202 protein-coding genes, 1 pseudogene and 1 riboswitch (2 of these 204 cut by a window edge) are annotated in these 225,629 nt (G+C 68.2%); of the genes and pseudogenes, 97 read left to right on the top strand and 106 right to left on the bottom strand.

Features of this window, described 5'->3' with window-relative positions:
- The 4 genes from J7U46_RS14770 to J7U46_RS14785 form a co-directional block, all read left to right on the top strand.
- Window positions 1-78 carry the final stretch of a DUF2789 family protein gene (locus tag J7U46_RS14770; RefSeq protein WP_282827119.1) on the top strand. Its footprint begins 156 nt before the window's first position, so the window shows 78 of its 234 coding nt (coding positions 157-234); its start codon lies beyond the left edge, outside the window; the stop codon is at window positions 76-78.
- Entirely contained in the window at window positions 75-578 is a 504-nt protein-coding gene (locus J7U46_RS14775; protein WP_282827121.1) for a GNAT family N-acetyltransferase, read from the top strand. Before J7U46_RS14770 ends, J7U46_RS14775 begins: the two co-directional genes overlap by 4 nt.
- Before the next feature lie 73 nt (window positions 579-651).
- Window positions 652-1,785, top strand: coding sequence for a sterol desaturase family protein (locus tag J7U46_RS14780; RefSeq protein ID WP_282827123.1), 1,134 nt, complete (start codon window positions 652-654; stop codon window positions 1,783-1,785).
- A gap of 6 nt (window positions 1,786-1,791) precedes the next feature.
- Entirely contained in the window at window positions 1,792-2,052 is a 261-nt protein-coding gene (locus tag J7U46_RS14785) for a hypothetical protein (protein ID WP_282827125.1), read from the top strand.
- Here J7U46_RS14785 and J7U46_RS14790 read toward each other — a convergent pair.
- From J7U46_RS14790 to J7U46_RS14815, 6 genes are all read right to left on the bottom strand, one after another.
- Window positions 2,049-2,888 (bottom strand): alpha/beta fold hydrolase, encoded by an 840-nt coding sequence (locus J7U46_RS14790; RefSeq protein WP_282827126.1) that lies wholly within the window; start codon window positions 2,886-2,888, stop codon window positions 2,049-2,051. The two genes, J7U46_RS14785 and J7U46_RS14790, sit on opposite strands and share 4 nt — an antisense overlap.
- Before the next feature lie 88 nt (window positions 2,889-2,976).
- A complete protein-coding gene (locus J7U46_RS14795) occupies window positions 2,977-3,735 on the bottom strand; it encodes an ABC transporter ATP-binding protein (protein WP_282827127.1) in 759 nt (252 codons plus the stop codon).
- Window positions 3,732-4,571, bottom strand: a complete 840-nt coding sequence (locus J7U46_RS14800; RefSeq protein ID WP_282827129.1) for an ABC transporter ATP-binding protein — start codon at window positions 4,569-4,571, stop codon at window positions 3,732-3,734. The genes J7U46_RS14795 and J7U46_RS14800 overlap by 4 nt, the downstream gene beginning before the upstream one ends.
- Complete coding sequence (locus tag J7U46_RS14805; protein ID WP_282827131.1) at window positions 4,568-5,482, bottom strand: ABC transporter permease; 915 nt, start codon at window positions 5,480-5,482, stop codon at window positions 4,568-4,570. Before J7U46_RS14805 ends, J7U46_RS14800 begins: the two co-directional genes overlap by 4 nt.
- Window positions 5,479-6,501: an ABC transporter permease gene (locus J7U46_RS14810; protein ID WP_282827133.1), complete on the bottom strand. Its 1,023-nt coding sequence runs from the start codon at window positions 6,499-6,501 to the stop codon at window positions 5,479-5,481. Before J7U46_RS14810 ends, J7U46_RS14805 begins: the two co-directional genes overlap by 4 nt.
- A complete protein-coding gene (locus J7U46_RS14815) occupies window positions 6,498-8,102 on the bottom strand; it encodes an ABC transporter substrate-binding protein (RefSeq protein WP_282827135.1) in 1,605 nt (534 codons plus the stop codon). Before J7U46_RS14815 ends, J7U46_RS14810 begins: the two co-directional genes overlap by 4 nt.
- 84 nt (window positions 8,103-8,186) lie before the next feature.
- On the opposite strand from J7U46_RS14815, the gene J7U46_RS14820 reads away from it, so the two are divergent.
- Window positions 8,187-10,349, top strand: coding sequence for an SMP-30/gluconolactonase/LRE family protein (locus J7U46_RS14820; protein ID WP_282827137.1), 2,163 nt, complete (start codon window positions 8,187-8,189; stop codon window positions 10,347-10,349).
- Window positions 10,350-10,663: 314 nt separating this feature from the next.
- Here J7U46_RS14820 and J7U46_RS14825 read toward each other — a convergent pair whose 3' ends face one another.
- From J7U46_RS14825 to J7U46_RS14885, 13 genes are all read right to left on the bottom strand, one after another.
- The gene (locus tag J7U46_RS14825; RefSeq protein ID WP_282827139.1) at window positions 10,664-11,662 is read right to left on the bottom strand and encodes a hypothetical protein; all 999 of its coding nucleotides are present in this window, start codon (window positions 11,660-11,662) and stop codon (window positions 10,664-10,666) included.
- 1 nt (window position 11,663) lies between these two features.
- Window positions 11,664-12,365 carry a hypothetical protein gene (locus tag J7U46_RS14830; RefSeq protein WP_282827141.1) on the bottom strand — a complete coding sequence of 234 codons (702 nt, stop codon included), beginning with the start codon at window positions 12,363-12,365 and terminating at the stop codon, window positions 11,664-11,666.
- Between the two features lie 111 nt (window positions 12,366-12,476).
- Complete coding sequence (locus J7U46_RS14835) at window positions 12,477-12,695, bottom strand: PspC domain-containing protein (protein ID WP_282827143.1); 219 nt, start codon at window positions 12,693-12,695, stop codon at window positions 12,477-12,479.
- A gap of 71 nt (window positions 12,696-12,766) precedes the next feature.
- Window positions 12,767-13,375 (bottom strand): NAD(P)H-dependent oxidoreductase, encoded by a 609-nt coding sequence (locus J7U46_RS14840; protein ID WP_349239495.1) that lies wholly within the window; start codon window positions 13,373-13,375, stop codon window positions 12,767-12,769.
- Window positions 13,375-13,800: a hypothetical protein gene (locus tag J7U46_RS14845; protein ID WP_282827145.1), complete on the bottom strand. Its 426-nt coding sequence runs from the start codon at window positions 13,798-13,800 to the stop codon at window positions 13,375-13,377. The genes J7U46_RS14840 and J7U46_RS14845 overlap by 1 nt, the downstream gene beginning before the upstream one ends.
- Before the next feature lie 12 nt (window positions 13,801-13,812).
- Window positions 13,813-14,964 carry a hypothetical protein gene (locus J7U46_RS14850; RefSeq protein ID WP_282827147.1) on the bottom strand — a complete coding sequence of 384 codons (1,152 nt, stop codon included), beginning with the start codon at window positions 14,962-14,964 and terminating at the stop codon, window positions 13,813-13,815.
- 185 nt (window positions 14,965-15,149) lie between these two features.
- The gene (locus tag J7U46_RS14855) at window positions 15,150-17,675 is read right to left on the bottom strand and encodes an EAL domain-containing protein (protein WP_282827149.1); all 2,526 of its coding nucleotides are present in this window, start codon (window positions 17,673-17,675) and stop codon (window positions 15,150-15,152) included.
- A gap of 63 nt (window positions 17,676-17,738) precedes the next feature.
- Window positions 17,739-19,307 carry a radical SAM protein gene (locus J7U46_RS14860; protein ID WP_282827151.1) on the bottom strand — a complete coding sequence of 523 codons (1,569 nt, stop codon included), beginning with the start codon at window positions 19,305-19,307 and terminating at the stop codon, window positions 17,739-17,741.
- Window positions 19,308-19,322: 15 nt separating this feature from the next.
- Window positions 19,323-20,558 carry a patatin-like phospholipase family protein gene (locus J7U46_RS14865; RefSeq protein ID WP_282827153.1) on the bottom strand — a complete coding sequence of 412 codons (1,236 nt, stop codon included), beginning with the start codon at window positions 20,556-20,558 and terminating at the stop codon, window positions 19,323-19,325.
- A 161-nt stretch (window positions 20,559-20,719) separates the two neighbouring features.
- Window positions 20,720-21,985 (bottom strand): glycoside hydrolase family 18 protein, encoded by a 1,266-nt coding sequence (locus tag J7U46_RS14870; protein WP_282827155.1) that lies wholly within the window; start codon window positions 21,983-21,985, stop codon window positions 20,720-20,722.
- A 61-nt stretch (window positions 21,986-22,046) separates the two neighbouring features.
- Entirely contained in the window at window positions 22,047-22,706 is a 660-nt protein-coding gene (locus J7U46_RS14875; protein ID WP_282827157.1) for a hypothetical protein, read from the bottom strand.
- Window positions 22,707-22,740: 34 nt separating this feature from the next.
- Window positions 22,741-23,865, bottom strand: coding sequence for a diguanylate cyclase (locus J7U46_RS14880; RefSeq protein ID WP_282827159.1), 1,125 nt, complete (start codon window positions 23,863-23,865; stop codon window positions 22,741-22,743).
- 18 nt (window positions 23,866-23,883) lie between these two features.
- Window positions 23,884-24,438: an Lrp/AsnC family transcriptional regulator gene (locus tag J7U46_RS14885; RefSeq protein WP_282827161.1), complete on the bottom strand. Its 555-nt coding sequence runs from the start codon at window positions 24,436-24,438 to the stop codon at window positions 23,884-23,886.
- A gap of 184 nt (window positions 24,439-24,622) precedes the next feature.
- Here J7U46_RS14885 and J7U46_RS14890 point away from each other — a divergent pair, with 184 nt between their 5' ends.
- From J7U46_RS14890 to J7U46_RS14910, 5 genes are all read left to right on the top strand, one after another.
- A complete protein-coding gene (locus tag J7U46_RS14890) occupies window positions 24,623-28,192 on the top strand; it encodes an indolepyruvate ferredoxin oxidoreductase family protein (RefSeq protein ID WP_282827163.1) in 3,570 nt (1,189 codons plus the stop codon).
- 199 nt (window positions 28,193-28,391) lie between these two features.
- The gene (locus J7U46_RS14895) at window positions 28,392-29,246 is read left to right on the top strand and encodes a DUF2167 domain-containing protein (RefSeq protein WP_282827614.1); all 855 of its coding nucleotides are present in this window, start codon (window positions 28,392-28,394) and stop codon (window positions 29,244-29,246) included.
- Between the two features lie 31 nt (window positions 29,247-29,277).
- A complete protein-coding gene (locus J7U46_RS14900) occupies window positions 29,278-30,006 on the top strand; it encodes a site-2 protease family protein (RefSeq protein ID WP_282827165.1) in 729 nt (242 codons plus the stop codon).
- A gap of 62 nt (window positions 30,007-30,068) precedes the next feature.
- On the top strand, window positions 30,069-31,616 hold the full coding sequence (locus tag J7U46_RS14905) for a methyl-accepting chemotaxis protein (RefSeq protein WP_282827167.1): 1,548 nt from the start codon (window positions 30,069-30,071) through the stop codon (window positions 31,614-31,616).
- A 5-nt stretch (window positions 31,617-31,621) separates the two neighbouring features.
- Entirely contained in the window at window positions 31,622-32,704 is a 1,083-nt protein-coding gene (locus J7U46_RS14910; protein ID WP_282827169.1) for an alkane 1-monooxygenase, read from the top strand.
- Here the strand turns inward: J7U46_RS14910 and J7U46_RS14915 are convergent.
- Window positions 32,687-34,480: a hybrid sensor histidine kinase/response regulator gene (locus J7U46_RS14915; protein ID WP_282827172.1), complete on the bottom strand. Its 1,794-nt coding sequence runs from the start codon at window positions 34,478-34,480 to the stop codon at window positions 32,687-32,689. The two genes, J7U46_RS14910 and J7U46_RS14915, sit on opposite strands and share 18 nt — an antisense overlap.
- 347 nt (window positions 34,481-34,827) lie before the next feature.
- On the opposite strand from J7U46_RS14915, the gene J7U46_RS14920 reads away from it, so the two are divergent.
- The 7 genes from J7U46_RS14920 to J7U46_RS14950 all read left to right on the top strand — a co-directional run bounded on the left by J7U46_RS14920 (window position 34,828) and on the right by J7U46_RS14950 (window position 41,429).
- On the top strand, window positions 34,828-35,379 hold the full coding sequence (locus J7U46_RS14920) for a cytochrome b (RefSeq protein ID WP_282827175.1): 552 nt from the start codon (window positions 34,828-34,830) through the stop codon (window positions 35,377-35,379).
- 18 nt (window positions 35,380-35,397) lie between these two features.
- Window positions 35,398-36,015 (top strand): YceI family protein, encoded by a 618-nt coding sequence (locus J7U46_RS14925; protein WP_282827177.1) that lies wholly within the window; start codon window positions 35,398-35,400, stop codon window positions 36,013-36,015.
- A 47-nt stretch (window positions 36,016-36,062) separates the two neighbouring features.
- On the top strand, window positions 36,063-36,641 hold the full coding sequence (locus J7U46_RS14930; protein ID WP_282827616.1) for a YceI family protein: 579 nt from the start codon (window positions 36,063-36,065) through the stop codon (window positions 36,639-36,641).
- Window positions 36,642-36,830: 189 nt separating this feature from the next.
- The gene (locus J7U46_RS14935; RefSeq protein WP_282827179.1) at window positions 36,831-38,243 is read left to right on the top strand and encodes a histidine kinase; all 1,413 of its coding nucleotides are present in this window, start codon (window positions 36,831-36,833) and stop codon (window positions 38,241-38,243) included.
- On the top strand, window positions 38,240-38,677 hold the full coding sequence (locus J7U46_RS14940; protein WP_282827181.1) for a hypothetical protein: 438 nt from the start codon (window positions 38,240-38,242) through the stop codon (window positions 38,675-38,677). The genes J7U46_RS14935 and J7U46_RS14940 overlap by 4 nt, the downstream gene beginning before the upstream one ends.
- 20 nt (window positions 38,678-38,697) lie before the next feature.
- Window positions 38,698-39,534, top strand: coding sequence for a LytTR family DNA-binding domain-containing protein (locus J7U46_RS14945; RefSeq protein WP_282827182.1), 837 nt, complete (start codon window positions 38,698-38,700; stop codon window positions 39,532-39,534).
- 14 nt (window positions 39,535-39,548) lie between these two features.
- On the top strand, window positions 39,549-41,429 hold the full coding sequence (locus J7U46_RS14950; RefSeq protein WP_282827184.1) for a diguanylate cyclase: 1,881 nt from the start codon (window positions 39,549-39,551) through the stop codon (window positions 41,427-41,429).
- Here J7U46_RS14950 and J7U46_RS14955 read toward each other — a convergent pair whose 3' ends face one another.
- Window positions 41,430-42,950, bottom strand: a complete 1,521-nt coding sequence (locus tag J7U46_RS14955; protein WP_282827186.1) for an aldehyde dehydrogenase family protein — start codon at window positions 42,948-42,950, stop codon at window positions 41,430-41,432. It abuts the gene before it with no gap.
- Window positions 42,951-43,242: 292 nt separating this feature from the next.
- Here J7U46_RS14955 and J7U46_RS14960 point away from each other — a divergent pair, with 292 nt between their 5' ends.
- Window positions 43,243-45,129, top strand: a complete 1,887-nt coding sequence (locus tag J7U46_RS14960) for a sigma-54-dependent Fis family transcriptional regulator (protein WP_282827188.1) — start codon at window positions 43,243-43,245, stop codon at window positions 45,127-45,129.
- Between the two features lie 3 nt (window positions 45,130-45,132).
- Here the strand turns inward: J7U46_RS14960 and J7U46_RS14965 are convergent, their stop codons facing one another.
- The 3 genes from J7U46_RS14965 to J7U46_RS14975 are packed head-to-tail and all read right to left on the bottom strand — an operon-like array spanning window position 45,133 to window position 50,489.
- Window positions 45,133-45,783 carry a lysoplasmalogenase gene (locus J7U46_RS14965; RefSeq protein ID WP_282827190.1) on the bottom strand — a complete coding sequence of 217 codons (651 nt, stop codon included), beginning with the start codon at window positions 45,781-45,783 and terminating at the stop codon, window positions 45,133-45,135.
- A gap of 35 nt (window positions 45,784-45,818) precedes the next feature.
- Window positions 45,819-47,900: a UvrD-helicase domain-containing protein gene (locus tag J7U46_RS14970; protein ID WP_282827192.1), complete on the bottom strand. Its 2,082-nt coding sequence runs from the start codon at window positions 47,898-47,900 to the stop codon at window positions 45,819-45,821.
- A 48-nt stretch (window positions 47,901-47,948) separates the two neighbouring features.
- Entirely contained in the window at window positions 47,949-50,489 is a 2,541-nt protein-coding gene (locus J7U46_RS14975) for a hypothetical protein (RefSeq protein WP_282827194.1), read from the bottom strand.
- Window positions 50,490-50,571: 82 nt separating this feature from the next.
- Between J7U46_RS14975 and J7U46_RS14980 the strand changes: the two genes are divergently transcribed.
- Entirely contained in the window at window positions 50,572-51,354 is a 783-nt protein-coding gene (locus tag J7U46_RS14980) for a transporter substrate-binding domain-containing protein (protein WP_282827195.1), read from the top strand.
- A gap of 11 nt (window positions 51,355-51,365) precedes the next feature.
- On the top strand, window positions 51,366-52,904 hold the full coding sequence (locus J7U46_RS14985; RefSeq protein WP_282827196.1) for an alkaline phosphatase D family protein: 1,539 nt from the start codon (window positions 51,366-51,368) through the stop codon (window positions 52,902-52,904).
- A gap of 16 nt (window positions 52,905-52,920) precedes the next feature.
- On the opposite strand, the gene J7U46_RS14990 is transcribed toward J7U46_RS14985, so the two are convergent.
- Window positions 52,921-53,907, bottom strand: a complete 987-nt coding sequence (locus J7U46_RS14990) for a hypothetical protein (protein ID WP_282827198.1) — start codon at window positions 53,905-53,907, stop codon at window positions 52,921-52,923.
- 124 nt (window positions 53,908-54,031) lie between these two features.
- Between J7U46_RS14990 and J7U46_RS14995 the strand changes: the two genes are divergently transcribed.
- The 3 genes from J7U46_RS14995 to J7U46_RS15005 are packed head-to-tail and all read left to right on the top strand — an operon-like array spanning window position 54,032 to window position 58,209.
- Window positions 54,032-55,003, top strand: a complete 972-nt coding sequence (locus tag J7U46_RS14995; protein ID WP_282827200.1) for an AEC family transporter — start codon at window positions 54,032-54,034, stop codon at window positions 55,001-55,003.
- Between the two features lie 39 nt (window positions 55,004-55,042).
- Window positions 55,043-55,789 carry a tetratricopeptide repeat protein gene (locus J7U46_RS15000; protein WP_282827202.1) on the top strand — a complete coding sequence of 249 codons (747 nt, stop codon included), beginning with the start codon at window positions 55,043-55,045 and terminating at the stop codon, window positions 55,787-55,789.
- 11 nt (window positions 55,790-55,800) lie between these two features.
- Window positions 55,801-58,209, top strand: a complete 2,409-nt coding sequence (locus J7U46_RS15005; protein WP_282827203.1) for a prolyl oligopeptidase family serine peptidase — start codon at window positions 55,801-55,803, stop codon at window positions 58,207-58,209.
- Window positions 58,210-58,218: 9 nt separating this feature from the next.
- Here the strand turns inward: J7U46_RS15005 and J7U46_RS15010 are convergent, their stop codons facing one another.
- Genes J7U46_RS15010 through J7U46_RS15025 form a run of 4 tightly spaced genes read right to left on the bottom strand, consistent with a single transcriptional unit; the run spans window position 58,219 to window position 62,696 of the window.
- Window positions 58,219-60,690 carry an ATP-binding protein gene (locus J7U46_RS15010; RefSeq protein WP_282827205.1) on the bottom strand — a complete coding sequence of 824 codons (2,472 nt, stop codon included), beginning with the start codon at window positions 60,688-60,690 and terminating at the stop codon, window positions 58,219-58,221.
- A 9-nt stretch (window positions 60,691-60,699) separates the two neighbouring features.
- Window positions 60,700-61,530: an ABC transporter substrate-binding protein gene (locus J7U46_RS15015; protein WP_282827207.1), complete on the bottom strand. Its 831-nt coding sequence runs from the start codon at window positions 61,528-61,530 to the stop codon at window positions 60,700-60,702.
- 33 nt (window positions 61,531-61,563) lie between these two features.
- Window positions 61,564-62,328, bottom strand: coding sequence for an HD domain-containing phosphohydrolase (locus tag J7U46_RS15020; protein ID WP_282827209.1), 765 nt, complete (start codon window positions 62,326-62,328; stop codon window positions 61,564-61,566).
- Window positions 62,325-62,696 (bottom strand): response regulator, encoded by a 372-nt coding sequence (locus tag J7U46_RS15025; protein WP_282827210.1) that lies wholly within the window; start codon window positions 62,694-62,696, stop codon window positions 62,325-62,327. The genes J7U46_RS15020 and J7U46_RS15025 overlap by 4 nt, the downstream gene beginning before the upstream one ends.
- Window positions 62,697-62,807: 111 nt before the next feature.
- Between J7U46_RS15025 and J7U46_RS15030 the strand changes: the two genes are divergently transcribed.
- From J7U46_RS15030 to J7U46_RS15050, 5 genes are all read left to right on the top strand, one after another.
- The gene (locus J7U46_RS15030) at window positions 62,808-63,446 is read left to right on the top strand and encodes a response regulator (RefSeq protein ID WP_282827212.1); all 639 of its coding nucleotides are present in this window, start codon (window positions 62,808-62,810) and stop codon (window positions 63,444-63,446) included.
- Window positions 63,443-64,198 (top strand): response regulator, encoded by a 756-nt coding sequence (locus J7U46_RS15035; protein ID WP_282827214.1) that lies wholly within the window; start codon window positions 63,443-63,445, stop codon window positions 64,196-64,198. Before J7U46_RS15030 ends, J7U46_RS15035 begins: the two co-directional genes overlap by 4 nt.
- 119 nt (window positions 64,199-64,317) lie before the next feature.
- Entirely contained in the window at window positions 64,318-64,854 is a 537-nt protein-coding gene (locus tag J7U46_RS15040; protein WP_282827216.1) for a chemotaxis protein CheW, read from the top strand.
- 41 nt (window positions 64,855-64,895) lie between these two features.
- Window positions 64,896-66,653 carry a methyl-accepting chemotaxis protein gene (locus J7U46_RS15045; RefSeq protein ID WP_282827218.1) on the top strand — a complete coding sequence of 586 codons (1,758 nt, stop codon included), beginning with the start codon at window positions 64,896-64,898 and terminating at the stop codon, window positions 66,651-66,653.
- 52 nt (window positions 66,654-66,705) lie between these two features.
- Window positions 66,706-68,256, top strand: a complete 1,551-nt coding sequence (locus J7U46_RS15050) for a methyl-accepting chemotaxis protein (protein WP_282827220.1) — start codon at window positions 66,706-66,708, stop codon at window positions 68,254-68,256.
- Here the strand turns inward: J7U46_RS15050 and J7U46_RS15055 are convergent.
- Window positions 68,253-70,340, bottom strand: coding sequence for a primosomal protein N' (locus J7U46_RS15055; protein ID WP_282827221.1), 2,088 nt, complete (start codon window positions 70,338-70,340; stop codon window positions 68,253-68,255). The two genes, J7U46_RS15050 and J7U46_RS15055, sit on opposite strands and share 4 nt — an antisense overlap.
- Before the next feature lie 330 nt (window positions 70,341-70,670).
- On the bottom strand, window positions 70,671-71,762 hold the full coding sequence (hemE, locus tag J7U46_RS15060; protein ID WP_282827222.1) for a uroporphyrinogen decarboxylase: 1,092 nt from the start codon (window positions 71,760-71,762) through the stop codon (window positions 70,671-70,673).
- Between the two features lie 89 nt (window positions 71,763-71,851).
- Between hemE and J7U46_RS15065 the strand changes: the two genes are divergently transcribed.
- From J7U46_RS15065 to J7U46_RS15075, 3 genes are read left to right on the top strand one after another with little or no spacing between them, the layout of a single operon-like run.
- On the top strand, window positions 71,852-72,478 hold the full coding sequence (locus J7U46_RS15065) for a LemA family protein (protein WP_282827223.1): 627 nt from the start codon (window positions 71,852-71,854) through the stop codon (window positions 72,476-72,478).
- Window positions 72,479-72,482: 4 nt separating this feature from the next.
- A complete protein-coding gene (locus J7U46_RS15070; RefSeq protein ID WP_282827224.1) occupies window positions 72,483-73,406 on the top strand; it encodes a TPM domain-containing protein in 924 nt (307 codons plus the stop codon).
- Window positions 73,406-73,921: a TPM domain-containing protein gene (locus J7U46_RS15075; protein ID WP_282827225.1), complete on the top strand. Its 516-nt coding sequence runs from the start codon at window positions 73,406-73,408 to the stop codon at window positions 73,919-73,921. The genes J7U46_RS15070 and J7U46_RS15075 overlap by 1 nt, the downstream gene beginning before the upstream one ends.
- Here the strand turns inward: J7U46_RS15075 and J7U46_RS15080 are convergent.
- The 13 genes from J7U46_RS15080 to J7U46_RS15140 all read right to left on the bottom strand — a co-directional run bounded on the left by J7U46_RS15080 (window position 73,913) and on the right by J7U46_RS15140 (window position 84,513).
- The gene (locus tag J7U46_RS15080) at window positions 73,913-74,773 is read right to left on the bottom strand and encodes a D-hexose-6-phosphate mutarotase (RefSeq protein WP_282827227.1); all 861 of its coding nucleotides are present in this window, start codon (window positions 74,771-74,773) and stop codon (window positions 73,913-73,915) included. The two genes, J7U46_RS15075 and J7U46_RS15080, sit on opposite strands and share 9 nt — an antisense overlap.
- 105 nt (window positions 74,774-74,878) lie before the next feature.
- The gene (locus J7U46_RS15085) at window positions 74,879-75,292 is read right to left on the bottom strand and encodes a F0F1 ATP synthase subunit epsilon (RefSeq protein WP_282827229.1); all 414 of its coding nucleotides are present in this window, start codon (window positions 75,290-75,292) and stop codon (window positions 74,879-74,881) included.
- A 73-nt stretch (window positions 75,293-75,365) separates the two neighbouring features.
- Window positions 75,366-76,778, bottom strand: coding sequence for a F0F1 ATP synthase subunit beta (atpD, locus tag J7U46_RS15090; protein WP_282827231.1), 1,413 nt, complete (start codon window positions 76,776-76,778; stop codon window positions 75,366-75,368).
- Between the two features lie 43 nt (window positions 76,779-76,821).
- Window positions 76,822-77,694: a F0F1 ATP synthase subunit gamma gene (atpG, locus tag J7U46_RS15095; protein ID WP_282827233.1), complete on the bottom strand. Its 873-nt coding sequence runs from the start codon at window positions 77,692-77,694 to the stop codon at window positions 76,822-76,824.
- 54 nt (window positions 77,695-77,748) lie between these two features.
- On the bottom strand, window positions 77,749-79,302 hold the full coding sequence (gene atpA / locus J7U46_RS15100; RefSeq protein ID WP_282827235.1) for a F0F1 ATP synthase subunit alpha: 1,554 nt from the start codon (window positions 79,300-79,302) through the stop codon (window positions 77,749-77,751).
- Window positions 79,303-79,409: 107 nt separating this feature from the next.
- Complete coding sequence (locus J7U46_RS15105; protein WP_282827237.1) at window positions 79,410-79,946, bottom strand: F0F1 ATP synthase subunit delta; 537 nt, start codon at window positions 79,944-79,946, stop codon at window positions 79,410-79,412.
- 2 nt (window positions 79,947-79,948) lie between these two features.
- On the bottom strand, window positions 79,949-80,419 hold the full coding sequence (locus J7U46_RS15110; protein ID WP_282827239.1) for a F0F1 ATP synthase subunit B: 471 nt from the start codon (window positions 80,417-80,419) through the stop codon (window positions 79,949-79,951).
- Window positions 80,420-80,455: 36 nt separating this feature from the next.
- On the bottom strand, window positions 80,456-80,725 hold the full coding sequence (gene atpE, locus J7U46_RS15115; RefSeq protein ID WP_282827241.1) for a F0F1 ATP synthase subunit C: 270 nt from the start codon (window positions 80,723-80,725) through the stop codon (window positions 80,456-80,458).
- Window positions 80,726-80,783: 58 nt separating this feature from the next.
- Window positions 80,784-81,662 carry a F0F1 ATP synthase subunit A gene (gene atpB, locus J7U46_RS15120; RefSeq protein WP_282827243.1) on the bottom strand — a complete coding sequence of 293 codons (879 nt, stop codon included), beginning with the start codon at window positions 81,660-81,662 and terminating at the stop codon, window positions 80,784-80,786.
- Window positions 81,663-81,664: 2 nt separating this feature from the next.
- Complete coding sequence (locus J7U46_RS15125; protein ID WP_282827245.1) at window positions 81,665-82,186, bottom strand: ATP synthase subunit I; 522 nt, start codon at window positions 82,184-82,186, stop codon at window positions 81,665-81,667.
- 129 nt (window positions 82,187-82,315) lie between these two features.
- Window positions 82,316-83,212, bottom strand: coding sequence for an SMP-30/gluconolactonase/LRE family protein (locus J7U46_RS15130; RefSeq protein ID WP_282827246.1), 897 nt, complete (start codon window positions 83,210-83,212; stop codon window positions 82,316-82,318).
- A 108-nt stretch (window positions 83,213-83,320) separates the two neighbouring features.
- Entirely contained in the window at window positions 83,321-83,812 is a 492-nt protein-coding gene (locus tag J7U46_RS15135; RefSeq protein WP_282827247.1) for a GNAT family N-acetyltransferase, read from the bottom strand.
- Window positions 83,809-84,513, bottom strand: a complete 705-nt coding sequence (locus tag J7U46_RS15140) for a cytochrome b/b6 domain-containing protein (RefSeq protein ID WP_282827249.1) — start codon at window positions 84,511-84,513, stop codon at window positions 83,809-83,811. Before J7U46_RS15140 ends, J7U46_RS15135 begins: the two co-directional genes overlap by 4 nt.
- A gap of 134 nt (window positions 84,514-84,647) precedes the next feature.
- Here J7U46_RS15140 and J7U46_RS15145 point away from each other — a divergent pair, with 134 nt between their 5' ends.
- Window positions 84,648-85,112: a cytochrome c gene (locus tag J7U46_RS15145; protein WP_282827251.1), complete on the top strand. Its 465-nt coding sequence runs from the start codon at window positions 84,648-84,650 to the stop codon at window positions 85,110-85,112.
- 99 nt (window positions 85,113-85,211) lie between these two features.
- Here the strand turns inward: J7U46_RS15145 and J7U46_RS15150 are convergent, their stop codons facing one another.
- From J7U46_RS15150 to J7U46_RS15170, 5 genes are all read right to left on the bottom strand, one after another.
- A complete protein-coding gene (locus J7U46_RS15150; RefSeq protein WP_282827253.1) occupies window positions 85,212-88,685 on the bottom strand; it encodes a Calx-beta domain-containing protein in 3,474 nt (1,157 codons plus the stop codon).
- Between the two features lie 220 nt (window positions 88,686-88,905).
- Entirely contained in the window at window positions 88,906-89,745 is an 840-nt protein-coding gene (locus tag J7U46_RS15155; RefSeq protein WP_282827255.1) for a PhzF family phenazine biosynthesis protein, read from the bottom strand.
- On the bottom strand, window positions 89,742-90,206 hold the full coding sequence (locus J7U46_RS15160; protein WP_282827256.1) for a GNAT family N-acetyltransferase: 465 nt from the start codon (window positions 90,204-90,206) through the stop codon (window positions 89,742-89,744). The genes J7U46_RS15155 and J7U46_RS15160 overlap by 4 nt, the downstream gene beginning before the upstream one ends.
- Entirely contained in the window at window positions 90,206-91,414 is a 1,209-nt protein-coding gene (locus J7U46_RS15165; RefSeq protein WP_282827258.1) for a PLP-dependent aminotransferase family protein, read from the bottom strand. The genes J7U46_RS15160 and J7U46_RS15165 overlap by 1 nt, the downstream gene beginning before the upstream one ends.
- 27 nt (window positions 91,415-91,441) lie before the next feature.
- Complete coding sequence (locus J7U46_RS15170; protein ID WP_282827259.1) at window positions 91,442-92,173, bottom strand: amino acid racemase; 732 nt, start codon at window positions 92,171-92,173, stop codon at window positions 91,442-91,444.
- Window positions 92,174-92,247: 74 nt separating this feature from the next.
- Here J7U46_RS15170 and J7U46_RS15175 point away from each other — a divergent pair, with 74 nt between their 5' ends.
- On the top strand, window positions 92,248-93,678 hold the full coding sequence (locus J7U46_RS15175) for a PLP-dependent aminotransferase family protein (protein WP_282827261.1): 1,431 nt from the start codon (window positions 92,248-92,250) through the stop codon (window positions 93,676-93,678).
- A 20-nt stretch (window positions 93,679-93,698) separates the two neighbouring features.
- On the opposite strand, the gene J7U46_RS15180 is transcribed toward J7U46_RS15175, so the two are convergent.
- Window positions 93,699-94,475 (bottom strand): MipA/OmpV family protein, encoded by a 777-nt coding sequence (locus J7U46_RS15180; protein ID WP_282827262.1) that lies wholly within the window; start codon window positions 94,473-94,475, stop codon window positions 93,699-93,701.
- 117 nt (window positions 94,476-94,592) lie between these two features.
- Here J7U46_RS15180 and J7U46_RS15185 point away from each other — a divergent pair, with 117 nt between their 5' ends.
- Window positions 94,593-95,228, top strand: a complete 636-nt coding sequence (locus J7U46_RS15185) for a response regulator (RefSeq protein WP_282827264.1) — start codon at window positions 94,593-94,595, stop codon at window positions 95,226-95,228.
- A gap of 1 nt (window position 95,229) precedes the next feature.
- Here J7U46_RS15185 and J7U46_RS15190 read toward each other — a convergent pair whose 3' ends face one another.
- Window positions 95,230-97,107, bottom strand: coding sequence for an ATP-binding cassette domain-containing protein (locus J7U46_RS15190; protein WP_282827266.1), 1,878 nt, complete (start codon window positions 97,105-97,107; stop codon window positions 95,230-95,232).
- Between the two features lie 125 nt (window positions 97,108-97,232).
- On the opposite strand from J7U46_RS15190, the gene J7U46_RS15195 reads away from it, so the two are divergent.
- Entirely contained in the window at window positions 97,233-98,036 is an 804-nt protein-coding gene (locus J7U46_RS15195; RefSeq protein WP_282827268.1) for a flagellin, read from the top strand.
- 76 nt (window positions 98,037-98,112) lie between these two features.
- Window positions 98,113-100,830, top strand: a complete 2,718-nt coding sequence (locus J7U46_RS15200; protein WP_282827270.1) for a pitrilysin family protein — start codon at window positions 98,113-98,115, stop codon at window positions 100,828-100,830.
- A 46-nt stretch (window positions 100,831-100,876) separates the two neighbouring features.
- Here the strand turns inward: J7U46_RS15200 and J7U46_RS15205 are convergent, their stop codons facing one another.
- From J7U46_RS15205 to J7U46_RS15230, 6 genes are all read right to left on the bottom strand, one after another.
- Window positions 100,877-101,752 carry a TIGR02285 family protein gene (locus J7U46_RS15205; RefSeq protein WP_282827272.1) on the bottom strand — a complete coding sequence of 292 codons (876 nt, stop codon included), beginning with the start codon at window positions 101,750-101,752 and terminating at the stop codon, window positions 100,877-100,879.
- Entirely contained in the window at window positions 101,749-102,591 is an 843-nt protein-coding gene (fghA, locus tag J7U46_RS15210; protein ID WP_282827275.1) for an S-formylglutathione hydrolase, read from the bottom strand. Before fghA ends, J7U46_RS15205 begins: the two co-directional genes overlap by 4 nt.
- A complete protein-coding gene (locus tag J7U46_RS15215; RefSeq protein ID WP_282827618.1) occupies window positions 102,591-103,697 on the bottom strand; it encodes an S-(hydroxymethyl)glutathione dehydrogenase/class III alcohol dehydrogenase in 1,107 nt (368 codons plus the stop codon). Before J7U46_RS15215 ends, fghA begins: the two co-directional genes overlap by 1 nt.
- Before the next feature lie 54 nt (window positions 103,698-103,751).
- Window positions 103,752-105,857, bottom strand: coding sequence for an FUSC family protein (locus tag J7U46_RS15220; RefSeq protein WP_282827277.1), 2,106 nt, complete (start codon window positions 105,855-105,857; stop codon window positions 103,752-103,754).
- Window positions 105,858-106,070: 213 nt separating this feature from the next.
- The gene (gshB, locus tag J7U46_RS15225; RefSeq protein ID WP_282827279.1) at window positions 106,071-107,015 is read right to left on the bottom strand and encodes a glutathione synthase; all 945 of its coding nucleotides are present in this window, start codon (window positions 107,013-107,015) and stop codon (window positions 106,071-106,073) included.
- Between the two features lie 18 nt (window positions 107,016-107,033).
- A complete protein-coding gene (locus J7U46_RS15230) occupies window positions 107,034-108,212 on the bottom strand; it encodes a benzoate/H(+) symporter BenE family transporter (protein WP_282827281.1) in 1,179 nt (392 codons plus the stop codon).
- 23 nt (window positions 108,213-108,235) lie between these two features.
- Here J7U46_RS15230 and J7U46_RS15235 point away from each other — a divergent pair, with 23 nt between their 5' ends.
- The 3 genes from J7U46_RS15235 to J7U46_RS15245 are packed head-to-tail and all read left to right on the top strand — an operon-like array spanning window position 108,236 to window position 110,744.
- Window positions 108,236-109,006 (top strand): class II glutamine amidotransferase, encoded by a 771-nt coding sequence (locus J7U46_RS15235; RefSeq protein ID WP_282827283.1) that lies wholly within the window; start codon window positions 108,236-108,238, stop codon window positions 109,004-109,006.
- A gap of 50 nt (window positions 109,007-109,056) precedes the next feature.
- Window positions 109,057-109,932, top strand: a complete 876-nt coding sequence (locus J7U46_RS15240) for a hypothetical protein (RefSeq protein WP_282827285.1) — start codon at window positions 109,057-109,059, stop codon at window positions 109,930-109,932.
- Window positions 109,929-110,744: a glutaminyl-peptide cyclotransferase gene (locus tag J7U46_RS15245; RefSeq protein ID WP_282827287.1), complete on the top strand. Its 816-nt coding sequence runs from the start codon at window positions 109,929-109,931 to the stop codon at window positions 110,742-110,744. The genes J7U46_RS15240 and J7U46_RS15245 overlap by 4 nt, the downstream gene beginning before the upstream one ends.
- A gap of 1 nt (window position 110,745) precedes the next feature.
- Here J7U46_RS15245 and J7U46_RS15250 read toward each other — a convergent pair whose 3' ends face one another.
- Together J7U46_RS15250 and J7U46_RS15255 are read right to left on the bottom strand one after the other, a co-directional pair.
- Window positions 110,746-112,632: a potassium transporter Kup gene (locus tag J7U46_RS15250; protein WP_282827289.1), complete on the bottom strand. Its 1,887-nt coding sequence runs from the start codon at window positions 112,630-112,632 to the stop codon at window positions 110,746-110,748.
- Window positions 112,633-112,790: 158 nt separating this feature from the next.
- Window positions 112,791-115,646, bottom strand: a complete 2,856-nt coding sequence (locus J7U46_RS15255) for a TonB-dependent receptor (protein WP_282827291.1) — start codon at window positions 115,644-115,646, stop codon at window positions 112,791-112,793.
- Between the two features lie 730 nt (window positions 115,647-116,376).
- Here J7U46_RS15255 and J7U46_RS15260 point away from each other — a divergent pair.
- The 9 genes from J7U46_RS15260 to dacB all read left to right on the top strand — a co-directional run bounded on the left by J7U46_RS15260 (window position 116,377) and on the right by dacB (window position 128,494).
- Window positions 116,377-117,339, top strand: coding sequence for a LysR substrate-binding domain-containing protein (locus J7U46_RS15260; RefSeq protein ID WP_282827293.1), 963 nt, complete (start codon window positions 116,377-116,379; stop codon window positions 117,337-117,339).
- A gap of 65 nt (window positions 117,340-117,404) precedes the next feature.
- A complete protein-coding gene (locus J7U46_RS15265) occupies window positions 117,405-118,598 on the top strand; it encodes an amino acid aminotransferase (protein WP_282827295.1) in 1,194 nt (397 codons plus the stop codon).
- An 8-nt stretch (window positions 118,599-118,606) separates the two neighbouring features.
- Window positions 118,607-119,479, top strand: a complete 873-nt coding sequence (locus J7U46_RS15270; RefSeq protein ID WP_282827297.1) for a hypothetical protein — start codon at window positions 118,607-118,609, stop codon at window positions 119,477-119,479.
- A 143-nt stretch (window positions 119,480-119,622) separates the two neighbouring features.
- The gene (locus J7U46_RS15275) at window positions 119,623-120,876 is read left to right on the top strand and encodes a D-amino acid dehydrogenase (RefSeq protein ID WP_282827299.1); all 1,254 of its coding nucleotides are present in this window, start codon (window positions 119,623-119,625) and stop codon (window positions 120,874-120,876) included.
- Window positions 120,877-122,112, top strand: a complete 1,236-nt coding sequence (locus J7U46_RS15280; RefSeq protein WP_282827301.1) for a hypothetical protein — start codon at window positions 120,877-120,879, stop codon at window positions 122,110-122,112.
- 4 nt (window positions 122,113-122,116) lie between these two features.
- Window positions 122,117-123,007, top strand: a complete 891-nt coding sequence (locus J7U46_RS15285) for an LD-carboxypeptidase (protein WP_282827304.1) — start codon at window positions 122,117-122,119, stop codon at window positions 123,005-123,007.
- Window positions 123,008-123,149: 142 nt separating this feature from the next.
- Complete coding sequence (locus J7U46_RS15290) at window positions 123,150-126,062, top strand: TonB-dependent receptor (protein ID WP_282827306.1); 2,913 nt, start codon at window positions 123,150-123,152, stop codon at window positions 126,060-126,062.
- Between the two features lie 63 nt (window positions 126,063-126,125).
- On the top strand, window positions 126,126-127,052 hold the full coding sequence (locus J7U46_RS15295; RefSeq protein ID WP_282827308.1) for an NAD(P)-binding domain-containing protein: 927 nt from the start codon (window positions 126,126-126,128) through the stop codon (window positions 127,050-127,052).
- Window positions 127,049-128,494: a D-alanyl-D-alanine carboxypeptidase/D-alanyl-D-alanine-endopeptidase gene (gene dacB, locus J7U46_RS15300; RefSeq protein WP_282827310.1), complete on the top strand. Its 1,446-nt coding sequence runs from the start codon at window positions 127,049-127,051 to the stop codon at window positions 128,492-128,494. Before J7U46_RS15295 ends, dacB begins: the two co-directional genes overlap by 4 nt.
- A 15-nt stretch (window positions 128,495-128,509) precedes the next feature.
- On the opposite strand, the gene J7U46_RS15305 is transcribed toward dacB, so the two are convergent.
- From J7U46_RS15305 to J7U46_RS15325, 5 genes are read right to left on the bottom strand one after another with little or no spacing between them, the layout of a single operon-like run.
- Window positions 128,510-129,451, bottom strand: a complete 942-nt coding sequence (locus J7U46_RS15305; protein ID WP_282827312.1) for an alpha/beta hydrolase — start codon at window positions 129,449-129,451, stop codon at window positions 128,510-128,512.
- Window positions 129,451-130,518, bottom strand: coding sequence for an LD-carboxypeptidase (locus tag J7U46_RS15310; protein ID WP_282827314.1), 1,068 nt, complete (start codon window positions 130,516-130,518; stop codon window positions 129,451-129,453). The genes J7U46_RS15305 and J7U46_RS15310 overlap by 1 nt, the downstream gene beginning before the upstream one ends.
- A 17-nt stretch (window positions 130,519-130,535) precedes the next feature.
- The gene (locus tag J7U46_RS15315) at window positions 130,536-131,138 is read right to left on the bottom strand and encodes a M15 family metallopeptidase (protein WP_282827316.1); all 603 of its coding nucleotides are present in this window, start codon (window positions 131,136-131,138) and stop codon (window positions 130,536-130,538) included.
- Window positions 131,135-132,037, bottom strand: a complete 903-nt coding sequence (locus J7U46_RS15320) for a LysR substrate-binding domain-containing protein (RefSeq protein ID WP_282827318.1) — start codon at window positions 132,035-132,037, stop codon at window positions 131,135-131,137. Before J7U46_RS15320 ends, J7U46_RS15315 begins: the two co-directional genes overlap by 4 nt.
- A 5-nt stretch (window positions 132,038-132,042) precedes the next feature.
- Entirely contained in the window at window positions 132,043-133,629 is a 1,587-nt protein-coding gene (locus J7U46_RS15325; RefSeq protein ID WP_282827320.1) for an ABC transporter substrate-binding protein, read from the bottom strand.
- Window positions 133,630-133,782: 153 nt separating this feature from the next.
- Here J7U46_RS15325 and J7U46_RS15330 point away from each other — a divergent pair, with 153 nt between their 5' ends.
- A complete protein-coding gene (locus J7U46_RS15330) occupies window positions 133,783-134,244 on the top strand; it encodes a hypothetical protein (protein ID WP_282827322.1) in 462 nt (153 codons plus the stop codon).
- Window positions 134,244-135,140 carry a DUF2145 domain-containing protein gene (locus tag J7U46_RS15335; protein WP_282827324.1) on the top strand — a complete coding sequence of 299 codons (897 nt, stop codon included), beginning with the start codon at window positions 134,244-134,246 and terminating at the stop codon, window positions 135,138-135,140. The genes J7U46_RS15330 and J7U46_RS15335 overlap by 1 nt, the downstream gene beginning before the upstream one ends.
- Window positions 135,141-135,153: 13 nt before the next feature.
- On the opposite strand, the gene J7U46_RS15340 is transcribed toward J7U46_RS15335, so the two are convergent.
- Complete coding sequence (locus J7U46_RS15340) at window positions 135,154-138,513, bottom strand: ligand-binding sensor domain-containing diguanylate cyclase (protein ID WP_282827325.1); 3,360 nt, start codon at window positions 138,511-138,513, stop codon at window positions 135,154-135,156.
- Window positions 138,514-138,583: 70 nt separating this feature from the next.
- The gene (locus J7U46_RS15345) at window positions 138,584-139,267 is read right to left on the bottom strand and encodes a LuxR family transcriptional regulator (RefSeq protein WP_282827327.1); all 684 of its coding nucleotides are present in this window, start codon (window positions 139,265-139,267) and stop codon (window positions 138,584-138,586) included.
- 192 nt (window positions 139,268-139,459) lie between these two features.
- Between J7U46_RS15345 and J7U46_RS15350 the strand changes: the two genes are divergently transcribed.
- Together J7U46_RS15350 and J7U46_RS15355 are read left to right on the top strand one after the other, a co-directional pair.
- Window positions 139,460-140,134 (top strand): response regulator transcription factor, encoded by a 675-nt coding sequence (locus J7U46_RS15350; RefSeq protein ID WP_282827329.1) that lies wholly within the window; start codon window positions 139,460-139,462, stop codon window positions 140,132-140,134.
- Window positions 140,118-141,986: an ATP-binding protein gene (locus J7U46_RS15355; RefSeq protein WP_282827331.1), complete on the top strand. Its 1,869-nt coding sequence runs from the start codon at window positions 140,118-140,120 to the stop codon at window positions 141,984-141,986. Before J7U46_RS15350 ends, J7U46_RS15355 begins: the two co-directional genes overlap by 17 nt.
- Before the next feature lie 51 nt (window positions 141,987-142,037).
- Here the strand turns inward: J7U46_RS15355 and J7U46_RS15360 are convergent, their stop codons facing one another.
- From J7U46_RS15360 to J7U46_RS15390, 7 genes are all read right to left on the bottom strand, one after another.
- Window positions 142,038-145,058, bottom strand: a complete 3,021-nt coding sequence (locus tag J7U46_RS15360; RefSeq protein WP_282827333.1) for a TonB-dependent receptor — start codon at window positions 145,056-145,058, stop codon at window positions 142,038-142,040.
- 187 nt (window positions 145,059-145,245) lie between these two features.
- Complete coding sequence (locus tag J7U46_RS15365) at window positions 145,246-146,217, bottom strand: peptide ABC transporter ATP-binding protein (RefSeq protein WP_282827334.1); 972 nt, start codon at window positions 146,215-146,217, stop codon at window positions 145,246-145,248.
- Window positions 146,210-147,148, bottom strand: a complete 939-nt coding sequence (locus J7U46_RS15370; RefSeq protein ID WP_282827336.1) for an ABC transporter ATP-binding protein — start codon at window positions 147,146-147,148, stop codon at window positions 146,210-146,212. Before J7U46_RS15370 ends, J7U46_RS15365 begins: the two co-directional genes overlap by 8 nt.
- Entirely contained in the window at window positions 147,148-148,026 is an 879-nt protein-coding gene (locus J7U46_RS15375; RefSeq protein ID WP_282827338.1) for an ABC transporter permease subunit, read from the bottom strand. The genes J7U46_RS15370 and J7U46_RS15375 overlap by 1 nt, the downstream gene beginning before the upstream one ends.
- Window positions 148,023-149,033, bottom strand: a complete 1,011-nt coding sequence (locus J7U46_RS15380; protein WP_282827340.1) for an ABC transporter permease subunit — start codon at window positions 149,031-149,033, stop codon at window positions 148,023-148,025. The genes J7U46_RS15375 and J7U46_RS15380 overlap by 4 nt, the downstream gene beginning before the upstream one ends.
- A complete protein-coding gene (locus tag J7U46_RS15385) occupies window positions 149,033-149,875 on the bottom strand; it encodes an N-acetylmuramoyl-L-alanine amidase (RefSeq protein ID WP_282827343.1) in 843 nt (280 codons plus the stop codon). The genes J7U46_RS15380 and J7U46_RS15385 overlap by 1 nt, the downstream gene beginning before the upstream one ends.
- The gene (locus tag J7U46_RS15390) at window positions 149,872-150,819 is read right to left on the bottom strand and encodes a BadF/BadG/BcrA/BcrD ATPase family protein (protein ID WP_282827345.1); all 948 of its coding nucleotides are present in this window, start codon (window positions 150,817-150,819) and stop codon (window positions 149,872-149,874) included. Before J7U46_RS15390 ends, J7U46_RS15385 begins: the two co-directional genes overlap by 4 nt.
- A 166-nt stretch (window positions 150,820-150,985) precedes the next feature.
- Between J7U46_RS15390 and J7U46_RS15395 the strand changes: the two genes are divergently transcribed.
- The 4 genes from J7U46_RS15395 to J7U46_RS15410 all read left to right on the top strand — a co-directional run bounded on the left by J7U46_RS15395 (window position 150,986) and on the right by J7U46_RS15410 (window position 154,043).
- The gene (locus J7U46_RS15395) at window positions 150,986-152,167 is read left to right on the top strand and encodes a serine hydrolase domain-containing protein (protein WP_282827347.1); all 1,182 of its coding nucleotides are present in this window, start codon (window positions 150,986-150,988) and stop codon (window positions 152,165-152,167) included.
- 9 nt (window positions 152,168-152,176) lie between these two features.
- Window positions 152,177-152,719 (top strand): GNAT family protein, encoded by a 543-nt coding sequence (locus J7U46_RS15400; RefSeq protein ID WP_282827349.1) that lies wholly within the window; start codon window positions 152,177-152,179, stop codon window positions 152,717-152,719.
- A gap of 90 nt (window positions 152,720-152,809) precedes the next feature.
- A complete protein-coding gene (locus tag J7U46_RS15405; protein WP_282827351.1) occupies window positions 152,810-153,121 on the top strand; it encodes a hypothetical protein in 312 nt (103 codons plus the stop codon).
- A 28-nt stretch (window positions 153,122-153,149) separates the two neighbouring features.
- Entirely contained in the window at window positions 153,150-154,043 is an 894-nt protein-coding gene (locus J7U46_RS15410; protein WP_282827353.1) for a hypothetical protein, read from the top strand.
- Window positions 154,044-154,052: 9 nt separating this feature from the next.
- On the opposite strand, the gene J7U46_RS15415 is transcribed toward J7U46_RS15410, so the two are convergent.
- From J7U46_RS15415 to J7U46_RS15435, 5 genes and pseudogenes are all read right to left on the bottom strand, one after another.
- Window positions 154,053-155,588, bottom strand: a complete 1,536-nt coding sequence (locus J7U46_RS15415; protein ID WP_282827355.1) for a family 10 glycosylhydrolase — start codon at window positions 155,586-155,588, stop codon at window positions 154,053-154,055.
- A 144-nt stretch (window positions 155,589-155,732) separates the two neighbouring features.
- Window positions 155,733-156,863 (bottom strand): heparan-alpha-glucosaminide N-acetyltransferase domain-containing protein, encoded by a 1,131-nt coding sequence (locus J7U46_RS15420; protein ID WP_282827357.1) that lies wholly within the window; start codon window positions 156,861-156,863, stop codon window positions 155,733-155,735.
- Entirely contained in the window at window positions 156,860-158,146 is a 1,287-nt protein-coding gene (locus J7U46_RS15425; RefSeq protein WP_282827359.1) for an MFS transporter, read from the bottom strand. Before J7U46_RS15425 ends, J7U46_RS15420 begins: the two co-directional genes overlap by 4 nt.
- A 59-nt stretch (window positions 158,147-158,205) precedes the next feature.
- Window positions 158,206-158,442: pseudogene (locus J7U46_RS15430) on the bottom strand (transposase); the annotation flags it as partial.
- A 5-nt stretch (window positions 158,443-158,447) separates the two neighbouring features.
- Complete coding sequence (locus J7U46_RS15435; RefSeq protein WP_282827360.1) at window positions 158,448-159,329, bottom strand: N-acetylmuramic acid 6-phosphate etherase; 882 nt, start codon at window positions 159,327-159,329, stop codon at window positions 158,448-158,450.
- Between the two features lie 247 nt (window positions 159,330-159,576).
- Here J7U46_RS15435 and J7U46_RS15440 point away from each other — a divergent pair, with 247 nt between their 5' ends.
- Genes J7U46_RS15440 through J7U46_RS15455 form a run of 4 tightly spaced genes read left to right on the top strand, consistent with a single transcriptional unit; the run spans window position 159,577 to window position 162,070 of the window.
- Window positions 159,577-159,837 (top strand): hypothetical protein, encoded by a 261-nt coding sequence (locus tag J7U46_RS15440; RefSeq protein ID WP_282827361.1) that lies wholly within the window; start codon window positions 159,577-159,579, stop codon window positions 159,835-159,837.
- Between the two features lie 43 nt (window positions 159,838-159,880).
- Window positions 159,881-160,717: a DUF692 domain-containing protein gene (locus J7U46_RS15445; protein WP_282827363.1), complete on the top strand. Its 837-nt coding sequence runs from the start codon at window positions 159,881-159,883 to the stop codon at window positions 160,715-160,717.
- Entirely contained in the window at window positions 160,714-161,493 is a 780-nt protein-coding gene (locus tag J7U46_RS15450; protein ID WP_282827365.1) for a DNA-binding domain-containing protein, read from the top strand. Before J7U46_RS15445 ends, J7U46_RS15450 begins: the two co-directional genes overlap by 4 nt.
- A gap of 34 nt (window positions 161,494-161,527) precedes the next feature.
- Complete coding sequence (locus tag J7U46_RS15455) at window positions 161,528-162,070, top strand: peroxiredoxin (RefSeq protein ID WP_282827367.1); 543 nt, start codon at window positions 161,528-161,530, stop codon at window positions 162,068-162,070.
- A gap of 86 nt (window positions 162,071-162,156) precedes the next feature.
- On the opposite strand, the gene J7U46_RS15460 is transcribed toward J7U46_RS15455, so the two are convergent.
- From J7U46_RS15460 to J7U46_RS15475, 4 genes are all read right to left on the bottom strand, one after another.
- The gene (locus tag J7U46_RS15460) at window positions 162,157-162,951 is read right to left on the bottom strand and encodes a hypothetical protein (RefSeq protein ID WP_282827369.1); all 795 of its coding nucleotides are present in this window, start codon (window positions 162,949-162,951) and stop codon (window positions 162,157-162,159) included.
- A gap of 9 nt (window positions 162,952-162,960) precedes the next feature.
- Window positions 162,961-165,045, bottom strand: coding sequence for a hypothetical protein (locus tag J7U46_RS15465; protein ID WP_282827371.1), 2,085 nt, complete (start codon window positions 165,043-165,045; stop codon window positions 162,961-162,963).
- Between the two features lie 56 nt (window positions 165,046-165,101).
- Entirely contained in the window at window positions 165,102-165,722 is a 621-nt protein-coding gene (locus tag J7U46_RS15470) for a DUF1566 domain-containing protein (protein ID WP_282827373.1), read from the bottom strand.
- A gap of 335 nt (window positions 165,723-166,057) precedes the next feature.
- Window positions 166,058-167,956, bottom strand: coding sequence for a HAMP domain-containing sensor histidine kinase (locus J7U46_RS15475; RefSeq protein ID WP_282827375.1), 1,899 nt, complete (start codon window positions 167,954-167,956; stop codon window positions 166,058-166,060).
- A gap of 165 nt (window positions 167,957-168,121) precedes the next feature.
- On the opposite strand from J7U46_RS15475, the gene J7U46_RS15480 reads away from it, so the two are divergent.
- From J7U46_RS15480 to J7U46_RS15530, 11 genes are all read left to right on the top strand, one after another.
- On the top strand, window positions 168,122-168,823 hold the full coding sequence (locus J7U46_RS15480) for a GntR family transcriptional regulator (protein ID WP_282827377.1): 702 nt from the start codon (window positions 168,122-168,124) through the stop codon (window positions 168,821-168,823).
- 16 nt (window positions 168,824-168,839) lie between these two features.
- Window positions 168,840-169,802, top strand: coding sequence for an ABC transporter permease (locus J7U46_RS15485; RefSeq protein ID WP_282827379.1), 963 nt, complete (start codon window positions 168,840-168,842; stop codon window positions 169,800-169,802).
- Window positions 169,799-170,608, top strand: a complete 810-nt coding sequence (locus J7U46_RS15490; protein WP_282827381.1) for an ABC transporter permease — start codon at window positions 169,799-169,801, stop codon at window positions 170,606-170,608. Before J7U46_RS15485 ends, J7U46_RS15490 begins: the two co-directional genes overlap by 4 nt.
- Window positions 170,605-171,549, top strand: coding sequence for an ABC transporter ATP-binding protein (locus J7U46_RS15495; RefSeq protein WP_282827383.1), 945 nt, complete (start codon window positions 170,605-170,607; stop codon window positions 171,547-171,549). The genes J7U46_RS15490 and J7U46_RS15495 overlap by 4 nt, the downstream gene beginning before the upstream one ends.
- The gene (locus tag J7U46_RS15500) at window positions 171,546-172,298 is read left to right on the top strand and encodes a dipeptide/oligopeptide/nickel ABC transporter ATP-binding protein (protein ID WP_282827385.1); all 753 of its coding nucleotides are present in this window, start codon (window positions 171,546-171,548) and stop codon (window positions 172,296-172,298) included. Before J7U46_RS15495 ends, J7U46_RS15500 begins: the two co-directional genes overlap by 4 nt.
- Before the next feature lie 62 nt (window positions 172,299-172,360).
- Window positions 172,361-173,836, top strand: coding sequence for an ABC transporter substrate-binding protein (locus J7U46_RS15505; RefSeq protein WP_282827386.1), 1,476 nt, complete (start codon window positions 172,361-172,363; stop codon window positions 173,834-173,836).
- A gap of 9 nt (window positions 173,837-173,845) precedes the next feature.
- A complete protein-coding gene (locus J7U46_RS15510; RefSeq protein WP_282827388.1) occupies window positions 173,846-175,222 on the top strand; it encodes an amidase in 1,377 nt (458 codons plus the stop codon).
- The gene (locus tag J7U46_RS15515; RefSeq protein WP_282827390.1) at window positions 175,219-175,743 is read left to right on the top strand and encodes a GNAT family N-acetyltransferase; all 525 of its coding nucleotides are present in this window, start codon (window positions 175,219-175,221) and stop codon (window positions 175,741-175,743) included. Before J7U46_RS15510 ends, J7U46_RS15515 begins: the two co-directional genes overlap by 4 nt.
- Window positions 175,740-176,372, top strand: a complete 633-nt coding sequence (locus J7U46_RS15520) for a glutathione S-transferase (protein ID WP_282827392.1) — start codon at window positions 175,740-175,742, stop codon at window positions 176,370-176,372. The genes J7U46_RS15515 and J7U46_RS15520 overlap by 4 nt, the downstream gene beginning before the upstream one ends.
- Before the next feature lie 13 nt (window positions 176,373-176,385).
- Complete coding sequence (locus J7U46_RS15525; protein ID WP_282827394.1) at window positions 176,386-176,940, top strand: response regulator; 555 nt, start codon at window positions 176,386-176,388, stop codon at window positions 176,938-176,940.
- A 42-nt stretch (window positions 176,941-176,982) separates the two neighbouring features.
- Window positions 176,983-178,836: a serine/threonine-protein kinase gene (locus J7U46_RS15530; protein ID WP_282827396.1), complete on the top strand. Its 1,854-nt coding sequence runs from the start codon at window positions 176,983-176,985 to the stop codon at window positions 178,834-178,836.
- A 79-nt stretch (window positions 178,837-178,915) separates the two neighbouring features.
- Here J7U46_RS15530 and J7U46_RS15535 read toward each other — a convergent pair whose 3' ends face one another.
- Entirely contained in the window at window positions 178,916-179,563 is a 648-nt protein-coding gene (locus tag J7U46_RS15535) for a glutathione S-transferase family protein (protein WP_282827398.1), read from the bottom strand.
- 142 nt (window positions 179,564-179,705) lie between these two features.
- On the opposite strand from J7U46_RS15535, the gene J7U46_RS15540 reads away from it, so the two are divergent.
- Both J7U46_RS15540 and J7U46_RS15545 read left to right on the top strand, forming a co-directional pair.
- Window positions 179,706-180,326, top strand: a complete 621-nt coding sequence (locus J7U46_RS15540) for a DUF6515 family protein (protein ID WP_282827400.1) — start codon at window positions 179,706-179,708, stop codon at window positions 180,324-180,326.
- Between the two features lie 121 nt (window positions 180,327-180,447).
- The gene (locus tag J7U46_RS15545) at window positions 180,448-180,900 is read left to right on the top strand and encodes a hypothetical protein (RefSeq protein WP_282827401.1); all 453 of its coding nucleotides are present in this window, start codon (window positions 180,448-180,450) and stop codon (window positions 180,898-180,900) included.
- Between the two features lie 16 nt (window positions 180,901-180,916).
- Here the strand turns inward: J7U46_RS15545 and J7U46_RS15550 are convergent, their stop codons facing one another.
- From J7U46_RS15550 to J7U46_RS15565, 4 genes are all read right to left on the bottom strand, one after another.
- Window positions 180,917-181,423, bottom strand: a complete 507-nt coding sequence (locus J7U46_RS15550; protein WP_282827403.1) for a RidA family protein — start codon at window positions 181,421-181,423, stop codon at window positions 180,917-180,919.
- Window positions 181,420-181,827 carry a cytochrome c gene (locus J7U46_RS15555; RefSeq protein WP_282827405.1) on the bottom strand — a complete coding sequence of 136 codons (408 nt, stop codon included), beginning with the start codon at window positions 181,825-181,827 and terminating at the stop codon, window positions 181,420-181,422. The genes J7U46_RS15550 and J7U46_RS15555 overlap by 4 nt, the downstream gene beginning before the upstream one ends.
- A complete protein-coding gene (locus J7U46_RS15560; RefSeq protein WP_282827407.1) occupies window positions 181,824-183,419 on the bottom strand; it encodes a flavin monoamine oxidase family protein in 1,596 nt (531 codons plus the stop codon). The genes J7U46_RS15555 and J7U46_RS15560 overlap by 4 nt, the downstream gene beginning before the upstream one ends.
- A 71-nt stretch (window positions 183,420-183,490) precedes the next feature.
- A complete protein-coding gene (locus tag J7U46_RS15565; RefSeq protein WP_282827409.1) occupies window positions 183,491-184,468 on the bottom strand; it encodes an XdhC family protein in 978 nt (325 codons plus the stop codon).
- A gap of 188 nt (window positions 184,469-184,656) precedes the next feature.
- Here J7U46_RS15565 and J7U46_RS15570 point away from each other — a divergent pair, with 188 nt between their 5' ends.
- From J7U46_RS15570 to J7U46_RS15595, 6 genes are read left to right on the top strand one after another with little or no spacing between them, the layout of a single operon-like run.
- Window positions 184,657-185,127 (top strand): (2Fe-2S)-binding protein, encoded by a 471-nt coding sequence (locus J7U46_RS15570; protein WP_282827411.1) that lies wholly within the window; start codon window positions 184,657-184,659, stop codon window positions 185,125-185,127.
- A gap of 10 nt (window positions 185,128-185,137) precedes the next feature.
- Entirely contained in the window at window positions 185,138-187,492 is a 2,355-nt protein-coding gene (locus J7U46_RS15575; protein ID WP_282827413.1) for a xanthine dehydrogenase family protein molybdopterin-binding subunit, read from the top strand.
- Window positions 187,493-187,502: 10 nt separating this feature from the next.
- On the top strand, window positions 187,503-188,291 hold the full coding sequence (locus J7U46_RS15580) for a xanthine dehydrogenase family protein subunit M (protein WP_282827415.1): 789 nt from the start codon (window positions 187,503-187,505) through the stop codon (window positions 188,289-188,291).
- Window positions 188,288-189,172, top strand: coding sequence for a MoxR family ATPase (locus tag J7U46_RS15585; protein ID WP_282827417.1), 885 nt, complete (start codon window positions 188,288-188,290; stop codon window positions 189,170-189,172). The genes J7U46_RS15580 and J7U46_RS15585 overlap by 4 nt, the downstream gene beginning before the upstream one ends.
- Window positions 189,165-190,340, top strand: a complete 1,176-nt coding sequence (locus tag J7U46_RS15590) for a VWA domain-containing protein (RefSeq protein WP_282827418.1) — start codon at window positions 189,165-189,167, stop codon at window positions 190,338-190,340. The genes J7U46_RS15585 and J7U46_RS15590 overlap by 8 nt, the downstream gene beginning before the upstream one ends.
- Window positions 190,331-190,882: a carbon monoxide dehydrogenase subunit G gene (locus tag J7U46_RS15595; RefSeq protein ID WP_282827420.1), complete on the top strand. Its 552-nt coding sequence runs from the start codon at window positions 190,331-190,333 to the stop codon at window positions 190,880-190,882. The genes J7U46_RS15590 and J7U46_RS15595 overlap by 10 nt, the downstream gene beginning before the upstream one ends.
- Window positions 190,883-190,888: 6 nt before the next feature.
- Here the strand turns inward: J7U46_RS15595 and J7U46_RS15600 are convergent, their stop codons facing one another.
- The 4 genes from J7U46_RS15600 to J7U46_RS15615 all read right to left on the bottom strand — a co-directional run bounded on the left by J7U46_RS15600 (window position 190,889) and on the right by J7U46_RS15615 (window position 193,610).
- A complete protein-coding gene (locus J7U46_RS15600) occupies window positions 190,889-191,695 on the bottom strand; it encodes an EAL domain-containing protein (RefSeq protein ID WP_282827422.1) in 807 nt (268 codons plus the stop codon).
- 144 nt (window positions 191,696-191,839) lie between these two features.
- Window positions 191,840-192,037: a DUF2892 domain-containing protein gene (locus J7U46_RS15605; protein WP_282827424.1), complete on the bottom strand. Its 198-nt coding sequence runs from the start codon at window positions 192,035-192,037 to the stop codon at window positions 191,840-191,842.
- A gap of 82 nt (window positions 192,038-192,119) precedes the next feature.
- Window positions 192,120-192,797, bottom strand: coding sequence for a YafY family protein (locus J7U46_RS15610; RefSeq protein WP_282827426.1), 678 nt, complete (start codon window positions 192,795-192,797; stop codon window positions 192,120-192,122).
- Between the two features lie 39 nt (window positions 192,798-192,836).
- Window positions 192,837-193,610 carry an SDR family oxidoreductase gene (locus tag J7U46_RS15615; protein ID WP_282827428.1) on the bottom strand — a complete coding sequence of 258 codons (774 nt, stop codon included), beginning with the start codon at window positions 193,608-193,610 and terminating at the stop codon, window positions 192,837-192,839.
- 112 nt (window positions 193,611-193,722) lie between these two features.
- Here J7U46_RS15615 and J7U46_RS15620 point away from each other — a divergent pair, with 112 nt between their 5' ends.
- A complete protein-coding gene (locus J7U46_RS15620; RefSeq protein WP_282827431.1) occupies window positions 193,723-194,646 on the top strand; it encodes a LysR family transcriptional regulator in 924 nt (307 codons plus the stop codon).
- A gap of 7 nt (window positions 194,647-194,653) precedes the next feature.
- Here J7U46_RS15620 and J7U46_RS15625 read toward each other — a convergent pair whose 3' ends face one another.
- A complete protein-coding gene (locus J7U46_RS15625; RefSeq protein ID WP_282827433.1) occupies window positions 194,654-195,274 on the bottom strand; it encodes a glutathione S-transferase in 621 nt (206 codons plus the stop codon).
- 82 nt (window positions 195,275-195,356) lie between these two features.
- Here J7U46_RS15625 and J7U46_RS15630 point away from each other — a divergent pair, with 82 nt between their 5' ends.
- Window positions 195,357-196,670 (top strand): NAD(P)/FAD-dependent oxidoreductase, encoded by a 1,314-nt coding sequence (locus J7U46_RS15630; protein WP_282827435.1) that lies wholly within the window; start codon window positions 195,357-195,359, stop codon window positions 196,668-196,670.
- Here the strand turns inward: J7U46_RS15630 and J7U46_RS15635 are convergent.
- The 3 genes from J7U46_RS15635 to J7U46_RS15645 all read right to left on the bottom strand — a co-directional run bounded on the left by J7U46_RS15635 (window position 196,652) and on the right by J7U46_RS15645 (window position 198,058).
- Entirely contained in the window at window positions 196,652-197,188 is a 537-nt protein-coding gene (locus J7U46_RS15635; RefSeq protein WP_282827437.1) for a DUF1697 domain-containing protein, read from the bottom strand. The two genes, J7U46_RS15630 and J7U46_RS15635, sit on opposite strands and share 19 nt — an antisense overlap.
- A gap of 87 nt (window positions 197,189-197,275) precedes the next feature.
- Window positions 197,276-197,665, bottom strand: coding sequence for a VOC family protein (locus tag J7U46_RS15640; protein ID WP_282827439.1), 390 nt, complete (start codon window positions 197,663-197,665; stop codon window positions 197,276-197,278).
- Window positions 197,666-197,680: 15 nt separating this feature from the next.
- A complete protein-coding gene (locus tag J7U46_RS15645; protein ID WP_282827441.1) occupies window positions 197,681-198,058 on the bottom strand; it encodes a VOC family protein in 378 nt (125 codons plus the stop codon).
- Between the two features lie 87 nt (window positions 198,059-198,145).
- A riboswitch (yybP-ykoY riboswitch) is annotated at window positions 198,146-198,329 on the top strand.
- Between the two features lie 19 nt (window positions 198,330-198,348).
- Here J7U46_RS15645 and J7U46_RS15650 point away from each other — a divergent pair.
- Window positions 198,349-198,936, top strand: a complete 588-nt coding sequence (locus J7U46_RS15650; RefSeq protein WP_282827443.1) for a TMEM165/GDT1 family protein — start codon at window positions 198,349-198,351, stop codon at window positions 198,934-198,936.
- A gap of 50 nt (window positions 198,937-198,986) precedes the next feature.
- Window positions 198,987-200,588 (top strand): hypothetical protein, encoded by a 1,602-nt coding sequence (locus J7U46_RS15655; RefSeq protein WP_282827446.1) that lies wholly within the window; start codon window positions 198,987-198,989, stop codon window positions 200,586-200,588.
- A 26-nt stretch (window positions 200,589-200,614) separates the two neighbouring features.
- On the opposite strand, the gene glpK is transcribed toward J7U46_RS15655, so the two are convergent.
- Window positions 200,615-202,114: a glycerol kinase GlpK gene (glpK, locus tag J7U46_RS15660; protein WP_282827449.1), complete on the bottom strand. Its 1,500-nt coding sequence runs from the start codon at window positions 202,112-202,114 to the stop codon at window positions 200,615-200,617.
- 23 nt (window positions 202,115-202,137) lie between these two features.
- On the opposite strand from glpK, the gene glpD reads away from it, so the two are divergent.
- A complete protein-coding gene (gene glpD / locus J7U46_RS15665; RefSeq protein WP_282827452.1) occupies window positions 202,138-203,676 on the top strand; it encodes a glycerol-3-phosphate dehydrogenase in 1,539 nt (512 codons plus the stop codon).
- A gap of 13 nt (window positions 203,677-203,689) precedes the next feature.
- Here the strand turns inward: glpD and J7U46_RS15670 are convergent, their stop codons facing one another.
- A complete protein-coding gene (locus J7U46_RS15670) occupies window positions 203,690-204,691 on the bottom strand; it encodes a hypothetical protein (protein ID WP_282827455.1) in 1,002 nt (333 codons plus the stop codon).
- Between the two features lie 384 nt (window positions 204,692-205,075).
- On the opposite strand from J7U46_RS15670, the gene J7U46_RS15675 reads away from it, so the two are divergent.
- The 4 genes from J7U46_RS15675 to J7U46_RS15690 are packed head-to-tail and all read left to right on the top strand — an operon-like array spanning window position 205,076 to window position 208,055.
- Window positions 205,076-205,807: a hypothetical protein gene (locus J7U46_RS15675; protein ID WP_282827457.1), complete on the top strand. Its 732-nt coding sequence runs from the start codon at window positions 205,076-205,078 to the stop codon at window positions 205,805-205,807.
- Window positions 205,808-205,847: 40 nt separating this feature from the next.
- The gene (locus tag J7U46_RS15680) at window positions 205,848-206,069 is read left to right on the top strand and encodes a hypothetical protein (RefSeq protein WP_282827460.1); all 222 of its coding nucleotides are present in this window, start codon (window positions 205,848-205,850) and stop codon (window positions 206,067-206,069) included.
- A 5-nt stretch (window positions 206,070-206,074) separates the two neighbouring features.
- Window positions 206,075-206,944 carry an HprK-related kinase A gene (locus J7U46_RS15685; RefSeq protein ID WP_282827462.1) on the top strand — a complete coding sequence of 290 codons (870 nt, stop codon included), beginning with the start codon at window positions 206,075-206,077 and terminating at the stop codon, window positions 206,942-206,944.
- 4 nt (window positions 206,945-206,948) lie between these two features.
- On the top strand, window positions 206,949-208,055 hold the full coding sequence (locus tag J7U46_RS15690; RefSeq protein WP_282827465.1) for a nucleotidyltransferase family protein: 1,107 nt from the start codon (window positions 206,949-206,951) through the stop codon (window positions 208,053-208,055).
- Between the two features lie 13 nt (window positions 208,056-208,068).
- Here J7U46_RS15690 and J7U46_RS15695 read toward each other — a convergent pair whose 3' ends face one another.
- The gene (locus J7U46_RS15695; RefSeq protein WP_282827467.1) at window positions 208,069-208,968 is read right to left on the bottom strand and encodes a neutral zinc metallopeptidase; all 900 of its coding nucleotides are present in this window, start codon (window positions 208,966-208,968) and stop codon (window positions 208,069-208,071) included.
- A gap of 137 nt (window positions 208,969-209,105) precedes the next feature.
- On the opposite strand from J7U46_RS15695, the gene J7U46_RS15700 reads away from it, so the two are divergent.
- The 3 genes from J7U46_RS15700 to J7U46_RS15710 all read left to right on the top strand — a co-directional run bounded on the left by J7U46_RS15700 (window position 209,106) and on the right by J7U46_RS15710 (window position 211,597).
- A complete protein-coding gene (locus J7U46_RS15700; RefSeq protein WP_282827470.1) occupies window positions 209,106-209,921 on the top strand; it encodes a head GIN domain-containing protein in 816 nt (271 codons plus the stop codon).
- 82 nt (window positions 209,922-210,003) lie between these two features.
- A complete protein-coding gene (locus tag J7U46_RS15705; protein WP_282827471.1) occupies window positions 210,004-210,654 on the top strand; it encodes a hypothetical protein in 651 nt (216 codons plus the stop codon).
- 37 nt (window positions 210,655-210,691) lie between these two features.
- Entirely contained in the window at window positions 210,692-211,597 is a 906-nt protein-coding gene (locus tag J7U46_RS15710; RefSeq protein ID WP_282827473.1) for a GGDEF domain-containing protein, read from the top strand.
- A 3-nt stretch (window positions 211,598-211,600) separates the two neighbouring features.
- On the opposite strand, the gene J7U46_RS15715 is transcribed toward J7U46_RS15710, so the two are convergent.
- The 5 genes from J7U46_RS15715 to J7U46_RS15735 all read right to left on the bottom strand — a co-directional run bounded on the left by J7U46_RS15715 (window position 211,601) and on the right by J7U46_RS15735 (window position 217,765).
- Window positions 211,601-212,068, bottom strand: a complete 468-nt coding sequence (locus J7U46_RS15715; protein WP_282827475.1) for a hypothetical protein — start codon at window positions 212,066-212,068, stop codon at window positions 211,601-211,603.
- A gap of 64 nt (window positions 212,069-212,132) precedes the next feature.
- Window positions 212,133-213,872 carry an alkaline phosphatase family protein gene (locus J7U46_RS15720; protein WP_282827477.1) on the bottom strand — a complete coding sequence of 580 codons (1,740 nt, stop codon included), beginning with the start codon at window positions 213,870-213,872 and terminating at the stop codon, window positions 212,133-212,135.
- Between the two features lie 82 nt (window positions 213,873-213,954).
- On the bottom strand, window positions 213,955-215,190 hold the full coding sequence (gene glcF / locus J7U46_RS15725) for a glycolate oxidase subunit GlcF (protein ID WP_282827479.1): 1,236 nt from the start codon (window positions 215,188-215,190) through the stop codon (window positions 213,955-213,957).
- On the bottom strand, window positions 215,190-216,266 hold the full coding sequence (gene glcE, locus J7U46_RS15730) for a glycolate oxidase subunit GlcE (RefSeq protein ID WP_282827481.1): 1,077 nt from the start codon (window positions 216,264-216,266) through the stop codon (window positions 215,190-215,192). Before glcE ends, glcF begins: the two co-directional genes overlap by 1 nt.
- On the bottom strand, window positions 216,266-217,765 hold the full coding sequence (locus J7U46_RS15735; protein WP_282827622.1) for an FAD-linked oxidase C-terminal domain-containing protein: 1,500 nt from the start codon (window positions 217,763-217,765) through the stop codon (window positions 216,266-216,268). The genes glcE and J7U46_RS15735 overlap by 1 nt, the downstream gene beginning before the upstream one ends.
- Window positions 217,766-217,838: 73 nt before the next feature.
- Here J7U46_RS15735 and J7U46_RS15740 point away from each other — a divergent pair, with 73 nt between their 5' ends.
- A complete protein-coding gene (locus J7U46_RS15740) occupies window positions 217,839-218,732 on the top strand; it encodes a hypothetical protein (RefSeq protein WP_282827484.1) in 894 nt (297 codons plus the stop codon).
- Here J7U46_RS15740 and J7U46_RS15745 read toward each other — a convergent pair whose 3' ends face one another.
- Window positions 218,733-219,512: an IclR family transcriptional regulator gene (locus tag J7U46_RS15745; RefSeq protein ID WP_282827486.1), complete on the bottom strand. Its 780-nt coding sequence runs from the start codon at window positions 219,510-219,512 to the stop codon at window positions 218,733-218,735.
- A 72-nt stretch (window positions 219,513-219,584) separates the two neighbouring features.
- On the opposite strand from J7U46_RS15745, the gene J7U46_RS15750 reads away from it, so the two are divergent.
- Genes J7U46_RS15750 through J7U46_RS15770 form a run of 5 tightly spaced genes read left to right on the top strand, consistent with a single transcriptional unit; the run spans window position 219,585 to window position 224,470 of the window.
- The gene (locus tag J7U46_RS15750; protein WP_282827488.1) at window positions 219,585-220,907 is read left to right on the top strand and encodes an NAD(P)-binding domain-containing protein; all 1,323 of its coding nucleotides are present in this window, start codon (window positions 219,585-219,587) and stop codon (window positions 220,905-220,907) included.
- Window positions 220,904-221,830, top strand: a complete 927-nt coding sequence (locus J7U46_RS15755; protein WP_282827490.1) for a bile acid:sodium symporter family protein — start codon at window positions 220,904-220,906, stop codon at window positions 221,828-221,830. Before J7U46_RS15750 ends, J7U46_RS15755 begins: the two co-directional genes overlap by 4 nt.
- On the top strand, window positions 221,827-222,795 hold the full coding sequence (locus J7U46_RS15760) for an SDR family oxidoreductase (RefSeq protein ID WP_282827492.1): 969 nt from the start codon (window positions 221,827-221,829) through the stop codon (window positions 222,793-222,795). Before J7U46_RS15755 ends, J7U46_RS15760 begins: the two co-directional genes overlap by 4 nt.
- On the top strand, window positions 222,792-223,685 hold the full coding sequence (locus tag J7U46_RS15765) for an EamA family transporter (RefSeq protein WP_282827494.1): 894 nt from the start codon (window positions 222,792-222,794) through the stop codon (window positions 223,683-223,685). Before J7U46_RS15760 ends, J7U46_RS15765 begins: the two co-directional genes overlap by 4 nt.
- 29 nt (window positions 223,686-223,714) lie before the next feature.
- On the top strand, window positions 223,715-224,470 hold the full coding sequence (locus tag J7U46_RS15770; RefSeq protein ID WP_282827496.1) for a transporter substrate-binding domain-containing protein: 756 nt from the start codon (window positions 223,715-223,717) through the stop codon (window positions 224,468-224,470).
- A 15-nt stretch (window positions 224,471-224,485) separates the two neighbouring features.
- Here J7U46_RS15770 and J7U46_RS15775 read toward each other — a convergent pair whose 3' ends face one another.
- Complete coding sequence (locus tag J7U46_RS15775) at window positions 224,486-225,358, bottom strand: hypothetical protein (protein WP_282827498.1); 873 nt, start codon at window positions 225,356-225,358, stop codon at window positions 224,486-224,488.
- Window positions 225,355-225,629, bottom strand: partial view of an FIST N-terminal domain-containing protein gene (locus J7U46_RS15780; protein WP_282827500.1) — the 3' portion only. The gene runs 880 nt beyond the window's last position; only the last 275 of its 1,155 coding nucleotides appear in the window; its start codon lies beyond the right edge, outside the window; it ends in the stop codon at window positions 225,355-225,357. Before J7U46_RS15780 ends, J7U46_RS15775 begins: the two co-directional genes overlap by 4 nt.

The raw sequence follows: 225,629 nt of genomic DNA on the forward strand, positions 1-225,629 counted from the left end.
TTCCTGCGCGAGGCGGTGGAAGCCGATGCCGACTGGGCCATCGCCGCCGAGTCACTCGCAGACTTGCTGTGCCGTTGATCCGCACCTATGAGCCAGCCGACTGGCCCCAGCTCTACCCGCTGCTGCAGCAAGTCTTCTCCACTGGCGACACCTATGCCTATGCGCCGCAGGCTGCTGAAGCCGAGCTGCACAAGACCTGGATAGAAGGTCCGGAAGCCACTTTCGTGATCTGCGGAGACGACGGCCAGTTGCTCGGCAGCTACGGGCTGCGGCCCAACCAGCCCGGCCAGGGCAGCCATGTGGCCAACTGCGGCTACCTCGTTGCACCGGCCGCGCGCGGCCTGGGCCTGGCCACGCTGATGTGCGAGCACTCGCAGGCCGAGGCGCTGCGGCGCGGCTACCGTGCGATGCAGTTCAACCTGGTGGTATCGACCAACACCGGCGCGGTGCGGCTGTGGCAGCAGCTCGGCTTCCAGATTGTCGGCACCCTGCCGGGCGCGTTCAAGCACCAGAGCCTCGGCTATGTCGATGCCTACGTGATGTTCAAGACCCTGGTCGGGCACTCAATCTCGGGGTAAGGACCCGCCGCCGACCACCGTCCTGCCGTCCCATAATCCGCGCATCAAAAACATCCCGGGGAGGGATTCTTCAATGCGCGCGCTCGACAAGCTGAACCGGCTCAGTGAATCACACGGGGCCCTGCCTTCCGGCAAGGGCCTGGTCTCAGGCGTCATCGCACTGGGCCTGGCGGTCCTGTGCTTTCTCGGCGTGCTGGCCTTCCACTGGCCCGAGTACCTGACGACCCCTCAGCTGCGTCAGTCCTACAAGATCGACACCATCCGGCTGCTGATGTTCTGGACCCTGGTGCTGTCCGGCGCCATCGCGCTCTACAACGTGATCCGGGGCCGGGCGCGCTGGCTGGCGCTGGCCAGCTTCGTGCTGATCGGGCTCTCGCTGGCCCTCGGCGGCCACAAGGTGCCGGTGGCCAGCGATTTCCCCGACCACACGCCCTACATCGGCCTGGACTGGTTCGTGCTCGACCTGCTCGGATCGACGCTGATCTTCGTCTTCATCGAAAAGCTGTTCGCCTTGCGCCGCGATCAGCCGGTGTTCCGCGCTGAGTGGCAGACCGACTTCCACCATTTCATCGTCAACCACATGCTGGTGGGCTTCGTACTGCTGGCCACCAACCTGCTCGTGCACAGGCTGTTCGGCTGGGCCGCCCATGAGGGCATCCGCGGCTGGGTGCAGCAGCTCAACTTCTGGCTGGCGCTGTTCCTGATCGTGCTGGTGGCCGACCTGGTGCAGTACTGGACCCATCGGGCTTATCACGAGGTGCCCCTGCTGTGGCGGCTGCATGCGGTGCATCACAGCGTCAAGAGCATGGACTGGCTGGCCGGCTCACGGCAGCACATCCTGGAGCTGATCATCACGCGCACCCTGGTGCTGGCGCCGATCTACGTTCTCGGCTTCAGCAAGGAGGTGATCGATGCCTACATCCTGGTCGTGGGCTTCCAGGCCGTGTTCAACCACGCCAATGTCAGCGTGCGCCTGGGTCCGCTGCGCCATGTCATAGTGACGCCCAACTTCCATCACTGGCACCATTCGCAGGACGACGAGGCGATAGACAAGAACTACGCCGCGCATTTCGCCTTCCTCGACATCCTGTTCGGCACCGCCGTCAAGTCAGACCGCAAATGGCCGGAGCGCTATGGTGTGATCGGCGACTATGTGCCCAACGGCTTCTTCAAACAGCTGCGCTTCCCCTTCACCTGGAAAGGCTGAAACCCGATGAGCAAATCGCTGATCTCGCTGCTGATCGTGGCCGGCCTGGTGGTGGCCGCTTTTGCCACCAACCCCTCGGCCGACCGGCACCGCGAGAAGATCAAACAGGCCGTGGCCGAGCGCAGCCACCTGGAGAGCGTGCTGGGCGTCGGCCACCTCGCGGCCTTCGCCTCCAAGTACCACTCGCTCGGCCTCGCCTCCTACACCACCGTCAACGACAAGCTGCGCTCCTTGGGTGTACTCGGCGTGGTCTTCGTGGCTGACTAGGCGACGGCTGCGGTCGGCTGAGCCGCCTGCGCCGACTGCCCCGCCTGCTCGGCGAAGAAACGCAGCAGGCGCGCGCTCACCAGGGCCGGCTCCTCGGCCGGCAGCCAGTGGCCCGACTCCGGGAAGTACTCGACCGCCGTCGCACCGAAGCGCTCGGCGAAGCGCCGGTCTATGTAGGGGTCGTGCTCGCCCCACAGCACCAGCGAGGGCTTGTGCGCCAGCAGCTGCTGCAGCTCTTGCTCCCAGCCCTGGAAGTGCTGCGGATCCATGGCCCGGTACCAGCGCAGCACCATGCGCTTCATCGCCGGCGTGATCAGCTCGTAGGTGCGATGAATCTGCTCAATGCTCAGCTTGCGCGAGGCGCGCTTGAGCTCGCGGGTGAAGCCGGTGCGGTTGGTCAGCGCCTGCACCAGCTCGCCGATCACGGGCGTGCGCCAGAGCCGGCCGAACAGATGCCAGCGGAAGTCCGAAGCGAACACCGTGTTCATGATCACCACGCTGCGCAGCTTCTCGGGATACCGCACGGCCCAGGCCAGGCCAAAGGGGCCGCCCACGTCGTGCACCACCAGGTTCAGCGGCTCGCTGATGCCGAGAGTCGTCACCAACTGATCGACGAAGCGGGCCATGCCCTCCAGCGAGCAATCGAAGTCCTCGGGTGCCGTCGAACGGCCATAGCCCGGCAGGTCGGGCGCGACGCAGCGCAGGTGCGGGCTGAGCGAAGGGATGATGCCGTTCCAGATTTCAGAAGAATCCGGATTGCCGTGCAGAAAGAGCGTGGGCGTGCCCTCCCCGCTGTCGACCAGATGAATCTGGCATTGCCCGACCTTGAGTGTCATTCGAAGTTCCTCCGTCCTATCGCCGTTCTTGTGCGGACGGCATCCTAGCCTCAGTTGCCGCTTGCTACCCAAAGCCAAGCCAAAGACTTCAGGATCTGACGAAACCCTCGGCCGCCCGCATCAGCGAGCGCGTGTAGTCCTGGCCCACGCGGCCCTGAGCCAGATCGACGGCTGCCAGCGTCTCGACCTCGCGGCCACGTTGCATCACCATCACCCGCTCGCACAAATGCGTGACCACCGCGAGGTCGTGGCTGACCATCAGGAAGGACAGGCCACGCTCGCGGCGCAGCGCCTCCAGCAGGTTCAGCACCTCGGCCTGCACCGAGGCATCGAGGGCCGAAGTCGGCTCATCGAGCAGCAGCAATTGCGGCTCAAGGATCAAGGCCCGCGCAATGGCCACTCGCTGGCGCTGGCCGCCGGACAGCTGGTGGGCATAGCGGAAGCGGTAGCTGCTGCCCAGGCCCACAGCTTCCAGCACGGCCGTGATGCGCGCTTCGGCCTCACCGATGCCGTGGATCAGCAGCGGCTCGGCCAGCATGCGGTCCACCGTCTGGCGCGGATGCAGGGAACCATAGGGATCCTGGAACACCATCTGCACCTGGCGGCGGAAGGCCTTGCTGCCGGGCGCCGGCAACTCGCCATCGCCCAGCAGCCGCACCTCGCCGGCCGCTCGCGGCACCAGGCCGCAGATCGCGCGCAGCACCGTGGACTTGCCCGATCCCGACTCACCCACCAGGCCCAGGCTCTCGCCCGGCGCCAGGCTGAAACTCATGTCGTGCAGGGCCGTGAACTCGCCGAAACGCACCTGCAGTTGACGGACCTCCAGGCCCAGCGCGGTGTCCCTCATGCTTTCCAGGCCTCCTCGCGTTGCAGGGCCGGCAGCGGATGGCGCGGCGCATCGAGGCGCGGCAGGCAGTCCAGCAGGCCTCGCGTGTAGGGATGCTGGGCCTCATGCAGGCGCGAAGCCGCGATCTCCTCGACCACGCGGCCGGCATACATCACCAGCACGCGGTCACAGAAGCTGGCCACCAGGCGCAAGTCGTGGGAGATGAAGACCAGGCCCATGTTGCGCTCGCGGACCAGGCGGTCCAGCACGGCCAGCACCTGCAGTTGCACGCTCACGTCCAGCGCCGAGGTCGGCTCGTCGGCGATCAGCAGCTCGGGCTCGGCCACGGTCATCATCGCGATCATCACGCGCTGGCCCATGCCGCCCGAGACCTCATGCGGATAGAGGCCGGCCACGCGTTCGGCCTCGCCGATGCCGACCTCGGCCAGTGCCGCCAGCATCCGCGCACGCGCCTCGCTGCGGCCGATCTTGCGATGCGCCTGCAGCGCTTCGATGATCTGCGCGCCAATCTTCATCACCGGGTTCAGCGAGTACTTGGGGTCCTGCATCACCAGGGCCATGCGACTGCCGCGCAGCGCGCGCCGCTCGGCACCGCTGCAGGCCTGCAGATCGATGCCGTCAAAGCGCAAGGCCTGGGCCTCGACCTGGGCACCCGGCGCCGACAGGCCGAGGATGGCCCGCCCGGTCTGCGACTTGCCAGAGCCCGATTCGCCGACGATGCCCAGCCGCTCACGGCCGAGCTGGAACGACACGCCACGCACGGCTTCGATGCGGCCGCCATCGCGCGCCGGATAGCTGACGCGCAGGTCTTGGACCTCAAGCAGCGGCGCTGTCATTCCGACTCCTTGGGATCGAGGGCGTCACGCAGGCCATCGCCCAGCAGATTGAATGCCAGGCTGACGATGAAGATGGCCAGACCTGGCCCCGCCGCCACCCACCATTGGTCCAGCACGAAGGCGCGGCCGCCAGCGATCATGGCGCCCCATTCGGGGCTGGGCGGCTGGGCGCCGAGCCCGAGGAAGCCGAGGCCGGCAGCGGTAAGGATGATGCCGGCCATGTCCAGCGTCACGCGCACGATCAGCGAAGGCAGGCACAGCGGCATCAGATGGCGCAGCACGATGCGCCAGCCGGAAGCGCCCTGCAATTGCACGGCGGCGATGAAGTCGGCGCCGCGCAGGCTCAGGGTCTCGGCCCGGGCAATGCGGGCATAGGCCGGCCAGGCGGTGATGGCGATGGCCAGCACCGCGTTCTCGATGCCGGGGCCGAGGGCTGCTACAAAGGCCAGGGCCAGGATCAGCTTGGGGAAGGCCAGGAAGATGTCGGTGATGCGCATCAGCACCGCGTCGACCCAGCCGCCGAAGTAGCCGGCCAGCGTGCCCACCAGCAGGCCGATGGGCGCGGCCAGGATGGCGACGACGGTGACCACGAAGAGCGTGATGCGCGAGCCCCAGACGATGCGCGAGAAGATGTCGCGGCCCTGCTCGTCCGTGCCCATCCAGTGCGCGGCCGAGGGCGGCAGCAGGCGGGCGTTCATCAGGTCGCCCACGTCGGGTGCCGAAGGCGCAATCCAGGGGGCCAGGGCCGCCATCGCCATCAGGAGCAGCACGAGAACCAGGCCGACCAGCGCCAGCCGGTTGCGCGCAAAGCTGCGCCAGCCGGCATAGAGGCGGCCCAGCAGGGCCTGGCGGCGCGATTGCGGCTGCTCGCTGCTCAGCCAGTCGTGGAGTGAGCTCGTCTTGTTCATCATCGCGTGCGCGGGTCCAGCACCCGGTACAGCAGGTCGGACAGCAGGTTCAGCGCGATGAAGATCGTGCCCACCACCAAGGTGCCGCCCAGCACGGCGTTCATGTCGGCGTTCTGCAGCGAGTTGGTGATGTACTGGCCGAGGCCGGGCCAGGCGAACACGGTCTCGGTCAGCACCGAGCCTTCCAGCAGGCCGGCAAAGCTCAGTGCGATCACGGTCAAGAGCGGCACGGCGGCATTGCGCAGCGCATGGCGCCAGACGATGCGCGCCTCCGACAGCCCCTTGGCCCGCGCCGCCACCACGTACTCCTGGCCCAGCTCCTTGAGCATGAAGCTGCGCGTCATGCGGCTGATGTAGGCCAGCGAGTAGTAGCCGAGCAGCACGCCCGGCAGGGCCAGGTGCGAGAGCGCGCTGCGAAAGGCCTCCCATTCACCCGCCATCGCGGCATCCACGAGGATCAGGCCGCTCACCACGGGCACGTTGTATTCAAAGGCGATGTCGATGCGGCCCGGCCCGCTGACCCAGCCCAGCTTGGCGTAGAACAGCACCAGGCCCATCAGGCCCAGCCAGAAGATGGGCACCGAGTAGCCGAAGAGGCCGATCAATCGCAGCAGTTGGTCAGCCAGGCGGCCGCGCCGCACCGCCGCCCACACGCCCAGCGGCACGCCGAACACCACGCCGATGACGATGCCCACCGTGGCCAGCTCCAGCGTGGCCGGGAACACGCGGGCGATGTCGTCGGCCACGGCGTGGTTGGTGAGGATGGACTGGCCCAGGTCGCCCTGCGCCACCTTCTTCAGGTAGAGGCCGAACTGCGCCAGCAGCGGCTGGTCCAGCCCCAGTTCCACGCGCACGCGCTGCAGTTGCTCCTCGCTCGCGCGGTCGCCGGCGATGGCCAGGGCCGGGTCCACCGGCACCACGCGACCGATGAAGAAGGTGACCGCCAGCAGGCCGAGGTAGGTCAGGGCCAGCGTGGCGAGCAGGCCCGCCGCGGCGCGCAGGAATTTCTTCGCTGCCTTCAAGGCTGCTTGCTCACCGTGAACAAATAGGTGGTGTCCGAGGTGGGGCCGAGGCGGAAGCCCTCTACACCCTTGCGCACCGCCGCCACCTGCGTCTGCTGGAACAGCAGCACGAAGGGGCTCGTCTTGCGGAACTCGGCCTGGATCTCCTGGTAGGCCTTGGCACGCTTGGCCGGGTCGCGCTCCAGCAGGGCGGCGTCGGTCTTCTTGGTCAGCTCGGGCGAGATCCAGCTGTTGCGCCAGGTCAGCGGCTTCAGCTTGGCCTCGTCGCTGTTGTCGGTGTTGCGGGTGAAGGCATCGGCATTGCTGTGCGGGTCCCAGTAGTCGGCCGCCCATTCGCCGATGTAGAGGTCGTGCTTGCGGGCCCGGTACTTGGTCAGCGTCTGCTTGCCATCGCCCGGGATGATCTCGATCTGGATGCCGGCGCGCTTGGCCGAGGCCTGCACCGCCTCGGCGATGCCCTGCACCGGCTGGATGGTGCGCGTGTCCATCGTCACCTTGAAGCCCTGGGGCAGGCCGGCCTTGGCGAGCAAGGCCTGAGCCTTGGCGGGGTCGTACTTGTAGGGCTTGTCGCTGCTCGCGCCCAGCATGCCGGCGGGCAGGAAGTTCTGGTGCGGCACGCCGATGTTCTTGATCAGAGTAGCGCCGATGGCGTCATAGTCGACCAGCCACTTGAAGGCCTCGCGCACCTCGGGCTTCGCGAGGTTGGCGTTCTTCAGGTTCAGGCTCAGGTAGTAGACCGTGCCCTTGGTGGTGGCCGTGAGCTGCACCTCGGGCCGGCCCTTCATGGCGTCGATGTCTTGCGGCGCGAGGTTGCGCGCGATGTCGATGTCGCCTTTCTCGAGCAGCAAGCGCTGCGTGGCGGCTTCCTTCACATGGCGATAGATGGCGCGCACCAGCGGCGGCTTCTTGCCATGGAACTGGTCATTGCGCTCCAGCACCAGCAGCTCGTTGGCCCGCCATTCGCGCAGCTTGTAGGGGCCGGAACCGGCGTGGCCGGTCTTGAGCCAGGCATTGCCCAGGTCCGTGCCCTGGGCCTTGGTGAGCAGCAGCTTCTTGTCCAGCACCGAGGCCACATTGGCCGTCAGGCAGTTCAAGACATAGCTGGGCGCATAGGCCTTGTCGGTTTCTATCGTCAGCGTGAGCGGGCCGGTCTGGCGGATCTTCTCGGCCACATTGGTCTTGCTGAGGCCCAGCTGGGTGAGGATGAAGGCCGGCGTCTTGTCCAGCAGCACGGCGCGCTGCAGCGACCACACGACCTCCTCGGCCGTCAGCGCATTGCCGGAGGAGAAGCGCAGGCCGGGCAGCAGCTCGAAGCTGTAGGTCTTGCCATCGGCCGAGACGGTCCAGCTCTTGGCCAACGCGCCGCTCAGCTTGGTCGGGTCGGCTGGTTCGAACTGCACCAGGCGCTCGTAGGTATTGCCGACGATCTCGCCGGTGGCGATCTCGAAGGCCTCGGCCGGGTCCATCGAGATGATGTCGTCGAAGGCCATGGCCTGGACCAGGCTGTCCTTGGGCGTGGCGGCCTGCAGCGGCGCCAGGGCGGTGGCCAGCAGCAAGGCAGGGATCAGCAGAAGGCGCGGCTTGATGGTGAAGGCGGGCAAGATCAGGTCCTCCGGTAGGCCCCGGATTGTTGCCGATGACGAGAGGCCTGATGGGCGAGAGGCGACGGTTACGATGCCCGGCCGATGAAGACCTCCTCTCCTCCGCCCTCGCGCCGGCTGTACCTTCTGCTGGGTCTGCTCGCACTGGCTGCGGGCCTGGCCGCCTGGTGGCTGCTGCCCCGCAGTGCGACGCCGCCGCCTGCTGAGACTGCCGCCGCCGACCGCGTCGCCAGCGGCACCGTGCCCGAGCCGACGCCCTTGCCGCCGCCACCCACCCAGGCCGGCAGCCCCGTCCATGTGGCCTTGCTGGCGGGCGACGGCGTGGCCGGGTTCCGCGAAGGGCCAGCGGCGCAGGCACGCTTTGCCGATCCCTATGGCCTGGCAGTGGCGCCGGACGGCCGCGTCTTCATCGCCGATGGCGGCGACAACAACCGCATCCGCGTGCTGGAGCGCGACGGCCAGGTGCACACGCTGGCCGGCAAGGAGGAAGGCTTCACCGACGAGGCGGGCGCACAGGCCCGCTTCAACACGCCCTCGGGCCTGGCGCTGGACGCAGCCGGCAATCTCTACGTTGCCGACACCGGCAACCACGCGATCCGCAAGGTGAGCCCGCAAGGCCAGGTCATCACGCTGGCTGGCGATGGCGCCGCTGGCTGGCGCGATGGCCCCGGCAAGCAGGCCCGCTTCAATGCGCCGCTGGCGGTGGCGGTCGACGCCCAAGGCCGCGTCTTCGTGGCAGACAGCTACAACGACCGCATCCGCATGATCACGCCGGACGGCCTGGTCACGACGCTGGCCGGCGCCGGCCATCCCGGCCATGCCGACGGCCCCGGGGCCAAGGCGCTGTTCGACACGCCCTCGGGCCTCACGCTGAGCGCGGACGGCCGGCTGTGGGTGGCCGACACACGCAACCACGCGATCCGCCTCGTCGACACCGAGACCGGCGAAGTGCAGACCTGGCTCCGAAGTGCCGACGACGACGAACAAGCCCTCCTGCACCGCCCCCTGAGCCTCGCGTTCACGCATGACGGCGTGCTGCTGGTGAGCCTGCTCGGCGACGGCGCGCTCTTGCAGATCACGCCCGACAAGCAGGCTCACGAGCTCACCGGCGGCGCGCTGCGCTTCTCGCGTGCGAGCTGCATTGCGGTCGATGGACGCGGCCGCGTGCTGGTGGCCGATGCGCCGGCGATGCGCGTGCATGAGGTCCGGCCTGGCGCCGGCGACTCCGGCCCGCTGGGCCCGGCTCCGGAGCAACCGCGACTGAACACCGAAGGCCATTGGCCGCTGCGCCCGCAAGGCGCATGGCATGAGGTGGTCGGCATGCTGGGCGAGGTGCGCGGCGGCCGCGACAAGGCCCGCAAGCTGGACAGCCGCCATCACCTGCATGCCGGCCTCGACATCCGCGGCGACGTGGGCGATTCGGTGCTGACGATTGCCGACGGCAAGGTCTTGAGCCCGGCGGCGGCTTATGGCTTCGGCCGGCTGGGCGAGGGCCTGGCCATCGGGCCCTTGATGTACATCCACATCAAAGTCGGCCGCAACATGGCGGGCAAGGCACTGGACCCGTCTCGCATGCCCATCCTGCGTAGCAGCGCCGGCAAGCCCGAGCGCGTGCGCGTGGCCCGGGGCACGCGCTTCAACGCCGGCGAGGTGATAGGCAGCATCAACCCCATGGCCCATGTGCACCTGGCACTCGGCGCGCCGGGCTTCCAGCGCGATCCGCTCACACTCGGCTTCACCGGCTTCGTTGACCATGTGCAGCCCCGCATCGACTCGATCGAGCTGTTCGACGCCGCCGGCAAGCGGCTCAAGCGCGAACTGAACGGCCGCCTGCTCGTGCCACGCGCGCCGCTGCAGATCGTCGTGGACGCCTGGGACCAGGTCGACGACAACCTGGAACGCCGCCGCCTCGGCGTGCAGAAGCTGTCATGGCAGTTGCTCCATGAAGACGGCACGCCGGTGGCCGGTTTCGAACAGCCCCGAGAGACCCTGAACTTCGAACGCCTGCCGGTCGACGACGAGCTCGGCGTCAAGCTCGCCTACGCCCCCAGCAGCGGCATCACCGTCTACGGCAGCCGCGCCACGCAGTTCCGCTACCAGCTCGCCAACGAGGTGCGCGATGGGCGGGCGGTGGAGGGGCGGTGGGATCCCACGGGCTTGCCGGCGGGTTCCTATCAGTTGCGCGCGAGCGTGAGAGATGCGAGTGGAAATGGGGCAACTCGCAGCCTGCCATTGTTGCTGCAATAGACGGAGTGTCTGCTCAAGCATGCAATTCAAATCGTCGGCCTCGCCAAACTCTTGAGCATGCGATTGAGCGTCGCCCTGGCCTCTTGCTTGCCCGCCTCGTCCAGGGCCGCCGCTGACTGACACATCACTCTTGGCTGCAAGTGCAGCTAATAGCCTCGCTTCAAGCTCGCCAGCCCGGCCCGGCGCAAGGCCTTAAAACGATCCCTGCGGGCGCGCCGCTTGTACAAATCAGCCACGTATCACCGTGAGGGATACACATGGAGCCAAAGCGGACCGTGCACATTCTGTCGGCCCAATGTGGTCGGCTCGATCCCTCAGCTTCGGCGCTTCCCCAACTCCTCGCGCTGAAGTATCCGCTGCAGCGTCTGCTGCGCCTCCTTCTTTGCCTCCTCGTCCAATCCAGCCTCGGCCTGACTGACTACATCGGTCTTCGCCAGGATGGTCGCCTGGTACTTCCGTTCCAATGGCGCAGGATAGTTGCCCAGTTGCGGCCAGTCCGGGAATCCAGCCCGCCGAGCGAGGTCCAGATAGGGTGCCCAATCTCTGCGAAGCGCAGGTTGCTCGGCAGCTAGCAGAAGCACAAAGCGGGCCTTGTCGACTTCGATCGATGGAACCTGGGCATTCGGACGCAAGATCGTGGTCAGCGCGGCGACTGAATGCAGATCGCCATTGGCGGCATCGCGAACGAGTGCCGCAATGATACGAGGATCCGATACCCGGAACGACCCGAACAGCTCGGCGGCGCTGGACTCGATGCCACCCTCGAGTGCAATCCGCAGCAAGGTCTCTCGAATCGATCCTGCCCCCTGATCCACCGTCTGACACTGCGATTGAAGTTGCTGTTCCGCGCGATATGAAGCTGCGTGATACCGATTCATCACAATATCCCGCTCCGTGGACATCAACTCCTGCAGGCCGTTCATTCGGGCTTCAACATACAGGCAACGTCCCACGACGCGCGCCATCTCGAACGCAAGTCGTCCATTTCGAGTATGGATGGCCTCTTCGATATGGGCTCGAAGCCCCCTTGGATACTTGAGCAGATCGAAATCGGAATTTGTTTCGATCAGCTTCGGACCTTCCTTGGTCAGCAATCCCTGGGCCTGGCTGGCGAGAACGTCAGGTGCGGCCGCCGCGACCGGTGTCTCAGCCACCTCGGCACCATGGTGGGCGCCACCCCGGCGCCCCTCGGGCATAGGGGCACGTGGGCTCTCCCTCAACATCGATACAACGAAGAAGCAACCGACAGCCATCAAAGCAGCAACGCTCGCGACCAGCGCTGCAGGCCTGGTGAAAGACTTGATCATTGACATCTCAACCTCCCTCAGCGCGTCTGTTGCAGATCTCGAATATTGCGGTGATATCTCTTTCCCTTTGCAGCATGTCTTGCGCGGCCACAGAAAGGCAGTCCTTTCCGAACGGCTTGCGGAGCCGATCCAGAAGTTCAAAAGGATCTCCAAGAAATGGAGGCCCACTCTTGTTGCAATTGTCGATCGCTCCTTTGTAGGTCGTGAGGCTCACGGTCTGCTGCCGCTCTTTGTCGGCCTGACAAAGCGCCTTTTCCTCGGCGATCTTCTCGGGACTCTTTGGAGGTTTCCGCGGAACCACACCACCCCCCGCAAGCGGAGTCCCCTCCACGGGATTCGTCGTTGGCGGCGGTGGCGAAGGCGGCGGTGGCGTCTTGGGCGGCGAGTTGATGACGACGGGGTCGAGCGTGGTGGTCCCCCCCGAACCACCGCCGCCCGCCCCAGGCGATTCACCAATCGGATTACACGTGGAATCGGTCTCGTTCCACAGGAAGCCATCCTCGCACCCCCCCTGCCCCGGCTGGACCTGCAGCATGGGTTTTACGGCCACAGGACCATTCGGCGGTGGCGCACGAGTCACCGGGCTCTTGGCCGGGGCCTGCTTCTGAGCCGGCTTCTGCACCTGGGCCGAAGCCATCGCACTGGGAAGTGCCACGGCCAAGGCCACAAGCGTCAGCTGAGAAAATCGCTTCGCTGTAGTGCTGTTCATTCGTCCCCTCCATTGTTTGGTGATGCCAACATTCGGCGGCGACGAGAAGCACTTACATAAGGATTTCCCTAACTATTTTTATGAGCGTAGTAAAAGTTGACGATCGGCACCTCACTGGGATCGATAGTCATTGAGGTCGAACGGCTTTCGCGGATCGTCGGGCATGGCGAAGTAGAGGACCACGTACACAAGAACCGGGAAGCCGGTGAACAGAACGGCGGCCACGGTGAGGATGCGCAGCATGCGTTTTTCCCATTCCAGGTATTCGGCGATGCCGCCGCACACGCCGCCGAAGACGCGGTCATTCGACTTGTGAAGCTTGGGGTCCATGGCCTCTCCTCCCCCGCTGAGTTCTTGATTGATTCGTTCCGCGATTAACCTCAATTTGAGGTGCGCCATTTTCAATCCCTGAAAGTGGCCCGTAAACCCCCTTGCGCCCCAACGCCCTCAACTTGACGCAATGCCTCTCCACGCCCTCTTCGACCAGGTTCCCCACCATGCCGACCAAGGTCTCGCGCACCGGCGCAATGCCGACGAAGCCGAGGATGTTGCGCTCCAGGGACTTGATGCTGTGCGCCATGAAGTAGAAGCGGTACAGCAGGGGCCGGCATGCCCATGGTGCAGACGATGCGCGCCGAACGGCCCTTGAGACCCTTGCGGCCAAACGGATTGCCGCCCTCGGCCTTGAAGGCAAAGCCCGGTCGCGCCACCTGCTCCAGGAAACCCTTCAGCAGCGCCGGCATGTCGCCGAGCCAAAGCGGGAAGACCAGCACCAGATGCTGGGCCCAGGCGATGTCCTGCTGCGCCTGCACCAGACTCGCCGGCAGCAGGCCCTTTTCCCAATCGGCCTGCGAGCGCAGCAGCGGAAAGTCCAGCGCCGCCAACTCGACACGCCGCACCTCATGCCCGGCCGTCTGTGCACCCTCCACATAGTGATCGGCCAGGACATGACAAAGGCGCCGGGCCTCCGGCTCGGGATGGCCCTGAATGACCAGGATCCGCTTGCCCATCACTCCAGCACCAGCACGACCTTGACTGTGGCATCGACGGCCGACTTCTCGATGTAGCCGATCGCATCCGGGTTGGCAGCGACAAACTTCTTCACCTCAGCGGCACTCGGGATCTCCTTTGGCGGCGTGGCCTTGCCGGAGAAGGTCAAGCGTGACCAGGCAGCCTTGACCTGAGCCGCGCTCTTTCCCGCAGCCTTGCTGTAGAACTGCTCGCGCACGCCGCTGCTGTCTGGCAGGTCAGCCGGCGCGGCAGTGGCGCCGCTGGGCAGAGTCGTGCTGCGGCCCATGAAGATGGCGGCCGCCTGGTCCGCAGTGAGCGCCGTCATCGGGCTCTTGGGGCTGACGATCACGGCCACCTGCGACCAGGCAAGGCCTGGCACAGCCAGCATCAGAGGCAACACAAGGCGCTTGAAGATTGGTTTCATGATGGGCCCGTTTCAGAAGACGAAGTCGTAGCTGGCGCTGATCAGCTTGGCGCTGCCTGCAAAGGGAGCGGCGCCTCGATCGCTGACCTTGTCGAACTGCAGCTTGAGCGCGCCCCCCTTGTGCAATTCATAGCGCAGGGCCAGCAGGACGCCGCGATCGCGCACGGGCTCGTAGTCGGCCGGATAGGGCGTGGTCTCGCGGTACTCGCTGGCGCCGCCGGTCAGGGTGAAGCCACCCAACCGGTAGCCAGCGGTCAACAGATAGAAGCTGGCCTTGTAGCCAAGCCCCGCTCGGTCGCTGCTGCCAAACTCGCTGCGTAGCACCCAATTGCCAATGTCGCCATTGAGGGCCAGGCCAAGGAAGCTCTGGTTGACACGGGTCTTGCCCGACAGCAGGGTCTGCACAACGCCGCTGTCGTGATCGGTCTGCTGGAAACGCGAGCGGGTGTAGCTCAGGCGGCCGGTAAACCATTCGCGGCTGAACTCGAAGGCCACGCCGGCAATCCCACTCCACTTGATGTCCACAGGATCGTCACTGACCAGGCGTGAGTAGGGGTTCTTGCGGCTGTTCTCGGTACCGAACAGGAATTCACTGCGCAGCGACCAGTCGCCCACATCCTTGACCCAGCTCAGGCTGGCGCCGTTGTAGTTGACGACGTCCCAGCCATAGACATCGGGGCTGGGCCGGATGGTGTTGTACGCATAGCCGATGTCCTGGAAGTCGGAGTAGTAGTACAGCGGCAGTCGCTTGCGGCCGAGCTGCAGGGTCCAGTCCGGATTGATCTTGTAGCTGAGGTAGGCCCATTCGAGATTGAGGTGCTGTTCGTCCAGCGCGCGGCTGGTGATCTGCACCGTGGCCGACCAGTCGCTGCTCAGCTTGGCCTGGCCTTGCACACCCAGCCGGCTTTCCGGCTTGCCGCTGAGGCTGGTGGTGTAGGCGCCGCCATGCCCCCAATCGGCAATGGCGCGTGTGCAGGGCCCGTTGAAGGCCGAGGCCATGGCGGCATTGGTTTCGCAGGCGCCTGAAGTCTGGCCCAGGGCGAGCGTCCCGAAACCGGAGACACTGAACTCCTGCGCCTGTGCCGGCAGACCGGCGAGCGCGACAGCCAAGAGCGCAAAGCCCCGGACCATTGTTGATGAAATGGCTTGAGGGCGAGGCTGCATCCTGGTCTCCTAAACGACGGGAGCGAAGCGATGCGCGCCACAGGGGCGCGGCACGGCCACGATAGGCGTGCAGGACGTTTATAGCGGTCGTCTTCGTCGCCCTTCATTGATTTCCCGCAAGTCTTGCCGAGCCGGTGCGCACACGCCACAAGCCACGCCGCTCGCCGGCCAGATCCGGCGCAAGCTCACGCCGCCGCCGGATGCGCCGACTGCGCGGCCGCCTCCAGCCAGGCCGTGGCATTGGCCGCGTCCATGGGCCGCGAGAACATATAGCCCTGGCCATAGCCGCAGTGCAGCGCATGCAGGATCTCGCATTGGTCCTTCTCCTCGATGCCCTCGGCCACAACCAGCATGCCCATGGTGTCGGCCAGGTTGATCACCGTGGTGACCAGGGCCGAGAGCTCGCGGCGCTTGCACAGGTCGGTGATGAAGGAGCGGTCGATCTTCAGCACGTCGAAGGGCAGCTCGCTCAGGTAGCTGAGCGAGGAATAGCCGGTGCCAAAGTCGTCCATGCAGAGCAGGAAGCCCTGCTCCTTCAGGCGCGGCAAGAGGCCGAAGGCCACGTCCTGGTTGGCGATGACCGAGCTCTCGGTCACTTCGATGCGGATGTCGCCGACCAGCAGGCCCATGCGCGAGCGCAGCTCGGCAAAGCGCTCGACCAGGTCGGCATCGCGCAGCTGCACGCCCGAGACGTTGACGCTCACATACCAGCCCTCCTTCCATTGCCCGGCGCGGCGCCAGGCCGCCACCTGGCGCATCGTGCCCTCCATGACCTGCAGGCCGATCTCGTTGATCAGGCCGTTTTCCTCGGCCACCGGGATGAAGTCGCCGGGGCCAATGAAGCCGCGTTGCGCATGCTCCCAGCGCACCAGGGCCTCGAAGCCGGCATGGCTCATGCCGTCCAGCTGCACGATGGGCTGGAAAAAGGGCTTGAACTCCTGGCGCTCGATGGCGCCACGCATGTCGGACTCGATGCGGAAGCGCTGCTCGGCCGCCTGCCGCATGGCCGGCTCGAACACCTCGAAGCGCGCCCGGCCTCGATGCTTGGCGCGGTGCAGGGCCAGGTCGGCGTCGCGTATCACTTCCTCGGGGCGGCGGTACTGCTCGTCGATCACCACCATGCCAATGCTGGCCGTGATGCTGAGCGTGCGGCCATCAAGCTGGATGGGCTCCTGCAGGCGCCGCAGCACGTCGCTGCCTAGCAAGGCCAGCTCGCCTTCCCCGCAAGCCTCGTGGACGACGACGAAGTACTCATCGCCGCCAAAGCGCGTGACTGTGCCGTGCGAGCCGAACAGTTCCGCCAGCCGCGCCGAGATCAGGCGCAGCAGCTCGTCGCCCTTGGAATGGCCCAGCGTGTCGTTGATCTGCTTGAAGCGGTCCAGGTCGACAAACAGGCCGCCATGGCTGAGCTGGGGCACGGCGGCAATCTCGTCGATGCTTTGCTGCAGGCGCTGGTCCAGCCATTTGCGGTTGGGCAGGCCGGTGACCGGGTCGTGGTGGGCGTCGTACTCGAGCTGCGCGCGCTGCGCCTCGCGGTCGCGCGCATGGCGGCGCTGCACGGCCGTGACCCAGGCCAGCGCATGAACAAGGTTGCCTACGGCAAACGCATAGCCGCCAAAGCCGCGCAGCGCGGTATCAGGCAGCACGATGGTCAAGGCCTGGATCCCGCCGCCCAGCATGTTGGCGCCCAGGCCCGCGAGAAACCAGGGATCGACCTGCTGGCGTGCCCGCAGCCTGCGCAGCAGCAGCGCGATGACGACGCCGGCCAGCAGCACGAGGGCGATGGAGGCGCTGCGGTACAGGCCCTCGAACTTGTAGGCCACGCCGAACATCAGGGCCACCACGGCCACCGGCGCGGCCAGCGCCAGGCGCTCGCGGCCACGCAGCTGCAGCGACTCCAGCGTGGCCAGGCCAATGCCCAGCGTCAGCAGGCTGACCGAGAGCCCATGCAGCTCGGGGAACCATCGCGGTGCCGGCCAGAACGCCCACCACTGCTGGGCGAGGCCGAAGTTCTGCAGCGACCAGAACACCAGCGTCGCCACATAGAAGGCATAGGCCAGCGAGAGCCGCGCCTCGCCGAGCACGCCCAGCTGCAGGCTGAGGAAGGGGATCAGCAGCAGCATGCCCATGAAGCCGGCCAGGGCCATCCAGTGCAGGCTGGTCTTGCGCTGCAGCTCTTCGCGCGGCATGAGCTCGAACCAGGCGCGCACCGCCTTGGCATCCTGGACGATCAGCAGCAGCGGCGAGTCGGCCGCTCGGCCTTCGATCGCGTGATGGGCCCAGGGGCTCAGGAGGCTGCCCGGCGGATTGGCCTGCGTGCGGCCGGCCACGCGCAAGCGAACACAGCCGCTCGCCTCGCGATAGGCGAGGCCGAACAGCTCGACGATGGGGTCTTCGTCCACCACCACGCTGCCGGCCGGCGCCGAGCCTTCGAGCCTGAGCAGCTGCGCCGTGCGCTCGGCCAGCAGCGGCACCGGGGACGAGCCTTCGCACCAGCGGCTGGCGGCAAGTGCCTCCAGCAGCGCCGCATTGAACTGCTGATCACGCCCTTCCACATCGGGCCAGGAGGAGAGCTTGTAGGACTCAGCGGCCCGGCAGGGCAGGCAAAACAGGCAGGCCGCCAGCAGGCAGAACAGCCAACGCCAGGCGGGCCAGGGGCGGTTGGGGAGGCGCTGAAGCCGGGGGTTTCGATGCCGAATACTGCTGGTCATCGTCGTCCTGCTGCTGGTTGCTGTAGCTGTGGCTGTGGCTGTGGCTGTGGCCCTGGCTGCAAGCTACCCGCGGATCATCGCAAGCGAACGCTGTCGCTCGCCTGGGAATTGCACGGGCGTCTCGATGGCCATGCCGCTGCCCAGGTCGGGCTGCAAGTCTTCATGCAGCTCGCCTTCGGCATCGGTCACGCGGGTGGGTTCAAAGAAGGCCTGGTAGTGCGCCGCCAGCGCGATGCGCGGCTGGTAGAGCGTGCCCAGGGGCTCGCTGGGGCCGTAGTGCGTGCGCCGCGCCGTGGCCGGACCCAGATGAGCCTCACGTGCCGCCGTGGACAAGCGCGGCAACAGGCAGGCCAGGTCAGGGCCCAGCGCCGACAGCAGGTCCCGCGCCGGCAGCGTGCGGCGGTAGCGCCGCCACAGGCCCACCGCATGGCGGCGTGCTCGGGCAGCGCCGATCATGCAGAAGTCCATCTCGGCCAGCAGCTGGCAGACCTCATCGGGCGCGTCAAGGCTTTCGGTCAGCAACGAGCGGCCGTCCATGTCGCGCAGCTTGACGCCCGGCAGCAAGGCCTGCTCGGCCAGCAGGCGTTTGAACATCGGCGTGCCGAGCAGCGGGATGGCCAGGCTGACGAAGCTCGGCAGTGTGAGCGCCGGGTTGGCGGCGATGGCCTCGACCTCGGCCCGCAGCGCCGCCACAGGGCGCTCGCGCGGGTCGAAGATCAGGCCGTAGTGGAAGGTCATGCCGCTTTCGAGGCAGCGCGCGATGCGCTCGGCGCCGGGAAGGCGCAGGTTCTGCTTCTTGTCATAACGCCTCAATTGCTCGTCGTCCAGCGACTCCACGCCGCTGAAGAAGCCGATGCAGCCGCTCTGGCGCGCACGCTGCAGCCACTCATCCTTGATGAAGAAGTCCGAGGTGACCAGGGCCGCCCAGCCTTTTATGCGGCCGCCCTCATGGAATTCGCGCAGCAGCCCCATGCGTGCCTCCACCTCGCTGCGCGCGCCACCGAAGAAGTTCTGGTCCAGGAACATCACGCATTGCTTGCCCTGCAGCTGTTCCAGCTGGGCCCGCACCTGCCTCAGCGTCAGCGATTGATAGGGCCGGCCCTCGGCCGCCATCGCACAGAAGCTGCAGGCGAAGTTGCAGTTGCGGCTGGCCTCGGCATAGCCGACCGGATGCCAGCGCGGCGCCAGGTCCAGCCTCGGCGTGACGGTCTCGGCGCGCAGCTCGGGGCCGTACAGGCCGGCCACCAGCTCGGCGAGCGCCTCCACATCGCCATCGAGCACGATGTCGAAGTAGCGCGCACAGAGCCTCGGCAGCACGCGGGCCAGCGGGCCGCCCATCACCACCACCACGCCAGGGTTCAGGCTCTTGGCATAGGCGCAGAGCTGCTTCATGCGGTCCAGCGCGCTGTTGAGCCCGGTCAGCACCAGCAACTGCGGCCAGGCCAGGGTTTGCAGGTCTTCGAGCGGGCCGCTGCGGAACTCGCAATGGACCCGCAACTCGCAATGCGCCGGATCAAAGGCGCCGGCCAGCGCCAGCGGTGCGATCGACTGGGGGACGAAGAACGGATTGCCGCGCGCGCCGCGGTTGTTGTCGGAATAGCCGTTGACGATCTGGACCCTGAGCTTGCGCATGCCTGATCCCTGGGGCTAGACGAGCGGTGCCGCGCACATGCGCTGCCAGGCTGCCTTCGCGTCGGCGAAGCGCGGATAGCCGATCTCGCAGCAGCGCTGCTCGTCCCAATGCCCCTCATGAAGTTCGAAGTAAGCCCCAGCACGGCGGACAGGCTGGTTCTGGCTGTGGCCGGCGATCCAGTCACCGATCAGGGCATTGATCAGGGCCACGTCGGCATCGGCCGTGGCGGCAATATCCAGCCTCGCCAGGCGGCCGAATTCGGCCACCGAGCCGAGGCCGGGCGGCGGCGCCCATTGCCCGTCACTGCGCAAGGGATGGATCAAGGGGCTGCAGCGGATGACGGGAGAATCCATCGTCTGGCCAGCAGCTGCCGGCACGGCACCGGTCAGCGAGAGATGGGCCAGGTAGCTGTCGGCATCCGGCGGCTCGCCGATGATGGCCCGCGCCACCTTGACCAGGTCGCGCAGCAAGCCCGGCGTCTGCCTCTCGATGCGCAGTTCGGGCGCCGCTGGCGTCTCCTGCGACAGCAGCATGCAATGCCCGGTGCCCAGCGACAGCACGCCGATGTCCTCGCGCGGAACGCCATTGCCGATGGCCTCGCTGACCGCCAGCTGCACCGGGTTGTTGAATCCGGTCAGCGCGCCGTCCCAGTAGCCGGGCGCCTGGCTGCCGGCGGGTCGTGAAAGGCCGGAGAACCAGTTCACTGGCGCATGGGTCGACAGGTCCACCGCTTCGGCCAGCGTGACGTGCCCGTCGTCGCGCGGGAAGTTCGCTGCCGGGCTGTCGGGCCTGCTGCGCAGCAGCTTGGCGCGGTCGTACTGGTAGTCGTAGCCGACGATCAGCAGGGCGGGCAGCGTGTTGTCGCGGCCCAGTTCGATCAGCTTTTGCTGCCCCACCGGGGCCAGCGTGCTTTCAATGAACTGCTTCTTGCTGCGAGGGTCGAATCGGGTGCCGAGCTGGCCGCCGCTGAGCACCGAGATCCAGCGCTGCCAGAACGGCAGCCGGTTGAAGAAGCGCTTGCGATTGGCCTCGGTGCCGAACTTCTCGATGATGTCGCCAGGGCTCTTGTCGTTGGCGAGCGCGGCCAGAACGAATGAACCGCCCGAGGTGGCGGCCGCGAGCTGGAAGTGGCTGAGGACCTTGCGGCCCGGCGTGTGCGCGCCGAACAGTGCGGCCAGTGCCTTCGCCTGTATGAGGCAAAACGTGCCCCCACCGTCCAGACTGAGGATGCGGTAGGGCTTGTGGGTCAAGGCGGGACTCCTTCCTTGCTCCGTACGGAGGCGGCCGCCGGCACGGCAGGCACGGGCCGATTTACCTCCAATCGGAAGACAAGGTCAAGGCAATGCGCGCGTTTGACCAACCTGTCGTGGCGCGGCAGGCACGGCCTGACCCCATCGCAGCACCCGTTCGTTCAGCGAGGGCGCTTCCCCACGCCGAGATTCATGGCGTTCAGCAGCTCGCCCTTGTGGTCTTGCGAGAGCTCCCAGGCGAACACGCCTGCCAGGCCAGCGCTCATCGCGTAGCGGCCCTTGGCCAGCACGCCGCGCGGATCGTCGAAGCCGACCCAGAGCTGCTGCTCGGGCTGGTACAGGCTCCACGAGCCGGTCTTGTCGTCATGGCGCAGCTGCCAGCCGTTCAGCGCGCGGCCGCGGTCATCGATGCGGTCGGCCCGCAGCGCGCGGTAGGTGATCGCGCCCACATCGCCTTCGGCCGGATAGGGGCCGCTGCGCTGGGCGCCGTTGCCCGGCTTGCTCACGCCAGCAAAGCCGCGGCCATACATGGCCACGCCGGCCACCAGCTTCTTGCGCGGCACGCCGGCCTGCTCGAGGTTGGCGACCGAGCGCTCCAGACTCTCATCGCCAGGGCGCTCGCTCTTGAGCGCCGAGTGATGGCCGGCATCGGGCGACCACACGCCGTAGTAGTCGTAGCTCATCATGAAGACCAGGTCCAGCGCGGCTGCGGCCTGCTTGAAATTGATGCGGTCGACGATAAGGCTGCCGGGGTTGACGGCCGTGGTCACCAGGTAGCGGCGGCCGGTCTCGCGGCCCAGGGCATCGACGGCGACGCGCAGATCGCTCATCAGGTCGGCATAGCCCTGGCCATCGGCCTTGCTGCCCAGCTGCACGCCATTGGCAGCGCCATTGCCGCCCGGGTGCTCCCAGTCGATGTCGATGCCGTCGAAGCCTGGATGCGAGCGCAGAAAGCGCACCACATCGGTGGCAAAGGCGCGTCGCTTGGCGGCATCGTTGGCCAGGTGGAAGAAGGGGTCGGAGCCGCCCCAGCCGCCGACCGAAGCCACGACCTGCAGGCCGGGCAGGCGGCCCTTGAGCTTGACGAAGCCCTGGTTGAAGCGGCGCTCGGTCTCGCCATCGGTCAGCGTGAACTCGGCGCGACCAGCACAGGCCTTGTCGTCCTTGGCCAGTTGGCCCGGACCGCAGAGTCGCAGAAAGGCATAGAGGATGTGGCTGACGCTGCCGGGCTGGATCTTGTCCAGCTGCTCTACGCCCTCCCAGCTCGGCACATAGACGCCCACCACCGGCGCCTGCATCGATGGCTTGGTGGCTGCCTGGAAGGCAAGCGGCTTGCCGCCGAACAGCGGCGGCGCCGCATGGGATGACGCAGCAAGGCCAAGGGACAGCAGGACGGCAGCAGCAAAGGCGGTAGCAGGCAAGCGCATGGGGACTCCGGGCTGAGGGCCGGCGAAGCCTAACACCAATAAACTACCAATCAAATACCAATTACCCTGGGGCGCGGCTGATGCGCACCTGCAGCTCGCGGCTGGTCTGCGGCTCGGCATCGCGGCTGCTATAGGCGCCCGGGGCCGTGGGCTGGGGGTTGCCGCCCTCGCGAGCCACGGTGGCCCATTGCTCCAGTGGTATCAGCTGCGTCGTGACCAGTTCCTCGCTGTCGCCTTCACCGCGCGGCAAGAGGGCGCGCAGTTCCAGCAGCACCGGCTGCTGGCCACCGGGCCAGCTCGGCTTGAGTTGGAAGCCGGTCTGGCGCTCGACCCAGACCGAGCGCATCTGGGCCTGCGGCTGCCACTGGCCGCGGCGGCTCTCGACGCCCCAGTCCAGCATCTCGATGCGGCGCGGCTGGCTGGTGAGGGCCGAGGCCGAGCGGCCGTTCAGCACCAGCAGGCGCTGCACCGGCGAAACGCCGGCATCGTCGGGCCGGGTCGAGAGGATCTTGCCGCCTCGCGGCGAGACTGAACCGCCGGTGCCCACGACCACCGCGCCGTGCTTGTTGCCGGCCAGCGCAGCGCCGCTGAGGCTGGACTCGACCCAGCGCAGCTCGATCTGCAGCATCACTTGCGGCGGCTCGGCGGCACGCGCCAGCGGCGGGCCCGCGAGCAGCAGCAATCCCGTCAGCAATCCAGCAAGGTCGCGGCGCTTGATCATGGGCGCAGCATAGACCCGGCAGGCGCCCAGCAGCTCAGCCGAAAAGCACGCGATTGCGGCCCTCATTCTTGGCCTGGTAGAGCAGGCGGTCGGCCCGCTCCAGCGTCTGTGCCAGGCTTTCGCCGGGCCGGTACTGGGTCAGGCCGGCGGAGACGCTGGTGTGCAGCATCAGCTCGCCCATGGGCACGCGCAGGGCCTGCACATGCTCGCGCACGCGCTCGACCCCGGCCACGGCTGGCGGCATGCGCGCGTCGGCCATCAGCAGCACGAACTCCTCGCCGCCCCAGCGGGCCAGCACGTCGGAGGCGCGTATCGCCGCCTGGGCGATGTCGGCAAAGCCGCGCAGCACGGCGTCGCCGGCACCGTGGCCGTGCTGGTCGTTGATGCGCTTGAAGTGGTCGATGTCGAGCAGGGCCACGCAGAAGCTCTGGCCGTTGCGCTGGCAGCGCTGCACCTCCTGGTCCAGCAGGGTCTGCATGTGGCGGCGGTTCAAAAGGCCGGTGAGCTCATCGCGCGTGGCCATGGCCTGGATCTGCGCCAGCGCCTCGGCCAGCTCGGTCTTCTGGCGCGCCAGGCGATGGCGGATGCGGCTCAGCCGCCCGGCCAGGATGGACACAGCCGGCAGCGTGCAGGCCAGCATCAGGAAGTGCCCGAGCTCCACCGCCGGCGGATAGACCGAGGGCCGCCACTGCGACATGCCCGCCATCGTCAGCCCGAACAGGCCCAATGCAAACAGGCTGATGCGCAAGGTGGTGGAGGCGCGCAGCTGGAACATGCCGAACACCAGGATGGTCAGCAGGATGGGAAAGGTCGCGCCGCGCACCGGCCCGGCCATCGCATAGCCGATGGCACCGCTGACGATGGCGATGCACATCTGCGGCACCGTCAGCGAGGGGTCTTTCAGGCGCTTGCTCCAGCCACAGCGAATCAACAGATAGGTGCCGAGCAGGCCGCCGAGCGAGAGCAGGGTCCACCACCACAGCGGGCCCTGGGCCACGCTCGAGACCCAGGCCGCGTATTGCATGATGCAGACGCAGAGCGCCATCAGCGCGATCGCCAGGCTGGCCTGACGCAGGCGGATGCGCTGCACCGGTTCGGAGGTGAACAGGAGGTCTGCGAGACGCTCCGTCCAGCCGGCGGTGGTGGTGACGCGATCCATGGGCTGCAGCCTACCCGATCAGGGATGCAAATGAGCCAGCGGCACGCCACCGCCCGCCTTCACTTCGCCCAAAGAGAAGCTGGTGTGCACGTCCTTGACATTGGGCAGGTTCAAGAGCGTGTCGATCGTGAAGCGGCTGAAGGCATCGAGGTCGGTGGCCAGCACCTGCAGCTCGAAGGTGCCGGCGCCCGAGATGTAGTGGCAGGAGATCACCTCGGGCAGGCGGCGTATCGCTTCTTCCAGCACCTTGGTGGCTTGCGCGTTGTTGCGGTCGGCGTCGAGCTTGACGAAGGCCAGCACGCCGAGGCCCACCTTGCGGCGGTCGATCTCGGCGCGGTAGCCGGTGATGAAGCCCTGCTCCTCCAGCCAGCGCACCCGCCGCCAGGTCGGCGCGGCCGACAGGCCGATGCGCGCGGCCAACTCGGCATTGGACAGTCGCGCCTCGCGCTGCAGCTCCCCGAGGATGGCGATGTGATAGCGGTCCAGCGCGCCGTCCTCGGCCTCGACCAGCGGCGGCGAGGCAGGCGCCGTCGAGGACGGGGTTTGCCCTGATTTGCGAATTTTGGAAACCATATCGATAGATAAATCCAGAATCAGGAAAGATTATTGCTCCAGATAAGGATTCCAAGCGCAAATGAGAAAGCACCGCGCGCCCCGCTTTCCCTACACTCGCTGATCCGGAATACTGCCGCTATCCGGGCCTGCCCGGCCGCCACAAGCGACCCCGGCGCGCCCCGTCCACCAGGAGCCATCGCCCATGAATGCACCGCTGCCCGAACACATCCTGCGCTCGCTAGAGAAGGTCACGCTGGACGACAAATATTCGCTAGACAGCGGCCGCGCCTTCATGAGCGGCGTCCAGGCCCTGGTGCGGCTGCCGATGCTGCAGCGCACGCGCGACGCCATGGTCGGCCTCAACACCGCCGGCTTCATCTCAGGCTACCGCGGCTCGCCGCTGGGCGGCTACGACCAGATGCTGATGCAGGCCAAGAAGCACCTGGCCAAGCAGAACATCGTGTTCCAGCCGGGCGTCAATGAAGAGCTGGGCGCCACCGCCGTGTGGGGTTCGCAGCAGCTGGACCTGTTCCCCGAGAAGGCCAAGTTCGACGGCGTGTTCGGCATCTGGTACGGCAAGGGCCCGGGCGTGGACCGCTGCATCGATGTGTTCAAGCACGCCAACATGGCCGGCACCTCCAAGCATGGCGGCGTGATCGCCGTGGCCGGTGACGACCACATCGCCAAGAGCTCCACCGCCGCCCACCAGAGCGACCACGTATTCAAGGCCGTGGGCTTCCCGGTGTTCTTCCCGAGCAGCGTGCAGGACATCCTCGACATGGGCCTGCATGCCTTTGCGATGAGCCGCTTCTCCGGCCTGTGGTCGGGCCTGAAGACCATCCAGGAAATCGTTGAGTCCTCGGGCAGCATCAGCGTCGACCCGGACCGCGTGAACATCATCCTGCCGGAAGACTTCCAGATGCCCGACGGTGGCCTGCACATCCGCTGGCCCGACGCGCCGCTGGAGCAGGAAAAGCGCCTGATGGATTACAAGTGGTACGCGGCCCTGGCCTACGTGCGTGCCAACAAGCTGAACTACAACGTGGTCGCCACGCCGAACGACCGCTTCGGCATCATCGCCAGCGGCAAGGCCTGGAACGACACGCGCCAAGCCCTGCATGACCTCGGCCTCGACGACGACACCTGCCGCCGCCTGGGCATCCGCCTGCACAAGGTCAATGTCGTGTGGCCGCTGGAAGCCACCATCACGCGCGACTTCGCCACCGGCCTGCAGGAGATCCTGGTCGTCGAAGAGAAGCGCCAGATGATCGAGTACCAGCTCAAGGAAGAGCTGTACAACTGGCGCCCCGACGTGCGCCCCAACGTGCTGGGCAAGTTCGACGAGATCGAGGGTGACAACACCGGCGGCGAATGGAACCAGGCCAACCCGAGCCAGAACTGGCTGCTGCGCCCGCAGGCTGACCTCACGCCGGCCATCATTGCCCGCGCCATCGCCAAGCGCCTGAAGAAGCTGGGCGTGGACAGCGACATCGCTGCCCGCCTCGATGCCCGCGTGGCCGTGATCGACGCCAAGGAAAACGCGCTGAAGGCCGAAGAGAAGACCGCTGGTGGTGCAGACCGCACGCCCTGGTTCTGCTCGGGCTGCCCGCACAACACCTCGACCCGCGTGCCCGAGGGCTCGCGCGCCGTGGGCGGCATCGGCTGCCACTACATGGTCACCTGGATGCCGGGCCGCAACACCGCCACCTTCACGCAGATGGGTGGCGAGGGCGTGCCCTGGGTGGGCCAGTCGGCCTTCACCGATGAGAAGCACATCTTCTCCAACCTCGGCGACGGCACCTACTTCCACAGCGGCATCCTGGCGATCCGCCAGTCGATAGCCGCCGGCGTCAACATCACCTACAAGATCCTCTACAACGACGCGGTAGCGATGACCGGCGGCCAGCAGGTGGGCGAGCGCCCCGAGGGCCACTCGGTGATGCAGATCATGCAGAGCGTGACGGCCGAGGGTGTAGCCAAGCTGGTGATCGTGACCGACGACCCGGACAAGTACCTCACCGCCAACCTGCTGCCCGGCGTGACCGTGCACCACCGCGACGAGCTCGACGCGATCCAGCGCCAGTTCCGCGAGATCACCGGCACCTCGGTCATCATCTACGACCAGACCTGCGCCACCGAAAAGCGCCGCCGCCGCAAGCGCGGCAAGCTCGTGGATCCGGCCAAGCGCGTCGTCATCAACGAGCTGGTCTGCGAAGGCTGCGGCGACTGTTCGATCCAGTCCAACTGCCTGTCGGTCGAGCCGCTGGAAACCGACTTCGGCCGCAAGCGCCAGATCAACCAGAACAGCTGCAACAAGGACTACAGCTGCACCAAGGGCTTCTGCCCCAGCTTCGTCACCATCGAAGGTGGCGCGCTGAAGAAGCCCAAGAAGGACAAGTCCTTGAACCCGTTTGATGCCGCCATGGGCGTCATCCCGCAACCGCTGATCCCGAGCGCCGCCGAGGCCTGGGGCATCGTGGTGGCCGGCGTGGGCGGCACCGGCGTCATCACCATCGGCCAGCTGCTCGGCATGGCGGCCCACCTGGAAGGCAAGGGCGTGATCACGCAGGACGCCGCCGGCCTCGCGCAAAAGGGCGGCGCGACCTGGAGCCACATCCAGATCGCCGACCATGGGGACGCCATCCACTGCACCAAGGTCGGCACGGCCGAGGCGCAGTTGGTGATCGCCTGCGACTCCATCGTCGCGGCCAACAAGACCACGCTGGCCGTGATGCGCGAAGGCCGCACCTATGTGGCCCTGAACACCCATGGCTCACCCACCGCCAGCCTGGTGAACGACGCCAACTGGAGCTTCCCGGGCGCCGCCTGCGAGGGCGCGATCCAGTCGGCCGTGGGCAAGGATTTCCTCGGCATGTTCGACGCCGAGGAAGTGGCCGTGAAGCTGGTCGGCGACTCGCTCTATACGAATCCGTTGATGCTGGGCTACGCCTGGCAGAAGGGCCGCATCCCCTTGAGCTACGCCGCCCTGATGCGCGCCATCGAGCTGAACAACGTGCAGATCGACAACAACAAGGCCGCCTTCGAATGGGGCCGCCGCTGCGCCCATGACCTGGCCGCCGTGCAGTCGCTGTACTTGTCAAATAGCGCCGCCAAGCAGGTGATCAACTTCGTCAAGCGCCCGGGCGTGGACGAGATCATCAGCAAGCGCGTGGAGTTCCTGACCGGCTACCAGAACGCCGCCTATGCCGAGCAGTACAAGGCCTTCGTCGAGAAGGTGCGGGCCGCTGAAGGTGGCTTGAACAGCACGAAGCTGACCGAAGCCGTGGCGAAGTATCTGTTCAAGCTGATGGCCTACAAGGACGAGTACGAAGTCGCCCGCCTGCACAGCGACACGGCCTTCACGGCCAAGATCGCCGCGCAGTTCGAAGGCGACTACAAGATCGTGCACCACCTCGCGCCGCCGCTGCTGTCCAAGAAGAACGACAAGGGCGAGCTGATCAAGCGCCCCTTCGGCGCCTGGGTGCGCCCGGCCTTCTCGGTGCTGGCCAAGATGAAGGGCCTGCGCGGCACGGCGCTCGACATCTTCGGCTACACCGAGGAGCGCAAGATGGAGCGCGCGCTGATCCAGCAGTACCGCGAGAGCATCGAAGCGATCCTGGCCAAGGGGCTGACCAGCGAACGGCTGGCCTTGGCCACCGACATTGCCCGCATCCCGGAAGAGATCCGCGGCTATGGGCATGTGAAGGAGCGCCATGTGCATGCCGCCCGCGCCAAGTGGGACAGCCTGATGGCCGAGTGGCAACGAGCCTGATTTCAGGCCTGATCTCCGAGCTCACACTTCCCGCCCTCCCCGCAACCCGCAGCGCGCAAGCCCTGCGGGTTTCTTTTGCCTGCTGCCCGCAAAGGCCGCCGCTAGACTGGCGCGCTCGCCAGCGGCGAGACCGAACCCCAGGGAGATTCCAACAATGACCAAGACGAACACCATGCTTGCGCGAGCCTTGCTGTGCCTGATGCTGCCGCTGCTCAGCGCAGCCTCCGCCCTGGCGCAGACCAAGGATGAAGAGGCCGCCAAGGCCTGGGCCGACGCCCAGCAGGCCGCCAAGCCCGGTCCGCAGGACATCGCACTGGCCGGCCAGGCCGTGCTGCACCTGCCCGAGGGCAAGGTCTTCATCCCGCAGCCGCAGGCCGCCGCCGTGATGCGCGCCATGGGCAACCCGGGCAACTATGCCGACCTGGAAGGCGTCATCTTCCCCACGAGCAAGCAGGGCTGGTTTGCCGTGCTGCGCTTCGAGAAGTCGGGCTACATCAAGGACGACGATGCCAAGGACTGGAACGCCGACGACCTCTTGAAGTCCTACCGTGAAGGTACGGAGGCTTCGAACGAAGAGCGCGTGAAGATGGGCGTGCCCGCGCTGGAGATCACCGGCTGGGCCGAGAAGCCCGCCTATGCTGCCGACAGCCATCGCCTGGTCTGGGCCATGAGCTCGCGCAGCAAGGGCGCGCCGGCCGGCGACGATCAGGGTGTCAACTACAACACCTATGCGCTGGGCCGCGAGGGCTATTTCAGCCTCAACCTGGTGACCGACCTGAAGGACCTGGGCGCGCACAAGACAGACGCCCAGAGCCTGCTGGCGGCGCTGGAATTCAGCGAGGGCAAGCGCTACGCCGACTTCAACAGCAGCACCGACCATGTGGCCGAGTACGGCCTTGCCGCCCTGGTGCTCGGCGTGGGCGCCAAGAAGCTGGGCCTCTTGGCTGTGGTCTTCGCCTTCGTAGCCAAGTTCGCCAAGGTGATCATCCTCGGCGTCGCCGGCGTGGGTGCCGTGGCGGCCAAGTTCTTCAAGCGCAACAAGCCGCAGGCCTGAAGCCTGAAGCCTGAAGCCTGAAGCCGCACTCATGATCAAGTTGCTGCTGCTGGCCTTCTCGGGCCTCAAGTTCAGCAAGCTGCTGGCCAGCGGCGGCAGCATGCTGCTGTCGGTCGTGGTCTATGCCTGGATCTATGGCTGGCGTTACGCGGCCGGCTTCGTGGCGCTGATCTTCGTGCACGAGATGGGCCACTACCTGGCAGCACGCCAGAAGGGGCTGAACGTGGGCCTGCCCACCTTCATCCCCTTCGTCGGCGCCTGGGTCGAGCTCAAGGACCTGCCGCACGACGCGCAGACCGAGGCCTATGTGGGCCTCGCCGGCCCGCTCGTGGGCACCGTGGGCGCCACGCTGTGCTACCTGCTCGCGCGCAGCGAGGGCTCGAACCTGCTGCTCGCCATCTCCTACAGCGGCTTCTTCCTGAACCTGTTCAACCTGATCCCGGTCTCGCCCTTCGATGGTGGCCGCATCACGGCCGTGCTGTCGCCGCGCATCTGGCTCTTGGGCGTGCCGGTGCTGGTGGGCCTGTTCCTGTGGCGGCCCAGCCCCATGCTGATCCTGATGGCCCTGCTGGCCTGGCCGCAACTCTGGAAGGCCTGGAAGTACCGCAAGGACAGCGTCGAGGCCCAGACCTACTACGCCGTGCCGGCGGCCGTGAAATGGGAGTACGGCAGCTGCTATCTGCTGCTCGCGGCCTATCTCGCGGTGATGAGCCACGACGTGCACGAGATGCTCGGCTCGCGCACAGCCGGATTGACATAGCCCTGGCGCGCGCATTCAATCGTCCCCAGGCGGCCTCCCCGTGCCGCCCCCAGGGGACGACCATGCTGAACGACAAGTCCATAAGCATCTCCTTCCGGCTCTGGCTGCCCACGCTGTTGACGGCCGCCATCCTGATCACGCTGACCCTGGTGTCGAGCTGGCGCAGCGCCGCCGCGCTGGAAGCCGAGCAGGCGGAGCAGGCCGAGCAGCGCGAGAAGCTCGAGATCTCGCTGCAATGGGCCGGTCTCACCCAGGCCAATGCGGCCCGCACCATGGCTGGCCTGCAGGCCGCCGACGCCGGACTGGCGGCGATATTGAAGCCGGAGATGGACGCCACCTCGGCCCGCATCTCCGAGCTGCAGAAGAAGATCGAGGCCACGGCCGACACCGAGGAAGAGAAGGCCAGCCTGGCCAGCATCGCCAAGGCCCGCGCCGTCTACATCGAGGCGCGCAATGCCGCCGCCAAGGCTAGAGGCGGCAGCGACATGGACACCCAGGTGGCCGGCGTGCGCAAGCTGCTGGACCAATACCTGGCCGCGCAGAAAGCCTATGTGGACCTGCAGCACCGCATGGCGGTGGAGGTGGCTGCCGCCGCCAAGAGCGCTCGCTCGACCAGCGTGATGATCACCGCCGTGCTGCTCGGCGCCGTGGTGCTGATGCTGCTGGTCAGCACCTGGCTGATGGCACGCTCCTTCATCCCGCCGCTGCGCCTCGCGCTGGACGCCACCGAGCGCATAGGTGCGGGTGACCTTTCGGTGCAGCTGGAGAGCAGCCGCGGCGACGAGATCGGTGACCTGCAGCGCGGCTTGAACCGCATGGTGGTCTCGCTGCGCAGCCTGGTGCAGGACGTGCGCGACAGCGCCGAGAACATCAAGTCGGCCGCCGGCGAAATCGCCATGGGCAACCAGGACCTGAGCCAGCGCACCGAGGCCGCCGCCAGCAGCCTGCAGCAGACCGCCTCGACGATGGAAGAGCTGACCAGCACGGTGCGCAGCTCCTCCGACTCCGCCGCCACGGCCAACCAGCTGGCGGTGGACGCCGCCAGCGTGGCGCAGAACGGCGGCCAGGTCGTGGGCCAGGTGGTCGACACCATGGGCCGCATCCATGCCAGCTCGGGCCGCATCAGCGACATCATCGGCGTGATCGACGGCATCGCCTTCCAGACCAACATCCTTGCGCTGAACGCTGCAGTTGAAGCAGCACGGGCCGGGGAACAAGGTCGCGGCTTTGCCGTCGTGGCCGGCGAGGTGCGGGCCCTGGCCCAGCGCTCGGCCGAAGCGGCCAAGGAGATCAAGACGCTGATCGGCCAGAGCGTCAGCGAGGTCAATGCCGGCTCCAGCCTCGTGGGCCGCGCCGGCTCGACCATGGGCGCGGTGGTGGACAGCGTGAGGCGCGTCACCAGCGTGTTGGGCGAGGTCAGCGCCAGCTCCAAGGAACAGAGCCAGAGCCTGGCGACCATCAATGCGGCGGTCAGCCAGCTCGATCACATGACGCAGCAGAACTCGGCCCTGGTGGAAGAAAGCGCCGCCGCCGCCGCGAGCCTGCAGGAGCAGGCGCTGCGCCTCGCCAGCATGGTCGAGACCTTCCGGCTCGAAGGCTCACGGGCCTGAGCAGCATGCAAGCCGAGGCCTGGCACGATCCCAAGCGCTACTGGTGGCTGCTGTCGCCGGCCCTGCCGATGCTGGTGGGCTGGCACCTGCTGCGCTTTGTGCAGACCGGCCAGACGCATTGGTTGTTCCTGATGAGCGCCTTCATGTATGGCGTGATCCCGCTGCTCGATGCGCTGCTCGGCCCTGACCATGGCAACCCGCCTGAGGCGGCGACGCCAACGCTGGAGCGCAGCCTCTGGTACCGCGCCATCGTCGTGGCCTATGTGCCGGCGCAATACGCCACCACCCTGCTCGGCGCCTGGATCGCCACCACGCTGCCGCTCAGCCCCTGGCAATGGCTGGGCCTGATTCTCAGCGTCGGCGGCGTCAACGGCATCGCGATCAACACCGCCCATGAGCTGGGCCACAAGCGGCCGCGCTGGGAGCGGGCCCTCGCGCTGCTGACGCTGGCGCCAGTGCTCTACGGCCATTTCTTCGTCGAGCACAACCGCGGCCATCACCTGCGCGTCGCCACGCCCGAAGACCCGGCCAGCGCCCGCCTCGGTGAAAGCTTCTGGGCCTTTCTGCCCCGCACCGTCGTCGGCAGCCTGCGCTCGGCTTGGCACCTCGATGCTCGGCTATGCCTGCAGGCCTGGGCACTGAGCGCGCTCTTCTATGCCGGCGTGACGGCCTGGCTGGGCGTCGGCGTGCTGCCCTTCGTGCTGGTCCAGGCCCTCTACGGCATCTCGCTGCTGGAGGTGGTGAACTACATCGAGCACTACGGCCTGCTGCGGGCGCGAGGCGCCGATGGCAAGGTCGAGCGCTGTGGGCCCGAGCATTCCTGGAACTCGGACCACGTGGTCTCCAACCTCTTCCTCTACCAGCTGCAGCGTCACAGCGACCACCATGCCCACCCGGGCCGGCGCTATCAGCTGCTGCGGCATTTCGATGCCAGCCCGCAGTTGCCCATGGGCTATGCCGGCATGCTGATGCTGGCCTATGTGCCGCCGCTGTGGTTCAGGGTGATGGATGCGCGGGTCAGCGCGCATTACGGTGGCGAGCTGTCGCGCGCCAACCTGAGCTCGCCGGCTTCAGCCCGCCAAGTTTGATAGGCCGGGGTAGCGCCGCGCCAGCACCTGCTCGATCGCGTCGAGCAAGGCCCCGGCCTGCACCGGCTTGTGCAAGAGCGTGAGGCCGGCGGCCTGGGCCTGTCGCAGCCGCTCGGGCGCGGTGTCACCGCTGACCAGCAGGGCTGGCAGGTCAGGCAGGGCCGAACGCAGCGATTGAATGGCGGCGATGCCGTCGTCCCCGCTGCGCAGCCGCAGGTCGGCCAGCACCAGGTCGGGCGGCGCGGCCAGGCTGTCCAGCACGGCCGCGCGCGTGGTGGCGGCCAGCCGCACCTCGCAGCCATGGGCAGCCAGCAGCGCCTGCATGGCCTCGCGCACCGGCTGCTCGTCGTCCAGCACCAGCACGCGCAGGCCGGCCAGCCGGTGCCGGCGCGGGCCGCTGCTTGCCAGGGCACTGGCCTCCAGCGGCGCCACGGCCACCAGGCTCAGCGTGAACACTGAGCCGCAGCCGGGCTCGGACTCCAGGCGCAGCTGCACCTCCAGCAGATCGACCAGGCGGCTGACGATGGACAGCCCGAGGCCGAGCCCTTGGGCACGGTCGCGCTCCGGATTGCCGACCTGGTAGAACTCCTCGAACACGCGCGACTGCTCGCTGCGCGCGATGCCGAGGCCGCTGTCGATCACGGCGATCTCCCAACGCGGCTCGCCGCCCAGCTCGGCCGCGCGCACATGGACGCGCACGCCGCCGCTGGCCGTGTACTTGAGGGCGTTGTCCAGCAGGTTGCGCAGCACGCGCTCCAGCAGCGCCGGGTCGCTCAGCACATGAGCCTCGGGTGGGCAGTCCAGCGTGAGGCTCAGGCCCTTGCGCTGGGCGGCCGGGCCGAACTCCTGGACCAGGCGTGCGAGCCAGGGCGCCAGCGCGAGGCGCTGCTCGTTCAGCGTCAGCACCTCGGCATCGAGCTTGGAGACATCGAGCAGCGCATCCATCTGCGAAGCGAGCGACTCCAACGCCTGGTTCATCTGGCCCACGATCTTCTGGCTGGCCGGCTCCAGCGTGCGCAGCGACAGCGCGGCGCCCAGCAGCGAGAGCGTGTGCAGAGGCTGCCGCAGGTCGTGGCTGGCCGAGGCGAAGAAACGGGTCTTGGCGCGGTTGGCCGTCTCGGCGCGCTGCAGGGCCTGGCGCAGGCGCTCGTTGGAGCGCAGCTGCTGCTGGCGTATCAGCACCGAGTCGGCGAAGACCTTGTAGGTGTCGCGCGCGAGGCCTGCCAGGATCCAGGCAAAGGCAAGGATCAGGGCGGCCAGCAGCCATTCCAGCCAGGCCGCGCCACCTTGCTGCGGCTGCAGGGCCCAGGCGAGGCTGTTGGCCAGCGTCACCGGCAACAGGAAAGCCAGAAAGACCGGGCGATGGCCGGCCGTCGTAGCCACCGCACCGGCACACAGACCCAGCAGGAGGATGGTCTGCAGCATCCGCGCGTGGTCCACCATCCAGGGCGTGAAGGCGAACGAGGCGGCGAAGACGATGCCGTTCAGCCCGCTCAGGGCCACGGCCCAGTTCAGCCGCTGCGCCATCGTGCGCTCATGCCAGGCCGGCAGCCGCCCCAGCATCCACCAGCGCAGGGCCAGCACCGCAAAGACCAGGGCCAGCCAGGCCAGCGGCAGCGCAGGCCCGAGGCCGGCGCTGGCCATCAGCGCAATCGCCACGGCGCTCAGACCCACCGGAAAAGGCACGCGCCGCCCCTGGCGCGCCAGCAGGCGCAGCAGCTCCTGCTGCACGCTCAGCGCGTCGGCTTCTGGGTCGGAGGGGTGGGCGGCGGGCACAGCGAGGACAGGCTAGGCAGGCAAGGCGCGGAGCAGCGCGCAATATAGCCGCCGCACCCTCGCCAGCATGCCGCGAAAAGAGCAATGCCGGCCACCGCAGCCCTTCAGGGCCTTGGTGAACCGGCACGGCATCCCTCCACTGTCAGCTGAACCCTCGGACGGGGTCTCTTCGCAAGCGGCGCAGTATCCGCAGCGCTCCAGGGCGTGCCCATCCCTCTCAGGGGGGTGCGGGTGCCCACAGCGCCCACCCTTCAAATCATCTGAACCATGGCGTCAAGCGCGGTGAACCGCCGGGGCCGTGCCGCCCCTGACACTGACCTCATTCGCAACACCCCAGCCCCACCACTATGACCTCAGCCACCCTCGCCCCCGCGCAGCGCTACAGCCTGTTGGCCATGGCCCTGCACTGGCTGCTGGCGCTGGCCATCGTGGGCGCCTTCGGCGTGGGCCTGTACATGACCGGCCTGCCCTTCTCGCCGGCCCGGCTCAAGCTCTACAACTGGCACAAGTGGGCGGGCGTGAGCATCCTTGCGCTGTCGGGCTTGCGCCTGCTGTGGCGCCTCTACAAGCAGCCGCCGGCCGACATCGCGATGCCGGCCTGGCAGGCCGTTGCGGCCCACGCCACACATTGGGCGCTGTACGCCCTGTTCTTTGCCGTGCCGCTGGCCGGCTGGGCCTACAGCTCGGCGGCGGGCTTCCCCATCGTCTGGTTCGGCGTACTGCCGCTGCCCGACCTGGTGAGCCCCGACAAGGCGCTGGCCGAGACCTTGAAGCTCGCTCACAAGTTCCTCGCCTATGGCCTCGCTGCCCTGGTGCTGGCCCATGTGGCTGCCGCCCTCAAACACCATTTCGTCGACCGCGACGGCCTCGTGCAGCGCATGCTGCCGGCCCTGCGCTGAACCCAGAAGGACCCTGTGATGAAGACGCTCTCCACCACCCTGCTGGCGCTGGCCTCGGCCGCCGTCCTGGCCCTGTCCTCCACGCCCGGCGCCGCCGCGACGCCGGCCAAGCCTGCTGCGGCCGCCGCTGCCGCACCGATCAGCCTCCTGGCCGCGCAGAGCGAGCTTGGTTTCACCAGCAAGCAGATGGGCGTGCCGGTGGACGGCAAGTTCAAGCGCTTCGATGCGCAGCTGAGCTTCGACCCCAAGAAGCCCGAGGCCGCCAAAGTGGCCTTCACCATCGAGCTGGCCAGCGCCACGCTGGGCGCGCCGGAGTTCGATGCCGAGATGCTGAAGGCCGCCTGGTTCGACGCCAAGCGCGTGCCGCAGGCCACGTTCCAGAGCTCGGCCGTCAAGGCCCTGGGCGGCGGCCGCTACGAGGTGGCCGGCAAGCTGAGCATCAAAGGCCAGACCCGCGACATCGCCGTGCCCCTGGCCCTGACGCAGGCCGGCGGCACCACCACGGCCACCGGCGGCTTCGTGCTGAAGCGCCTGGAATTCAAGATCGGCGACGGCGAATGGGCCGACACCTCGATGGTCGCCAATGATGTGCAAGTGAAGTTCAAGCTCGCGTTCACCGGCATTGCGCCGCTGTGATCGCGCCCCTTTTCCTCCCCTCCAACCTCCCAACGGAAAACGCCATGATGAAGACGATGAAGACTGCCCTGATCGCCGCCGCCCTGCTGGCCACCGCCGGCTTTGCCAACGCCCAAAGCGCCACCTACGCGATCGACCCGACCCACACCTACGCCACCTTCGAGATCGCCCACTTCGGCACCTCGACCAACCGCGCCCGTTTCGACAAGAAGGAAGGCACGGTCTCGCTGGACCGCGCAGCCAAGACCGGCAAGGTCGAGATCACGTTCGACATGAACGGCATCAACTCGGGCTCGGCCGCCTTCGACAAGCACCTGAAGAGCGACGACTTCTTCGCTGTCGAGAAGTTCCCGGCTGCCAAGTTCGTCGGCGACAAGTTCACGTTCAACGGCGACAAGGTCACCGAAGTCAGCGGCGTGCTGACGCTGAAGGACAAGACCGCCCCGGTGACGCTGAAGGCCAGCAACTTCAACTGCTACCAGAACCCCATGCTCAAGCGCGAAGTCTGCGGCGGCGACTTCACCGCCACCATCGACCGCACCCAGTGGGGCGTGGACTACGGCCTGGCCTGGGGCTTCCCGAAGGAAGTGCGCCTGGTGATCCAGGTCGAGGCCGTGAAGCAATAAGCTGGACACCCCTCGCTCGTGACGTAGTTCACGAATTCAGGCCCGCCCCTCCCGGCGGGCCTTTTTTATGGCCTCCCGACTGTCGGCGAATAGTGCAGTTGGGCCCTCTGAGCGCACGGCGCATCGCTCCCTCGAGGCACCTGACTTTGGGCATGCGTACAGTCCATCCCATCGACAAGGCAGATTCCCATGAGCGCCACCCTCCCTGACAACCCGACCCCCTACCAGCGCTGGCAGCATTTCTCGGCGCTGACGGTGCGCGGTTTCCACGTCTATGCCGGCTGGCTGGTCAGCATCAGCTGGAAGCGTTTCGTGCTGCTGGCCGTGGCCCTGATCATCGGCGCCAACGTGCTGCAGCACCTGCCCCCGTTCAACTTCAAGTTCCGCACCGGCGAGGAAGAGCTGCCCTACGAGCTGCCCAAGATCCCCAAGGTCTCCAAGAAGCGCTCCACGGACAAGCCGGTCATCGCCACCGACAAGCCCATCCACTACGAGATCACCATCGACGACGAGGGCCTGCGCATCGAGCCCCGCCATGCGCCCAAGGGCGCCAGCGCCCCGGCCAGCAGCGCACTCAGCGATGAGGAGCTGAAGGACCTGCCCTCGATCGCCATCGGCCTGCCCAAGGGCGTGGACCGCAACGAACTGCGTCGCTCGGTGGAGGAAACCCGCAAGGCCATCGAGGAAACGGTGCGCGAAGCCCGCGAGAAGGCTCGCGAGCAGGCCCTGGACGAGGCCCGCGACCAGCTTGAGGAAGCCCGCGCCGCCCTCATGGAGGAATCCAGCCGCGGCCCCCGCACCCGTGTCACCTATGCCCGGCTCGGCGACTTCCTGGACAGCCTGGCCTGGCTGATCGTGTTGTCGTCCGCCGTGATCAAGGCCATGTACAAGGGCCGCATCCAGGCCGAGGTCAAGGCCGCCCAGGCCGCCGAGACGGCCGAGGCCGAATCGCTGAAGCGCCAGGTCGTCGAGGCCCGCATGGCCGCGATGCAGGCCCAGGTCGAGCCGCACTTCCTGTTCAACACCCTCGCGTCCATCGACCACCTGATCGAGACCGACCCGGCCCGCGCCTCGCAGATGCAAAAGAACCTGATCGCCCTGCTGCGTGCCTCGATGCCAACGATGCGCGAGGCCAACGCCACCGGCGGCATGCGAGAACTGGGCCGCGAGATCGCCGTGATCCGGCCCTACCTGGAGATCCTCAAGGTCCGCATGGAAGAGCGCCTGATGACCGAGATCGATGTGCCCGAGGGCCTGCTGTCGGCCGAGTTCCCGCCCATGATGATCCAGAGCCTCGTCGAGAACTCGATCAAGCATGGCCTCGAACCCAAGGCCGAGGGCGGCAGCCTGAAGGTCAAGGCCGAGATCGTGCACGGCAAGCTGCAGATCGTGGTGGCCGACACCGGCCTCGGCTTCGGCCGCGCCGCCACCAGCGGCACCGGCGTGGGCCTGGCCAACATCCGCGAACGCCTCTCGCTGCTGTACGGCAGCAAGGGCAGCGTCACCGTCACCGAAAACCAACCCAGCGGCACCGTGGTCACGATCCAGGTGCCCTACCGCAGCCGCACTGAAGATTCCGCTACTGAAGGAGCCAAAGCATGAAACGCGTTTTCAAGGTCTTCGCTGTCCTCACCCTGCTGGTCATGATCGCGGCCATCTCCGGCGGCTTCAGCCTCTGGCATCACCTCGGCAACCATCCCGACATGTCCATCTCCATCAACGGCGAAGAGATGCTGTTCGGCGCCACCGACCTGGCCGATGTGATCGGCGGCGTCGTGGGCCTGGCCATCGCGGCGGTGGTGCTGCTGGTGGTCGTGCCGCTGTGCCTGCTGGTGGGCATCGGCCTGCCGCTCCTGATCGTCGGCGGCGTGCTGGCCCTCGGCCTGCTGGCTGCGGTCGGTGTCGGTGCGGTGGTGTTCTCGCCGCTGATCCTGATCGGCCTGCTGCTGTGGCTGGCCCTGCGCAGCAAGCCGGCCCGACCGGTGACCTCGCCGGCTCCGGCAGCACCTGCGGCTCCGGTCGAACCAGCGCTCTGATCCCCGACTAACATCGCGCCATGAACGACACCACCTCCACCCAACGCGTGCGCGCGGTCCTGGCCGATGACGAACGCCTGATGCGCGAACAGCTGCGCAGCCGCCTGACCGAAGTCTGGCCCGACCTGGACATCGTGGCCGAAGCCAAGAACGGCCTCGAAGCGGTCGAGCTGGTCAAGGAGCACAAGCCCGACCTCGTGTTCCTCGACATCCGCATGCCAGGCCTGACGGGCGTAGACGCGGCCCGCCAGATCGCTCAATTGCCCGAGGACGAAGTCTGGCTGCTGCCCGAGATCGTCTTCATCACCGCCTACGACCAGTACGCCGTCGAGGCCTTCGAGCAGGGTGTGGCCGACTATGTCTTGAAGCCGGCCGAGCGCGAGCGACTGCAGGTGACGGTGGAGCGCGTCAAAAAGCGCCTCTCGCAGCGCCACAGCAACGAGCCGGTGCCCGATGACGGCAAGCCCGCTGCGCCCATGCAGCAGCTGCTGCACAAGCTCTCGGCCCAGCTCAATCCGAGTGGCACGCCGGCTTACCTGCAGTGGATCCAGGCCACCGTGGGCCAGGCCATCCAGATGATCCCGGTCGAGGACGTGCTGTTCTTCATCAGCGACGAGAAGTACACGCGGGTGCAGACCGCCACGCTGGAAGCGCTGATCCGCAAGCCGATCAAGGAGCTGGTGGACGAGCTGGACCCCAAGCTGTTCTGGCAGATCCACCGCTCCACGCTGGTGAACGTGAAAGCCATCGCCGGCATCACCCGTGACTTCCGCGGCCGCCAGCTGGTGGGCGTGAAGGGCCTGACCGAGAAGCTCGAAGTCAGCCGCAGCTACACGCACCTGTTCAAGGGCATGTAATCCGGCATCCCGGCATGCCGAGGCTGCACCTTCTGGCGCATTGGCGGAAGGCCGGGTTGGCCCTGGCGCTGGTGCTTGCGGCCGCAGCGGCCGGGACTCATTCGCCTCCGTCGGCCGAGCCCGCCGCCTCGCTCGCCAGTTCGGAAGTGGTGCTGTACGCGCAGCGGGTCGAGCAGCGCGCCAGGCAAACGAGCTTTCAGGCACTCGAGGCCTTTGGCAAGGCCGCCCTTGCCCGCCACGATGCCGAAGGACTGAGCCGGCTGCAGCATGTCACGCGCCTCATCATCAGCCAGGGGGAGTACGCCGCCGCCGAGCGCTGGAACCAGCAGCTGAAAGCGGCAGCCCAGGCACAGGGCAATGCCCGCTATCTCGCGGTGGCCGATATCAATGCGCTGCGCCTGCGCAATCTGCAGGACCGCCAACTGCCCTTGGCCGAGATCGAGGCCAGCGTCCGCCGCCAGACCGACTGGCTGCCCCGGGTGCTGGCGCAAACGGTGCTGGCGCGGCGCCTGGTCGATGAAGGTCAGAGCGGCGAAGCCCTGCGGCACATGGGACAGGCCTTGGCCGAGATCCCGGACGCTGCGGCCACCGAAGCCAGCATCGCGAGCGCGGCCTGGGAAGTCGTCGCCATGCTGCATGTCATCGTGGACGACGTGCATGGCTACATGAAGGCCGTCGACCGCGTCGAGGCTTACATCGCCAGGTCGGACTACCCCCGGCCCGACCACGAGACGATCTACAACCTGGCGCAAAGCCTGGCCTACCTGGGGCGCCACGAGGAAGCCCGCGTGCTGGCCGCCACTTACGGCCGCTTGGCCGAGCGCACCGGCACACCGACCGCGCGGGGCTATGCCGGGCACCTCTGCGCCTTCATTGCCGCCTACCGCGAGGACTGGCCTGGGGTGCTGTCCTGCCTGGCTCCCTTCGGCGCCGCCCTGGACGCGCCGGACGTCGCACGCCACTCGATGCTGCCGCTGCGCGCCGAGGCCCTGGCGCGCACGGGCCAGGTGGCGCTCGCCCGGCGCGACCTGGAGGACATCCAGGCCCTGATCGACACCGGCCACATGGCGCGGCGCGGCGGGGTTCGGCGCGCCGAAGCCGAGCTGCTGATCGCGCAGGGAGACACCACGCGCGGCATTGCCGCGCTGCGGGCCTATCACCAGTCGCGGTTCCAGCAACTGACCCGATCGAACGCAGCCATGATGGAGCAGATGACGGAATCGGTGGACCAGCAACTGGCCGCCGCCACCGAGCAAGACCGGCTCCAGAGCGAGGTGATCGCCGCCCAGCGCTGGCTGGCGGGCGCGCTGGTGCTGCTGGGCGCCGTCCTGGCCAGTCTCGTCGTGCTGCTGGCGCGCCAGCGCCGACGCTACCGGGAGCAGGCAATCACCGATCCGCTGACCGGTCTGCCCAACCGGCGCTACACCGAGCAGCGCGTGCGCGACATCGTCGAGCATGCGGTGGCCCGACGAGGCCAGGCAGTCGTGGTCATCCTGGACCTGGACCATTTCAAGTCCTGCAACGACCGCTTCGGCCACGACGGCGGCGACGATGCGCTGAAGACCTTTGCGCGTGTGGTCAAGGCCTCAATCCGGCCCGGCGATGTGTTCGGGCGCTGGGGCGGCGAGGAATTCCTGCTGGCCGTCCCGGAGGCCGGGCTGCAGGAAGTCCACGCCCTGCTGAAGCGGATCGCAGAGCGGGCGGCGGCGACGCCTGTCGCGCTCGCCCCCGGCTACGCCCTGCATTTCAGCGGCGGCGCCGTGGACGTGCCGCACAGCGCCGACTCGCTCGACGCGGCGGTGACGGCGGCCGACCACTTGCTCTACGCCGCCAAGGCGGCCGGCCGCAACCAGGTTCAGCTGGCCCCCGGCACCGACGGCACCGAGGGCGGCTGATCAGAAGAAGCCCAGCTTGTTCGGCGAGTAGCTGACCAGCAGGTTCTTGGTCTGCTGGTAGTGGTCCAGCATGGCCTTGTGGGTCTCGCGGCCGATGCCAGATTCCTTGTAGCCGCCAAAGGCCGCATGCGCCGGGTAGGCGTGGTAGCAGTTGGTCCAGACACGGCCGGCCTGGATGGCACGGCCGAGGCGGTAGGCGCGGCTGCCGTCGCGGGTCCAGACGCCGGCGCCGAGGCCGTAGGGCGTGTCGTTGGCGATCTGCAGCGCCTCGGCCTCGTCCTTGAAGGTGGTCACGGCCAGCACCGGGCCGAAGATCTCCTCGCGGAAGATGCGCATCTGGTTGTGGCCCTGGAACAGCGTGGGCTGGATGTAGTAGCCGCCGGCGAGATCGCCGCCGAGTTCGGCACGGCTGCCACCGATCAGCACCTTGGCGCCCTCTTCCTTGCCGAGCGCCAGGTAGCCCTGGATCTTGTCCATCTGCAGGGCCGAGGCCTGGGCGCCCATCATGGTCTCGGTATCAAGCGGGTTGCCCTGCTTGATGGCGGCGACACGCTTGATGGCGCGCTCCATGAATCGATCGAAGATGCTCTCCTGGATCAGCGCGCGGCTGGGGCAGGTGCAGACCTCGCCCTGGTTGAAGGCGAACAGCACCAGGCCCTCGATCGCCTTGTCGAGGAAGGCATCGTCCTCGGCCATCACGTCGTCGAAGAACAGGTTGGGGCTCTTGCCGCCCAGCTCCAGCGTGGCCGGGATCAGGTTGCTGGCCGCCGCCTGTGCGATCACGCGGCCGGTGGCGGTGGAGCCGGTGAAGGCGATCTTGGCGATGCGCTTGCTCTCGGCCAGCGGCATGCCGGCCTCGCGGCCCAAGCCGTTCACCACGTTGAGCACGCCGGGCGGCAGCAGGTCGGCGATCAGTTCGGCCAGCACGAGGATGCTGATGGGCGTGCTCTCGGCCGGCTTGAGCACGACGCAGTTGCCTGCGCCGAGCGCCGGCGCCAGCTTCCAGGCCGCCATCAGGATGGGGAAGTTCCAGGGAATGATCTGGCCCACGACGCCCAGCGGCTCGTGGAAGTGGTACGCGATGGTGTGGCCATCGATCTCGCTGAGCGCCCCTTCCTGGGCCCGCACGCAGCCAGCGAAGTAGCGGAAGTGATCGACCGCCAGCGGGATGTCGGCGTTCAGCGTCTCGCGGATCGGCTTGCCGTTGTCCACGGTCTCGGCATAGGCCAGCAGCTCGAGGTTCTGCTCGAGCCGGTCGGCGATCTTCAAGAGGATGTTGGCGCGATCGGCCGGCGGCACGGCGGCCCACTTGGGCGCGGCGGCATGGGCCGCGTCGAGCGCGAGCTCGATGTCCTCGGCACCAGAACGGGCGGCCTGGGTGTAGACGCGGCCGTTGATCGGCGTGACCACGTCGAAGTACTGGCCCTTGACCGGCGGCTGGAAGCGGCCGTTGATGAAGTTGTCGTAGCGCGGCTTGTAGGCGATGCGGGCGTCGGGCGTGCCCGGGGCGGCGTAGATCATGGCGAGTCTCCTGTACTTGTTCGGATTCGGTGCCGGCTTGGCATCCGGGGCGCTGCATTGCAGGGAGCGTGCCAGCGGAGGGTCCACTGCCCGGGGCCTGATTTCGCGCAAGAACCGGGTCAGGCGGCGCGCGCAGACTGTGCAGCCGGCACACCCTGCGCCAGCCGACTGTCACGCGATGGAGCAGTCGGGCGGGCAATCCGGCTGAATCGCTTCCGCACCCGAGCGGCCGGCCCTAGGGTCGCCGCATGACGGCGCCCAGTGAGAGCGCGCCGCAAGGAGACAAAGAACGATGTGGACCCTGCCCCTGGCCGCACCGGCGCGGCCGCGCCCCGATGGACGACGCCTGCGCGAGGCGCGCCGCGCCTTGCTGGATGCCGGCGCCGCGCCAGCCGGCCTGCTCGACGCGGCCGTCGAGGCCAGCTGGCAACGCAGCCTGGCCCACGGCCTCGAGCCACAGGGCCGCCAGCTCGGTGTGCCGCATGCCTCCGCCGCCCAGTTGCGGCGCGCCCAGGAGCAACGCCGCCAGTTGCTGGCCCAGGCCCGCCCGGTGATGGAGTTCGTGCACGAGCAGATCCGCGATGCGGGCCAGCTGGTCATCCTGGCCGACGCCGAAGGCATGCTGCTCGAGGCCCTGGGCGACACCGGCTTTGCGGACAAGGCCGCGCGCGTCGCGCTGCGGCCCGGCGCCAACTGGCTGGAGCAATGGCGCGGTACCAATGCCATCGGCACGGCACTGGCCGAGGGCCGACCGCTGATGGTGCACGGCGGCGAGCATTTTCTGGAGCGCAACGGCTTCCTGACCTGCGCGGCCACACCCGTGTGGGGGCCAGACGGCCGCCTGCTGGGCGTGCTCGACATCTCGGGCGACCAGCGCGGCGAGCACCGCCATGCGCTGGGCCTGGTGCGCGCCGCCGGCCGCATGCTGGAGCACCAGCTCTTCGAGGCCCGCCATGGCAGCGGCCTGCGGCTGCGCCTGCATGGCCGGCCCGAGGGACTGGGCACCGTGGTCGAGGGCCTGCTGGCACTGGACGAAGACGGCCTCATCCTCGGTGCCAACCGCGTCGCCCTCGAGTTGCTGCGCCTGCCGGCCTCGGCCATCGGCCAGTTGCCGATCGACCAGGTGATGGAGCAGGCGCTCGGCGCGCTGCAGCAGCGCCCCGGCCCGCAGGCCATCGAGGGCGCCTCGGGCCGCCTGTGGGCGCGGCTCGACGGTGCGCGCCGAGTGCCCGCCCCGGGTGCACGCCCGCCGCAAGGCGATGCGCTGCAGCGGCTGGACAGCGGCGACGCCACGCTGGCCGAGCAGATCGGCCGGGCCCGACGCGTGCTGGGCAAGCCCATCCCGCTGCTGCTGCAGGGCGAGTCGGGCGTCGGCAAAGAGCTGTTTGCGCGCGCCTGCCACGACAGCGGCCCGCGCGCCGGCCAGCCCTTCGTGGCCCTCAATTGCGCGGCCCTGCCCGAGTCGCTGATCGAAGCCGAGCTGTTCGGCTACCGTGGCGGCGCCTTCACCGGTGCCCGACGCGAGGGCACGCCGGGGCGGCTGCGCGAGGCCCAGGGCGGCACGCTGTTCCTGGACGAGATCGGCGACATGCCGCTGGCCTTGCAGGCCCGGCTGCTGCGCGTGCTGCAGGAGCGCCAGGTGCAACCGCTGGGCGGCGGCGCGGTGGTGGACCTGGACTTTGCCCTGATCTCGGCCAGCCACCAGCCGCTGCGCGAGCTGGTCCGGCAGGGCCGCTTCCGCGAGGATCTCTACTACCGGCTTAACGGCCTGATGGTGCGGCTACCGGCACTGCGTGAGCGCAGCGACCTCGCCACGCTGGTCGATCGTCTGCTGCAAGACCTGGCCCCGGGACGCAGCCTGGCGCTGGAGCCAACGCTGGCCACGGCCTTCGCCCGCCATGACTGGCCCGGCAACGTGCGGCAGCTGGCCCAGGTGCTGCGCACCGCCGTGGCCCTGCTGGACGACGCCGAGCCACTGATCACGGCCGCCCACCTGCCCGAGGATCTGCTCGATGAGCTCGCGCCGGCCGTGGCCCCGGCGCCGATGCCCGCCGAGGACCTGCGCTCGCTGGCCGCGCAGCGCATCGAGCAGACGCTGCGCGACTGCCATGGCAACGTCTCCGAAGCGGCACGCCGGCTCGGCGTCAGCCGCAACACCTTGTACCGCCGGCTGCGCTGAGCCTCAGTCCCGGGCGGCCGGCGTGAGCCAGCTGGCGATGCACCATTGCGCCGCCCAGTAGGTCGGCAGCACAAGCAGGGCCGCCAACGGCGCCGGCCCGGCGAACTTGTTGGTGGCCAGGCAGGCATCGGAGATGACGAAAAGCAGGCCGCCCAGGCCGAGTATCCGGTTGGCCGGCGTGAACGAGAGCTTGGCCAGCACGAGCGACTGCGCGGCCATGGCACACAGGCACAAGACATAGACCACGACCGGCGCCTGCAAGGCTTCCGGCACACCCGGCCACAACCGCCGGAGGATGGCACTGGCCAGCAGGCCATAGCCCAGAAAGGCCCAGGGCCAGGCCGCCAGGCGCTGCACCCGCGTGAAGGCCCAGAGATAGCAAAGGTGGGCGACCAGGAAGGAGACCAGCCCCGGCAGAAAACCCTGCTGCGGCCAGATCAGCGCCACGTCGCCCGCCAGCGAGGCGGCGAGGCCGGCAACGATCCAGGGGCGCATCGGCGCGCCATGCCCACGCTGCCAGGCGTAGGCCAGGATCAGCACCGTGGTCAGTGGCTTGGTGGTGTAGAAAAGCGCGGGCTGGCCAAGCCAGGGGGCGAGCACGGCGAGCAGACCGCTCGCCAGCGTCAGCCAGGGAAGAAAACGTGAGATGGGCATGACGGCATGATCGCTCGGCCACGCTACACCGGCGCCTATGGCTTGCCCTTGTCGGCCTCTTGCGCGGCGGCGCTTGCCGCGCCCTTGACCGCAAAGGCCTCGCGCAGCCGCTTGAGCTTCTCGCGCGGGTCTTCCTTGACCGTGGACTCGTTCAGCTTCATCTCGAGGATGAAGCGGCTCGGAATGCCCATCACCAGCTCGCGCGCCTTGCGCCGCCGCCGCAGCGTGCTGACCGCCAGGGTCTTGCGCGCGCGGGTGATGCCCACGTACATCAGGCGGCGTTCTTCCTCGAGGCGCTGGGCCGTCATCTCCTCGTCGTCGGCCTTGAAGGGCAGCAGGCCCTCGTTGACGCCGGCGAGAAAGACATGCGGCCACTCCAGGCCCTTGCTGGCATGCAGGGTGGTCAGCACGACCTGGTCCTGGTCTTCGTTGCGCTCGGCCATGGAGAGGATGACGCTGATGGTCTGCGCGACCTGCAGCACGGTCTGCTTCTCGGTCTCGAACTTGCCGCCGTCCTCCTGGATCTCGCCGCCGCAGCGCTTGGCCACCCAGTCGACGAAATCGAGCACGTTGTTCCAACGGGCCGCCGCGACTTTCTCGTTCTCCTCGTGGTCGTAGAGATGCTGCTCGTAGGCAATGTCCTTCAGCCATTCCAGCAGCAGGCCCTTGGCCTCCTTGGCACCGGCCGTGTGGCGGGCCTTGTATTCGAACTCGTTCACGTAGCGGCCGAACTCGTGCAGCGAGCCGATCTGCTTGGCACTGAGCGCCGTGCCGAGGCTCTCGGCAAAGAGCGCCTCGTACATGCTGCACTTCCACTTGCCAGCGAACTGGCTCAGGCCGGCGATGGTCTGGTGGCCGATGCCACGCTTGGGGGTGGTCACTGCGCGCAGGAAGGCGGGGTCGTCGTCCTGGTTCACCAAGAGGCGCAGCCAGCCGCACAGGTCCTTGATCTCGGCCTTGTCGAAGAAGCTCTGGCCGCCGCTGACCTTGTAAGGAATCTGGGCGCGGCGCAGCGCCTGCTCGAACGGCCGGGCCTGGTGGTTGGCGCGGTAGAGGATGGCGAAGTTCTTGAACTCGATGCCGGCACCGCCCTGGCCGCGTATCGCCTGGATGCGCGCCACGGCGCGTTCGGCCTCATGGTCCTCGCCATCGGACTCGACGAGGCTGACCGGCTCGCCGTCGCCGAACTCACTCCACAGCTTCTTCTCGAAGATCTTGGGGTTGACCGCGATCACGTTGTTGGCCGCACGCAGGATGGCGCCGGTGGAGCGGTAGTTCTGCTCCAGCGGGATCACCTTGAGGTTGGGGAAGTCGACCGGCAAGCGCTTCAGGTTTTCGATGGTGGCGCCGCGCCAGCCGTAGATGCTCTGGTCGTCGTCGCCCACGGCGGTGAACAGCGCACGCTCGCCGACCAGCTGCTTCAAGAGGTCGTACTGCACCGCATTGGTGTCCTGGTATTCGTCGACCAGCACATAGCGCAAGGTGTCCTGCCACTTGCCGCGCGCCTCGGCGTCCTCGGTCAGGAGCTTCAAGGGCAGGGAGATCAGGTCGTCGAAGTCCACGGCCTGGTAGGCCGCGAGCCGCTCCTGGTACTTGGTCATGACGATGGCGGCCGTGCGCTCGTTCTCGTCCTTGGCTTGTGCGGCGGCCTGGGCGGCATTCAGGCCCATGTTCTTCCACAGCGAGATGGTCCATTGCCAGGACTTGGCCTGGTTGGCGTCGGTCGTGCCGCCGGCGTCGCGCAGCACACCCAGCACGTCGTCGCTGTCGAGGATGGAGAACTGTTCCTTCAGGCCGACCCGCGTGCCCTCCTCGCGCAGGATGCGCACGCCCAGGCTGTGGAAGGTCGAGATCGCCAGGTCCTTGGCCGCGCGCGGGCCGACCAGGGCCTTGGCCCGCTCGCGCATCTCCTGCGCGGCCTTGTTGGTGAAGGTGATGGCGGCGATGTTGCGCGCCGCATAGCCGGACTTCAGCAACTGGCCGATCTTGGTCGTGATCACCCGCGTCTTGCCGGAACCGGCACCGGCCACCACCAGGCAGGGCCCGGTGAGGTGGTAGACCGCCTCCAGTTGCGCGGGGTTGAGCGTGGCGGCGGCGTCGGGAGTCGGGGAGGACATGGGAACAGCACAAAGGGGCGGCGCATGATAGCGGCCGCCCGTAAGCGGCTACTGACGTGACGCGCTGCTCACGCCCGGCGGCAGGGCCCGCAGGCACAGGCCCAGCAGCACAACGCTGTAGAACAGGAAGGCGATGCGCGGCGCATCCACCAGGCTGTCGAACAGGCCCACCATCAGGAAGCCGACGATGGACGCCGCCACCGCCGGCGCCAGCGCATGCGAGCGCGCCCGGCCGAGGCTGACGCGCCACAGCGCGGCGGCCACCAGAGCCGTCCAGATCCACAGGCCGAGCCAGCCCTGCTCGAACTGCAGGTGCAGCGGCAGGCTCTTGGCATGCCAGGGCAGGTGGTGGCGGTCGCTGGTGAAGTACCAGCGGGCCAGGCCCTGCGAGAAATCGCCATTGGCCAGCAGCGTGCGGCCCGAGGCATCAAGCAGGCTCAGTTCGGCGACATCGAGCTCCTTGCCCGCCACCGTCTCGGCAATCGCAAAGGTGATCAGGCGCGGCGCCCACCAGTCGCCGCCAGCGCCACTCGGCAGGGCATCGAGCTTGATCTGCACCGTCTGCCATTCACCGGGCTTGCCCTTGACGGCCACGGCCTTGTGGCTGCGCGCCTCCTGGTAAAGCAGGTGCTTCTCGGCCAGCTCGGCATGCAGGCCGGCATCTTCGGCGGCGCGCACGCGGGCCTGCACCAGCACCGCGCCGCTGGGCACGGCAATGCGCTGGGTCACGCGCAGCATGCCGCCGTAATCCAGCAGATGGCGGCCGCCGCTCAGGCGCAGAAAGGGCCGGCCCGCCTCCTCGCCGAGGCGGAAATCGCCCACCCGCTCATTCGCCGGGCCGGTGTAGAAGCGCGTCGCCATGTAGCGGCCGCTGCCCCGGCCCAGCCAGCGCTCTTCCTCGCCCTGCAGCAGCCAGTAGCTGCCACGCCAATGGTCGACACGCGCGCCCAGGTCCTGCACGCCCGTGGCCATGCGCTCACCCACATAGGCGCCGCCCTCCAGCGTGGACACCAGGGCACCCGCCACCAGCAGCACGCCGGCCAGGATGGCACGCACGCGCCAGCCGAGGTCCAGCATGCGGGTGGCTGCAGCCGGCGCCGCGCCTATCAGCCAGACCCAGGCCAGGGCCCACAGCAGCAGCGGCCAGACGCTGGCTCGCAAGGCCATTTCTCCGCCCCAGTTGCCAGCCACGACGGCCACGCAGCCGAGGCTCCAGAACCAGACCGTGCTGAGCAGCATGCTGCGCAGCGTGGCATCCATGCGGCCGGGCGGACGCCACATCAGCAGGGCGCCGAGGGCGAACGACAGGCCGTAGATCACATAGGCCGACTTCGGGATCCAGCTGGCCACCGACCAGCTCAGCCCTGCAGCCAACAGGCCCAGCAGCGCCGCCATGGCCAGCACCAGCAGGCGTGACGAAAGGCTCTCGACCAGCAGCTGGCGCGGCGCGAAGAGCAGCAACAGAGCTGTGCCTGACAAGGCCAGCAGGCCGCGATAACCGGCCACCTCGAAGACCTGGGCCGCGCTGAAACCGAACAGCGCCAGCAGGGCCAGCAAAGGAAGCGCGCGCAAGGCCGCCTCCAGGTGCTGGGGCTGCTCGACCTGCGAGACCTTGCGGGCGTGATGCTGTCGATAGCTGAGCAACAGCAGCGTCGCCAGCGCCACCGGCAGGGCCAGGTAGACGCCGCGCGAGAAGGTGGTCAGGGCCGCATAGCTGGCCATCAGCACCAGGGCCAGCAGCAGGACCAGCAGGGCGGGGGTGCGCTGGCGCATCAGCGCGGCGAGGGCAAAGGGCAGGCACAGCAAGAGCGCGCCATCGAGCATGGCGCCGCCGACCTGCATTTCCCAGAACATGGCCGTGCTGCGGTAGTCGGCACTGAAATTCAGGAGGCCCGGAAAAGCGATGCGCTCCCACAGCGCCGCCAGCGAGATGCCGGCCAGGGCCAGGCACATCGCGAACAGCATGCCGCGCTCGACCCGCTCGGGCCGGCTGGCGCTGGCGCGCTGCCACAGCGGCAGCAGCAGCAGGGCATAGGCGAAGCCCTTCAACTGGCGCGGGCTGTTCAGCGGCTCCAGATAGCCCTGCCACCAGCCGAACTCGAAGCCGCCGGCATCCAGCAGGCCGCGCCGCACCGACCACAGCATCGAGGCCGCGAACAGCAGCAAGAGCAGCTTGGCCAGCGCCGAGGGCGCCAGCGGACGGCGCCAGGCCGAGGTCTTGTCGCCGGCTCGCCCCAGCGCATAGGCCGCATAGCCGCCGGCAGCAGCCGCCATCACCAGCAGGTCGAGCTCCTCGAAGATGAACCAGCCGGTCCAGGTCGCGAGGCCCAGCACCGGCACCAGGCCGATCAGCAAGAGCGGCGCCGCCTGCCACCAGCGGAAGCTCGCCGCCAGCACCCCCAGGTACAGCGCGATCGCCAGCGGCGGCGCGATCGGATAGTGGCTGGCCAGCGCGAGGCCGGCGGCACCACAGGCCAACGAGAGCAGCAGCGCCAGCCAGCGCCCCGCATGGCTGGGACGGCTCAGGGCCGGGCGACCCGGCAGATCGAGCGCGGGGCCCGGCAGGGCAGGCGATGCATCGGAAGACATGCGGCTCATGATAGCCACGGCCCGTGACCGCTGAGGCATCGCGTAAGCTGCGGGGCATGAGCATTTCCCCCAGGCACGTCCCTTGATCAAGCCACGCAGCGCGATGCGCCGGCTGTGTCTCGTGGCGCCGCTGGCCCTCGCAGCACGACCGGCGCTGGCGCGTGAGCTGCTGGTCGTCGGCACCCAGTTCCCGCGCATCTTCGAGGCCCGGGGCAGGAACCCGCTGTCCGGCGAGGCCGACGGCCTGGGCGCCGAGCTGATGCGCCGCGCCGCCGCCCGCCTCGGGCTGCCGCTGCGCTTCCAGGTGCTGCCCTGGCTGCGCGCCCAGGCCATGGTCGAGCAGGGCCTGGCCGATGTGCTGGTGGGCCCCTACCGCACGCCGGAGCGCGAGGGCCGCTTCCTGTTCTCGCGCCAGGCCTTTTATGCCGATGCCCTGGTCTTCTATGCCCGCCGCAACCTGGCCTCGCACTGGGTGGGCGACTTCACGGCCCTGGCCCAGGTGCCCGTGGCCATCGTCCAGGGCTGGGCCTATGGCGACGAGTTCGAGCGGGCCCGGCCCTCGCTGCAGCAGCTCAGCACCGCGCTGACCGTGGAAACCGGCCTCCTGATGCTCAAGCGCGGCCGCATCGAGCTGCTGGCCAGCAACGAGCGCAACACGGCGCCGGTGATCGAATCGCTGGGCCTGAGCCGCGAGCTGCAGATCCTCAACCCGCCGCTCGGCTACCAGCGCGGGCATTTCGCGTTCACCCGCAGCGCCCAGGGCGAGACGCTGCGCGACGGCCTGGACCAGGCGATGACTCAGTTGCGGGCGACAGGCGAATGGCGCGAGCTGGCGCGCAAATGGCACATCACGATTCCTGAGTAAGCTGCCGCCGCATGAGCCGCTACCAGACCGACCGCCGCCACCTCCTGCAACTGGCCCTGGCGGCCGGCACTGCCCCGCTGTTCCTGCGCCATGCGCGCGCCGCCGACACCGAGCGCTTCGCCCTCGGCCTTGCGTCCGGCGGCCCCCGGCCCGATCGATTGGTGCTGTGGACGCGACTCACCGGCCCTGAGCTTGCCGATCAGGTCGAGGTCCGCTGGGAACTGGCCGAGGACGAAGGCTTCAAGCAGATCGCCGCCCGAGGCAGCGAGACCGCGAGCCCGGCCAGTGCCCACAGCATCCACGCCGAGCCGGCCGGGCTGAAGCCTGACCGCTGGTACTGGTACCGCTTCACCGCCCTCGGCCAGCAAAGCGCGGTCGGCCGCACGCGCACCGCGCCGGCCGCTGGCGCCAAGGCCAGCCTGCGCTTCGCCATCGCCTCCTGCCAGCGCTGGGACCACGGCCACTACGCCGCCTGGCGCGACATGGCCGAGCAGGAGCTGGACCTGGTGCTCTTCCTCGGCGACTACATCTACGAGTACGGCGCCGGCAAGGACAGCACGGCCAAGCGGCAGCACCAGGGCCGCGCCTGCCAGACGCTGGACGACTACCGCCGCCGCTACGCGCTCTACAAGAGCGACCCGCACCTGCAGGCCATGCATGCGCGCGCACCCTGGCTCTGCACCTGGGACGATCACGAGGTCTCGAACGACTACGCTGCCGACCAGGGCGAGACGCTGGCCCCCGACTTCCCGGCCCGCCGCCGCGCTGCGGCCCAGGCCTACTGGGAACACATGCCCTTCCCCAAGGCCTGGCAGCCCAGCGCAGCCGACCTCTCGCCGCTGCGGCTCTACCAGCATTGGAACTGGGGCTCGCTGACCCGCCTGATCACGCTGGACGACCGCAGCTGGCGCGACCCGCAGGTCTGCCCAAAGCCGGACCGGGGTGGCTCCAACACCGTGGACGAGCGCGACTGCCCGGCCCTGCACGACCCGGCCCGCAGCCTGCTGGGCAGCGCCCAGGAGCGCTGGCTGGCCAAGACCTGGGACGCCTCACGGCCCTGGAACCTGCTCGCCCAGCAGACGCTGATGGCCCGCCACAGCCAGCGAGACCCGGCCAATGGCGGCGGCCGCTACTGGACCGATGGCTGGGACGGCTACCCGGCCGCACGCACCCGCTTGCTGCAGGACCTGGCGGCGGCCCGGGTGCCCAACACCGTGGTGCTGGGCGGTGACGTGCATGCCAACCATGTGGCCGGCCTGCGCCTGGATTTCGACAAGCCCGAGACCCCGCTGCTGGCCAGCGAGTTCTGCGGCACCTCGATCAGCAGCCATGGCGGCTCGCAGCAGCGGCTCGACCAGGCCCTGGCCCACAACCCGCACCTGCTGCTGTCACGCAGCGAGCAGCGCGGTTATGTGCGCTTCGACCTGAAAGCCGGCCTGATGCAGGCCGAGCTGCGGGCCGTCGTCGATGCCTGGGATGCGCAAAGCGCGGTTGAGACGCAGGCGCGCTTCGTGGTGGAAGCCGGCAAGCCGGGGCCGCAGGCGGCCTGAAGCCAGAGCGCCGGCCTCAGCGCGACTCGCTGGCCGTGATCTGACGCCACAAGCGCCAGAACCAGGAGGTGCTGGCCGTCGCCTCGTCGGCCACGCCCTCCAGCGGCACGGGTGCCGAGTTGGGGATGGGCATCGGCGTCAGCTGCAGGGCCGAATGGCTCTCGCCGGCCAGCCAGGAGCGCAGGTCCAGGCCCAGCGCTTCGGAGCTGGCATGGCGCTGCTCCGGCAGCGGGCTGGCCGCCTTGTGGACCAGGGCTTCCAGGCTCAGCCGTTGCGCCGGGCTCAACTCGGGCCAGCGGGTCGCCACGCTGTCGTGTTCGGGGCTGGCCTCGTGGTGATCGGGCGCGCGCTCATGCACCAGCTCGCACAGCAGGGCCCCGAGGGCATAGGCCTCGCTGGCCGGGCTGGGCGCGGCGCCCTGGCGGCGCTCCGGGCTCGCATAGACCAACAGGGCCGGATGCGGCGGCTCGGGCAATTCTTCGTGGCTCAGGTGCAGGCCCATCAGCTGCAGGCGGCCGTCGGCACGCACCCACAGGAGGCTGGGGTCCAGCTCAGACAGCAGCAGGCCCTCGCTGTGTGCATGGGCCAGGGCATCGCAGAGCTGCAGCAAAAGCGCCAGGCGCTCGCGCAGGCCCAGCCGCTCGGTCAGGCTCATCAGCGGCCGGGCCTCGACCCAGGGCAGCACCAGGAAGGGTTTGCCATGCGGCGTGACGCCGCTGTCTATCGGGGTGACGATGCCATGGTGCTGCAGCCGTGCCAGTTCGGTGGCGCCATCAGCGAAGCGCAGCATCAGGGCGGCGGCATCGGTGGCGTTCTCGAACACGATCAGGCCGGCGCGCTGGCCGCGGGCCAGCACATGCTCGGCCCGGTACCACTGGCCCACGGCGCTGGCATGCAGGGCGCGGCGCAGCGTCCAGACGCCCAGGCGCTGCTCGGGCACCAGGGTGGCACCCGCAGGCGGGCCAGCAACAGGCCGCGGGCGGTGATTGAAAGCAAAGCGCATTGCGCGTCATGTTAGCGAGCGACGGCCCGGCCGCGAGGCTCGCCCCCCATGAACAAAGGGCGGGCGAGCATTCGCTCACACCCCCAGGCTCGGGGGGGAGGCCGGCTTGCGATACTGGCGGCCCATGCAAGCCATCCTGGCCGTCACCCTGCCCTTCTTCGCCCTGGTGCTGTGCGGCTACCTGGCGGCCTCGCGCGGCGTGCTGGCCGAGAGCGCCATCCCAGGGCTGAACGGCTTCGTGCTGTTCTTCGCCCTGCCCTGCCTGCTGTTCCGCTTCGGCATGAACACGCCGGTCCTCGAGCTGCTGAACCCCGCCATGCTGGGCCTCTATGTGGGCGTGGCCCTGCTGCTCGTGGTCCTGACGATCCGGCTCACCCGCTCGAGCCGCGTGGACCTGAAGAACGCCGCCTTCGGCGCGCTGGTGGCGGCCTTTCCCAACACCGGCTTCATGGGCGTTCCGCTGCTCGTCGCGCTGCTGGGGCCGAGCGCGGCCGGGCCGGTGATCTGCACGGTGCTGGCCGATCTCTTCGTCACCAGCTCACTGTGCGTGGCGATCGCCAGCAGCCAGGACGCCGGACCGGGCCGCGGCGGTGCGGCCCTGGCCCAGGCCTTGCGCGGCGCCTTGTCGAATCCTCTGCCCTGGTCGATCGCGCTGGGCATCCTGGCCTCGGCCACCGGCCTGCATCCACTCGGGCCGCTGGCCACCGTGATCCGCATGCTGGCCGACGCCGCCTCGCCGGTGGCCTTGTTCACCATCGGGGCCGTGCTGTGGCGCTCCGGCCAGCATGCCCAGCAGCGCACCCCGCTGGCGCTGTACCTGCCGGTGGCCCTGATCAAGCTGATCCTGCACCCGGCCCTGGCGCTGGGCCTTGGCCTGCTGGGCCGGCGCCTCGGCCTGCCGCTGAGCGAATTCCAGCTGCTGGTGCTGGGCCTGGCGGCGGCCCTGCCCAGCGCCAGCAATGTCTCGCTGCTGGCCGAACGCTATGGCGCCGACAACGGCCGCGTGGCCCGCATCATCATGGCCTCGACGGTGCTGGCCTTCGTCAGCTTCAGCACCCTGGCCTGGCTCTTGATACGGCCTGCGGCGGCACAATAGCCGGCCACAAGATTCGAAACCCCGGGGAGCTAGACCACCATGCCTTTCATCGGAGTCGGCCTGCATGTGCTGGTCGCGCTGTTCTTCGCCATCCATGCCATCCGCACCGGCCAGCAGATGTACTGGCTGATGATCCTCTTCATGTTCCCCTTGCTGGGCAGCGTCGTTTATTTCGTCGCCATCTACCTGCCGGGCTCACGCCTGGAGCGCGGCGCGCGGCGCACCGTGGTGGCGGCCGCGCGCTCGCTGGACCCGGGCCGCGACCTGCGCGAGGCCCGCGCTGCGCTGGAAGCCACGCCCACCGCGCAGAACCACATGCGCCTGGCCCAGGCCCTGCTCGAGGCCGGCCAGCCGGCCGAGGCGGCCACCGCCTTCGAGACCTGCCTGAAGGGCCCTTTCGCCAGCGACGCCGAGATCAAGTTCGGCGCTGCCCGCGCCTGGCTGGAAAGCGGCCAGGCCGGCCGCGCCGTCACGCATCTGCAAGCCATCCGCAATGAGCAGCCAGGCTTCCGCGCCGACCAGCTGAGCCTGCTGCTGGCGCGTGCGCTGGCGGCTGACGGCCAGCAAGAGCAGGCCCGGGCCGAGTTCGAGCAGGGCCTGCAGCGTTTCGGCGGTTTCGAGGCCCATGCCGAGTACGCGATCTGGGCGCTGCAGCGCGGCGAGCAGGCGCTGGCCGACAAGCTGCAGGCCGAGATCGACAAGATCAGCCGCAGCTGGAACCGCCACACGCGCGAGCTCAATGCCGAGCTGCTGCGCCGGCTGCAGGCCGCGCGCTCACCCCGCTGACCCCGACCACGATGCCCCCATCGCCGCGCCTCTCGCGTCCCCTGCTCGGCCTGCTGTCGCTCGGCCTTGCGCTGACGATGGCCCAGGCGCAGGAGCCGGCCGGCTATCTGCAACCCAGCACCGCCATCCGCCAGGTGCTGGACGCGCCCGTGCCACCGCGGCCCTGGGTCTCGCCCGATCAGCAGACGCTGGCGCTGCTGGACATCCGCCCCTATCCCAGCATCGAGGAGCTGGCGCGCCCGGTGCTGCGCCTGGCCGGCCTGCGCTTCGAGCCGGGGCCCGGCACGCCACAGCCCTTGCAGGTTTTGCAGCGCTTGCGACTGCGCGCCTTGAGCCAGCCGGATGCGCCCGAGCGCACGATCGAGCTGCCGCCGGGCGGCGCCTTCCACAGCTTCGCCTGGGCGCCGGATGGCCAGCGCTTCGTGCTGGAACGCCGCACCGAGCAGGCCAACGAGCTGTGGGTGGGCGATACCGCCAGCGGCCGCCTGCGGCCCATCGCCGGTCTCAAGCTCAACAACGCGCTGGGCCAGGGCGAGCAGGCCTGGCTGAATCCGCAGGAGCTGGTGGTGCTGACCGTGGCGCGGCGTGGCCCGCCGCCCCGGCCCGCGCCCCGGCCGGCGGTGCAGGAGGCAAGCGGCAAGCCCTCGCCCGAACGCAATTACGCCGACTTGCTGCAGTCGCCGCATGACGAGGCCTTGTTCGAGTACCACGGCCGCGCCCAGATGGTGCAGGTCAACATCGCCACCGGCGCGCTGCGCGAGCTCGGTGAGCCGGCGCTTTATTCCAGCGTCAGCAGCGTCGGTGCGCCCGGCACGCCGCAGTACCTGTTGACCGAGCGCCTGGCCCGGCCCTTCAGCTACGACCTGACCTGGGACGACTTTCCCACCGTGGTGGAAGTGCGCTCGCGCGAAGGCCGGGTGCTGAAGGAGCTGACCCGCATGCCCATGCGCAAGGGCGTGGCCATCGACGGCGTGCTGGTCGGCCCGCGGGTCTACTACCCCTCGCCCAGCAAGGACGCGGCGATCTACTGGATCGAGGCGCTGGACGGTGGCAACTCGAACGCCCGCGTGCCGTTCAGAGACCGCCTGATGCGCCTCGACCCGCCTTTCACCGGCGAGGCGCGCGAGGTGCAGCGCATGCCGCACCGATTCACCCAGCTGCGCTTCCTGGACGACGGCCAGCAAGCCCTCTTGACCGAGACCGACCGCAACCGCGCCTGGGTGCGCACCTACCTGCTGCCGCTCAACGGCACGCAGAGCAAGCCACTGTTCGAGTACGCGCAGCGCGAACGTTATCGCCATCCCGGCGTGCCCTTGATGCGCACCCTGCTCAATGGCCACAACGTGATCCGCACCTCGCCGCAGGGGGACATCTACATGCTGGGCGCCGGTGCCAAGCCCAAGGGCGAGCAGCCCTTCCTGGACCGGCTTTCGCTGCGCGACGGCCTGAGCAGCCACGCATTCCAGTCGTCAGAGACGGTCTACGAACAGCCGCTGGCCCTGCTGGACGGCAACCGCCTGCTGCTGAGCCGCGAAAGCCCGACCGAGCCGCCCAACATCTTCCTGCGCGACGGCACCGGCCTGCATGCGCTGACTCAGCTGCGCGACCCCACGCCCATCCTGCGCCGCATCCACCGCGAGTTCGTCAGCTTCAAGCGGGCCGATGGCGTGGAGATGTCGTTCTGGGTCAATCTGCCGCCCGACTACAAGGAGGGCGAGCGCCGCCCCACCCTGGTCTGGTCCTACCCGCTGGAGTTCAACGACCCCACGCTGGCCGGCCAGATCAGTGGCGCCACCAGCCGCTTCGCCCGCTACTCGGGCCTCGCACCACAGCTGCTGGCACTGGATGGCTTCGTCGTGCTGTCAGAGGCGACGATGCCGGTGGTCGGCGACATCCGCTCGATCAATGACGGCTTCGTCGAGCAGATCACGATGAACGCCCGCGCCATCCTCGACAAGGCCGAGTCGCTGGGCTACACCGACCCGAAGAAGGTGGCCGTGGGCGGCCACAGCTATGGCGCCTTCATGGCCGTGAACCTGCTGGCCCACACCGACCTCTTCAAGGTCGGCATCGCCCGCAGCGGCGCCTACAACCGCACGCTGACGCCCTTCGGCTTCCAGAGCGAGCGGCGCTCGCTGTGGGATGCGCGCGAAACCTATCTGCGCCTCTCGCCCCTGCTCTACGCCACACAGATCAAGGAGCCGCTGCTCTTGATCCACGGCGAAGCCGACAACAACTCCGGCACCGCGCCGCTGCAGAGCGAGCGCCTGTACCACGCGCTGGCCGGCCTCGGCGGCACGGCCCGCTTCGTCTCGCTGCCCTACGAATCACATGGCTATGCGGCGCGCGAGTCAGTGGGCCATGTGCAGTGGGAGATGAGCCACTGGCTCAGGCAACACCTGGGCGACCCGCGGCCCTGAGGGCCGCACTCAGTAGGTGGTCGTGAAGCCGGTGTCCGCATCGCCGCGGCTCGGCAGCACGATGCTGAACAGCGCACCGCCGCCTTCGCGGTTGCTGGCCTGGATGCTGCCCTTGTGCAGCTCGACGATCTTTCGGCAGATGGCGAGGCCGAGTCCGGTGCCCCCCGAGCCGTCCTTGGTCTTGCTGGACTGCACGAAGGCATCGAAGATGGCCTCGAGCTCGCCCGGCGGGATGCCCGGACCGCGGTCGGCGATGTCGATGTGGATCAGGCCGTCCTCGTGTCGGGCCGCTTTCAGCTCGATGTTGCTGCCATCCGGGCTGAACTTGACCGCATTGGCCAGCACATTGCGCACCACCTGCTGGAAGCGCAGCGGGTCGACCTTGGCACTGAGCGGCTGCTCGCTGATGGCGCAGTCGAGCTGCAGCCGACGCGGCTGCAGGAGCGGGTCGAACTCGCGGGCCACGCTGCGGATGTGGGCACGCAGGTCGCAGCGCTCCATGTGGAAGGTGCCGACCGCGCTCTCGATCTTGGAGACATCGAGCAGGTCGTTCACCAGGGCCAGCATGCGCTGACCCGAGGCATGGATGCTTTCGAACATGGTCACGAGCTTGGGCGACTCACGGCCCCGCGCCACGCCCAATTCCGAGAAGCCGAGGATGGACTGCAGCGGCGTGCGCAGTTCGTGGCTGATGTTGGCGATGAACTCCGACTTGGCGCGCGAGGCGTCCTCCGCAGCATCACGCGCTTCGCGCGTGGCGCGCTCGGCCTCCCGGAACTCGCTGACGTCCATCAGCGTGTTCAGGATGCCAGCCGCCCCGCCCTGCTCGTCCAGCAGCAGCACCTTGGTGACCTGCATGTCGCGCGGCTGGCCGCCGGCATGCTTCATGCGAGCCTCGTAGCGCAGTGTGCCGCCCTCGGCGAGCAGCTGCGCGTCGTGCCGTTCGTGGACCTGCCTGTCGGCCATGCTCAGCATGGAGCCGACGCGGCCGCCTATCACCTGCTCGCGCTTGAGCCCGGTGAACTCCTCCCAGGCCCGATTGACGGTGACATAGCGGCCCTGCATGTCGACCAGCGAGATTGGCTGCGGGCTCACCTCCAGCAGCAGGCCGGTGAAGGCCAGCTGCCGCTGCAATTGCTGCTGCGCAACCTCGCGCTCGGTCACGTCCACCGCACTGCCGGCAAAGCCGACCAATTGCTGCTTGGCATAGAGCGGCACCACGGCGACCTCGTACTGCCGGAGCCCGCCTTCGGCGCTGCGCAGGCCGATCTGTGCGGTGCGCGGGCCAGGGCGCTCATCGGGGTCGAACAGCGCGGCGGCCTTCTCAGCATCGGCCGGCTCGACCAGGTCCTGCAAGCGGCGGCCGACGGCCAGCTCGGCACGGTCCTGCGTGACCGCGCCCCAGCGTGCATTGACGAAGGTCAGCACGCCGCCGAGGCCGGCCCGGAAGATCAGCTCCTGCACGCTCTTGAGCACCACGCTCATCTCGCGCTCGCGCAGGGCCACCTTCTCATGAGCCTCCTGGGCCGATTGCACGGCCAGCACGCGGCCGCGCAGGCTGCGCAGCGCCACGATGCTGGCCGCCACCAGCAGGCTCAGCATGAGGAGGCCGAGCCCGGCGAGCTTCCAGACGCCCTGGTACCAGGATTGCAGTGCCAGGTCCTGCGGCTGTTCGATCAGCATCAGGAAAGGTTGGGTGCGCGAGCCGCGCCACGCCACGACCTGGGGGCCCACGACCACGCCCTCGCCCAGGTAGCTGCCATGCTCCTGACGGCCGATCAGACGCGCCAGGACCGGGTGATTGGCCAGCGAACTCCCCACCTCGACGTGCAGCTGTTCCGTGGCAGTCAGGACCTGACCCTGGTAACTGACCAGCAGGGCCTGCATCGCGCTTTGATCCGCCACCGTCTGTTGATAGGTGGCCAAGGCATCCGGATTGATCAGGGCGACCAACAGCTTGCCCGACGCCGTGCGGTGCCACAAGGGCAGGAAGCTGACGCGGTGGCTCCCACCGCTGCTGCGCATGTCGGCCAGGCCGCGTCCGGCTTGCAGACCCAGCAGCTTGCTGCGGCCCGCTGCGGGCAGCGATTCCAGCTGGGCGAGCGGCAGGCGCACGCCGTTGTCGCGCGGCTCCGAGCTGGCCAGCACCAGGCCAGACTCGTCAACCAGCGCCAGGCTGCGCACCGAGCTCAGGCCCAGCAGCGACTGGGACAGCAACGCCTGCTCATGGGCCGGGTCCGCCTGGCTCCGGGCTTGCAGGCTGTCGCCCAGCGCGCGCAAGGCCACGGCTGCCGATTCCACCGTGCGGCTCGCCTGGTCCTGCAACACGTCCGCCAGCAGCTCCGCCCGCTCGCGGCCGTTGCTCAGGGCCTCGGTGCGCTGGTACCAGGCCAGCGCGCTCAGGCCGAGCAGCACCACCAGCGCCGCCCCGCCGGCAGACGCCAGGACGACATTTCGCAGGAAGCGTGTCTGGCGGATCATGGCCCGGGCTCAGCGAACGACGATGTCGCCCAGGCCGTTGCGTCCGGCTGCAGCGGCCAGGCGACCATCACGTTTGATGGCTGCCACGAACTCGTTGAGGCGTGCCAGCCAGGCGGCGTCGCCTTGCTTGATCGCATAGGCGTAGGGCAGCACGAAGAAGGGCTGCGGTGGCGCCACCAGGCGCGCCCAGTCGGCGTTGTCGAGCAGGCGCCGGCTGTAGGGATAGTCGGTCATGAAGGCGTCAACCCGGCCCGCTTCCAGCTCGCGCTCCCGCGTCTCGGGCGGCCTGACCGTGCGCAGCGTGGCCTGCTTCAGCGCCTGGGCCATCACCGGCTCCATGAAGGTGCCGGCCTGCACAGCAACGACGACGCCGGGCTTGTCCAGGTCCGACCACTGGCGCACCACGCGATTGGCCCGTGTGGTCACCGCATAGATGTCGCTTTGCAGGTAGGGCTGGGTGAAGTCCAGCACGGCCTTGCGCTGCGGCAGCATGCCCACCGCAAACATGGCCACGTCGCAGCGCTCGCTCTTCAGGTCCTCGACCAGTTGCGGGAACGACGACTCCACGTACTGCAGCTTGACCTTGAGGTCGCGCGCCAGCTCGGCGGACAGCTCGATGTCGATGCCCTCCAGCTTGTCGTTGCGCGGGTTGCGATAGGTGATGCCGTAGTAGTCGGGCCAGATGCAGACACGCAGCTTGCCGCTGCTGCGCACCCGCTCCAGCGTGCTGGCGTTGGCCTGGGCTGACTGTGCCTGAGCGGGCCGGGTGCCGAAAGTGAGCAAGCTTGCCAGCGCCGACACCAGAATCACACCGGCCACGGTGATCTTGAGCTTTTTCATGAAGACGTCCTTGTACCAGTTGTGCGCCTCGGCTCAGTCCGGCAGCGCCAGGCTGAACAGGTCGGGCGGGTTGTCATTGATGGCGTCGCGCAGGGCAATCAGCAGCGGCGCATGGGCCAGCATGCAGTCCACCACACGAGGATCGAAAGCCAGGCCGCGCTGCTCGGCCAGCATCCTGAGCGCCACCTCGTCGTTGAAAGCCTTGCGGTAGCAGCGGTCCATGGTCAGGGCGTCGAAGAAGTCGACGACCGCCACGATGCGGCCCGACAGCGGAATCGCCTCGCCCGCGAGGCCCAGCGGATAGCCGCTGCCGTCCCAGCGCTCGTGATGGGTCATGGCCACCTCGGCGGCCAGCTGGAACAGCCGGATCCGCGAGCGCCCCAGGATCTGCGCGCCGATGATGGGATGCTGATTCATGACCTGCCGCTCGTCCGGCGTGTAGGAGCCCGGCTTCTTCAGCACCAGGTCGGGCACGCCGATCTTGCCGATGTCGTGCATGGGGGCGGCAAGGCGCAGTTCGCGCGCGGCGTCCTTGCTCTCGCCCAGCGCCAGGGCCAGGGCCTCCGCCAGGTGACCGATGCGGGTGATGTGCACGCCGGTATCGTCATCGCGCATGTCGGCCGCCAAGGAGAGGCGCAGCAGCGCTTCATGATGGGCTCGTGCCACTTCGCGCAGCGCTTCGTTGCGCTCCTGATAGACACGGCCGAGGTCCGTGACGATGCGCTCCATCTGGGCCGCCGCCGCGTCGTCGAAACTGCGCGCCTCGCCGGAAGGGGTGTCGAGTGCGAGGGCGATCATGCGTGCTCCCATTGCTGAGCGATCACGTCGATCAACTGCAGGGGGCTGAAAGGCTTCACCAGGTAGGCGTCGGCGCCGGCCTGCTGGCCCGCCGAGCAGTCCTGCGCCTGGCCCCGGGCGCTGAGCATGATGACGCGGGGATTCAGCAGCATCGGGTCACTCTTGAGGCGGCGGCAGACGTCCAGCCCGTCGAGCTCGCCCGGCATCATCACGTCCAGCAGCACCAGGTCCGGTCGCACAGCCTCGGCCAGCAGCAGCGCCGTGGCGCCGTCCTCGGCCTCGAAGATCTCGTAGGACTCGAACTCCAAGGTCATGCGGATCAGGCGGCGGATGTCCACGTGGTCATCGACGATCAGGATCTTTCTCATGCGGCGCTCCGGTGCTTTTGTCAGATTCGATGGAGCAAATTATCATCTTTATCATTTAATGTCGCAAGACTGCCTTTATGATGGCCCCTGAAAATTCGGCAAAATTACTCAATGTCTCAGAACCGCCCCCTGCTCGACCCCAACAAGGACGACTTCAGCACCATGGAAGTGGCCCAGGTGCTGGGCATGGCCGTGCGCTCGGTACAACTGATGGTCGATCGCGAGGAGCTGAAGGCCTGGAAGACGCCGGGCGGCCATCGCCGCATCTCGCGGGCCTCCATCGAAGCCTTCATGGCACAGCGCGGCGGGGTGACGGAGCCCTCGCCGGCCGCGCCGCCGGCCAGCACGCGCCCCGCCGCCGCCGCACCCCAGGTGCTGCTGATCGAGGATTCGACGCATTACCAGAAGCTCATCGCGCTGCTGCTGAACCAGCAGTTCCCGGAGATCCAGCTGCACACGGCATCGGACGGCATCGTCGGGCTGACCATGTACGGCCAGATCCAGCCCCAGGTGCTGATCGTTGACATCCTGCTGCCCGGGATAGACGGGGCGACCCTGATCACCAGCCTGCGAACCCAGCCGCAGTTCGCGCGCAGCCGGCTGATCGTGGTCACCTCGCTGGAAGGCGATCAGTTGGCGCCCTACGCCTTTGCCCTGGCAGGCGTGCCCGTGATCCACAAGCCGCGCCTGGTCACCGAATTGCCGGCACTGCTGAGGGCGGCCCTGGTGGACGCCGTGCCCCAGTCATGAGTCCAGGGCCGCGCTTGCTGCTGCTGGAGGATGACCCGACCATCCAGCAGCTGGTTCGCATGGGGCTGGAAGAGCTTGACCTGGAACTGCTGATCTGCAGCACGCTGGCCGAAGCGCGGGCAACGCTGGCCGCCGCGCCGGTGCAGATGCTCATCACCGATCTGATGCTCCCCGACGGCTCCGGGCTGGACCTGATCGAAGAACTGTCTGGGCGTCCCGACCTGCTCAAGGGCGCCCCCATCGCCGTGTTCAGCGCCGGCCTGGTCGGCGATATCCAGGACCGCCTTGCCCGGCTCGGCGTCTGGCGCCAGCTCGCCAAGCCTTGCAGCATCCTGGACCTGGAAGCCTGCGTGCAAGAAGGCCTGGGCCTGACGCCGCCAGCACCGTCTGCAGGCAGGAACGCAGCCGCCGCTGACGACGCAGCTCCAGCGGCCAGCGAGCTTCCGGCGGACCAGGCGCAGGCCGTGGCCTTGCATTTCGGCGGCGATGAGCCGCTCTACCGCGCCTTCCGGGCAGCCTGCCTGCCCCAGTTCGACCTGGATCGCCAGCAAGGCGACCAGGCCTGCGAGCGGCGCGATGCGCCGGCGCTGCGCCGCCTGGCGCACAGCCTGAAGAGCGTGCTGCTGACGCTGGGGCACGCGGCCGAGTCCCAATTGGCGCGCCAGCTGGAGGACAGCGCCGAGCAGGCCGACTGGCCCCAGTCCCTCGCTCAGTGGCAAGCCTTGCGCCAGCAGCTGCCGGGAAATCCCTGATCAAAATCAAACCACTACCGGCAATTTCTGCGAATGTGATAAACACCGCAGCGAAAATGATCAAAGAATCATTTTGATCATTTAACATGTGGGCACCACCAGATTGAAAGGTGTCCGACATGAATGCAGCCCTGATTCCCGCCGTCCAGCAGCACGCCGCCGCGCTCGCCTCGACGGCCGTTGCAGCCGGGCCGCTGGAAGTGCTGACCTGCCAGCTCGGCGGGGTCTCCTATGGCATCGAGCTGCGCTGCGTGCAGGAAATCCGCTCCTACGAGGCGCCGACCCGCATCGCCAACGCACCGGACTTCATCAAGGGCTTCGTCAACCTGCGCGGCGTGATCGTGCCGGTGATCGACCTGCGCCTGAGCTTCGGCCTGCCGGTGCCGGCCTACGACGCCTTCACCATCACCGTGGTGCTCAATCTGGCCGACCGCACCGTCGGCGTGGTCGTGGACTCAGTCAGCGACGTGATCGCCCTGATGCCTGCGCAGATCAAGCCCGCCCCGGACTTCAACGACACCGTCGACGCCCGCTACATCGCCGGCATCGGCACGCCCGACGACAGCAGCCCCGACGCGCGCATGCTGGTCCTGCTGGACATCGAGAAGCTGATGTCCAGCGCGGCCATGGGCCTGGTACAGCCGGTCCTGCAGTGAGCCGCCCCGCCTCCTCCCCCAATTCCAAGAGAGCAAACATCATGAGCAGTCGTCAAATGAAAGTCTCCACGCGCCTGGCCCTGGGCTTTGGTACCGCCGTCGCCCTGGGCCTCGGCATTGCCCTGGTCGGCGCCGTGGAGTTGCGCTCTACAGCCGCCGACGTCAGCGAACTGGCGAACGACCGCATGGTCAAGGTCGACAAGTTCACAGAACTCAAGGACAACATGAACACGGCGGCACGCACGGCGCGGAACCTCGCCTTGTTGAAAGACCCCGCCGAACGGGCGGCCGAACTGAAGATCCTTGCCGATGTGCGCCAGGCCAACAACGCGTTGCTGCTGGAACTCGACAAGTTGCTGGTCATTCCCAAGTCGCGCGACCTGTTGAAGGTGATCGCCGACACCCGCCCGCTCTACAACCGGGCGCTCGACAAGGTGGTCGCCCTGGGAGAACAGAACAAGACTCAGGAAGCCGGCGAGTTGCTGATCACCGAGGTGCGGGCCCAACAGAGCGCCCTGTTCAAGGCCATCGGCGACTCGACGCACATGCAGGCTGAGCTGGCACGTGAACTGGCCAAGAAAGCCCGCAACGAAGCGACAACTGCAGCCGTGCTGATGCTCGCCCTGGCAGGTCTGATGGGCCTGGCCGGCGGCCTGGTCGGCTGGGGCCTGGCTCGCAATCTGAACCGTGCGCTGGGTGCCGAACCGGGTGAGTTGAGCGCCGCCGTGCAGCGCGTGGCCGACGGCGACCTGGCCACGCCGGTGGCGGTCCGCGCCGGCGATGAGCAGAGCACGATGGCCACCGTGGCCCGCATGCAGCGCGCCCTGGCCGGCATCGTCAACACCGTGCGCGGCAACTCCGACAGCGTGGCCACGGCCAGCGCCCAGATTGCCCAGGGCAACCAGGACCTGTCGAGCCGCACCGAAGAGCAGGCCAGCGCCCTGCAACAGACGGCCGCCTCGATGGAACAGCTCGGCTCCACCGTCAAGCAGAACGCCGACAACGCCCAGCAAGCCAACCAGCTTGCCCGCAATGCCAGCGATGTGGCGCAGCGCGGTGGTGCCGTGGTGAGCGAAGTGGTCGGCACGATGAAGGGCATCAACGATGCCTCCAAGCGCATCGCCGACATCATCAGCGTGATCGACGGCATCGCCTTCCAGACCAACATCCTGGCCTTGAACGCGGCCGTGGAAGCGGCCCGCGCCGGTGAGCAGGGCCGCGGCTTCGCGGTCGTGGCCGGCGAGGTGCGCAACCTGGCCCAGCGCAGCGCCGATGCCGCCAAGGAGATCAAGACCCTGATCAACACCAGCGTCGAACGCGTGGAGCAGGGCTCGATCCTGGTCGACCAGGCCGGCGCCACCATGAGCGAAGTGGTCCAGGCGATCCAGCGTGTGACCGACATCATGGGCGAGATCAGTGCCGCGAGCGCCGAGCAGAACGCGGGCGTGACCCAGATCGGCGAGGCCGTGAGTCAGATGGACCAGGCCACACAGCAGAACGCCGCCCTGGTCGAGGAAAGCGCCGCAGCGGCGGAGAGCCTGCGTGTCCAGGCCCAGGAGCTGGTGCGTGCGGTCGCGGTGTTCCGCATCAGCAGCAGCGCAACCGTGCCGACGAAGGCGGCCGCGGCAGTCATGGCAGCGCCGACAACGTGGCAGGGCGAGGAGCGCCGCAGCAGCCAGCGTGCCACCAATGTGAGCCGACTGCCTGCAGCCGTCAAACGCCAATCGTTCACCCAATCCGAGCCGGTCGAGCCCACGCTCAAGACCGGCACCAACGGCGACAACTGGACCACGTTCTGAGCCGCAATTCGCAATTCGCACTTTGCGCTTCACCGGCTTGTAGCCCTGCATCATGAAGCTCAACTTCCGCAGCCTGACCTGGCGCCTGTACGCCGTCGCCGCACTGCTCGGCCTGACGCTGGTTGGCGTGGCCATCTACGCCCGCATCTCCATGGGCGAGGTGGAGGCGACGACGCAGCGAACCAAGCAGACAAGCGTCCCGCAGCTATCGCGCATGAGCCGCATGGAGCTGAACCTGACTCGCGCATCGCTGCAACTTCGGCACGCGATCCTGGCTCGCAACACACAGGAACGAGACGCCTCCTTGTCAGACATCGCCAGGAAGCGCCAACTGATCGAGGACGACCTGCGCTCCTACGAACGCGATCTCAGCACCGAACGCGGCAGGCAGCTGTATCAGGGGCTGCCGGTGAAGTTTGCGGAGTTCTGGCAGGTGGCCGAGGCCAACATGCAGCTGATCCTCGACGACCGCAAGCCGGAGGCCTTTGCCTACCTGGCGGACCGCACGGTGCCGAACCGCAACGAGGTGCTGGGCGTACTCGGGCCTGCGGTCAAGTACCAGACCGAATTGCTCGAGGCCGCGCTGGATGGTGCAGGCCAGCGCACCCAGCAAATCGAATCCGTGCTCGAGGGCATGGTGGTCGCCTGCGTCAGTCTGCTTGCCGTCTCCATCTGGTGGGTTGGCCGTCAGATGCGGCTGCGAGTAGGCACTGCGCAGCAGGTTGCCGAGAGGGTTCGCGATGGCGACCTCACGGTGACCATGATCGAACAGCACGGTGATGAATTCAGCCCGCTGCTGCAGGCGTTGCAGCAGATGCAGACCGGTCTCAGCACACTCGTTCGACAGGTGCGCGCGAACGCCGAACACGTGGCCAGCGCCAGCACCGAGATCGCCAGCGGCAATGCCGACCTGAGCCAGCGGACGGAGCATCAGTCGGCTTCGCTGCAACAGGCAGCAGCAAGCATGGAATCGATCAACAACGTGGCCTCACGCAATGCCGAAAGCGCCGCGCAAGCCAGCAGACTCGCGGCCGATGCCAGTGGCACGGCTCAGCAAGACGGCACGGTGGTCGAGGGCATGATGGAAACCATGAAGGCCATCGACGAGGCATCCCGGCAGGTTGTCGACATCATCGGCGTGATCGATGGCATCGCGTTCCAGACCAACATCCTCGCGTTGAATGCCGCCGTGGAGGCCGCGCGCGCGGGTGAGCAAGGCCGCGGCTTTGCAGTTGTGGCTGGTGAAGTTCGCGCCTTGGCGCAGCGATCAGCCGACGCCGCCAAGCAGATCAAGAGCCTGATACAGACCAGCGTCGAACGCATTGAAAGCGGCTCGACTCAGGCCGGCATGGTCGGCAGGACCATGGATGAAGTCGTCGGCGCCATAGGCCGTGTCGACAGCATCGTCGCGGAGATCAACGCGGCCAGTTCTGAGCAGATGCGGGGAATTGCGCAGGTCACTCAGGCAGTCAGCCAGATGGAGCAGGCCACGCAGCAGAATGCCGCGCTGGTCGAGCAGTCGGCAGCAGCATCGGAAAGCATGCGCAGCCAGGCGGGAGCCTTGGTGCAGACGGTCAGCAGCTTCAGGACTGCCCGGGCCTAGATCGCCAGCGGGTCCACGTCCACAGCCCAGCGGATCAGCCCCTTGTGCTCGCGCTTGAGCGCGCCAAGGGCCGGCAACCAGGCGGCGAGCAGGCGCTGCAAAGCCACGCGGCTGCCGGATTCGACCAGCATCTGGAAGCGTTCGATGTTGGCCACCCGCGCCACCTGCATGGGCACCGGCGCATAGACCAGCACCTGGCCGGCGCCGTCGAGCTCGGCGGCCACCCGGGACGCCGCTTGCAGAAAGGCCTTCGCGGCCTCGGCCGTGCGGGCTTCGGCGCGCAAGAGAGCCAGGTGCGCGAACGGCGGCAGGCCGGCCGAGGCGCGCTCTTCCAGCTGGCTCTTGGCGAAGCGCTCGAAGTCATGCGTGGTCAGCGCTTGATAGAGCGCATGCTGCGGATGCCAGGTCTGCACCCACATCTCGCTGCGTTCGGCTTGCTCGGCATCACGGCCGGCCCGGCCGGCGGCCTGCATCAGCAAGGCGAAGAGCCGCTCGGGTGCGCGGAAGTCGCTGCTGAACAGCGCGCCGTCCGGGTTCACGGCAGCCACCAAGGTGATGCGGCGGAAGTCGTGGCCCTTGGTCACCATCTGCGTGCCCACGAGGATGTCGACCTCGCCGGCGTGGACCGCGTCCAGCTGCGCTTCGAGCGAACCCTTGAGCTTGGTCGAGTCGGCATCGATGCGGGCCACGCGGGCGCCGGGCAAGGCGGCGGCGAGCTGCTCTTCCAGCTTTTCGGTGCCACGGCCCAGCGGCGAGATGTCGGCATTGCCGCAATCGGGGCAGGCCGGCGGCACGCGCTCGGTGAAGCCGCAGTGGTGGCAGCGCAGCGTGCGGTCCAGCTTGTGGAAGACGCGATAGGCGCTGCAATGCGGGCATTCGCTTTTCCAGCCGCATTCCAGGCAGTGCAGCACCGGCGCATAGCCGCGCCGGTTCAGGAACATCAGGCTTTGCTCGCCACGTTCGATACGTTGACGCAGGGCGGCGATCAGCGGTGCGCTGAGGGCGGTGGTGACGCCCTTGTTGCGCGGCAGGCTGTTCATGTCGAACAGGCGCACTTTCGGCAAGGAACCACCGCCGATGCGATGCGGCATCGAGAGGCGGCGATAACGCCCTTCTTCCGCGCGTTGCCAGCTTTCCAGTGACGGCGTGGCCGAGCCAAGAATCACCGGCAGCTTCTCAAGATGCGCCCGGTAGACCGCCAGATCGCGTGCCGAATAGCGCGCGCCGTCCTGCTGCTTGTAGGACGGGTCGTGCTCCTCGTCGACGACGATCAGCCCCAGATTGGGCATCGAGGCGAACACGGCCAGCCGCGTGCCCAGCACCAGCTGCGCGCGACCGAAGTGCGCCGCCAGCCAGTTGCGCAGGCGCTGGGCTGGCGTGAGGCCGCTGTGCAGCGAGACCATGACCGTGCCGGCAAAGCGCTCGGCGAAGCGGGCCTCCAGCTGCGGCGTCAGGTTGATCTCGGGCACCAGCACCAGCACCTGGCGACCGGCCGCCAGCGCATGCTCGGCGGCGCGCAGGTAGACCTCGGTCTTGCCGCTGCCGGTGACGCCATAGAGCAGCAGCGGCGGCGGCGGCGCCTGCTCGCCGGGCTGGGCCAGCAGCTCGTCCAGTTGCGCCAAGGCCTCGGCCTGGGCCGGGCTGAGCTCGGGTCGGGCCGCAGGATCGGCCGGTCCGGGCTGGGCCAGCTTGTCCAGCTTCTTCAGCCGCAACTGCAGTTGCTGGGGCTCCAGCTCGCGCAGTTGCGGCGGCAGCACGGCCGCGGCGAGCTCGCCCACGCTGCGCTGGTAGTACAGCGCCGCGAACTCGACCAAGGCGCACCAGTCGCTTGAGAGCGGGGGCAAGGCCTCCAGCGCCGCCGTGACCGGACGCAGCTCGGCCAGCGGGAACTCTTCGCCCGCCGACGCCTCACTACGCGCCGCCGGCCAGACCACGCCCAGGAGCTCGCGCTTGCCCAGCGGCACCCGCACCAGACTGCCTGGAGCGAGCGCCTGCTCACTGGCGTAATCAAGCGGGCCGGTGAGGCCGCTGTGCTGGGGCGCGTCAACGGCCACCCGCAGGCGATGGAGGGATGCTCCACTCATGGCTCAGGCCATCGCTCAGGTGAAAGCTCAGCTTTCCGTCCCAAGTCCATGATTTGCAAAGGATTGAGAAGCTTTCCCGGCATCTGTGGATAACTTTGTGGGGAAGATACGCACAGCCCCCGCCTGGCCGCCCCGACCACCGTCAGGCCACTTTGGATCCCGACTTGTGCGAGATGCGTACTCGCTTTGCAAATCAAGGACTTAGCCAGCAATCGGGAAAACGTGAACTTGCAGCGCAGCATGGCCGACCCGCGCACGCCGCTTGCACACATTTGGGGATAAGTCCAAACCCTGAGTGCTTACTTCACGAATTGGCGCGCCGCTGCGCGCTCAGGCACCGGTGCGCAATTTGCGCGAATGGCTGTGCACCGCTTCGACCAGGGCACTCACATGCTCGGGCGGCGTGAACTGGCTGATGCCATGGCCCAGGTTGAACACGTGGCCACCGTGCGAGCCGTCGGCGCGCAGCGGGTTGCCGAAGCTGTCCAGCACGGCCCGGGCCTGCTCCGCAATCGCCTCGGGCGGCGCGAACAGCACATTGGGGTCGAGGTTGCCCTGCAGGGCCACGCGGTCGTTCAGCTGCGCGCGGGCCCGGCCGAGGTTGACGGTCCAGTCCAGGCCCACGACGTCGGCGCCGGCATTGGCAATCTCGTCGAGCCACAAGCCGCCGCCCTTGGTGAACAGGATGCGCGGGATGCGCTGGCCTTCATGCTCGGTCTTTACCTTGGCCAGCACCTGGCGCGAGTAGGCGAGGCTGAAGCGCTGGAAGGCGCCGTCGGCCAGCACGCCGCCCCAGGAGTCGAACAGCATCACGGCCTGGGCGCCAGCTTCGATCTGGGCGTTCAGGTACTGCGCCACCGCCTCGGCGTTGACGGCCAGGATGCGCTCCATCAGGTCGGGGCGCGAATACATCAGGGCCTTGACCTGACGGTAGTCGTCCGAGCCGCCGCCCTCGACCATGTAGCAGGCCAGCGTCCAGGGGCTGCCGGAGAAGCCGATCAGCGGCACGCGGCCGTTGAGCGCCGAACGGATCGAGCTCACGGCGTCGAAGACGTAGCGCAGCTTGTTCATGTCCGGCACTTCAAGCGCCGCCACGGCGGCTTCGTCGCGCACCACCTTCTCGAACTTCGGGCCCTCGCCCTGCGCGAATGACAGGCCCAGGCCCATGGCGTCGGGCACGGTCAGGATGTCGCTGAACAGGATGGCCGCGTCCAGCGCATAGCGCTCCAGCGGCTGCAGCGTCACCTCGGTGGCGTAGTCGCGGTTGGTGGCCAGGCCCATGAAGCTGCCCGCCTTGGCGCGGGTGGCTCGGTACTCCGGCAGGTAGCGGCCGGCCTGGCGCATCAGCCACAGCGGCGTGTAGTCGGTCGGCTGGCGCAGGCAGGCGCGCAGGAAGGTATCGTTTTGCAGGACTGCGGTCATGCCCACATTATCCGCTGCGATACTCGGCCGCCCCTTGATGAAAGCCGACCCGGCACCATCTGGCTTGGCGTCCTTCCACGGAGAAACACATGGCGAAGATCCTCAAGCGCAGTCTTGGCGCGGCCGCCCTGCTGGCCACCACGCTGAGCCTTTCGGGCTGCGGCTACAACGAGTTCCAGCGCCTCGATGAGCAGACCACGGCCAGCTGGAGCGAGGTGCTGAGCCAGTATCAGCGCCGCGCCGACTTGATCCCCAACATCGTCAACACGGTGAAGGGCGAGTCCAACTTCGAACAGGAGACGCTGACCAAGGTGGTCGAAGCCCGCGCCAAGGCCACCAGCATCAACGTGACACCCGAGCTGGCCAAGGACCCGGAAGCGCTGAAGAAATTCCAGGCCGCGCAGGGCGAACTCTCCAGCGCGCTCTCGCGCCTGCTGGTCGTCAGCGAGAACTACCCGAACCTGAAGGCCAACCAGGGCTTCCAGGACCTGCGCGTGCAGCTCGAAGGCACGGAGAACCGCATCACCGTGGCCCGCAACCGCTACATCAAGTCGGTGGCCGACTACAACGTCCATGCCCGCCAGTTCCCGAACAACCTGACGGCCATGATGTTCGGCTACCAGGTCAAGCCCAACTTCCAGGTGCAGAACGAAGCGGCCATCACCACGGCACCCACGGTCAATTTCGACAAGGCCTCGCAGCCGCCGACCAAGTAAGCGCGTGCGCCACGCCATGCGCCGGCTGCTCTCGCTACTGCTGCTCTGCCTGGCCTTGCCCGCCTGGGCCGAGGAGTTGCGCCCGGTGCCAGTGCTGACCGGCCGCGTGATCGACCAGACCGGCACGCTGGATGCGCTGCAGGTCACCAGCCTGGAGAACAAGCTGGCGGCCTTCGAGCAGCAGGCCGGGCCGCAGATCGTCATCCTGATGCTGCCGGGCACGGCGCCCGAAGACATAGCGGCCTTTGCGCAGCGCGTGGGCGATGCCTGGAAGATTGGCCGGCGCGACGTGGGTGACGGCCTCTTGATCGTCGTCGCCAAGAACGAACGCAAGGTTCGCATCGAGGTGGCCAAGGCGCTGGAAGGTGCGGTGCCCGATCTCGCGGCGCGCCAGATCATCCAGAACGCGATCACGCCCGCCTTCAAGAAGGGAGACTACGCCGGCGGCCTCAACCAGGCCGTGGATCAGCTGCAGGCCCGCATTCGCGGCGAAGGCCTGCCTGCACCGAAGACCAAGCCCGTGCGCTCAGGCAGCGAAGGCAGCGGCTTCGACTTCGAAACCCTGGCCATGCTGTTCTTCATCGGCGTGCCCATTGTCGGCGTGGCGCTGACCGCCCTGCTCGGCCGCAAGCTCGGCAGCCTCGGCACCAGCGCCGGTGTCGGCACCATAGGCTGGCTGATCGGCCACAGCTGGTGGATGGCCGGCCTGGCTGCCTTGCTGTCGCTGATCCTGATCGGCGTGATGGGCATAGGCTCCTCGCGCCGCAGCCTCGGCCGGCGCTACGGCGGTGGCAGCGACATGCCCATCATCTGGGGAGGTGGCGGTGGCGGCTGGAGCGGCGGTGGAAGCAGCAGCGGCGATGGCGGCGGCTTCTCGTCCGGTGGCGGTGGCGATTTTGGCGGCGGCGGCGCCTCGGGGGACTGGTGATGGGCTGGTGGAATCGTCTGCAACGCCTGCTCAGGCATCGTCGCCTGGATGCCCGCGATGCGCGACGTGCGCTCAGCGGCCCGGCGCTTGAAGCGCTGCAGCAGCGCATCCAGGCCTCGGAGCGCCTGCACAGCGGCGAGCTGCGCGTGGTGGTGGAAGCAGGCCTGCCCACCTCCTACCTGATGCGCGACGCCACGGCCCGGGAGCGCGCCGTCGCCCTCTTTGGCAAGCTGCGCATCTGGGACACCGAGCACAACAACGGCGTGCTGATTTACCTCTTGCTGGCCGAGCACAGCATCGAGCTGGTGGCCGACCGCGGCCTGATGAGCAAGGTCGAGGGCCTGGCCTGGCAGCGCATGGTCGACCGCATGCGCGAGCAGTTCCGCGCGGGCCAGTTCGAGGCCGGGCTGATCGAGGCGGTGGAGAGTGTCAGCGAGCTGCTGTTCCAGCATTTCCCGCTGGCGGCCGGCAAGGCCAACCGCAACGAGCTGCCGGACGCGCCGCTCTTACTCTAGAACCAGACTCTGCATGCCGGCCCAGCTCTCGCCGGGGGCGAGCCGGATCGGGCGGTCGACGGCCGCCGCCTCGATACACAGCATCTGCTGCCAGCCACCGGCCGGCATGTCGGCCAATTTCGCGCAGGCTTCGGCACCCGGATTCCAGACCACCGCATCGGCAAAGCCTTGCTGGCGGATCGTGACGCGGCGGGCCGGGCGACCGACCGGCTCTTCTGTCAGGGTCAGATCCTGCTCCACCTGGTGGTAGATGCGGTCCAGCGGCGGCTCGGGCAGCAAGAGGTCCACGCGCTGGCGCTCCTCACTGTTCTTGATCGAATCCCAGTAATGCAAGCCGGAGAAGCCGCGCACGCTGGCATCGAGCAGGCTGCCGAGGCCGAGGTAGGTGTGCAGCGCGGCGGTGAAGTCGAACGATGCTTCGTCGCAGTTCTCACAGGCCAGCTCGATCTCCAGGCTGCGGCCGCTGATGCGCACGCACAGCTCGGCCTCGAAGCGGTGCGGCCACGAAAGGCGCGTGGCCTCGTCGTCTGCGAGGCGCAGCACGGCCATCGCGTCGTCTTTGCCCACCTCGGCCGAGACCAGCTGCCAGGGCTTGGTCCGCGCAAAGCCGTGGCGCAGGCCGGTGCCGCGCGCCGCGAACTGCGGAAAGATCACCGGCACGCCGCCGCGCACCGCCTGGCCCGTGGCATAGGCACTCTTGGGCGAGAGGTAGAGCTGCTCGCCTGCGCCAGCCGGCTTCCAGGACAGCAGGTGCGCGCCATGCAGCAGCAGCGTGGCCGAGGCGCCATCAGGGGCGCGCAGCTCCAGCGCTTCCAGGCCTTGGTGGCGGGTCAGGGGAATCGGTGTGGACATGAGGAAGGGCTTGGTAAAAACAACGCCCGCCTGACTTGCGTCGGCGGGCGTCTATCGTCGTCGGCCTCGCGGCGGCTGTCGAGCCACCACGTCGCCGAAGATCGATCACTTCTTGCGGAACTTGCGCAGCGCCGCGATCTGGGCAGCCATGGCAGCGAACTCGCCTTGCGCAGCGGCAAAGTCGATATCGCTCTTGGCGTTCTTCATCGCTTCCTCGGCCTGCTTCTTGGCTTCGGTGGCCTTGGCTTCGTCCAGGTCCTTGCCGCGGATGGCGGTGTCGGCCAGCACGGTCACGGTGCCCGGTTGCACTTCCAGAATGCCGCCAGCGACGAAGACGAACTCTTCGCTGCCGTCGGTCTTCTCGATGCGCACGGCACCCGGCTTGATGCGGGTGATCAGCGGCGTGTGCTGGGGCAGGATGCCCAGCTCACCGCCTTCGCCCGGCAGTGCGACGAACTTGGCTTCGCCGGAGAAGATCTGCTCCTCGGCGGACACCACGTCAACATGAAGGGTTGCCATGTTCAATCTTCCTTAGCGTTGGAGAAGAGGGTTGCTCTGGGTGCGGAGCGGTTGCCCGCTCCACGTTCACAGATCAGCCCAGCTTCTTGGCCTTCTCGAACGCTTCGTCGATGGTACCGACCATGTAGAACGCTTGTTCCGGCAGGTGGTCGCATTCGCCAGCCACGATCATCTTGAAGCCGCGGATGGTTTCCTTCAGCGGCACGTACTTGCCCGGCGAGCCGGTGAAGACCTCAGCCACGTGGAAAGGCTGCGACAGGAAACGCTGGATCTTCCGGGCGCGGGCCACGGTCAGCTTGTCTTCCGGTGCCAGCTCGTCCATGCCCAGGATGGCGATGATGTCGCGCAGTTCCTTGTAGCGCTGCAGGATGCCCTGCACCGCACGGGTCGTCGTGTAGTGGTCTTCGCCGATGACGTTCGGGTCGATCTGACGCGAGGTCGAGTCGAGCGGGTCGACCGCAGGGTAGATACCCAGCGAAGCGATGTCACGCGACAGCACGACGGTGGCGTCCAAGTGGGCGAAGGTCGTGGCAGGCGACGGGTCGGTCAAGTCGTCCGCAGGGACGTAGACGGCCTGGATCGAGGTGATCGAGCCAATCTTGGTCGAGGTGATGCGCTCTTGCAGACGGCCCATTTCTTCGGCCAGCGTCGGCTGGTAGCCCACGGCGGAAGGCATGCGGCCCAGCAGTGCGGACACTTCGGTACCGGCCAGCGTGTAGCGGTAGATGTTGTCCACGAAGAACAGCACGTCCTTGCCTTCGTCGCGGAACGACTCGGCGATGGTCAGGCCGGTCAGGGCCACGCGCAGACGGTTGCCCGGGGGCTCGTTCATCTGGCCGTAGACCATGGCGACCTTGGAGTCTTCGAGCTTCTCGAGGTTCACGACGCCCGAATCGGCCATCTCGTGATAGAAGTCGTTGCCCTCACGGGTACGCTCGCCGACACCCGCGAACACCGACAGACCGCTGTGAGCCTTGGCGATGTTGTTGATCAGCTCCATCATGTTCACGGTCTTGCCGACGCCAGCGCCACCGAACAGACCCACCTTGCCGCCCTTGGCGAACGGGCAGATCAGGTCGATCACCTTGATGCCGGTTTCCAGCAGCTCTTGCGACGGGCTCAGCTCGTCGTAGGCCGGGGCCGCGCGGTGGATGGAAGCGGTTTGAGCCTGGTCGACCGGACCACGTTCGTCGATGGGCGAACCCAGCACGTCCATGATGCGGCCCAGCGTGGCCTTGCCCACCGGCACCTGGATGTTCTCACCGGTGTTGTAGACCTGGGAGCCGCGGCGCAGGCCATCGGATGAACCCAGGGCAATCGTGCGCACCACGCCGTCGCCCAGCTGCTGCTGGACTTCGAGCGTCAGGGCCGAGCCCTCCATCTTCAGGGCGTCGTACACCTTGGGCATCTGGTTGCGCGGAAATTCCACGTCCACCACGGCGCCGATGCACTGAACGATCTTGCCCACTTGTTGAGTGTTAGCCATTTCTTCGTTCCTTCAATTCAAAACTATTAGCGTTCGACCGGGATCAGCCCACGGCGGCGGCGCCACTGACAATCTCGCTCAGCTCCTTGGTGATCGCGGCCTGGCGGGTCTTGTTGTAGACCAGCTTCAGCTCACCGATCAGGGTGCCGGCGTTGTCGGTGGCGGCCTTCATGGCCACCATGCGTGCCGATTGCTCGGACGCCATGTTTTCCGCGACAGCCTGGTAGACCAGGGCCTCGGTGTATCGGACCAGCAACTCGTCGATGACGGTGGTGGCATCCGGCTCGTAGATGTAGTCCCACGAGTGGTTGCCACCGGCCGTCTTCATGCCTTCGGTCGTCAAGGGCAGCAGCTGTTGCACCACCGGCTCCTGCTTCATCGTGTTGATGAAACGGGTGTAGCAGAGGTAGACAGCCGAGAGCTTGCCTTCGGCGTACGCGTCGAGCAGCACCTTGACCGGGCCGATCATCTTCTCGATGTGCGGCTGGTCTCCGAGCTGCGTCACCTGCGAAACGACCTTGGCGCCGATGCGGTTCATGAAGCCCAGGCCCTTGTTGCCGATGGCAACGACCTCGGCCTTCTGGCCGGCAGCTTCGAGTTCCTTCAGCTTGGCCGTGGTCGCGCGCAGCAGGTTGGTGTTCAAACCACCGCACAGACCCTTGTCCGTCGTCACCACCACGAAGCCCGCCGCCTTGGCCTGGTCATTGCTGACCAGGAAGTGGTGCTTGTACTCGGGGTTGGCCGTGGCGAGATTGGCGGCGATGTTGCCGATCTTCTCGCTGTACGGACGGGCCGAGCGCATCCGCTCCTGCGCCTTGCGCATCTTGGAAGCGGCGACCATCTCCATGGCCTTGGTGATCTTCTTGGTGTTCTCGACCGACTTGATCTTGCCGCGAATTTCCTTGCTTGATGCCATGATTTCTCCTGTTAGGTCCGGGCGATGTACTTGCGTGACCGCCCGGTCATGTCATTAAGCGAAGGACTTCTTGAACGTCGTGATCGCAGCGTTCAGCTCGGCTTCAGCATCCTTGTCCATGGCCTTGTCGGCTTCCAGCTTGGCCAGCAGAGCGGCGTGGCTGGTCTTCAGGAACTGGTGCAGGCCGTGCTCGAAAGCCAGGACCTTCTTGGTGTCGATGCTGTCCATGAAACCCTTGTTCACGGCATACAGCGTCGCGCCCATCAGGCTGATCGGCAGCGGCGAGTACTGAGCCTGCTTGAGCAGCTCGGTCACGCGGGCACCGCGGTCGAGTTGCTTGCGGGTCGACTCGTCCAGGTCGGAAGCGAACTGCGCGAACGCAGCCAGTTCACGGTACTGGGCCAGGTCGGTACGGATACCGCCGGACAGCGACTTGATCAGCTTGGTCTGTGCAGCACCACCGACGCGCGACACCGAGATACCGGCGTTGATGGCGGGGCGGATACCGGCGTTGAACAGGCTGGTTTCCAGGAAGATCTGACCGTCGGTGATCGAGATCACGTTGGTCGGCACGAAGGCGGACACGTCACCGGCTTGGGTTTCGATGATGGGCAGCGCCGTCAGCGAACCGGTCTTGCCCTTCACTTCACCCTTGGTGAATGCTTCGACGTAGTCGGCATTCACGCGAGCGGCACGCTCCAGCAGACGGCTGTGGAGATAGAACACGTCGCCAGGGAAAGCTTCGCGGCCCGGCGGGCGGCGCAGCAGCAGCGAGACCTGGCGGTAAGCCACGGCCTGCTTGGACAGGTCGTCATAGACGATCAGCGCGTCTTGACCGCGGTCGCGGAAGTACTCGCCCATCGTGCAGCCCGAGTAGGCCGAGACGTACTGCATGGCAGCGGATTCAGAAGCCGAAGCGGCCACGACGATGGTGTATTCCATCGCGCCGGCTTGTTCCAGGGCGCGCACCACGTTCTTGATCGACGAAGCCTTCTGGCCGATCGCAACGTAGACGCAGGTCATGTTCTGACCCTTCTGGTTGATGATGGCGTCGATGGCCACGGCGGTCTTGCCGGTCTGGCGGTCGCCGATGATCAGCTCGCGCTGGCCACGGCCGACGGGCACCATCGAGTCAATCGACTTCAGGCCGGTCTGCACCGGCTGGTCGACGGACTTACGTGCGATCACGCCCGGTGCGACCTTTTCGATCACGTCGGTCATCTTGGCGTTGATCGGGCCCTTGCCGTCGATAGGCTGGCCCAGCGCGTTGACGACGCGGCCGATCAGCTCGGGGCCGACCGGCACTTCCAGGATGCGGCCCGTGCACTTCACGGTGTCGCCTTCGGAGATGTGCTCGTAGGCACCCAGAATCACGGCGCCGACGGAGTCGCGCTCGAGGTTCAGGGCCAGGCCGTACGAAGGCTGGCCGGAGGCGTCAGCCGGGAACTCCAGCATTTCGCCTTGCATCACGTCGGACAGACCATGGATGCGGCAGATGCCGTCGGACACGGACACCACGGTGCCCTGGTTACGGACGTCCGTCGAGGCACCAAGACCCTCGATGCGGGACTTGATGAGTTCGGAAATTTCAGCAGGATTCAGTTGCATTGCTTGCTCCCATCTGCTCGGTCCCGCGGCGCCCGCTGCGTTGCAGCAAGGCGCCTTGGTACTGAGGGGGTGATTCGGTCAGTGTTCTTTGCGCAGGAGCTTCAGGCTCAAGCGGTCAGTGCCACCTTCATGCGTTCCAGGCGGGCCTTGACCGAGGTGTCCAGCACCTCGTCGCCAACCACCACGCGGATGCCGCCGATCAGTGCGGGTTCGAGCGTCACATGGGCCTCGAGCTTGCGACCGAAGCGCTTTTCCAGCGTGGCCACCACATCGCTCAGCTGGGCTGCTTCGATGGGGTAGGCGCTGAAGATCTGCGCATCGGCCACGCCCGCAGCCGCATTGGCCAGGACATGGAACTGCTCGACCACCGCCGGCAGCGCCGACAGGCGGCTGTTCTCGATCACTGCGCGCAGGAAGTTCTGCAGCTCCGGGGCCAGGGCCTCTTGCTTGGCCGCCGCGGTGGTGACCGCGAAGACCTGCTCGGCCGTGACCTTGGGGTTGTCGGCGAACTGGCGCAGCTCGGCATCCTGCGAGACCAGGGACAGCGCATCGAGCGCTGCGCCCCAGGCCTTCACATCGTGCTTCTTGGCGACCTGGTAGAGCGCTTCAGCGTACGGGCGGGCAATGGTTGCGAGCTCGGCCATGATTACAGCTCCGTCTTCAGACGGCCCAGCAATTCGGCATGCACGCTGGCATTGACCTCGCGCTGCAGGATCTGCTCGGCACCCTTGACGGCCAGTGCGGCGACCTGCTCGCGCAGGGCCTCACGGGCACGGGTGACTTGCTGGTCGGCCTCGGCCTTGGCATCAGCCACGATCTTGGCGCCGACTTCCTCTGCACGCTTCTTGGCTTCTTCCACGATGGCGGCTGCGCGCTTTTCAGCGTCGGACAGCAACTGTGTGGTTTCACCACGCGCTTGCGCACGTTGCTCGTCGGCCGCCTTGCTGGCGTTGGCCAGCTCGGACTTGGCCTTGTCCGCAGCGGCCAGGCCGTCGCGGATCTTGGCAGCGCGCTCGTCCAGTGCCTTGGTGATAGGCGGCCAGACGAAGCTCATCGTGAACCACACCAGGATCGCGAAAACGATCGCCTGGAGGATCAGTGTTGCATTGATATTCACGGCTCAATCCTTTCGGTCGTGAAAGGGAAGCAGCGATTACTTCGGCAGGTTGGCCAGCAGCGTAGCGGCGAACGGGTTGGCGAAGGCGAACAGCAGAGCGATAGCAACGCCGATCAGGAAAGCAGCGTCGATCAGGCCGGCCAAGATGAACATCTTGGTTTGCAGTTCGTTCATCAGCTCAGGCTGGCGAGCCGACGATTCCAGGAACTTGCCACCCATCAGCGCGATGCCGATGGAAGCGCCGATAGCGCCCAGACCAACGATGATGCCGCAAGCCAGTGCCACGAGGCCGAGGATGTTTTCCATTTGAAGCTCCTAGAGAGATGAGAAAGAAAAAGAAAGGAAGGGAAAGTAAAGCGGTCGATCAGTGCGCGTCGTGCGCCTGGCCGATGTAGATCAGCGTCAGCATCATGAAGATGAAGGCCTGCAGCGTGATCACAAGAATGTGGAACAGCGTCCACACCGTACCGGCAACGATGTGGCCCAGGGCCAGACCGAAACCGGAAGCCGACAGCGTGAACGCACCACCCATCAGTGCGATCAGCATGAACACCAGTTCGCCGGCAAACATGTTGCCGAACAGTCGCATGCCGTGCGAGACCGTCTTGGCGACGAACTCGATCAGCTGCATCAGGAAGTTGAAGGGCCAAAGGGCCGGGTGGGCGCCGAAGGGAGCCGAGATCAGCTCGTGACCCCAGCCGCCCAGGCCCTTGATCTTGATGTTGTAGAAGAAGCACATCAAGAGCACGCTCGTCGACAGGCCCAGCGTGGTGGACAGGTCGGCGGTCGGGACAACGCGCATGTAGGCGTGGTGCGGGTCATGGCCCATGGCACCGTAGGCCTGGCCCCAGGCGGCGGGCAGCAGGTCGACCGGCAGCATGTCCATGCCGTTCATCAGGAAGATCCAGACGAAGACGGTGAGGGCCAGCGGCGAAACGAGCTTGCGGCTCGCTTCGTTGTGGATCACGCCCTTGGCCTGGTTCTCGACCATCTCAGAGAGGATCTCGACGGCAGCCTGGAAGCGGCCAGGCACACCGGACGTGGCCTTGCGCGCGGCGCGCCACAGGATGAAGCAGCCCAGGATGCCCAGGACCACCGAGTAGATGACGGAGTCGAGGTTGAACAGGCTGAAGTCGACGATGCTGACTTGCTTGACGTTCTCGAACGAGAAGTTCTTCTGGAAATGTTGCAGGTGGTGAGTGATGTACTCACCAGCGCTGGGGGCGTGACCTTCAGCTGACATGTTCAGTTTCCGTCGCTAATGCTTTTGTTTCGGCCCCGCGTGAGCAGGACCAGCCAGTTAACTTTCAGGCAGCCCATCATGGTCAGCAGCATCGCCACCCAACTCAGATCAGCCACCTGCTTGGCCACCACCACCAGGATGGCGATGACCAGCAAAATCTTGACAAGCTCCCAGACGGCAAACGAGAGCACCGCGGCACTCGCGTTCGTCACCGGTCGCCGGGTCGTGCCCCATGCCATCAAGGCATTCGGCAGCACCACTGCGGTGGCGCCATACAGCGCCGACCAGGCTTTCACGCTTTCTTGAGCGAACAACCACCACAGCGCGGTGAACACCACGCCCGCCGCAGCCTGTGCCGCGACCACCTTCCAAGGTGACAACAAGGGGTTTTTCGCTCGCAGGGCCTGGGCTTCTTCTCGCGTCAGGCCCTTGAAAGCTGCTTCGCCGTCCGCATCTCCGGGAGTCTCGTCATCCCATCCGGCTGACGCCGCAAGCAATTTGTCGCGCGTCTCGGTTGGGGTCACGATGAGTCCAGGGGCTGTCGGCAAAACCCAAAGATTATATGTGGAAACCCGAAGTTTCCTGACAAACCCGAGGGCGCCGCCTCAAAAACGGGCGGTGCAGACGCACTCAAACAGTGCCGGAAGTCCTGTTCAGGCGCGCGCGAGGTTCGGCGGCAGGCCCGCCACGTTCACTTGGAAGCGCAGCACGCAGCCGGCCCAAGGCTCGCGCGCCAGCTCATCGGCCGGGCGGCCATCGCGCGCCGTTGTCACATAGAGCGTGCGCAGGTCGGCGCCACCAAAGGTAGGCATCGTCGCGCAGCGCACCGGCAGGAGAACCTCCTGCACCAGCTCACCAGCCGGCGACAGTCGCACCAGCCGCCCGCCCTCGTGCATAGCCACCCAGAGGCAGCCCTCTGCATCGACGGCGGCGCCATCGGGACGGCCGCCGTATTCCTCCAGCGGTTGGCCCGCCACCCGCTGCGGGAAGCTGGCAAAGAGGCGGCGGTTCGTGATGCTGCCGCTCGCCGGCTCGAAGTCGAAGGCATAGATCTGATGGCCCTTGGTGTCCGCCCAGTACATCGTCCGCTGGTCCGGGCTCCAGGCCAGGCCGTTGGAATTGGCAATGCCACCCGCCATGGCCGTGAAGCCGCCGGCCGCCCAGCGGTAGAGCGTGGCCTCGGGCGCGCGCGCGTCGTCGATCGTGCCGATCCAGAAGCGGCCGGCCGCGTCGGGCTTGCCATCGTTGAAGCGTTGCTTGGCCGGATCAAAAGGCGGCGGGGCAATCCGCGCGAGCTCGCCGCAGTCCGTGTCCAGATGCCAGAGGCCGTCACGCCGGGCGACCTGCAGGCCACCGCCCTCGGCGAGCGCGATGCAGCCCGGCTCGCTCGCCATCGCCCATTGCCGGAGGCTGCCATCACTCGCGAGGCGCAGCACCAGCCGGCCCGGGATGTCCACGTAGTAAAGAGCCTGCTCGGCCACGCTCCAGAGGGGGGATTCGCCCAGCCGTGCCGCCTCGGGGCCGGCCCGCTCGATCTTGAATTCGCTCATGCGGCGATGCTAGGGCCGAAACCGGCCGTAACTGCGTTCAGCCCGACTCCGTGTATCGGATTCGGGCCTTCGCTAGCCACAAGCCCCTTCCGGGCCTTGTGCGCGAGCTCAGCCCAGCTCCACCTTCAGGTAGTGCGCACCCGGGATGGGATTGAAATAGAAAGGCGGCACTTCCTCGAACCCCAGGCTTTCGTAGAGGCCGCGCGCCGCCTCCATGTCATCCAGGGTGTCGAGCAGCATGCAGGAGTAGCCGGCTTCGGTGGCGCGGTCGATCAGTGCCTGGGCCAGCGTGCGCCCGAGGCCGAAGCGGCGAAAGGCCGGTCGCACGAACAGGCGCTTCATCTCGCAGGCGTTCGGATAGTCGGAGTCCGGCAGGTCGCGGAAGGCGCCGCTGCCGGCCACCTGGCCGTCGACCAGGGCCAGCAGGAACAAGCCACTCGTCCCGGCATAGGGCCCCGGCAGACTGGCCAGTTCGGCCTCGAAACCCTGGAAGCACAGGTCCACCTTCAGGCTTTCGCTGTACTCGATCAGGACCTTGCGGGCCTCATCCCATTGCTCCGCGCTCTGCGGCACGATCAGCTCCACCACGGGCACGCTCATCCGCCCCCCTCCCCGATCACGACCAGCAAATACACGGCGCCCACGCAAGCCACCAGCAGCGTCAGCGCGAAGAGCCGCGTGGCCAGCGTGTCGCGCGTGGCCTGCACCTCGGCGCCGAGGCGCTTGTCGCCACTGAGCATGGGGCCGATGAGGTCGTGGTCGTGTCCGAAGCGGTAGTAGAGGATGGCCGCCACATGCAGGCCCACGAGGGCAAAGATGCCCCATTGGCCCCAGGTCTTGTGATAGCCGGTCCAGGCCAGGCTGAAGTCGCCGGAGACAAAACGGATCAGCGGGCCGGTGGTGGCGATCTCGTCATCGGCAATCAGGCCGGAGCCGATCTGCAGCAGCAGCCAGGCCAGCATGGCCAGCACCGAGAGCCCGCCCAGCGGGTTGTGCCCCACGTCGAAGCGCTCGCCGGCACGGGGCTTGCGGCGCAGGTAACGCCAGATGGCACCGGGGCTGTAGACGAAATGCGTGAAGCGCGACCAGCGCCCGCCCACCAGGCCCCACAGGATGCGAAACCCCACCAGGGCCAGCACCGCATAGCCGCAGCGCATGTGCCAGACCATGGCATTGCCGCCGATCTTGGCGCTCACGACGGAGCCCAGCACGCACAGCACCAGGGCCCAGTGGAACAGCCTGGTCGGCAGGTCCCAGACCCGCACGTCTTCGCGCACCTCTTCGTGTAGACCCTCGGTCATGCCTTCCTGATCAGCTTCAGCAACAAGGCGGCAACGATACCCCAGCATGCTGCGGCTGCAAATTCCATACACTCGCGCGGGCAGCGCCCGACTGGCCGCAGCTCCCCGCCCACCTAGCCGCAAAGGATCCACAGATGAAGCGTCAACTGATGATCGCCGCATGCGCAGCACTGCCGCTGTGCGTCGCCCTGTCCAGCCAGGCCCAGCCCCAAGCTCGCCCCGAGCAAGCCATCAAGTACCGCCAGTCGGTAATGACGCTGCTGGGCTCGCACTTCGGCCGCCTTGGCGGCATGGCCCAGGGCCGCATTCCCTTCGACGCCAGCGTGGCGGCCGACAACGCGCAGCTGGTGGCCATGCTGTCCAAGCTGCCGTTCAACTCCTTCGGGCCGGGTACCGACAAGGGCCTGCCGCACCGCGCCAAGCCCGAGGTCTGGAGCGAGGCCGGCAAGTTCAAGGAAGCGGCCGACGCCTTCCAGGCCGAGATCCCCAAGCTGGAAGCGGCCGGCAAGAGCGGCGACCTCGCCCAGATCAAGGCGGCCGTCGGCGCCGTCGGCAAGACCTGCAAGGCCTGCCACGACACGTTCCAGGCTGAGAAGTAGGCCCACCCCCGAGGCGCTTACGCGCTTCCCCCCTCAAGGGGGCGCACCCAGTGGACCGGCAAAGCCGGATCCACGGGTGCCACCCTGTAAGACGCCAGCCTACTGCGCGCTCAACAGGCTGTAGCTGAGCCAGACCTTCTTGCCATTGCCCTGATTGATGGCGCGGATCTTGGCAGCGTTCAGCTTGGCCTCGGTGTTCAGCAGGCTGCTGACGTCCCAGTCGAGGCGCTGCTTGCTGCTGCTCGCCGTCACCGTGCGGCTGCCCAGCACGGTGCTGCCGTTCATCAGCTGCAGCGTGAACGTGCCGGACCAGCCCGCTTCCGCGCGATGCTCCAGCGCGACGACCGCACTGCGCGGCGCGAAGCCGCTCACAGCATTGGCGTACTCGATCTCCCACCAGGAGCTGCTGCCCGATTCGACCTCGAGCTTCTTCTCCTCGGCCGTGCTGTTGATGTCGTTGAGCGGGTCGCCGCTGGTGTAGGCCTTGTTGTTCTTGTTGTCGAACACGCGGTTGGCCTTCAGTTGCTGCACCGGATTGGCCACGTCGTCGCTGACGATGCTCACCGTGCCGCTGCTGCCCCCGCCGCTGTAGCTGCTGCTCGCCGAGAGGGTCAGCACCACGGTCTCATCGGGCTCCACCGCCGTGTCGTTGATCGGCACCACGTTGACCACCGCCGAGCTCGCGCCCGCAGCAAGGGTCACGCTGCCGGACAAGGCCGTGTAGTCGCTGCCCGAGGTCGCCGTGCCCGACACGCTGTAGTTCACCGTCAGCGCGGCCGTGGTGGCACCACTGCGGCTGATGGTGAACTGGCCGTTGACCGGCCCGGCCTCGCGCGCCGTCGGCGTGCTGGCCACCACGCTGATGCTGGGCAGCGGCGCCACGTCATCGCTGACCACGGTCACCGTGGCCGCACTGCCGCCCACCATGTAGGCGCTGGCGGGGCTCAGCGTCACCTGCACCGTTTCGTCGGGTTCGACCAGCGTGTCGTTGATCGGCGTGACCGTGATCGTCGCGCTGCTGCTGCCGGCCGGAATGGTGAGCGTGCCGCTGAGCGCCTGGTAGTCGCTGCCGGCCGCAGCCGTGCCCGACACCGTGTAGGCAACGCTCAGCGCCGCCGTCGTCGCGCCACTGCGACTGACGGTCACCACGCCCGGCACCAGGCCGGCCTCGCGCGCCACGGCCGTGGTGGCCACGGCCGAGACGGTGGGGGGCACCGGTGCCTGGTCGTCGCTGCTGATGCTCACCGTCGCGCTGCCGCCGCTGATCTGGTAGTCGGTGCCGGCCGTCAGCGTCAGCACGACGGACTCGGCCGACTCGACCAGCGTGTCGTCGATGGGCTGGACGGGCACGACCACCGAGGCGCTGCCCGCCGGGATGACGGCCGTGCCGGTGAGCGCCTGGTAGTCGCTGCCGGCCGTGGCCGTGCCGCTGACCGAGTAGCGCACCGTCAGCGACGCCGTGGTCGCGCCGCTGCGGCTCAGGGTGATGGCACCCGGCACCAGGCCCGCTTCGGAAGCCGTGGGCACCGAAGTCACGGCACTGACGCTCGGCAGGCCGCTGCCCAAGCCGCGCGTGCCCACCAGGGCATAGACGGCATCGAGCGCCGGCGTGGCCACGTGGCCGTCCTGCACCACCTCGGTGGCCACAACCTCGACCGTCCAGCGCCCCACCTGGGCGTTCTGGATGAACACGTTCTCCACCGTGTCCACCGTATTGGCTGCGCCGCCGGCCGTGCTCCAGTTGCCTTCCAGCAGGCCGTTGTTGCCCCAGTAGATCGTGCCGTTCGGGCTGGTCAGCTTCAGCGACAGATCGTTGACCCGGTCGACGGCCGCCGCCGGCGAGCCGGCCGGGTCGCGGTAGACCAGGGTCACTTTCAGCGGTTCGCTGCCCGAGACGTCGACGGCATAGCTGTGGCTCTGGCCCTGCGTGATGGGCGCGCTTTCGTCGATCAGGATAGGCAGCCGCCAGTTCGCCGCCTGGGCCACGCGGTAGACGTTGCCGACGTCGGCAAAGCCCCAGCCCTGGTGGACGCGGGTCAGGTCATGCGCGGCGCCGCTGAAGGTGTATTGCGAGGCCATGTTGATCATCAGCGCCTTGGCCGTGGCGGCATGGGGACGGCTGTCAAACACGTCGCGGTTCCTGCCGGGGCCGCCGTCGAACACGCCATCGGCCCACATCTGGAACAGCAGGCCGAACAGGCCGCCGACGGCCGGGGTGCTGAAGCTGGTGCCGTTCATCGAGGTGTAGCCGGTGGCCGAGGTATTCAGCGCGAGGTTCTTGGCGTCGTAGATGTGCGAGAGGTCGGGTTTGACGCGGCCGTCCGACGCCGGGCCGATGCTGCCACCGGTGCCCGGGCTGCCGCACCAGCAGTCGTCTGCCTTGCTGGCCGTGCCGTAGCCCCGCACGCCGCCGATCGAGACCACGTTCTTGGCCCAGGCCTGCGGGCGCGAATTGCGCGTGCCGTCATTGCTCTGCGACTGCGTGAGCAGCAGGTCCAGGTCGAAGATCATGTCGTCCATGTCGGCACTGATCGCGGTGTATTCCGTCGTCAGGGCCGAGCCCCAGCTGTTGGTCTGGAAGACCGCGCGGTAGGGGCCCGTGGGGTTGACCAGCTCCTGCGTGTGGGCGTAACGCCCGCCCGAGGCCAGCTGCGGATAGGCCGCGAAGATGGCGTTGCCCATCGGCAGGATGCCGCGCGCCGCCGTGTTCACGCCGCTGGCGAAGACGATGCTGCCGACCGCCGTGCCATGCGAGGTGTCGCTGCCGTTCGTGCCGTGCAGGCGCGGCGGACGGGCCAGAAATTCCTGGTGGGTGGTGAAGAAGCCGCCGTCCATCACCTCGCCGTTCACACCCTCGCCCTTGTAATGAGCAACGGACTCGGTCTCGACGACATTGGCGCCGCCGAGGTCGCGGTACAGCACCTCATCGGAACTCGGGGCCGACCAAGGCTCGATGAACTGCACCTCGGAGGCCAAGGCCAGCTGGCGCATGGCGCTGGGTGTCAGCGTCGCGTCCAGCAGGCGGCCCCGTGGGCCGGCCATGTGCACCTGGCCACCGAGCTCGCGGATGCGCTGGGCCACGGCCTTGCGGCTGGCCTCGTCACGCTCGAACAGCAGGATGCTGTAGCGCTTGGCCTCGCCCCCGGCCGCCGCGCCGGCCGCCAGCGTCTTGCGCTTGCCGCTCTCCTGCAGGCTGCTCGCCAGGCGGTCCTCGGCGGTCAGCGGGCCGACCCAGCGCACGCCAGCGAGGCTGGCCGCCTGCAGACTCGCGCCGGCCGGAAAGCGCACCACCAGGGCGTTGTCCGGCACGTAGTGGTGCACCTTGCCGCCCAGGGCTTTGAGCCGCTGATGCTCGGCCTGACCCGGGCGCGACTGGAACTGCACCAGGTAGACACCGGCCTCGCCGAGGTTGCTGGCCGTGCGGGCGCTGTTGGTCAGTGGGTCGAAGCTGCCGCGCTTGAAGCGGATGCTGGGGTTCTTCTCGGCGGCGCAAGCGAGTGATGCCGCCGTGGACAGCGCGCACAGCGCCAGCCGGGTCCGCCATGAGGCGGGGCGATAGTCTTTCGTAGCCATGGTTTCCTTCTCCTCCAACGATCTGTATCGGTACGCGGCCGCTGCATGCGACTCGCGGCCCGGAAGGTAGGAGAAGTGGGCGATAGGCGGCATGACTTCATGCACGGCTCCGCCAAACCATTTGTTATCCGAGTGGGCGCAGAGCGCACCGCCAAAGCGGCGCGACAGAGAGGAAGCCCCGTGTTAACCCAGGGGTGATCAGGAAAACCCTAGAGCCGGCCTACAGCCGGACCTGGCCATGGATCAAGGGCGTCACGTCGCCACCTATCCAGGTGGCCTCGGCATCGCGCGAGACATGCACGCGGCCATCGCGGCCCAGGGCCTTGCCCTGCCCGGCCACATAGGCCTCGCCGGCATGGCCGGCCTGCATCAGCCACAGGGCGATGCCGGCGTTGAGGCTGCCGGTGACCGGGTCCTCGGGCACGCCGAGGCCGGGCACGAAGGCTCGCACCTCGAACTGCAGGGCCGAGCCGGCCGGGTAGGCACCAACCGCGCCGAGCTTCAGGCCCTTCATCGCCACGAAGTCGGGCTTCAGGGCCAGCACGGCCTCGGCGCTCTGCAGCCGCGCCACCATCCACTGCGGGCCGTTGTCGACCCAGACCAGGTCCAGCAGCTCCGCCTCGGCAATACCCAGCGAACGCAAGGCCTGCTCGCGCAGCGCCGGCTCCACCGGGCCCGAGCGGCGCAGCGGCGGCGCCGCAAAGGCCAGGCGCTGACCCGAGCGCTTGACGCGCACCAGGCCGATCTCGCATTGCTGCACCACCTCGCCCGGCTTCTTCGGGTCGCCGCCGCTGGCCAGCCAGGCGTGGGCTGAGCCCAGCGTCGGATGGCCGGCAAACGGCAGCTCGCCGCCCGGCGTGAAGATGCGCACGCGATAGTCGGCAGCAGCATCCGTGGGCGGCAGGAGGAAGGTCGTTTCCGAAAGATTGGTCCAGCGCGCGAACGCCGCCATCTCGGCATCGCTCAGGCCGCCGCCATCCACCACCACGGCCAGCGCATTGCCCTTCAGGGCCTCGGCGGTGAAGACATCGACTTGGACAAAACGGCGCAGAAGACTCATGGCTTTTTAGCTTGGAGGTAGAGGCCGGGACGGGTGATCTCCATGCCCCGGTCCGGCGTGGCCAGCGGCTTGAAGCCATGGCGTTCATAGAGGCCATGGGCATCGCGGGTGAACAGCGAGAAGCGGCGCAGGCCTTGCAGCTCGGGCGCGGCCATGATCTGCTGGATCAGCCAGTCGCCGAGGCCGCGCCCGCGCTGCGCTTCCTCGACGAACACATCGCAGAGGTAGGCGAACGTGGCCTGGTCCGTGATGACGCGGGCATAGCCCTGCAAGCACCCCTCGGCATCGCGCAGCACGAAGTTGAGCGAGCCACGCATGGCCCGTGCGAGCGTCTCGCGCGGAATGCCCTCGCTCCAGTAGGAGCGGCTGAGGAAGGCATGGATTCGCTCGAAATCAGCCTCGCTCCACGCCCGATCGACGCGCCAGCCCTCTGCCTGCAAGGCTTCCATCCGAACGTCCATCAGGGCGTCGGCTCTTCCACCACAGCCAGCGCCTCGCGCAGCACCTTGCCGAGGATGGCGATGCCATCAGCGATCAGGTCCGGCGTCAGCGTCACGAAGGACAGGCGCAGCGTGCGCAGGTCGGGGTTGCTGGCGTAGAACGCCGCGCCAGGCACATAGGCGATGCCGGCATCCACGGCCTGCGGCAGCAGCGCCATCGCATCGAAGCCCTCGGGCAGGCGGATCCAGAAGAACATGCCGCCCTGGGGCTGCAGCCATTCGCAGCCGGCCGGCAGGTGCTTCTTCAGGCCTTCGGCCATGGCGTCGCGGTTGGCCTTGTAGCGGGCACGAATGCTGGGCACATGCTGGTCCAGGAAGCCGTTCTTGATGACCTCGTGCACCACGCGCTGGTTGAAGCCCGGCGTGTGCAGGTCGGCCGCCTGCTTGGCCTGCAGCAGCTTCGGGTACAGCTCCTTGGGCGCAATGATGTAGCCCAGGCGGAAGCCCGGCGTCAGCACCTTGGAGAAGGAGCCCAGGTAGATCGAGCCTTCCGGCCACAGCGAGGACAGGGCCGGCGGCGGTGCCTCGTCGAACCACAGGTCGCCGTAGGGGTTGTCTTCGACGATGGGCACGCCGGCCGCCTTGGCCGCCGCCACCACGGCCTGCCGGCGCTCAAGGCTCATCACGCGACCGGTGGGGTTCTGGTAATTGGGCAGCAGGTAGGCGAAGCGCGTGCCCGGCGCATCGTGGGCCAGGCGGCCGAAGGCCTCGGGGCGCACGCCTTCTTCATCGCTCTCCAGGCTGGCGAAGATGGGCTCGTAGGGCGTGAAGGCCTGCAACGCGCCGAGGTAAGTGGGCGTCTCGACGGCGACCGGCGCGCCCTGGTCGCAGAGGATCTTGCCGACCAGGTCCAGGCCCTGCTGCGAGCCGCTGGTGATAAGGACCTGGTCCGGATCCACCTTCATGCCAAGGGCCGACACGCGCTGTGCCACCCATTCGCGCAGCGGCGCAAAGCCCTCGCTGGCGGCGTATTGCAGCGCCTCCTTGGCGTTCTTGCTCAGCACTTCGTCGCAGGCCGCCTTCAGCGCCTCGACGGGGAAGGTGTCGGCCGAGGGCAGGCCGCCAGCCATCGACAGGATGCCGGGCTTCTCGGTGACCTTGAGGATCTCGCGAATGATGGAAGGGTTCATGCGCGCGGCGCGGCGCGCTTGGGTCCAGACAGTGCTCATGGGGCTCTCGGTTGGCGGCTGCAAGGGTCAGCCCTGGGAATCATAGGTAAGCCAGTCGATGGCGGCCTGCGCATGCAGGGCCGTGCCATCAAAAAGCGGCAGGATGTCGCCGTCGCGCTGGGTGTCCAGCAAGAGGCAGAGTTCGGTGCAGCCGAGGATCACGGCTTCGGCACCCGCGCCCGCCAGTTCGGCGATGGCGCGGCGGTGGAACTGGTGCGAGGGCTCGCAGATCTGGCCCCGGCACAGCTCTTCATAGATCACGCGATGGACCTCCGCACGGGTCGTCTCACCCGGCGTGAGGACCTCGATGCCATGGCGCTCGCGCATGCGTTCGCGGTAGAAATCACCCTCCATCGTGTAGCGCGTGGCCAGCAGGCCGGCGCGGCGCACGCCGGCCTTCTTCAGCGCCTCGGCCGTCGCGTCGACGATGTGGATCAGCGGCAGGCCGCTCAGGCGCTCGACCTCGTCCGCCACCTTGTGCATGGTGTTGGCGGCGATCAGCAGGGCCGTGGCGCCGGCCGCCTTCAGGCCCGCGCCTGCTTCGCCGAGGATCTGGCCGGCCTGCGCCCAGTCGTCGCTGCGCTGCAGGGCGGCGATGGTCTCGAAGTCCACGCTGCGCATCACCAGGTTGGCGCTGTGCAGGCCACCCCGGCGAGCGGCCACGCCGCGGTTCAGCAGCTGGTAGAGGTGGGAGGTCGACTCCCAGCTCATGCCGCCGAGGATGCCCAGCAATCGATCGGCCGGTTTCGCTTGGTTCATGAGGGATCAGTCTAGCCGTCCGACCAGTACAGAACCAATACACTCGACCAGACATCCTACGGATCTGTATTGGCATGAACACCAGCACAAGCACCCCGCGCGACAGCCTGACCCGAGGCTCCAGCGTGCCGCTGGCCCAGCAACTGGCGCAGCGTTTCGCGGAGCGCATCCAGCAGCGCCTGCTGCTGCCCGGCGCCCGCTTGCCCTCGGTGCGCGACTGCGCCCAGCATCACGGCGTGAGCCCCTACACCGTGGTGGCGGCCTACGACCAGCTGCTGGCTGCCGGCCTGCTCGAGGCCCGCAAGCAGCGCGGTTTCTTCGTGCGCGAGGCCGCCTCGCGGCCCAAGCCGGCCGCCCGCGCCGCGCCCGCCGCCGCCCCGGCGGACCGCCCTTTCGACGCCACCGCCCTGATACGCGGCATGTTCCAGGCCGAGGCCGCCACCTCGCCCGGCCTCGGCACCCTGCCCGCCGACTGGCTGGACCTGCCGATGCTGCAAAGCGCCCTGCGCAAGGTGCTGAGCCAGAGTGCCGACGCCCTGGTGTTGCAGTACGGCGAGCCCGGCGGCGATGCACGGCTGCGCGAGGTGTTGGCCCAGCGCTTCGTCAGCGACCTCGGCATTGCCGCCACGCCGGCCCAGGTGCTGACCACCGTGGGCGCCACCCACGCGCTGGACCTGATCACGCGCGGCCTCCTGCAACCGGGCGACGCCGTGCTGGTGGACGACCCTGGCTGGGCCATCGAATACGCGCGGCTCACCCAGGCCGGCATGCGCCTGCTGCCGGTGCCGCGCGGCGCCGACGGGCCCGACCTCGCCGTGATGGAGCGCCTGATCGCCGAGCACCGGCCCCGCATGTACGTCACCGTCTCGGTGCTGCACAACCCGACCGGCCAGACGCTGAGCCTCGCGGCCGCGCACCAGATCCTCAAGCTCGCGGAAGCGCATGACTTCCTGATCGTCGAGGACGACACCTATGCCTTCATGGCGCCCAACCACGCGCCGCGGCTCTCGGCGCTGGACGGGCTCAAGCGCACGCTCTATGTCTCGGGTTTCTCGAAGATCCTCACGCCGGCCTGGCGCGTGGGCTACCTGGCCGGCAGCGCCGAGCGCATCGAGAAGCTCACCACCTTGAAGCTGCTGTCCACGCTGACCACCAGCCCCTTGCTGGAGCGCGCCGTGGCCCTGTGCCTGGAACAGGGGCAGCTGCGCCGCCATGCCGAGCGCGTCAACACCCGGCTCGATGCCGCGCGCCAGCGCGCCGTGCGCCTGGCGCTGGAAGCAGGTTGCCAGTTCATCACGCCGCCGCAAGGCCTGTTCGGCTGGGTCGACGTAGGCGTGGACACCGAACGCCTCGCGCAGCGCCTCCTGGACCTGGGCTGGCTGATCGCGCCGGGCTTGCTCTTCAGCGCCACGCGCCGCGCTGGCACCGCCATGCGCATCAACTTCGCCACGGCCCAGGACGCACGCTTCTGGAGGCTCTTGCAGCAGCTGCGGCAGCAGCCCTAAGCATCGCTCCCGGCCAGACCTCAGTCAGCCGCAGCCCGCTCCGAACGCCAGCCGCTCCAGGACAGGCCGATGCCCACGCTCGCGCCGCTCTGCCGCTGCACCAGCGGGCTGGCCCGGTTGGCTGCGCCGGCCAGGCTTTCCAGGCGGGCAAAACCAAACAGCCGCCAGTCGGGCGCCAGCGGGCGCGAGACCGAGAGATTGGCGCGCCAGGCGATCAGGCCGGCACGGGCTTCGTAGGCGGGCCGGTTGGCCGTCGCATAGGCCGGCGCCACGCCGTAGAAGGTGTCGCTCAGGTGGCGGGTGCCGAGCAAGGGCCCCAGGCTCCAGGCGCTCATCCAGGTCTCGCCGCGCTGCTCCAGCTGCAGGGCGGGCTCCAGCGACCAGCCGCGCATCTTCATCGAGTCCGAGGCGTCGAACACGGCACGCAAGGGCAGCTCCAGGCGCCAGCGCTGCGCCCCCTCGGCGGCCAGGTTCCAGCGCAGCTTGGGGCCGGCCTCGAGCAGCAGGCCGAGGTCCGGCATGCCGCTGCGAGCCTTCACCCGTTCGGAACTCGCCCCGAGCGCCGCCGCAAAACCGATGTCCAGTTCGAACTCGGGCGTCTTGACGGCCCGCAGGCCCACACTGCCACGGTCGGCCCGCAAGACCGGCCCCCGGTAGATGAGCCAGGGCAGGACCAAGGTCTTCTGCGTGCGCTCACTGGCGCCAGGATAGGCGTTCTGGCTGGCCGTGAAGCCGAGCAGCCCGGCCTCCCACAGCGGCGCAGGTTCGGCCGCTTGTGCGACGCCCGTCAGCAGCACCAACAGGAAGGCGGGAGAAGTGCAAAAAAGTGATCGCGATGAGGTCACGGTCGTGTTCGCAAAGGGGATGGGGCCGCTAGTATCACTGTCCGTCCAACCGGCCTTGCCAAGCCCGTCATGAGCAGCCCCAGCCCGCTTCGATTCCTGATCGTCGACCCCCTGCCCGGTGTCCAGACCTTTGCCCGTCAGCTGCTCGAGGGCTACGGTTTTCCGGCCGACAGCATCCGCTGCTGCGGCGACAGCGCCAGCGCGCTCAGCCAGGGCCGGGAGTTCAGGCCCGATGTGCTGATCAGCGACAGCTTCCCCAAGGCCGAGCTCGATGCCTTCGGCCTGCACCAGCAACTGCTGACGGTGCAGCCGGGCTGCCGCCTGGCGCTGCTAAGCTTCGAGATCACGCCCGAGCTGCAGGCCCGGGCTGCCGAGGCCGGCGCCCGCTTCGTGCTGAAGAAGCCCTTCACCGCCGCCGATCTGCGCGACACCCTGCGCAAGTCGCTCGACAGCATGGCCGAGGAGCGCCCCGAGCTGCACGCCCGCATGATGCAGGTGATGAAGGCGCCGGCCGCGCCCAAGGCCGCCGCGCCGCGCCCCATCGTGCTGCCGCCCATGCAGCCGGCGCTGAAACCCGGCGACCGGGTCAGCCATGGCGGCAAGACCGCCACCATCGAGTACGTGGTGATACGCCACGGCGAGCTGGTGGTGCAGCTGCGCGGCCAGGGCAGCTTGATCCCGGCCAGCCAGCTGAACAAGGCCTGAATCAGCGGGCGTCCAGCGCCTCCCAGCGCTCCATCAGCAGCAACAGCTCGCCGTCGATGGCGGCCGCACGCTCGGTCACTTCAGCGATGCGGGCAGCGCCCTGGGTGTAGAGCTCGGCGCCGTTGAGCAGGCCATTCAAGACCGCCTGCTCGGCCTCCAGCGCGGCGATGCGCTCGGGCATCTCGTCCAGCTCGCGCTGCTCCTTGTAGCTGAGCTTGCGCTTGGGGGAGGCCACCACCGGTGCCGGGGCCGGCGCAGGGGCCGGTGCGGGCGCCGGTGCAGCGGCGGCCTGCTTGGCCTGCAGTGCGGCCGCGCGCTTGCTCTGGATCAGCCAGTCCTGCACGCTGCCCTCGTACTCGCGCCAGCGGCCCTCGCCCTCGTTGACGATGGTGGAGGTGACGACGTTGTCCAGGAAGCGGCGGTCATGGCTGACCAGGAAGACCGTCCCGTCGTAGTCGGCCAGCAGCTCTTCCAGCAGCTCCAGCGTCTCGATGTCGAGGTCGTTGGTCGGCTCGTCCAGCACCAGCACATTGGCCGGGCGGGCGAACAGGCGCGCCAGCAAGAGGCGGTTGCGCTCGCCGCCGGAGAGGCTGCGCACCGGCGAATTGGCCCGTGCCGGCGAGAACAGGAAGTCGCCGAGGTAGCTCTTCACATGCTTCTTCTGGCTGCCGATCTCGATCCACTCGCTGCCGGGGCTGATGGTGTCGGCCAGCGTGGCATCGAGGTTCAGCGTGTCGCGCATCTGGTCGAAATAGGCGACCGTCATGCGCGAGCCCTGGCGCACCGCGCCCGAGTCCGGCTGCAACTCGCCAAGGATCAGCTTCAGGAGCGTGGTCTTGCCGGCGCCGTTGGCACCGACCAGCCCGACCTTGTCGCCGCGCAGGATGGTGGCGGTGAAGTCGTTGACGATGGTCCGGTCGCCATAGCGCTTGCTGACGTTCTCCAGCTCCGCAACGATCTTGCCGCTGCTCTGGCCGGTGTCGATATCAAGCCGCACCTTGCCCTGCACATCGCGCCGAGCCGCATGGGCGAGGCGCATGGCTTCGAGGCGCTGGATGCGCGCCACGCTGCGGGTGCGGCGGGCCTCGACGCCCTTGCGTATCCACACCTCTTCCTGGGCCAGCAGCTTGTCGAAGCGGGCGTTGGCCAGGGCCTCGTTCTCCAGCTCATACTGCTTGGCGGCCTGGAAGGCGGCGAAGTTGCCCGGGTAGCCACGCAACTGGCCACGGTCCAGCTCGACGATGCGGTTGGCCACGTTGTCCAGGAAAGCCCGGTCGTGGGTGATCAGGAGCAGCGAGCCCTTGAAGTCGTTCAAGAGGCCTTCCAGCCAACTGATCGCGTCCAGGTCCAGGTGGTTGGTCGGCTCGTCCAGCAGCAGCACGTCGGGCTGGGCCACCAGGGCGCGGCCGAGGGCCACGCGCTTCTTCAGGCCGCCGGAGAGCGAGCCCACGATGCGCTCGCCGTCCAGGCCCAGGCGGTGCAGGGTCTCGTCGACCCGCTGCTCCCAGTTCCAGGCGCCGATGTGCTCGATGCGCTCCTGCACCCAGGCCAGGTCGTCGTTCTCGTCATGCCGCTCGTAGCGCTCGCGCAGGGCCTTGGCCTCGGCCACGCCCTCGCTGACCACCTCGAAGATGGTCGCCTCGGGGCGCAGGTCGGGCTCTTGCGGCACATAGACGCTGGTCAGGCCCTGCTGCAGCTGCAAGAGGCCGTCGTCCAGCTTGTCGATGCCGGCCAGGATCTTCAAAAGCGAGCTCTTGCCCGTGCCGTTGCGGCCGATCAGGCCGACGCGCTCGCCGGTTTCCAGGGCGAAATTCGCCCCATCGAGCAGGGCCACGTGGCCGAAGGCGAGGTGGGCATTGGAGATGGAAAGGACGGCCATATCAGTTGCGTCCGGTCACGCAGGCAAGGGGGTTCATACCCGGGATTGTCCCTGATGCCTCGACAGCGCCTCCCCAGCGGCCTATGCTTCGCCCTAGCGAGCGATTTCCTGACGAGGAACCTGCGATGGCCAATGGCATCGAAATCAACGCGCGCCAACTCGATCAAGCCAGCCGTACCCAAGACCGAGCCAACCAACGGATAGCGAGTGGCAAGCGCATCAACACGGCCGCCGACGACGCGGCCGGCGCAGCCATTGCCGTGCGCCTGGCCGCCCAGCTGAGCTACTCCAGCCAGCTGCGCCGCAATGTCAGCGATGCCCTTTCGCTCACCGATACCGCCAGCGGCTCGCTCGGTCAGGTCAATGCCGCCCTGCAGCGCATGCGCGACCTGGCCCTTCAGGCCGCCGATGCCGGCCTCACGGTCAGCGACCGCACGGCCATAGAAACCGAATACGCCAAGCTCAGCGAAACGCTGAACCAGCAGGCCACCGGCACGCGCTACAACGGCCGGCCGCTGCTCGATGGCAGCTTCGGCGCCGCTATCCAGACCGGCGAAGGCCAGAGCCTGCAGCTGAACCTCGGTGATGTGTCGGCCCAGGGCCTCGGACTCGACACCACCACGGTGACCAGCCAGGACGGCGCTCGCGACGCCATCGACCGCATCGACAAGGCCTTGGCCCAGGTGAGCGACCAGCAGGCCAGCATTGGCGCAGCGCAGTCGGGGCTGGAGGCGGCCGTCAGCGGTCTGTCGGTCAGCTACGAATCGCTGGCCGCGACGCGCAGCCGCCGCGTCGACGCCGACCTCGCCGCCGAGAGCAGCACCTCGGCCCAGGGCTCCATTCAGCAGCAGGCCGCGCTCAAGGCCGTCTCGCTGTACCAGCAGAACCAGGCCGCCAAACTCGAGCTGCTGCCCGGCATCAAGGCCTGAGTTCGCGCTCCATCCCGCACCTTAGACTGTGCGCCCCGGGCGACGGGGGCAAAAAGTCCAAGAGGATGGAGACACCATGAACAAGACAACGATGAAAAAGCTCGCGCTGGCGCTCAGCCTGGCGGGCCTCTCGGGCGCGCTCAGCGCTCACAGCCTGAAACCGGTCACCACGGTCGAGGGCATCACCGAGTACCGGCTGAAGAACGGCCTGCAGATCCTGCTGGCGCCGGACGATAGCAAGCCCAGCACCACGGTCAACGTGACCTACCGCGTGGGCTCCAAACACGAGAACTACGGCGAGACGGGCATGGCCCACTTGCTGGAGCACCTGATCTTCAAGGGCAGCCCCAAGTACAGGGAGCCCTGGGGCGAGTTCACCAAGCGCGGCCTGCAGGCCAATGGCTCGACCTGGTTCGATCGCACCAACTACTTCGCCGCCTTTGCCGCCAACGAGGACAACCTGAAGTGGTACCTCGACTGGCAGGCCGATGCCATGGTCAACAGCTTCATCGCCAAGGCCCACCTCGACACCGAGATGACCGTGGTGCGCAACGAGATGGAGATGGGCGAGAACGACCCGGGCAACGTCACCTCGCAGCGTGCCCTGGCCGCCATGTACCAGTGGCACAACTACGGCAAGGACACGATTGGCGCGCGCGCCGACGTGGAGAACGTCGACATCGGCCGCCTGCAGGCCTTCTACAAGACCTACTACCAGCCGGACAACGCCACCCTGATCGTCTCCGGCAAGTTCGACACGACCAAGGTGCTGGACTGGGTGGAACAGAGCTTCGGCCCCCTTCCCGCGTCCACGCAGCCGCGCAAGCCCACCTACACCATCGACCCGGTGCAGGACGGTGAATCGCTGGTCACCATACGCCGCGTCGGCGGCACGGCGCAATCGCTGGCGGCCTATCACGTGCCGGCCGGCCCCCACCCCGACTACGCCGCCATCGAGCTCCTGCAGCTGGTGCTGTCCGAAGCGCCTGGTGGCCGCCTGCACAAGCGCCTCGTGGAGCAGACCAAGCTGGCCTCGTCCGTCGGCCATTTCGGCCTCGCGCTCGCCGAGCCCGGTTTCACCATGCTGATGGCCGAGCTGGCACCCAAGGCCTCGCAGGACGCGCTCAACAAGGAGCTGCTGGCCGTGGTCGAAGGCTTCACCGCCAAGCCCGTGACCGCGGCCGAGCTGGAGCGTGCGCGCACCCGCTGGCTCAACAGCTGGGAGAAGCGCTTCACCAGCCCGGAGGCCGTGGGCGTGACGCTGTCGGAGTTCATCTCGCAAGGCGACTGGCGCTTGTTCTTCCTGCTGCGTGACCGCGTCAAGGCCATCAAGCTCGAAGACGTGCAGCGCGTGGCCACCGAGCGCTTCCTGCGCAGCAACCGCACCCTGGCCCAGTACATCCCGACCGACAAGCCGCAGCGCGCGCCCAAGCCCGCCTTCGTCGAGCTGGACAAGGAGATGGCCACCTTCAAGCCGCAAGCCGCCGTTGCCGAGGTCGCAGCCTTCGACGCCACGCCGGCCAACATCGAGCGCGCCACCCAGGCCAGCCGTTTGAAAAACGGCCTGGCCCTGGCCCTGCTGCCCAAGCCCACACGCGGCGAGGCCGTGCGGGGCACGCTGACCCTGCACCTGGGCACGGCCCAGAGCCTGCAAGGCCAGCAAAGCGTGGCCGAGCTGACCGCTGCCATGCTGAAGATGGGCACGGTCAAACGCAACCGCGAGCAGCTGAAGGACGCGCTGGAGGCGCTCAAGATCGACCTGACGATTGCCGCCCAGCGGCCAGACCAGGTGCAAGTCAGCTGGAGCACCAAGCGTGAGCACGCGGTCGCCGCCCTCGCCCTGATCGCCGAAGTCCTGCGCCAGCCGCGCTTCGAGGCGGCGGCGCTGGAGGAACTGCGGGCCCAGGGCCTGACCGGCATCCAGTCGCAGAAGGATGAACCGCAGGCGCTGGCACCGGTCGTTGCCTCGGCAGCGCTCAACGATCATCCGCGCGGCGACGCCCGCCATGCCCGCAACTTCGCCGAGCAGGAAGCCGACCTGAAGGCCGTCAAGCTGGCGGCTGTGAAGGCTTTCCACAGCCGCCTGTATGGCGCCGGCTCGGCCCAGCTGGCCCTGGTCGGCGACTTCGATGCCAGCGCCGTGCAGGCCGCCGCTGCCCAGGCCCTCGGAGACTGGAAGGCACCGGTCGCCTACCAGCGCATTGCCGACACCGCCTCCACCAAGCCTGGCCAGCTGCAGAAGATCGCCACGCCCGAGAAGCAGAACGCCATGCTGTTCGGCCTGCTGCCGATGCCCATCAAGGACGACCACCCCGACAACGCCGCGCTCAAGCTGGCCAACCACCTGCTCGGCGGCGGCATGAGCTCGCGCCTGTGGCTGCGCATCCGTGAGAAGGAGGGCCTGTCCTACGGCGTGGGCACGGGCGTGAACCTGCATCCGCTGGACGCTGACTCGAGCTGGTACCTCTACGCCATCTTTGCGCCACAGAACCGCGCCAAGGTCGAGGCGGCGCTGCGCGAGGAAGTGGCGCGCGCCCTGGCCCAGGGTTTCAGCGCAGAGGAAGTGGCCGACGGCCGCCAGGCCCTGCTCAGCGAAACCCGCTTGCAGCTGGCCCAGGACGCCGCGCTGGCCGGCATGCTGGCTCGCGACCTGCAGCTGGATCGCAAGATGACGCGCCGCCAGCAGCTGCTGGACCAGGTCGCGCAGCTGACGCCCGAGGCGGTGAACGCCGCGCTGCGCAAGAACTTCAAGCTGGAGAACTTCCAGTTGGTGTTTGCCGGTGATTTCAAGTAAGGCCCGAGCAGGCCCTTGATCGACGACGGCCCTGCGGGGCCGTCGTTCATTTCACCTGGACATGCTGCATGCGCTCGTTGAAGAACTGGTCCACCCGCTGGCGATCGGCTTCGCTGACCGGCCCGAGCTGCCAGCTGAACACCAGATCCCGGTAGCTGCGGGTCGCGGCCGCCGCACGGACAGCGCCGTCCACGGCAGCGATCACTTCCCGCCCCCAGGGGCTGCGCGTGCAGGCAACCTGGGCCACCACCCAATCGCCCCCGACGCGCAGCGGCAGCGCCACCAGCGGCTGGCTGAGCTGGCCTTGCCGGCGCCAGTACTCCACCGTCACGGCGTACTCCAGCGTGTAGTCCACGCGCCCCTTGCTGACCAACTGGGCCATCTGGCCGATGTTGGACACCGGCTCACGCGCGATCTGCTGCCCGACCAGGGTGTCGAGCTGCGTGCCATAGCTGCGCGCCGACTCGAGGCGGCCCTGCAGATCGGTCCGCTCCATCAACTGCTGCAGGTCCACCGGCGCGCCTTGCGGGCTGAGCTGTGCCGCCAGTTCACGCCGCACCACCAACGCCACCGGCGGCATCAGCACGGACGGCGTGAAGTAGGCCAGCCGCTCGCGTTCCAGAGAAGCAAAGGCCGAGGCCTGGCACAAGGGTTCGCCCAGCGCCATCGAATGCCAGGTGCGCCGCGTGGTGCTGAGCTGGAAGCGATGCTCGTAGTGCGGCAGCCGGCGCACCAGTTCGGCCAGCATGCGATCCACCACGCCGTCCCCCAGATCCGCCGCGCTTTGCGGCGCCCGGCCGTCCTTCAAAATCATCGCCGGCGGCCAGTGCGCCACCATCCAGTTGATGACCGGCCGCTCCTCAGTGGCCTGGGCACAGGGCACGCACAGGGCGGCACCGAGGATCCAGGCCAGCCCTCTCATCTCGCGGCCCGAAGTTCCCGTGCGTGATGACGCAGGTGATCCTCAACCACGCTGGCGATGAAGTAATAGCCATGGTCGTACCCGGCATGGCGGCGGAGCCGCAGCGGCTGGCTGACGGCGGCACAGGCCGACTCGAGGGACTCCGGCAGCAACTGCTCGGCCAGGAACTTGTCGGCCAAGCCCTGGTCGACGAGGATGCCTCCCGGATAAGGGGCGGCCTGCTGCGCTCGCATCAGCTCGCTGGCATCGTGAGCACGCCAGGCCTGCTCATCCTCACCCAGGTAGCCACTGAAAGCCTTGCGGCCCCAGGGGCACTGCGTGGGGTTGGCAATCGGCGCCAGCGCCGACAGCGAGGCAAAGCGGCCTGGGTGGCGCAGCGCCAAGGTCAGCGCGCCATGCCCCCCCATCGAGTGGCCGAACAGGCCGGTGCGCGCGCCATCCAGGCCCAGCTCGGCCTGCACCTGCGGCAGCAGCTCGTTCAACAGGTAGCTCTCCATGCGCCAATACTGGGCCCAGGGCGCCTGTGTGGCATCAAGGTAAAACCCGGCACCGAAGCCAAAGTCCCAGGCCTCGCTCTCGCCCGGCACATTCGCGCCGCGCGGGCTGGTGTCGGGCGTCAAGAGCGCCAGGCCGAGCTCGCTGGCCAGGCGCTGCGCGCCGGCCTTGATGGCGAAGGTCTCTTCGGTGCAGGTCAGGCCCGCGAGAAACACCAGCAGCGCACGCGGCTCGGGCGGCACGAAGAGGCCGAAGCGCATGGGCAGGCCGATCTCGGCCGACTCATGCCGGTGGAAGCGCTGCACGCCGCCAAAGCAGCGGTGCTCGCTCAAAAGTTCCGCCATCAGAACTCCACCACCGCGCGGATGGACTCGCCCCGGTGCATCAGGTCGAAGCCCTCGTTGATGCGCTCCAGCGGCAGCTTGTGGGTGATCAGTTCATCGATCTTCAGCTTGCCGTCCATGTACCAGTCGACGATCTTGGGCACATCGGTGCGGCCGCGCGCGCCGCCGAAGGCCGAGCCTTCCCACTTGCGGCCGGTGACGAGCTGGAAGGGCCGCGTGCTGATCTCCGCGCCGGCGGGTGCCACGCCGATGATGATGCTGCGGCCCCAGCCCTTGTGCGTGCATTCCAGCGCCTGGCGCATCAGCGTGGTGTTGCCCACGCATTCGAAGCTGTAGTCGGCGCCGCCGTCAGTCAGCTGCACGATCTCGTCAACGACGTTGGCCACGCTTTTCGGGTTGATGAAGTGCGTCATGCCGAACTGGCGCGCCATGGCCTCGCGGCCCGGGTTGATGTCGACGCCGATGATCTTGTCGGCGCCCACCATCTTGGCGCCCTGGATCACGTTCAGGCCGATGCCGCCGAGGCCGAACACCACCACCGTGGCACCCGCCTCCACCTTGGCCGTGAACAGCACGGCGCCCACGCCGGTGGTGACGCCGCAGCCGATGTAGCAGACCTTGTCGAAAGGCGCGTCCTCGCGGATCTTGGCCAGGGCAATACCTGGCACCACGATGTGGTTGGAGAAGGTGGACGTGCCCATGTAATGCAGGATGGGCTGGCCGCCGATGGAGAAGCGCGAGCTGCCGTCCGGCATCAGGCCCTTGCCCTGCGTGGGTCGTATCGCCTGGCAGAGATTGGTCTTGCGCGAGAGGCAGAACTTGCACTGCCGGCATTCCGGCGTATAGAGCGGGATCACATGGTCGCCGGGCTTCAGCCAGGTGACGCCGGCGCCCACCTCCAGCACGATGCCGGCGCCTTCATGGCCGAGGATGGCGGGGAACAGGCCTTCCGGGTCGGCGCCCGACAAGGTGAAGGCATCGGTGTGGCAGATGCCGGTGGCCTTGACCTCGACCAGCACCTCGCCGGCGCGCGGGCCCTCCAGTTGCACTTCTTCGATGGTCAAGGGGGCGCCGGCTTTCCAGGCGACGGCGGCACGGGTGGTGATCATGGTTCAAATCCTTTGCTGCTCAGGGGATCGGGCGAGCATAAACGCGGCGGCTCAGCGCTGCAGGGCGGCCAGCGCTTCCATCAGCGCTCGGGCCTCGCGGCGGCACAGGCGCAGGCGGCGCAAGAGCCAGGGCGTGAGATCGGCGGCCTCGTGTTCGGGCCAGTCATCCACCAGCGCTTCGGGTGCATCCTCAGGCACGGCAAACTCACCGGCCTGCGGCCGCAGCGTGGTGACGCAGGCCTTCAGCGTCTGCTGCAAGGCCGGTGCCGCCTGGCCGGCATCGAGGCGCTGCACACGGCGGTTGAGCATCTGCTGCAAGGCACCGAGCAGGGCCATCAAGCGGTAACCATGGGTCAGAACGGCCTCCAGCCGCTCCTCGGGCAGTCGCACATGGGCCGGCTCGACGCGGGTGCGCTGGGCCGTTGCGGCCAACAGGGCCAGCACGCTGTAGGCCTGCTGGCGGCTGAGGCGCTGGGCCAGTTGCTGCTCGGGAGTGGGTGCCCAGCGCAGCACATTGGCCGCATGCCGTGCCAGCACGCCGCTCAGCTGCGCTGACAAGCGCTCCAGCGAGCGGCGCTCCCACGACGGCAGGACGAAGCAGAAGGCCCAGGCCAGGCCCGCGCCTATCAGCGTGTCGGCCAGGCGCTCGCCGGCCGCCGGCGCCGTGCCAGGTGCGAGCAGCAGCGGCTGCAAGAGCGCCATCAGGGTCGCGGCCGTGGCGGCCACGCGGTAGCGCTGGTTCACATAGGCATGGGCCACGCCGACCGAGGCGATGAAGACCAGTGCGAGCAGGCCATGGGCCGAGGCGGGCAGGTGCGCGAGGGCCAGCACCAGCAGGCAGCCGATCACCGTGCCGATGATGCGTTCGTTGCGGCGCGACAGCGTCTGCTCCAGGTTGCCGCGCAAGACCACGGCCACGCTCAGCACCAGCCAGTGCGGATGGGCGGCCCAGGGCAGCCACAAGCCCAGCGCATAGGCGGTGGCCATGGCCAGCGAGGCCCGCAGCGCATGGCGCAAGACGCTGGACTGCAGGCTGAAATGTGCCTTCAAGGCAGCCAGTGGCCAGCCCTCGGGCGAGACGAACTGCTGCAGCTGCTCGGGCGTGAAGGCCGGTTCGCGGTCCGCCTCCAGCGGCCGTGCAGCCATGGCCGCCACATCGTCCAGCAGATGCCCGAGGCGGGCCTGCAGGGCCTGCAAGAGATGCTCGCGCGGGTCGCCCTCAGGCAGTTGTACGGCGGCCAGGCGCTGGTCCAGCGCTTCACGCCATTGATGGGCGGAGACCTGCGGCAGCGGCCCGCCCAGGCTGGCGTGATCAGCCAGCGCCTCCAGCGTCTCGGCCAGCGGCAAGAGCGTCTGACCCAGCGCGCGGCGGGCCTGCAGGCCAGGCGCATCGTCGCCGAGCAGGTGCACGTCGAGCCGGCTGGCGAGCAGCAGGTCGCGCAGCTCGATCAGGCCGAGCAGTTGGTCGACCTGCACGCGGCTCGCGGGCGTGGAGCGCGCCGCGAACACCTGGTCGCGCGCGGCCTGCAGCGCATCGGCCAGGCTCACGTCGTCGGCAATCGAATGGCGGATGCTGTCGCCCGCCGGCAGCGGGTCGCCAGCGATGCGGGCCACACGCGAGCGCAGGCGCTGTGCACCGGCCCGCATCGCCGTGGCCAGGGCCAGCTCGCGGTAGCGCGCTTGCAGCAGTCGGGCCAGCGCTTGCGCCCAGACGGTGTAGAGCAGGCCGCCGAGCAGCACCCAGCCGGCATGGGCAAAGGCATGGGCCGGCGTGGCCGGCTCGCTCCAGGCCATGGCGAACACCAGGGCCAGGATGCCGGCGAAGGACAGCGGCCCGGCCCGCAGGCCCCAGGCCATGCTCATCAGGGTGAGGAAGGCTGTCAGCGCGACAACCGCTGTCATCAAGACCGGCTGGCTGCGGCACAGGCCCACGGCCAGCGTGACCGCCGCCGCCACGGCCGCCGACGGCAGCAGCCGCCGCCAGACGCGCTGCGGCGCATTGGGCACGTCCAGCAGGCTGGCACCCACCGCACCGCCCACCGCCGCCAGGCCCGCCGGCAGGCCGAACAGCGCCGCCACCAGGGCTTGCACGCCAGCCACGCCCAGTGCCACGCTGATGCCGTTGAGCTGGTTGGCCCGCAGCCGGCGCCAAATCATCTCAGTCCCCCTGAACGACGGGCCGAGCGCAGGGCCGCTCCCAAGCCGGCCCGGCATGGCGATGTGCGTGACGGTCGAACCGGCACGCATCGCCGCCCCCTCGGGGGGGCGAGCCCGCACCGATCAAGCGCCTGCGCGCTTGATCGCGGCTGGCGAGCGCCAATCGGCATGCTTGCCGGTTGACCGGCCAAGGTACACCTTGGACGAGGGGCATCAGATCTTGGCTTCCAGCGCGTCGATGAACATCTTGGCCACGTCGAAGCCGGTCTGGTCTGTGATCTCCTGGAAGCAGGTCGGGCTGGTGACGTTGATCTCGGTGAGGCTGTCGCCGATCACGTCCAGGCCCACCAGCAACAGACCACGCGCGGCGAGGATGGGACCGAGCGTCTCGGCGATCTCGCGGTCCCTTGCACTGATCGGCTGGGCCACGCCCTTGCCACCCGCCGCCAGGTTGCCGCGCACCTCGCCGCCCTGCGGAATGCGCGCCAGGCAGAAGGGCACGACCTGACCCCCGATCACCAGCACGCGCTTGTCGCCGTCCTTGATGGCTGGCAGGTAGCGCTGCACCATCACCGTCTCGGCGCCGCCCTTGTTGAGCGTCTCGATGATGGCGCCAAGGTTGAGGCCGTCGGCCCCCACGCGGAAGATGCCGGTGCCGCCCATGCCGTCCAGCGGCTTCAGGATGATGTCGCCATGCTCCTTGTGGAAGGTGCGGATTGCTGCCTCGCTGCGCGTGACCAGGGTCGGTGCGCTGAACTGCGGGAACTCCAGCAGCGAAAGCTTTTCGGGATGGTCGCGCAGCGCCGCAGGCTTGTTGAAGACCTTGGCGCCTTCGCGCTCGGCCTGCTGCAAGAGATGGGTGGCGTAGAAGTACTCGCTGTCAAAGGGCGGGTCCTTGCGCATGACCACGGCGTCGGTGTCGGCCAGGGCCAGTTCACCTTCGCTGACCACGCTGAACCAACGATCCGCATCGCCGGTCAGGCTGATCGCCCGGGCGCCCTGCGCCACCACGCGGCCGCCCGAGCGCCAGACCAGGTCGGCCGGATGGCAGGCCCAGAGCTCATGGCCGCGCCGGGCGGCCTCGCGCATCATGGCGAAGGTGGTGTCCTTGTAGATCTTGAACGACTCCAGCGGGTCGGCGACGAAGAGCAACTTCATGGGCATCTTTCTAATGAATCAGGCACGTCGGCGGAAGTGTTGCACCAACAGAGAAACCGTGCCGGCGACCACGCCCCAGAAGGCCGAGCCAATGCCCAGCATCGAGACGCCCGACAGCGTGACCAGGAAGGTCAGGATGGCGGCATCGCGGTGCTGCTCTTCCTTCAAGGCCTGGGCCAGCCCGCCTGCGATGGTGCCCAGCAGAGCCAGTCCGGCCACGGCCGCCACCAGCTCCTTGGGGAAAGCTGCCAGCAGGCCCACCACCGCGCCACCGGCCAGGCCGAGCAGGATGTAGAAGACGCCGGCCATGGCCGAGGCCCAGTAGCGCCGTGCCGGATCTTCATGCGCCTCGCGGCCCATGCAGATGGCGGCCGTGATGGCCGCGAGGTTGAAGGCATAGCCGCCGAAGGGCGCGAGCAGCAAGGTGGCAAGACCTGTCACCGAGATGGTGGGCGAGACCGGCGTCTGGTAGCCCGAGGCACGCTGCACGGCCACGCCGGGCAGGTTCTGCGAGGCCATGGTGACCATGAAAAGCGGCAGGGCGAGGCCGATGGCGGCGGCCCAACTGAATTGCGGCGTGGTCCAGACCGGCATCGCCCACTCGACCGTGACCGCATCCAGATGCAGCCGCCCCTGCCCCGCCGCCACCGCGATGCCCACCAGCAGCACGCCGGGCACGGCATAGCGCGGCCACCAGCGCCGGCCCGCCAGGTAGGCTGCCGCCATCAGCAGCACCAGCAGAGGCGCCGTCTTGACGCTGCTCACCGCATCGAGCCCGAAGCGCGCCAGCACGCCGGCCAACAGGGCAGCGGCCACGGCCAGGGGGATGCGGTCCATCAGTTTTTCGAACCAGCCGGTCAGCCCGCTCAAGAGGATCAGTGCGCCGCAGAGCAGGAAGGCACCCACGGCCTCGGGCAGGGTCAGGCCTTGCGTGGCGGCGATCAGGGCAGCGCCGGGCGTGGACCAGGCGATCTTGACCGGCAGCCTGGTCCACAGCGAGAGCCCGAGGCTGGTGAGGCCCATGCCGAGGCCGAGGGCCCAGATCCAGGAGGTGGTCTGTTGCGCATCGGCACCCACCGCCTGGGCGGCCTGGAATACGATGGCCACCGAACTGGTGAAGCCGACCAGCACGGCCACGAAGCCGGCCACGATGGCGCTGAGCGAGAGTTCTTGCAGGCGGGGTTGGGCGGGCTTCATGGACCAAGCATAGCGAGTCAAGCATGTGCCGATTCCTGGCCTACGTGGGCGATGCGATCTTCCTGGACGAGTTGGTCTGCACGCCGCAGCACTCGCTGGTGCGGCAGTCGCTGCGCGCCGAGGAGGCCAAGGTCGTGACCAATGGCGACGGCTTCGGCATCGGCTGGTACGGCGAGCGCGAGGCGCCGGGCATCTACCGCGAGGTGATGCCCGCCTGGTCGGACGAGAACCTGCTCGCCCTCTGCGCCAATGTGCGCTCCCACTTGTTCTTTGCCCACGTGCGCGCCGCCACCGGCACCGGCATCGCGCGGCAGAACTGCCACCCGTTCCGCTACGGGCCTTGGCTCTTCATGCACAACGGCCAGATCGGCGGCTACGGCCAGCTGCGCCGCGCGATGGAGGCCCGCCTGCCCGACCACCTCTATGCCGAGCGCAAGGGCGCGACCGATTCCGAGCTGCTCTTCCTCTTGATCATTGCCCGCATCGAGATGGGCGAGACGGTGCAGGATGCCGTGAGCCAAGTGCTGAACGAGACCCTGGCGATGATGCAGGTGCTGCACATCCAGGCCCCGCTGCGCTTTGCCGCCGCCCTGGCCGACGGGCAACAGGTGCATGCCATCCGCTACTCCAGCGACAAGCGCGCGCCCACGCTCTACCTGCACCGCTTCGAGCAGCGTGGCCTGCTGGTGGCCTCGGAGCCGCTGGTCGACGACCACGCCGGCTGGGAGCTGATACCGCAGGGCACGGTGGTGTGCTTCGATGCCCAGGGGCACCAGAGCCAGGCGCTGGTATAAGAGCGGCCGTCGCGGCCGGCAGAGCCGCAGCACCTCGGGGAGCATCGACGATGGGCCGCTTGCCCACCCACTTTCGTTGGCAGCGGGCTGCCGTGACAGCGCTGGCCGTGACGGCTGGCCTGGCCGGCCCTGCTGCAGCCGGGGCACTCGGCACCGGCCTCGCCGGCGACCGCCCTCATGTGCTGGGCACGCTGCGGCCCGGTGAGAGCCGTCAGATTGAGCCCTCACTCGCCCCCTTGTTCGCCAGCGTCCCGGTGCGCATCGCCATCGCACCCGACAGCGACCCGCTGGAGCTGCAGCGCCTGTCCCTGTGGCTGGCCCCGCTTCAGCCCAGCTTGCAGGTAGAACGATCCTGCGTCGGCGCCTGCGCGCTGTTCATCCTTTTCAGCGCGAAGGAACTCGAGATCGCGCCGCAGACCGTGATCGCCTTCGGCGGCATGAGCGAGGTGGCGGCGCGGCTGGATCAGCAGCTCCAGGCCGGCGATCTGTTCGACCCCGGCAGCGAGCAGAGCCAAGCCTCGCGACAGCGCTTCGTGCAGGCCTGGTCAGAGCAGATGGAGCAGGCCCGCGAGCTGCAGCAAGCCCGCAGCCGGCATGACCGTCTGCCGGCTGCGGCCCAGCGCTTCATCGGTGAATTGATGGGCGGCTGGCGCGTCGAGCAGCTGCTGTTCTCGCATCGGTTTTTCGAGAGCAAGCTGGCCGCAGCGCCGGGGCGCTGTCTGTGGTGGATACCCGATGCGCAAGGGCTGCGGCAGCTGGGTTTGCCGGCGCCCGATACCTACAAGCCCGCCTCCCGCGCCACAGCAGCCCGCTTGCTGCACGCGCCCGAACACCTCATCTATACCGGCCCCTTGCCGGGCCAGGTCTCGCCTCGTTGCGAGGCACCGGCTGGTGCCGCCGAACCCTTGCTGGAGCTGCGTCCATGAACAGCCTGCGTCCCAACCCACCAGGCCTGCAACGCCGCACGGCCCTGGCCGCCCTCTTGCTCGGCGCCGCCGGCTCGGCCCTCGGCCAGCGCGCCCGTCTGCCGGTGGAGCGGCTGGAGATCGTCGGCGTCCATGCCCACGACCCGAAAGCCTTCACCCAGGGCCTGCTCTATCTGGACGGCCAGCTGTTCGAGAGCACCGGCCTGCATGGCCGCTCCTCGGTGCGCCGTGTGGGCTTGAGCAGCGGCCAGGTGCTGCAGCAGCGCGATCTGCCGGGCGAGTATTTCGGCGAAGGCCTGACCGACTGGAAGGACTCGCTGATCCTCTTGACCTGGCAGTCCGAGACCGGCTTCGTGCTGGACCGCCGCACATTCGCCACACGCCGCACCTTCCGCTACGAGGGCGAGGGCTGGGGCATCACGCAGGACGGCCGACAGCTCTACATGAGCGACGGCTCGTCCAGCCTGCGCGTGCTGGACCCCGAAACCCTCAAGGAGCTGCGCCGCATCCCGGTCACGGCCAACGGCCGCCCGGTCGACCAGCTCAACGAGCTGGAATGGGTGGACGGCGAGATCTATGCCAACGTCTGGCAGACCGACCTGATCGCCCGCATCAACCCGGCCAATGGCCAGGTGCTGGGCTGGCTGGACCTGAGCGGCCTGCTGGCCTCACAGGGCCTGACAGCCGTCGACGTGGCCCAGGCCGACGTGCTCAACGGCATCGCCTACGACCGCGTGGGCAAGCGGCTGTTCGTCACCGGCAAGCTGTGGCCGCGATTGTTTGAAGTGCGACGTCGCCTGCTGCCCGGTTAGATCAGATCTCCACCTTGGAGCCCAGCTCCACGATGCGGTTGGCCGGCAGGTGCAGGAAGTCGGCGGCGGCGGCGGCGTTGCGGTGCATGCTGGCGAACAGCTTCTCGCGCCACAGGGCCATGCCCGAGCCTATGGTCGGGATCACGATGTCGCGCGACAGGAAGTAGCTCGTCTCCATCTCTTCCAGGTGCACGCCGCGCTGCTCCAGCAGCTTCAAGGCATAGGGCACGTCGGGCTCGTTCTTGAAGCCGAAGTGCAGGCTGACGGCCCAGCAGTCATTGCCCAGCGCCTCCACCTCCACGCGCTTGTCGAAACCAATCCAGGGCACCTCGTGGTGCTTGACGGTGACGAACAGGTTCTGCTCGTGCAGCACCTTGTTGTGCTTGAGGTTGTGCAGGAGCGCATTGGGCGTCACGCCGCGCTCGGCGGCGAGGAACACGGCCGTGCCGGGCACGCGCACTGGCGGGCTCATGAACACGGCTTCGAGGAAGCCGGGCAGCTCGATGGCGTCGTGGCGGAGCTTGTCGCTGAGCAGGCGCCGGCCCTGCTTCCAGGTCAGCATCAGCGTGAACATCCAGATGCCGATCATCAGCGGGAACCAGCCGCCATGCGCCACCTTCAAGAGGTTGGACGCGAGGAAGGTGATGTCGATCAGGAAGAAGGCACCGGTGGCCAGCAGGCACAGGGCCAGCGGGTATTTCCAGCCATAGCGCACCACGTAGAAGGTCATCACCGTGGTGATGGTCATGTCGATGGTGACGGCCACGCCATAAGCGCCGGCCAGCTTGCTGGACGAGCCGAAGAAGACCACGGCCAGCACCACGAAGGCGAACAGGCCCCAGTTGATGAAGGGCACGTAGATCTGGCCGGTGTCGCGCACCGAGGTGTGGACGATGCGCATGCGCGGCAGGATGCCGAGCTGGATGGCCTGCTTGGTGACCGAGAAGGCGGCCGTGATCAGGGCCTGCGAGGCCACGATGGCGGCCAGCGTGGCGAGGCCGAACAGCGGCAGCTCGGCCCAGGACGGCGCGATCAGGTAGAACGGGTTCTTGATCGCCTCGGGGCGCTCCAGCAGCAGCGCGCCCTGGCCGAAGTAGTTGATCACCAAGGCCGGCATCACGATGCTGTACCAGGCGATGCGGATCGGCTTCTTGCCGAAGTGGCCGAGGTCGGCGTAGAGCGCCTCACCGCCGGTCACCACCAGCACCACGGCACCGAGGGCGATGAAGGCGATCCAGCCGTAGTGCATGCAGAAGTCCACCGCATACATCGGGTTGATGGCCGCCAGCACCTTGGGGTTCTCGAGGATCTGCGGCAGGCCGAGCAGCGTGAGGCTCGCGAACCAGACCAGCATCACCGGCCCGAAGGCCTTGCCGATGCCGCTGGTACCGAAGCGCTGCACCGAGAACAGGCCGGCCAGCACCAGCAGGGTGAGGGGCACGATGGCGTCGTGGTACTGCGGCGCATAGACGTCGATGCCCTCGACCGCGCCCAGCACCGTCATGGCCGGCGTGATCACCGCATCGCCGAAGAAGATGGCCGTGCCGAAGAGACCCACCATCATCAGGCCGCGCCGCAGCGGCGGCTTGTCTTTCACCGCCTGCGTGGCGAGGGCCAGCATGGCGATCAGGCCGCCTTCGCCGTTGTTGTCGGCCCGCAGAATCAGCAGCACGTACTTGACCGAGACCACGATGGTCATGGTCCAGAACAGCAGGGAGAGCACGCCGAGGATGTTCTGCGGCGTCAAGGGCACATGGCCCCCGTGGAAGACTTCCTTCAGCGCGTAGAGCGGGCTGGTGCCGATGTCGCCGTAGACCACGCCCAGCGCTGCCAGGGTCAGTGCGGCCAGCGCCGCCGGCGTATGTTTCGCCGATGTAGTTGAACTCACGAAGGATGCTGCGGGCCTGATGAAAGCCGCATCGAGTCAAAAGGGGTATTTTGCGCTGGCTGTGCGACTGTGCGACAGGGCAGCCGACAAGAAAAAACGGCCTCCCGAGGGAGGCCGTTCTGTTGACACCAGGGGCGAACCGAGGCTCGCCCAAGGAATCACTTGAACACGTAGCGAGCGTTCAGCGACAGGGTACGGCCCTGTGCGTTGTGCAGCGCGGTGTTGTAGTAGGTGTAGAGCAGCCAGTCGAACGGAGCTTCGCGAGCGAAGACGTTACGCACGGTCGCCGACAGCGTCAGATTCTTGATGCCGGTGTAGGTGGCACCCAGATCGAAGGTCGTGAACGAGGCCACGCGGCAGTCGCCACCCAGCTCGGCAGACACCACGGCATTGCCAGACACCGAGGTGCTGCAATTCGTGCGGACGCCGGTCGCGCTGTTGGTCGAGAACTCCTGCATGTCGCCAACGTAGTTGACCGCGCCGAAGTAGTTCCAGGCACCGCCGGTCGCCAGGTTGGCCGACAGACGGCCCTTGAAGCGCGGGTTGTCCAGACCGTCCGAGTTGTCGGCGAACGGGCCACCCTTTTCACGCTGGAACAGGAAGTCCTTCATGTAGCCGATGAACAGCGTGGTGCTCAGGCGACCTGCATCGCCCAGCTTCATGCGGTGGTTCAGCTCCAGGTCGGCACCGCGAACGATGGTTTCACCCAGGTTCAGGTACTTGCGCTTCACGCCGACGATGGTCGTCGTGCCGGGAATCGGCTTGCCCGAAGCATCCTTCAGCAGCGTGCCTTCGTCCGGGCTGCGGAACACCGAGTCGGCGTAGAACGAATCGCCTTCCTGGTACAGCTTGCGCAGCACGTCGTTCGAGCTGTAGCGGTCGATTTCGTTGCGGCGGCTGATCTGGTACAGGTCGAAGGTACCGCTCAGGCTGGAGGTCGGTGCGAACACCACGCCCAAGGTGTAGCTGCGCGACTTTTCCGGTTCCAGCTTCGTGTTCGGCGAGATCGTCGAAGCGATCGTGCGCGAACCGCTCGTGGCACATTCCGTGGCGCTTTCGTAGCCGGTTGCGCCCGGGATCTGGGCAGCAACGCCGGCAGCATTCACCGGGCAACGGATCGGGTCACGCCAGGTCGAGATGGACTGGAAGCTGGTCACGGCGGACGACGAGATCTGCGTCAGGCCCGGGGCGCGGAAGCCTTCGGCTGCCGTACCGCGGAAGCTCAGCGAGTCCGTGGCCTTCCACTTGAAGCCCAGCTTCGGGGTGGTCGAGTTGCCATAGTCGCTGTAACGGTCGGCACGCAGGGCGGCTTCGATGTTGAACGACTTCAGGACCGGCAGGTTCACTTCGGCGAAGAACGAGTTCACCGTGCGCGAGCCCGTGGCCTTGGAGGTGCCGCGGCCGACGTAGTTACCGGCATCCAGGTTGGCGTCCGGACGAATGTCGATGCTTTCGCGACGGCTTTCCAGACCAGCGGCCACGCCGATGGCGCCACCAGCCAGCTTGCCGAATTCGCGGCTGCCCTTCAGGTTGAACATGCTGACCGAGGTGTCACCCACGTTGGTCATGTCCGGGCTGATCTGGGCCAGCAGAGCGGCGCTGTTCGTGCCACCGAAGCGGTACTGGTCCAGGGCGGCCTGGGCCGTCACGGAGTTCACAGCACCCTTTTCAACCGAGGTCCGCTTGGACGAGTTGTACAGGATGCCGGTATTCCAGTCCCAACCCCAGTTCGTGCCTTGCAGGTCGGCGACGAAACGCGTGGCGTCGTTGGTCACATTCGTGATGGCCGGAATGTCACCCAGGCGTGCGCTGGTGGCCAGACGGATCTTGTTGGTCGGGTCGGCCTGGAACAGCGGGTTGTCCGGATGGTCCGCACGCATGATGTGGCGGAACGAGCGGCGCACGCCGTTCTTGTCGAACCAGGTGCTCAGGCCGCTGCCCAGCGTGGCAAAGCCGCTACCACCCATGTATTCGTTCTCGATACGGGTGAAGTTGGCTTCAATCGTGCCGAACATGTCCTTGCCCACGTTGAACGACGCCTTCGTGAAGAAGTTGCCGCTGCGCGAGGGGTACTGGAAGAACGTGTAGGGGCTGTTGTCGATCGCGCAGATCGGCGAGCCATTGGCTTGGAACGTCGTGGTGTAGACCGAGGGGGCCGGGCAGACGCCGTTCTTGGGCGGGATCGGGGTGGTCGTGTTGAACACGCCAGTGCCGACACCGGTTTCACGCCAGAAGTTCGGGCTGAAGGCCAGTGCGCTGTCCAGGGCCTCGATGGTCGTGCCATAGGCGCGCTGGTAGGCGCCGTAGTCGAAACCGCGGGTGGCCGAACCGATTGGCACGTCATCGCGCTGCGTCAGGTCAACGCCGTACATGACGTTGAAGCCCTGGGTGTCCAGATCGCCGAAGCCACCGAACAGCGAAGCGCCGCTGGACTTGAAGTTCCCGAACACGCCGGAGCCACGCAGGCTGGCTTCCAGGCCCTTGTATTCCTTCTTCAGGATGAAGTTCACCACGCCGGCGATGGCGTCGGAACCGTACACGGCCGAGGCGCCGTCCTTCAGCACTTCCACACGCTCGATGGCCGAGACGGGGATGTTGTTCAGGTTGTACAGGGTCGACTGGCCGGAGTTCGGGTCAGCGGTAGCGGTGGCGGCCAGGCGACGGCCGTTGATCAGGGTCAGGGTCGACGACGAGCCCAGGCCACGCAGCGAGGCGGTGGCGGTACCGGCGGCGAAGCCGTTGCCCGAGGTCAGGTCGGACTGGCCGCCCGAGGTCACGGCCGGCAGCAGCTGCAGCAGTTCGGTGATGCTGGACACGCCCGAACGCATGATTTCGTCGGCCTTCAGCACTTGCACCGGCGATGCGGTTTCGGTGTCGGTACGCTTCAGATTGGTACCGGTGACTTCGACGCGCTCAATCTTCTGTACATCGGGCGCGGGGGTGGCCTGCTGGGCCTGCGCCTGTGCCATCAGGCCAATGACGGCCAGGGCAAGCGCTGTGGGACGGAATTGCATGTATCGCTCCTTGAACAGCTCGACAAGTGTTTTCGCAGTCACGCGTGCTCGCGTTTGGCGCAGCAACGTTCGGCCGGGGTCGACCAACGAATCGACTGCGAATGCCTGAAATCAGGGGTAAAGCCACCGTGGTGAGCCAAGCACACAGGGCTGAGCGAGCGATGGTAAAGCAGTGTTAAGGACCGATGACCGAGGCGTGAAGAACACGCAACGCCCACCCAATTGGCACTTGACGAGCTCTGGTGCAAGTCATTTGGCTCGGGTGAATCCCTTAGCAGATCCACAAAATTGAGGGGTTTTCCCGTAGCGGCGCCCCTATAAACGACAGCCGAACCAGATCAAGTCTTTCGTTTGGCGCGGCAATCGCCCGAACTCGGCGCACTCGTCAAGCTGTCCGCCAAAGGGGTGGCGACCACTCGGTGGGGTGCCGCTGACTGGGCATGCAAAAGCTCAAGAACCAAGGGCCTTTTGCCTATGAAATCTTCTAAAAACAGGCGCCCGAACACCACCGCCTCGAGCCCCAGAATCGCCCCCTTTTCGGCGGCTTCCGACGCGGGCTCTTTCAGCCTCCGAGACCTCGTACATGAATTCTTTTCCGCAAAGCAATCCCAGCGCTCATGCCAGGGGCCGGTGACCCGGATCAAGCCCTGTTACCCCCCAGCAAACGGGGGTACACGGCCGTGGCGCACGGCTGCCCGGGTGCACGAAGGGCCTTTGCTACAGTCCCCCGATGGTCACGCCCAAAGTCCCCAAGAACAGTCCCGAAGAGGCCGAGAACTTCGTCCTGCGGCGCATGAGCCTGCGGCATCTTCGCGTGATGCTGGCCTTGCACGAGACCGGCAGCCTGAGCGCTGCGGCCCAGGCGCTTTATGTCACCCAGCCGGCCGTCAGCAAGGCACTGAGCGAGATCGAGTCCGGCATGGGCCAGACCCTGTTCGCCCGCCGTGGCCGCAGCCTGCGCACCACGGCCTGCGGCCAGCGCCTGGTCGAGCTGGCGCAGAAACTGGACGCCGACCTGCGCCGGGGGGCGGGCGACCTGAGTTCCATCGTGCGCGGCGCCTCGGGCGAGCTGCTGATCGGCTCGACCAATGCAGCCCTGGCCAAGCTGCTGCCCGAAGCCATCGTCACGATGAAGCAGGAGCAGCCCAGCGTCACCATCAGCGTGCGCACCCATGCGCTCAGCAGCCTGTTCGCCGAACTGCGCGAAGGCCGGCTGGACCTGGTGATCGCCCGCGTGCCGCCGCAGGAACTGCCCGCCGACCTGCAGGGCCTGCGCCTCATTGAGCAATCGCAGGTGCTGACCATCAGCGCCCATCACCCCCTGGCCAAGGCCCGCAAGGTCGACTGGGAGACCCTGACCCAGCAGGCCTGGATCTGGGAGCTGCCCGGCACCCGCTCGCGTGCGCTGCAGGACCGCATGTGGCAGAACCTCGGCCTCCCCCTGCCCACCAATGTGGTCGAGACCGGCGACCTGATGCTGGCCCTGAGCCTGATGAAGCGCATGCCGCTCCTGATGGTGATGCCCCAGCACGTGGCCCGCCTGGCGGCCCAGACCGGCGTGCTGGTGATACTGCCCCTCACCCTGGACCAGAACCTCTCGGACCTGACCGTCTGGCACCTGCGCGAGCCGCAGGGCGAGCTGGTGGAGCGCTTCAAGCAGTTGCTGCTGGAAGCTGCGCAGGCGCCCGTCTGAACTGCGGCGCCCCAGGGCTGGCGGGCGTCGATAATGGCTCCATTCCCGGTTCGGAGCCCTGCCCCATGTTCAAGCACGTCGACGCCTACGCTGGCGATCCCATCCTGAGTCTCAACGAGGCCTTCCAGAAGGACCCGCGCAAGGACAAGATCAACCTGTCCATCGGCATCTACTTCGATGACGACGGCCGCATCCCCATGCTGGACTCGGTGCGCAAGGCCGAGCTGGCCGTGGTGGCCGACGCCGGCGCCCGGCCCTACCTGCCGATGGAAGGCGCGGCCAATTTCCGCGAGGCCGTGCAGGTGCTGCTGTTCGGCGCCGAGCATCCGGCCCGCAAAGAGGGCCGCATCGTCACCATCCAGAGCGTGGGCTCCAGCGGCGGCCTGAAGGTCGGCGCGGACTTCATCAAGCGCTACTTCCCTGACAGTGCCATCTACGTCTCCGACCCGACCTGGGACAACCACCGTGCGGTGTTCGAAGGTTCCGGCATCGAGGTCAAGACCTACCCCTATTACGACGCGGCCACCGGCGGTGTGCGCTTCGAGGACATGCTGGCCGCCATCCGCGCGCTGCCGGCCAGGAGCGTGGTGCTGCTGCACGCCTGCTGCCACAACCCCACCGGCGTGGACCTGACGCCGCTGCAGTGGGACGCGCTGATCCCGGTGCTGCAGGAGCGCGACCTGCTGCCCTTCCTGGATCTGGCCTACCAGGGCTATGGCGACGGCCTCGATGAAGACGCCTTCGCCGTGCGCGCCATGGCCGATGCCGGCCTGTCCTTCTTCATCGCCAACAGCTTCTCCAAGAGCATGAGCCTGTATGGCGAACGCTGCGGCGCGCTGAGCGTGGTCTGCCCGGATGCCGCGCAGGCGCAGCTGGTGCTCGGCCAGCTGAAGTTCATGATCCGCCGCAACTACTCCAACCCGCCGCTGCATGGCGGCCAGGTGGTGGCCAAGGTGCTGAGTGATCCGCAGCTGCGCAGCTTGTGGGAAGGCGAGGTCAGCGAGATGCGCCTGCGCATCCACGCGATGCGCAATGCGCTGTACGAGGTGCTGGCGGCCAAGCTGCCGAACGGCAACTTCGACTACTTCCTGACCCAGCGCGGCATGTTCAGCTACACCGGCATGAAGCCCGAGCAGGTTGAGCGGCTGAAGAACGAGTTCGGCGTCTACATCCTGCGCTCGGGCCGCATGTGCGTGGCCGGGCTCAACACCAAGAACGTCGAGGCCACCGCGCAGGCTTTTGCCGCGGTGCTGGGCTGAGCGACCCCATGCGGCGTGCAGTCTGCGCCCTGCTGCTCGGCTTCGCCACGCTGGCCTCAGGCCAGCCGGTGAAGGTCGAGAGCGTGACCTGGCTGGTCAGCAATGTGCATGGCACGGCGCGACCCATCGACGGCATGCTGGCCTACCTTGGCCAGCGCTGGCCCGAGGTCAAGCAGGAAGAGCTGACCGCCAATGCCAAGCGCAGCTGGCAGTTGATCGCGGCCGGTGAGCATGCCTGCCACACCTCGGCCGTGCGCACGCCTGAGCGCGAGCAGCTCGCCTACTTCACCAACACCGTGCTGATGGCGCCCTCCCAGGTGATCGTCAAACGCGACCTGTACAAGCGCCTGCCGCTGAACGCCGCCGGCGAGGTCGACCTGGCCCGCCTGATGGCGGACAAGCGCCTGAGCGGCGCGTATGTCGAGGGCCGCAGCTACGGGCCCGTCATCGACGCCCTGATCGCCCAGCGTCCGGCTGGCAAGTCCGGCGGCGCCTTTGGCTACCCTTCCGCCGATTTCGGCAGCCGCATCCTGCCCATGCTGGGCCGGGGCCGGGCCGACTACGCCATCGAGTACGAAGCCGCCATGGCCCTTCAGGTCGGCAACGGCGTCGACATGAAGCTGCTGCGCAGCGTGCCCATCCAGGGCGCCAGCGAGCCGGTGCTGGCGGGCATCGCCTGCCCGCGCACGCCCTGGGGCCTGGCCGCCATCACGACCATCGACCGCCTGCTCGGCAACCCGGAGGCGGCCGCGATGCTGCGGCAGCAGTTCGGCACCCGCATGTCCGAAGATTCCCTGCGCCACTACGGCGCCCGCATCGACGCCTTCACGCAGTTGCGCAGCAAGCCCAGCCGCGAATACGCGACGCCGGGCACGCGCTGAGCGCGGCCCTCGGGTATCCGAGGAGCCGGCACGACGGGGCATGCGGCCCGGTTATAGGCGCCGCCGCCGCTTTCATTGGCACTGGCCAGTTCTGTTCCTTACCCTGCGAAGGCTTAGTCGAATGGATACGGGCCAGGGGTCGGATGAAACATGTTGTGGTGATTGGTGGCGGCGTGGTTGGCCTGACCTCGGCCTGGGCGCTGGCCGAACGGGGCCATGAAGTCACGCTGATCGAGCGCGGACGCGAGGTGGCCCTGGGTGCCAGCCATGCCAATGGCGGCCAGCTGAGTTACCGCTACGTCTCGCCCTTGGCCGACGAAGGCGTGCCGCTGAAGGCGCTGCGCTGGCTGCTCGATCCGGACGGCCCTCTGCGCTTCAAGCCCGAGGCCAGCTGGCAGCAATGGTCCTGGATGCTGGCCTTTCTGCGCGCCTGCCGGGGTCCGGTCAACCGCCGCATGACCGAGCGGCTGCTCGCCCTCGGCGCATTCAGCCAGTCGGCCTTCGGTCGCCTGAATGACGCGACGCTGCTTTCCGACATCGCCCTGCGCGCCCCCGGCAAGCTGGTCGTCTACCGCAAGGCCGAGGAGTTCGCCCGCGTGGCCGGCCGCCTGCGGACTCAGCCGGGCGCCCAGGAGCGGGCGCTCAACCACGATGAATGCGTGGCGCTGGAACCGGCCCTGGGAGACAGCGACACCCAGATGGCTGGCGGCATATTCACCCCCGGCGAGGCCGTGGCCGATTGCAAGCAGTTCTGCCTGCGGCTGGCCGAGGCACTGAAGGCCCATCCGAACTTCCGGGGCATCGTCACTGCCGAGGTGCAGGGCTTCGTCCAGCTGGGCGCAAACATTGCCGCCGTCAAGACCGGCGCCGGCCAGATCGGCGCCGACCAGTTCGTGCTGGCCGCCGGCCTGCAAAGCCGCAGCCTCGCGGCGCCGCTGGGCATCAAGCTGCCGCTGTACCCGCTGAAGGGCTACAGCCTGACCGCGCCGATCACGGCCGAGCACCGGCCGCCCGAGGTCAGCGTCACCGATTTCGAGAAGAAGATCCTCTACGCCCGCATCGGCGACCAGCTGCGTGTGGCCGCCATGGTCGACTTGGTCGGCGAAGACGAGAGCATCGACCCCAGCCGCATCGCCTCGCTGCAGCGCGCGGTGCGCGCCACCTTCCCCAAGGCGGCCGACTACGACCGCGCCGTCGCCTGGGCCGGCCTGCGCCCGGCCACGCCATCGGGCGCGCCCATCGTCGGCGCCACGCCGGTCAGCAACCTCTGGCTCAACGTGGGCCATGGCGCCCTCGGATTTACCTTCTCTTTTGCCACAGCCGACATCGTGGCCGAGCTGATCTCGGGCCGCACGAGCCCGGTGGCGCTGGACGGCTTGCAGTTGCAGGCGGCCTGAATGCGCTTCAGCGGGCAAGACCTGGCACAGGCCCTGCTGTCCGCCGTGCGTGCGCAAGACTTCGCGCAGACCGCTGATGCCCAGCTCGGCGGCGCGCCGGTGCAGCAGCATCCCAGCCTGGACCTGGCCGTGGCCGTCTTCCCCGCAGGCGGGGCGCCGGTGTTCGCCAATGTGCTGTTCTCGCGTGAGCATCCCGAAGGCCTGGTGGCCGAGTTCGGCCCCGGCGCCGGCCCGGTGCGCAACCTCCATTTCCAGGCCGACCAGCTCGACAGCCAGGGCCGCTCGGTCGCCTGGCTGCCGGGCGCCGACTGGCAGTCCCTGCGCTGGCGCACGCTGGCCGGCCGGCCCGGCCAGCCGCGCGTGGTCGCGCCCTACCCGGCCTCGCTGGTCAAGCTGATGGTGCTGGTCGGCGTGGCTCACCAGGTCGACCAGGGCCATGCACGCTGGGAGCAGGCGTGGAGCTGGCAGGGCCGCAGCCGCCCGGTGCGCGACTGGGCCTTCGACATGACGGTGATCAGCAGCAACGACGCCACCTCGGCCCTCGTGGCCCTGCTGCACGCGGTCGGCGCGATCCGGCGCGAGCAGGGCATCGAGGTGCGCAACGAGGTCCATGCGCTGTTTGAAGCCCAGGGCCTGCACTGCTTGCGGTTGCACAACACCCGACCCGACGGCGGCTGGCGCAATGCCGATGGCGCCGGCGTGGGCCAGCTGCAGATGACCGCCTGGGACACCCTGCGCCTGCTCTGGCTGCTGGACGATGCCGCCCCGCCCGCGCCCTGGCTGCCCGCCGACACGCCGCCGCTGCTGCGCGCCGAGAGCCGTGCCGTCGTGCTGCACTGCCTGGGCGAGCAAGGCCTGCACAGCCAGCTCTCCAGCAGCCTGCTGGCCGGCCTGCCCGGCTGGGTGCCCGGCATTCCGGCCCGCCTGCCGGCTCGCTGGATCCAACCTGATGGCTCGGCTTTGCTGGACCACGACCTGGCCTACCCCGGCGACCTGCGACCCGCGCAGGCGCGCTGCGATGTGAGCTTCGCCCACAAGACGGGCAACACCGAGAACTACGGTGCCGACGCCGGCATCGTGCGAGGCCTCGGCACCAGCAAGCGCCACTACCTGATCGCCCTGACCAGCAACCTGGGCAGCCGCTACGCGCCACATCCGCTCGCCTCGAGCACCTGGCGCATCCCGGCCCTGGGTGCCGCCATCGACGCCTGGCTGCTGGCCCGGCTGGGAGCTTGATGCCATGTTGATCGCCCCTCTGCGCCCCGGCGCCACGCTCGGCGTGATCGCGCCGGCCGGCCCGCCCAAGCCCGGCACGCTCGAGCAAGTGCCAGCCCTGCTGGCCGCCCAGGGCTACCGGGCCAAGATCTTCCCGGGCTGCGCCGGCCCGGTAGAGCTTGGCTTCCTGGCGGCGAGCGACGAGCAGCGCCTCGCGGACCTGCATGCCGCCTTTGCCGACCCCGAGGTCGATGCCGTGCTGTGCCTGCGCGGCGGCTACGGCTGCGCGCGGCTGCTGGACCGCATCGACGCCGAGCTGCTGCTGCGCCATCCCAAGCTCCTGATCGGCTACAGCGACATCAGCTCGCTGCACGGCCTGCGCGACCGCCTGGGCCTCGTGGGCCTGCACGCGCCGATGCCGGCCTCGGACCTGCTGCATCCCGATGCTGCGGCCGATGCCGAGGCCCTGTTCGGCCTGCTGCAACGGGGCCTCAAGCCCGGCGACGTGATTGCGCCCGCCTGCGTCCCACATCCGCTCTCGCAAGGCAAGACAGCCAGCGGCCGTCTGATAGGCGGCAACCTGGCCGTCTTCACCGCCCTGCTGGGCACACCCTGGGCGCCCAAAGCCATGGGCAGCATCCTGTTCTTCGAGGACATCGCCGAAGAGCCCTACCGGGTCGACCGGCTGCTGGCCCAGCTGCGCCTGGCTGGCGTGCTGGATGCCGCCTCGGGCTTTCTGATCGGCAGCTTCAGCGAGGCCGAGTCGCCCGACGCGGTGCTGGCCGACTACCTGCGCCCGCTGGCCAAGCCGGTGCTGGCCGGCTGGCCCTCGGGCCATGGCCGGCCCAACCAGACGCTGCCGCTCGGCCTGCGCGTGAACATGGATGTGGCGCAGCGCCGCATCACGCTGGCCTGAGCGCCTGCCGCCCATTCGTGCAGGTTATGCCCCGCGCGCAAAGCGTGATCGTCCTGAAAGCCACAACCCCGGAGAGCCCCTCTGGCCGCCTGGCGCATCAGCGGCAATGATCCAGCAACATTTTTTTCTTGAGGAGCTGTTGATGATGAAGCTGAACCGAATTGCCTACGCAGCCACATTGCTTTGCCTGAGCGGCGCCGTGCTGGCCCAGGCCTCGACCGACAAGCCCGCCACGCCGGCCCCGAAGCTCGAGAAGATCATCATCACCGGCTCCAGCGTCAAGCGCCTGGCCGACGAGAAGGCGCTGCCGATCGAGGTGCTGACCGCCGCCCAGATCCAGCAGCTGGGCCTGAACAGCATCGACGAGATCATCGACAACATGGCCGCCAACGTCAGCGGCGCCACCAACCAGGTCACCAACAACGCCGTGTTCGGCGGCGACGGCGAGAAGACGCTGGGCGGCGGCAACTTTGCCAACCTGCGCGGCATCGGCGCCAACGGCACCCTGGTGCTGCTGAATGGCCGCCGCGTGTCCACCCACGGCATGAGCGGCGGCTCGGTGGACCTGAACACCATCCCGATGGATGCCATCGAGCGGGTCGAGACGCTGAAGGACGGCGCCTCGGCCATCTACGGCACCGATGCCATCGGCGGCGTGATCAACTTCATCACCAAGACCAGCTACCAGGGCGCGACGGTGCGCGGCAGCTACTTCACGCCGCTGGCGGATGGCGGCGGCCAGACGGCACGGATGTCGGTGACCGGCGGCTTTGGCAACCTGGACACCCAGGGCTTCAACATCATGGCCAGCCTGACGGTCGACAACAACAAGATCCTGCGCGGCGTCGACCGCGAATGGGCCACCGGCTACCAGCCGGCCCTGGGCCTGACGCCCAACACCTCGAGCTCGGTGCACGCCAACATCATCAACCAGGCCGGCTCGGCCCTGCTGTCCACCGGCACCACGGTCGGCACGACGGGCGACACCACTCGCTACACCAACCTGAACCTGCTGGCCGTCCGTGGTCAGTGCGAGGACATCCCGAACCAGACGCCGCTGGCCGCCAACATCCCGGTCTGGGACCTGCAGGGCTTCACCAAGGCCAATTCGCAGTACCGCTGCGGCCGCGACTACGGCCGCAACTTCATGCTGCGCTCGCCGCAGGACTCGGTGAACGGCCTGCTCAAGGGCACGTTCAACCTGGGCGGCGACCACCGCGCCTCGGTCGAGATCCTGGCCTCCGACATCAAGAACCGCGGCGAATACGCGCCGGTCCAGGCCAGCTCGGGCAGCGGCACGGCCACGGTCAATGGCGTGACGGCCACGTATGACTCGCGCCTGCCCGTCAACAGCCCGTACTACCTGGACATGAAGACCCTGGTGAACGCAGCGCAGTTCGACCCGACCAAGCCCATCGCCTATCGCGTCAACTTCCTGAACGACCTGGGCTTCCGCATCCGCGAGAACGAGACCAAGAACCTGCGCGTGCAGACGGCGCTGGAAGGCACGGTCTGGGGCCTCGACTATTCCGTGGGCGCCGGCTACGGCGAGTCCAAGGGCACGGCCACCCTGATCAACGGCTTCCCCAACATGCGCAAGCTCGTCGACCTGATGGGCTCGACCAAGTACAACCCCTTCATCATGCCGGGCCAGACGCAGTCGGCCGAGGTCGTCAAGGCCTTCGAAGACATGCAGATGCGCGGCAAGATCTACGACGGCAAGACCAGCGTGAAGCAGGCCGATGCCACGATCTCCGGCCCGCTGGGCAAGTTCCTGGCCGGCGAAGTGCAGTTCGCGGTCGGCCTGAATGCCCGCCAGGAAACCTACGAGTTCTCGGGCTCGCAGGGCTTCGCCTGCATCGACACCATCAGCGCGGCCAACCTGGCCACCTACAACAACGCGGCCCTGACCATCGGCTGCCCGGGCAACTCCTCCTCGCCCAAGCTGTCGCGCGACATCACCGCCGCGTTCGGTGAGCTGGTGATGAACCCGCTGAAGAACATGGAAGTCACGATGCAGGTGCGGCATGACCGCTACCAGTCCATCGGCGGCACGACCAACCCCAAGATCGGCATCAAGTACCAGCCGAACGACATGGTGCTGCTGCGCGCCTCGGCCAACACCGGCTTCCGCGCACCGACGGCCCAGCAGCTGAAGCAGGGCATCCTCGAAGAAGCGCTGACCAGCCAGTTCCGCGACCCGGTGCTGTGCGCCGACATCAACAACCCGGTCAATGCCAGCCAGTGCGCCCGCGTGAGCCTCTTGACCCGCCGCGGCGGCAACCCGACGCTCAAGCCCGAGGAATCGCGCCAGGGCACGGCCGGCATCGTGTTCGCACCGGACAAGAGCTTCCAGGCCTCGGTCGACTACTGGCGCGTCAAGCTCAGCGACCGGATCCGCTCGCTGAGCGCGCTGGACATGATCGCCAACTACGACCTGTTCAAGGACGCCTTCGTCCGCGACCCGTCGACCGGCATCGTGCAGTACATCCAGGCCGGCTGGGTCAACTCCGCCAGCAGCCGCACCTCGGGCGTGGACTTCGGCATGACCCACATGTTCGAGGCGCTGGATGGCCGCTTCACCGCCTCGGTGAGCGGCACCAAGATGATCAGCAACAAGGAGCAGGCGCGCGAGAACCTGCCCTTCGTGGAGAACGTCGGCCGGTGGACCAACACCACGCTGTACGTGCCCTGGCGCGTCAACGCCAGCCTGAGCTACAAGACGGGCCCCTGGAACACCACGCTGTCGGCCATCTACCGCGACAGCTATGAAGACGAGAACCGCAGCCCGACCGCGCAGGGCGGCCTGAACTACACGACGAATCCCGAGTTCATGACCCGCCGCGTCCGCGCCTACAGCACGGCCAACCTGGTGGGCACCTACACGGGCATCAAGAACCTGTCGATCACCGCCAGCATCGTCAACCTGTTCGACAAGCAGCCGCCGTTCACCTGGCACTACGTGGACAACGCGGCCGGCGCCGGCTGGGATCCGCGCGTGGCCGATCCGCGCGGCCGCACCGTCGGCGTCTCGTTCCGCTGGACCGTCCAGTAAGCTCATCCAGCCACAGCACAAGGGCCCCCTCGGGGGCCCTTCTTTCCTCTCAGCCCTCCCCCCATGCAGCTCATCACCGAAGCCCAGGTCGCCTCCGTTCTCACCTTCAGTGGCGCCCGCCAGGCGCTGCGCGAGGCCTTCACGCAGTTCGGGCGGGGCCAGGGCGCGGTGCTGGCGCGCGGCCGTGCCGGGGCCAGCGCCGCTGACGGCGCGGCCCTGATGGTCAGTGCCATGGGCGCCGTGCTGCCGCAGATGGGCGTGCTCGGCACCAAGGTCTATTCGACCCGCAACGGCCAATTCCAGTTCCTGATCCAGCTGTTCAGCAGCGAGACCGGCCTGCCGCTCGCCTGCATCGAGGCCAACGAGCTGACGCGGCTGCGCACGGCCGCCACCACGGCCGTGGCGGTGGAGGCGTTGGCCCGGCCTGAGGCCCAGGTACTGGCGATCTTCGGTGCCGGCACCCAGGCACGCGCCCATGCCGAGGCCGTGCTGCCGCTGCGCAGCTTCCAGCGCGTGCTGGTCTGCGCGCGCAGCGGCGCCAGCGAGTTCGCGGCCGAATTGGCCGAAACCCATGGCCTGAGCGCGGTGGCGGTCGATGCTGCCAGCGCGGCGGCTCAAGCCGATGTGATCCTCACCTGCACCCGCGCCAGCGAGCCCTTGTTCGACGGCAAGCTGGTGCGCCCCGGCGCCTTCGTTGCCGCCGTGGGTTCCAGCAAGCCGGCAGCGCGGGAGCTGGACGACGCACTGCTGGCGCGCGCCGCCCTGATCGCCGTCGAATGGAAGCCGGCCGCCACTGCCGAGGCCGGCGAGTTCTGCCGCGCCGCGCCAGGCGTGATTGCGGCCGAACGCGTGGCCGAACTGGGCAACCTGCTGGCCGAGGCGCCGCGCGCCATCCCGGCCGAGGCCATCGTCGTCTACAAAAGCGTGGGCATTGGCCTTGAAGACATCGCCATTGCCCACCAGGTCTACCAAGCCCTGCAAACCGCATGAAGCACCCCTCTTCTCTGCTGCGCTCCACCCTGCTGCTCTCCAGCGCCCTGCTGCTGAGCGCCTGCGCCTCGCTGCGCACCAGCCATGAGGTGCCGGCGCCGGTGCGCGAGGCCCTGGCCAAGGCCAATCTGCCGGACAGCGCCCTGGCCGCCGTGGTGCTGCCGCTGGATGCGCGCAACACCGGCCTGCGCCTCCAGGCGGAGCGGGCGATGTCGCCGGGTTCGACGATGAAGCTGGTCACGGCCATCGTCAGCCTGGACAAGCTCGGCCCCAACTGGCGCGGCCGCACCGAGTTGCTGGCCGCCGCGCCGCCGCAGGGCGAGCTGCTGGCCGGGCCGCTCTACCTGCGCGGCGGCGCCGATGCCGACCTCGACTGGGGCGCGCTCGCCGGCCTGCTGCGCAATCTGCGCGAGCAGGGCGTGCGCGTGATCCAGGGCGGCCTGGTGGTGGACCGCACGCTGTTCCGCCCGGCGCGGCTCGACATCGGCGTGCCGCCCTTCGATGAAGCGCCCGAGTTCCAGTACAACGTGATCCCCGACGCGCTCTACCTGAACGGCGTGATGACGGGCCTCGTGCTGAAGAGCTCAGGCGAGCAGCTCAGCGCCCGCCTGAGCCCGGCCTGGGCCGGCCTCACGGTCGACACGAGCGCCCTGCAACTGGTGGATGGCAAGGCCTGCAAGGACTGGGAGCAGGGCTGGAAGATTCCGCAAGTCGCGGACGAAGGCCGGCGCCTGCTGCTCAAAGGCACGTTCCCCATCGCCTGCAGCCAGAACCTCGAAATCAATTCGCTGGACCGCCAGGCCGTCACGGCCGCCGCCGTGCGCCAGCTCTGGCGCGAGCTCGGTGGCGAGATGAGCGCGGGCGATGCCGAAGGCGCCACGCCGGCCGGCGCTCTGGTGCTGGCAAGCCACCAGGGCCGGCCGCTGACCGAGGTGGTGCGGCGCATGCTCAAGCCCTCGGACAACCCGCTGACCCGCCTGGTCTACCTGAGCCTCGGCGCCAAGGCGGCCCAGGTCGAGGAAGAGACCCGCACCGCTGCCGACCGCGCGGTGCGCGAATGGTTTGCCGCCAAGGGCATCACTACCGAAGGCCTGGTGCTGGACAACGGCTCGGGCCTGTCGCGCAGCGAGCGCATCAGCCCGGCGCAGATGGCCGGCCTCCTGCTGGCGGCCAGCGATGGCAATTGGCTGCCCGAGCTGCAGCAGGCCCTGCCCATCGCCGGCTTCGACGGCACCATGAGCCGCCGCCTGAAGGACAGCCCGGCCGCCAACCGCGCCCGCCTCAAGACCGGCACGCTGCGCGACGCCGTGGGCCTCGCCGGCTTCGTGCCGGACAGCCAGGGCCGCGTCTGGGTGGTGGCTGCCATGGTCAACGACGAGAAGGCCGCCGCCAAGGGCCGGCCGGTGCTGGATGCGCTGATCGACTGGCTGGCGCGGCGCTAGGCCCTCGCCTCGTGATTACAGGCCTTGCGCCCGCAAAAAGGCCTGGATCGCCGCCCCCGCCCTGAGCTGGCCTTCGCGGCCAAAGCCGCCATGACCGCCGCCGGGCATGCGCAGCAGCTGGTTGGCCACGCCGGCCCGATTCAACGCCTCGTGCAGTTGCTGCGCATGGCTGAACGGCACCAGCGGATCGGCGTCGCCATGGATGGTGAGGACCGGCGGGCCATCGCGCCGCACCAGGCTCAAGGGCGAGAGCTCGCGGGCCAGGGTGGCGCGCTGCTCGTCGGGCATGGCGCCGAACCATTCGATCGCATAGTGCTTGGCATTGGGGCCCGCCAGCAGGTCGGCCACATCGGTGATGCCGAACCAGTTGATGATGGCCGCCACCTTGAGCGGCGGCTCCTTGCCATTGACCCAGCGGTCGCCCTCGGGCGTGGCACAGCCGCGGTCGAAGCGGTTGCCGGCGGGCAGCATGCCGGCCATCAGGGCCAGGTGGCCGCCGGCCGAGCCGCCGGACACGACGATGCGCTGCGGGTCGATCTTCAGCTCGGCCGTGCGCTGGCTCAGGTAGCGCAGCGCGCAGCGCACGTCTTCCACTGCCGCCGGCGCCGGCGCGACCTTGGCCAGGCGGTACTGCACCGAGGCCACGGCATAGCCCTGGGCCAGGTAGGGCATCAGCTGCAGCACCGAGCCCTCCTTGGCCCCGGCGATCCAGCCGCCGCCATGGAAATGCACCAGCAGCGGCACCGGCTTGCTGTGGCGCTGCACCGGCAGGTAGAGATCCAACTTGAGCTCCTGGCTGCTGGCCACGGTGTAGACCAGGTTGGCACGCACCTCGGTCTCGGCGGCGAGGGCCCAGGCCTGCTCCTGCGGGGTCGGCTGAGCTGGAGCTTGAGCCTGAGCCGCCGCGCACAGAGCCAGGCAGCCCCAGGCGATGGCTTGCTTGAACGCCGTCCTCATCACAGCACCACCGGACGCAGCAGCTGGAGGGTGCCAGCGTCGGCATCCATCTCGGCCTCGCCGCCGACCGGAATCGTCAGCTTGCGGGCCACATGGCCGAACTGCGCGCCGCGATAGACCGGCACGTTGAGCGGCAGGAAGTAGTCGTCGAAGACCTCGTCCAGCGTCAGCACGCCGTAGTTGCCATCGCCCGGCTCGCACTTGGTGAAGTGGCCCAGCACCACACCGGCCACCTGGTTCAAGGCACCGGCGAGGCGCAGCGTGGAGAGCATGCGGTCGACGCGGTAGATGTATTCGTTGATCTCTTCGATGAACAGGAGGGCGCCCCGGAACTCGGGCGCATAGGGCGTGCCGATCAAGGAGCTGAGCACTGCCAGGTTGCCGCCCACCAGGCGGCCGCGTGCCTTGCCACTGCGCAGCACGCGGGTGCGGTACTGCGTGGGAATCAGGTTGTCGCCACGCTCGGGCGGCGGGTTCTTCAGGAGCGCCGCCTCGGCCTCCATCACCAGCGAGCGGAAAGCCGCCACGCTGAAGCTGTTCCATTGCGAGCTGGCCACCGGGCAATGGAAGGTCACGAGGCCGGTCTGGCGCTGCATGCCATTGACCAGCGAGGTCAGGTCGGAGAAGCCGCCAAAGAACTTCGGCTTGGCGGCGATCAGCTTGTAATCGAGCTTGTCGACGATGCGGTTGCAGCCGGAGCCGCCGGTCATCGCAATGATGCCGGCCACGCTGTCATCGGCAAACATCGCATTGATGTCGCCGGCGCGCTGCGCGTCGGTGCCGCCGAACTGGCCGTAGCGGGCCCGCAGGTTGGCGCCATGCTTGACCTTGAAGCCGAGGGCCTGCAGCGCCTCGGTCGCCAGCTCGATGGGCTCGCGCTCGAAGGTCGCGTTGGCGGGGCTGACGAGGCCGATGGTGTCGCCTGGGCGCAGGCGACGCGCCAGCAGCGGCGCGGGTTGAGCGCCTTGCGAGCCCTGCGTGCTCTGGGCGAGCGCGGGCGCTGTGGCCATGCCGGCGGCCGCAGCCGCCGCGAGAGATTGAACAAACTGGCGACGGGGCGTGCTCATGGATTGATTCCTAACCTTCAAAGTACACGCGGCAGATCGCGCCGCACGGCGACACGGTCGCCGAAGTCGAAATGCCACCACTCGGTGCTGATGCCGTGGAAGCCGGCCTGGCGCATGGCGGCACGCAGCCAGCCGCGCTCGGCGATCTGCGCAGCCGTCAGCAGTCCTAGGGCCAGATGCTCAGCCTCATGGTCGGGGTGGGAGATCAGGGTCATCTCATCAAAGCCCGTGCCCATGTCGACCTCGGCCCCCTGCGGGTCCAGCACGGTCAGATCCACGGCCATGCCGAAGGAATGGATGGAGCCGCGCTCCGGATGGGCCAGGTACATGGCCAGCGGCGTGCCGGCCAGCTCGGCATAGAGCGCTTCCTGCACGCGCTGCGGGCGCAGCGCATCCAGCACGATCAGTCGGTAGCCGGGGCGCTGGCGGGCCAGCCATTCGGAGGCATTGACGAGCGCCTCGGCCGCCTCGCGGCGCAGCCAGGCGCAGTCGAGGCCGCCGTAGACGTCGCGGCCGACGAAGTTGTCCGGCGTCGCGTAGCGCAGGTCCACGCCGATGTTGGGCAGGCTGGCCAGCGCACGGAAGTCCGGGTGGCCGGCGATGTCTTCGCAGGGAATCATGGAATCAGGGAGTCCAGGCTTTGCTGGGCCGCTTCACCGAGGTACTTGACCAGGCGCCGGGCAGTCTGGGCCAGCGGCGCATTGGCGGCGGTCAGCAGGTAGAGCTGCACCGGGATGGCGGGCGAGAGCGGCCGCAGGCGCACGCGCTCGCGGTTCGCCGAGGCGGCGGTGAAGGGGTCGACCACGGTCACGCCCACGCCGGCCTCGCACAGCGTGCGCGCCAGCTGGTAGGTCTGCACCGTGATGCGGCTGTGCAGCTGCGCCCCTTGGGCCTCGCCGGCGTTGTGCACCACGTTGCCAAGTGGGTCGTCACCGGCCAGGCCCACCAGCTCGCTCTGGATCTCGGCCACCGACAGCGGGCCCATGCCCTCGGCCTCGGGCGAGCCGACCGGGCACAGCGCCATCATCTGGCCGCTGGCGATCACCTCGGCCTTGATGCCGGGATGGCGCGGGTCCTGCAGTGACAGCGCGAGGTCGGCCTCGCCGAGCAGCAGGGCCGAGACGATTTCCCGCGTGTGGTTGGTCGACAGCTGGCAGTGGCTGGCCGGGAAGGCACGCACCCAGTGGATCATGGCCGCCGGGATCACGGCCGCTCCGAGCGTGGGCGTGGCCACGAGGCGCACCAGCTCTGACTCGCCGCTGCGCAGGTTGGCCGCCAGGCGGCGGATAGCCACCAGGTCGCGGTTGAGCTTGTCGATCTCGACGAAGAGGCGCTGGGCCTCAGGCGTGGGATAGAGCTTGCCGCGCACGCGGTCGAACAAGGCCATTCCGAGCTGCAGCTCGCAGTGCTGCAGCACCTTGGTGACCGCAGGCTGCGAGATGTGCAGCAGCTGGGCGGCACCGCTGATGGTGCCGGCCTGCATGACGGCGTGGAACACCTCGATGTGTCGAAGTCTCATCTTGCTCAATCCCTGTAGACGTTTTCGAAGTCGACGCTGCCATTGGGCGACATGACGAGGCCCTGCACATCGCGCCGCATCGGAATGTAGACCGACGAATGCGCCATGGGGATCCAGGGCCGTTCGCGCTTGAACACCACTTGCGCCAGCTCGTACAGCTGGCGGCGCTTGTCGGCGTCCGGCGTCACGCGGGCCGCGTCGATCAAGGCCTCGAACTCGCGGTTGCAGAACTTCACGCCGGTGGTGTTGGCGGCGCAGGACAGATTGGGCGTGAGGAACTCGTCGGCATCGCCGGTCTCGCCGGCCCAGCCGCTCATGTAGACGCTGTGCTCGCCGTTGTTGGCGCGCTTCAGGTACTCGCCCCATTCATAGGTCTTGATGCTGGCGCGCACGCCGATGCGAGCCCAGTCCTGCTGGATCAGCTGGGCCATCAACTGGCCGTTCGGGTTGTGCGGGCGGGTCACCGGCAGCGCCCAGAGCTCGATGTCCAGGCCCTGGGCAAAGCCGGCCTCGGCGAGCAGCGCGCGGGCGCGTGCCGGGTTGTATTCGTTCTTCAAGGCCTTGTTGTAGCCAGGGATGGCAGGCGGGAAGGCGCTCACCGCCTGCAGCGCATCGCCGCGCGGGAACAGGGCCTTGAAGATGCTGTCGCGGTCGATGGCGATGTCCAGCGCCTCGCGCACCAGGCGCTGGTCGGTGGGCGGCTTGCGCAGGTTGAAGGACAGGTAGGAGATGTTCAGCGCCGGCGCCTTGGCGACCTTGACCACGTCGGGCCGCTTGTCCAGCGAAGCCAGGTCCACGTCGCGCAGTGCGGCGGCCACATGGCATTCACCGGCCAGCAGCTTCTGCACGCGCACATTGGGCTCGCGGCTGATCGCGAAGATCAGCTTCTCCGTGCGCTGCGGCGGGCCCCAGTAGTCGGGGTTGGCCTCCAGGCGGATCACGTCGTCCTTGGCATAGGACTTGAAGCGGTAGGGCCCGGTGCCCACCGGCTGGTTGTTGATCTGCCGCGCCCGGCCCTCGCGCAGCAGCTGCGCGCCGTACTCGGCCGAATGGATGCCGGCCCAGGCCATCGCGAAGTTGGCGAGGAAGGTCACGTTGGGCTGGCGCAGGCGGAAGCGGATGTGGTGCCCGTCCAGCTTGTCGATGCCCGCTATCAGCTTGGCCAGGCCCAGGTTCGAGGGATAGATGAAGTTGGCCGGAAAGGCTTTATTGAACGGATGCTGCGGGTCGATGAAGCGCTGGAACGTGAACAGCACATCGTCCGCATTGAATTCACGCGTCGGCTTGAAGAAGGCCGTGGTCTGGAAGCGCACGCCCTGGCGCAACTCGAAGGTGATGCTGCGGGCGTCGGGCGCTATTTCCCAGCGCGTGGCCAGGGCCGGTTCGAGCTCGGTGCTGCCACGCTTGAAGCCGACCAGGCCCTGGAAGATCTGGTGCGTGACGGTATTGGTCGAGGCACTGTCCCAGAGGCCGGGGTCGAAGCCCTCGGGGCTGGCGTCGCTGCAGAACACCAGCGGCTTGGCCTGCACAGCCAAGGCCGCGAGCAGCGCTGCGCCGGCGGCGACACGGAACAGCAACTGCAGGGACTTCATGGACGAGCCAGCGGGTCGGTGAGGGACGGCCATTGTTGGAAGCGCCCCGGGGTACAACAAGTGAGAACACCGGCTCGGACTATAACTTTGTCTCATGGGCTGGACTTGGCCCCTCGGGTATCCTCGCCGGCACGCCACACCGCTGGGGAAACCATGTCCCGAACTTCGCTGATCTTCACGCTCTGCACTGCCGCCCTCTGCCTGGCCTCCGAGAGTGCCTGGGCCGATTCCTCGGTCGTGTCCTCGGCCTCCAACAGCGCCTCCTCGACTTCGGGCAGCGTGTCCGACTCCATCGAGCGCAGCAGCCACAGCAGCAGCGGCGGCGACAAGAAGGTGGCCGCCGGCAACTACAAGGTCATCGAGGTGGCCGAGGCCGCCCAGCGCCCGGGCCATGTGCGGCTGCGCCTGCAGGCCCTGGCCCCAGAAGGTGGCGAGTTCGTGCTGATCTTGCCGCGCCAGGCGGCCGACAAGGGCGGTGTGATCGCCACCGGCGCCCAGATCACCGCCGCCGAGCGGCCCTATGGCCTCGAGTTCTCCAACACGACGACGACACAGGCCTTCTTCCTGGTACTCGAAGACGCGTGGCACAAGGAGCTGAAGGCCCGCCCCGTCTGATGTTCTGGCGTTTCTCGGCTGCGGCGCTGCTCTGTGCCGCAGCCATCAGCTGCAATGCCGGCAGCCTGCAACTCTGCAGCAAGCCCCCGGACCCCAGCGCGGCCGAGCAGGACCGGCTGATCCGCTTTGCCGCCGTCATCAAGGCCGAGTTGCAGGCCTCGGGGCAAGGCCTGGCCCTCGTCGCCCGCTCGGGCCTGGATCTCGCGCGCTTCGGTATCCGCTACTCGCATGCCGGGCTGAGCCTGAAGGACAGCACGAACGCGCCCTGGTCGGTGCGCCAGCTCTATTACAACTGCGAGGCCGACCAGCCGCGCCTCTACGACGAAGGCCTGAGCGGCTTCCTGCTCGGCACGCATGACCCCGCCCTGGGTTATGCCTCCATCGTGCTGCTGCCGGCCGAGGCGGCCGAGCCGCTGGCCCGCGCCGGCCTGGACGACGCCCGCGCCCGCGCCCTGCTCGGTGAGCGCTACAGCGCCAATGCCTATCCCTGGAGCCTGCAGTACCAGAACTGCAACCAATGGCTGATCGAGCTACTGGCCAGCGCCTGGGGTGGCGCGGACGATGCCGAACTGCCGCCGCGCCAGCAAGCCCAGGCCTGGTTGCGCCAGAGCGGCTACCGGCCGCATGAGGTGGATGTGGGCTGGCGGCCGCTGATGTGGCTCTCGCACCTGATCCCCTGGCTGCACAGCGATGACCATCCGCCCGAGGATCTGGCGGCCAAACGGGTACAGATTAGCCTGCCCGATGCCATCGAGTCCTTCGCGCGTGAGCGCTGGCCCGGGGCCCGGCGCATCGAGTTCTGCCACGACCGCGAGCGCATCGTGATCCATCGCGGCTGGGAGCCGCTCGCCGAAGGCTGCAAGCCGGGCGAGCAGGACCAGGTCCTGCCCTACTGAATCGGCCGCCGGATTAGCGCGTATCGCCCGAGGGCATGGCGGCGTCCGGCGCCAGCGCAGCGCTGACCAGCACCGGCGGCCGGCTGCTCATCAGCTCCAGCTGACCGGCCCACAGCAGCGCATGCAGGCCGTTCTGCAGCAGCTCGGGCAGGCGGAAGTCCGGCGTGCTGCCGGTGGCCAGCAGGCCGACCCAGGCGTTGCGGCCGCTGCGCTTGGCGCCGAGCAAGGCCTGGTCGGCCAGCTTGACCGCATCCTGCCAGCCGAGGGCCTTGGGCTTGTCGGTGATGAAGGGCATGCAGGCAAAGCCTATCGAGCAGCTGACGCGCAGCAGGCGGCCATCGTCCAGCTCGAAAGGCGTATCGGCCATGACACAGCGGATGCGCTCGGCCAGCTCGGCGGCACGGCTGCGGTTGGTGTCGCGTGCCACGGCCAGGAATTCCTCGCCGCCCCAGCGCACCACGTAGTCCGACTCGCGCATCAGCTGCTGCAGGCGGCGGCCGAACTGCACCAGCACCGCATCGCCGGCCGCATGGCCGTACTGGTCGTTGACGCGCTTGAAGTGGTCGACGTCGATCAGGAAGAACAGCGAATCGCAATCGGGCGGCGGCTCGCTTTCATGCAGGCGGGCCTCGCGCACGCGGCGCAGGCTGGCGGCCAGAGCTGTCTCGATGTGCTCAGCCAGGAAGCGCCGGTTGTGCAGGCCGGTCAGCGGGTCGCTGATGCTGGCGCGCTCCAGCACGAGCGACTTCTGCGCCAAGGCGGCCGACAGCGTCTCGAGCTCGGCCGTGCGTTCGGCCACCAGGCGCGACAGCTGCTGCTCGCGCATGCGCAGCCAGCGCGTGCGCGCCTGCACCACCAGCACCACGCCGCCCAGGATGGCCAGCAGCAGCAGGCCGCGGAACCACCAGGTCTGGTGCCAGGCCGGCAGCACGCGCAGCGACACGGCCAGCTCCTTCTCGGTCCAGACGCCGTCGCGGTTGGCACCGCGCAGCATCAGCCGGTAGTTGCCGGGCGGCAGGTTGTTGTAGCTGAACTGGCGCTGCCCCGGCTCCAGCTCCACCCATTTGCGGTCCAGGTTCTCAAGCTTGTGGGCATAGCGGTTGCGCTCGGGCGCCGAGTAGTCGAGCGCCGCCAGCTCGCCCACCAACTGGCCGCCTTCGGACGGCAGCTCCAGCGTCTCGCTACCGAGCTGGGCCAGCTGGGACTGGCTCAGCCACTGATCGCCCAGGCGCAGCGCGGTCAGCACCACCGGCGGCCGGTAGTTCCAGCGCTGGAACTGGTCGGGCCGCACGATGGACAGGCCTCCCGCACCGCCGAACAGCAGCTCACCGGCGCTGGTGGACGCCGCCGAGCCGGTCCAGTAAGTCAGGAATTCCACACCCTCGGCCCGCCGCAGGCTCTGGGCCTGCAAGGTGGCAGGGTCGATGCGGGCCAGGCCGTTGTCGGTGCTGGCCCAGACCAGGCCCTGGCGATCTTCCTGCAAGGCATTGATGTTCTCGTTGGGCAGGCCCTGGGCCTTGCCGACGTGACGGAAGTGCAGCGGCTCGCTGCTGCCTTCAAGCAGGCTGATGCCCCCACCATAGGTACCCACCCACAGCCTTTGCTGGCGATCGGTGTAGAGCGAGGTGATGAAGCCAGCACTGAGGCCGTCCGGACGCGCCGGATCGGGCACGATGCGCTGCACCTTGCCGGTGGCAGTGAACAAGCGGTTCAAGCCCATGCGCGTGCCTATCCAGAGGCTGCCGCCCGGGCCACGCGCCAGCGTGAAGATGCGCTGGTCGCTCAGCTGCCGCGCCGGCTCGGACAGCACGGCCCGGGCCTTGTCGGTCCGCAGGTTGAGGGCCCAGAGTCCGTCGGACTGGCCGCCAATCCACAGCGTGTCGCCGTCGGCCAGCAGCGCCCAGCTGGACTCGGCCGGGTCGCGGCCTTCGATGCGCACACGCTGCACGCGCTTGCCGTCGCCGCTGGCGCGGTAGAGGCCGCGCTTGGTGCCTATGTAGACCGTGCCGTCGGCGACCTGCTCCAGCGCCACCACCACGTCCTGCGGCAGGGCGCGCTCGGGCTGGGTCGCGTCGGGACGCAGCCAGCCGACGCGGCCGCCGTTGGGATCGATGATCTCGACACCGCGCTTGTGCGTGCCCAGCCAGATCCTGCCATCAGCCGTCGGCAGGATCCAGCTGACCTCGTTCGACACCGTGACCTCGCGACACGGCGCGGCCTCGCAAGGCGGCGTGCCATACATGGTGAGCACGGCACGCTGGCTGGGGTCGTTGCGGCTGAGGCCCCGGTTGGTCGCCACCCACAACAGGCCTGAGCGGTCGCGGTACAGCGACTTGATCGAGTTATCGGCCAGGCTGACCGCGAGCGCCGGCTTGTGCTGGATCACCCGGGCCCGGCGGCTCGCCGCATCGAAGGCGAAGATGCCATGGCTCAGCGTGCCGAGCCAAACCTCGCCGGGTCGCATCTCGTTGATGGTCACCACATGCTGGACGGCCAGCGAGGGCCGGTCCGGGGTCTCGGCCTGCAAGGCTGCCGGCTGGGTCTCGCCCGGTTCCAGCACGAAGGCCCCATGCTGCAGCGTGCCTATCCAGAGCCGGCCGGCACTGTCCTCGAACAGCGAGCGCGGCTCGGGCTGACGGCCACTGACCGGCAGCTGCATGCGCTGGAATCGCACAGCCCCGCCGGGACGGTGGAAAAGGCCCTTCTCGGTACCCACCCACAGACCGGCGCGGCTGTCCTGCAGCACCGTCCAGACGCGCGCCCCGGGGGCATCGGCACCGTTGGTGGGCAGCACGCGGTGGAAGCGGCCGCTTTCGGTGTCGAGGTGGTCCAGGCCGCCTTCGCTCGCCACCCAGAGGCCGCCCTGGCCGTCGTCGGCGATGGCGCGCACGCTGACATGGGCCAGGCCCAGCGGCCCGACCGGGTAGCCGACGAAACCGTCGGTGGCCGGCTCGTAACGGGCCAGGCCCGCGCCCTGTGTGCCTATCCAGAGCCGACCCTTGCGGTCGCCGTGCAGGGTCTGGATGAAGCCATCCGGCAGCGCGCCGGGGCGTTCGGCATCGGTTTGATAGATACGGAAGCGGTAGCCGTCCCAGCGCGCCAGGCCGCCCAACGAACCGACCCAGAGGTAGCCGGCACCGTCCTCGGCCACGGCCGTGGCGATCTCGTTGGGCAGGCCATCTTCCTGGCGCAGGTGGCGGAAACTCAGCTCGGCCAGCTGAGACCAGCGCTGCGTGGCGGCGGCCGGCGCTGCGGCGGGAGCATCAGCGTTAACCCGAATACTCAGCAGCAAGCCCAGGCTCAGCAGCGCACTGACGGACAGTGCGCGCAGCCAGGAACTCAGCAGAGGAACGGCATGGGCTGGTTTCAACACGGTGGGCGATTGTGACCGAGCCGAGCCTCGGCCTCAAACCTGCCGTTGGACCGCCGCTGCAGCGCGCGAATCAATGCCCTTCGACCAGGGCGTGGACCAGCGGCGGCAGCACCGCCATGCTGCGCACCAGGGCACCGATGTCGCGTGCGCCGGTCTTGGCACGGATCGCGCCGATCTGGGTGCGCACCGTCGACAAAGCCACCTTGCGCTGCTGGGCGATCTCCTCCGGCGAATGGCCGGCACACAAAGACCCCAGCACCTCGCGCTCGCCCTCGGTGAGGCCATGCTCGCGGGCATAGGCCTGCAGCGTCAGCCCTTGGCACAGCGCGGGCTTGGCCAGCATCACGAGCGCCAGCTTGCTGCCCGGTCCGGCAGGCAACACCGCCAGCGATGGCTGGCCTGGCTCGCCGCGCGGCGCGATCAGGCTGCGGCGCCCCCGCTGAACGGCGGCATCGACCGCCCGGCGCAGTTGCAGCTGCTGCGTCTCGCTGCGCAGCTGCAGTTGGCCGGCTTCGAGCATCAGACTTTCACGCCGCACCAGCAGGCTGCGGGCGATGCGGTTGCCATGCTGGAGGTGCAGCTCTTCGTCAACCAGCAGCACCGGATAGTCAATCTCGTCGAGGATGGCGCCGGCCAAGGCGCCGAACAGCCCCTGGCCCAGCAAGGCGCCGCTCGCCGGCGAGCGGCGCCGCTCGATGAAGTTCTGGCCGGGCAAGGCCGCGTTCGGGATCGAACGATCCAGCAGTTCAAGCATGGCAGGCTCCCTGTGCAGGCGTGATCGCCTTGTCGTGAGCCCGGAGTGTTAGGCAAACAGCCACCGAGCGCGTATCCCTCGAAATGAGGAGCCCGCCGGGGTGGGCCCGCCCCTGCTTCCAGGGGCAGCTCCTGCGTTCACAGGAGGATTTGCCGCTGGCGTTGGACGGCCGGCCCTGACAACATCGCCGCCATGCAATCCCCCGCCGTTGCCACCGCCATCACCGTCGCCCTGGTCGAGGACGACAGCCGCACCCGCGAGCGGCTCTGCCATGTGATTGCGGCCGAACCCTCGCTGCGCCTGGCCTTCAGCGCCTCGACGGCGGCCGAACTGCTGGCCTGGTTCGTCGACAACCCGGTCGATGTGCTGCTGGTCGACCTGGGCCTGCCCGATCTGTCGGGCCTGGAACTGATCCAGCGCTGCTGCCGCATGCAGCCCGCCTGCGCCGCCATGGTGATCACCATGTTCGGCGACGAAGCGAACATGCTGCGCGCCTTCGAGGCCGGGGCACGCGGCTATCTGCTGAAGGACGGCACCGAGTCCGACCTCGCCACCCATGTGCTGAGCCTGCATGCCGGCGGCTCGCCGATGACGCCCATCATCGCCCGCCAGCTGCTGGCCCGCTGGCGCGCCGACCAGCCGCCGCCGGCCAGCCGCACCGGGCCGCAGCCCGAAGCGCTGTCACGGCGCGAGACCGAGGTGCTGGACCTGATCGCCCGGGGTTTCACTTATGCCGAGATCGCCCAGCAGATGGCCATCTCGGTGACCACGGTGCAGACCCATGTGCGCAACATCTACGGCAAGCTGGGCGTGCACAACCGCAGCGAGGCCGTGTTCGAAGCCAGGCAGTATGGGCTGCTGCGCTAGGCCTTCGCTCTTCCTTCGGCTGCTGCTCCTCCTGCTGCTGATCGCCGGTCCGGCCCAGGCCTGCCAACCGCCGCCGGCGCAGCTCGAAAGCCGGCCCGGCTGGTGGCGCGTGAGCGCGGCCTGCGTCAGCCTGCAGGCCGAAGGCGAGGCCGCCGGCACCGAGCAGGCCCTGCCCCTGCCGCTGCGCTGGGACAAGCAGCGCAATGGTCACGCCGGCCGCGCCCTGCTGCGCCTGCAACTGCCCGAAGGTCGCCAGCCGCGCGCCTTGCTGATCGAGCGCATCGGCAACCAGGCCCGCCTGCGGCTGAATGGTCATCCGCTGGCCCAACTCGGCAGCCGGCCTTCGCAGGACATGGCCAAGCAGAGCCAGTTGCTGATGCTGCCGGCCGAGATGCTCAATGAAGGGGCCAACGAGCTGCAGGTGGAGCTGCAGGCCCAGGCCCTGCGCGGCGCGCTGCTCACGCCGCTGCACCTGGGCCCGCCCGAGGAGGCCGAGGCCTTGCAGGCGCGCTGGCGGCTCTTCGACCAGGTCCTGCCCGCCGCCTATGTGGCCAGCTTCCTCTTGATGGGCGGCCTGGCCGCCGGCCTGTGGTGGCGCCAGCGCGATCCGGTGTTCGGCTGTTTCAGCCTCGCGGCCCTGGCCGGCGTGCTGCGGCCGCTGGATGCGGTCTGGCCCGACGCCCTGCTGCCCTGGCCCTTCTGGGGCGCCCTGCTGGCCCTGAGCTATGGCTGGCAGATCGTGCTGCTGAATCGTTTCATCGTGCTGGTGCTGGGCCAGAACCCGCGCTGGATGGTGCGCGCCATCCACGCGGCCCTGGTGCTCACCACGCTGCTTGCCAGCCTGTCGTTCGCTCTGCTGCAACGCCACTACTGGACGGCCGCCCTCGGCCTGCTGCTGAGCCTGAGCGTGGCCTGCCTGGCGATGGTGCTGCGCGAGGCCTGGCGCAGCCGCCAGGCCATCGCCTGGATGGTGGTGTTCAGCGGCGCCCTGGCCGTGATGGCCGGCGTGCACGACTTCTTCCTCGTACGCACCGGCTGGCTCGGCGAGATGAGCCGCCAGCTGACGCCCCATGCGATGTTCGGCTTCGTGCTGGTGCTGGCCTGGGTGGTGGTGGGCCGCTACAGCCGCACGGTGACCGACTACCGCGCCCTCAACGAGCACCTGGCCGAGCGAGTGGCCGAGCGCGAGGAGCATCTGCGCCAGGCCTTCGAGGCGCTGCGCAGCCAGCAGCAGGAGCAGGCCGTGCTGAGCGAGCGCCAGCGCATCATGCGTGAGATCCACGACGGCATAGGCTCGCAGCTGGTGGGCCTGCTGAACATGGTCAGCGTGGAGGGCGGTGGCGACCGCCAGCAGCTCGAGATGCAGGTGCGTCATGCGCTGGACGAAATGCGCATGGCCGTCGATTCACTGCAGCCGATGGACGCCGATCTGACCATCGTGCTGGCCACCCTGCGCTACCGCCTGCAGCCTCGCCTGCAGGCGGCGGGCCTGCGCGTGGTCTGGGACGTGGCCAGCCTGCCGCCGCTGGCCGAGCTCTCGCCGCAGGCCGTGCTGCAACTGCAGCGCATCCTGCTGGAGGCCTTCACCAATGTGCTCAAGCATGCGCAGGCTCGGCAGGTGACCGTCAGCGCGCGCTGGCTGCCCGCCACCGCCGGCAAGCCGGCCGAGGTGCAACTGCGCCTGACCGACGACGGCATAGGCCAGCTACCCGCACCCGCCGACGCGCCCGCCGGCCATGGCCTGGCCAATATGCGCGCCCGCGCCGCCAGCATCGGCGCGCTGCTGCATATAGGCCCGGGCGCCGATGGGGGGACCTGCGTGGCGATCGACTGGCCGCAGGTGGCATCCTGAAATTGAAAAGGCCGCCCGAGGGCGGCCTTTCACAGAGTAGTCCAACCAGGGTCAGAACTTGTAGCGGGCTTCCAGGTAGTACTGGCGGCCGCTGACGTCCAGCTTCTGCTGTTCCAGTTCGCTGTAGCGGTACTGGGCGCGGGCCGGGTTGGTCAGGTTGGTGGCGTTGAACGAGAGTTCCAGCTCCTTGGTCAGCTTGTAGTTCAACGACATGGCCACGTTGGTGACCGGGGCCGCGATGGTCGGCGCGGTCGGCATCAAGACGCCACCGATTGTCGACAGGCCCTGGCTGTTGGCCGTCGGCGCCGGCGCTGTCGTGCTCGACACGTACTTGCCGCGGTAGTTGAAGACCAGGCGGGCACTGAAGACGTCGTTCTCGAAGTAGCCGCCGATGTTGCCGGCCACCTTGGAGGCGCCGGTCATCGGGCGGCCGTCTTCCACCGAGGTCTCGGCCAGGCTGGCGTTGGTGGTGAAGCCGAAGCCGGCGCCGATGGGCTGCTCATAGGCCAGTTCCACACCCTTGATGCGTGCCACCTGCTGGGTCGAGGTGTTGATCAGGTAGTTGCGGAAGGTGCCGGTGCTCGAGTCGTACAGATCCACCGAGGCACCGCTCTTCACTGCGCCGGTCTTGGCATAGCCGTCGATGCGCGAGTTGAAGAAGCTGATCGAGGCCAGCGAGCGGCGTGCGAAGTACCAGGCCAGCGACACATCGACGTTCTGCGAGGTCATCGGCTTCAGGTCGGGGTTGGGACCCGTGACCTGGCAGCCGTCCGAGGTGCAGGTGGCGCCGGTGAAGTTGGCGCCATAGAGGTTGTAGTTCTGGCGGCCGATGGTCTTGGACACCCCGAGGCGGCCGATCAGGTTCTTGTCCAGCTCCCAGCGCAGGTTCAGGCTCGGCAGGAAGTTGTCGAAGTTGCGCTTGTTGGCCTTCTTGTAGTACATCGTGCCGGCGTTCGGGTTCCACACCGCGCCGTCGTAGTACGAGACCGCATCGCCAGCGGTGTTGATCGCGTCGGGGAAGGCCACGCAAGGCGTGACCGTCTTGCCCGGTTCGATGCGCGCGCACTGGCCCGCCGGAATCGGCACCGGGGTCATCGAATTGACCATGGTGCGCACGAAGCGGATGCCGACGTTGCCGGACACCTTGTTCTTGGTGTCGTCGAAGTTCTGCATCGCGTAGAACGAGGTCTGCGTCTCGCGCAGCTCAATCTCGGAGCTGACGAAGCGCTCGAACTCGGGCGTGGTGGTCTTGGCGACCTTGCTGAAGTAGTCGACCAGGTACTGCTTCGGGAAGTAGAAGCCGGTGTTCTCGAAGTTGCCGCCCAGGCCATCGCCGAAGTCACCGGGATAGCTCACCGCAGCCGAGACCGGCGGCGAGTCGGTGGCGGCATTGAAGGCCGACTTCATCGCCACGATGGAGCGGCGGAAATCGCGGTTGTGGTCCGCACGGCGCAGGCCGAACTGCAGCGTGGTGAAGATGTCGAAGTCCTGCGTCAGCTCGCCGTCGATGGCCACGCTCTTCTCGCGGTCCACTGTGTTGTAGCGGTTGATGCCGCTGCGCGAGACCAGCTTGTAGCCGCTGCCGTCGGCGTTCAGGGCCGGCGTGGAGCCGTCGCCGGCGCCGAGGTAGCGGAAGTCAGGCGCGTCATACAGGCCGTTGAACTTGTAGGAGATGCCGGTGCCGTAGCGGGCATAGGTCAGGCCGCGGTCGTTCTCGGTATGGCCGACGCCGCGCGTCGTGCTGACCAGGCCCTTGAACACCAGGTCCTTGGTGGCTTGCCACTTGGCATCGAAGTCCAGGAAGCCGCTGCTGGCGCTGGCGCCGCTGCGGTAGAAGCCTTCCGAGTTGCCCACGTACTGCGGGGTCGTGCCGTTCGGGAACACGATGTCGGCGCTCTTCAGCACCTTGAGCGTGTCGCCATAGATCGTCTTCTCTTCGACGATCACCGGGTTCTTGATCTGCGCATAGACGCGCTGACCGCCCGAGTTGGTGAAGACCGTGGTTTCGCCCGTCGTGCCAGCCAGACCGCGCAGCATGCTGTTCATGGCGCTCATGGTCGCGCGGCCGAAGTTGGACGCGTTCATCTTCGAGTAGAAGCCGGTCAGGCCCAGGTCCCAGTCGTTGTTCGGGCGAGCCTGCACCGACAGCATGCCGCCCTTGCGGTCACGCTCGCCTTCGACGAACTCCAGGCCCATCGAGCCCGGCATCCGCACATTGTTCAGGTCCGAGGCCTTGTAGCCGGTGCCGGCCAGCGAGGCGTCGGTGATGCCCAGCATGGTGCTGGTGTTGATGATGTCCCAGCCGCTGCTGGCGCCATAGGCCAGGCGCGAGACGGAGTCGCGGCGCACATAGCGCTTCTCGGCAAACACCTGACCGATCACGCCGAGGTTGTTGGCCTCGTTCTTCCAGTTGGCGCTGGCATTGATCTGCGGGCCGGTCTTGCCTGGCAGGTCGGCATAGACGCCGCCGACGCTGACCACGCCGCCCAGGCTCTTCTTCTGTTCGAGCGGCTTGCGGGTCGTCACGTTGATCGTGCCGGCCAGGCCACCGTCCACGATGTTGGCCTGCGAGGTCTTGTAGACCGTGGCGCTGTTCAGCACCGAACTGGGCATCAGGCTCAGCGAGGTGCTGCGCGAGCTGGAGCTCTGGTCGGCCAGGTACCAGTCGCCGCCGCTGACCGTGTGGCCATTGAACAGGATCAGGCTCATGTCCGGATTGGTACCGCGCATCGAGACCTTCTCGGCCTCGTCATAGTCGGTACGCACGGCCACGCCGACCACGCGCTGCAGCGAGTCGGCCAGGTTCTTGTCGGGCATCTTGCCCACGTCCAGCGCCGTGATCACGTCGATGTTGGCGCCGGCGTCGCGCTTCATCAGCAGCGACTGCTCGGTCGAGGCGCGGATGCCGGTCACCTGGACGGTTTCCAGCTGCTTCTTGGCATCGGCGGCCTTCTTGGCCTCGGCCTCGCTGGCAGCGGGCGCGCCCTGGGCGGCTGCCAGAGAGCTGCCAGCCAGCAACAGGGCCAGGGAAATGGCTTGTGCAACCGGGGTAGGCTTGAACGACGGGATCATGGACGGGTCTCCTGAGGCAAATTAGGCCAATTGGTCTAATTGCCGAGCATGACGCCGCCGCCCCTCTCCATAACAGTTACTTTGTGTCGCCGTTGTATGTATCGCGGTTATGGATATGCGAAAAACGCGCTGAAAACCAAGGGATAACCCGCGATTTTTGTCACAATACGGACGCCGACTTGCCAACTCAGCCGACGAGATAGCAAGCCAGCTGCCGCCCTTCAACGGCACGCAACAGCGGCTGCTCCATCGCGCAGCGCGCCTCGGCCTGAGGGCAGCGCTTGTGGAAGGCACAGCCGCTCGGCGGATTCAGCGGGCTGGGCAGTTCGCCCCGGATGACGATGCGCTGGCGCCGGTCCGCCGCGCGCAGGGCCGGCGTGGCACTCATCAGGGCCTGGGTGTAGGGATGCAGCGGCCGGGCGTAGATCGCCTTCTTGTCGCCGATCTCGACCGCGCGACCGAGGTACATCACCATCAGCTCGTCGGCCACATGCTCGACCACCGAGAGGTTGTGCGAGATGAACACATAACCGGTCTGGAACTCGGCCTGCAGGTCCATGAAGAGGTTGAGGATCTGCGCCTGGATGGACAGGTCCAGCGCCGACACCGGCTCGTCGGCCACGACGATGCCGGGATTCAGGATCATGGCCCGCGCGATGGCGATGCGCTGGCGCTGGCCACCCGAGAACATGTGGGGATAACGGCGCAAATGCTCGCTGCGCAGCCCCACCTTGGCCGCCAGCGCCTCGATGCGCTCCAGCCGCTCGGCTTTGCCGAGCGAGGTGTTGAGCAGCAGCGGCTCGTCCAGCGTGGCGGCGATCGTGCGGCGCGGGTTCAGGGAGGCAAAGGGGTTCTGGAACACCATCTGCACCTGGCGGCGCAGGCCCTTCAGCTCGGACTTGGCCGCCGTGGCCACGTCAAGGCCAGCGATCTGCAGCGAGCCGGCGCTGGGCGCTTCGATCAGCGTCAGCTGCCGCGCCAGCGTGGACTTGCCGCAGCCCGACTCGCCGACCACGGCCAGCGTGCGGCCGCGCTTGAGCGTGAAGGAAACGCCGTCCAGCGCCTTGACCACAGCCTTGGGCTTGAACAGGCCCTGGCTCACGGCGTAATGGCGTGCCAGGTCTTGCGCCTGCAGGAGGATGGGTGCGTCGTCAGCCATGCAGCTCACCGGGGAAGAAGCAGCGCACGCCGTCCGACAGCGCCGGTCGCTCGGCCGTGCAGCGTGCTTGCACACGCGGGCAGCGCGGCGACAGCAGGCAGCCCTGCGGTCGGTCCAACGCGCCGGGCACGATGCCGGACAGGGCCGCCAGGCGTCGGGCGCCCCGGCTGTGTTCAGGAATCGAGGCCAGCAGGGCCTGCGTATAGGGGTGACGCGGCGCGTCGAAAAGGTCGGGCACGGCGCCGGTCTCTACGACCTGGCCGGCGTACATCACTGAAACTCGCTGTGCCATCTCGGCCACCACGGCCAAGTCATGCGTGATCATGATCAGCCCCATGCCCTGCTCGCGCTGCAGGCGCAAAAGCAGGTCCATGATCTGTGCCTGGATGGTCACGTCCAGGGCCGTCGTGGGCTCGTCGGCGATCAGCAGCTTGGGCTCGCAGGCGATGGCCATGGCGATCATCACGCGCTGGTTCATGCCGCCGGACAGCTGGTGCGGATAGGCAGCCGCCCGGCGTTCGGGGTCGGGAATCTCGACCAGCGCCAGCAGCTCCAGCACGCGCCGCTGCAAGGCCGCGCCGCGCAGGCCACGATGGGCCTTCAGCACCTCGGCGATCTGGTAGCCCACGGTGTAGCTGGGGTTGAGGCTGGTCAGCGCATCCTGGAACACCATGGCCAGCTCGGCGCCTATCAGGCGGCGGCGCTCGCGCCCATCGAGCTTCAGCAAGTCGCGGCCCTGGAACTCCAGCTGGTCCGCCGTCACGCGGCCCGGTGCCTCGATCAGACCCATCAGGGCCAGCATGCTGACCGACTTGCCCGAGCCCGATTCACCGACGATGCCGAGCAGTTCACCGGCCGCCAGGTCGAGGTCCAGGCCGTCGACCACCGGGAAGGCGCCGAACTGCACGCGCAGGTTGCGGATGGAAAGCATCAGGACACCTTGCGGAGCTTGGGGTCCAGCGCATCGCGCAGCCCGTCGCCCATCAGATTGACCGAAAGCACCGTGCACAGGATGGTCAGGCCCGGCAGCATCACCACCCAGGGCGCACGCTGGATGTAGTCGCGCGCCGAGGACAGCATGCCGCCCCACTCCGCCATGGGTGCCTGCACACCAAGGCCCAGGAAGCCGAGGCCGGCCGTCTCGAGGATGGCGGCCGAGAAGCTCAAGCTGGCATTGACGATCAAGGGCGCCAGGCAGTTGGGCAGCACGGTCACGAACATCAGCCGCAGCAGGCCGGCGCCGGCCACGCGGCTCGCCACCACGTATTCGCGCTCGATCTCGGCCAGGGCCGCCGCGCGCGTGAGCCGGGTGTAGCCGGGCAAGGCCCCGATGGCGATGGCGATCACCGTGTTGAAAAGACCTGGCCCCAGCACCGTGATCACGCAGATCGCGAGCAGGAGGCCGGGCAGGGCCAGCATGATGTCCATCACCCGCATCACCACCGGCGAGAGCCAGCGCTGATGAAAGGCCGCCGTGAGGCCCAGCACCACGCCGGGAACCATGGCCAGCAACACCGAGGCGAGGCCGATGCCCAGCGACACACGGCCGCCATGCAGCAAGCGCGACAGCAGGTCGCGGCCCAGCTCGTCGGTGCCGAAGACGAAGCTCCAGCTGCCGCCGTCCCAGACCGGCGGCGCCAGCATCTGGCTGCGGTACTGCTCCACCGGATCGTGCGGCGCGATCCAGGGCGCGAGCAGCGCAGCCATGGCCACCAGGCCGAAGAACACCAGCGCCGCCAAGGCGCCGCGATTGGCCGAAAAGCCAAGCCAGAACTCGCGCAGCGGCGACGGATAGCGCTCGCCGCTCATCGCTCACCCCGCAGGCGCGGATTGACCACGCCATAGAGCAGGTCCACCACCAGGTTGACGGCGATGAAGGTGCAGGCCGAGATCAGGATGCCGGCCTGCACGACCGGGTAGTCGCGCCGTGCAATCGCCTCGATCAGCCATTTGCCAATGCCCGGCCAGGAGAAGATGGTCTCGGTCAGCACGGCGCCGGCCAGCAGGCTTCCGGTCTGCATGCCCACCACGGTCAGCACCGGGATCAGGGCATTGCGCAGCGCATGCACGACCAGCACCCGCTGCGGCGACAGGCCCTTGGCGCGGGCCGTGCGCACATAGTCCTCGCGCAGCACCTCCAGCATGGAGCTGCGCGTCATCCGCGCCACCACGGCCGTGCTGCTGGTGCCCAGCACCAGGCCTGGCAGCAGCAGATGCAAACAGGCCGAGCCAAAGGCGCCCGGCTCGCCCCAGAACAGGCTGTCGATCAGCATGAAGCCCGTGTGCTGCTGCACCTCGTAGATCACGCTGACGCGGCCCGACACCGGCGTCCAGCCGAGGCCCACCGAGAAATACATGATGAGGATCAGGCCCCACCAGAACACCGGCATCGAATGGCCCAGCGTGGCCAGGCCCATCACGCCCTGATCCAGCAACGAGCCGCGCTTCAGGGCCGCCAAGAGGCCGAGCGTGAGCCCCAGCGCAATCGCCAGCAGCAGGGCCACGCCGGCCAGCTCCAGCGTGGCCGGGAACAGGGCCGCGAACTCCTTGGCCACCGGCTCGCGGCTGACCATGGATTCACCCAGGTCGCCCTGGGCCAGCTTGGCCAGGTAATCGAGGTACTGCAGGTGCAGCGGCTGGTCCAGGCCGAGGCGGTGCACCAGGGCCGCATGGGCCTCGGGGTCGAGCCGCCGCTCGCCCATCATCACCTCGATGGGGTCACCCGGGATCAGCCGTATCAGGCCGAAGGCCAGCAGCGTGATGCCCAGCAAGGTGGGCACGAGGCCCAGCAGCTTGCGGGCAAGAAAGCCAAACATCACCAGCGCGAGGTGTAGGGGCGCGGGGCCTGGTCAGCCTCGCCCTTCAGGATGAGCCCACCCGGCGAGGTGATCACGTCCAGCAGCGCGGCGGTTTCCGAATCCGGCGTGCCCGAGTAGTCGCTGGGGCGGTACTTCATCTGGAAGGTGGCCAGGGTTTCCTTGGTCGCGGTATCGACCTCACCGCTCTTCGGAACCGAATAGCCGACCTGGGCCAATCGAGCCTGGAACCATTCGGCGGGCGGCAGCTCCTTGGCCGCGTACTCCTGGCGTTTGGCCTCCAGCTTGGCCGCATCGGGCCAGGGGATGATGCCGGCGTCGGCCAGCTGCTTCCAGGGAAACATCGGGCCCGGGTCCTGCTTGCGGCCGGGGGCGATGTCGGCATGACCGATCACGCGCTCGGGGCGGATTTTGTGGCGCGCGACGATGTCCTTCACGAGCGCAATCACCTGGTCGATCTGCTTCTGCGGATAGGGTGCATAGACACGGCCGTTCGGGCCGTCCACATAGCCGGCATTGACGATCTCGATGCCGATGGACGAGGCGTTCAGGTTGTTGTGGCCAGTCCAAGAACTGGCGCCGGCATGCCAGCTGCGGCGGTTCTCGTCGACCAGGCGGTAGATGGTGGGCGGCTCATCGCGCACCAGGTAATGGCTGGAGACCTGGCCGCCGGTGGTCAGCACGCGCAGCGACTTCTCGAAGTCGATCACCGTGTAGTGCAGGACGAGGAAGAGCGCACGGCTGTCCTGGTTCTGCGAGGTGTAGGTCGTGTCGATCTGCGGGCCGGTGGCGCAGGCGGACAGCAAGAGGGCAAGTGAGGCGGCGAGGAGGCGGGTCTTCATGAATGTGAGCCTTGGGCCGCCTGCAGGGCGGCGCTTTTGTGGGGTTCCAGGTGGACGGTGCGTAACTCTAGGCCCTGGGGCAGCGCCTGGCGCAGACCCTGGGCGATCATCGGATGCAATTGCAGCGCGCGGCCGGCGGCGGCAACCGGGCGCTTGCCGTAGCGCTTTTGTAGGGCCAGCAGCGGCCGTGCCAGCTCGCGGCCGGCGCGTTCCAGCAGGGCCAGCGCCTCGGAATCGCCCTGCTTGGCGGCAGCGGCCACAGCCAGGGCCAGCCGGCCGATGGCGCCCCGGTCGGCGCCGTAGACGAAGGCCCGGCTGGTGGCCCAGTCGTGGCCGCCGATGGCATCGAACAGCGTCCGCGCCAGCAATGAGCGCTCCCAGCCGCCGGGCTCTTCGTCCTCGGCACGCCAGACGGCGGCCAGGGCCTCGCGGGCGATCCAGTAGCCGCTGCCCTCGTCGCCGAGCAAGCCACCGCGGCCACCGGCGCGCTGCAACTGGCCTTGTTCGTCGATGAAGGCGGCGATGGAGCCGGTGCCTGCATAGAGCAGATAGCCCTCGCCCGGACTGAAGGCGGCTCGGTAGGCGATGTCCATGTCGCTGCCGCAGCGGATGGCTGAGGGCGCGAGACCGAGGGCCTGCGACAGCAGATCTTCCATCTGCCGCGCCTGCGGTCGCTCGGACAGGCCGGTGATGCCGGCCAGCGCCCGCACCGGCCGACCATGGGCGAGCACGGCGGCGGCCAGCTGGTGGCTGATCTGGGCCAGGGCAATGCGGCCGGCCGCGTCGGCGAGCAGCAGGCCGCTGAAGCCGCTGACATGGCCCTCGGCGCGGAGCATGCCGTTCGCATCGGCCAGCGCCCAGCGTGTCTGCGTGCCGCCCGCATCCAGCCCCAGGCCCAGCGCTGGGGCACTGTGATCATGAGGAGCGGACGCGGGGAGGTTCATGGTCTGGTCGGCGGAGCCGGCTGAGCTTAGGGGCGCCGGCAGGCGTCGGCAAATGTCAATGCGGCCCGGCCGCATAACCTCACCGCATGGTCGCTCACCAAGCAGCGATGACAGCTCATCGATGGCTGCGCCCACAATCCGCCGAATCCTGCTGTCGTTGATCGCCATGCGCCCTGCCCTTGCCGCTTCCTTGACCTTGCTGCTCGCCGGCTGCGCGCTGGCGCCCCCTCGCCCACTCAATGCCGAGGCACTGCGGCAGGCCGATGCCGCCATCACGGCCATGATCGAAAAGCAGCAGATGCCCGGCGGCGTCTGGTGGGTCGAGCAGGCCGGCCAGAGCTATCACCGGGCCTACGGCCAGCGCGCTCTGCAGCCCTCGCCCGAGCCGGCCGATGACGCCACGCTCTACGACGCCGCCTCGCTGACCAAGGTCGTCGTCACCGCACCGCTGATCGAGCGGCTGCGCGAGCAGGGCAAGCTCGACGTGGACGCGCCGCTGCAGCGCTACCTGCCGGCTTGCGGCGATGAGAGCTGGGGCGGCATCACACTGCGACATCTGCTCACCCACACCGCCGGCCTGCCCGCCGGCATGGGCGCCAAGCTGCCGAATGGCGAAACCTGGAGCGGCACCGCCGGCGCCCAGCAGCAGGCCTGCGGCCAGAAGCTGCGCGCGGCGCCGGGCGCGCAGTTCGTCTATTCGGACATCGGCTACATCCTGCTCGGCCTGGTGATCGAGCAGGTCGGCGCTGCGCCGCTGCACGAGCAGGCCGAGGCGCAGCTGTTTGCGCCGCTGGGCATGACGGACAGCGGCTACCTGCCCTTGCAACGCGGCGCGCCGGCAGCACGCATCGCACCCACCGAGAAGGTGGCCGAGGGCGAGTACCTGCGCGGTGTGGTGCACGACCCCACGGCCCGGCGCATGGGTGGCGTGGCCGGCCATGCCGGCCTGTTCACCACCAGCAGCGACCTGGCCCGCTACGCCCGCATGCTGCTGGCCGGCGGCCTGCTGCCCGATGGCCGGCGCTTCCTGAGCGAGCAGAGCGTGGCCCTGCTGAGCACGCCGCAGTCGCCGCCCGAGTTGAAGGAAAAGCGCGCTCTCGGCTTCGACATCGACACGCCCTATTCGCGGCCGCGCGGCAAGCTCTATCCCAAGACCAGCTTCGGTCACACCGGCTTCACCGGCTGCGCCTTCTGGCTCGATCCGACCAGCCGGAGCTTCACCATCCTCTTGGCCAACCGCGTCCACATGGGTGGGCCGACCAACACCTTGCCGCTCTACGAGCAGCTCGGCACGCTGGCGGCGCAGGCGGCTGGCGTGGAGGCTCCCCCTGCCCCAGCAGCGCGCTAGCATCGGCGCATGCCAGCCAACGACCTCATCAGCATCGCGCCTGTCGCCGCCTCGGACCAAGACGAGCTGCTGGCCTTCGAACTGCACAACCGCCGCTTCTTCGAAACCTGGGTCAATCCACGCCCCCCGAGCTACTACGCGCCGGACGGCGTGAGCAAGGCCATCCGCGCCGCCCAACTCGACGCCGAGCAGGACCGGGCCTACCAGTACCTGGTGCGCGAGGCCGGCCTGCTGGTCGGCCGCATCAACCTGAGCCAGGTCCTGCGCCTGGGCTACCAGTCAGCGTCGCTCGGCTACCGCATTGGCCAGGACCACAACGGCCGTGGCATCGCCCAGGCCGCCGTGAAGCTGGCGCTCGCCGAGGCCTTTGGCCGCCATGGCCTGTGGCGCATCGAGGCCACCTGCCGGCCCGAGAACCCCGCCTCCCAGCGCGTGCTGCAGGTGAGCGGCTTCCAGCAGTTCGGCCATGCCCGGCGCTGCTTCCAGCTGAATGGGCAGTGGTTTGATTTGCTGCATTTCGAGACCCATGCGGATGCCTGGCCACCGATGTGACGAACGGCGCCTCGCAGGAGGAAACAGCTGATCCCGCGTTCCCGCCTCGGCCGCACGCTGGCCCTGCTCTGGCTGCTGGCCTGCCTGGCCTTGCTCGCCTTTGCCTACCTGCAAAAGTCCGAGCCTGACATGCCGGTCGCCTTCACCTGGCTGCTCATCGCGCTGAGCTTCCCCATCGGCCTGCCCGTCGGGGCTGTCGTGGGCATCAGCATGTCCTGGGCCTATGCGAACGTCGGCCTGCCCTACGAGCCTTTCATGGACCTGCTGCCGTCCTGGCTGCTGATGCTGCTGTTCGGCTACCTCCAGTGGTTTGTGGGATTGCCGGCGGTCTGCCGATGGCTGCGCGGACGGCAGACCAGCCTCTCTTCTTCACGACGCGAGGGCCACCGACTTGAGAGCTAGCCTCGGCATCCGCGTTTCGGCATTGGCATTGACCGTGATCGCCGCAGGCCTGCTTGCGTACGCCATCAGCAGCCGCCAGACTGCCCCCGAGCCACGGCCCGCGGCAGCGAGCACGCCGATGGCGACCATTCGCCCGCTACCGGAGCAGGCGGCCTTGCCAGCGGCCGGCTCCACGTCGAGGGGCCTCGCCAGCGAAGCCGCACTGCCGGGCTCCTTTGCTGAACGATGGGCCGGCGGCTTCACCAGCGATGACCCGTACCCCATCATCATGGCGCTGCGCAATCGCCGGGGCCCTGGTTCGTTCGGTGCGGCCCGCGACATCATCCTGGCCTGCCTGCCGGGCATGCTGGCCAGCGAGCACGATGGCCAGCTCATGCAGGCGGCAACAAGGCAGACCAACTACGCGGCCCGCCTGCAAGCTCGCCAGACCTTTGTGTCGCGATGCCACCGGGTCACCCACGTCTCGGGTGATCACCTGGAGCGACTCGAAGACGATGAGCATGGGCGGCGCTTCATCGACGCGGTCGTCTCACTGCAGCATCGCTCCACGGAGACCCGCGAGGCCTGGGAAGCGGCCTTGCGAGAAATTGCCGGCCAGGGGCAGCTGGTGTCCGCCGCTCCACGCCTCAAGTCACTGACGAACTGGAAGGGTGAAAGCTGGCAAGGGGCTGAGGATCGCGCGGACTTTTCAGCGGCCGTCGAGCTGGCGGCGCTGCGGGCCAGCGCCACGCCCGGCACCGAGCGGTCGGACCTGCGCCTGATCGAGCGCTGCTATCGCTGGGGCGATTGCGAGTACCGCTACGACGCCGCCTTGGATACGCTGCCTGCCCCGCGCCGTGATCGGGTCAGGCAGCTGGCGGCGGAGATGGAGGCCGCGTTCAGGAGCAACGATCTCCGCCCCTTTCTTGGCCCCACGCGCTGAGCAAGGGGCTCAGAGCCTGTACCCGCGCCGCTCGCTCTCGTTGCTCACCCGGTCCAGCGCCGACACCACAACGGCATCGAGCCCAGCAGCCGGCACGCCGAGGGCGCCGGTCGTGACCTCGAAGCGCCATTGGCCGTCAACGCGCAGCCAGATCGCGTAGCGGCTGACCGGCTTGCTGCCGGCGCCGGGAGCCGGCTTCAGCATGACCTGCGTGCCCTGGCGTTCGATGCTCAAGGTCGGCGCCGCAGGTGCGCCGGCTTCCAACCAGGGTGTGGCCGGCACCAGCACCGCATCTCGGTACAAGCCCGAGACCAGCACATCGGCCAGACCCTTGCGGTTCTGCGTCAGCGCCACCATGCTGAAGTGCACATGGCCGGAGCCCGGCGCGCGGCGGCGCACGATCTCGATCTGGCCGGTGATCTCGTCGGGGCCCCAGGTCTCGGGCTTGTCGTTCTGGATGCGGCTGGTGAAGAGGCCGGGCCAGACGTGGCGCTTCATCGGGTTGTTAGCCAGCCAGACGTCCATCAGCGGCTCGAAGGCCTGGCCCTTTTGCGTGCGGCTCCAGTAGAGCTGGGGCACGAGGTAGTCCATCCAGCCTTCGTTCAGCCACAGCTCCACATGGGCGTAGAGCTTGTCATACTGGCTGAAGCCGGCGATGTTCTCGTTGCGGACCGCCGGCTTCGGGATGCCGAAGGGGCTGACACCGAAGCGCACCCAGGGCTTGGTCGCGCGGATCATGCCGTAGATGCGCTCGATCAGGCGGTCCACGTTCTGGCGGCGCCAGTCGTTGCGGGCCAAGGTACCGCCGGACTGCACATAGCGCTGCCAGCTCGGCTCGTCGGGGAAGTCCAGCTCCTCCTTGCTGTCGGCGGGGCGGCCGGGCAAGGCGATCGGATAGGGATAGAAGTAGTCGTCGATGTGCAGGCCGTCGACGTCGTAGCGCTTCAGCACGTCCTTGAACACGGCCAACGTGTGCTCGCCGGCTTCGATCTCGCCCGGGTCTATCCAGAGCTGGTCGCCATAGCTCTTGACCCAGTGCGGCTTGCTCTGGCTCAGGTGCGTGGACGCCGCAGCCGACTTGGCCGAGTTCTGGCGGGCGCGGAAGGGGTTGAACCAGGCATGCAGTTCCAGGCCACGTGCATGGGCCTCGGCCACCCAGAAGGCCAACGGGTCGTAGCCCGGAGAAACGCCTTGCTGGCCCGTGAGGTACTCACTCCAGGGCTCCAGCTTGGAGTCGTACAGGGCGTCGGCCGCCGTGCGGATCTGGAAGATGATGGCGTTGAACTTCAGGGCCACGGCCTTGTCCAGCATCGCGCGGGCCTCGGCCTGCTGCTGCTCCATCGAGAGGCCCTTCTTGCTGGGCCAGTCGATGTTAGCCACCGTCGCCACCCAGGCGGCGCGGAACTCGCGAGGCGCGGCCGGCGGCAGCGCGGCGAGGTCCATGGCTTCACGCGCTGCGGCGGCTCCGCCGCTGGTCGGCAGCTCAGCGCAGGCGGCCAGCGCCGCAGCGCTGGAGAGGACGAGGGAGCGGCGAGAAAGTTTCAACTTAGTACTCCAGGTTGATAGCCGGCAGTTCAAGGCGCACAAGATCAATCAAGCCAAGCGGCGCCCGTGGAACCGGCTTTGCCGGGCCACCGGGCGTGCCCCCTTGAGGGGGAGGCGCGAAGCGCTTCGGGGGTGGGCCCATGACTAGACCTTTACGAACCATTTCTTGGACCACATGAAGTGGGCGATGCCGTACATCACGGCGACGAAGCACAGCGCGTACAGCAGCGAGGCATTGACCGGGGCCAGGCCCAGCGCCTGGATCGGTTGATAGGCCCAGGCCTTCAAGGACAAGCCACCCGGCTTGAAGAAAGCCATCAGCTTGGCGATCAGGCCGGACACGGCGAACAGGAACAGCGCATTCATGCCGAACACGAGCAAGGGCTTGGCCCAGCGGCTCACACGATCACGCATCGCCGCCGAGGGCTGGGCATCCAGCAGCCAGTAGCAGGTACCGAACACGAGGCAGGCCCAGCCCGCCATCGCAAACACATAGGGTGGCGTCCACAGGCTCTTGTTGATCGGCATCAGCCAGGCGTCCAGCACCTGGCCCACCCACAGGCAGGCAAGACCTGCCACCATGAAGCCCATGGATTTGGCGGCAGGCTCGCGCTTGGAGGCGAGCCAATGCCCGGCCAGCACGCCCGCAAGCTGGCTGGCGACGGCGGGGATGGTGGAGAGCAGGCCTTCCGGATCCCAGGTCTTGGCCTGCTTCCAGAGGTGGCCATTCAGCAGCAGCCGGTCCAGCCAGGCGCCGGTGTCTTCACCCGCGTTCAACGAACCGGTCAGGAGGTTCCCGTTCACATCAGGCACCGGCACAGCCAGCAGCAAGAAGCTGTAGACACCCAGCAGGGCCAGCAAGGCAATGAGCTGCTGACGCCAGTTCAGCCAGAGCACGAAGGGCGCGGCCAGCATCGTGCACAGGCCCAGGCGCTGCAGCACGCCGGGGATGCGCAGCTCGGCGAAGTTGAAGTTCGGAATCAGGTTCAAGACAAGGCCGATGACGATGATGGTCGCGCCCCGGCGCAGCGTCTGCACCAAGAGGGCCGGCTTGGCGTCGCCCAGCGCCGCGCGGCGGCCGAGGCTGATCGTCATCGAGATGCCGCTGATGAAGACGAAGAACGGGAAGATCCAGTCGGTGAAGGTCCAGCCATGCCATTTGGCGTGGGCCAGCGGGCCGTAGAGGTGGCCCCAGTCGCCGGGGTTGTTGACCAGCAGCATCGCCGCGATGGTGAAACCGCGGAACGCGTCGAGGCTGTTCAACCGAGCATTCATTGCTCAGCTGCCTTTTTTCCGAAGCCCTCGGGCACCTTGATCAGCGCGGCCATCGCGAACGAAGGCAGGGTCGCCACCAGCACCCAGGCGAAGAAGCCGAGGTAGCCGATCTGCGTCTGCAGCCAGCCGCTCCACATGCCGGGCAGCATCATGCCGAGGGCCATGAAGCCGGTGCAGATCGCGTAATGCGCGGTCTTGTGCGGGCCGTCGGCCACCATGATCATGTACATCAGGTAGGCCGTGAAGCCGAGGCCGTAGCCGAACTGCTCCACCGCCAGCGCCGAGCTCACCAGCCACAGGTTGTGCGGCTGCGCAAAAGCCAGCAGCAGGAACACGGCATTCGGCACATGCATGACCAGGATCAGCGGCCACAGCGCGCGCTTCAGGCCCACGCGCGAGATCACCCAGCCGCCCAGCAGGCCGCCCAGCGTCAGCGCGATCAGGCCCACGGTGCCGTAGGCGATGCCGACCTGCTTGGTCGAGAGGCCGAGGCCACCGAGCTCGGGCTTGTCGAGCAGGAAGGGCGTGGCCAGCTTCAGCAGCTGTGCCTCGGGGAAGCGGTAGAGCAAGAGGAAGCCGAGGATCACCCAGATGCCGGGCCGCGTGAAGAAGCGGGCGAACACGCGCCAGAACTCGGCCAGCGTGTCGTCGCCGCGCGCCGTCTTCTGGTCGGTTGGCGGCTTGGGCAGCATGAACTGGTGGTAGATCGCCAGCGCCACGAACATCGCGCAGAGCACGAAGAAGACGATGCTCCAGGCCGTCTTCATGCTGCCGGTGCGCTCCTGCAGCTCGCCCGCCAGGTACACGAGGCCGCCCTGGCCACCGATGTTGGCCAGGCGGTAGAAGGTGGAGCGCACGCCGACGAAGGCGGCCTGCTCGTGCGTCTTCAGCGCCAGCATGTAGAAGCCGTCGGCCGCGATGTCGTGCGAGGCCGAGGCAAAAGCCATCAGCCAGAACACCGCCAGCGTCATGCGGAAGTAGTCGGGGCCGGGAATGGTGAGCGCCACCATGGCCAGCGCCACGCCGATCACGAACTGCAGGGCCGTGATCCACAGGCGCTTGGTGCCGAACAGCTCGATCAGCGGCGACCACAGCGGCTTGATCACCCAGGGCAGGTAGAGCCAGCTGGTGTAGAGCGCGATGTCGGTGTTCGACACCTCGAGGTTCTTGTACATGATGACCGACAGGGTCATCACGACGACGTAGGGAATGCCTTGGCCGAAGTAGAGGGTGGGGATCCAGGTCCAGGGGCTGCGCGAGGCGCTGGGGGTGGTATCGCTCATGCGGGCATTGTGGCGGCGGTGCCGGTATGCAAGGGCGATGAGCGCCACTGCGCGCGCCGGCGCAGCCGCGCCTCGGCGGCCCGCTGGCGGGAGGCTTCCATCTGCTGCGTTGTCACTGGCTTGGCCTGCCTGGCCTGCAAGAGGCCGCCGGCCTGCTGCGCCTTGACCCAGTTGCGCAAGGTCTGCTCGGCAAGGCCCAGCTCGCGGGATGCCGCGTAGATGCCCTGCTCAGCGGCGCGTTGCACCGCCTCGAGCTTGAACTCCAGCGTGTATTCGCAGCGCGGCAGGCGTCGCATCGCGATCACCCATTCAGCGCGCGACGCACGCTGCCACTGGCGGCATCCAGCAGGGCGCGGGACTGCTCGACCGACACGTTCTTCTTGATCGCCACCAGGGCCACCTTCACGTGGTTGTCGCATTGGGCCAGCACCTCGCGGGCACGGGCTTCGTCGGCACCGCTGGCACGCATGGTCAGGGCCACGGCGCGGCGCAGCAGCTTGGCATTGGTGGCCTTGAGGTCGACCATCAGGTTGCCGTAGACCTTGTTCAGCTTGACCATCAGGCTGCTGGAGAAAGTGTTGAGCGCCATCTTCTGCGCGCTGCCGGCCTTCAGCCGCGTGGAGCCCGAGATCACCTCGGGGCCGGTGTCCAGCGTGATGCCCAGCTCGGCGGCGGCCGTCACCGGCGCGCCGGCGTTGTTGGCGAAACCAATGGTCAGCGTGCCGGCAGCCCGCGCGGCGCTGATGGCGCCCAGCACATAGGGCGTGCCGCCCGAGGCGGCGATGGCCAGCAGCACATCGTCCGGGCCGGGCAGCAGGACCTTGATGTCGGCCGCGCCTTGCGCTTCATCGTCTTCGGCGCCTTCGATGGCCACGAACATGGCTTGCGGCCCGCCGGCGATCACGGCCAGCGCCCGCTCGCGCGGCCAGGAGAAGGTGGGATAGAGCTCCACGCTGTCCAGCACCCCGAGGCGGCCCGAGGTGCCGGCGCCGGCATAGAGGAGGCGGCCACCGGCCTGGATGCGCGGCAGCGCGGCCGCCACGGCAGCAGCCAATTGCGGGCCGGCACGGCGCACGGCGTCGACCGCCTCGACCTGGTCTTCGATGAACACGCTGACCAGCTGGGGCAGCTCGTACAGGTCCAGGTCCGGGTGGGCGCTGCTGGGGGTTTCGGTCTTGAGCATGGTGGCGGGTTCCCGGTAGTTGGCTGGACTCTAATGGTCTAGCAATGGTCTGACCAATGCGCTTGCAGCCTCAGGCCATAACTTCAGGCAATACGAACCTGCACAAATCTTGTGGCATCTGGCCGGCGGCGATGGCGGGGTGTAAGTTCTGCCGGCCCTGGCCCGACGCAAGTTGGCAAGCCGGAGCAAACGGCCTGTATTTCTCTCTCAATGTTCTCTCGTTCGATCAACTTTTGGAGACACGCACATGCAAGCCAAACTTCTGAAGACCGGCCTCGGTGTGGCCGCTGCCGCCGCAGCCCTGTTCGCCACCTCGGGCATTGCCACCACGGTGCAAGCCGCTGACGGCATGGTCAAGTGCTCGGGCGTCAACGCCTGCAAGGGCACCTCGGAATGCAAGACCGCCAAGAGCGACTGCAAGGGCCACAACGCCTGCAAGGGCCAGGGATGGGTCAGCAAGAAGACCGCCGACGAGTGCACCAAGGCCGGCGGCAAGGTCGAAAAGTAAGCACGAGTAGCAGGGTCGCTTCGGCGGCCCTGCTCTTTTCTTCATGAGCATTTCTCAAGAATCCTTCGGCCTGGGCCTCCGCGTCGAGCACTACCAGGCGCTGGCCGAACCCGGCCTCGCCAATCGGCCCGATTGGCTGGAAATCATTTCCGAGAACTACATGGTGCCCGGTGGCAAGCCGCTGTGGCACTTGCAGCAGCTGCGGCGCGACTACGCCATGGTGATGCACGGCGTCTCGCTGTCCATAGGCAGCTCCGACCCGCTGGACCTGAACTACCTGCGCGAGCTGCGCGCCCTGGCCGACCGCATCGAGCCGGCCTGGGTGTCCGACCATTTGTGCTGGACCGGCGTCGATCACCGCAACCTGCATGACCTGCTGCCCCTCGCGCTGAACCGCGCCACGCTGGAGCAGCTTCTGCCGCGCATAGACCAGGTGCAAGAGGTCCTCGGCCGGCGGCTGGTGCTGGAGAACGTCTCCAGCTATCTCCAGTTCGAAGCCGATGAGCTGGGCGAGGCCGCCTTCATTGCCGAACTGGCGCGGCGCAGCGGCTGCGGCCTGCTGCTGGACGTGAACAACGTCTACGTCTCAAGCCGCAACCACGGCTTTGACCCCCGCGCCTACATCGATGCGATCCCGCCCGAGTCTGTCGTGCAGATCCACCTGGCCGGCCATGAAGACCAGGGCGACCTGGTCATCGACACACACGACCACCCGGTCTGCGAGGCCGTGTGGCAGCTGTACGCCTACACGCTCGCCCGCCTCGGCCCGCGACCCACGATGATCGAGCGCGACGACCACATACCGCCGCTGCCCGAGCTGCTGGCCGAGCTGGACTTGGCCCGCGCACTGGCGCTGGCGCAGGAGCCGGTGACGGCATGAGGGACCGCTATCAGCAGGCGCTGCAAAGCGCCATCTGCAGCAGCATGGCCGCGCCCGGCTTGCTCAAGCCCGGCTCGCGGCTCGATGTCTACGCCAATGCCTACCGCGCCCGCCTGATCGCCGCCCTGCATGACAACCACGAGGTGCTGTACCGGGCCATGGGCGAGGAGGCCTTCGAGGCGCTGGCCCTGGCCTACCTCGAAGCCCATCCCTCGCCGCATCGCTCGATACGCTGGTTCGGCGATGGCCTGGCCGGCTTCATGGCCGGCGCCGGCGCCGAGCAACTGGACCATCCGGCCCTCATCGACATCGCCCGCATGGACTGGGCCCTGCGCGGCGCCTTCGATGCCGCCGACAGCGAGCCGCTCACGGCCGCCGATCTCGCCTCGCTGGCCCCGGAAGACTGGCCCGGCCTGCAGCTGCGGCTGCAGGCCGGCACGGCCCTGCTGGCGATGGACTGGGTGATTGAGCCAGCCTGGGCGCTGCTGCGGGCCGCCGAATCCGACACCGACCTGCCCGAGCTGGCGGCGCCGGTGGCCGGCAGCCATGGGCTGCTGGTCTGGCGCCAGGGCCTGGAGACCCGCTGGCGCGCCCTGCCGCCGCTGGAAGCCACGCTGCTGGAAGCGCTGCAGGCCGGCGCCTCGTTTGCCGCGCTTTGCGAGGCGGCGGCGCAAAGCGAAGGCGAAGCGGCTGCGGCGGCGGCCGTCGTGGCCTGCCTGCAGCAATGGCTGGCCGATGAGCTGCTGGACAGCAGGATTTCCGTGGCCGAGGCATGATGCGCCACCTTCATCCCTCACAGCAGGACCCACGATGTTCAGCAAGCAAGCCCTGACCCTCACCGCCGCCCTGATGTTGACCGGCCTGGCCGAGGCCGCCCTGCCGGTCGGCGCGCCGGCTCCCGACTTCTCGGCCGACGCCGCGCTCGGCGGCCAGCCCTACAAGTTCAGCCTCGCGGCCGCGCTGAAGAAGGGCCCGGTGGTGCTGTACTTCTATCCCAAGGCCTTCACCAGCGGCTGCACCGTCGAGGCCCATTTGTTCGCCGAGGCCAGCGAGAAGTTCGAGGCCCTCGGGGCCACCGTCGTCGGCATCTCCAACGACAACATCGACACCTTGAAGAAGTTCTCGATCGAGGCCTGCCGCAACAAGTTCGCCGTGGCCGCCGATGCCGGCGCCAAGGTGATGAAGGACTACGACGCCAAGCTCAACCTGCCGGCGGTCGACATGGCCAGTCGCGTGTCCTACCTGATCAGCAGCGACGGCCGCATCGCCGCCGTCCATGCCGCGATGAAGCCGGAAGGCCACATCGAGACCATGCTGAAGGCGGCCGAGCAGCTGAAGAGCGCCAAGCGCTGAGAACTGGAAGCTGGCTCAGCCCGGCCGCAGGTATCGCGTCCGGGCCTTCGCCAGCCACAGAATCCTCCCGGATCCTGTGCGCGGGCTCAGCCACCGCTTCGTTGCAAGCGGTACTGGGCCAGCGAATGGCTGAGCGCGTTCTTGCGCGCACCTTCGGCGAGTTGCCCGCGCACGGCCTCGAAGCGGGCCAGGTTGCTGTCGTTCAAGAAGGGCGTCAGGTTCTCCGCCACGGCCTGGGCCGCGTGCCAGCCGCCGGTGTGGAGTACCTCGGCCAGCATGTCTTCATAGCCGGCGCTCAGGCCCTGCTGCTGCCATTGCTGCAGGATGGGGAAGGCCTGGCGGAACAGCACCGAGTCGTAGCTCTCGCGCAGCGCCGCCACGGCCGCATTGACGGTGGCCGCGTCGGGCGGCAAGCGCGCCGCGAGGGCCAGCGCCTCAGCCTGCACATGGCCCTCGGGAAAGGCGAGGAACTCGCGCGCCAGCGCGGCCTGCTCGGAAGGGCTCGCCTCCTTAGGCAGGGCCTTCAGCTGGGCCACGATGGCGCGTGAAGCCGCGAAATGCGCCTCCAGCCCCTCGGGGCCGGCCAGGCCGCAGTTGTCGGCGTAGTAGCACTGCTTGAGCGCCTTCAGCGCCGCCACCGCCGGCAAGGCGCCGGAGGCGGCGAGCTGGCCGGGTGTCGCTGCTGAGGCCGTGGCACTCGCCGCGTCCGCCTGCGTCGGCACCGAGGCCAGTGCCGGCAGCGCTGCCGATGCGGCCCTGGCCTCGGCCGGCAGGACCGGATCGGCCGGATCGGCCGGCCCCTGCCAAGCGAGGGCACCCAGCCCGGCGGCCAGCACACAGGCCGCGCCGACGGCCAGCGTCTTCTTGGTCAAGAAGCCCATGACGCTCACTCAGGGCTGCAGCGCCGTGTAGACGCTGCCCGGCCAGCGGTTGCTGCGGCAGAAGGCCGCATTGCCAGTGGCCGACAGGCAGGCATTGACCAGGCCGGTGCCGAAGGGGCCGTAGACATCGGTCTCGGCCGCGCCATTGCGCACCACGGCCTCGGCGCAATGGAAGCGATGCGCCACCGAGCGGGACGCGCCGCGGGGGCAATCGCCGTTGCCGACGGCGGCGGTGTTCGTGGCCTTGTTCCAGAGCTGCAGCTGCAACAGCGCACCATCGACCACCACACCCCGGCCGGCCGTGCAGACCGCGCCGGCACCGCCGTCCAGGCAGGCCTGGGTGGCGGCGGCGGTGAACGGGCCGTAGACCGAGGTGGCGCTCATGCACTGGCGGCTGTGGATGTCGTAGCGCGTGCCGGTGGGGCAATGGGCATGCTTGGTTGGCGAGGCCGGAGCCGCCGCCGGGACCGCCCAGCTGGCCAGCGTCGACGTGGGATAGAGATTCCCGGCGAAGAACCAGCCGTCCTTGCCCAGGTACTCGGTGCGGTAGTACAGGTTGTTGGCCGAGGCCGTGCCGTACACCTCCTTGACCTGCACCACGGCACCGCGCGGCATCGTGGTCAGCACGGTGCCGCTGGGCGGCGAGGCGCGCAGGTTCAGGCTGGTCGTGACGTTGACCGCCACCCAGTCGCCTGGATAGGCGATGGCACCCGCCGCCAATGGCGCGGCAGCCGTAGCGATGCCGGCATGCGTGGCGCTGTCGCCGGCCAGGATCCAGCCGTCCTGCGCTGCACCGCTGGTCAGCGTGCCGCGGACGCGGTAGTAACGGTCCTGCTTGAGCACGCCGCGCAGCTCGAAGTCCAGCACCTGGTAGTTGCCGGCTGGGAGCGTACCGAGCAGCATCCCGCCGACCGACGAGCGCAGCTCCAGCGGGACGCTGGTGGCGATGGCACTGCCCAGCGACTGCAGACCCGGCGTGCCAGCGCGGCAGAGCTGGTGGCGGTTGTGGTCGATGCGGGCTCGGCCGGTCACGGCCGCGGCATAGATGGTGGTGGCGACGCTGTCGTCAAACGTGGTGCGCGAACCGAGGCAGGCAGCGTCGCGCAGGTCGTCCACGCATTCCAGCGTCTCGCCGACCAGCACGCAGGCCGCGCTGCCCAGCTTCATCAGCGTGTTGGGCGTGGGGCCGCCCGAGGTGGGCAGCGGGCAGGCCGAGCCCATGTCCATCAGGCAGGCCACGTCGATGGTGGCAGCCCTGGCAAGGTCGGCCACGTCCGGCAGCCAGCGGCGCAGGTCGTAGTTGTCGCGGTAGCCGTTGTCCTTGGCCACGTTGGCATCGGCCGTGTTCTGCCAGCGGCAGACCTTGGTCGGACCGCCGTTGTAGGCCGACCAGGCCGAGCGCGCGCGGCTGCGCCAGTACTCGTCGATCTGCGCGGCCGTACCCGTGCCGGTGGTGGCGCCGCCCAGGCAACTGGCCGGGGCCTTCTGCCAGCCGTCGTAATAGATGTCGATCGCGTAGCTGAAGTTCTGCAGCATGTTCCAGCCCTTGCCCTCCTGCAGCGGCACGAAGTGGTAGCGGTCGTCCAGCTGCATCATGCCGTGGCCATGGCCGTTGTCGCCGCGCACCATCTTCAAGAGGAAGGGCTGGCCGGCGGCCAGCTGCGCGTCGCGGTAGTGCGACCAGAAGCTCTCCTGGCGCAGCAGGGCGAACACACCGCGCTGGTAGGCCGCCAGCTCATCTGGCAGCACGCCGGGCTTGCGGGCCTTGAGGTAGCGCTCGGAGGCGTCGCGGATGATGGGGTACATCTCCTGCATGTAGCGCTTGCGCTCGGCCACGCTGATGGGGTCATTGGCGTTGGCCGTGTTGTAGGACGCATCGTTGAAGATCGCCTGGCCGTAGCTGCCGCGCACAAAGCTGTCGGGGCCGAACGAGGCCACGTCGCAGCCGCTGGGCACGCGGCCATGGGTGAAGGTGCCGCCGACCTTGTTGGCGCATTCCCAGAAATCGGCCGTGGGGGTGTAGCCGGCGTGGGCCTGGCCCAGCATCAAAAGGCCGCCGGCCAACAGGGCCAGGCGGGAGATCAGTTTCTTCATGGCGCAGGACTCCCTGTGCGAAGGTGATGGATTGATTGAGGCGACCGGTGCCCTGCTCAGCCGCGGTTGCGGCGGCGGCGGGCCAGCGACAGCGCGGCCAGGCCGGCCAGCGCGAGTGCTGCGCTCTGCGGTTCGGGCACGTCGCCGACCCGCACGGCCCAGGCGTAATAGAGGTTGTCGGTGGACGAGCTGCCCTGGTCGCCGAAGGCGGTAAAAAAGTGCATGGCCTCGCCGCCGTACGGTGAGGCCGTGCCGGTCCAGTAGGCGTAGGCCGCCAGGTTCTGGAAGGGGCCGGTCTCGGTCAGCCCGTCAAAGGCGTTGTTGCCCAGGCTGCTGTAGAAGAGGAAGCCCAGCTCGCTGTTCAGGCCGCTGTTGTTGAAGCCGCTGTCGGTGCTGCCGTCGTCCGAGAAATCGAGGTTGAGCGCCACGCCGTCGACCGGCGTGAGGCCGGGCAGCCGCCAGTCGTTGCGGCCACCGAATTCCAGGTTCTCGACCCAGGCCTTGGCATCGGCCCAGCTGCGCAGGCCGCCGAGGCTGGCATTGCGCACCCAGGTCAGGCCGGTGGTGGTGTCGTACACCATGTCGTTGTTGCCGCCGCGCAGCAGCAGCGAGGCCTCGGCCGGTGCGAGCAGGGCGCCCAGGGCCAGGCTGGCGATTGCGAGTTTGAGGGTCTTCATCGTCATCATCTCGTTTCGAAAGGCGCCCGCCGCACCGAGCCAGGCGATGCATTCCAGGCAGAAACGCGTGTGCAGCGGACGAGCGCTTCCATGCGGGCATAGAGCCAGCAGGCCAGCGAGCAGCAAGCGCGACAGACGGGACTGCGCCATGGCGCTGCCCGGGAGCTAACGCTGCAGATCAGAGCCAGCCCGAAGACATGTTCGTCGCCGCTAGACCAATTGGTACATAGGGCAAACCTGTGAACTTCATCACGAAGTGAGGGGCGGCTATGCACGGAAGGAATGCCCTGCAACCCCGCCGGGGCCAGGTCTTGCCTGTGGCACCAGCGCCAGGTTCAGTGGCCGAGCCGGCGCGGCAGGCGCAGCTCGAACAGCGTGCCACCGCCCGGCGCTTCGAGGAGGCGGATCTCGCCGCCCAGGCGCTGCGTCACCAGGCGGTAAGCCAGGTGCAGCCCGAGGCCCGAGGAGCCCTGACCCAGCCGCGTGGTGAAGAAGGGATCGAACACGCGGGGGCGGTTGGCCTGCGCAATGCCGTGTCCGCTGTCGCCGACCTCCAGGCAGAAGTCGTCTCCCTGCAGGCAGGCACTGATACGCAAGCGCCGCTCGCCTTCCCAGCCCCTGAATCCATGCACCAGGCTGTTCTCGAACAGCTGGGCCAGCACCTGCCCCAGCGCGCCGGGGTTGCCATGCAGGACCTGATCGTCCAGGCACTGCAACTCCACCTCGACACCGGCCTCGCGCAAGCCACGATCCATCACCGCCAGCGTGTTCTCGACCACATCGCTCGGATGGAAATCGACCGGCTCCATGCCGGCCTGTTCGAGCGAGAGCGCCTTGAAGCTGCGCACCAGTGCACTGGCGCGCTCCAGGCCGCGCTGCGCCAGCGCCAGACCCTCTTCCAGGCCGCCGTGCAGCTCGAGGATGTCGCGCCGCGACAGCCGGCGCTCTTCAAAAGCCTGCTTGTTCTGGTCGATGACCGCGGCCATCGTGCCGATCGCCAGCAGCGCGTTGCCCAGAGGCGTGTTCAGCTCATGAGCCACGCCGGCCACGAGGTGCGTCAGCGCGGCCTGCTTCTCGCGCTCCAGCAGCATGCGCATGGCGCGCTCCAGCTCGCGATTGCGCTGCTCGACCTTCAACTCAAGCGCATCGCGCGCCTCGGCGAGCTCGCGCTCCAGCTCCGTGCCATGGCGCCGCAGGTACTCGTTCTGGCCCTGCATGCGCGCATGGCTGCTGGCGCGCTCCAGCGTCTGGCCGAAGGACTGGGCCTGGTGGCGGGCCCGGTCCTGTACCAACTGGACTTGCGCCTTGCGCGTCGCCAGCGCCACCTCCAGCAGGCCGGCTTCCTCCGCGCACTCGGCCTTGCGCATCAGCACGCGGCCGAGGATGGGCATCATCGGGTGCTTCAGCGCCAGCGCCCAGGCCCGGTCGAACAGCGGCAGCGCCTCCAGGTGGCGGCCGCGCTTCCAGGTCAGCAGCGCGCGGTTCTGGAAGTAGAAGATCTGGTGCCGCTCCAGCACTTCGCCACCCTCGAGCAGCGCGGCCGCCTCGTCCAGCAGGGCCTCGACCGCATCGAGCTGGCCCAGCCAGAGCAGCTGGTTGGCCAGGTTGGCCGTGTCGCGCATCAGCGCATTGACCGCGCCGGAGCGCTTGGACTCCTCGTAGAGCTGGCGCGAGATCACGGCCGACTGCTCATAGCGGCCCAGAAAGGAATACGCCGCCCCCACATTGGTCAGCAGGCTGTGGCGCGCGGCCGCCGGCAGGAGCGCCAGTTGCACCGGGTCGGAGGCCAGCGGCTCGAAACGCTCCAGCAGCTCCTCGAACAGTTCGCCTTCGTACAGCGCGCTGCTGGCGCGCACCTGGGCATACAGCGCGCTGGCGCGGTCGCCCCGCTGCTCGTACAAGGCCTCGGCCTCGCCGAGAGATTCCAGCGCCCTGGTCACCAGGCGGGCCCGCGACTGCAGCCGGGCCAGGCTCACCAGGGTATCGGCCTGGGTCCCGGTGTCACCCGCCCGGCGCGCAGCCTGCAGCAGGGCATAGGCCGGTTCGAGTTCGGGTTCGCTGTCGCTGGAGAGCATGTCCAGCACCAGGGCGCGGCTGGCCAGGCGGGCGCTGCGCGTGTCGTCGTAGGCCAGGTCCTGCAGGCTGTCGAGCAGGCGGCGGGCCGTCCGCAGGTCGACGCCGTCCAGGGACTCATCGAGGGACTGCAGCAGGAGATCGAACTCGTCCAACAACATCTTGCCAAGCCTTGCTTCAATGCGCCCCGGGCAACTGGGGCGCCGGCCACCGACCCGCGGCTATCATTTGCGCCCAAGGGTAGCAAAAGTATCCAACGATTCCGGGGCAGACCAGCATCGGCCCATGCTTGCGGCAAGACACCGGGACGAAACGTCGAGGGACATGTGACAGAACAGATCGAATGGCGCAGCCGGGTGCGGCTCGTCGACGAGGTGGCGCAGGTACTGCGCCAGAGAATCTACATGGGGCTTTACCCGCCTGGCGAGATGCTGCGCCAGGTCCAGCTGGCGGCCGACCTCAAGGTCAGCCGCACCCCGCTCAGAGAGGCGCTGCGCATGCTGCAGTCCGAAGGTTTGGTCGAGGCTGACAGCGTGCGCGGGGTCTGTGTGGCCCGCGCCGACCATCGCCGCCTGCTTGACGGCTACGCCATGCGCGAGATGCTCGACGCCCTGGCCGCACGCCAGGCGGCCGAGCGGGGCAGCGCGCGGGCGGCCGCCCTGCTGGAGCCGCTGCTGGCGCGCCAGGAGGCGGCGCTGTCGCCCTGGTCGCCGACCGACTATGCGCAGAGCAATGTGGACTTCCATGCCGCCATCGTGGAGCTGGCCGACAACGAGTTCCTGGACGGCCAGATGGCCCTGGTGCGCAAGACTTCGCAGGTGTTCGCGCCGGCCGTGCTGATCTCCAAGGACCGCGCCCATCCGGCCATTGCCGAGCATCGGGCCATCGCCAAAGCCATCGCGGCCGGCGATGCCGATGCGGCGGAGCAGGCGGCCCGCAACCACATCCGCGCCACGCTGGGCTGCCTCAAGCAGGCAGCGCGCTACCAGCAGGACCCGCCCGCCAGCCTGCCGCCGCGGCGGCGCTGAAGCGAAGACGTCTGCGGTGAGCCTGGCCCTCTTGCGCCGACTGCTGGGGCTGCTCGCCACGCTGGCGGCCGCCTCGGTGCTGATCTTCGGCCTGCTGGACCTGCTGCCCGGCAATGCCGCCCAGGTGCTGCTGGGTCCCGATGCGGCGCCCGAGGCCGTCGAGGCCTTGAGCCGCCAGCTTGGCCTGGACCAGGGTGCGCTGCAGCGCTATCTGCATTGGACCGGCGGCCTGCTGCGCGGCGATCTCGGCGTGAGCGCCAGCTATGGCGGCGCGCCGGTGGGGCCGCTGATCGCCGAGCGCCTGGCCCTGACCTTGCCGCTCGCGTTGCTGGCCATGGCCCTGGCCCTCTTGATCGCCCTGCCGGCCGCCGTGTTCGCGGCCAGCCGCCAGGGCCGCAGCGGCGACCTGGCCGTGATGGCCGCCAGCCAGCTGGGCATCGCGCTGCCGGGCTTCTGGCTGGGCATCCTCCTGATGCTGCTGTTCTCGGTGAAGCTGCAATGGCTGCCGGCCAGCGGCTTCCCCGGCTGGGGCGGCGAAGGCGGTGGGTGGGCCGCGTTGCAGTCGCTGCTGCTGCCGGCGCTTGCCCTCGCGCTGGTGCAGGGCGCCATCCTGGCCCGCGTGGGCCGTTCGGCCCTGGTGGAGCTGTTGCGCGAGGACTTCGTCCGCAATGCCCGCGCCCAAGGCATGAGCCGCCGCGCCCTGCTGTGGGGGCCGGTGCTGCGCAACGCGCTGCTGCCGGTGCTGACCATCGCCGGCCTGCAGTTCGCCAACCTGCTGGCCGGTGCCATCGTGGTCGAGAACGTCTTCACCCTGCCGGGCCTCGGCCGCCTGATCTTCCAGGCCATCGCGAACCGCGACCTGGCCCTGGTGCGCAATGCGGTGATGCTGCTGGTGGCCGCGGTGCTGCTGATCAACTTCATCGTCGACCTGCTCTACCTGTGGCTGGACCCACGGCTTCGCGGCGGAGGCCGGCAATGAAGGCGGCGCTGCGCATAGGCGCCGTGCTGAGTCTCGCCGTACTGGCGATGGCCGCGCTGTCCCTGGTCTGGACGCCCTGGCCGCTGCAGGCCATAGCCATGGAAGCCCGCCTCTTGCCGGCGAGCGGCGCCCATTGGCTGGGCACCGACGCGCTGGGCCGCGACGTGCTGAGCCTCTTGATGGCCGGTGCGCGCAATGCGCTGCTGGTGGGCGTGATCGCCGTGGGCATCGGCCTGCTGTTCGGCACCGCGCTGGGGCTGTGGGCGGCGGCGCGGCGTGGCTGGGTCGAGCAACTGGTGATGCGCGCGGCCGACGTGGGCTTTGCCTTCCCGGCGCTCTTGATCGCCCTCGTGTTCACGGCCGTCTGGGGGCCGGGCATCGTCAATGCCATTGCCGCCATCGGCCTGCATGCCGTGCCCACCTTCGCGCGGGTCGCGCGGGGCGCGGCGCTGTCGGTCTGGTCGCGCGATTACGTGCTGGCCGCGCGTGCCTGCGGCAAAGGCCCGTGGCGCATCAGCTTCGACCATGTGCTGCCCAATATCGCCGCACCGCTGATCGTGCAGGCCACGATCCAGTTCGCCCTGGCCATCCTGGCCGAGGCCGCGCTGTCTTACCTCGGCCTTGGCACACAGCCGCCCGACCCTTCCTGGGGCCGCATGCTGGCCGAGGCACAGAGCTGGCTGTTCCAGGCGCCGCTGCTGGCCGTCTATCCCGGCCTCGCCATCATGCTCACCGTGCTGGGGCTGAACCTGCTGGGCGATGGCCTGCGCGACCAGCTGGATCCGAAACAGGAGGCTCAGCGATGAACGAGCCGCTGCTCTCCGTGCAAGACCTGCAGGTGAATCTGCACGACGGCCGGGCCCTGGTGCGCGGTCTCGACTTCGAGCTGCGCGCCGGCGAGACGCTGGCCCTGATCGGCGAATCCGGCAGTGGCAAGAGCATGACGGCCCTGGCCCTGATGGGCCTGCTGCCCGAAGCCGCGCGCGCCAGCGGCCGCTTGGCCCTCGCTGGCGAGGACTTGCTGGGTCTCGATGAGGCCGCGCTGTGCAAGCTGCGCGGCCGCCGCATCGCGCTCGTGCCGCAGGAGCCACTGAGCGCGCTGAACCCGCTGCAGCGCGTGCTGCAGCAGGTGATGCTGCCGCTGCGCCTCCATGGCATGTCGGATGGCGCCGAAGCGCGGGCGCGCGCCCTGCTCGCCCGCGTTGGCCTGCCCGAGTCGCGCTGGCAGGCCTGGCCCCATGAGCTCTCCGGCGGCCAGCGCCAGCGGGTGCTGATCGCCCAGGCCCTGGCCTGCGGACCGGCCTTGCTGATCGCCGACGAACCCAGCTCGGCGCTGGACCAGGACTCGCAGCAGCAGGTGCTGGACCTGCTGGCCGAGCTCGGCCGCGAGCAGGGCCTTGCACTCTTGCTGATCTCGCACGACCTCGGCCTCGTCGCGCGCCGCGCCGACCGGCTGCTGGTGATGTACGGCGGCCGCATCGTCGAGCAAGGCCCGGCCGCCGCGCTGCTGGCCGCGCCCGCCCATCCCTACACGCAAGCGCTGCTGGCCGCCCGCCCCGGCCTGGCGACACGGGGCCAGGTCTTGCCTGCCATTCCGGGGAGCGTTCCGGCGGCCGGCCAATGGCCGCAAGGCTGCCCCTTCGCCGGGCGCTGCGCTCAGGTCGACCAGCACTGTGCCGACGAACTGCCGCCGCGCCGGCCACTGGCGGACGGGCGCAGCGCCGACTGCTGGAGGCTGGACGCGTGAATCAAGACCAGCCACTGCTGCTCAAGGTGCAGGACTTGCGCCGCCACTACACGCTGCCGCGAGAGTCACTGCTGCGAGCGCCGGGCCGATTGCCGGTGCTGGACGGCGTCAGCTTCGAGCTGGAAGTCGGCGGCGCGCTGGGCCTGGTCGGCGCCTCGGGCTCGGGCAAGAGCACCTTGGCCCGGCTGCTGATGGCGCTGGAGCGGCCCGATGGCGGCCGCGTCGAGCTGCTCGGCCGAGACCTGCATGCCTTGTCGCCCCACGAGCTGCGCGATGCGCGACGCCAGATCGCCATCGTGTTCCAGGACCCCGCCGGCGCGCTGGACCCGCGCATGACGGTGGAGCGCAGCGTGGGCGAACCGCTGGAGCTGCTGGAGCGCATGCCCCGGCCCATGCGGCGCGAGCGCGTGCTGGAGATGCTGGAAGCCGTGGGCCTCACCGCCGCCGACCTCGACCGCTACCCGCACCAGTTCTCCGGCGGCCAGCGCCAGCGCATCGCCATCGCCCGCGCCCTGGTGACGCGGCCCCGCCTGATGATTGCCGACGAGCCGGTCAGCGCGCTGGACATGTCGGTCCAGGCCCAGGTGCTGAACCTCTTGCAGGACCTGCGCCGGCGCTTCGGCATGGGGCTGCTGCTGATCAGCCATGACCTGGCCGTGGTGGCCCAGCTGTGCGAGCAGCTGGCCGTGCTGGAAGCAGGCCGCATCGTGCGGCAGGGGCCGGTGGAGGAGCTGCTGGGCGCGCACTGAAAGACGGGGGTCATGGCTTGCGCTTATCCTTGCGCCGCCGTCCGCCTCTATCGCCCTGCCCCATGCCTGCAATCACCCGCCGCGCCTTGCTCCTGACGGGCCTCGCCGCTCCGCTGCCGCTGCTGGCCCAGCGCGGCCGCGATGCCCTGGTGATGGGCATGACACTGGAGCCGCCCGGCCTCGACCCGACGGCCGGCGCCGCCTCCGCGATTGCCGAGATCGTGCTCTACAACGTCCTGGAGACGCTGACCAAGATTGGCAGCGACGGCCAGGTGCGGGCGCTGCTGGCCGAGAGTTGGAGCATCTCTAGCGATCAGAAGAGCTACACGTTCAAGCTGCGGCGCGGCCTCAAGTTCCACAACGGCGAGCCCTTCAATGCGGCGGCCGTGAAGTTCTCGTTCGAGCGGGCGGCGGCTGAGGCCAGCAGCAACAAGGACAAGCGCTTGTTCGCCGGCTTCGCCAGCGTCACGGCCCCCGACGAAGGCACGGTGCAGATCCTGCTCAAGAGCCCCGAGCCCGACCTGCTCTTCCTGCTCGGCCAGGCCAGCGCCTGCATCGTCGAGCCCAAGAGCGCGGCGGGCAATGCGCAGACGCCGGTGGGCACCGGGCCCTACCGCTTCGAGGCCTGGTCGCGCGGCGCCTCGCTCACGCTCGTGGCCTGGCCGGGCTACCGAGTGCCGGTGGCGATCAAACGCGTGCAGTTCCGCTTCATCAGCGAGCCGGCGGCGCAGGTCGCGGCCCTGCTGGCCGGCGATGTGGACGCCTTCCCGCGCGTGGCGGTGGCGCGCAGCCTCGCGCAGTTCAAGGCCGATGCGCGCTTCCAGGTCATCACCAGCGGCTCGCGGGCCAAGACCCTGATCGCGATCAACCACCAGCGCAAGCCCCTCGGCGACCTGCGCGTGCGCCGCGCGCTGGCCGCCGCCATCGACCGCAAGGCCGTGATCGCGGCAGCGGCCGACGGTTTCGGCGTGCCCATAGGCAGCCACTACGTGCCCGGCGCGCCCGGCTATGTGGATACGACGGCGATCAACCCCTACGACCCGGCCCGCGCCCGCGCGCTCCTGAAGGAAGCCGGTGTGAACGGCCTGAACCTCACGATGAAGCTGCCGCCCGTGCCTTACGCGCGCCAGGGCGGCGAGCTGATCAAGGCCCAGCTGGCCCAGGTCGGCGTGAACCTGAAGCTGGAGAACATCGAATGGGCGCAGTGGATGGCGGGCGTCTACGGCCAGCGCAACTACGACCTCACGCTGATCTCGCATGTGGAGCCGCTGGACCTCGGGAACTACGCCAAGCCGGCCTACTACTGGGGCTACCAGAACCCCGAGTTCAACAAGCTCTACGAACGCCTGCGTGAAGCCCCCAAGGAGGCAGAACGGCTGCAGCTGCTCGGCGACGCGCAGCGCCTGCTGGCCCAGGACGCGGCCGCCGTCTACCTGTACCAGCCGCAATGGCTGACCGTGGCCAAGAAGGGCCTGCAAGGCCTGTGGGCCGACATGCCGATCTTCGCCAACGACCTCGCCACCCTGAGCTGGAAATGACGAGCACCCATGCATGACTTGAGCGCCACCGAGCTGCTGGCACGCTACCGCGACGGCAGCCTTTCGCCGGTCGAGGTGGTGCGGGCCACCATCGCCCACATCGAGCGCTGGGAGCCTCGGCTCCATGCCTTCTACCGCTTCGAGCCCGAGGCGGCGCTGGCCAGCGCGCGCGAGTCCGAAGCCCGCTGGCGACGCGGCGAGGCGCTGGCGCTTGATGGCGTGCCGCTGACGCTGAAGGAGAACATCGCCACCGCCGGCTGCGCGCTGCCGCTGGGCACGGCGGCCCTGGCCGATGCCCCGCCCGCCACGGCCGACGCGCCACCGGCCGCGCGGCTGCGTGAAGCCGGCGCCGTGCTGCTGGGCAAGACCACGATGCCGGACTACGGCATGCTGAGTTCCGGCCTGTCGAGCCTGCACCCGGCCGCGCGCAACCCCTGGGACTTGAGCAAGACGCCCGGCGGCAGCAGCGCCGGCGCCGGTGCGGCCGCAGCAGCCAGCTATGGCCCCTTGCATCTGGGCACCGATATCGGCGGCTCGCTGCGCCTGCCAGCGTCGTGGTGCGGCATCTACACGCTGAAACCCAGCCTCGGCCGCATCCCCATCCAGCCGCCCTACGCCGGCCGGGTGGCCGGGCCGATGACCCGCACCGTGGCCGATGCGGCGCTGATGATGGGGCCGCTCTCCCGCCCGGACTGGCGCGACGGCATGAGCCTGCCGACGCAGAACATCGCCTGGCAAAGCCCGCCACTGGCGCCGCGCGGCCTGCGCATCGGCTTGCTGATGGACGCCGGCTGGGGCCTGCCGGTCGACCCGGAGGTGCGCGCTGCCGTCGAGGCTGCCGCCCGCGCCTTCGAGCAGGCCGGCGCCCTCGTCGAACCGCTCGCGCCCTTCTCAAACCGCGCCATGATCGATGGCCTGGACCGCTTCTGGCGCATGCGCTCCTGGCTGGACATCTCGGCCCTCGCGCCGGAGCGCCGGGCCCGCGTCCTGCCCTATATCCGCGACTGGGTGTCCAACGGCGAGCACTGCACGGCGGCCGAGCTGTTCCAGGGCTACAGCCAGATGGCGGCGCTGCGCGATGCGGCCATCGCGGCCTGCCAGCCGTTTGACTGCGTGCTCTCGCCGGTGGCACCGGTCGTGGCCTTCGATGCCGAGCTCGCGAGCCCCTTGCATGACCCTGCGCGGCCCTTCGAGCACATCGCCTTCACCGTGCCCTTCAACTTCAGCGAGCAGCCGGCGGCGTCCATCAACTGCGGCCACACGAAGAGCGGCCTGCCGATAGGCCTGCAGATCATCGGCCAACGGCATGACGACCTGGGCGTGCTGCGGTTGTCCGCCGCCTATGAGGCGCTGCGCGGGCCGCAGCCAGCCTGGCCGGTGCCATGAGCATCGCCCTGCCGTTGCTGGGCGAGCGCGTGCAGCTGCGCCGCCTGGCGGAAACCGACCTCGCCGACTTCCAGGCCTACCGCCGCGATGTCGAGGTGGCGCGCTACCAGGGCTGGGAGCCGCGCAGCGACGACTGGGCACTCGCCTTCCTGCGGGAGATGGCGGCCGCCCCCTTGCTGGAAGCCGGCCAGTGGTGCCAGCTGGGCATTGCCGAGCGCCAAAGCAATCGCCTGATCGGCGACATCGGCCTGTGCCGGCATGCCGAGGCCGTGGAGATCGGTTTCAGCCTGGCCCGGCCGTCGCAAGGCCTGGGCCTGGCCTTCGAGGCGATGCAACTGCTGATCGACGAGGCCCTGGCGCCGCACCCGGTGATTGCCATCACTGATGCCCGCAATGTGGCCTGCCTGCGACTGTTGGGCCGCCTGGGCCTGCAGCAGGTGGCCACGGAGCGGGCAATGTTCCGGGGACAACCCTGCCTGGAGCACAAATACCGCCTGGAGCGTGCAACACTGCGGCTATGAGCACTCTCACCCTTTTTGGCACCCAGGGCTCCGGCTCGGCCGCCATCGAGGCGGCGCTGACGCTGGCGGGCCTGCCCTTCGAGCAGGTGGAGGCCTCGTCCTGGCAGCCGGGGCCAGGTCTTGAGGCCTTGTCGCGGGTCAACCCGCTGCAGCAGATCCCTACTCTGGTGCTGGACGACGGCACGGTGCTGACCGAGAGCGCGGCCATGCTGATCGAACTGGGCCTGCGCCACCCGGGCTCCGGCCTGCTGCCGAGCGAACCCGCCGCCCGTGCCCGGGCGATACGCGGCCTGGTCTTCGTGGCGGCCAATTGCTATGCCGCCATCAGCATCATCGACTACCCCGGCCGCTGGTGCCAGAACGCCGACGAAGACGACATCACCCGCATCCGCGCCGGCTCGCGTGACCGGCTGCACCGCCACTGGTCGCTGTTCGCCGAGCAGTTCGGTTCCAATTTCATGGCCGGTGGCCGCCCCGGCGCGCTGGAGCTGCTGGCCACCGTGGTTTCCAAATGGTCGGGCAGCCGGCCGCACCTGCAGCAGGCCCGGCCCGAGTTCCATGCCCTGCTGCTGACGGTGGAGCAGCACCCGGCGGTGGCAGGCATCTTTGCCCGCCACTGGCCGGCTTGAGGAGAAAGCAAGCATGTTTGCAGAATTGCAGGACGCACTGGGCAACTACCTGCTGCCGTTCCTGATCGCGGTGCCGCTGGCCATCGTGGTCATCCTGGTCAGCCTGCGCAAGGGTGACGACAGCCTGGTCGAACGCCCGCCGCGCGTCGAACCCCTGGCACCACCGCCGGCCCCGGCCGTGCCCCAGACCCGCTCGCCGGCCGCCGTGCTGGTGGTGGACGACTCCACCGTGGCCCGCACCAAGCTCGTCAAGCTCTTCAACGAGGCCGGCTACCTGGTGGCCTCGGCCAAGGACGGCGTCGAGGCGCTGGAGGTGCTGGGCCGCCAGAAGGTCGATGTGCTGATCACCGACCTGGAAATGCCCAACAAGGACGGCTTCGAGCTGATCGCCGATGTGAAGGGCAGCCTCGCCACCGAAGACCTGCCCATCATCGCCATCACCGGCCATGAGGAGCTGCAGACCCGGGTGCACGAGGTGCAGGGCCTGTTCGGCATCTTCAAGAAACCCTGGAACGACCGTGAATTGCTGAAGCGCGTCGAGGCCCTCGCCTCGCTGCGCAAGGCTTGACGGGGTCCTGCTGAGTTAACCTGGAGCACCGTCAGGAGTTACATGACCGCCGCTTCAGACGATCGCAGCCAGATCCCGGGCAACTCGGCCGAGGACGACTTCAACGCCCTGCCGGCCGGCACGCGCTTCGGCGAACTCGAGATCCTGCGCACGCTGGGCGTGGGCGGCTTCGGCATCGTCTACCTGGCGCAGGACCATGCGCTGGAGCGCCTGGTGGCGATCAAGGAATACATGCCCGGCCAACTGGCCAAGCGCAGCGAGGGCTCGCATGTCTCGGTGCGCTCGGGTTCGCTGACCGAGACCTTCGACCTCGGCCGGCGCAGCTTCGTGAATGAAGCCAGGCTGCTGGCCCGCTTCGACCACCGCTCGCTGCTGAAGGTCTACCGCTTCTGGGAAGCGAACGGCACGGCCTACATGGTCATGCCCTACCTGCAAGGCCAGACGCTGAAGCAGGCGCGCCAGCAGATGGTGGAGCCGCCCAGCGAAGCCTGGATCCTGCGGCGCCTGCTGCCGCTGCTGGACGGCCTGGCCATCCTGCATGCCGAGCAGGTCTACCACCGTGACATCGCGCCCGACAACGTGCTGCTGCCGCTGGAAGAGGCCGATCCCATCCTCCTGGACTTCGGCGCCGCGCGGCGCGCCATCAGCGACAAGACGCAGAGCTTCACCGCCATCCTCAAGCCCAGCTACGCACCGATCGAGCAGTACGCCGAGGCCGCCTCGCTGCGCCAGGGGCCCTGGACCGATGTCTATGCGCTCGGCGCCGTGCTGCACTACCTGGTGATGGGCCACACGCCGCCACCGTCCACCACGCGCACGGTGGCCGACGAATACCAGCCGCTGGCAGAGCGCGGCCTGGCCGGCTACTCCGAGCATTTCCTGGCGGCCATCGACTGGTCGCTGGGCGTGCGGCCGCAGGACCGGCCGCAGAGCATGCGCGAGTTCCGTGCGGCGCTGCTGGGTGAGATCAAGCCGCCCGAATCGACCGCCCACTTCGACCCCGAGCGCACCATCATTGCGCCGCGGGGCGCGCAGGCCTACGAGAGCACGCAGTTGCTCGGCGGCCTGGGGCCCACGACGCTGGACACGACGCAGGTGACGGGCCCGGCCGCGCCGCCACCGCCGGCCTCTCCGCCTCCCGCCCCCCCCGAGCAAGCGGCCCCGCCGCCGCCCGTGGCGGCGCCACGCGAGCCGGTGGCCGCTCAGCCCCTGCCGTCGGCCGACCTGATTGATGGCCGTCGCCCGGGCCGCAGCCTGATGGGCCTGGTGCTGGGGCTGGCGCTGCTGGTGGGCGCAGGCGGATGGCTGATCTGGGGGCGCGACAAGGGCCAGTCCCCGCCACAGGACGCGGCCTCCGCACCGCTGCTGCAGGCGGCAGCTTCCAGTGGCTCCGCTCCGGCTGCGGCACCAGCCAGCGAACCGCTGCCTGGCAAGGCGACAACGCCGGCCTCGGTGGCCACCAGCCCGGCCGCATCTGCCCCGGCTCCGCAGGTTTCGGCATCACGCACGGTCGAGGCCCGCACCAGCTTCCCCTCGGGCCAGAGGCAGGAGCCCGCGTCCAAGCCTGCGATCAAGGACAAGCCGGGCCCTATCCCCAGTCTGCCTCGCCAGGATCCCAGCCTCGTCCAGCAACCGGTGGTGGCAACCCACACCGTCAGCACCGCCTCGGCGCCTGCCTCGCAGCCCGAACCCCGACCCGTCGAAGTGGCCGCCGCTCCGCAAGACCCCCGCGCCGCCTGTTCCAAGCGCCGCAGCAGCTTCGTACCCGATTCGCTGAACCTGCCCTACATGGAATGCCTGGAGCGCAGCTGCAAGAAGGCGGAATTCCAGGCGCACGGCGAATGCACCAAGATCCGCGAGATGGTTGAAAAGCGGGACGGTCGTATCGACCGTTGAGCTTTCGCCGCAGGCAGAAGCACGACGGTTGTAGAGACCGTTGAGTTTCCGCCGCAGGCAAAAGCGAGCCGCTACACCCTCAGACCCAGGGCTGCGGCAACTGCTCGGTCGCGATGGCCTGAGCCACCGCCGGCCGGGCCAGCATGCGCTCCAGGTAGGGGCCGATGTGCGGCAGGCTGCGTGCGGGCCGCGCGAAATTGCGGGTCCAGCGGCACAGCATGAAGGCGAACGGGTCCGCCGCCGTGTAGTGCTCGCCCAGGAGCCAGGGTCCGCCGCTCTTGGCCAACTGCGCATCCAGCTGGTCCAGCAAGGGGCCGAGGCGGCGCTCGGCCGAGGCCTTCACCTGGGCCACGCCGGCATCATTGCCTTCATCGACCCAGCGCTCGGGGTAGTAGTAGCCGATCAAGAGCGGCTGCACGCTGTTGGTGAGCCAGACCAGCCATTTGTAGAACTCGGCCCGCTCGGGCGTGCCCAGGGCCGGCGCGAGCTGCGCCGCCGGATGCGTGTCGGCCAGGTGCAGCAGGATGGCGGCCGTCTCGTACAGCACCAGCTCGCCGTCTTCCAGCACCGGGATCAGGCCGTTCGGATTGAGCTTCAGGTACTCGGGCGACTTGTGAGCGCCGACATTGCGGTCCACCAGCACCCGCTGGTAGGGGACTTGCAGCTCTTCCAGCAGCACATGGGGAGCGAAACTGGCGTTGCTGGGGTAGTAGTGCAGCTTGATCATCAAGGCGTCTCCGGGGCCGGGGAGCCGCATCATCGCAGAGCCCCCAAGAAATCTTTACCCGCCAGCAAAGCGCGCGGGGTGAACGGGGGCGATGCTGAGGACGTTGTCAACGCCACCACTGCTACTGCCTCAAGAGTCAGCCATGAAGATTGCCCTCATCCCTGCCTTGGTCGCCACCACCTTGTTCACCGCCCTGGCCACCGGTCCCGCCCTCGCCGACCGCCATGGCCCGGACGGCCGCATGGTCTACGACACCCGCTACCACCACGACCACTACTACCCAGCCGCCGGTTGGGTGGCGCCCGCCCTGCCGCGCGGTGCCGTGGTCGTGCATGGCGGCCCCAGACCCTACTACTTCCACGGCGGCGTCTGGTACCGGCCGGACGGCCCGCGCTTCCGTGTCGTGCTGCCGCCGCTGGGCCTCGTCGTGCCCATCCTGCCCTGGGCCTATGTGACGCTGCAGATCGGCGGCCTGCCGTACTTCTATGCCAACGGCGTCTATTACCAGCACGCACCCAGCGGCTATGTGGTGGTGGCTCCGCCGGCCAATGCTGAGTCCGCCCAGCCGGTGCAGAACGTGCCGCCTGGCAAGCCCGAGCCCATCATCTACCCCCGCAACGGCCAGAGCGCCCAGCAGCAGGAAGCCGACCGCCAGGAGTGCAACCGCTGGGCCACCAGCCAGCCCTCGGCCATGGCCGACGGCTCGGTGTTCCAGCGCGCGGTCGAGGCCTGCATGGATGGGCGCGGCTACACGATGAAGTAGCGCTGTTCAAGCGGGGGTGCCGGCCGTCATGCCGGCTGCACGCCTGAATGAAATTGTTACGGCCGGTGCACCGCCACCGGCCTGTCTGCGTTGGCTGCGGACTGCCCACCGGAGCCCCGTCATGAAGCTGCTGCCTCGCACCCTGATCGTCTCGGCCCTGCTCGTCGCCCACGGCCTCGCGGCCGCCGGCCCTCGCTACTACGAACCGCCGCGCCACCACCATCATCACCACCACCTGGGCCTCGGTGGCGCCCTGCTGGGCCTGGCCATCGCCGTGCCGCTGATCGCCATCGCCAGCCACGCGGACCGCAGCCCCGACGTGGTCTATGTGCCGCCGCCGGCACCGCTGCCGCCGGCACCGGCCCCTGTGGTCGTCTACCAGCAGCCCAGCCAATCCGGCCGGGCCGAACCCATCATCTACCCACGCAACGGCCAGAGCCCTGAGCAACTGGAGTTCGACCGCCGGGAATGCAACCGCTGGGCCACGACCCAGCAAGAGGCCATGCGGGACGCCAGCGTCTTCAACCGCGCCGTGGACGCCTGCATGGATGGCCGGGGTTACACCTTGAAGTAAGCGGGGCGCGCTGGATTCAGCGCACTGCCATCACTTCAATCTCGACCAGCCAGCCCGGCGCCACCAAGCCCGCCACCTGCATCACCGAGCGGGTGGGCAAATTGGGCTGGGCAGCCGTGCCGAAGAACTCGCGGTAGCCGGCCATGAAGCCGTCGAAGTCCATCTTGCCGGCCTTGGCCGGGTCGCCGACCAGGAAGACCTGCATCTTCACCACATCAGCCATCGTGAGCCCCAGCCCCTTGAGCGAACGCTCGATGGATTTGAGCGTGCCCACGGTCTGGGTGCGGGTGTCACCGTAAGCCGCGAGCGAGCCCTTCTCGGCCTTGTCGTCCGCCACCGGCGGCACGGCACCGCTGAGCAGCACCAGGGTCTTGCCGGGCGGGATCTCGATGGCGGCAGCAATCGGGAAATCGGAATTCGGAATCTTGTGGCGGATTACGCCGGTCGGCGCTTGCGCTTGTGTGGCCGCGGAGACCAGCAGCAGGCCGGCGAGGCACAGCATCTTCTTCATCAACACACTCATGGGAAAGGCTCCTGTCGGGGCATCTGGGATCGCATGGCAGCGACGTCGGTGGGCTTCAAGAGCAGCGAGCCGGCCGGGCCGAAGCGCTGCACCGCATGGTTGGCGATGGTGAGCACCTGCTCGTCGTCCAGCTGCCAGGCAAAGCCGGGCATGCCCTTGTTGCCGCGCATCACCATCATCAGCACGTATTGGGCGGAGGCCAGCCGCGCATTGCCCTTGAGCGCCGGATAGGCGCCGGCACCGCGCGCGCCCTGGCCCTCGGCCATGTGGCAGCCGGCGCAGATCGAGGCGAACAGCGCCGGCCCGCTGCGCTGCTGGAACTGCCAGCCCTGCGACAGCGTGGCCGGCGTGTCGGCGGCCAGGGCGGGCCCGGCCAGCAGGCTCAGCAGCAGCAACCGTTTCATGCGCCCACCGCCTTCGTGTGCAACTGCGTGATCGCATGGCGGGCCGACAGCACGGCGCCCTCCTGCCAGGCGGTCAAGAGCGAGGCATGCTCACCGGCGAGCACGATGCGGCCATCCATCTTCAGCATGGCCGGATAGTGGCGCTCGCGAGTCTCCTCGGTCCACCAGCCGAAGCAGCCCAGCGTGAACGGCGAGCGGTGCCAGGCCACGGCCATGCCGTTCTCGAATTCGGCCGGGTACTGCGGATGGATCTGCGCGCCGAGGCGCAGCGTCTGCTTGATGCGCTGCTCGGGCGACATGGCCGCGAACTCGTAGGCATTGGTGCCGAAGGTGTAGGCGCCCAGCAGCACGCCCTTCTTGCCGTGGAAGCCGTAGTTCGGATAGCCGATCTGCATGATGGGCAGGTCGGTGAGGCTGATGCCGCCGTAGATGGCCTCGTCCTCTTCCCAGAAGCGGCGCTTGAACTGCAGGCCCACCTTGGTGGCGGCGAAATAGGGCACGGCCTGGATGGCGTTGCGCAGCGCTTCGCCGACGCGGATCTCCAGCTGCGAAAGTATCGACAGCGGCAAGGTGCAGACGCACCACTGGGCGCTGGCCGTGTGCATCTGGCCGGGATGGTTCAGGTCTTCGTAGCGGGCCGTCACGCCGCGCTCGTCCTGGCTGATCTCGGTGACGCGGGCGCGGTAGCGGATCTTCGGGCCCACGGCCTTGGCCAGGGCCTTGGGGATCGCATCCATGCCGCCGACCGGCTGGAACAGCGGCGTCTGGTATTCGAAATCACGGCTCTCGTTCATGCGGGCCCAGAACTCGGGATCCAGCATCTCGTGCAGGCTGCGCGGCGCCTCGTGGTTCTTCACCATATGCAGGCCGTCGTCCTGCGCCGGCTCGGTGCCGCGCCGCTTGCTGGCCTGCCAGCCGCCGCGATAGCGCATCTCGTTGTCCAGCGCCCCGGTGTTGCGCAGGGCGCCGAGCAGGCGTTCGCGGTCCTCGTCGCTCAGCGGTTCGTCGAGCTTGCGCTGCTGCACCACCTTGGCCAGCAGCTCGGCCACATCGCCCTGGAAATCCGCCTGGACCTTGCGCCAGCGCTGCGGCTGGCCACCGAACGAGCGCGTGCTGTGCACATAGGCGTTGTGATTGACCTGGATGAAGGGCTCGAGCGGCACGCCCAGCTGCTTGCAATAGGAGAGCACGCCGTGGTGATGAAAGGGCAGTCGCCAGGGACCGGGGTTCAGGTAATGGCCCTTGTCGAACTGGCAATGCTGCGTGGCACCGCCGAGCTCGGTGTAGCGATCACCGCCGCGCAGCGTCCAGCTGCGGCCGCCGGGGCGGTCGTTGTACTCCAGCAGCTGCACCTGGTAGCCGGCACGCTGCAGTTCCAGCGCCGACACGAGGCCAGCCACGCCCGCCCCTATCACCAACACGGTCGCGCCCTTGGGCGCCGGCCCGAGCAAAAACTCGGGCTTGGCGGGCGAGGCCTCGGCCAGGCCAAGGAAGGACATGGCGGCATAGACGCCTGCGCCACCGCCGCGCCGACCCATGGCATGCAGCCATTGGCGGCGGGTCAGTCCAGAACTACGCGATGCGCTGCTCATGGCCGGAGACCATAGCAGGCAGCGCCGCCGCCGCACAGAGGGGGCGGACCCTTCCCTAGTTGCGCTTCAGCTCAGATCTCGCAGCCGGCCTCGGCGCCGCTGCCCTGGGCGCCATAGCGCTCGGCCGTCAGCTGGGCCAGGATGGAGACGGCGATCTCCGGCGGCGTGCGCGCACCGATGGCGAGGCCCACCGGGCCATGCAGCCGGTCCAGCTCGGCCTCACTGAGCCCGAAATGCTCGGCGAGGCGCGCCCGCCGCTTGCCCTGGTTCACGCGCGAGCCTATGGCGCCCACGTAGAAGGCCGGGCTCTTCAGGGCCTCCATCAGGGCCAGATCGTCGAGCTTGGGGTCGTGGGTCAGCGCCACGATGGCGCTGTGCGCATCGGGCCGGAACTCCTGCACCACGTCGTCGGGCATGCCGCGCAGCAGCCGCGTGCCGGAGACGGCCCACTCCTCCGCATACTCCTCGCGCGGGTCGCAGACCAGCACCTGGTAATCGAGCGCCAGCGCCATGCCGGCCAGGTATTGGGTCAGCTGACCGGCGCCGATGATCAGCAGCCGCCAGCGCGGGCCATGGTTGCTGATCAGCTGGGTATCGGTCAGGCGCAGCAGGTCGGCGCCATGCTCGTCGAACAGCATCACCGTGCCGCTGGCACGATCCAGCTCGCGGCGCACGCGCTGGCCCGCATCGAGCTTGGCGAGCAAGGCCTCGCAGGCGGAGTGATCGCCCACCGGCTCCAGCAGCAGCTCCAGCGTGCCGCCACAGGGCAGGCCGAAGCGCGTGGCCTCCTCGGCGCCCACGCCGTAGCGCACCAGCTCGGGCGTGGTCAGCGTCAGCGCGCCGGCGCGGATGCGGGAGATCAGGTCGTCCTCGATACAGCCGCCCGAGACCGAGCCGGCAATCGCGCCGTCGTCCCGCACCGCCACCCAGGAGCCCAGCGGCCTCGGCGCCGATCCCCAGGTGCGGGTGATCGTGCCCAGCACCACACGGCGCCCTTCGGCGCGCCAATGCACCAGCTGGCGCAAGACATTCAGGTCGACGTTGTCCATCGGCCGGCATTCTGTCTGCTTGGCGCCTTCTCTGCCAGGCGCGCCGCACCGACCCAGGTGCTGCCGCGCACATGGATGCATATCCAGCAGGGTTTGCGTCAGCTTCGCAGCAGCTGCAGTGCCACCGAGGATAGGAATCAGACAGCCCGGCACGACGCTGACCAGGGCTGCAACCAGGAGACACCACCATGGGCATTCCCATCACGCTCAAAGTCAATGGGCAGACGGTTTCGCGCGAGGTCGCGCCGGAGCAGCTGCTGGTCCAGTTCATCCGCGAGGACCTGGCCCTGACCGGCACCCACGTGGGCTGCGACACCAGCCAGTGCGGCGCCTGCACCATCCACCTGAACGGCCGCGCGGTGAAGGCCTGCGCCATGCTGGCGGTGCAGGCCAGTGGTGCCGAGATCACCACCATCGAAGGCCTGGCCGCCGAAGACGGCACGCTGCATCCGATGCAGGCCGCCTTCAAGGAATGCCATGGCCTGCAATGCGGCTTCTGCACGCCGGGCATGGTGATGAGCGCCGTGGACTTGGTGAAGCACCACAAGTGCGACACCGAGGCCGAGATCCGCGCCGGGCTGGAGGGCAACCTCTGCCGCTGCACCGGCTACCAGAACATCGTGCGCGCGGTGCAGGCCGCCGTGCCGGCCATGAAGTGAGGAGCCTGCCATGAATGCACCCCAAGCTGGATTCATAGGCCAATCGGTCCGCCGCCGCGAAGACGCGCGCTTCCTCACCGGCCGTGGCCAGTACACCGACGACATCGTCCTGCCACGCCAGACCTATGGCTTCTTCCTGCGCAGCCCCTATGCCCATGCGCGCATCAAGACCCTCGATGCCACGGCCGCCAAGGCCGCGCCGGGCGTGCTGGGCGTGTTCACGGGCGAGCACTTCAAGGCGGTCGGCGGCCTGCCCTGCGGCTGGCTGATCAACAGCCTCGATGGCTCACCGATGAAGGAGCCCAAGCACCCGATCCTGGCCGACGGCAAGGTGAGATTCGTCGGCGATGCTGTGGCCCTGGTCGTGGCAGAAACCTACGCACAGGCGAAAGCGGCGGCGCTGCTGATCGATGTCGATTACGAGGAGCTGCCCACCGTCGTCGACTGCGCCGCTGCCAAGTTGCTGCCAGGCACCGTGCATGACGATGCGCCCGATAACGTCTGCTACACCTGGGGCTGCGGCGACAAGGCCGCGACCGATGCCGCCATGGCTGCTGCCGCTCATGTGACGCGTCTTGAGTTTCGCAACAACCGCTTGATCCCGAACGCCATCGAGCCGCGTGCCGCCAACGCTGCCTACAACCCCAGCGACGACAGCTACACGCTTTATGTGGCCAACCAGAACCCGCATGTCGAGCGGCTGCTGATGTGCGCCTTCGTGCTGGGCATCCCCGAGCACAAGCTGCGCGTGGTGGCACCCGACGTGGGCGGCGGCTTCGGCTCCAAGATCTTCTTGTACGGCGAAGAGACCGCCCTGGTCTGGGCCAGCAAGCAGATCAAGCGCCCGATCAAATGGACGGCCGAGCGCAGCGAAAGCTTCCTCGCCGACGCCCATGGCCGCGACCACGCGACCGTGGCCGAGCTGGGCCTGGATGCGCAAGGCAAGTTCCTCGCGATGCGGGTGACCACCACGGCCAACCTCGGCGCCTACCTCAGCACCTTCGCCTCCAGCGTGCCGACCATCCTCTACGCCACGCTCCTGGCTGGCCAGTACACGACGCCGAAGATCTATGCCGAGGTCACCGGCGTGTTCACCAACACCGCGCCGGTCGACGCCTACCGCGGCGCCGGCCGGCCCGAGGCCACCTATGTGGTGGAACGCCTGGTGGAGACGGCAGCCCATGAGCTGAAGATCGACCCGGCCGAGCTGCGCCGGCGCAACTTCATCCGCGAGTTCCCCTATGCCACGCCGGTGGGCCTGACCTATGACACCGGCGACTACGACGCCACCCTGAAGCGCGTCATCGAGATCGCCGACGTGGCCGGCTTCGGCGCCCGCAAGGCCGCGAGCGAAGCCAAGGGCCTGAAGCGCGGCTTGGGCTACTCGACCTACATCGAGGCCTGCGGCCTGGCGCCGTCCAACATCGCCGGCGCGCTGGGTGCACGGGCCGGCCTGTTCGAGGCCGGCGAGGTGCGCGTGCACCCCACCGGCAAGGTCACGATCTTCACCGGCTCGCATTCGCACGGCCAGGGCCACGAGACCACCTTCGCGCAAGTGGTGGCCGACAAGCTGGGCATCCCGCTTGACGACGTGAGCATCGAGCATGGCGACACCGGCAAGGTCTTGTTCGGCATGGGCACCTATGGCAGTCGCTCGCTGTCGGTCGGCGGCACGGCCATCGTCAAGGCTGTGGACAAGGTGATCGCCAAGGGCAAGAAGATCGCTGCCCACCTGCTGGAGGCGGCCGACACCGACATCGAATTCGAGAACGGCGTGTTCAAGGTCGCCGGCACCGACAAGAGCGTGCCCTTCGCCTCGGTCTCGCTGACCGCCTATGTGCCGCACAACTACCCGCTCGACAAGCTGGAGCCCGGCCTCAACGAGAACGCCTTCTACGACCCGACCAACTTCACCTATCCGGCCGGCAGCTATGTCTGCGAGGTGGAGGTCGATCCGCAGACCGGGGTGGTGCGCGTGGATCGATTCAGCGCGGTGGACGATTTCGGCAACATCGTCAATCCGATGATCGTCGAGGGCCAGGTCCAGGGCGGCATCGCCCAGGGCCTCGGCCAGGCGCTCCTGGAGCACGGCATCTACGACACCGAGAGCGGCCAGCTCTTGACCGGCAGCTACATGGACTACGCGATGCCCCGCGCCGATGACCTGCCGAGCTTCAATATCGAGACGGCCAAGGGCACGCCCTGCACCCACAACCCGCTCGGCGTGAAAGGCTGCGGCGAGGCCGGCGCCATCGGCTCGCCGCCGGCGGTGATCAATGCGATCTGCCATGCGCTCGGTATCAAGGACATCGCCATGCCGGCGACGCCGCACACGGTCTGGCAAGCCATCCAAGCAAACCGTTGAGGAGAACGCGATGAGCTTCACCTACCAACAAGCGGCCTCGCTGGCCGATGCGGCCCGCGCCGCCGCTGGCGCAGACGCCAAGATCATTGCTGGCGGCCAGTCCCTGCTCGGCGCGATCAAGCTCGGGCTCGCAGCGCCGGAGTCGCTGGTCGATCTGTCCAGCCTGGCCGAGCTGCGCGGCGTGCGCCTGGAGGCCGGCAAGATCCTCATCGGCGCGATGACGACACATGCCGAAGTGGCGGCCTCGCCCGAGGTGCAGCGCGCCATCCCGGCCCTGGCCGAGCTGGCCGGCAACATCGGCGACCGCCAGGTGCGCAACCGCGGCACGCTCGGCGGCAGCCTGGCCAACAACGACCCCGCCGCCTGCTATCCGGCGGCCGTGTTGAGCCTCGGCGCCACCATCAGCACCGACCGGCGCAGCATCGCGGCCGATGCCTTCTTTACCGGCCTCTACGAGACCGCGCTGCAGCCGGGCGAGATCATCACCTCGGTCAGCTTCCCGGTGCCGGACAAGGCCGGCTGGCAGAAGTTCAAGCAGCCGGCCTCGCGCTTCTCCATTGTGGGCGTCTTCGTGTCGCGCACCGACACCGGCGTGCGCGTGGCCGTGACAGGTGCCGGGCCCTGCGTGTTCCGTGCCACCAAGCTCGAGGCTGCCCTGGCCCAGAGCTGGAGCTCGGCGGCGGCGCAGCAGGTGAGCATCAGCGCCGCCGGCCTCAACACCGACCTGCATGGCTCGGCCGAGTACCGCGCCGCGCTGATCCCGGTGCTGGCCGGGCGGGCCGTCGCGGCGGCCGGATGAGCGGCTTGCCGGCAAGCATCGACGACACGGCGGCGCAGCTGCTCGCGCAGGGCTATGTGGCCCAGCGCGAGTTGGCCACCGCCGCCTTCCTGGCGCTGCGCCTGCAGCGGCCGCTGTTCCTGGAGGGTGAGCCTGGCACCGGCAAGACCGAGATCGCCAAGGCGCTGGCGGCCATGCTCGGCCGGCCCTTGATCCGGCTGCAATGCTTCGAGGGCCTGGACATGGCCGCAGCCGCCTACGAATGGAACTACGCGCGGCAGATGCTGGAGATCAAGACCTCCGACGGCAAGCTCTCGGCAGATGACCTGTTCTCCCGCCGCTTCCTGATACCTCGCGCGCTGTTGCAGGCGCTGGAACAGCCCGGTCCGCCGGTGCTCCTGATCGATGAACTGGACCGCGCCGACGAGCCCTTCGAGGCTTTTCTGCTCGAGGTGCTGAGCGAGTTCCAGATCACCATTCCCGAACTCGGCACGATCAAGGCGGCCGAGCCGCCCATCGTCATCATCACCAGCAACCGCACACGCGAGATTCACGATGCGGTCAAGCGCCGCTGCCTCTATCACTGGGTGGATTTTCCCGATGCGGCACGCGAGCTCGCGATCCTGCGCCAGCGCGTGCCGGGTGCGCCCGAGGCGCTGGCCCGGCAGGTCGTGGCTTTCATCCAGGGCCTCCGGCTGCTCGATCTCTACAAGCTGCCCGGCGTGGCCGAGACCATCGAGTGGTCGCGCGCCCTGCTCGAGCTGAACGCCGTGGTGCTGGACCCCGAGACGGTGCAGCAGACCCTGGGCGTGCTGCTCAAGTACCAGGACGACATCGCACGGGTGCAGGGCTCGGAGGCGGCGCGATTGCTGGAACAGGTGCGGATGCAGCTCCATGGCTGACCGTCTTGCAGAGAACGTCGTCCACTTCGCCCGCGTGCTGCGCACTGCCGGCCTGCCGGTCGGCAGCGACCGCATCCAGCTGGCGCTGCAAGCCTTGCAGGTCGCAGGCCTCGAATCCCGCCGCGACTTCAAGGCCACGCTCGCGGCCTGCCTGGTGGCCCGGGCCGAGCACCGCGCGCTGTTCGAGCAGGCGTTTCACATCTTCTGGCGTGGTCCCGACCTGCTGGGCCGGGTGATGGCCATGCTGCTGCCTCAGGCCCATGCCCAGGCCGGCATGCCGCCGCCGCCCGAGAATCGGCGCCTGGCCGATGCATTGTTCCCGCAACAGCCAGCGTCCAACAACGACGAGGCCCCCGAGCCCATCGAGCTCGATGCTGCCTTGAGCTGGAGCCAGCGCGAGGTGCTTCGCCAGCGCGACTTCGAGACCATGACGGCCGCCGAGTGGAATCAGGCCAAGCAGACGGTGAAGCATCTGCGCCCCCTCTTCGAGACCCGGCCGACACGCCGCCACCAGCGCGCGGCACAAGGCCGCATCGATTGGCGCGCCACGCTGCGCGCCGAGCCTCGCGGCGGGTTGCTGCCCCGTCGCATGAGGCCCGGCGAGCGCATCGCGCCGCTGCTGGTGCTGGCCGACATCTCCGGCTCGATGAGCCGCTACTCACGCATGCTGCTGCACCTGGCCCATGGCCTCAGCAACCCCGCCGAACGCCGCCACGCGCCGCGCGTGCACAGCTTCGTGTTCGGCACGCGGCTCACGCCGGTGACGCGGCTCTTGAAGCAGCGCGACCCGGACCTTGCCGTGGCGGCGATCTCGCGTCGGGTGGAGGACTGGTCGGGTGGCACGCGCATCAGCGCCTGCCTGCATGAGTTCAACAAGCGGTGGGCCCGCCGCGTGCTCTCCAGCGAGACCACCGTGCTGCTGATCACCGACGGCCTGGAGCAAGGTGCCGAGGACGACCCGCAATGCGAGCGCCTCGCCTTCGAGGCGCGGCGGCTGCGCCTGTCCTGCCGGCGCCTCTTGTGGCTCAACCCGCTGCTGCGCTACGAGGGCTTCGAGCCGCGCGCCGCCGGCATCAAGGCCTTGCTGCCCGAGGTGACGGCACATCTGAAGGCCCACAATCTGTCCAGCCTAGAAGAACTTTGCGAGCGACTGTCCACATGCAATTGACCGGCGAAGAAAACCTGCCCGTGTCCCAGGCCCAGGCCTGGGAGGCGCTGAACGACGTGGAGATGCTCAAGCGCTCCATCACCGGCTGCGAGTCGCTGACCCTGGTCGGCGAGCAGGAGTACGAGGCCGTGCTGGCCGTCTCCATCGGCCCAGTGAAGGCCAAGTTCAGGGGCCGGCTGAAGCTTACGGACCTGAAACCGCCCAGCAGCTACCAGATCGCCTTCGAAGGCCAGGGCGGCGCGGCCGGCCATGGCAAGGGCGAGGCCAAGGTCTGGCTCGAAACCCTGGGCCCGGCCGAGACGCAGCTTCACTACAGCGTGGTGGCGAGCGTGGGCGGCAAGATCGCGCAAATCGGCTCGCGCCTCGTCGACATGGCGGCGCAGAAGATGGCAGCCGATTTCTTTGCCGCCTTCAATGCCGCGCTGCGGGATCGCTATGCGGTCGCGCCGCCACCGCCCCCCGAGCCGATGAAGCCGCTGGGCCGGCGCCTCCTCGACTGGTACCTCGGCTGGCTCGGGCGAATCTTCACCGGCAAGGTCTGACGGACGCTACCGGGCCGGGCCCCAGGCCTCCGGCGCCACCCCGGCCACCGCGCGAAAGGCAGGGCGCGCGAACAGCCACCCCTGCATCAGCCGGATACCCACCGAGCGCAGAAAGTCGCGCTCAGCTTCGGTCTCGATGCCCTCGGCCACGACTGCAATGCCCAGGTCCTGACAGAGGCTGACCAAGCTGCGGACGATGGCTTGTCGAGGCCGGTCAGCATTGACATTTCGGACGAGGCCCATGTCAAGCTTGATGATGTCGGGCTGGAAATCGGACAGCAAGGACAGACCCGCATAGCCGGCCCCGAAGTCATCAATTGCGGTCTTGAATCCGCAGCGCTTGTACTCGCGCAAGATGGAGGCCAGCCAGGCGCCATCGCTGACCTTCTCGCCCTCGGTCACCTCGAAGATGATCCGATCGAGAGGAAAGCCATGCATGCGGGCTGCCGCGAGCGTGGTGCGGATGCAGACTTCGGGCTTGTAGATGGCGTTGGGCAGGAAGTTGATGGACAGATGCTCGCGGATGCCCAGTTGGTGAGCCCCCTTGATCGCCTTGACCCGACAGGCCTGGTCAAAGCGGTAGCGATTGCCATCATTCACCTGGCTCAGCACCGACAGCGCACCTTCTCCATTCGGGCCGCGCACCAGCGCCTCGTGCGCGAAAACGCTCCGTGACTCGACGTCGACGATGGGCTGGAACGCATAGTCGAACTGGAAGCCGACACGTTCCCCGTTGCCGCAGTCCTGGCAGTCCTGCGGCGTTCCGTCAAGCGGTGTGAAGGTTGATGGGAAAAATGAGGCTGATGAGGGCATGGCTGGCTTCGGCGCGACATCTCACTCGGAATGACGATGTGCTGCGAAGTTTGCCTGAATCCTCAGCGAGGTGGCCATCGTTCGATTTGCGGCTCGCCCCTCGATCCAACGAGCAAGGGCGGCCGCCCGGCGCAAGCTTGAGCTTCAGCGGTGCTTGGTGCCGCAGGTGCTCCAGCCGAAAGGCAGGTAGGCCGGGCAGACGCGCACGATGCCGGTCACGAGCAACAACACGCCAATCCAGCCCCAGGCGCCCACCGTACCGGTGGCGGCGAGCACGATCAAGGCCAGCCCGACGGCAATGCGCAAGACACGATCCACGCTTCCCACATTGGTTTTGAACATGCTGCGACCCTTTCATCCATCAGCCATTACGAATGTATGGATGCACTGTGCGCCCAACCGGGCGGCAGCGGCTTGATCTGGATCAGTTGCGATGGAGTCGGTTCATGTCGGCCAGGGTCTTGCCTGGCTCGTCGCGGAAGCGCTCGTCCAGCAGCTCCAGCTTGCGGATGCGGTCGACGCGGAAGCTGCGGAAGTCCTCGCGCAGCTCGCACCAGGCCGCCAGGGTCCAGACCGGGCCCCAGAAGAAGCAGGCCAGCGGCCGCACGGTGCGCTGGCTGTCGACATCGCCCAGGTCGCGGTACAACAGGCCCAGCTTCTGCCGGCTCTCGGTGGCCTCGCGCAGGCGCGCCAGGCGCTCACGCGTGGCGGCATCGAGGCCTGCATTCGGCGCATAGACGGCCAGGCTCTCGGCCGCGGCCCGGGCCGCCGGGCTCAGCACGGCCAGGATCTTGCCGAGCGCCTCTTCCGCCTCGCCGGCCAGGCCTTCATCGAGCTGGCGCTGCGAGAGCCGCACGGCCGCCACCAGGGCTTGGGCCTCGCCCTTGCTGAACATCAGCGGCGGCAGGTCGAAGCCGGCCTTCATCCGGTAACCCACGCCGGCCTCGCCATCGATGGGCACGCCCTGCTGCTGCAGGGCCGCCACATCGCGGTAGACGGTGCGCACCGAGACCTCCAGCCGCTCGGCCAGGAAGTCGGCGGTGGTGAGGCGGCGGCCTCGTATCAGCTGAACAATCTGGAACAAACGGTCGGCGCGGCGCATGGGGGCGCATTGTGCCGCGCCCCCAGGTGCCGCTTCATGTCAGAGCTGGCTCATGCCGCCGTCGACAATGATTTCGGTGCCGACGATGAAGGCCGACTCAGGTGCCGACAGGTGCAGCACCGTCGAGGCGATTTCCTCGGGCGTACCGAAGCGGCCGAGCGGCACCTGGCTCTGGATCTGCGCCGCCACCGTGCTCAGCGTGGCTTCATCAAAGCCCAGCTTGCCGTACAGCGGCGTGCCGACCGGGCCGGGACTGACCACGTTGACCCGCACACCCTGCGGCAGCAGCTCGGCCGAGAGCGTCTTGGCCAGCGAAATCAGGGCGGCCTTGCTGGCCGCGTAGATGGCGCTGTTGGGCATGCCGATGTGGGCATTGATCGAACCGTTCAGCACGAGGGAGGCGCCCTTGTTGAGCAGCGGTGCCAGCGCCTGGATCTGGAAGTACGCGCCCTTCACGTTGACGTCGAAGATGCTGTCCCAGAGATCGCTCGTGGCGTCGCTCAGGCTGGCGAACTTGGCCGAACCGGCGTTGATGAAAACGGCGTCCAGGCGCACGCCCTGCGCGGCCAGCGTGTCCGCCAGGCGGCGGGCGTCGTCCAGCTGGCCGGCGTCATTGCGCAGCGCAACGGCGGATGAGCCGAACTGCTCGGCGGCTTTGTCCAGGGCGATGGGGTCACGGCCGGTGATGAAGACGCGGGCGCCTTCATCGACAAAGGCTTGAGCGGCGGCCAGGCCGATGCCGCTGTTGCCGCCGGTCACCAGGACCGTCTTGTTGAGGAAGCGTTGGGCCGATGTGCGTGTCGTGTGGGTCATTTGGAACTCCGTTGGGTGCTTGAAGCGGCGCTGTTGCCGTGAGTCCAATGTCGGATTTCCTGCCCTCGCTGCCGTACCATGCCGTCGATGCCAACGTTCGAAGGGGTCGAACATGTTGTCGGATGACGAGCTGCGGCTGCTGCAGGCCATCAAGCAGACCGGCAGCCTCTCGCGCGCCGCGGCCCAGCTGGGAAAAGCACCGTCCACGATCTCCCATGCGGCGCGCCAGCTGGAGACGCGGCTCGACGCCCTCTTGTTCGATAGACGCCGCTATCGCCTGCAGTTGACGCCGGCCGGTGCCCTGCTGGCGCAGGAGGCCGAACGCATCCAGCAGGACGCTCACCGCCTGGGTCGGCGGGTCAAGCAGGTGGCGCGCGGCTGGGAAGACCGGCTCAGCATCGTCACCGACGAGATCTTCGAGTTCGAGACCCTGTTGCCGCTGATACGCGACTTCGACGCACTCGACTCCGGCGTGCACCTGCGCTTTGCGCATGAAGTGCTGGGCGGCACCTGGGAGGCACTGCGCGAGGGTCGGGCCGACCTGGTAATCGGTGCCACCAACGAGCCGCCTTCCATCGCCCACCTTCATTGGCGGGAACTCGGCCGCATGGACTGGATCTTTGCCGTCTCGCCGCGCCATCCCTTGGCCAAGGCCAAGGAACCCTTGCAAGCCGAGACGGTGCAGAAGCATCGCTCCATCGTCGTCGGCGACAGCTCACGGCAGACGGGTGAGCGCAGCTACGGGATCCTCGGCGGCCAGCCCAGCCTGGCCGTGCCTTCGATGCGGGCCAAGATCCTGGCCCAACGCGATGGCCTGGGTGTGGGCTGGCTGCCAGCACAGCGGGTCCAGCCGCTGATCGACAGCGGCTTGCTGACGCCAAAGCGCGTGGCCCAGGCCCGCGAGCCCAATGTGCTCTACATAGGCTGGCGCAGCCCGGGTGAAGCGGGCACCGAGGGTCAGGCCTTGCGCTGGTGGCTGGACAAGCTCGCCGACCCGCGCCTGGCGCAGCGGCTGTTGGAGGGGCGCGCCGACTGAAGCCCGATCAGGGCATGCCGTTGGCGCCGTGCAGCTTGAAGCCCGGCCGCTCATTCAAACGCTGCAGCCAGGCCGCCACGGCGGGCAGTTCGGGTCTTTCCATCGGCGCCATCAGCCAGCGCTGTGCCGAGAGCCCCAGCACCACGTCGGCCAGCGTGAAATCCGCGCCGGCGGCATAGGCGCCGGTCTTGGCGAGCTGGGCCTCGAGGATGGCCATGTGGCGATGCCAGCCGGCGATGCCGGCCTGCAGCGCCGCCGGCTCCTGGTGGGCCGGGCTCTGCCGCACCAGGCTCATGAAGGCATAGCGCCAGGCGTTGTTCAGCTCGGTGGCCTGCCAGTCCATCCACTGCTCGACGCGGGCACGCGCCGCCGGGTCGGTAGGCAGCAGGTCGCTGCGTTGCTGGCGGCCGGCCAGGTAGCGGCAGATGGTGTTTGACTCCCACAACACCAGTTCGCCATCCAGCAGCACCGGCACCATGGCGTTCGGATTCAGGGCCAGGAACTCGGGTGTGTTGGTATCCCGGTAGCCGCTGCCCCAGGCTTCGAGCTCGACCTCGAGGCCGAGCTCCACGCTGGTCCACAGGACCTTGCGCACATTGATGGAGGTGGTTTTGCCGAGGACTTTCATGGTCGTGGGTCAGGTATCAGGCCATAGCGTTCTTGCATGGCGATCATTCTGATCGAGGTCAAAGCTGGCCAACAATCGTCACATGCAAGCCCCCAGCGATTCAACACTCCACCACGTGCTCATCATCGGTTGCGGCTTCGGCGGCCTGGAAGCGGCGCGCGCGCTGAACCGACCGGGCGTGCGCATCACGCTGATCGACCGCAGCAACCACCACCTGTTCCAGCCGCTGCTTTACCAGGTGGCCACGGCCGGGCTGTCGGCACCCTCAATCGCCGCGCCGATACGCCACATGCTGCGCAAGCAGCGCAATGTGACGGTGCTGATGGCCGAGGCGAGCAGCATCGCCAAGGCCCAGCGCCAGGTCGTGCTGGCCGATGGCCAGCGCATTGCCTACGACTCGCTGATCGTCGCCAGCGGCGCCACACACAGCTACTTCGGCCGCGACGAATGGGCCGCCCATGCGCCGGGGCTGAAGACGCTGGCCGATGCCTTCCAGCTGCGGGCCAAGCTGCTATCGGCCTTCGAGCAGGCCGAGCTGAGCAATGACGAGGCCGAGCGCGCCGCGCTCTTGAATTTCATCGTCATCGGCGCCGGCCCCACCGGCGTGGAGATGGCCGGCACGCTGGCCGAGATCGCCCGCCACACCTTGCGCAACGAGTTCCGCCGCATCGACCCCGCCCAGGCCCAGGTGATGCTGCTCGAAGGCTCGGAGCGCGTGCTGCAGGCCTTCAAGCCCGAGCTCTCGGAGAAAGCGCGCCAGCAGTTGCAGGGCCTCGGTGTGCAGGTGCAGACCGGCGCGCGCGTGGTGGCCATCGATGCCAAGGGCGTGGAGATCGAGCAGGCCGGCGAGCGCCGCCGCATCGCCGCGCGCACCGTGGTCTGGGCGGCCGGCGTGGCGGCCTCGCCGCTGGGCCGCGCGCTGGAGGTGCCGCTGGACCGCGCGGGCCGCGTGATCGTGGACGGCTCGCTCAATATTCCAGACCATGCTGAGGTCTTCGTCATCGGTGACCTGGCGGCCGCGCAAAGCCATGAGAAGGACGGCTCAACCAAGCCCGTGCCCGGCGTGAGCCCGGGCGCCAAGCAGATGGGGCGCCACGCAGCGCAGAGCATCCTGGCGCGGCTGGCCGGCTCGGCGCCGCCGCCCCCGTTCCGCTACCTGGACTACGGCGCGCTCGCCACCATAGGTCGCAAGGCGGCCGTGGCCGACGTGGGCCGCTGGCAGTTCAGCGGCTATTTCGCCTGGCTGTTCTGGCTCTTCGTCCACATCTACTTCCTGATCGGTTTCCGCAACCGCCTCGTGGTGCTGATGGACTGGGCCTGGGCCTACTGGAGCTTCCAGCGCTATGCGCGGGTCTATGCCGAGACAGCTGCTCCTGCTCAGGCCGACAAGGTCTGATGGATCTTCAAGAGCGTGGCCCAGTTACGTGTGGTGCCGGTATTGCCCGTCATCTTGAGCAAGGACTCCGGCAGGCGGCTCTCGAGAATGCCGTTGGCGCACCACAGGTAGGCGGCTGAAGCGCCAACGCAGAAGCGCTCCTCGCCGACGGCCTGGGCAGCCAGCGGCTGAAGCGCTACCAGGCCGGCAGCGCCTTCACAGAACGCGACCAGCAGGCGCGAAGGATCGGCGGCAGCCTGCTCGGGCAACGGCAACTCGGCCACCGCCGCCGCGATCTCGGCCCGGGTCTTGACGATCACCTGCGCGTCCACACCCAGATGCTCGCGCACAGCCGTGCGTATGCGCTCCGCATGCTTGGCTCGGCCCTTGACTTCGAAAATCGCGTTGCCGCTGTTCAGCAGCGTGCTGACGTTCTGATAGCCCATCTCCAGCAGCAACTCGCGTAGGTCGGCCATGGCAATGCGCTTGGCCTTGCCCACATTGATGCCTCGGAACAAGGCCACGCAAACAGTTCCCATCGCCGATTCATTCACCCATGCTTGTCCAGGAGCCGCAGTATCGTGCCCCAGACCCGCGTGCTGGCGGTCCGGCCCAGTGCGCCCGCTTCAGCTCATCGGCGTGCAGAGCTCCACCAGCGTGCCGTCGGGGCAGCGCACATAGGCCACGACCTGACCCCAGGGCTTGCTGACGGGTGCCGCCAGGCCGAAGCCACCGGCCGCCAGCGCGCGCTGGTAGGCGGCTGGCACATCAGCGCAGGCCAGGCCCAGCTCCATGCCGAGGGGCTGCGCGCTGCGGTCGGCCGCCACATAGTCGTGGCCCAGGTTGCCGCGCGCCACCTCATGCTGAGCGAACGACAGGGTGGTGCCCCCGGTAGCCAGCTCGCCATAGCCGCCCGACTCGTGCAGGAAGCGGCGCTCGAAGCCGAAGGCCCGCTCGAAGAAATCGAGCGAGGCGGCCACGTCGGCCACATAGACGATGGTGTAGGCGAGCTGCATGGGGATCCCTCCGGTTCAGGCCATCGCGTGCAGGCCGACGCGATTGCCTTCAGTGTCCTGCAAATGGGCGATCACCCCGATGCCGTCGGGCAGCTCCATGCGATCCAGCAGCACGCGGGCACCGGCCTCTACCGCGCGCTCCATCACCGTGGCGAGCGGGGTTTCACCGACCAGATTCAGGTAGACCAGGCTGCCCTCGGTCGATGGCGCCGAAGCATTGCCGCCGCGGATCAGCGCACCGCCGACACCGCTCTCCTGCGCATAGGGGAACACGGCCATGTCATAGGGCCCCATGGCCTCGCGCCGCAGCGGCTGGGCCAGCAGGGCCTCATAGAAGGCCTGAGCGCGGTCCATGTCGGACACCGGGATCTCGAACCAGTTCAGTGCATTCATCGTCTTCTCCTCCGTGGGTGGAAACAAGTGAGGGCTGGATGCTGCGCCGGCCCTGCTGACAGCGTGTTGGCAGCAGCCGATAGAATGCAATCCGTCATTGGGGAGTAGCCGCTGCGCGACAAGCGCAGGCCCGCGTCAACACACTTGAGCCCGCAAGGCTCATGGCGCTGGCAGTCCACACACCTGCACCTGGCAAGACCTTTGACCATCGCAGTCCTGCTTTCAGCGGCCGGCCTGTGCGTGGTCAATCGGTTCACACATCTGCCGGCCGCTGCAAAGAGAACACTCTGATGGAAGCCTTCCTCGTCTCCACCGGCCTCGTGGCCTTGGCCGAAATCGGCGACAAGACCCAGCTGCTCGCCTTCCTGCTCGCCGCCCGTTTCAAGGGCCGTGCCGGCACCATCTGCCTCGGCATCCTGCTCGCGACCGTCGTCAACCATGCGGGCGCCGGCGCGCTGGGCCACTGGATCACCAGCCTCCTGAGCCCCGAGATCCTGCGCTGGGGCCTCGGCCTCGGCTTCATCGCCATGGCGCTGTGGACCCTCATCCCCGACAAGATCGATGAAGAGAGCGAAGGCGGCGGCCGCCTGGGCCTCGGTGTGCTGGGCACGACCGTCGTCGCGTTCTTCCTCGCCGAGATGGGCGACAAGACGCAGATCGCCACCGTGGCGCTCGCTGCGCGCTTTGACGGCGCCCTGCTCGCCGTGGTGGCCGGCACGACCGCCGGCATGATGATCGCCAACGTGCCGGCCGTGCTGCTCGGCGAGCGCATCGCCGGCCGCATCCCGGTGCGCTTGGTCCATGGCATCGCCGCCGCGGTGTTCGCCCTGCTGGGCGTGGCCACGCTGCTCGGCGCGGGTCGATTCTTGGGGTTGTAGGCGCCCGGGCCGGGCCCTATAAGCGGGAGCTTCTCCAGGCAGGAAGCTCCATGCAAAAGCCCTTCTACCCGATCATCTACGTGCGCGGCTATGCCATGACCGAGGCCGAGCGCAACGAAACCGCCGCTGACCCGTTCTGCGGCTTCAACCTCGGCTCCACGGTGTTCCGTGCCAATCCGAACAAGCACGAGCCGGCCAAGAAGTTCGTGTTCGAGTCGCCACTCTTGCGGCTCTCGGCCGAGTACGGCTACAGCGATGTCTACGAGAACGGCCTCGACATCCTCGATCCCGACTGGCGCCCCCGCACCCGCCTGAACGGCCAGCCCAACCTGGGCATCCCGGCCAGCTCGGTGATCATCTACCGCTACTACGACGAAGGCTCGACCTTGCTCGGCGATGGCGAGGCCCGCAAGATCGAGCGCTACTGCCAGGGCCTGTCGGACCTGATCCTGCGAGCGCGCGAGCTGGTGCTGGCGCAAGAAGCTGGCGCCATGAAACCCGCCGACTTCCGCTGCTACCTGGTGGCGCATTCCATGGGCGGCCTGGTGGTGCGCGGCTTTCTGCAGAACCCGCAGCTCGGCAGCGACGAGGCCCGCCAGGCGGTCGACAAGATCTTCACCTACGCCACGCCGCACAACGGCATCGAGGCCGCCGGCCGCAATGTGCCCACCTGGCTCTCGCTCAACGAGATCAACACCTTCAGCCGCGAGCGCATGGCCGGCTTCCTGAACCTGCAGGCCGCGTTCGAGCGCTACAAGCGGGTCGACTTCCTGCCGGCAGCGGCCTTCCCCATTGAGCGCATCTTCTGCATGGTGGGCACCAACCGCGACGACTACGACGTGGCCATGGGCCTGTCGCGCGCCTTCGCCGGCCATGGCAGCGACGGGCTCGTGAAGGTGGACAACGCCTCGGTCTGGGGGCTGGACCGCAACAACAACATCAGCGGCACGGCCGCCACCGCCTACTGCTACCGCACGCATTCCGGACCCTTCGGTATCGTCAACAGCGAGGAGGCCTACCAGAACCTCGCCCGCTTCCTGTTCGGCGATGTGCGCGTGGACCTGTGGATGGAGGTCGACGAAGTGCGGCTGCCGGCGGCCATCGAAGACAGGGCCGTTGAGGTCCAGGCCCTCTACCAGTTCGAGCTGCTGGCGCGGCCACGTGGCAAGCGCTGGTACCTGAGCCGGCGCGTGGCCGAGGAAGATTCCCCCGCCTGCCGCAGCCATGCCGAGCTGACGCAGAAGCAGGCCCTGGGCGGCAACCTGGTCTATCTGTCCACGGTTTTTCTGGCCAACAAGGCCAAGGTCTCGACGGTGGACCGCACGCTGGCCTATGCGATGGACGTGGCCGTGCGCGTGCCCGACTACGTGATCGACCGCCGCTTCTGGGCAGACCAGCATTTCGAGGGCAGCCATCTGTTCCGCGACAGCCTCCTGATCTCGCTGGAGCCCCCGGCCGAGGAAGGCCAGGCCTGGAAGGTGATGCACAGCTGGGAGAGCCAGCATGTGGGCCAGGCCACCGAGCAGCTCAGCTACACGCAGGTAAAAGGCGGCGCGATCCGCATCGAGGTGCCCCTGCCCTCCGGCGCGCACAAGCCCGGTATTGACGGCAAGGTGCTGCTACTGGTGTCGGCCTGGAACAGCGAGGACTGAAGAAGCGCAGGGACCTCGGCGGCGCTTCAGCGCGCCACCGTCTGCCGCACCGCGCGCTCCCATTGCGCCATCAGCTCGCTGGCGCGCTCGCGTGGCATGGCGGGCTCGAACACGCGCTCGGTCTGCGTCTGCAACTTGGCCGAGAGCTCGTCCAGGCCCGCGTAGACGCCGCTGCTGAGGCCAGCCAGATAGGCCGCGCCCAGCGCCGTGGTCTCTATCACCTGCGGCCTCACGACGGGGATGCCCAGCAGGTCGGCCTGGAACTGCATCAAGAGATCGTTGACGCAGGCACCGCCATCGACGCGCAGCTGCGAGACCGGCTCGCCGCCTGCCGCCACCGCGTCGCAGCTCATGGCCTGCAGGAGGGCCGCGCTCTGGAAGGCGATGCTCTCCAGCGCCGCGCGGGCGATGTGGGCCATGCTCGTGCCCCGGCTCAGGCCCACGATGGCGCCCCGTGCCTCGGGGTTCCAGTAGGGCGCGCCGAGGCCGGTGAAGGCTGGTACGAACATCACGCCGCCGGCGTCGGGCACGCTGGCGGCCAGGGCCTGCACCTCGCTGCTGGACTTGATCGCATGCAGGCCGTCGCGCAGCCACTGCACGACGGCGCCGCCGATGAAGACGCTGCCCTCCAGCGCGTACTCGGGCCGCGCCGTGACCTGGGCCGCGCTGGTGGTGATCAGGCCATTGGTCGAGCGCTCGAAGCGGCGGCCGGTGTGCATCAGCATGAAGCAGCCCGTGCCATAGGTGTTCTTGGCCATGCCGGCGCGAAAGCACCCCTGGCCGAACAGCGCCGCCTGCTGGTCGCCGGCAATGCCGCCGATGGCGATGGCCGAGCCCAGCAGCGCCGGCTCGCTGAGGCCGTAGTGATGGGCCGAGGGATGGACCTCGGGCAGCAGGCTGGCCGGGATGTTCAGCAGGTCCAGCAGCTCGGCATCCCACTGGTTCTGGTGCACGTCGAACAGCAGGGTGCGCGAGGCATTCGAGACATCGGTGGCATGCACGAGGCCGCCGGTCAGTTGCCAGACCAGCCAGCTGTCGATGGTGCCGAAGGCCAGCTCGCCCTGCTCGGCCAGCGCGCGCGCACCGGGCACGTGATCGAGCAGCCAGGCCAGCTTGGTGCCGGAGAAATACGGGTCCAGCAGCAAGCCCGTGCGCTGGCGAAACAGCGCCTCATGGCCGGCCTCGCGCAGGCGCGCACACAGCGGCTCGGTACGGCGGTCCTGCCAGACGATGGCCGGATGGATGGGCTGACCGCTGCTGCGGTCCCACAGCACCGTGGTCTCGCGCTGGTTGGTGATGCCTATCGAACGGATGTCCGAAGCCTTGAGCCCGGCCTTGGCGATGGCCTCGCGCGCCGTGGCCAGCTGCCCCTGCCAGATCTCCTGCGCGTCATGCTCGACCCAGCCGGGCTCCGGGTAGTGCTGCCTGAACTCGCGCTGCGCCCGGGCGATCAGCCGGCCCTCTGCGTCGAAAACGATGCTGCGGGAACTGGAAGTGCCTTGGTCGAGCGCGAGCAGGTAGTCCATCGACGTAGTCTAGGATAGGCCGCATGGAGCAGGTCGATGTTCTGGTGGTCGGCGGCGGCATCAATGGCGCGGGCATTGCCCGTGACCTGGCCGGGCGCGGTTTCTCGGTGCTGCTGGCCGAGGCGCAAGACCTGGCATCGCACACCTCGTCGGCCAGCACCAAGCTGATACACGGCGGCCTGCGCTACCTGGAGTACTACGAGTTCGCCCTGGTGCGCAAGGCACTGCAGGAGCGCGAGGTGCTGCTGAAAAGCGCGCCCCACATCATGCGGCCGCTGCGCTTCGTGATGCCGCACGACCAGGCGATGCGGCCGGCCTGGATGATCCGCGCCGGCCTCTTCCTCTACGACCATCTGGCGCGCCGCGAATGGCTGCCGGGCTCGAACGGCGTGCAGCTGCGTGGCTCGGTGCTCGGTGCGCCGCTGCAGGAGCGCTTCAGCCGCGGCTTCGTCTATTCGGATGGCTGGGTGGACGATGCGCGCCTGGTGCTCTTGAACGCGCTGGACGCCAAGGCCCACGGCGCCGAAATCCTGACCCGCAGCCCGGTGACGGTCGCCCAGCGTGGCGAGCAGGACTGGCTTGTCACGATCAATACGCCCGGTGGTGAGCGGCAGCTACGCGCTGCGGCCCTCGTGAATGCCGCCGGCCCCTGGGCCGAGAGCTTTCTGCGCGGCGTGGCGCGGCCGGCCAAACACGAGGCCTTGGCGACGAAGAGCCTGCGCCTGGTCAAGGGCAGCCACATCGTCGTGCCGCGCCGCTTCGAACACGACCACGCCTATTTGTTCCAGAACCCCGACGGCCGCATCATCTTCGCCATTCCCTACGAGGGCGCATTCACGCTGATAGGCACGACCGATGTGGAGCAGCCCGATGAGGCCATTGCCGGCTTCGCGCTCGCCAAGATCAGCGAGCCTGAGATCGCCTACCTGTGCGAGCAGGCCAGCCGCTACTTCAAGTCGCCCGTGCGGCCCGAGGACGTGGTCTGGAGCTACGCCGGCGTGCGGCCGCTGCTGGACGATGCCTCGGGCAGCGCCGCCGCCATCACCCGCGACTACGCGCTCGAAACGCTGCATGACGGTGCCGCGCCACTGCTGAGCGTCTGGGGCGGCAAGATCACCACCTTTCGCAAGCTGGCCGAGGACGCCGCCGATCTGGTTGCCGGCATGCTGGGCCGACCGCGACCCGCCTGGACCCGAGGCGCCCTGCTGCCGGGCGGCGACCTGGCCGCCTGGTCGGGTCGCAAGCCGGGCCGACCGGACCAGGATTTCGAGCATTTCGTGCAGGCGGTGCAGCGGCGCTGGCCCTGGCTGCCGCCAGCACTGGCGCGGCGGCTCTCGCATGCGCAGGGCAGCCGCATCGCCCTGTTGCTGGGCGATGCGGCCAGCCTCGCCGACCTCGGTGCTCACCACGGCGGCGACCTCTACGAAGCCGAGCTTGAGTTCATGTACCGAGAGGAATGGGCCCGCAGCGCCAACGACATGCTGTGGCGCCGCTCCAAGCTCGGCCTGCAGCTGGGCGCCGAGCAGCGAGCAGCGGTGGCGGCCTGGTGCGACCGCCGTTGAGGGGCCGCCCGACTCAGAGCGGCACGCGCTGCCAGCTGGCCCGGTCGATGGCGAAGCTGCGCTTCGTCTCTTCCTGGCCATCCTTGTAGAAGCGCAGGACCAGGCGACCCGGCTCGAACTGAAGGAGGCCGTGGTTGCGGCGGCGCGGCACAAAGGGAATGGGGTCAACCAACTTGTAGCAAGCCGCACCGGACGAAGTGGCTTCGTGCAGCGGCAGGCCGGCGTCCGGCTCGCTGCCCCAGCTCTGCGCCTGGTTTTCGTGGATGTCGCCGCTGAGCACGAGGATGCGGTGCTGGCGCGAGAGGCCGCGCAGCCAGAGCCAGTCATTGCCATAGCTCTTGCGCCAGGTGTCCAGCGTGGAGCCACTGGCGAACAGGTGGATGGCGTCCGGGCGCAGCTCGATCTGCTGGCGCAGATGCGTCTGCTGCTTGCTGCCGAACATCTGGCGCTCGGGCAGCGGCGGCTTGAACAGACCCTCGTAGGTGCGATGGCTGCGCCCGTCGCTCAGGTGCAGCCAGACGCCCGGCGCCACCTCGCGCGAAGGGCGCGCGTCGGGCGGCGGGACGGCGGGGTCGTTCAGGGCGGGGTCGTTGTCATCGTCCGGATAGGGTGCGATGCCGGCCACGGCGCGGCTGAAGGCACGGAAGCAGGCGTTCGTGACCGGCAGCTTCTCGCGATGCTCGAAACCCTGGCTCAGCGGCAGGCCGGCGGCTTCATTCCAGAGGAAGTCATGGTCGTCCCAGATCGCGTCAACATGACCGGCCCCCAGCCGCTGCAGCAGGGCCGCGAATTGCGGCTGGGCCAGCTGCAGGCGGTAGCGCTGGCTGAGGTGTTGGCGCAGCTGATCGGCCGGCATGTCCATCGGGCTCGTGGCGGAACTGCCATCGGCATAGATGGAATCGCCGAGCAGCAGCAGATCCTGCACCGGCGCCGCCGCGATCCAGTCCCAGACCGGCTGCGACTTGAAGGCGGCCGCGTTGATGCAGGACACAAAGGCCAGGGCTTGCAGGCTCATCGGATCTCCGTGGGTCAACGGGAAGGGCCGCAATTTCCCAGCAAGCGGGCGGGGTCGGCATCCTCAAGCTTGTCGAGCCTTCCGAGCACAAGCAGCCACGCAACTGCGGGAATCGGGCAGATAGGCCCCGGAAATCACAATCACCGGTCCCGAAACCGCTATCTTTCAGGTCTGTGAACCTGCGCCTTGGCCCATGTCCCATGAGCTGGCGTCAAAGATGCACGCAAAAGAGCGGCTCGACCGCGAATTCCACCCTCGTTCGCGGGGGGCGGTGCCCTGGAGTCTATGCAACACTACGCCGTCATTTAGCGTTCCGGCCATGCGCCGCAAATGCAAAACCAACAGGAAGCGGCCCGGTCCACAGGCTCATCGATGGAGTAAACCATGAATCGAGAACAACAATCACGCGCCCCTGAAGCGCCTGAGCACTCGAGCGTTTCGGTCGATAGCCCCGCCCGCGCGCCCATCAACCGTTCGCGCCGTCGCCTCGTGACCAGTGTCGCCGGTGGTACCGGCGTGTTGCTGGCCAGCGCCTCCAAGACCGCGCTGGGTACCGGCGTCTGCAAGAGCCCCTCGGCCACGATGAGCGGCAATATGAGCCCGCGCCCGCCCGGCACCGGTAGTTGCAGCGGTGGCCGCTCGCCCGGTTTCTGGAAGGTGCCGCAGAAGTTCAACTATTGGACCGGCGTCAACTACGCCACCTTCTACAAGACGGTGGACGTCTGTTCCGCCGGCATGCAGGGGTTGGCGCTGTCCGACATCAAGAATCAGGGCACCCTGGCCAACAGCATCTTGCCGGGCGCCGGCTACATCGGTGGCACCGCCTATGGCGTGTGGGCCGTGCTGGCATTCCCGACCTCCTTCGGCTCGACCGGCCAGTTGGCCCGTCATCTGCTCGCCGCTTGGCTGAACGCCAGCTACTGGCCGACCGAATACCCGATCACCAAAACCCAGATCCTGGCCATGTGGAATGCGACCAAGTCCGGTGGCACCTGGTGCGCTGCCGGCGTGAGCTGCGCCACCCCCTGGTCGGCTAGCGACGTCATCAACTACATCTCTGGCATGTACGACATCAACGCCGATGTCGGACCCGATCCCGATCTGTGCAAGAAATAAGCCGGCCATGCCGGGCTGACGGCCCAAGGCCGGGCCCGGGATGAGGCTGCAGATCCGCGTCGGGCGGCAGCTGAGCATCTCGCCGCCCTGGCCGGACGAGTCAGCCCGTATCGTCTTTGATCGCCACTCAGGCGACTACTGGCTGCTGACCGCCGAGGCCGGTGCCCAGCTGGCCGCTTTGCTGGAAAGCACCCAGGAGTTCACGCCCGGCGAAACGCTGGACGAACTGCTGCGCGCCGGCCTGGTCCAGGCTGCCGACTGAACACCATGGCCTTCGTCGACACCCTGGTCGAAATCGCGCCCTTCACGGTGCGCCTGCGTTCGCCTCTGCCCGGACTGGACCTACACCTGGAGACCTTCTATCGCGGCGCCACCCATGCGCCGGACGGTCGTTTCCACGACTTCGACATCGAGCTGCTGCCCGGCCGTGGCCTGCGCCGCTGGTGGCGGCCGCAGGTGCGCTTTGTGCTGGATGGCCACGAGCATTTCCTGCCGCTCCCGGCCGAGCAGGCAGGACCGGTCTTCGAATGGGGCCTCAACTGGGCGATCGCCAGCCAGGCGCTCGGCTACCTGGTGATGCATGCGGCCGTCCTGGCTCGCAACGGGCGCGCCATCATGCTGCCGGGCTTCCCGGGGGCCGGCAAGAGCACGCTGTGTGCCTCGCTCGCGCTGATCGAGGGCTGGCAGCTGCTGTCCGACGAACTGGCCATCCTGGAGCCGGACAGCGGCTTGCTGCTGCCGCACCCAAGGCCGATCAGCCTGAAGAATGCGTCGATCGAGGTGGTCCGCGCCTTCCCCGGCGCCCGCCTGGGCCCCGTCTATTCCGACACCCGCAAGGGCACTGTGACCCACGCGGCCGTGCCTGAGGCCTCGCTGGCCCAGGCGCGCCAGAGTGCGCGCTGCCAGTGGATCCTGTTCCCCCGCTTCGTCGCCGGTCAGCCTGCGGCCATCGAGGAGATAGAGCGGGCCGAGGCCTTCAAGCTGATCGCCGAGCAATCGTTCAACCGCGAGCGCATGGGAGGGACCGGCTTCGACGCGATGATGGCCCTGCTGGGCGGCGCCCGCTGTTTCGTGGCCAGCTATCCCAGCACTGCCGACGGCCTGGCCGTCGTGCGCGAAATCTGCAGCGAGGCCTGACCCCATGGACCACCGCGCCGCCGTCGAACGCATGCTGGCCCTGATGCGCCAGGGCCCCGCTGCAGCGCCGCGCGACGAGCCGGGGTGGCTGGAGCAGGCAGACGTGGCCCGCCGGCTCAACCTGATCGGCAGTGTCGGGGAGAAGCTGCGCCTGCACGGCGTGCAAGCACCGCCCCAGGTGGCCCGCCATTTCGAGGGCGCGCGACGGCTCAGCGAACGCCAGCGCCAGTCGGTGCTGTGGGAGGTGCGCTGCCTGGACGACTGCCTGGCCTGCCTCGGCGTGCCCGTCATGCTGCTCAAGGGCGCGGCCTACGCCATGACCGATCACCCGGTCAGCCACGGGCGTTTGTTCGGCGACGTGGACATCCTGGTACCGGAGGCCGCGCTGGGCGACGTCGAAAGCGAGCTGATGAAGGCGGGCTGGGCCACGGCCAAGTCGGACCCCTATGACCAGCGCTATTACCGGCAATGGATGCACGAGCTGCCGCCGATGTTCAACGTCCGTCGCGGCAGCATGCTGGACGTGCATCACAACCTGCTGCCGCGCACGGCCCGTCACCACCCCGATCCGACACTGATACTCGGCCGCTCACGACCGTTGCCGGGCCATGCCTGCATCCGCGTGCCTGCGCTGGAGGACCTGCTGGTTCACAGCCTGGTCCACCTGGTGCATGAGGGTGAGTTCCACAACGGCTTGCGCGACTTGGTCGACGTCGACGGCCTGATTGCCAGCGCCACCGATCCCGACGCCTTCTGGCAGCGCGTGCTGACAGCCGCCGCCGGCAACGGCCTGGCCGAACCGGTGCGCCTCGGCCTGCTGCTGGCGCGCGATTGCGTTGGCAGCCCGGTGCCCCAGGCCATCCTGCATTCGCTTTCGCCCGGCGAGCCGGCCGAGCTCGGTCCCTGGCTTGGCCGGGTGCTGCCCCGTGCACTGCGTTCGCATGCCCGCCGCCCGCCGGTCGAGGGCCTCGACGACTGGGCTCGCCGCGCCGTCTACTGGCGCGCCCATGCCTTGCGCATGCCTCTGCATCTGCTGGCAGCCCACCTGGCGCGCAAGAGCTGGCTGGCGCTCAAGCCTGCCAAGGTTGAGGCACCGCGCGAAGCGATCTGAGGCGCCAGCCGGCTCAGACCGAGCCGCTGCGGAAAGTGTCACAAAGCTTCATCTCACCCGCCTCCAACCCCCGCTTGAACCAGGCCACCCGCTGTGCGCTGCTGCCGTGGGTGAAGCTCTCGGGCACGACGGCGCGGCCGGCCTGGCGCTGCAGGGTGTCGTCACCGATTTGCGAGGCGGCGTTCAGCGCTTCCTCGATGTCGCCCTGCTCCAGCCAGCCCTTGCCCTTCTGCGAGTGGTAGGCCCAGACGCCGGCCAGGCAGTCGGCCTGCAGCTCCAGGCGCACGCTCAGCGCCTTGTACTCGCGCTCCGAGACCCGGCCGCGTGCCGCCTCCATCTTGGCGCTGGTGCCCAGCAGGTTCTGGATGTGGTGGCCCACCTCATGGGCGATCACATAGGCCTGGGCGAAATCGCCGGGCGCGCCAAGGCGCTGGCTCAGCGTGTTGTTGAAGCTCAGGTCCAGGTAGACCTTGCGATCACCGGGGCAGTAGAACGGGCCCATGGCCGCCTCGCCGGTGCCGCAGGCCGTGGCGTGGCGACCGTCGTAGAGCACCAGGCGCGGCATTTCATATGGCTTCTGGGCGCGGGCGAAGTAAGCGCTCCACACGTCTTCGGTGTCGGCCAGCACCACGGTGGCAAAGCGTCCCGCAGCGTCCTGCGGCTTGTCACCGGTCGTCCGGCCGGTCGGACGCTCGCGCTGCTCGGCCGGCGACAGCACGCCGCCACCGCCCTCCATCAGGCCCAGCACCGTCATCGGGTTGATGCCGAACGCCCAGGAGACCAGCAAGGCAATGACGATGCCTCCGAGGCCGAGGCCGCGCCCGCCAATCGGCAGGCCGCCACCTCCACGGCCGCCACCGGCGCCCCGGTCGTCCTCGACGTTGTCGCTCTCGCGCTGGCCTTCCCACTTCATGCGGCACTCCTTGTTCGTGCAGCCCATCCTAGCCTCCTGCGTTCCGTCCCGCCGCTGCTGCAATCCGTCAGCCCCCGGTTGGTGGCTGCCGGCCGCCTCGGCACACTCGCACCACTTTGATTTTGGAGCCCTCCGCCATGCTGAACCTCAAGACCCGGAATTTGCTGCTGCTGCCCCTGGCCCTCGCCCTGCTGGGCCAGGCCGCCTTCGCCGGCGAAGAGAACGACTGGCGCCTGCGCATCAAGAAGGAAGTGAACGGCTGGAGCGCCCACTTCAGCGGCTCCAGCGAGTACGGCCCGAGCGGCCGCCGCACCAAGGGTTCGGGCAACCTGGTCGAGAAGGCCCGCTCGCTGGCGCCTTTCAGCAAGCTGCGTGTCGAAGGGCCCTTCGATGTGCGCGTCAACCAGGCCGGCAGCGAAGGCCTCAAGGTCAGCGCCGACGACAACATCGAGCCGCTGATCGAGAGCCGCGTCGACGGCGACACCCTGGTGCTGCGCATGCAGGAGCGCAGCGGCTACTCGACCCGCCATGCACCGGTGGTCTGGCTGGACGTCAAGCAATTGACGTCGCTGCAGATCAGCGGCTCCAGCGACGTCAGCATGGAGCGGCTCAAGGGCGACAACCTCAGCGTCTCGCTGAGCGGCTCGGGCGACCTGCGCATCGGCCTGCTGGAGCTCAAGCAGCTGACAGCCCATCTCAGCGGTTCCGGCGACCTGCAAGTGGCCGGCCGGGCCGAGCAGCAGAGCTGGGCCCTGCATGGCTCGGGCGACGTCGATGCCCGCAGCCTCGGCGGCAACGCGGCCAAGGCCCAGCTGACCGGCTCGGGCGACCTGCAGCTCGGCGTGGTCGACAGCCTGGATGCCAGCCTCAGCGGCTCCGGTGACCTGAGCTACGGCGGCCGCCCCAAGCTGACCCAACGCGTCACCGGCTCCGGAGAAGTAAGCGCACGCTGACAGCCAAAACAAGAGCCGGCGTCAGACCGGCCCTGCTCTGCAGAGGCAAGAACAAGCAATCAAGACGGGGGGAGGAACCCACATGGAGCCGCTGCACCTGGCCTCGCTGGCCGTCCACATCACCGCCGGCGGCGTGGCCATGCTGATCGGCTTTGCCGTCCTGGCCCGGACCAAGGGCACGCGCCAGCACCGGCGCCTGGGCCGCAGCTTCGGCCTGCTGGCCCTGGTCGTCTGCCTGACGGCCACCGTCGGCACCCTGCTGTTCCGGCCCCAGCCGCTGCTGGCCGTGCTGACCGCGACCGTGCTGTACCAGTTGATCGGTGGCTGGCGCGCCGCCCACACACAGGCGCGCGGGCCGGGTCCGTTTGACGCCCTGTGGACGGCGCTCGGCGCCATGGGCGGTGCCGCCCTGCTGTTCTGGCTGCAGGGCACGCCCGGCGGCCTCGCGAATCCGACCGTCCTCTACTCCACGCTCGCGGCCCTGGTCACCGTGGTGGCCTATGACGGGCTGCGCTGGCTGTTCCCGCCGCACTGGCATGTGCGGCTGTGGCGCTACGAGCATGCCTTCAAGCTGATCTCGGTGCAGTTCGGCATGCTGTCGGCGCTCAGCGGCAATGTGCTGCGCTTCTGGTATCCCTGGCCACAACTCTTGCCCTCGGTCGTGGGCCTCGTCGTGATCAGCTGGACCTTCTGGCGACTCTCGCAAGCCAGGCTGGCGCCAAGCCCGCAATAGTTCAGAATGCGCCGGAGGAGAAAACACGCCCCGGCCCATGAGCGAAGCCCCCCTGCCGCAGACCCTGCTGGCCCTGCACGAGGCCAGCCCCAACCCAGCGGCGCTGTTCGACGCTGGCGACGTGCTGCGCTGGGCCAACAAGGCCTTTTGCGAGGCCTACAAGGTGCAGCCAGACGGCGTGCTCACCTGGTCCGACATGATGCGCAACAACCATGCGAGAAGCCAGGGCGCGGTGATCGAGGCCGACGACATCGAGGCCTGGCTGGCCGCCACCGCCTCGCGCCGGGGCAAGCTGCCGCACCGCGCTTTCGAGGCCGACCTGAGCGACGGCCGCTGGATCTGGATGAGCGAGACCATGCAGGCCGATGGCTGGATGCTGTGCCTGGCCATCGATATCACGCCGTTGCGCCAGGACAGCCGCTCGCTGCGCCAGGCCCATGCCAAGGCCGTGCGCGCGGCCCAGACCGACGCGCTGACCGGCCTGGCCAACCGCCGCCAGGGCCTGCAGCTGCTGCAGCAGGCGCTCACCCAGCCCGAGGCCTGGCCGCTGTGCGTGGCCATGCTGGACCTGGACCATTTCAAGCAGGTCAACGACCAGCTCGGCCATGCGGCCGGCGACGAGGTGCTGCGCGACTTCGCCCGCCAGATGCTGGCCAGCACCCGCCGCGAAGACGGCTGCGCCCGCCTCGGTGGCGAGGAGTTCCTGCTGATACTGCCGGCGGCGGCGCTGGGCCAGGCGGGTGTCATCGTCGAGCGTCTGCTCGCGCGCGTGCGGCTCGCCCGGCCCCTGGCGGATGTGCCCGAGTTCGGCTATCGCTGCTCAGCCGGCCTCGTCGAAGCGCAGTGGGGGGAAAGCGCCGAGACGCTCTTGCAGCGGGCCGATGCCGCGCTCTATCGCGCCAAGGCGGCTGGGCGCGACCGCGTCGAACGCGACGAGGCCTGAGCCTCAGCGCGCCGCGCTCAGGCGCTCGCGCACCCAGGCCTCGGCGGGGGCCATGGTCTCGAAAGCGGCGAACTGCCGGCCATGCTTGGCATAGAGCTTGGCCAGCAGCGGCAGCACCAGACTGCGCCCCTCCACCTCGGCCGCCACCACATAGGCCACGGCCGTGGGGGCCGACTTGTTGATGCTCATGCGCGCCAGGAACAGGCTGAAGGCCTCCAGCGCCTCGGGCGAGATCATGATGCTGCGGCGGATCTCGAGGATGTCGGCGAACGCGCAGGTCGGCGGCGTGCCGGCAAACAGCTCCTGCATGGCCAGGCCCACGGCCTGGATGGCCTCACGGTTGAACGGCCCTTGCGCCTCGATGCGCACCACATGGCCCTCGGTCCAGAACTCGATCTTGCCGTGCGGCTTGAAGGCGCCGTTGGCGTAGGACTGGATATCGCGCTTGCTGATCGGATCTGACTTGCTCACGTCCCCATACTAGGCCGGCAGCCGCCCTGCCTTCAATGGGGATAGTTCACGTTCCTGCGCTGCGTCAACGCGGCAGCGGCAAGGGCTTTCCCTGAGCCTGGCGCGGCACCCCGACCTGGAGGATGCCGGCCAGCGTCGGCGCGATGTCGGCCACCTCCACCCAGGACTTCACGGCCCCCTGCCCCACCCATTGCGGGCCCCAGGCCAGGATGGGCACATGGTGGTCATAGGCATAGGGCGTGCCGTGCGAGCTGCCGGTCGTGCGGGTGCTGAACAAGCGGCCCTCCTTCATGATCACCTGCACCGGTGCGGCGCGCTCCGGGTGCCAGGACTTGCGCATCTGCGCGAGGAAAGGCGTCTGCTCGTCGCTGCTGCGCAGCTGATCGGGGGTGAAGGCCGTCTGCACCTCGGGATGCATCAGCATGATGTCGCGCGCCGCCAGGTAGACCTGCTCAGGCTTCAGGCCGCGTGCCGCAATCAGCTTCTCGTCGAACAGCAGGCCCATGGCCGAGACCTCGGTCACCCACTTGCCCTCGCCGAAGCGCATGGACAGGCCCACGTTGGCATGCGCCACCAGGTCCTTGCTGGCAAAACGCTTGGCATCGCGCCCGAGCGACTTCGCCCACTCCGGCGTGTCGGCAAAGCCATGGTCGGCGGTCAGCATGGCCATGTAGTTGCCACGGCCTATGCGCTGGTCCAGGTACTGGAAAAAGGCCTGCAGGTGGCGGTCCAGCTGCAGCATGTGGTCGTGCGAGAGCTTGGACTCGGGGCCGAAGGCGTGGTTGATGTAGTCGTGGCTGGACAAGCTCACGCTGAGGATGTCCGGGTGATCGTCCTGGCCGAGGCCCTCGCCCTCGACGGCCGCGCGGGCAAAGGCCAGCGTCAGCTGGTCGCCGTAGGGGCTAGGAAGGATGAGCTTGTAGAAGTCAGGGCCGGGGCCGCTCAGCTTCTGGCCGAGCACCGTGGGCAGGCGGTTGCCGTTGGTGTTGCTCTCCGTGCTCTGGAAGGCCTGGCCATCGGCCGCCGAGCGCGCATAGGCGCCGCAGGCATAGACGGGGCCGCCGGCCACCGGCTGCTGCTGGGTGCTGCCATCGGCGCACTTGTCGGGCAGCAGCGGGGCCCAGGTCTGGCCGAACAGTGCATCGGCCGGCCTGGCGGCATTGAAAGCCTCGACCCAGCCCGGATGCTTCTGCATGTAGTAGGTGCTGGAAGCGAACTGGCCGCTGCCGCTCATGAACATATAGGCCGTGCCCTTGTGGCCGGCCGGCAGGATGGCGCCGCGGTCCTTGCCCGAGATGCCGATCACCTTGGAGGCCGGGTCGGCCGTGCGCAGCACGTCGCCCACGGTCTCGGCCCGCAGCATGCGCGGGCTGGTGCCCGAGAGCAGCTCGGTCTTGTTGCCTATGTACTGGTAGTCGGTGTCTTGCGTGTTGTAGACCTGCTTGCGGGTCTGTGGGTCCACCCATTCGTTGCTGATGATGCCGGTGCGCTGCGGATAGGCACCGGTCAGCATCACCGAATGGCCGGCCGCCGTGACCGTGTGGGCATGGCCGTAGTGCGCGTCCATGAAGGTGGCACCCCGGTCCAGGAAGCGGCGGAAGCCGTCGGGCGAGAACTGCTCGCGGTTGTCCAGCACCTGGCGCATGGGCAGGCCGTCGATGACGATGAAGACCACCAGCTTGGGCCGGGCCGGCGCGGCGGCCACGGCAGTGGGCGTCGCCTGTTGGGTCGGCGGATTCGCGCAGCCGGCCAGCAGGGCGGCGGCGAGCGCGGTCAGCGTCAGGAAGGAGGGGCGTTGGCTCATGGCAGTCTCGACTTCAGCAACAGGACGAACGGGGCGAACAAGATGAACGGCGACTCTAACCGCCGCATGTAAAGAAATGAGGTCAGCGCAGCTGGGCGTCCAGCAGCTCCACCCAGTGCTGCACCGGCACGGCCGTGCCTGACTGCAGGTGCTGGATGCAGCCTATGTTGGCCGAGACGATGGTCTCGGCCTGCAGCGGCGCGAGGTTGGCCAGCTTGCGGTCGCGCAGCTGGCGCGACAGTTCGGGCTGTAGCACCGAGTAGGTGCCGGCCGAGCCGCAGCACAAATGGCTCTCGCAGGCCGCCGTCTCGACCCGCAAGCCCAGCTCGCGCAGCCCCGCCTCCACACCACCGCGCAGCTGCTGGCCATGCTGCAAGGTGCAGGGCGGGTGGTAGGCCACGGTGCCACCGCTGCGCTTGTTCAAACGCGTCTTCAGCGTCGGGATCAGCGAGGGCAGCAGCTCGCTCAGGTCGCGGGTCAACTCGCTGATTCGGGCGGCCTTCTCGGCGTACTCGGGGTCGTGCTTCAGGGACTGGCCGTACTCCTTGACCGTCACGCCGCAGCCGGAGGCATTCATCACGATGGCCTCGATCCCGGGCTCGGCCTTCAAGACCGGCCACCAGGCGTCGATGTTGCGGCGCATGTCGGCGAGGCCGCCCTCGTGGTCGCTCAGATGGCTGCGCACCGCGCCGCAGCAGCCCGCGCCATCGGCCACCAGGGTCTGCACGCCGGCGGCATCGAGCACGCGAGCCGTGGCCGAGTTGATGTTGGGCATCATGGCCGGCTGCACGCAGCCCAGCAGCAGCAGCACCTTGCGCTTGTGCTGACGCGTGGGCCACTGGTGGGCTCGCTTGCCCGCACGCGTCGGGATCTTGTCCTTCAACGCACCGGGCACCAGCGGGCGGAACAGCTGGCCGAGCTTCATGGCCGGGGCAAAGGCGCGCGAGGTCAGGCCCTCCTTCAAGAGCCAGCGCTTGCGGCGCTCCTCGGCCGGACGCTCGACCTTGGCCTCAACGATGTTGCGGCCTATCTCCAGCAGCTGGCCGTACTGCACGCCCGAGGGGCAGGTGCTCTCGCAGTTGCGGCAGGTCAGGCAGCGGTCCAGGTGCTCCTGGGTCTTGCGCGTGGGCGTCTCGCCTTCCAGCACCTGCTTCATCAGGTAGATGCGGCCGCGCGGGCCGTCGAGCTCGTCGCCGAGCAGCTGGTAGGTCGGGCAGGTGGCGGTGCAGAAGCCGCAGTGCACGCAGCGCCGCAGGATCTCCTCGGCGGTCTTGCCTTCGGTCGTGTTCTGGAATTCCGGGGCGAGTGTTGTCTGCATCAGAAGTCGGGGTAGAGGCGACCCGGATTGAACAATCCCTTGGGGTCGAAGGCCAGCTTCAGCTGCTGGTGGATGCGCGCCAGCGGCGGCGACAGCGGCGCAAACACGCCGGGGCTCTTGTCCAGCGCGCGGTACAGCGTGGCATGGCCGCCCACGCTGCTCGCGGCCTCGCGCAGCTGGGCCGGCGGCGCGCTGGTCGTGACCCAGCGCTGGGCGCCGCCCCATTCGATCAGTTGCTCGCCAGGCAGCTTCAGCGCCGGTGCCGTCTGCGGCAGCGACAAGCGCCAGAGCCGCGCGCCAGCCGCGACGGCACGCTCGGCACCTACGAAAAATTCATCGCGCTGGTCGCGCAGGCCTTCCCAGAACGGCAGGGCCAGGCTGTCCGGTATCAGCTCGCCACCGAGCTTGTGGAAGGCGCTGCGCACCGCGCCTTCGGCCCCGGCGAGGCGCAGCACCAGGGCGCCATCCCACCAGGCACTGGCGCCGACCGGCAGCGGCTGGCCGCCCCAGCGGTTCAGCTGCTCCAATGCCTTGGCCTGCTCCATCTCGAAGCGCAAGGTGGCCTGCACAGCCGGGCGCGGCAGCACCTTCAGCGAGACCTCGGCAATCAGGCCCAGCACGCCCAAGGAGCCCGCCATCACGCGCGAGACGTCGTAGCCGGCCACGTTCTTCATCACCGTGCCGCCGAAGTTCATCAGCTCGCCCTTGCCGTTCAAGAGCGTGATGCCGAGCACATGGTCGCGCACACCGCCGGCCTGCGCTCGCGCCGGCCCGGCCAGGCCCGCCGCCACCATGCCGCCGACCGTGCCCTCGCCATTGATACGCGGCGGCTCGAAGGCCAGCTGCTGGCCCTGCTCGGCCAGCACGCGCTCGAGCTCGGCGATGGGCGTGCCGGCCTGCACCGTCACCACCAGCTCGCTGGGTTCGTAGCTCGTGATCCCATTCAGGGTGGCCGTGCTCAAGAGCTCACCGCGCGGCTCGCCGCCGTAGAAGCGCTTGCTGCCCTGGCCGCGGATCTCGAACGGCGCCGTGGCCCCGCGCACCCGCTCCTGCAATTCCTTCAAGGCCGCCGTCATCAGAAGCGCTCCAGCTCGGGGAAGGCCAGCAGCCCGCGCTTCACATGCATGCGGCCGTACTCGGCGCAGCGCTGCAGCGTCGGGATGACCTTGCCAGGGTTGAGCCCCTCGGTGGGATCGAAAGCGCGCTTGACCGCCATCATCTGCGCGCGCTCCTCGGCGGAGAACTGCACGCACATGGAGTTGAGCTTCTCGACACCCACGCCATGCTCGCCGGTCACCGTGCCGCCCATGGCCACGCTGGTCTCGAGGATCTCGGCGCCGAACTGCTCGCAGCGGTGCAGCTGGTCGGCGTCGCTGGCGTCGAACATGATCAAGGGATGCAGGTTGCCGTCGCCAGCATGGAATACATTGGCACAGCGCAGGCCGTACTTGATCTCCATCTGCTGGATGGCCAGCAGGATGTCCGCCAGGCGCTTGCGCGGGATGGTCGAGTCCATGCACATGTAGTCGGGGCTGATGCGGCCCGAGGCCGGGAAGGCGTTCTTGCGGCCGCTCCAGAACTTGAGGCGCTGGGCCTCGTCCGTGCTGACCGAAAGCTGCGTGGCGCCGCTCTCGCGCAGCACCGCGCTCATGTGTTCGATCTCCTCGGCGACCTCTTCCGGCGTGCCGTCGCTTTCGCACAGCAGGATGGCCTCGGCCGTCAGGTCGTAGCCGGCATGGACAAAGTCTTCCACCGCCGCCGTCATCGGCTTGTCCATCATCTCGAGGCCGGCCGGGATGATGCCGGCCGCGATGATGGCGGCCACGGCCTCGCCGGCTTTGCGCAGGTCGTCGAAGCTGGCCATGATGCAGCGCGCCAATTGCGGCTTGGGCGTCAGCTTGACGGTGACCTCGGTGATCACGGCCAGCATGCCCTCGCTGCCGACAATGAGGCTCAGGAGGTCGAGCCCGGCGGCATCGAGCGCCTCGGAGCCGAACTCCACCAGCTCGCCCTCCACCGTGAAGCCGCGCACCTTCAGCACGTTGTGCAGCGTGAGTCCGTACTTGAGGCAGTGCACGCCGCCGGAGTTCTCCGCCACGTTGCCGCCAATCGTGCAGGCGATCTGGCTGCTGGGGTCGGGCGCGTAATAAAGGCCATGCGGCGCGGCGGCCTCGGAAATGGCGAGGTTGCGCACGCCACATTGCACACGCGCCGTGCGGGCCAGCGGGTCGATGGCGATGATCTTGTTGAACTTGGCCAGGGCCAGGGTCAGGCCTTGCTCATGCGGCATGGCGCCGCCCGAGAGCCCGGTGCCCGCGCCCCGCGCCACCACCGGCACCTGCAGCTCATGGCAGGCCTTGAGCACCGCGCCGGCTTGCTGCTCGTTCTCGGGCAGGGCCACGGCCAATGGCCGCGTGCGATAGGCGGTCAGGCCATCGCATTCATAGGGCGTGGTGTCTTCCGACTGCCACAGCAGTGCATGGGCGGGCAGCACATTCAGCAAGGCATCCACCAGGCGCGCCTGGGCCTGGCGGCGTGCACTGGCGTGCGGGGCATCAGAGGCGTTCGACAACAGGCATCTCCGGCAACAAGCCGTGACTGTAGCGGCTTCGATGCGCTCTAATGCCCGCAGCTCTCCCTGCACCATCGTGAAGCGCCTTCGCACCGCCCTCCTCGCGCTCCTGATAGCTGGTCGTGCCTCGGCGGCCCCGGCGACACCTGCCAGCGAGTTCCAGCTGACGCTGCGCGCACCCGAGAGCCCGTCCGACCAGCGGCAGCTCTACCTCAATGCCGCCATCCAGTTGGCGCTGGACAAGACCGTGGCCAGCCATGGCCCCTACCAGTTGCTGAACTCGCCGCCGATGAACAAGCAGCGGGCCCTGATCAGTGCCCGCCAGAAGACCCAGCCCAATCTGATGATCCTCGCCGGCCCGGCCGAGGCGCGCGCCGTGGGCTCGCTGGCGCCGGTGCGCTTCCCGCTGATGCTCGGGGTCACCGGCTACCGGGTCTGCTTCGTGTCGCCGCAAGCCCGCGAGGCCGTGGCGAGCACGCGCACGCTGGACGAGCTGCGCCAGCGCTTCAGCCTGGTCCAGGGCACGGGCTGGGCCGATGTGGCCGTGCTGCGGGCCAACGGCTTCCACGTCACCGAGAGCCCCAGCTACGACTCGCTGTTCCGCATGGTGGCCAAGGGCCGCGCCGACCTGTTCTGCCGCAGCGTGCTGGAAGTGCAGGCCGAATCACAGGCCCAGGCCGGCCTGCCGGACCTGGTGCTGGACCGCACGTTTGCTTTGCACTACGACCTGCCGCATTTCCTCTATACGCACCGCGACAACCAGGCCGCCATCGAACGGCTGACCGAGGGGTTGCAGCGGGCCTATGCCGACGGCTCGCTGCAGGCACTGATGCGCCAGCATCTGCAGGCACCCTTGCAGTTCGTCGAGCTGCACAAACGGCGCCTGTACCTGCTGCGCACCGCGCCGCCGCCGGACATCGCCTTCGACTACCGCAGCTACAAGCTGGACCTGCCCGGCGCGCCGCGCTGATCAGAGGCTGCGCGCCAGCGCAGCCGCCGCTTCGCGCAAGCGGCCCACCAGGCCCAACGCCTGACTCAAGGGCAAGCGTGCACTAGGCGCCTGCAGCGCCACCGCGCAGCGCGCCGGGCTGGCGGCCGAGGCGCCACTCTCGCGCACCGGCACGGCCACGCAGTTGAGGCCTTCGACGAACTCCTGGTCGTCCACCGCATAGCCCTGGCGGCGGATGCGGGCCAGCTCGGCTTCCAGTTGCTCGCGGCTGTGCAGGGTGCTGGTGGTGTGGCGGGTCAGGGCGAGGCCGGCCAGCAATTGCTGACGCTGGCGCGCTGGCGCGAACGCGAGGAAGAGCTTGCCGCTGGCCGAGCAATGCAGCGGCACGCGGGTGCCGGGCTTGAGCTCCAGGCGCAGCGGAAAGGCCGTCTCCACGCGGTCCAGGTAGATCACCTCGGCGCCCGACAGCGCCGTGAGGTTGCAGCTCTCGCCGATGTCGGCCACCAGGGCCCGCAGCACCGCATGGCGCACACCGGCCTGGGCACTGCCCGACAAGGTGGCCTCGGCCAGCGCCCGGGCGCGGCCCGCCAGCGCATAGCGGCGGCCATCGGGCTCGCGCTGCAGCCAGCCGCCCGCTTCCAGCTGCTGCAGCATGCGGTGCAGCGTGGGCTTGGGCCAGCTGGCTTGCGGCAGCAGCTCCGCGAGGCTTTGCGGCTCGCCGGTGCGGGCCAGCAGCTCCAGCAGCTCGAGCAGGCGCAGCCCGGGGGTGGCATCGGGTTCAGCTTGGGCTTGGGCAGTCATGAATCTCGGAATCCGGGACGAATCTGCAAAACAATCCGAGATGATTATTCCTGCTGGCTAAGCTGCCGACCAATGAGCGACACCCGAACTTCCATCGCCCTGATCGGCGCCGGCCCCTCCGGCCTCGCGGCTGCCCGCAACCTGCAGAAGGCCGGCCTCGCGTTCCAGGGCTTCGAGGCCTACAGCGATGTGGGCGGCCTGTGGAACATCGCCAACCCGCGCAGCACGGTCTACGAGTCGGCCCACCTGATCTCGAGCAAGCGCATGACCGAGTTCACCGAGTTCCCGATGGACGAGTCGGTGGCCGACTACCCCAGCCACAAGGAACTGCAGCGCTACTTCGCGGCCTTTGCCGACAAATTCGGCCTGCGCGATCACTACCATTTCGGCGCACGGGTGCAGCGCGTGGAGCCGGTGGGCAGCGGCCCGGCGCCGCTGTGGCGCGTCAGCTGGCTCGGGGCCGATGGCAGCGAGCACAGCGCCGAATTCAAGGCCGTGGTGATCGCCAACGGCACGCTGGCCGAACCGAACATGCCCCGCTTCGAGGGCCACTTCACCGGCGAGCTGCACCACACCAGCGCCTACAAGAGCGCCGAGATGTTCAAGGGCAAGCGGGTGCTGATCGTCGGCGCCGGCAACTCGGGCTGCGACATCGCGGTGGACGCGGTGCACTACGCCGACAGCGTGGACATCTCGGTGCGGCGCGGCTACTACTTCGTGCCCAAGTACGTGTTCGGCAAGCCGGCCGACACGATTGGCGGCAAGCTCACGCTGCCGCCCTGGCTGAAGCAGCGCATCGACAGCCGCATCCTGCAGTGGTTCACCGGCGACCCGGTGCGCTTCGGCTTCCCCAAGCCCGAATACCGGATGTACGAATCTCATCCGGTGGTGAACTCGCTGATCCTGCATCACATCGGCCATGGCGACGTGAAGGTGCGGCCCGACATCGCGCGCTTCGAGGGCCAGACCGTGCACTTCAAGGACGGCAGCTCGCGCGGCTACGACCTGGTGCTGGCCGCCACCGGCTACCAGCTGCACTACCCCTTCATCAGCCGCGAGCTCTTGAACTGGCAGGGCATGGCACCACGGCTCTACCTGAACATCTTCGCGCCGCGCTTCACGAACCTGGCCGTGATCGGCATGGTCGAGGCCAGCGGCCTCGGCTGGCAGGGCCGCTACGAGCAGGCCGAGCTGGTGGCGCGCTTCCTGAAGGCCCAGCAGGACGAGCCGGCCCGGGCCGCCGCCTTCACGGCCAAGATCCAGGGCCCGCCGCCCGACCTCAGCGGCGGCTACCGCTACCTGAAGCTGGAGCGCATGGCCTACTACGTCAACAAGGACGTCTACCGCCGCACGGTGCGCGCCGAATCGGCGGCCCTGGCCGGAGGCACTGCATGATCCCGGTCGACGAGGTCCGCCTCAACTTCAATCCGGCCTCGCTGCAGGCGCTCAATGCGGTGCTGGCCTTCCTGATGTTCGGCATTGCGCTGGACACGCGGGTCGAGGATTTCAAGCGCGTGGCCCGCATGCCGCTGGCCATGGCCGTGGCCATCGCCGCGCAGTTCCTGCTGCTGCCGGCCATCACCTACGGCCTGACCCTCGTGCTGCAGCCGGCGCCCAGCATTGCCCTCGGCATGATCCTGGTGGCCTGCTGCCCGCCGGGCAATATCTCCAACATCATCACGCACCGGGCCGGCGGCAATGTGGCGCTTTCGGTGTCGATGACGGCCGTCTCGAACGCCCTGGCCATCGTCCTGATGCCGCTCAACGTGGCCTTCTGGGGCGGCCTGCATCCGACCGCGGCACCGCTGCTGAAGGCCATTGCGCTGGACCCGCGCGAGATGGGCCTGCACATCGTCATCATCATCGGCCTGCCCTTCGTGCTGGGCATGGCCTGCGCGCGACTGCTGCCGGCCTTCACCGACAAGGTCAAGAAGCCGGCACGCCTGCTCAGCTTCCTGTGCCTCGTGCTCTTCATCGTCGCGGCCATCGCCGGCAACTGGCGCTACTTCCTCGAGTACCTGGGCCTGGTGCTGGGCGCCGTCGTGCTGCACGACGCCCTGGCCTACGGCCTCGGCTACGGCTGCGCGGCACTGGCCGGGCTGGCGGAGTACGAGCGGCGCGCCATGTCGGTCGAGGTCGGCATCCGCAATGCGGGCCTCGGCCTCGTGCTGATCTTCGGCTTCTTCGGCGGCCTCGGCGGCATGGCCGTGGTGGCCGGCGCCTGGGGCTTCCTGGACATCATCATCGGCATGGGCCTGGCGGCCTGGTGGGCCCGACGGCCGGCCGCACGAACGCGCTTCAAGGGCGATATCCAATGAGGGTACTGATCACAGGTGCGGACGGTTTTCTCGGCCGCTCGCTCGTGCTGGCGCTGGCCAAGGCCGGCTGCTGCGAATGGCTGGTAGCGCAGGACGTGCGGGAAGTACCGGCCGAGCGCCGCATGCCTGGCGTGGTCTACGAGCGCCAGGATGTGCGCGATGCCAGCCTCGTGCATGCGCTGCAGCTGCATCGCATCGACACCGTCGTCCACCTGGCCTCCATCGTCACGCCGGGCCGCGATTCGAGCCGCGAGCTGGAGTACTCGGTCGATGTGCTGGGCAGCAAGAACGTGCTGCAGGCCTGCGTGGCCACCGGCGTGCAGCACCTGCTGGTCAGCAGCAGCGGCGCGGCCTACGGCTACCACCCCGACAACCCGGACTGGATCAGCGAGGACCAGGCCTTGCGCGGCAATGAGAGCTTTGCCTACTCGCACCACAAGCGCCTGGTCGAGGAGATGCTGGCCGAGTACCGCGCCCGCCATCCCGAACTGAAGCAGACGGTGTTCCGCATAGGCACCATCCTCGGCGAGCGAGTCGACAACCAGATCACGGCGCTGTTCGAGAAGAAGCGGCTGCTGGCGATACGCGGCAGCGACAGCCCCTTCGTCTTCATCTGGGACGAGGATGTTTGCGCCGCCTTCCTGCATGCGCTGCAGACCGGCCGCGCCGGGCTCTTCAACCTGGCCGGCGATGGCGCCCTGCCGCTGCGCGAGATCGCGGCGCGGCTCGGCAAGCCGGTGCTGGACCTGCCGGCAGGCCTCTTGCAGTTCGCCCTTGCCGTGGGCTCGAAGTTGGGCGTCAGCCGCTACGGGCCTGAGCAGCTGGACTTCCTGCGCTACCGGCCCGTGCTCTTGAACCGGCGCCTGAAAGAGGAGCTCGGCTTCGTGCCCGGCAAGACCAGCGCACAAGCCTTCGAGGCCTTCGTTGCAGCCCGCGCCGCACAAGGCCGGAAGCTCACGCGATGAACACGACGCTCAGCCGCGGCGACGCGCTGCGCATCGCCGCCGTCGTCGTCATCTGGGGCCTCAATTTCGTCGTGATGAAGCTGGGTCTGCAGGGCCTCTCGCCGATGTTGCTCGGCGCCCTGCGCTTCTGCGTGGCAGCCGCGGCGCTGCTGGTGATCTGGCGCCGCCCGCCCCTGCCCTGGCGCTATCTGCTGGCCTATGGCCTGGCCCAGGGCGTGGGCCAGTTCGGCCTCTTGTTCACCGGCCTGCAGCTCGGCATGACGGCGGGCATGGCCTCGGTGGTGATGCAGACCCAGGCCTTCTTCACCCTGCTGCTGGCTGCGCCACTGCTGGGCGAGCCGACCCGGCGCTCGCAGTGGCTCGGGCTCACGGTGGCCTTGCTGGGCCTCGTCGCCATCGCCTCGGCCCATGGTGAGGGGCCGGGCCAGATGACGCTGATCGGTTTCCTGCTGACGCTGGGTGCGGCCTTCATGTGGGCGCTTTCGAACCTCGTCGGCCGCTTCGCCGCGCGCCAGGGCGACTACGACCCGGTGGCCTTCATCGCCTGGAGCAGCCTGGTGCCCATCCTGCCCTTCTGCGCGCTGGCACTCTGGCAGCAGGGGCACGACCCGATCCGCCAGCAGCTCCATGCGATGGACTGGCGCGCCTGCGCGGCCGTGCTCTACCTGGGCTTGCTGGCCACCCTGCTGGCCTACAGCCTCTGGACGCGTTTGCTCAAGCGCCATGCGGCCAGCCAGATCGTGCCCTGGTCGCTGCTGGTGCCGGTGGTCGGCCTGCTGGCGGCGGCGGCGGCCTTCGGCGAATGGCCCAGCCCCTTGCAATGGGCGGGCACGGCGGCCGTGCTGCTGGGGCTGGGCATCAATCAGGGGACAGGTCGGCGACCACGCTGAGGCCCGACGGGTCTATATTGGATCGGACCATGCGCGCGCTGCTCCATGCCCTCCTCCTCGCCCTGGCACTGGGCCAGGCGCCGGCACGCGCCGAGCAGATCACCCTGGTGGCGGAGAACGACTGGTATCCCTACACGGCCCAGCGCGACGGCCGCATCGTCGGCCTGACGGTGGACCTGGTGCGCGCCGCCTATGCAGGCGTGGGCGTGAGCCTGCAGCTGAAGAGCATGCCGTTCGCGCGCTGCATGGCCCTGGTGGAGCGTGGCGATGAGCTGGGCTGCTTCAACAGCGGCCAGGACCTCAAGCACAGCCAGGACTCCTTCCTGTTCCACGCCACGCCGCTGCTGCTGAACAGCAATGGCATCTATGCCAAGGCCACGAGCCTGGAAAGCGGTCTCGGGCCGGCAGCGCTGTCGGGCCGGCGCGTGGGCCTGACCCACGGCGCCTCCTACGGCGACGCGATCGAGGCCAACCAGGCCATCGTCCGCGTGGTGGCGCTCACCGACCTGGCCAATCTGCGCATGCTCACAGCCGGCCGCGCCGACTTCGCCGTGATGGATGACCGCGTGTTCGAGCACCTGGAACAAACCAACGCCGGCGAACTTCGCGGCAAGCTCAAGCGGGTGGGCAAGGCTTTCAGCGATCTGCCGATCTATGTGGCCTTCTCGAAGCGGCATCCCGAGGCCTCACGCCATGCAGCCCTGCTGGACCGCGGACTTGCGACGTTGAAGGCCACAGGGGAATACCAACGCATCATCGATAGCTGGCGCCTTCCGCCCCCCTGAAGAGACTCAACGCCTTCAAATCCCGAACCAGAGGTTCTTGCGCGCCAGCGGCGCATTGGTCGGCATCAGCGGGTTGCTCAGCTTCAGCAGGCGGCGCGCGCGCAGCTGGTAGCGCTCGACGATGTCGCCGAACTGGGCCTGCCAGAGCCGCTCCAGGCTGCCGTCGGCCACCAGGGCTTCCATGCCGTGGCTCAGTTGCTCATGCAGCTGCGGCTTGGCGGGTGCGACGAAGAAGTAGAGCGCCGCCGGGTACTGCAGCATCAGGTGCGGCTCGATCACGAGGCCCTGCGGCCCATGCTCCAGCGCCTCCAGGCCGATCTCCAGCACCGAGCGCGGAAAGTAGTCGAAACGTCCCTCGGCCAGCCAGCCGAACAGGCTTTCGAAATGCGTGCCGGTCTGCACCCTGAGTCCATTGGCGCGCAGGATGGCGGTGTCGGGCCAGTCGTTCATCTGGCCGGCCTGCAGCACGGCCAGTTGCTCCAGCGTGTGCACGCCGGCCCAGCGCTCCAGCTCGGCCTTGCGCACCAGCAAGAGCCGCCAGCCGAGCAGGCCGCGGTCCAGCGGGATTCGCACCGGCAAGAGCTGCTGCTCGCGCTCGGGGTTGGTCATGGTCCAGAACACGTCGAGGCTGGGCTCGGGCCGGGCCAGCTCCAGCAGGGCGCGGCTCTGCACCATCACATTGCGGCTCGACTGGATCTCGATCTTCTGGCCACTGCGCTCCAGGGCCAGGCGCAGCAGCAGCAGCACATAGCGGATCTGCGGATCCTGCATGGCCTCGTGCTTGGCCACGCGGATGACAAGAGCAGGGTTGCTGTCGGGGGCGGCCCCGGAGGCACCAGAAGCCAGGGCCCCGGCGGCGAGAAGCAGGCTGCGACGATCCAGGGTCATGGTCCCAAGAATACCGACAGCACGCCGGTGTAGCCATAAAGCTGTTGATGGGCAATCTCGCCGCCCGCGAAGAAGCCGACCAGGGGCACCTCACCGAGCGCATGGCGGACGATGCGTGCCTCGGCCGAGGGGCTGCCGAAATGCGGGCCGCCGCGGCCGGTACAGCTCACGTACACGGCGCCCAGCATCGCCCGCTCGCCGGCCTGCTCGCGCAGCTCGGCACAGATGCGCACCAGGTCCAGCCGCGCCGCCTCGCGGTTGCGCTGGCAGA

It is taken from the genome of Pelomonas sp. V22 (genome assembly GCF_030014915.1).
In the GTDB taxonomy this organism is placed as follows: Bacteria; Pseudomonadota; Gammaproteobacteria; order Burkholderiales; family Burkholderiaceae_C; genus JAUASW01.

Bases quoted from the DNA above. Each gene is read 5' to 3' on its own strand.
- J7U46_RS14780 (WP_282827123.1), top strand. From the start codon at position 652: ATGCGCGCGCTCGACAAGCTGAACCGGCTCAGTGAATCACACGGGGCC.
- J7U46_RS14785 (WP_282827125.1), top strand. From the start codon at position 1,792: ATGAGCAAATCGCTGATCTCGCTGCTGATCGTGGCCGGCCTGGTGGTG.
- J7U46_RS14790 (WP_282827126.1), bottom strand. From the start codon at position 2,888: ATGACACTCAAGGTCGGGCAATGCCAGATTCATCTGGTCGACAGCGGG.
- J7U46_RS14795 (WP_282827127.1), bottom strand. From the start codon at position 3,735: ATGAGGGACACCGCGCTGGGCCTGGAGGTCCGTCAACTGCAGGTGCGT.
- J7U46_RS14800 (WP_282827129.1), bottom strand. From the start codon at position 4,571: ATGACAGCGCCGCTGCTTGAGGTCCAAGACCTGCGCGTCAGCTATCCG.
- J7U46_RS14805 (WP_282827131.1), bottom strand. From the start codon at position 5,482: ATGATGAACAAGACGAGCTCACTCCACGACTGGCTGAGCAGCGAGCAG.
- J7U46_RS14820 (WP_282827137.1), top strand. From the start codon at position 8,187: ATGAAGACCTCCTCTCCTCCGCCCTCGCGCCGGCTGTACCTTCTGCTG.
- J7U46_RS14825 (WP_282827139.1), bottom strand. From the start codon at position 11,662: ATGTCAATGATCAAGTCTTTCACCAGGCCTGCAGCGCTGGTCGCGAGC.
- J7U46_RS14830 (WP_282827141.1), bottom strand. From the start codon at position 12,365: ATGAACAGCACTACAGCGAAGCGATTTTCTCAGCTGACGCTTGTGGCC.
- J7U46_RS14835 (WP_282827143.1), bottom strand. From the start codon at position 12,695: ATGGACCCCAAGCTTCACAAGTCGAATGACCGCGTCTTCGGCGGCGTG.
- J7U46_RS14840 (WP_349239495.1), bottom strand. From the start codon at position 13,375: ATGGGCAAGCGGATCCTGGTCATTCAGGGCCATCCCGAGCCGGAGGCC.
- J7U46_RS14845 (WP_282827145.1), bottom strand. From the start codon at position 13,800: ATGAAACCAATCTTCAAGCGCCTTGTGTTGCCTCTGATGCTGGCTGTG.
- J7U46_RS14850 (WP_282827147.1), bottom strand. From the start codon at position 14,964: ATGCAGCCTCGCCCTCAAGCCATTTCATCAACAATGGTCCGGGGCTTT.
- J7U46_RS14855 (WP_282827149.1), bottom strand. From the start codon at position 17,675: ATGACCAGCAGTATTCGGCATCGAAACCCCCGGCTTCAGCGCCTCCCC.
- J7U46_RS14860 (WP_282827151.1), bottom strand. From the start codon at position 19,307: ATGCGCAAGCTCAGGGTCCAGATCGTCAACGGCTATTCCGACAACAAC.
- J7U46_RS14870 (WP_282827155.1), bottom strand. From the start codon at position 21,985: ATGCGCTTGCCTGCTACCGCCTTTGCTGCTGCCGTCCTGCTGTCCCTT.
- J7U46_RS14875 (WP_282827157.1), bottom strand. From the start codon at position 22,706: ATGATCAAGCGCCGCGACCTTGCTGGATTGCTGACGGGATTGCTGCTG.
- J7U46_RS14880 (WP_282827159.1), bottom strand. From the start codon at position 23,865: ATGGATCGCGTCACCACCACCGCCGGCTGGACGGAGCGTCTCGCAGAC.
- J7U46_RS14885 (WP_282827161.1), bottom strand. From the start codon at position 24,438: ATGGTTTCCAAAATTCGCAAATCAGGGCAAACCCCGTCCTCGACGGCG.
- J7U46_RS14890 (WP_282827163.1), top strand. From the start codon at position 24,623: ATGAATGCACCGCTGCCCGAACACATCCTGCGCTCGCTAGAGAAGGTC.
- J7U46_RS14895 (WP_282827614.1), top strand. From the start codon at position 28,392: ATGCTGCCGCTGCTCAGCGCAGCCTCCGCCCTGGCGCAGACCAAGGAT.
- J7U46_RS14900 (WP_282827165.1), top strand. From the start codon at position 29,278: ATGATCAAGTTGCTGCTGCTGGCCTTCTCGGGCCTCAAGTTCAGCAAG.
- J7U46_RS14905 (WP_282827167.1), top strand. From the start codon at position 30,069: ATGCTGAACGACAAGTCCATAAGCATCTCCTTCCGGCTCTGGCTGCCC.
- J7U46_RS14910 (WP_282827169.1), top strand. From the start codon at position 31,622: ATGCAAGCCGAGGCCTGGCACGATCCCAAGCGCTACTGGTGGCTGCTG.
- J7U46_RS14920 (WP_282827175.1), top strand. From the start codon at position 34,828: ATGACCTCAGCCACCCTCGCCCCCGCGCAGCGCTACAGCCTGTTGGCC.
- J7U46_RS14925 (WP_282827177.1), top strand. From the start codon at position 35,398: ATGAAGACGCTCTCCACCACCCTGCTGGCGCTGGCCTCGGCCGCCGTC.
- J7U46_RS14930 (WP_282827616.1), top strand. From the start codon at position 36,063: ATGAAGACGATGAAGACTGCCCTGATCGCCGCCGCCCTGCTGGCCACC.
- J7U46_RS14935 (WP_282827179.1), top strand. From the start codon at position 36,831: ATGAGCGCCACCCTCCCTGACAACCCGACCCCCTACCAGCGCTGGCAG.
- J7U46_RS14940 (WP_282827181.1), top strand. From the start codon at position 38,240: ATGAAACGCGTTTTCAAGGTCTTCGCTGTCCTCACCCTGCTGGTCATG.
- J7U46_RS14945 (WP_282827182.1), top strand. From the start codon at position 38,698: ATGAACGACACCACCTCCACCCAACGCGTGCGCGCGGTCCTGGCCGAT.
- J7U46_RS14950 (WP_282827184.1), top strand. From the start codon at position 39,549: ATGCCGAGGCTGCACCTTCTGGCGCATTGGCGGAAGGCCGGGTTGGCC.
- J7U46_RS14955 (WP_282827186.1), bottom strand. From the start codon at position 42,950: ATGATCTACGCCGCCCCGGGCACGCCCGACGCCCGCATCGCCTACAAG.
- J7U46_RS14960 (WP_282827188.1), top strand. From the start codon at position 43,243: ATGTGGACCCTGCCCCTGGCCGCACCGGCGCGGCCGCGCCCCGATGGA.
- J7U46_RS14965 (WP_282827190.1), bottom strand. From the start codon at position 45,783: ATGCCCATCTCACGTTTTCTTCCCTGGCTGACGCTGGCGAGCGGTCTG.
- J7U46_RS14970 (WP_282827192.1), bottom strand. From the start codon at position 47,900: ATGTCCTCCCCGACTCCCGACGCCGCCGCCACGCTCAACCCCGCGCAA.
- J7U46_RS14975 (WP_282827194.1), bottom strand. From the start codon at position 50,489: ATGTCTTCCGATGCATCGCCTGCCCTGCCGGGCCCCGCGCTCGATCTG.
- J7U46_RS14985 (WP_282827196.1), top strand. From the start codon at position 51,366: ATGAGCCGCTACCAGACCGACCGCCGCCACCTCCTGCAACTGGCCCTG.
- J7U46_RS14990 (WP_282827198.1), bottom strand. From the start codon at position 53,907: ATGCGCTTTGCTTTCAATCACCGCCCGCGGCCTGTTGCTGGCCCGCCT.
- J7U46_RS14995 (WP_282827200.1), top strand. From the start codon at position 54,032: ATGCAAGCCATCCTGGCCGTCACCCTGCCCTTCTTCGCCCTGGTGCTG.
- J7U46_RS15000 (WP_282827202.1), top strand. From the start codon at position 55,043: ATGCCTTTCATCGGAGTCGGCCTGCATGTGCTGGTCGCGCTGTTCTTC.
- J7U46_RS15005 (WP_282827203.1), top strand. From the start codon at position 55,801: ATGCCCCCATCGCCGCGCCTCTCGCGTCCCCTGCTCGGCCTGCTGTCG.
- J7U46_RS15010 (WP_282827205.1), bottom strand. From the start codon at position 60,690: ATGATCCGCCAGACACGCTTCCTGCGAAATGTCGTCCTGGCGTCTGCC.
- J7U46_RS15015 (WP_282827207.1), bottom strand. From the start codon at position 61,530: ATGAAAAAGCTCAAGATCACCGTGGCCGGTGTGATTCTGGTGTCGGCG.
- J7U46_RS15020 (WP_282827209.1), bottom strand. From the start codon at position 62,328: ATGATCGCCCTCGCACTCGACACCCCTTCCGGCGAGGCGCGCAGTTTC.
- J7U46_RS15025 (WP_282827210.1), bottom strand. From the start codon at position 62,696: ATGAGAAAGATCCTGATCGTCGATGACCACGTGGACATCCGCCGCCTG.
- J7U46_RS15030 (WP_282827212.1), top strand. From the start codon at position 62,808: ATGTCTCAGAACCGCCCCCTGCTCGACCCCAACAAGGACGACTTCAGC.
- J7U46_RS15035 (WP_282827214.1), top strand. From the start codon at position 63,443: ATGAGTCCAGGGCCGCGCTTGCTGCTGCTGGAGGATGACCCGACCATC.
- J7U46_RS15040 (WP_282827216.1), top strand. From the start codon at position 64,318: ATGAATGCAGCCCTGATTCCCGCCGTCCAGCAGCACGCCGCCGCGCTC.
- J7U46_RS15045 (WP_282827218.1), top strand. From the start codon at position 64,896: ATGAGCAGTCGTCAAATGAAAGTCTCCACGCGCCTGGCCCTGGGCTTT.
- J7U46_RS15050 (WP_282827220.1), top strand. From the start codon at position 66,706: ATGAAGCTCAACTTCCGCAGCCTGACCTGGCGCCTGTACGCCGTCGCC.
- J7U46_RS15055 (WP_282827221.1), bottom strand. From the start codon at position 70,340: ATGAGTGGAGCATCCCTCCATCGCCTGCGGGTGGCCGTTGACGCGCCC.
- hemE (WP_282827222.1), bottom strand. From the start codon at position 71,762: ATGACCGCAGTCCTGCAAAACGATACCTTCCTGCGCGCCTGCCTGCGC.
- J7U46_RS15065 (WP_282827223.1), top strand. From the start codon at position 71,852: ATGGCGAAGATCCTCAAGCGCAGTCTTGGCGCGGCCGCCCTGCTGGCC.
- J7U46_RS15075 (WP_282827225.1), top strand. From the start codon at position 73,406: ATGGGCTGGTGGAATCGTCTGCAACGCCTGCTCAGGCATCGTCGCCTG.
- J7U46_RS15080 (WP_282827227.1), bottom strand. From the start codon at position 74,773: ATGTCCACACCGATTCCCCTGACCCGCCACCAAGGCCTGGAAGCGCTG.
- J7U46_RS15085 (WP_282827229.1), bottom strand. From the start codon at position 75,292: ATGGCAACCCTTCATGTTGACGTGGTGTCCGCCGAGGAGCAGATCTTC.
- atpD (WP_282827231.1), bottom strand. From the start codon at position 76,778: ATGGCTAACACTCAACAAGTGGGCAAGATCGTTCAGTGCATCGGCGCC.
- atpG (WP_282827233.1), bottom strand. From the start codon at position 77,694: ATGGCATCAAGCAAGGAAATTCGCGGCAAGATCAAGTCGGTCGAGAAC.
- atpA (WP_282827235.1), bottom strand. From the start codon at position 79,302: ATGCAACTGAATCCTGCTGAAATTTCCGAACTCATCAAGTCCCGCATC.
- J7U46_RS15105 (WP_282827237.1), bottom strand. From the start codon at position 79,946: ATGGCCGAGCTCGCAACCATTGCCCGCCCGTACGCTGAAGCGCTCTAC.
- atpE (WP_282827241.1), bottom strand. From the start codon at position 80,725: ATGGAAAACATCCTCGGCCTCGTGGCACTGGCTTGCGGCATCATCGTT.
- atpB (WP_282827243.1), bottom strand. From the start codon at position 81,662: ATGTCAGCTGAAGGTCACGCCCCCAGCGCTGGTGAGTACATCACTCAC.
- J7U46_RS15130 (WP_282827246.1), bottom strand. From the start codon at position 83,212: ATGAGCGAATTCAAGATCGAGCGGGCCGGCCCCGAGGCGGCACGGCTG.
- J7U46_RS15135 (WP_282827247.1), bottom strand. From the start codon at position 83,812: ATGAGCGTGCCCGTGGTGGAGCTGATCGTGCCGCAGAGCGCGGAGCAA.
- J7U46_RS15140 (WP_282827249.1), bottom strand. From the start codon at position 84,513: ATGACCGAGGGTCTACACGAAGAGGTGCGCGAAGACGTGCGGGTCTGG.
- J7U46_RS15145 (WP_282827251.1), top strand. From the start codon at position 84,648: ATGAAGCGTCAACTGATGATCGCCGCATGCGCAGCACTGCCGCTGTGC.
- J7U46_RS15150 (WP_282827253.1), bottom strand. From the start codon at position 88,685: ATGGCTACGAAAGACTATCGCCCCGCCTCATGGCGGACCCGGCTGGCG.
- J7U46_RS15155 (WP_282827255.1), bottom strand. From the start codon at position 89,745: ATGAGTCTTCTGCGCCGTTTTGTCCAAGTCGATGTCTTCACCGCCGAG.
- J7U46_RS15160 (WP_282827256.1), bottom strand. From the start codon at position 90,206: ATGGACGTTCGGATGGAAGCCTTGCAGGCAGAGGGCTGGCGCGTCGAT.
- J7U46_RS15165 (WP_282827258.1), bottom strand. From the start codon at position 91,414: ATGAGCACTGTCTGGACCCAAGCGCGCCGCGCCGCGCGCATGAACCCT.
- J7U46_RS15170 (WP_282827259.1), bottom strand. From the start codon at position 92,173: ATGAACCAAGCGAAACCGGCCGATCGATTGCTGGGCATCCTCGGCGGC.
- J7U46_RS15175 (WP_282827261.1), top strand. From the start codon at position 92,248: ATGAACACCAGCACAAGCACCCCGCGCGACAGCCTGACCCGAGGCTCC.
- J7U46_RS15185 (WP_282827264.1), top strand. From the start codon at position 94,593: ATGAGCAGCCCCAGCCCGCTTCGATTCCTGATCGTCGACCCCCTGCCC.
- J7U46_RS15190 (WP_282827266.1), bottom strand. From the start codon at position 97,107: ATGGCCGTCCTTTCCATCTCCAATGCCCACCTCGCCTTCGGCCACGTG.
- J7U46_RS15195 (WP_282827268.1), top strand. From the start codon at position 97,233: ATGGCCAATGGCATCGAAATCAACGCGCGCCAACTCGATCAAGCCAGC.
- J7U46_RS15200 (WP_282827270.1), top strand. From the start codon at position 98,113: ATGAACAAGACAACGATGAAAAAGCTCGCGCTGGCGCTCAGCCTGGCG.
- J7U46_RS15205 (WP_282827272.1), bottom strand. From the start codon at position 101,752: ATGAGAGGGCTGGCCTGGATCCTCGGTGCCGCCCTGTGCGTGCCCTGT.
- fghA (WP_282827275.1), bottom strand. From the start codon at position 102,591: ATGGCGGAACTTTTGAGCGAGCACCGCTGCTTTGGCGGCGTGCAGCGC.
- J7U46_RS15220 (WP_282827277.1), bottom strand. From the start codon at position 105,857: ATGATTTGGCGCCGGCTGCGGGCCAACCAGCTCAACGGCATCAGCGTG.
- gshB (WP_282827279.1), bottom strand. From the start codon at position 107,015: ATGAAGTTGCTCTTCGTCGCCGACCCGCTGGAGTCGTTCAAGATCTAC.
- J7U46_RS15230 (WP_282827281.1), bottom strand. From the start codon at position 108,212: ATGAAGCCCGCCCAACCCCGCCTGCAAGAACTCTCGCTCAGCGCCATC.
- J7U46_RS15235 (WP_282827283.1), top strand. From the start codon at position 108,236: ATGTGCCGATTCCTGGCCTACGTGGGCGATGCGATCTTCCTGGACGAG.
- J7U46_RS15240 (WP_282827285.1), top strand. From the start codon at position 109,057: ATGGGCCGCTTGCCCACCCACTTTCGTTGGCAGCGGGCTGCCGTGACA.
- J7U46_RS15245 (WP_282827287.1), top strand. From the start codon at position 109,929: ATGAACAGCCTGCGTCCCAACCCACCAGGCCTGCAACGCCGCACGGCC.
- J7U46_RS15255 (WP_282827291.1), bottom strand. From the start codon at position 115,646: ATGCAATTCCGTCCCACAGCGCTTGCCCTGGCCGTCATTGGCCTGATG.
- J7U46_RS15260 (WP_282827293.1), top strand. From the start codon at position 116,377: ATGGTCACGCCCAAAGTCCCCAAGAACAGTCCCGAAGAGGCCGAGAAC.
- J7U46_RS15265 (WP_282827295.1), top strand. From the start codon at position 117,405: ATGTTCAAGCACGTCGACGCCTACGCTGGCGATCCCATCCTGAGTCTC.
- J7U46_RS15270 (WP_282827297.1), top strand. From the start codon at position 118,607: ATGCGGCGTGCAGTCTGCGCCCTGCTGCTCGGCTTCGCCACGCTGGCC.
- J7U46_RS15275 (WP_282827299.1), top strand. From the start codon at position 119,623: ATGAAACATGTTGTGGTGATTGGTGGCGGCGTGGTTGGCCTGACCTCG.
- J7U46_RS15280 (WP_282827301.1), top strand. From the start codon at position 120,877: ATGCGCTTCAGCGGGCAAGACCTGGCACAGGCCCTGCTGTCCGCCGTG.
- J7U46_RS15285 (WP_282827304.1), top strand. From the start codon at position 122,117: ATGTTGATCGCCCCTCTGCGCCCCGGCGCCACGCTCGGCGTGATCGCG.
- J7U46_RS15290 (WP_282827306.1), top strand. From the start codon at position 123,150: ATGATGAAGCTGAACCGAATTGCCTACGCAGCCACATTGCTTTGCCTG.
- J7U46_RS15295 (WP_282827308.1), top strand. From the start codon at position 126,126: ATGCAGCTCATCACCGAAGCCCAGGTCGCCTCCGTTCTCACCTTCAGT.
- dacB (WP_282827310.1), top strand. From the start codon at position 127,049: ATGAAGCACCCCTCTTCTCTGCTGCGCTCCACCCTGCTGCTCTCCAGC.
- J7U46_RS15305 (WP_282827312.1), bottom strand. From the start codon at position 129,451: ATGAGGACGGCGTTCAAGCAAGCCATCGCCTGGGGCTGCCTGGCTCTG.
- J7U46_RS15310 (WP_282827314.1), bottom strand. From the start codon at position 130,518: ATGAGCACGCCCCGTCGCCAGTTTGTTCAATCTCTCGCGGCGGCTGCG.
- J7U46_RS15315 (WP_282827316.1), bottom strand. From the start codon at position 131,138: ATGATTCCCTGCGAAGACATCGCCGGCCACCCGGACTTCCGTGCGCTG.
- J7U46_RS15320 (WP_282827318.1), bottom strand. From the start codon at position 132,037: ATGAGACTTCGACACATCGAGGTGTTCCACGCCGTCATGCAGGCCGGC.
- J7U46_RS15325 (WP_282827320.1), bottom strand. From the start codon at position 133,629: ATGAAGTCCCTGCAGTTGCTGTTCCGTGTCGCCGCCGGCGCAGCGCTG.
- J7U46_RS15330 (WP_282827322.1), top strand. From the start codon at position 133,783: ATGTCCCGAACTTCGCTGATCTTCACGCTCTGCACTGCCGCCCTCTGC.
- J7U46_RS15335 (WP_282827324.1), top strand. From the start codon at position 134,244: ATGTTCTGGCGTTTCTCGGCTGCGGCGCTGCTCTGTGCCGCAGCCATC.
- J7U46_RS15345 (WP_282827327.1), bottom strand. From the start codon at position 139,267: ATGCTTGAACTGCTGGATCGTTCGATCCCGAACGCGGCCTTGCCCGGC.
- J7U46_RS15350 (WP_282827329.1), top strand. From the start codon at position 139,460: ATGCAATCCCCCGCCGTTGCCACCGCCATCACCGTCGCCCTGGTCGAG.
- J7U46_RS15355 (WP_282827331.1), top strand. From the start codon at position 140,118: ATGGGCTGCTGCGCTAGGCCTTCGCTCTTCCTTCGGCTGCTGCTCCTC.
- J7U46_RS15360 (WP_282827333.1), bottom strand. From the start codon at position 145,058: ATGATCCCGTCGTTCAAGCCTACCCCGGTTGCACAAGCCATTTCCCTG.
- J7U46_RS15365 (WP_282827334.1), bottom strand. From the start codon at position 146,217: ATGGCTGACGACGCACCCATCCTCCTGCAGGCGCAAGACCTGGCACGC.
- J7U46_RS15370 (WP_282827336.1), bottom strand. From the start codon at position 147,148: ATGCTTTCCATCCGCAACCTGCGCGTGCAGTTCGGCGCCTTCCCGGTG.
- J7U46_RS15375 (WP_282827338.1), bottom strand. From the start codon at position 148,026: ATGAGCGGCGAGCGCTATCCGTCGCCGCTGCGCGAGTTCTGGCTTGGC.
- J7U46_RS15380 (WP_282827340.1), bottom strand. From the start codon at position 149,033: ATGTTTGGCTTTCTTGCCCGCAAGCTGCTGGGCCTCGTGCCCACCTTG.
- J7U46_RS15385 (WP_282827343.1), bottom strand. From the start codon at position 149,875: ATGAAGACCCGCCTCCTCGCCGCCTCACTTGCCCTCTTGCTGTCCGCC.
- J7U46_RS15390 (WP_282827345.1), bottom strand. From the start codon at position 150,819: ATGAACCTCCCCGCGTCCGCTCCTCATGATCACAGTGCCCCAGCGCTG.
- J7U46_RS15395 (WP_282827347.1), top strand. From the start codon at position 150,986: ATGCGCCCTGCCCTTGCCGCTTCCTTGACCTTGCTGCTCGCCGGCTGC.
- J7U46_RS15400 (WP_282827349.1), top strand. From the start codon at position 152,177: ATGCCAGCCAACGACCTCATCAGCATCGCGCCTGTCGCCGCCTCGGAC.
- J7U46_RS15420 (WP_282827357.1), bottom strand. From the start codon at position 156,863: ATGAATGCTCGGTTGAACAGCCTCGACGCGTTCCGCGGTTTCACCATC.
- J7U46_RS15425 (WP_282827359.1), bottom strand. From the start codon at position 158,146: ATGAGCGATACCACCCCCAGCGCCTCGCGCAGCCCCTGGACCTGGATC.
- J7U46_RS15435 (WP_282827360.1), bottom strand. From the start codon at position 159,329: ATGCTCAAGACCGAAACCCCCAGCAGCGCCCACCCGGACCTGGACCTG.
- J7U46_RS15440 (WP_282827361.1), top strand. From the start codon at position 159,577: ATGCAAGCCAAACTTCTGAAGACCGGCCTCGGTGTGGCCGCTGCCGCC.
- J7U46_RS15445 (WP_282827363.1), top strand. From the start codon at position 159,881: ATGAGCATTTCTCAAGAATCCTTCGGCCTGGGCCTCCGCGTCGAGCAC.
- J7U46_RS15450 (WP_282827365.1), top strand. From the start codon at position 160,714: ATGAGGGACCGCTATCAGCAGGCGCTGCAAAGCGCCATCTGCAGCAGC.
- J7U46_RS15455 (WP_282827367.1), top strand. From the start codon at position 161,528: ATGTTCAGCAAGCAAGCCCTGACCCTCACCGCCGCCCTGATGTTGACC.
- J7U46_RS15460 (WP_282827369.1), bottom strand. From the start codon at position 162,951: ATGGGCTTCTTGACCAAGAAGACGCTGGCCGTCGGCGCGGCCTGTGTG.
- J7U46_RS15465 (WP_282827371.1), bottom strand. From the start codon at position 165,045: ATGAAGAAACTGATCTCCCGCCTGGCCCTGTTGGCCGGCGGCCTTTTG.
- J7U46_RS15470 (WP_282827373.1), bottom strand. From the start codon at position 165,722: ATGAAGACCCTCAAACTCGCAATCGCCAGCCTGGCCCTGGGCGCCCTG.
- J7U46_RS15475 (WP_282827375.1), bottom strand. From the start codon at position 167,956: ATGTTGTTGGACGAGTTCGATCTCCTGCTGCAGTCCCTCGATGAGTCC.
- J7U46_RS15490 (WP_282827381.1), top strand. From the start codon at position 169,799: ATGAAGGCGGCGCTGCGCATAGGCGCCGTGCTGAGTCTCGCCGTACTG.
- J7U46_RS15495 (WP_282827383.1), top strand. From the start codon at position 170,605: ATGAACGAGCCGCTGCTCTCCGTGCAAGACCTGCAGGTGAATCTGCAC.
- J7U46_RS15505 (WP_282827386.1), top strand. From the start codon at position 172,361: ATGCCTGCAATCACCCGCCGCGCCTTGCTCCTGACGGGCCTCGCCGCT.
- J7U46_RS15510 (WP_282827388.1), top strand. From the start codon at position 173,846: ATGCATGACTTGAGCGCCACCGAGCTGCTGGCACGCTACCGCGACGGC.
- J7U46_RS15515 (WP_282827390.1), top strand. From the start codon at position 175,219: ATGAGCATCGCCCTGCCGTTGCTGGGCGAGCGCGTGCAGCTGCGCCGC.
- J7U46_RS15520 (WP_282827392.1), top strand. From the start codon at position 175,740: ATGAGCACTCTCACCCTTTTTGGCACCCAGGGCTCCGGCTCGGCCGCC.
- J7U46_RS15525 (WP_282827394.1), top strand. From the start codon at position 176,386: ATGTTTGCAGAATTGCAGGACGCACTGGGCAACTACCTGCTGCCGTTC.
- J7U46_RS15530 (WP_282827396.1), top strand. From the start codon at position 176,983: ATGACCGCCGCTTCAGACGATCGCAGCCAGATCCCGGGCAACTCGGCC.
- J7U46_RS15535 (WP_282827398.1), bottom strand. From the start codon at position 179,563: ATGATCAAGCTGCACTACTACCCCAGCAACGCCAGTTTCGCTCCCCAT.
- J7U46_RS15540 (WP_282827400.1), top strand. From the start codon at position 179,706: ATGAAGATTGCCCTCATCCCTGCCTTGGTCGCCACCACCTTGTTCACC.
- J7U46_RS15545 (WP_282827401.1), top strand. From the start codon at position 180,448: ATGAAGCTGCTGCCTCGCACCCTGATCGTCTCGGCCCTGCTCGTCGCC.
- J7U46_RS15550 (WP_282827403.1), bottom strand. From the start codon at position 181,423: ATGAGTGTGTTGATGAAGAAGATGCTGTGCCTCGCCGGCCTGCTGCTG.
- J7U46_RS15555 (WP_282827405.1), bottom strand. From the start codon at position 181,827: ATGAAACGGTTGCTGCTGCTGAGCCTGCTGGCCGGGCCCGCCCTGGCC.
- J7U46_RS15560 (WP_282827407.1), bottom strand. From the start codon at position 183,419: ATGAGCAGCGCATCGCGTAGTTCTGGACTGACCCGCCGCCAATGGCTG.
- J7U46_RS15565 (WP_282827409.1), bottom strand. From the start codon at position 184,468: ATGGACAACGTCGACCTGAATGTCTTGCGCCAGCTGGTGCATTGGCGC.
- J7U46_RS15570 (WP_282827411.1), top strand. From the start codon at position 184,657: ATGGGCATTCCCATCACGCTCAAAGTCAATGGGCAGACGGTTTCGCGC.
- J7U46_RS15575 (WP_282827413.1), top strand. From the start codon at position 185,138: ATGAATGCACCCCAAGCTGGATTCATAGGCCAATCGGTCCGCCGCCGC.
- J7U46_RS15580 (WP_282827415.1), top strand. From the start codon at position 187,503: ATGAGCTTCACCTACCAACAAGCGGCCTCGCTGGCCGATGCGGCCCGC.
- J7U46_RS15585 (WP_282827417.1), top strand. From the start codon at position 188,288: ATGAGCGGCTTGCCGGCAAGCATCGACGACACGGCGGCGCAGCTGCTC.
- J7U46_RS15590 (WP_282827418.1), top strand. From the start codon at position 189,165: ATGGCTGACCGTCTTGCAGAGAACGTCGTCCACTTCGCCCGCGTGCTG.
- J7U46_RS15595 (WP_282827420.1), top strand. From the start codon at position 190,331: ATGCAATTGACCGGCGAAGAAAACCTGCCCGTGTCCCAGGCCCAGGCC.
- J7U46_RS15600 (WP_282827422.1), bottom strand. From the start codon at position 191,695: ATGCCCTCATCAGCCTCATTTTTCCCATCAACCTTCACACCGCTTGAC.
- J7U46_RS15605 (WP_282827424.1), bottom strand. From the start codon at position 192,037: ATGTTCAAAACCAATGTGGGAAGCGTGGATCGTGTCTTGCGCATTGCC.
- J7U46_RS15610 (WP_282827426.1), bottom strand. From the start codon at position 192,797: ATGCGCCGCGCCGACCGTTTGTTCCAGATTGTTCAGCTGATACGAGGC.
- J7U46_RS15615 (WP_282827428.1), bottom strand. From the start codon at position 193,610: ATGACCCACACGACACGCACATCGGCCCAACGCTTCCTCAACAAGACG.
- J7U46_RS15620 (WP_282827431.1), top strand. From the start codon at position 193,723: ATGTTGTCGGATGACGAGCTGCGGCTGCTGCAGGCCATCAAGCAGACC.
- J7U46_RS15625 (WP_282827433.1), bottom strand. From the start codon at position 195,274: ATGAAAGTCCTCGGCAAAACCACCTCCATCAATGTGCGCAAGGTCCTG.
- J7U46_RS15630 (WP_282827435.1), top strand. From the start codon at position 195,357: ATGCAAGCCCCCAGCGATTCAACACTCCACCACGTGCTCATCATCGGT.
- J7U46_RS15635 (WP_282827437.1), bottom strand. From the start codon at position 197,188: ATGGGAACTGTTTGCGTGGCCTTGTTCCGAGGCATCAATGTGGGCAAG.
- J7U46_RS15640 (WP_282827439.1), bottom strand. From the start codon at position 197,665: ATGCAGCTCGCCTACACCATCGTCTATGTGGCCGACGTGGCCGCCTCG.
- J7U46_RS15645 (WP_282827441.1), bottom strand. From the start codon at position 198,058: ATGAATGCACTGAACTGGTTCGAGATCCCGGTGTCCGACATGGACCGC.
- J7U46_RS15650 (WP_282827443.1), top strand. From the start codon at position 198,349: ATGGAAGCCTTCCTCGTCTCCACCGGCCTCGTGGCCTTGGCCGAAATC.
- J7U46_RS15655 (WP_282827446.1), top strand. From the start codon at position 198,987: ATGCAAAAGCCCTTCTACCCGATCATCTACGTGCGCGGCTATGCCATG.
- glpK (WP_282827449.1), bottom strand. From the start codon at position 202,114: ATGGACTACCTGCTCGCGCTCGACCAAGGCACTTCCAGTTCCCGCAGC.
- glpD (WP_282827452.1), top strand. From the start codon at position 202,138: ATGGAGCAGGTCGATGTTCTGGTGGTCGGCGGCGGCATCAATGGCGCG.
- J7U46_RS15670 (WP_282827455.1), bottom strand. From the start codon at position 204,691: ATGAGCCTGCAAGCCCTGGCCTTTGTGTCCTGCATCAACGCGGCCGCC.
- J7U46_RS15675 (WP_282827457.1), top strand. From the start codon at position 205,076: ATGAATCGAGAACAACAATCACGCGCCCCTGAAGCGCCTGAGCACTCG.
- J7U46_RS15680 (WP_282827460.1), top strand. From the start codon at position 205,848: ATGAGGCTGCAGATCCGCGTCGGGCGGCAGCTGAGCATCTCGCCGCCC.
- J7U46_RS15685 (WP_282827462.1), top strand. From the start codon at position 206,075: ATGGCCTTCGTCGACACCCTGGTCGAAATCGCGCCCTTCACGGTGCGC.
- J7U46_RS15690 (WP_282827465.1), top strand. From the start codon at position 206,949: ATGGACCACCGCGCCGCCGTCGAACGCATGCTGGCCCTGATGCGCCAG.
- J7U46_RS15695 (WP_282827467.1), bottom strand. From the start codon at position 208,968: ATGAAGTGGGAAGGCCAGCGCGAGAGCGACAACGTCGAGGACGACCGG.
- J7U46_RS15700 (WP_282827470.1), top strand. From the start codon at position 209,106: ATGCTGAACCTCAAGACCCGGAATTTGCTGCTGCTGCCCCTGGCCCTC.
- J7U46_RS15705 (WP_282827471.1), top strand. From the start codon at position 210,004: ATGGAGCCGCTGCACCTGGCCTCGCTGGCCGTCCACATCACCGCCGGC.
- J7U46_RS15710 (WP_282827473.1), top strand. From the start codon at position 210,692: ATGAGCGAAGCCCCCCTGCCGCAGACCCTGCTGGCCCTGCACGAGGCC.
- J7U46_RS15720 (WP_282827477.1), bottom strand. From the start codon at position 213,872: ATGAGCCAACGCCCCTCCTTCCTGACGCTGACCGCGCTCGCCGCCGCC.
- glcF (WP_282827479.1), bottom strand. From the start codon at position 215,190: ATGCAGACAACACTCGCCCCGGAATTCCAGAACACGACCGAAGGCAAG.
- glcE (WP_282827481.1), bottom strand. From the start codon at position 216,266: ATGACGGCGGCCTTGAAGGAATTGCAGGAGCGGGTGCGCGGGGCCACG.
- J7U46_RS15745 (WP_282827486.1), bottom strand. From the start codon at position 219,512: ATGACTGCCCAAGCCCAAGCTGAACCCGATGCCACCCCCGGGCTGCGC.
- J7U46_RS15750 (WP_282827488.1), top strand. From the start codon at position 219,585: ATGAGCGACACCCGAACTTCCATCGCCCTGATCGGCGCCGGCCCCTCC.
- J7U46_RS15755 (WP_282827490.1), top strand. From the start codon at position 220,904: ATGATCCCGGTCGACGAGGTCCGCCTCAACTTCAATCCGGCCTCGCTG.
- J7U46_RS15760 (WP_282827492.1), top strand. From the start codon at position 221,827: ATGAGGGTACTGATCACAGGTGCGGACGGTTTTCTCGGCCGCTCGCTC.
- J7U46_RS15765 (WP_282827494.1), top strand. From the start codon at position 222,792: ATGAACACGACGCTCAGCCGCGGCGACGCGCTGCGCATCGCCGCCGTC.
- J7U46_RS15770 (WP_282827496.1), top strand. From the start codon at position 223,715: ATGCGCGCGCTGCTCCATGCCCTCCTCCTCGCCCTGGCACTGGGCCAG.
- J7U46_RS15775 (WP_282827498.1), bottom strand. From the start codon at position 225,358: ATGACCCTGGATCGTCGCAGCCTGCTTCTCGCCGCCGGGGCCCTGGCT.